Origin of the sequence: Paenibacillus sp. NPDC056933 (genome assembly GCF_042674385.1) — a bacterium.
Classification (GTDB): Bacteria; Bacillota; Bacilli; order Paenibacillales; family Paenibacillaceae; genus Paenibacillus.
Window position 1 is genome coordinate 59,801 of record NZ_JBHUQN010000005.1, and the last position, 230,686, is coordinate 290,486.

Here is a 230,686-nt window from a genome sequence, read left to right on the forward strand (position 1 = left end):
GAAGCTCATGCTCCGACGAACCATTGGGGTTCTCATCCCTTGTACAAAAAAAGCTTCCCGAAGGAAGCTTCATTTGTTTTACGTCCCAGGAGGGATACTCTCCTTACAGTCGAGACTGCGAAGTGGTCCTACCGAAGCTCATGCTCCGACGAACCATTGGGGTTCTCATCCCTTGTACGAAAAAAGCTTCCCGAAGGAAGCTTCATTTGTTTTACGTCCCAGGAGGGATGCTCTCCTTACAGTCGAGACTGCGAAGTGGTCCTACCGAAGCTCATGCTCCGACGAACCATTGGGGTTCTCATCCCTTGTACAAAAAAAGCTTCCCGAAGGAAGCTTCATTTGTTTTACGTCCCAGGAGGGATTCGAACCCCCGACCGACGGCTTAGAAGGCCGTTGCTCTATCCTGCTGAGCTACTGAGACAAATATGTATAATAAAAATTCGGCGCGATTTCTATTATACTCTGATTTCTATAATTTTCAATAGTTTTATTAAAAATTAATAATTGCACCTTTCCACACGGCTGGATCGTATTATTCTCATACCTAACCTATGTACAGAATATGAATGCTGTTATGAGGCCATATTGATGAGAATAAGATAACTGCATAAAGAAAAAGGGATGACCTATTCATTGTCTAATGTACTGGGTAATCTTTTGGATACATACACTTTAAGGACTCAAATGAAGGAGAGAACCGTAATGAGACAACTTTTATCCGCATTATCCTATTTCAGCATTTTCTTTGCCCCGTTCCTGTTCCCCATCATTATTTGGATTGTTGCGAAGGACAACTACATTGAAGGACATGCCAAACGGGCATTATTCTCGCATATCTTCCCGTTTCTTGCTGCAATCCCGTTACTTTATTTCTTCGTTACCGCTCATAGTCTGGGCTCCGCGATCGGATTTGTAATCCTGTTCTTTGTCATTTATGCATTAAGTTTTGTCTATAATATTGTCAAAGGGATTCAAGTGCTGCGTGAATATGCCTAACCAGAAGTAGAAATATAAGTATTACAATCAAGTTATACTTTAAATGCAGAAACCCGCCTTTTCAAAAGAAGGGCGGGTTTCTGCATTCCGGTCACTTGTTTCCCTTGAGCATCTGAGCAGTAGCTTGGGCGTCTTTTTACGCTTGACCTACCAGATAGCGCTGAAGAGTTGGGCCAAGTAATCCAAAAGCAAAGAGTTCGCTTTGAAAGCGGGCCTTATCATCACCAGCTGTAACACCTTCACTGTTCTCAAACGCTGTGTTCGTGGCATCTTCAAACGCTGTGTGCATATTGTTATTGTACCAGTCCAGAACAGCATCCGAATGATTGCGTACAATTCGAACGACTTCGAGTGAGTTCCCTGGCTGCGTTGCCGCAACATAAACAAGTAAAGACGGATCCCCTGTGTTTCCAGGCTGCACCTCAACTTCTGCACAAGACAATCCATCCACTTCCGTTAATCTGCGTATTTTAGCATCCTGAATGGCATACATTTGTTATCGCGCTCCTTTTCCATTTCATGTACTTTGTTCGATCTGGTATCGGGTCTCTGGTGTTCCCAAGCGATAAATCTCTCGATAGACCTGCTGTAATACAGCTTCATATGCTCGGTTTACAGACTCCTCCGGCGTATCCGGCCATGGGAATACCATTCCTGGAAAGGCCTCTTCCTCTTTTTCCTGCATAAGGTTAAGCAATCCCAGTAATTGTTCCGCCTCCTGAGGCGTCGCCTCGATAACCCATTCATACGACGTTGCATACGGATCAGGAATAACGGAGCGCCCCATGACAGATACATAATAGGTCATACTGTCCATTTGCAAGTTCTCTCCTTCACAGGCATGTTGAGGCCGTTGTCCCTAGAACTAGTTTCCGAAGAGGACAGACATTTTATGCCTGCTTTCGGCATATATTTGTTACGACTTCTGACGAAAAAGACAACATTTGCTGGCTGTTAGCGACTGAAGCGGCCATACGGATGAATGACTCGACTAAGAAAGGATGAACAAACCATGTGCGGTATAACCGGCTTCATACAGTGGAATCGGGATTTGACCCAGGAATCAGAGCTGCTGGTCCGGATGACGGACAGCTTGTCGAACCGGGGGCCCGACGCTTCAGGTACATGGATCTCCAATCCTTGTGCGTTCGGACACCGGCGTCTCAGCGTAATGGACCCGGAGAACGGGGCACAGCCCATGCATGCGTTACAAGGAGACACCTCCTATACCGTCGTGTATAACGGAGAACTATACAATGCACCCGAGTTGAAAAAGGAATTGCTCCAGCGGGGACATCATTTCCGCACGCAATGTGATACGGAAGTGCTGCTCGCCTCTTATATTGAGTGGGGACCGGCCTGCGTTGACCGGTTTAACGGAATTTTTGCTTTTGCCATATGGGATGGCGGACGCGAACAGGTTTTTATGGCACGCGATCGCTTGGGCGTCAAACCCCTGTTCTACAGTAATGCAAAGGACGCTCTCGTATTTGGCTCAGAACCTAAAGCACTGCTCATCCACCCGGATGTCGAGGCTGCCGTTGGTCCTGAAGGTTTGGCAGAAGTATTTATTGTCGGTCCTGCCCGGACACCTGGACACGGCGTATACTCCTCCCTGAGCGAGCTCAAACCCGCTCATGCGCTTATCTACAACCGAAACGGGATTAAAACCTATGCTTACTGGAAACTGGAAAGTCAGAATCACGAACATAACCTGGAAGAAACAGCTGCCGAAGTACGCAGGCTGTTGCAGGATACATTAGAACGGCAGCTTGCTTCGGACGTTCCAGTCTGCTCCCTCTTGTCAGGGGGGCTGGATTCAAGTGCTCTATCTGCATTAGCCGTGGATTATTACAACCGTACCGGTCAAGGCCAGGTCAGTACGTATTCGGTCGACTATGTAGATAATGCGAAGCATTTTCAGGCGCATTCCTTCCAACCTGGGGCAGATGGTCCCTGGATTCAGCGTATGGTGGATGAACTGAAAACAGATCATCACTGGATTGAGATTGAAAATGGAGAGTTGGTCCATGCACTGACCCAGGCGATGCTTGTGCGGGATTTGCCGGGTATGGCGGATGTAGATTCCTCTCTCTATCTGTTCTGTAAAGAAATCAAAAAAGGGGCTACAGTTGCCATTTCAGGTGAAGCAGCAGATGAAGTATTTGGCGGTTATCCCTGGTTCCATCGGGAAGAGATGCTGAACTCCGGTACATTCCCATGGTCTGTAGCTCCTGACATGCGGGCAGGATTGTTATCCCCGGACATTCGGGAATGGATCAGACCGCTGGATTATCTCGCAGATCGCTATTCGGATGCTGTGGCTGAAGTACCTTCGCTCAATGGGGAAACAGGCAAGGCAGCCCAGATGCGAGTCATGTCCTATCTGAACATCACCAGGTTCATGCCTACACTACTCGATCGTAAAGATCGAATGAGTATGGGAGCGGGGCTTGAGGTTCGGGTGCCTTATTGTGATCATCGCTTGATTCAGTATGTGTTTAACGTCCCGTGGGAAATGAAAATGACAGGCGGACGGGAAAAAGGAATTCTGCGTAAAGCGCTGGAAGGTGTACTGCCTGACGATGTATTGTACCGCAAAAAGAGCCCGTATCCGAAAACACATAACCCGCAGTATCTCGCTGCCGTTAAACAGCAGGTACTGGATATTCTGGATGACGCAAGCTCACCAATTTTGCCATTAATCGATAAAGCCCAAATTCGCAAATTGGCCTCTTCACCGGACGCTTCTTCCAACCTGCCCTGGTTTGGACAGTTAATGTCAGGGCCACAACTGTTTGCTTACCTGACACAGATCAACTCATGGTTGCGTACGTATAAAGTGGCGATTCGATAAAATAGGGCGTTTCAATCCTAAAGGGGTACCTGATGACAGCATTACAGCTGTCCAACAGGCACCCCTTTGTAATATTTCACTACATGATAACTACAGATAAGTTTAAAATGGATAAGAGACTGTATCAGTTGATCAGAACCGGATTACGTTCAAGCAATCCACTGCCAAAAATATCTCTGAACGGCGAATCCTCCATATGAATATAACCGATGTAACAGCCACACTTCTTCATGCCGCATGGCCGATCAGCAGCTAAAGCTTCCAAACCATCGCGATACAGATGACCAATGATCCGGCGATCCTTGTAGCACCTTTTTACATGCCCTGATCCTTGTACATAAAAAACCTCCGAACCAGCGGAGCATCGCTTGCCCATACTTTCGTAATCCTGCAAATTCCCTTCAAACAACGGATCAATTGACTGTAAAAAGCCAACCTCTTCCACGGTATAATACTTTGGCCGATCTTTAAATGCATTGACCCACATATACACGTCATCGGGTAAAGCCTGTCTCATCGATTCAATAGCCGGGAATGCACTGCGCAATCCAACCGTCCCCACACTAAAAGCAAGTCCCATCTCACGTAAAGTCAGACATTGTTTGACAAAGGAAGACTCCTTTGTCTCACGAGGGTGATATGTCGCCCAGAATGCCGCTTTATCAGGGTTCAATTCGCGGGCCCAGTCCAGTTTGACGGACAAGTTCGTTTGGACTGCAATTTTGCCCACATGTGGCATATGAGATAGTTCAATCATCGCGTCCCGATACCAGCGTCGTACCAGAGCTTCTCCATAGGGATTAAAGAAAATTGAAAATTGATGTCCAGCACGCTCCTGCTCCCTCACCCAGTTCACAAATTGACGCAGTTGTTGCTCATCCACTTTCAGCGTTTCCTTGGAGTCTACCGTTTTACTAAATGGGCAGTAGGGACAGTCGTAATTACACGACGACAGCTTGCCCCGATAATACAAGGTTGCTCTCATGAGAATACATACCCTTCCATTTGTTCACGAATCTCAGCGGAGATGAGCCAATCTCCAATGGCATCCGAGTAGCCCAATCCCTCTTCTGTCAGACGCAGCACCTGGTTACCCTTATCGTCCTGCTCAAGCTCAGCCATGCTCTCCAACATCAATTCACTCAACCATCCGTAGTCTGACATGACTTCTGTTCCGAATCGCTGAGCATAATCCGACAGCGTCAAGCCTTCGCGATGCAGCAGGGCTTTCAGAATAAAGCGGCGCTTCTGCTCCTCCAGGCTCAGTACAATACCGTAATCGGCCACATCATAACGCTCGGTTGCCACATAATCGGCGATGATGCTTTGTGTAGCCTTATAACTAACGCCATACTTGGAAGCATAGTGTACTTCACTGGTATAAGAGCGTGCACCGCATCCCAGACCAACCATGCCTTCCTCCTGACAACTGTAGGGAAGAAGCTCTTTGCTTCCAATTGACGATTCTTCTTTGGCAAATCTGCGCATGGAATACTGGACATAGCCCCGGCTTTTTAAAGTCTCACGCGCAGCCTTATATAACTCCATCCGAATATCCGGTCCCTGACGCTGAATGTCATCCGGTTTCACAATGGTATTCTCGCGGGTGTACAGTGGATAAATAAAAATCTCACCCGGTTCATAGGAGAGAACGCGTTCCAGCGAATACAGCCATGATTCCACCGTTTGTCCCGGCAGACCATAGATCAGATCCAGATTCAACAAAGGGAATCCAAACCGTGTAAGTTTCTCAAGGGCGCGTTCCACTTCCTGCGGCTTCTGTGGACGGTAAATGGCTGAGGCTTCCGCTCCGATAAAGCTTTGGATGCCCATGCTTACCCGGTCCACGCTTCGTTCCTTCATGATTGCCAATTTGGCTTCTGTTACGGTGTCCGGTGACGTTTCTACCGAGATCGAAGCTTGCGTCGGATCAAGCCCCATCACATTTTGCGCAATATCGAACAAACGGTTCAACTGAGTTTCATTCAATAACGTGGGTGTGCCACCACCGATGGCAAATCTCGAATAGGGTCTGCGTGATGTGATGGGTGCCCACTGTTTGGCTTGCCGTTCCAGCGCATCCACATAACGCACATGGGTATCATCACGTCGATCTGGTAGCGTGAACAGGTTGCAAAATCCGCAACGAGCTGCACAAAACGGAATGTGCATATATAAAAAATATGTATCGGTGTTCTCACGCTCCCACAACGGACCGAGCGGTAATGGTGGATTCAATTCCCGATATGCGGTCTTATGGGGATACGAATATAGATAAGAGCGATAGGGGAAAGCAAGCACTTCTCTGAGACCTGCAGGTGAATTGGGTCCGGACTGAGCGGAATGACCTGCTGTCGTATGTTGAGATGGATGGTCCATCGGTTTCCTCCCTGTATCCGGTTTGTAGTCGTTCATGATACGAACCAGTTGTTCTATAAAATAAATTCACGATAAGGCACATTCCAGACAACATCATGCGCCAACCTGTGCCCCTGATAACCGTCCTCACCATACGCCGTGCCATGATCGGAAAAAGCAAGACAAAACGTAGGCCGTAACCGCTGCCTCATGGCATCAAACAATGGCCCGAGGGCTCGATCCACATACCGAAGCGCTGCACGCTGTGTTTCTACCGAGTCCTCTCTTGCCCCCTCCACGAAATAGCGATTGGGCCCATGGATGGCAGACACGTTCAGGAATAAAAACAGCTTCTCATCCGGTGCACTTTGCTCCAGCAGCTTCATTGCATGCTGAACCTGATGCTCGGTCGATTTGGGGTTGGTTACCCCAAAATTCATCCGCCAGTAGCTCTGTTGAAAATAACCCGGCAGCACTTTGGCGAGCGGATTTTTCTTGGTGAAGAAAATAACCCCGCCAATACAAATCGTCCGGTATCCTTCAGCCGCAAACCCGGATACGATATCCGGTGTGTCAAACAGCCAGGTATGCGGATGCGTCTTTAATCCGGTATTTCGGGAATGAAAAAGTCGTACATGGGAGGCTTTGTCCGTATTCGCGGGTGTAGGCATGAAGCCACCAAAAAAAGCATGATGTGCCGCATATGTAAAACTTCCAGGGGTATGACGCTGCTCCCAGGAACCTGAACCGCACAGGTTGGGGCAATTCTGCTCTTCCAGCTTCGCAACGTCATACCTTAACGTGTCCAGCGTAATCATCAACAGGTCATGGGAGCCAACGATGTTGTTCATATCAGGCATGGTTGCAAGGCTCCTTTCGCAAAAGTTCCATTTCCCATTCATAGGTTCCCAGTCCGTTATGCTGTACTCTGTACAACAAATCTCCGAACGGATTCACATCCAGAACATAGGCACGGGGTTCAATACCTACAGTGAGCATCACATCAATACCGGCTGACCACGAGTTGGGGAAGGCAGCCATCGCTGCTTTCGCAGCCGTCTGAACCCCATCCATCTGCTGTTCGTTCAGTCCCGCTTCTACAGGCAGCATGCGCTCATTGCGCAAGTGCAGATTGGTGATCGGTGTTTGACTAAGCCGTACGATGGCATGACCTGCTTGTCTACCTGCCACAAGCTGGCGAATATCATACACACTTGAACCAAGGGACGCTTTTGCCATCCAACGTTCAATCTGTGCACCCTCAGCACACAGCCAATCCATGAGAGTTGATATCTCTGGAGTACGTGTATACCTGCGCATACGGCCTTCGTTATAAAAAATGGTCTGTCCCTGAACCTGTTCCATTCCCACTGTGGTTATAGCAATTTCGGCACCCGTTCGGGGATTGACTTGATAGGCAACAACGCCTGAAGCCCCGGAGCCACACGCGAGCTTCACGAAAACGCGATTCATACCGGCAGTCTCCATTGCGGTACGCAGGTCCGCATACGTTCTGATTGGCCCCGAAGATTGGAGCGTTGGGGGGACCAGTACGCCGTGTGAGGATAGATGCTGCTGACATTTCCTTTTATCAAACATGATCGCAATGTCAGCAGGATCATTCATGAACCGGGCATTGGGCCAATACTTCCGGGCTTCATGGCCAATTCGTTTCAAACATGCTTTCCAGCCAAGAAACCATTGTTTAGGCGCGTAAATCCGCCCCCACTCCTGTTCAAGAGTCAGTGTCTCTTCTGCAGGAATCATTCTCGCAAAAGCGCCATCCATCAACGGAGCTGTATTAGCTCCGAGAAAGAGCAACTCACGCTCTACCTCCCATTCCTCGCCTGGAGCATCTATTCGGATAAGAGGATCGCTGCTCACTCCGTGAACCAAATCCTGATTTGCATATGGCATTGATGCTGATGAGGATATCCACGACACTCCTTGCATCTGCGTAGCAACTTCACCTTCCATACATTGCTGTACGGCATCCGCCATCGTTCCGCCCCTTCTCCAGGCTTTCAACAAGCTGTCATAAGGCAATACAAAGGCCGGTTGTAAGCCAAGATGCCGCCTTGCCTCCTGCAATCCAAGGGTACGCCGATTATTTGGGTTCCCAATTAACAATAACGGCTTCGGCGTCATGTCATAGTCCGTACCCACAGCTAGACGCTGCAAATTTTCTTCCGTTTCCATCATGCCTGACATCATTTATTCCGTTAAGGACGGATAACGCCAGTCATCTTCATCACTCTGTTGTTGCTCGCTGACATCAACAGACATGCCTGAACGTTTCCAGCGAATGAGCATTTCGTCCGTCATATAGTGGTAACTAAGGTTGAGATGTTTAAGTTTCTTAATCTTGTCACTGGCAAGCAGCGCTTCAGCTCCTTCATCAGACAGGGTACCCTCTGACAGATCCAGGACTTCAAGTTGATCCAGAATCGGCGCCTCAGCTGCAGCTTTTGCAATCTCATCCTGAATTTCACTGTCTTTCAGACCCAAGTACACCAGCTTTGGAAATAAGTCCTGTTCCAGAAGCGGAAGTACATCTTGCAGTGAACCATCGAAACCATAATCCTCCACACCCAGATATAATTCAAGCTTACGCAATTCAGGCAACTCGGCCCGGGCCATTGAAGCTAACACTTCTCGGGGCAAACCGCCACAGATAATAACGAATTCTTCCAGTTTGCCATGCTGGATCGGTCCCAGACTCAGTCCACTGCTGCCCTTTACCCAAAATGACTTTAATTCAGGAAAAGCAACCAATAGCGGGGTGAGATCCGTCTGAATAATCCATGATACTTCGCATTCCTCGGAGCCCATATCTCCGATGAACAGTTTCCTCAAAGACGGAAAGCTTGGTGCCAGTTCAATGAGCGTGCCCATAAATTCATCCGGCGAATTTTCATAAGCCTGTCCCCAGTCTCCAATAATCAGGCTCTCCAGCGAACTGGCCTCCGGTTTGGCAGCCAGTTCCCTGATCAACTTTTCCATACGAATACCGTCCTCATAATCATCATAAGACACCGTAAGCTTCACTTCTTGCATAAAGTAAATCCCCTCCGTTTGAGTTCATTGATGATTCGTTAACTTGAATGTTAACCCATTCTGTACAAGCCTTGCAACTTCTTCCAACCCTAGTCCTAACGCTCTGCTCAAACGTGAAATCTTCGTATTTTCTTTATAGGTATAAGAACATACGTTCTGATATATTTTCTGGAAAAAGCGGGATTTATTTTGGGTCCCACGTACCGGCTTTATTAAGATCGACTCACTCTTATAAAAATAAAAAAACGTTAATGGTCGGTAAAACATTCCACAGGAATGACTCTTACCTTCCACTAACGCTTTGATATTGAAGCAAGGCCATAATTCACCTTTTACATTCATATTCCTATGATCCGATTCGTTTGAATCTCAGCCTTCCAGACTGGATATGAGCGCTCTCAGCGCATGACCCCGGTGACTGATCGCCTGCTTTTGTTCCAACGTCAACTCAGCCATCGTCATCTCATATTCAGGTACATAGAAGAGTGGATCATATCCAAAACCGCCTCCGCCAGATGCTTCAGCTGTGATCCAGCCTTCAGCGGTGCCTTCTGCTTCAAACTTGTCCCCAGTTACCGGATCATACAGCACCAGAGCACAGACGAAGCGGGCCGGACTAAGCAATGGTTGCTCTGTGTCCTCACCAGATTTGAGCGATTCCAGCGTTTCAAGCAACTTGGCATTGTTCTTTGCGTCAGTTGCTCCTTCGCCTGCATATCTCGCAGAATACACTCCCGGCTCACCGTCCAGCAGATCGACACACAAGCCCGAATCATCAGCCAGGACAGGTAGGCCAAGTGCATCACCGACCGCTTTTGCTTTCTTCCAGGCGTTTTCCGCAAAGGTTACCCCATCCTCAACGACATCCGGCAGTTCGGGATAGTCAAACATGCTCTTGACCTCTTTGCCAAGTGGTGCGAAGGCATGGGCAAATTCACGTACTTTCCCCGCATTGCGGGTTGCGACAATGATGATTGGACTATCCAGACGCATCTTACGCTTCCCCTAGTCCACGGGCACCGATCTTGAGCGCAATCGGTCCGAGAACTTCTTTTTGCCGCTCGATCATCTCCAAAATCCCCTGTTCACCCAGCTCCAGCATCGCGTTCAGTTCACGGCGGTCAAAAGGTGCTTCTTCCCCTGTCCCCTGAAGCTCTACATATTTACCGCCGCCTGTCATCACCAGGTTCATGTCCACCTTGGCTTTGGAATCTTCATCATAGTTCAGGTCCAGCACAGGCTGTTCTCCAACTACACCTACACTTACCGCTGCAATGAAATCCGTAATCGGGAATACTTGCAATTTGTGCTGTTGGGCAATTTTGTTCACAGCGAGCGCCAGAGCTACAAATGAACCGGTAATGGACGTTGTACGTGTGCCCCCGTCTGCTTGTATGACATCACAGTCCAGTGTAATGGTGCGCTCGCCAAGAGCCTGCAGGTTAACCACGGAGCGCAATGCCCGGCCAATCAGACGCTGAATTTCCATCGTGCGTCCAGTCAATTTGCCGCGATTCGCTTCACGCTGGTTCCGGGTATGTGTAGCACGTGGCAGCATGGAGTATTCAGCCGTTACCCAGCCTTTCCCCTGTCCTTTCATAAAGGGAGGTACCCGCTCCTCCACCGTAGCTGTACAGATCACCTTGGTATCTCCGACTTCAATCAGTACAGAACCTTCGGCGTATTTATTCGTGTTAATTGTTAAATTCATCGGGCGCAGCTGGTCGCTGGTTCGTCCGTTAGATCTCATCATTTCTGCCTCCTACGACTTAAGCATCCTGTAATGTCGAACTTGTTCACACTTTTACGAATCCCTTCTATTTTACCAAAGAGTTCACTTAAAAGCATCCCGTCCCCCAAAGAGTTCTGTTTAAAGCATTCTATCGACCAAAGAGTTCTGCCAACGATACGTTAGACAGCTCTCAGTGGCTTAAATTGGAATTTCATTGATATATTCAGGCTTCGACACCGGGGCGCTATAATCCCGGTTATCATCACTCATGACTGTCTTTTGCCCATTCCACTCGATCTGCACTTTTGCATCCTTGCCAGTGGTATTCTCAGCCGTGGTCAACACGACGGATTGCAGCAGTTCGCTTGGTACGACATCCCCTTCGGTAAACATGTCGTCTTTGAGCGCAACGGTTACCGTTCCATTCTCAGACGTTTTGACCGATTGCAGCTGCGTGCCGCCTGTCATGACCTCTTCCAGCTCACCGCCTTTGGCTGGCCCTTTGATCAATTCGTTCAACGCCGCCTGAACCCGGTCTCCACCTGGTGTGACAAGACGGGTAACCGGGACATAATATTGGATGCCTGCTGGTGAAGCAGCTGAAAAATATACCGTGACCGGACTGCTGTTGGTTGTGAACGTATCACCCAAATCGAGATTGATGCCCACCGCCCGATTCAACGGTTCAGGCAGCGGCGTGCTGTTTACTGGCATTTGCGTCAACTTTTTGCCGTCCACCCAGATTTGTACGTTCTGCACATCCGGTGTGCCGGTGAGCGTCCAGGTTACAGCCTCCAGCATTTTGCGCTCGTCCTTGGCATCATATTTGGCAAAGTTGCCGGAGAACTCCACGACTGCCAGCTTGTCATCCGAATGGATCGTTACATTCTGCACGACAGTGCCCTGCGGGAGAACGCCCTGGAACCCTTCAGGCAACATTCCTGCATATGGGCCGCCCGTCACGAGTGTATCCAGGGCTGTTTTGGGACTGCTGACGTCCGTGCCGGAAGGAAGCGTCATCGATACCGGAGCCAGCAAACCTTGATGATCTTGCAGATACACGGTTGTAAGCGGCAGCTTGGCGAGTGATCCGTTGCCCTCGGCCGCCTGAATCATGGCTGCTTCCTGGATCGGCGGCGGTGGATCAACTGCCTCGGATGACTGTGCCCCAAACATGCCACATCCTGACAACAACACAGGAATGCTCAGCAGCGCAGCTGCCGATGCCGAACGCCAATATTGGATCTTACTCATGATCACGTTCCCCCTCATCATTTTTACAGTTTGTACTACCATGTATACGAGCCTTTGCCCAAAAAATAACTACTTTTTATACAAGCCATCATGCATAAAACGAAAAATCGGCTCTCACCCCCAGGCAAAGGATAGCAAAGAAACCCAAAACGGGTAAGAACGTATTAGGATACAAGAGTAGGGACATTGCTAACTTAGAGGAGGAATCGCCCATGAAACATCCTGAGCACGAGAAAATCCCTTACAGTCTGAATAGCCGCAAGGTGGCAGAGGCCACGAGGGAATGGCTGCACAAGCGGGGCGTTACGATCCCTGAGATCGCAGAGCTGGTCATGTTATTGCAGAAAAAGTACTACCCGGACCTTACGATGGAAGAATGTATCGACAATGTAGAGAAGGTTCTCCGTAAGCGCGAGGTGCAGAACGCTGTTCTGACCGGCATTCAGCTCGATCTGATGGCAGAACAGGGTCAGCTCATCCCCCCTTTGCAGGAGATGATTGAGAACGATGAAGGACTATATGGCGTGGATGAAATTCTGGCATTCTCCATCGTCAATGTATACGGAAGCATCGGATTTACGAATTACGGCTATGTAGACAAGCTAAAGCCCGGGGTACTTGAACGACTAAACGACAAGAGCCTCGGCCCTGTGCATACGTTCCTGGATGATATCGTGGGGGCTATTGCCTCGGCGGCCAGCAGCCGGATCGCGCATCGCAAACAATCGGAGCTTGAAGAAGCTTTGGGAGAGAAACCCGTCAGCGATGATATCGTATAATTTACACGGGTGATTAGGAAATTGGATAATGAACGAACAAAGTAAATTCAACATTCAATCCATTCTGATCATGACAAAAAGCGGCCACCAGGCCGCTTCTTTTGTGTATATTCCCTTGTTTTATCCTACGCTATTTCGAATGCTCTTGTCTCCCCGTCAAACGATATACTTCTGACCATTTCTGTTCCGCTGCCAGCTTCGGATGTACCTGACTGGGTCCTATTGTAATTTCCGGGCCTTTGCGTTCTCGCAACAACCCCCCAAGCACGGTAATACCAAGTACGCTCAATCCGGTGAATACGTACATCAGACGCATCAACACATTGCCTGAATCGGAGCCGGTAACCATACCATGGAATAGCAGACTAATGAATACGGGATACGACAACATATGGAACGTAAACCACCATTTGCGGCCAAGCTTGTTACGCAAGTCACTGGATAGCAGCACGATCACCAAGCCATACACGGATAACGTGCCCAGTCCACTGCCTATCGGATGTACTGAAGCGGTAAACGGAATGAGCATTTCACTCCAGGTGAACGGACTATAATGGTCTATATATAAGGTTAACGCATGCACGATTCCAAGTCCGAAGGCGAGCCAGGTCGTTCGGGTATGCCATTTAAACATGGCCGCTTTGGGTTTGCCTTTAGCCATTGGCATCCCTTGAGCGATCCCCAGAAACACACCGGCAAAAAGCAGCAAATAAGCGGCTATCCCACTAATTCGAATAATATTCCACGTTGGCAGGTAATCTACAATCCATTGTGCCATAACCGGCTCCCCCATATCTGATAGACTTGTCGTTTATATAAGACTGAAGCGGTGATCCGGGTCGAAACCAGGCCAGCGTTCAGCGAGCGTATCAGTATTTCCTCTAAAATAAGTGCTCCCATCCCGAGTCATCCACAGGACATCATGCCGATCATAATGTCGGTTTAACCAGCCTACTGCCTCGGCACTTCCCCAAATGCAGACAGTCTTGGCAATAATCTCACATTGCGATGCATGCTGGCCCAGAACAGTACACTGAAGTACATCCGTATTCGCCGGCTTCATCGTCCGGGGATCAATTAAGTGATGCGAAAGGCTTCCGTCTGTATTCTGCCATTGTCTTCGTATCACTCCTGAGGTGGCCACTGCACCTTTCCTCAACTGAATATTCCCTGGCAGATTTCGCTTCTCCTGATAAGGATCGGTGACTTGAACGGACCACATCGGATGAGTCGTTGCTCCCCATGCCTGAATATCTCCACCCGCATTAATCAAGCCCGCCTGAATGTGAAGTGTACGTTGCAACCAATCTGCGATACGTTCAACAGCCCAGCCCTTAACAATCCCCCCAAGGTCCAGCTCAGTCCCCGGGTCCTTATGAACCATTCGGCTGCCTTCCCGTTGAATCCAGCGTGGACGGCTATAGTCATATTCATCTTTTTGCATACCTGTTATATCAGCGTGTCGGGTGTTCAATCGGCGTGCAGTTCCTGATTGCTGAAGCTGTATTTGTTGTACTTGCTCGAAGCTGACATCGTAACCGGAAGCACGAAGAGCCTGCGAAATACCAGGTTGGAAAATCCCCTCCGTCTGACCCATATAACCGTATGCCAAACTTAACACTTCATCCATTGCTGCGGAGATCGGCATCCATCCTGTACAGCGATTCAGACGATTCAATTCACTGTCTGCCACAAAACGGCTGAAGCGCTGCTCCTGCGTTTCGAACCAATTTTTCACCAGCGCTGCCGCATGCTCAGCCTCTTCCCGTCCGGCTGCCAGTTGAACTTCCACGTTCGTGTTCATCGCCCTGAAGCGGAACTTGAGCAGTTGGTAGGCTTGCTCTGTGCGGCTCATGATGCACCTGTGCGTGACTGGTAATTGCCACGACTATATCCGGAATCTGTATCCTGATTGCTGCTCTGACTTGAATTCCAGCCGCCTGACGACCTGTCTTGATCCGGAACGATGGCGTTGGTTCCATCAGTCGCCCCTTCATCTTGGTCGTAGCCTTCATTGGACGGTCCATTCGAACGGTTATCCGTGCTGTTCATCCATTCATCCATCACATCGTCCTGGGTGTCTACCTGGGTAGAAGCTGTACTGCTTGTATCAGTACCATTAGCCGTTGCATAAGCAGCATCAAAAGCATCCGAAGTTCTTACATATTGAAAGAGTGCAGCCACGGTCAAGGTTGCTGCCGCTGAGGCTTGCCATTTTCTCCATTGGTTACGTTTTTTTCTAGTCATCGCTCTTCCCTACTTTCTCTGGCGAAGTTCATACATTTATCATAGAAGTGCTGGCTTAAAAGAAGATGAATGAACGGTTAAGAGAGGCTAAAGCTTTATTTCATTTAAGTGGTCTACACGCAAAAAAAAAGACCCTGAACAGGAAGTTCTCCTGGTTCAACGTCTTGGAATCTTAATCGATACTATCTCTAAAAAAGAAAACTCCGTTCGGCTGCTGATCCTGTACAATAAGCTTCCGCCGGATCAATTCCTGCAGATGCGCCAACGTCTCGCTCATCGCAAAGCGAAGCTGATGCGTTCCCAACCGATCGCCGAACATGAACACACAGATATCATATCCGCTTGCAGGTGCCTCCCGGATTCGCTCGTTCATCTTCTGAAGGCGCTCTTCATGATGAGCGAGCAGATGGACCGTTCGATCGGAAAAGTGGGCAAACGGATTCCGGTGCCCTGGATAAGCCAGCGCTACATCCAGAGCTCCCAATCGATGCAAACCTTCCAGGTAAGACCATAAAGGCTGGTCGTCACTTCCTGGCTGCAAGCTGATATTTGGTGAAATTTGCGGTAATACGGCATCTCCACACAAAATCTCCCTAGAGGCCGGAGCATAAAAGGATAGATGCCCTGGAGAATGTCCACCGGTCTCCACCGCAATCCATTGTTTCCCGCCCATCTCCAGCCACTCGCCATCTTCAATCGGCGTCACATGGGGAAGTGGCGTAATCTGTGAATCAAATCCCTCCAAATGTTCGCGGATCTGCTCCGTCTTGTCTTCCGGCATCCCATGACGACCATAATATTCAGGCAGCACGGTATTGATGGTCGCTTCAGGACCCCACATATAATCTGCCTCCTGGCGGGAGCGTGTGGACATTCGAACAGGTACACCCGTTTGCTGCTGCATCCAGCCGGACAACCCCAGATGATCGGGATGATGGTGGGTCAGCACAACTTGCTTAATATCCTGAAAAGTTAACCCTAAACCCGCAAGTGTTTCGAACCACTCCTGTTCTGTTTCAGGGCTGCGTGGTCCCGGGTCAACAATGGTTATTGTTCCATCCGGCTCGTTAAGCACATAACTGTTAACCCAGCGCAGGGGAAAAGACATGGTAACTTTGATCCGCTGTATGCCTACTGGCATGGAAATGGCTTCCGTACGCTTCATTAATATTCTCCTCCAACTCTACTGCACAGGCCGATGACCGACAAAAATCATCCTTGGGGATGTCTGCTCATCGTACTTTTCTTCATCATAACCCCCGTGTACCTGATCCACCACCAGCCCTGCCTCGTGAAGCAGATCACTTAGTTGTTCACGAGTATACAGCTTGACGCGTTCCTGATAGATCCGGGGTTTTTGGTCCGATGCGGTATTCGTAATGTGAATTTCTTTTTGTACAAATCCGTCCTCGATCTTGCGAAACTCCTCAATATTCTGTCCTTCATTCTCCCGTATTGAATGCTGTTCCAGATGGCGAGTCACATAAGCCGTATTCATAAAATCAATAATGTAGCTGCCCCCCGGCTTCAGCATGCGATGTATAGCGCGCAATACTCGAAGTTGCTCGCCATCCTCTCGAAAATAACCAAATGAGGTGAACAGGTTGACGACGGCGTCAAATCCGCCTTTCAGTGGAAGCTCGCGCATATCGGCGTGATACCACTCTACACTATGCTCGGTGTCCATTTTGCGCGCTTCACGCAGTAGCACATCAGACAGGTCGACACCTGTCACCTGGAAACCAGCGTCAGCAAGAGCCAGAGAATGTCGGCCCATACCACAGCACAGATCGAGTACCCGGGACTTTGGCTCAAGCTTTAACCAGTTAATCATTTTATGTACTTCGTGATAAGCACCTTGCACATCCCGATGTTTGTACACAAGAAGGTAGTCTTCTCCAAAACTTTTTTCGTACCATTCCGTCATTACGTATCGCCCTCCACATGGTCTCTGGCCCAACGATCGGTAATACGCTGTTATACCAGCCGGATCTGTTCTCCATAGCTTTTAGTCATTGTATCGTCTTTATCCTTCAAACTCAAAAATTCCCACGAATGGTCCGCATTGAACAGCCGGAAATCACACGTTATAATGTTAAACATCGTCAGGCCCCCGCGAATCGGTTAACTATACATAGAAGATTGATATCGAAACCATATGGATGTTTTTATGATGAATGAAAAATGAAAATAACTGAAGAGAACACTGACAGGAGAAGCAGCAGGAGGTGTGATTCATGATTCGGATTGGACTTACCGGCTGGGGAGATCACGACGATTTGTACCCCAATCGTACCAAAGCAAAAGACAAGCTCCGTCTGTACGGACAATATTTTGCAACCGTGGAGGTAGACAGTTCCTTCTACGCCGTTCAGTCTCGGGACCGGATGGCCCGCTGGGCAGCGGAAACGCCAGAATCCTTTGCTTTTATCGTCAAAGCCTACCAAGGAATGACAGGACATTTACGGGGAAAGCCCTATTTTACAAGCACCTCGGAGATGTATAAAGCTTTTCGGGAATCGCTGGAGCCTGTCATGGAAGCAGGCAAGATGCAAGCGGCCCTGTTCCAGTACCCACCGTGGTTTGAATGCAATCGGGACAACGTCAATGAACTGCGTGAAGTAAAGCTGAGAATGGAAGGCATCCCTTGTGCCCTCGAATTTCGTCATCGCAGTTGGTATGAAGCGGGCATGCGAGAACGGACGCTGGCATTTCTGAGGGAGCAAGGCTGGATCCACAGCGTCTGTGATGAGCCTCAGGCGGGCCCGGGTTCTATTCCCATTGTACCTGAGGCTACCGATAGCGAAATGACGCTGGTGCGTATGCATGGGCGCAATGTATCAGGCTGGCACCAGAATGGTGCACCTAATTGGCGCGAGACCCGTTATCTGTATCGCTATAACCAGGAAGAGTTGCTGGAATGGAAGCGTTATTTGGAGCAATTGCAGGAGCAAAGCAAAGAGGTCTATGTAATATTCAACAACAACTCGGGCGGTGATGCCGCTTCCAATGCACAGATGATGATGGAGCTGCTGGAGCAGCCAGTGAAGCCATTCCCTGATCGTACGGAGTCGGAGGAGGAAGAGGGACCGGAGCAATTGGAACTGTTTTAACTTTCATCTCCATATTCAAATTAGAATAAGCTACAGATTTATCTAGGTTATAAGATAAAAGTATTCGGCACTCGGTAGCCCGCCTCCCAATAAAAGAACCTAAGGTAATATGTCCTTAGGTTCTATCCAACTCTTCTATATCAATAAATCGTTCCAACTAACTTCGGCTGCTTTAAACCTAATTACCCCTACATCATCGACACCAGTAAGAATCATCTCAATGGCTTCATTTTCTGATGTCGCTCTGACTTCAAGAAATTACATCCATTTTTCACTAATTGCTTTGGGTCTTTTGGCAAGTTGTTTGGAGAGAACTTAACAGTCCCCTTTGTCGACGGCTTGTTGCCAGAGAATCCGCTTCCACTCTCTAATGCTAATGAATTCTTTTCATAGATCAATGGATTATTCTTCACATAAGCATACAAATTCAAGCTCAGTGGATCGTCAGCTTGCCCTCGTATGAATCCTCACTCATCAACCGGCTGACACTCCGGTCGTAGCATTCTGGATCGGGTCCCTTCATTTATACATGTTCTTGGTAAGAAATCGACTCAAATAATGGACCAAATACAGGGATCAATTTTGTCATGTACCAATTTATATCAGTTATATTGCTGTAACTCTCTACTTCAACAACTTTACGATTAATATCAGGACTCATTAAAAAAGTGCCGTTCTCACGAATTAAAAAAGTGCCTCCTCTATTCGTATCCTTCCAAGTCATTGCAACCCCGATTAATTCTCTTTGCTTTTCCTTTGTACTTAGAATCTTTAATAACTCTTCCTTAGGAATACTGACGTGTTGCCAACCATAGTCATCATCATCACCAACGGGTAAGAAAGTTGCATGTCCGTGATCGTTATACGACCAACCGTATTTTTCTAATTTGCTTAAAATAGTTATTCCTGATATTTGCTTTGATAAGAATATTTCAATTGTTGATGAGACAGACATGGATCATCTCTCCTTTTAATCTAAGAATTTCTTAAAACCAATCCCCTTCTTTGTGAGCCAATCCTTAATTGTTTAAGGAATCTGCGAATTTGAGTATAGAGGGTAAGTGTCTTCAACGCTTCTATTTATTCGTTTCACTGACTATAATAAACAAACCTTGCTAGGCAAAAGCCAACAAGGTTTGTTTTTTTGTAACATACATGTTGTTATTTCGTAAAATAATCACCGACACCGCTTTTATCAATGGGCTTTAAACTATCAAAGTATTTTTGTTCATATAGCGCCTTAACCGTTAAATGAATATTCTCTCTACTCACTTCTTTCACTAAAACTAAATTAGGCTCAATAGAATAGTACCCGTAGTCCTCCAGCTCTGATTCGAAATCCTGTTGAAGTCTTACGACGTTATATACGTAAACATGGTAAAAGGTGTCTGCGACACTAACAATGACATCGTTTCTATATCCTTTACTAATTGCTTCGTATTCGGCTAATTCTGTGTCTTCGAGAAAATCAACTTTAATTTCATCCATAAACTAATCTTCTCTCTCCAATACATATGTCTTTATTACAGTATTCTCATCAAATACATAAATTCTCTCACACTGTGAACATCTCCATACATCATATCGAGGAAAGGGGATTGTTACTGGGTCAATTAAATCCCCTAAATTTATAATATCGTCCCATTCTCTATCTGTATAAACTACTAGCTCAACATCATTAGGTGCTTTTGAATTCGACAGTGTTGCACCACATTTACATTGGAATCTCGCCATTAAAACACCTCTATACTTGCCAAGTCAATTACTACATCCTCTTTCTCTACCTCGCTTGTTTTAAAATCTAACAAGGTTTCCATTAAAATATCTTTATTTTATACCTATCACTTTCCATAAAATTTAATCGCTATCCTCCACTACTGGAACAAATGGAGATAAAAACGAATCTTCTTTTTCTTGTAGACTACCACGAACTAAAACGAGTACTTTAAATTCATTATCATAACCTTCAATATCTTCATCATCCCTTGTGAAAAGTACTCCATAAGAACCTGGTGCTTGGTCTGCGATGAATTGATATAAGTTAATTATATCTTTCACCTCAGATGTTTTACGATTCAAAAATCCACCTACTGAAAGATGATATATACCGTTTGCAGGATACAATTTTAAAAGTCCATTGTTCCAATTTAACTCAGAGATAAAGTCCTGTATATTTTTAACAATAGACTCTAATCTCCCTGCATCAGTTTCTTCAGTGGTCTCATGAATTGTAGCCCAACCATGAAATTCATACATTGTTGTCACCTACTTCAATGGTTTTATATCAATAATAACTTCAATTCTATATCTACTACTATATTCAAATAGTTTATCAATTACTGATTTAGCAGGTTGCCCTTCAAAATGGTAGTAGACCTTCCTTCCAGTTTCCTTAGCCGCATCAAAAGTCGCTTTCATTTGGTTACGAACATTTTTATTAACTGTTTGCAAAGCTGGTTTTGACTGAGCAACATACTGAGCACTAATTGCATCAAATTCTCTACCAGCAGGATCATTGGAGAACTTCACACGGGATTGACCACCAATCCTTTCAGCTAAAGCATCAGCGGCCGCGTCAGGTTTATTTACCTTAACCAGATCACCTGAATAACGACCTGCACTTCCCGTCTGCCCATTATTTGATGTCGACGGCTTACTGCCAGATGATCCACTTCCTCCTCTTCCTCCACCTCCACCCATGCTTCCGCCCGGGGTCATTCGTCCTCCACTGGCACTTCCACTACCAAGTCCCATTCCCTCAATTGTATTATTCGCAGGTCGTTTGCCATACCCACTTGAATCTACATAGATCAATGGGTTATTTTCCACATACGTATACAAATTCAAGCTCAGCGGATTCGTCAACTCTCCCTCGTACGAATCTTCACTTATAAACCGACCTACTCTCGGATCATACCAACGGGCTCTCAGGTACTGGAGGCCTGTCACGTTGTCCCAATACTCCCCCGAATAACGGAGCACATTCGGTACCGTTTCCTCTGTCGTTTCCGGGTTGCCCCAGATATCATACGTGTATCTATTCAATACGTTGCCGGACGCATCCCGGATTTCCGTGACATCCCCGTGGCCGTTAGTCACATAGGACTGGATCTGACTCTCTCCGGCGATCTGCCGGGCGGTCAGTTTTCCGGTGGCATCATGTACGTAGCCTACCGTGATCTGTACCGTTCCCGCGCTGTCTACGGTACCTTCGGCCACTAGCAGTCCGCGATCATCATAGTAATACCGGGTCGTTTTTCCTCCCATACTTCGTTCGGTCATCAGACCGTCTCCATTGTAACGGTAGCTCACACTCTGATCGTTGACCTTGGCACCTGTCAGTTGGTTACGGGCATCGTAGGTATAGGAGGCTGCGGCGGGCGGGCTCCACTCCCGGTCACTTTCCAGACTGCTCCGGTTATCCCTTACGTCATACGTATACGTTTCCTGATACTGGCTGGATGTGTGGATGCGGTTCAGCTTGTCATAGGTAAATTGGTAGGTGATTCCCTGATCCGTTTTGCTCGTGATATTCCGGTTTGGATCATAGACATAGCTGTAACTTGGGCCATTCGTTCCCTGGAACGTATGCGTGAGTCCCTTCAGGTTCAGGCCTTCGTAGGTATAGACTTCCTTCCACCCGGACCCTGCACTTTTTTGTGCCAGACTGTTGTTGCCGCGATACGTGTACGCGAAGCTGCCGAGGGCCGTTCCGCCGCCGCTCGTCAAGCTCAGGGATGCCGGAAGCGCCGAGGCTCCCTTGAATGTCATGCCCAGGTTGAGCGTATAACTGCCTTGCTGGAAGGTCTGACGGGTCCGCACACCTCGGGCATCATAATCCATGGTCAGCGTGGCTCCGTCTGGATACGTGATACGCTCCAGTTCACCAACGGGCGTATAGACATATTGAGTGCTTCCAGTAGAATCGACCATACCGGTTCTCCGGCCCATGGCATCATAAGTGAACGTAATTGTCCCGTCACTGGCCCGGTTTTCCAGCAGGAAGTTACGGCTGTTGTATACGTAGGTGCGTTCTTGCCCTTTGCGGTCCAGCACCTTCGTCACATTGCCATTCGCATCATACGTATATGTCGTGACTTGCCCCAAAGGGTCTGTCTGTACGAGTAAACGGCCAATCTCATCATAGCGTTTTTGGAGGGTTTTTCCGTCTGCATAGGTTACTTTGGTTAAGTCACCACCGAGATTGTACGTATAACTTGTCTTTTTATTCTCGGCATCCGTCACCGAGGTGAGACGGGACAAGGCATCATAGCCATTCGTGGTAAGGTTGCCATTCCCATCAGTGACGGAGACGACGTTGCCCACGTTGTCATACGTGTAGGTGGCCAGAACCACATTACCGCTGGCCTTCAGTTCTTCCTTTTGGGTGACCTGGCCCATCACATTGTAGGTCTCACGAATACGGTTGTTTTCGCCATCCGTGATCGTCAGCGTACGTGCCGTATCATCATAGGCCATGTGGGTGGTGGACGTTCCGTCCTGCTCACGAACGACCCGATTGAATGCATCATGGACATAAGTTGTCGTCTGTCCAGCGGCGTCCGTCTGGGCAATCATCCGGTCATACGCATCATACGTATACGTCTTGCTGCCCTGTTCATTTGTTTCACTGGACAACCTGCCAAGCGGGTCAAAACGGTATAGGGTTTGACTGAGGTCAGGGGTCGTTACGGTCAATGTATTATTTACGTCATCATAGGCCAGGGTGGTGATGCTTCCGTCTGGATTCTTCTCGGAAATGACACGCCCAAGCTTGTCATAGGTCGTCGTTGTTGTGTTCTGATTGCCGTCGGTATAGCTGCCCATCTCTCCAGTAGCATTGTATCCCGCTTGAAGGGTGATGGTAGAATTATTCCCTGCTGCATCCGTTACATTGACTTCCTGCCGGGTAGGCCGCATGGACTTGTAACCAAACTGCTGACGAACAATGGTATCCGCCGTCTCTCCCTTCAGTTGGAGCACAACCGGGTTTCCGAAGCCATCATATTGATAATTCGTCTGCTCCAGAAGATTACCCTGACTGTCCCGTATGACTGACTGGGTTAATGAGCCGGTAACCGAATCATAACTGTAATTGGTGGTTGCTTGTTGATTATTACCGCCTGTTTCGGTACTTTGAGTAAGTACAATGACTGGAGATAAGTCATACCCGCTTAAAAACTTCATTTCGTAGGTCGACTTGACGGTGGCTCCAAGTGGATCCGTTTGGGAGATGACCTGTCCCCAGTCGTTATACTGGAGTGAAGTCACCGCTGCACTGGAGGCACCAGCCGTATCATACAAACGTTCTTCAATGCGGGTCGGCACATTCCGGTAGGCGGCTTCATTATACATATAGACCGTATCTCGCCGCTGATTCCCTTCGATTGCGCGGGTGCTGATGTTTGTGTTATAGACCACGTCCGGTTTGTTATGTGCAACAAATTGTTTCCTAAAGCTGTAGTCGGTTCGGGTCAGCCCGTCCTCCACCGTGGTCGTAAAAGAATTACTTTGTCCGTATACCGCGCCTATATCACCGCTATAACTCACATTGATTTGGTTGGAAACTTCCTGTCCTGCTGCTGTACTATAGAACACTTTGCACTGCCCATATCGAGGCTGGGTCTCAGCGCCAGTTGGCCCCAACTTTCGCAGTACGGTCCCACTGAACGTATATTGTGTCATCGCTTTGGTCGGATGCTCAATGGAGGCCAAAACGAGCCAGTCGTTCCATCCCCAATAGACCTGCTGATTTTCTCCCGTATAATCCTTGAAGGAATCAATCAAGTTGAAAAGTAGGCCATTCCAGCGAAGATACCCATACTTCGTCACCCTTCCTTCTGCATCAATGACGTGATCGAGCAAGCGTTGTGTACGATTGTTACTCGTCACATTTCGTGTTTTATACGTGACCGCCCGATCATCAAAGGAGACTCTGACTTCATTGGTGCTGTATGAAAAATCCATTGTCTGCACGGGCTGTCCCTTGCCCGCCCTAGTCATAACAAAACTCAGAACGGTGCCGTAATTGAAGTTGGTGGTGTAATAAAATTCAATAGTGTTATTATATTGATTACGAATTTGCAGAATGTTTCCGGCCTGATCAAAATATTGAACAATACCGGTATTGTAATCTTTTAAAACATAGTGAGCCTTTTCTCCGGATACATAGAGATCGGAATTCTCAGGCCCGAAGTCCAGATTGTCCAACGGATAGCCTGCTAACCCGCCTCTTTCAGAATCGGCGAATGTACCGACTCCCGGAATATGAACATACGTCCCACCGCCTTCATGCTTCACATAAGGCAGATCCCAGGTCCAGCCTTTACCGATTGGAAATTTTTGTTCCTCTGTTGTCGATTCGGTTGTGTTTTTAAAATCAGGATTTACTCTCGCACCAATCTGGTCCTTGCCCAGCGAGCTGTCATACTTGCGACGCAGAGTAAAATCAAGACCGTTGGCCCCCGGCATGACCAGATCCACCACGCTTATATTGAGCGAGCCATCGCTCGTAGAGATACTATCATTTACCGACCCTACTCCATAAGGAGCCTGATCGAACTTGATGGACTGACGTTGTAACGCGATGTCATCATATCCGTTTGCAGCGAGAGCAAACGTGTCCGGGACTGCGTACACCTCGTCTGTGACAGATGCAGGCTCGGACAAATCACTGTATGTAACCTGCGTCACCGAAGGCTCATCCGCCCGTCCCAACGAACCCGGTTCATTCTCAAATGTAACCGATTCAGGACTGTCCGTTAACGAGTGATTCATTGCATCAGGATTTTTCTTTTGCAAGTAGGCCTCATAGGAACCTCCTTGTTCCTGAGCAAGCAACGCCTGATAAATTTCATTCAACGCATATCCTTTGCTCAGTTCAAGAATGACCCAATCCCGTTCTACCTGAAAACGTTCAGATACGGTCGTAATCGTAATGAGATCTTTCGAATCAACAGCGCCTACCGAGGTTGGGTTCAATGGAGCATCGCCATATACGTCTCCCGTCACACTCCTGTTATCCACGTTGTTATAGGATGGAGAAGCTCCGGCACGTGGTAACCCTATGTCTGGCGGGAATAGCATGGATACCACAAAAGCGAGAATAAGCAGGATGGATAGCCCTTTTTTCATATCATCAATCTCTCCCCATATCGATTGTAATTCCCTTCTGGACGAACGCAGACTATTCTTGGATCGTCCCCACTGCGATAATTTAAGAATTCAAACTTCCCTATCGCTGAGATGCACTCTGAACTATTTTCAATAGATTTCCGTTGGTATCATACTGATATGTATATATCTTTCCATTCGCTTTCGTCACGGATGTTAATCGATTGTTGGAATCATATACATAGGTCGTTTTGCCTGCTGCCTGTACTGAGGAAGCCATGCACAATATCCCCAGACCTAATACGCATGCTCCAGTCCACCTTTTCCATTTCGCTTTGTTTTGCAATTTATTTCCTCCTCATGACAGAATATTTGGATCTTCCTTATTATAATAAATACAATTTGTAACTATCTATCAAAATTTGTCGTTTGATCCAGAATATTTCGAATAAAAATTCGCAATAAAAAGAAGAAGACTATCTAGACCAACTAGCTTCCCTAAATAGTCTTCTAACACTTTAAATCGGCTTAATCAGGCCTTCTGCATCGAATTGTTTTCTTTAAACATATCCGTGTGGCTCAGTTGCTGATGCATCTTATACGCCTCAATTCCTGCAAGCAATACAATTCCTATTCCGTGCGTATCGTTTAGAATCCACCCCAGATCGTCACGGTAGTAGAGTGCGGTAAAGGAATAACCGGAACCCCGGCATACACCATATATATTACCTTTATAATCAATGGACAGTCGGGTCATCCCTTCCCATCCTCGGCGTACCGCTTCCAGATAGGCCTCTGGCTGCTCCAGCCAGCCTTCACGGATGCCACGGGCAAAGGCGTAGATAAACATCGACGTACAGGAGGTTTCCTCATACGAATCTGTGCGGTTCAGAACCTGATGCCAAAGTCCATTTTCACCTTGCAATGCCAGATAGCCCTGACACAAATCCCGGTAGAAGCTCAGCAGTTCCGTCCGTTTGACATGATCACCCGGCAGAATGGATAGCAATTCGGTCAGCGAAAACAGAACCCACCCGTTTCCCCGCCCCCATGGAATGCCTGTCGCCCGTCCACGCACAAAATCATACACATGGGACATGATCTGTTGTTCGGGAATGTAGAGATATTTGCGGAACATGAAGAACTGGTTGATCGCATCATCCCAATAGGAAGTATCTCCCGTCAACTGACCGTAACGCATCAGGAAAGGCGTGCTCATATACAGATCATCACACCACATCGTTTCCTGGCGCATCTCTCCGCTGCCGCGAACACGGTAAAAGGCCCCGTCGTCCAGACGTTCCTGTTCATCCGTGATGTAGGCTGCAATACGATCCGCAGTATCTCTCCCCCGGCGAATATCGCCAAGTTCCATTGCTGCGAGCAAAGTAGATCCAAACGAACCGCAGTCATCCAGACTATCGATCGCAGACAACTGATTATTGATTCCCGCTGCGCCGTAACCTTCCCGATCCCACAGACCATAATGGTCGAACGACGTACTCAGACCGATATGATCCCGCACATACTGAACATAATCCTCACGTCCCAGCTCCTGCCCAATCTGAAGAAGTCCAAGCAGGGTGACACCGAGCGGATAATTCCATTTGCCATAATGGGTATTTTCCAAATAGGGACGAACACTGGTCTCTGGTAAATCCACATGCCAGTATACACCTGTCGCCCCATCATCAAATACCGTATCCGTTACCACGATATCTTCGGGAGATGGTTCAGAGCCTAGAGAAAATACGCCCGTATACAGCCAAGCTTCGGAACACCCTGCAACCGGATGAGGCGGTCTTAATCTCCAGCCTTGTAAACCGGAATTCTCTGCATCCTCCATCGTGAATCCCCAAGACCCGTTTCCAGCCTTCGTTTCACCTTTGGCTACGAGATCACAAGTACCATAGCGACGAGGCAGCTCAACATGGAAAGTTCCGGTAGCCCCAGAAGTGTACACTTCCCTGCCGTCTACATATAAAGTCAGTGCACCGTCATGCGTTCCTTGTAAAATTACTGGTGACAATCCAGGCTGGATTACATCGAGCTTGGACCAAGCATAAGCCACCAGCGACTGTTCGGTGTCGGATGGATTTGCTGAATCTGATTGATCTATCGAATCCGTGGCAACTGTCAGAATTCTGTTAAAGCAACCCGCCTCCTGTTCCTCTTCTGTCCAGTTCCTGCGTGGATACCAGGAGAGGCCCGTTTCTTCTTCGCTCATGCCATCACGAGGGAGTATTGATACAGGTTCATCAACTGGCTCCGAGTACAACCAGCCCTCCTGACCTTGACGATCCACACCCGGAGTGAGGAAGTGAAGCGGGAAATTTTTAAATGAGGCCGTCCCGTAGATTCCGCCGAATCCCACTTCAGTTTTTACAAAACAAAGCAATACATCGTTCCAGCCATATTTCACGGAGATTGGAATCTGGGTTCTGCGCTCGGGAAATAACTCCTGCAACAGCTCGGATTTGAAGATCTCTTCTCCATTCACATAAACCGTCACCGGACTGTAGCAATTCAGGCTCGTATTTAATGTAGCCTCCTGCTGACTCCATAACTTGCCCCATACGTACACATACTGTCCTGCACGCGCCTCTTTCCACTTGGCGTCCAGCTTCAGATCATAACGGTAATCCCCGAGCCTGCGGAAGCCTCCCCGGTGGTAAGCTCTGAACAAAAAGGAGTGCTTTGGATGATCGCCAATATAACGCTGCGCCACCGTGGTCAAAATATCCGGAATTGAATCATACACCTTGCCTGCAATCGCCTCGTTCTCATGAAAATAACGAATGATCATCAACTCCCTTCCTACACCTTGATTCGTTCGGTTAGTCGCAATGTCTCTCCAGCCTTCACTTCAACCACCTGCTGATCCGCCGTAAACCAGACGGGGATGGCCGATGGGTTATGGATCATCGACCGATCTGCAGAACATTCAAGACGTTTGACCGCTTTCCAGTAAGCAATGACTTCGATGTTCGTTGCGTACCACATGTCATCCCGGCCGCCAATCTGCTCAGCGAACTGCTCGATGATCTGCCAATTGTCGTTATCATTGAATTCGTAGCTGTGACCCCATACATATAACAAGAGTGGCGTACCTGTCTTCGTATGCTGGATAAAACGTTCGGCATGGGCCATCAAATCATGGTTATGATGGCAGGTTGGATGCCATTCGAGCGGCCGCTCAGGCAGCGTGTATCTGCCGTGCGATTCAACCGTGCGTGCATAATCGATGCCGAGCCATTCCAGCTTGGTGCTTAGCGATCGGTCATCCCCCCCGTTCGGGTAGGCCATACCTCGTACCGGATAATCGACAAGCTGTTCCAGTGTTCTCCGATCTTCCATAATCTCCTCGGTCAACAATTCATCCGGGACATAGGGCAATGTGGGATGGGTGACCGTATGTACAGCCACTTCATGCCCGGCATACAATTCCGCAACTTCTGCCGTCTCGATCCGACCAGGCTTGCCCAGAGTACCTGAGTTCAAATTGAATGTGCCCCGCAGCCCATGTCGATTGAAAAGTTCCACCAGTCTGCGGTCATGTACCACCCCGTCGTCATAACTGAACGTCAATGCTTTCATCACGCCACCCGGATATCGGTCGAATTGAATGCGATGTCCCATCTTGTTCCTCCTTTTCACAAATCACTACGTATTGAACGTTGAGAAATTCACACCTTACTGGAACGGCTATAGCCATGATCCCTGCATGAGAATTGGGTAGAGCGTAATCCCGACTTACCATTTCTCTCGTAACGTTTATTCTTTAGCAGATCACTGACCCGCTTCACGCAAGCTGTGGCTGGATGAATCAAAATACGTACCTTCCAGCAAACCACTCAATGTGTTGGTAACACGTACTTCAATATCGTTATCCCCTGCTCGAAGCCAGGAGGCTTCTCCCGTCCAGCGATAGGGCGACCAGCAGCGAACGCCCAGACTATGACCATTTACCCGTACCTCTACCACATCCTGAACCTGCCAGTCGCTGAATTCCAGTTCAAAGGACTCTACCTCTTCAGCAGGCTCATCCAGCCAGAAGCTTCGTTTGTAGCTCATCTCCCCTGCAAAATGGGGATAAAGCGGCTGAGGCTCAGACCCAATTCGGGTCGCCGTATCCGGCTCAGGAACGAGAGAGACCATGCCTTCATGATGGAATTCCACGCCAAACCGCCCTTGCAGATAGAGCGGATCAACGATACCTTCTTCATCCCTCGTGACCTGTACGGTAACGGTCATTTCATTCAGACCACTGCGCAACAACTCTGTTATATTGCAGCCAATGTTATGGTGATCGGTAATTTCAATCGTCTCGAATTGATCCGGTCCAATTCGTTGTCCGTTGATTTCCATGGTCCAGTTACCCGAGATTGCCGCCCTGTCCATGAATAACAGACATTCTGCCAATGCCGTCCTCAGCTCAAATGTAGTCGTATATTGGCACTGGATTGGATAGGCAACGGATGCTTTCTTCGGTGTGCCAAATACCTGATTAAACTGGAGCGGCAGATGATGGTTCTCCGACAAATCAGCCGCCTGGTCAATAAACGGTTTAACTGCCACATGATCACGCTCCAAAATTACACCGTTGTCATTTGAAGCCACGAGGCGGAATTTCCCCATTCGAAGTGTGTTCGGTTGAATGCTTTCCAGCCGCCATGGTCCCTCCGAAGGAAGCCTTATAGTGTAAGAATCGTTCTCGGTAACGATGCGACTCGTGCCAGACTTCATTCCATTTTTGGTCAGAGCAGAAGGAATAACCTCTGATTCCTCTTGGGCATGTTGTAAAGTAAGCCTCACAACATGTGCTTCATAAGGAGCAAGCGTTAATGAAATGCACCATTCACCACCACTGCTGGTAAACGGTAATGATTCACGCTGTCCTGTTTCCAAATTGAGCCGTTCCGCGAGCAGACGTGTACCTTCCGAAAGCTCCTCACCCGTCCATAACCGCTTGGCTACCACTTTCAATTGCCCTTCAAGCCGCTGTCCTTCCTGGTTGGACAAAAAAATCATAAACTCTCCGTCCGATAATTGACGGGTCTGCATAAGCAGTGACGCACTTTCTTCTTCCATAATCCAACAGATCGGTTCGGGCAGAACCTGATCCAGCAGCAGGGAGATCAGTTCCAGGGAGAAGTCATCTCCGCGACCTGTTCCCGCGGGTAGAAAATAAGCATTGCCCTGCCCCTGTTGCCACATCAATTCACTGCCGTTATGACATGGTTCTCCACTATTCCCCCAGTACTCCTCGTGTGGCTGATAGCCTGCACCAAACAATTGGGCGGCCTCATCTCCTACAGGGCTTCCCGGCTGAATAGCTATATATGGCGGCATGCCTACGGATATGACCGTGCCTCCCTGTTCCACGAACTGCTTCACCTGCCGCCAGGCCGCTGCCTCCAGGTTCAGCATCGGCGGAAGAATCAGCACCTCATAGCGTGCAACGCCAATCTGAATCATGCCCTCGGCCAGCTTAGCTTCGGCTAGCAGCTCGGGGTCCAGATGATCATAGTCACGTCTATTTTCGAGCAGGTGCGAGGTGATCCGCATCCAATCCTTCGTGAGACGATCCAGCTTTGCCCGTTCTGCTTCGTCCTCCCCGCCGTATTCAAATCCGTGTAGCGGATTACCCATCAGGCTCCAGAACGTGGTGGTTGGATCAAGCACAGCAATTCGGATGTCCGCTGTCCCGGTGCTCATCAGATAGCTTAAACGTCCCGTGTAATCCCCGAGCTGCCGGAAGTGACGCCAATACGGGTTCTGTATGAACTGGGATGGGGGCGCATCATGCTTGGCAAGCCCACCGATCGTATAGAAAAAGGCGTGGAAGTTAAAAAAGTTGGTGCCCATGGCTGCCATCCGGTCAATCATCCACTTGGCGTCCTGCAACGTCATCGACCAGCCTACACTGTGAAAACACTCAATCAGATTGCGGCTTCGGCCAAGCTGTCTGGCAAGTGAGCTGACCATCTTCGGATTGTCACGCATTTTTTGGCCATACCGTTCCAGAATCCAGGATAAAGGACGTCCGATTTTCTCATGCGCCGAATCTCCCCCTGGCATGTGGCTGAACAACTGCGTGGTCATTCGTACCCCTGGCACTTCTGCCGCATACTGAATCCCTGCCTCTTCGCACCAGTCATGTACCTGCTTGTGATACGACTCCCTGAGGAGCAGATGCAGCGATTGGTAATAGTCATACCGAATACGCTCCGCATCTGGAACATCGCCATGTAACAGAGCAGGCAGCGACTCGATCAGGCTGTAACCGCAGCGTTCACTGAAATATTGGGGAAGCTGTGGAGACCACGGAATACGCCCAAGCGGCGCGATCTCATCGGAGAACATGCCTTTGATGGCGCTTTCAAAATATTCTCCAACTGCTTCCTTATACCGGTCATGGGTCAGTTCAATAAAACGGCTCATCGCTTCCTTATGACATGGGTCAACAAAATTGCCGTAATATTTGAAATCATCGATCTCTTCTTCCTGAAATATAATCACATCCCAGTCCCCAGCGGGGGCTTTCCATAACAGGCGAAAAGCCGTACGGTATGTAAAAAACCGCTTGCGATTATACGACGTGAGTCCTGTCTCCTGATATACCTGATCTGTCTGAATATTACCGATGTTGCTGCGCAAATCGATGGATTCATGCCACAAGCGTTTGCCTTGCGCATTCCTTGGGATCGCCTTTGCAACTAATACTCGCCCCCATGGCAACTCATGATCCACAGCTTCTCCGCTATGAACACGAATCTGATGATGTACAAGCTGGCGCTGTTTTGCTTCTGGAAAATCAAGTGTCACTTCTCCACCGGCCATCCCGCTTGGATAGGGATACTCATCATATAACCAGACCTGCATGCCACTAGCAGCCGCTGCTTCCACTGCAATTCGTACCTTGTCAAACCATGCTTCGGAAAGATAGGGAATCTCCAGTCCCTGACGTGGACAGATGAAAAAACCACCTACGCCCTGAGCAGACATTTCGGCTATTTGCCGTTTGATCTGCCCTTCTTCCATATCCCCATTCCAAAACCAAAAGGGATGAACCCGGTACTGAGCCTCGGGATTTTGAAATGCATCCCCGTTCCACATGTCGCTTCCTCCCTGTGTGTTCAAGAGTGGTTATCCATCTACCGATAACGTTCATTTAAGTTCAAATTATGAATAACGGAAATGCCCGGCTGCCGCACTTACACTGCGAGAAAGGCTGCCGGGCTCCTGGAATATCAATCTACTTCAGTGCAGCGTATAGCTCATTCACTTCTTTGACGTAGTCATCCCCGCCGCTGCTCTTCCAAAGCGCGACTGCATCCTGGAATCCTTTCTCGTCAATCTGTCCCACGATGAATTTGATCCGGGCGTCGTTGATAATGTTGTCCAGCTGGGGGCCTTTCTGTGCATATACGTCGGAAATCAGCGGCTCACCCGGATTGGGAACAACGATCTCCTCGTTGGCCTTCTGAACCTCGGCTACCTTTTCACGAACCGGTGTCGGCTCAACGCGGAAGGCGCGATCTTCCGGAAGAAACATCAACATTTGGTTCAAGCCCTGCAGATCGCGCAGTGCGAGCTTGTCGGTGGTCGGAACAACATATTCCCCTTTTTTCTCGTATTGCTTGCCTTCCAGGCCATTGGACAGCAGCGCCTGGAGTTCCGGTTCGTTCAATTGATCCAGGAATGCCAATACCTTTTTCAGGTCTTCTTCCGTTTTCACGCCACTTTTGGAGATGGCTATAATACCGGAGTAGCCTGAGGTTGGCATGTCACGCAGCCCTTTAGGCCCTTCCATCGCCTGAAGCACATCCACCCGGCCTGTTGCTGATGGGTCTTTCTCCAATATTTTCTGATCCATCCGCTGTGCGTTATCCGCTACATCGATCATGACACCCGCTTGCCCGTTTACAAACGGATCAGGCAGTTTGGTCGCATCCATTACGGCAAAGTCCTTGTTTACGAGACCTTCACTATAGATTTGGCGGAAAAATTTCAGTGCTTCCATATACTCCGGTGTTTCGTGTGCCGGAATCAAATTACCGTTACCATCATCCCCCCACTTGTTGGGTGCACCAAACCAAATCTGCATGTTATCCCAAGGACCTGTGAATTTGCTGGCAACCAGACCGTAGGTGTCGTCCTTGCCATTGCCATCCGGATCATCCTTCGTGAACGCTTTCAATACATTGTAAAACTCATCAATCGTTCTCGGCTCTTCCAGGCCCAGTTTCTCCAGCCAATCCTTGCGGATCGTGACGCCGTTACGTCCCAGTGGACGTCCCCGGTAGATGCCGTAAGTTTTGCTGTCAATGGAAGCATTGTTTATAATAATTTCATTCATCTGGCTTAAATTCGGATAGTCTTTCAGATAAGGCCCCAGTTCCCAGAAAGCCCCGGTACGTGCAGCGTTAATAAAACTTGGCGATTTGCCGAGCACGACCATCACGTCCGGCAGTTTGCCTGAAGCCAGGGTGATGTTGAATTTGTCCTCGTAGGAACTGCTCGGTACCCATTGCAGATTCACATCCACCTTGGTCAGTTCCTCAAGCTTCTGAATGACAGGGCTGTTATCGGGCGGATTCTCCGCTTCAAAGTTCGGAAGCATAATCGTAATCTGATCGGTACCTCCCGCAGGTGCTCCTGGACTTTCTTTATCCGTGGAGCAAGCTCCCAGAACCGTACTCAGTACCAATGATGCAGAAAGTAGCAATGCGCCTTTTTTGAATGCCGTCTTTTGTCCCATACGTTCTCCCCCTTGGCTTTAGCCTTTGATTGAACCTAACATGACACCTTTGGCAAAATGTTTCTGCAAAAACGGATAAACCAGCAAAATCGGTATGGTGCCGACCACGATGACCGCCATTTTAATCGACTGTTCCGGTGGCTGTACGAAATTAGGGTCCATGTTCGCCATATCTCCGACGCTGGCCTGCGAGAGCAGAACGATCTGTCTCAGCATGACTTGCAGCGGCCATTTGTCACTGTCTGAAATGTACAGGAGTGCGGAGAAAAAGTTGTTCCAGTGTCCTACGGCGTAGAATAACGCAAACGTAGCAATCACCGGTTTGGATAATGGCAGAACGATCCGCCATAGCACCCCAAGATCCGAACAGCCGTCGATACGGGCCGCTTCCTCCAGCCCGGGCGGCATTTGCTGAAAAAAGTTTTTGACAACAATTAAGTTAAAAGCGCTAATCGCGCCAGGAAGCATGAGGGCCCAATAGGAATCCAGAAGTCCAAGGCCACGAATGACGAGATACGTTGGTATCATCCCGCCACCGAACAGCATGGAGAAAATCACCATGTTCATCATGACATTCCGGCCCCAGAAATCACTTCGGGACAGCGGGTAGGCCATCGTCAGCGTGAAGAAGAGATTGACCAATGTACCCGCAACCGTAACAAATATCGAAACCCCTATACTGCGGAAGATGGTGGACGAGGAAAAAATATACTCATACGCACTGAATGAAAACACCTTCGGAATAAGGAAAAAATGGCGTTCGGTAATCTCGGCTTCGGTCGCGAATGAATTTCCTATAATATACAGGAAAGGAAGGACGGTTAATATGCCCAGAATCCCCAGCATGACGTAATTGAAAATATCAAATACTCTGCCGGCAGGGCTGTTGTATAGACGGCTGTTCATGGGCGATTTCCTCCTTGAAAACGAATGTCAACACATGCTTAATAGATTCCGGGATGCCCGAATTTCTTGGCCAGTTTGTTGCTGCCCAGCACCAGAATAATTCCGACCACAGACTTGAATAGCCCAACCGCGGTACTGTAACTGAATGCCCCCTGCGTAATCCCAACGGTGTATACATACGTATCAAATACATCTGCCACATCACGATTCAGCGAGTTGGTCATCAGATAGATCTGTTCAAAACCGGTATCCAGAAAGTTACCCAGCCTGAGAATGAGCAAAATGACAATCGTTGTGCGAATCGCTGGAAGCGTAATATGCCACATGCGCCGCAATCGTCCAGCACCATCTACAATCGAAGCCTCATATTGCTCGGTATCCACACCTGCCAGTGCGGCCAGGAAAATGATCGTTCCCCAGCCCATCTCCTTCCACATCATCTGAATAATAATGAGCGGACGGAATGAGCCTGGACTTGCCAGTACATCGATCGGCTTACCTGTGATCCAGGAGATCAGGTCGTACAACACTCCACCTTGCGGAGTCAGGAATACGTAAGTGATACTTGCGATAATGACCATAGATACAAAGTGAGGTACATAAACGAGTGTCTGAATCGTTCTTTTGAAGAAAGCGACCCGGATTTCATTGAGCAACAAAGCGATAATAATCGGTGCCGGGAAAAAGAATATAAGATCATAGAGGGCAAGAACGAGCGTATTCCTTAACAATCGGAAGAAGTCCGGATTGGAGAAAAAGTTTGTAAAGTTCTCCATGCCCACCCATTGACTGTCACGAATGCCGAGAAAAGGCTGATAGTCCTGGAAGGCAATAACGATCCCCCACATGGGCAAGTATTTAAAAATGACAAAGTACAAAAAACCGGGAAGCACAAGCACATACAGCCATTTATTTCGCTTGAACTGCCTCTTCCAGTTGGACTCTCGCTTCATCGGCAATGCAGCCATTTCCACTTGAGCTGCTGTGGCGCCATTTCCATTCCAGTCTGTCTTCCCGTTCATCATATCTCCCCTCCCTATGTATGTAAGCGTTATCAATTCACCTGTTATTCACACTATACAGCTGCCCTGTTTCCGGCAACCATCATTTTTTGCATGGTTGCGCACTGTGGCCCAAAAGCCCGCTATAACGCCATTCCCACTTCAATTTGGACCTATTTTGGCAGAGGGGATTGCACATTTTTGCAGCATTGTCCTTCTTTGTTTTCAAGTTGTTTACGATCTAAAACATAAAAAACCGGAGTCCCATAAGCGGGATTTCCGGTCAGTGATGAAGTCTTATGCACATGCACAAATTTATTTACCCAGCCATTGATCACGGTACTGGCTCGGCGTTAAGCCTTCCTGTTTCTTAAAAATCCGATTAAAGTAACTGTGCTGGTATCCAACAGCGCCTGCGATATCATTGATTTTCATCGTGGTCTCACGCAGCAATTGCTTCGCCGCATCCATTCGTACCCGAGTTAAATAATCAATGAAATTCATGCCGGATACTTGCTTGAATGCCTTGCTTAGTGCATAAGGGGTCATCTGCTCCGCATCTGCACAGCTCTCCAGAGAAAGTTCATTTCTATAATTCTCGTCAATAAACAACATTGTACGTTCCACAACCTGCTTCAGCGGCTCCTGGGATCGCATCTCAATCTCCTGAACATAAGGAAGCAGCACTTCTCCGATCATCCATTTCATCATCTGTGCAGGTTCGCGAATCGTACATAATCGCTCATACATGTTGCAGCCTCCAAACAGTTTGTAGGGCGTTACTCCTGTCTGCAGCATCATATGCTGAATACTTCCCAGCAATTGAAGCATCATCTGCTGCACCTGGAATTCGGTGCTGCCTGCTCGGGTGACCTCGGTCATAAATTGTTCGAGAACGCGCTCAGCCTCAGCCTTCTTTCCAAGCCTGATCGCCTGAAGGATCTCACGTTCCAGCCCCAGTGGATACGAGGCTTCTTCCGTTCTGCGGAAACATTGCTCATCCTCCAGATCGAGAATCTGGCTCCCGTCTTCCACGCTTCGATAAGCAACGGCCTGCTCCATTTCTACGAATATGCCCGGCAATTCCTGCGGAGAAGCAGCAGGACGACTTACCATCACCGTCACGTTCATTTTCAGCGTCTGACCAAGGACGTCCACCAGCTCATGTCCCCATAACAATGCCTGTGACTTCACTGGCTCGCCCTCCGGAGCTATCACGAGCATGGCCGAGGAGAGGTCGTGAAAGTTCATTACACTGATTTGACTGAAATAATTTTTGGCAACTTCTTCAATAATATTAACTGCTGCAAAGGTAACCAGTCCCGTATCCTGGCTCCCAAATCGACCCTGCAACTGGGCATAGCCCGTAAAATACATCTGAAGTAACAAAAACTGCTGGCCTTCCACCTCAAAGCCAAGATTCCTCATCCGCTGCTGGAGATCCTGCTCGTTATAGGCATATAGATGCCCTTGCACCAGTTGTAATACAAAACTGTCCCGCAAGTGGGGTAGCTGCTCCTGCAATTGACGGTGTGCGGTTAAACTTTGAGAAGTCAACTCGTTCCACTGCTGCTCCAGCAGCTGGAATTCATCCAGCCTGATGTCTGTTGTCGTTTCATTCCTGCCCGGCGTCAATAAGTGGAGCATCCTTGCCACAGGGGAGTATATCCTCCGTGAAGCAAACCAGGATAACACCAGCCCCAAGAGAAGACTGCCTGCGCTCGCAATGACGATGATTTTGGATACGAGCTTAACCGGCGATGTCACGGATGTCAGCGGAGCTGCGGAGACATACGTCCAGTCTGAATCGATCCGACTCAGTGATCCATAGGATACGGAATAGGTCTCATCCTCATATTTGAACAGGAATGAATGGCTGTCTGGATGCAGGGCAACTTCTTCTTTAAGCTGCTGCTCAAATGCAAGGTCTGCCCTTCCCGCTATCGGATTTCCAGTAACCAGTGTATTGCCCTCCGGGTCCATGAGAAAGGTTGAACCTTCGTCATAGGGAGTAAGCGTTTTCAACAAACTGCCGACCTTCTCATTATCCAGCGTGATGATTAGTGCGCCGAATGGATTGATGCTCTCACCCGGAATCTTATGTACAAGAACCAGTGCATTCCCCGGATCGGTATGAAGTAAGCTATTCTGTTCCGTGAGTGACTTGTCGCTGCTCTGGCTCGCAACCCAATCTGTCCAATACACATGGTTGCCCATCGTCAGATAGCGATCATAGGCTTGGTTTTTCGCATCATCCTTCAACTCGGTATAATCCCGGTTAAACAAAATCGGTTTCGGTTCCTGCAAATATAGCTGTGCGGATTTGATCAGCGGGTGGGATCCTTGCAGCACATAAAGTGTGGTGACGATCTCCTGTGTTTCGTTGAAATAATACACAAAATCAAGTGTTCGCAGTGCATTGCCAAATCGGGGTTCAAAAGCCCAATGGGACAAGGTCATCTCCAGATAAGCAAGCTGATCGTCCACATTGCGTGCCCGGTTCTCAATCTGCTTTTGATGCATCTGATTAAATTCATTTTCCATCCGGCCCACGACCAACTGGTACATCACGATGCCTGTAATCAGTCCGGGGATGCTGGCAATAAGCAGAATAAGCATCAGACTGTTTCGATAAAAACGCCCCTTATGTCTTCCTGTATTTAGCCCGGGCCAGCGCATGAGCCTGCCCAACGCCCTTACGTTCCTACTTGGTTCCATCAACGCTCACCTGCCTGCTTGCGTATGGTCTGACTGTCATGGGAACTGCTTCAACTCCCCCTGCTGAATGGTTTACATTGCAGCATTTTGCATCTTCGATTTCACCGCTTACGGGTGCAATATATAGACGAATAGAACCGTTTCGATCTCTATATTGTTGATGAGACGCGCTTATTGAATGGATGCAAAATACATATGAGAATATATGGATGAAATCCGTTTCTTGTATTATACGCATAATTTCCGGGAGAATAAAACGGTACGTAGCCGATCATTTTTTAACCAATGTTTTATTAACATGTCAAAATGGATTACAATAGGGTAAAGCAGAACTTGAAGGAGGCCTTTTAATGAAGGAACAAACTTATTTTCAACAAAATAGAGAGAAACATCTGGCAGAATTGAATGAATGGTTATCCATTCCAAGTATTTCAGCCATTTCAGCACATAAAGAGGATATTAACCGTGCGGCTCAATGGGCTGCGGATGCACTTACACGTGCAGGTATGGAAAATGTAGAGATTATTCCAACGGCGGGACATCCGATTGTTTATGCAGATCACCTGCATGCACCCGGCAAACCAACCGCATTGATCTATGGGCACTATGATGTACAGCCTGTCGATCCGCTAAACCTGTGGCATACACCTCCATTCGAACCTACCGTTCGGGACGGCAAACTGTTTGCTCGGGGTGCCACGGATGACAAAGGACAAATCTTCATACATATCAAGGCGGTTGAAGCTCTGCTTGCCGAGAACAAGGAGCTTCCCGTCAATGTGAAATTCTGCATCGAAGGCGAAGAGGAAATTTCCAGCCCAAACCTGCCGATCTATCTGAACGACAATACAGACAAGCTGCGTGCAGACATGATACTGATCTCGGATACTTCCCTGCTCGAAAAAGGAAAACCGGCCATCTCCACGGGGCTGCGCGGCCTTTGCTCGCTTGAGGTGGATCTGACCACGGCCAACACAGACCTGCACTCTGGCTCCTTTGGAGGCGGTGTACCCAACGCACTTCACGCACTCGTATCCCTGCTCGCTTCGCTGCATGATGAGCAAGGTCGCGTGAGCGTAGAAGGTTTCTATGATGGCGTTCTGCCGCTGTCTCCTGAGATGAGAGAAGAGTTCGTGAAGCAAGACTTCAACGAAGAGCAGCTTCGTCAGGACCTCGGACTGGAGCAATTGTACGGAGAAGAAGGCTACTCGTTCGTGGAACGTGTTGGCGCACGTCCGACGCTGGAACTGAATGGCGTATGGGGCGGTTTCCAAGGTGAGGGCACCAAAACCGTTATTCCGAAGGATGCTCATGCCAAAATTACATGCCGCCTCGTTGCGGATCAAGATCCGCAGCATGTGCTGGATCGTATTGAAGCACATCTGCGCGCTCACGTTCAACCGGGCGCAACGCTGCATGTGAAACAGATTGAGAAAGCCTTTGCGTTCAACACGGATCCTACCGATCCAATTCTGCAAAAAGCGGCTGATGCGTATGAGCAAGTGTACGGTGTTCGTGCCCTGTTTACGAAAGACGGCGGCTCCATTCCGATCGTGGAGAAACTTTCACGCGTGCTCGGTATTCCGGCTGTCATGATGGGCTTTGGTTTACCCGATGAGAACCTGCATGCACCGAATGAACATTTCAACCTGGAGAACTTTGATAAAGGGTTGTTGACGATTGTTCAGTTTATGAAGAGTTTGTAGAAGTTAGGGCTCATCGTTTCTAAAACCAGTTCATGAGAGCGTGCAGAATGGACGTTCCGGTGCCGAATCATTCTTTCGATCGCTGTTATCGTCGGATTTTTTGGATTCCCCTTCTCAAAGGGTAAAATCCGACGATAGCATATGCTTCCGAAGTAGCTTCTTGCAGAAAGCTTGTAGGCGAACGCTCCGCTTCTTCAGAATCGATTTCGTCCCCTTCACTACGTTGCAGCTTTTCGCATGACTGATTTTAGGATTGAGCCTAACTTTTTATATGGGTTAGTGTAATTGGGAGAACAAAAGAACGGCCTTCGGGTCGTTTTTTTGGTTTGATTTTGTTTTTTTTAATTGCTTTCTTATTTTTTTATGTTTTTGTTTCATTGTTTCTTTGTTTCTTTTGTGATGTTGTAGTTTTTTCATGGTTACTTTTTTTGATGGAGACTTACTTTTAGCGGCATTAGTAATATAGAGAGAATAAAAAAAACATTGGCTACTGACGACTCTTTGAATTTTGTCTCGATCGTTACGTTGTAGCATTATCATGTTTACTTTAAAGGATTAAATCTGACTTTGATGGGTTTGTGTGATAGATACAAAAACGATGTCCTTCTGGACTTTTTTAATTTTCTCTCCATCACTTGTTGTAGTTTTTCCTATGACTGATTTTATAGACGAAGTCTCGGATTTAATGGTTTAGTGTGTTAGAGATAACATACGCGACGGCTTATCAGCTTTTTTAGATGGATTCGGTATCCTTCACTAAGTTTCAGCTTTCACTTTTGCTTTTGCTTTTGCTTCTTCATGGTGAATGATTTTGATGAGGCCTAACTTCTAAGGAGTTGTGATAGAGATAATTCAAGTGGCGGCCTTTTGGGATGTTTGTTTGGAGCGATTGATATCTAGAATATCCCCTGGTGGAGTCATGGTGCGGATCGGGTAACGAAGATGTTGATAGCAACAAGGGGATATCTGGTGGGAGGATCTTTCGGGATTCCTGCGTTTTGACTTGCTTATACTCAGAACTTCGCTGCGGGAATTTTGCCATGGGGTGTTTACTTACTGTTATGCCCCAGCAAGCTAATCCAAAATGATGAGGTGAATGTTTTGTCTGCTTCTCACCTAACCAAACATGCGCTGGCTCACTCGCTTAAATCACTGATGGAGCATACTTCACTGAACAAAATTACGGTAAAACATCTGGTTGATCATTGCGGCGTGAATCGGCAAACCTTTTATTATCATTTTCAGGATATTTACGCGCTGCTCGGGTGGATCTATCAGACTGAAGCGGTGGAGAGTCTTACGGAGTACCGAAGCTACAGCACATGGACGGACGGATTCTATAAAATTTTTTGTTACATCGAGAACAACAAAACGTTCTGCTGCAATACACTCGACTCGCTCGGGCGCACCCACTTGGATACATACCTCTATGAAGTAACCCATGATCTGATCATGGGTGTTATCGATGAGTTAGCCTGTGGGATACAGGTCAGCTGTGAAGACAAAGAGTTCGTCGCCAACTTTTATACCCTGGCCTTTACCGGGCTGATCATTCAGTGGATGAGGGGCGACATGCAAGATCCTCCAAAGTTAATTATTGAGAAGCTCAGTGAGCTGATCGAAGGCAATGTCCTGAGGGCATTGCATAGGTATGAGAATAAGCTGCCATCCGATTAGGATGCGCGGCTTTTTTTACATGTGATCCAAGCATAATCTTTAGACACTTTTCCAAAAGTGACCAAAAATTGGACACTCTCGTTTTTTTGATTATACCTTAGGAGACCTGCAAGGTTTACATTAGGGATGTGGTTACAGTAACTTTTGGAGGCGAATAATCGTGAAGAAAGAACACGGTAATAAACAGGTCTATTTTGTAGGCGGCGGCATTGCATCATTGGCGGGTGCAGCTTATCTGGTCAGAGATTGTGACTTTCCTGGAGAACACATTCACATTATCGAAGAAATGCCGATTCTTGGCGGCAGCAATGATGGCGCTGGTAATCCTGATCAAGGATATATCATCCGCGGCGGGCGAATGCTCAATGACGAGGCCTATGAGAATCTATGGGAGCTGCTGGCTTCCATCCCATCCATCGACCATCCGGGCTTATCTGTCCGACAGGAAATTACCGAATTTGACGATGCCAATCCCACACATTCCAATGCGCGGCTCATCAACCGTGACGGTAAGGTCGAAGATGTGCTCTCCATGGGTTTTGATATGGCCGACCGTCTGGCGATGGGTAAACTGATTATTACTCCCGAAGACACGCTGGGTAAACTGCGAATCAACGACTGGTTTGGTCCTCACTTTTTCCAAACGAACTTCTGGTATATGTGGGCGACTACCTTCGCGTTCCAACCTTGGCACAGCGCCGTGGAATTCAAAAGATACATGCTTCGCTTTTTTCACGAATTCCCAAGAATTCAGACGCTGGAAGGCGTTACCCGCACACCGTTCAACCAGTATGACTCGATCATCCTGCCACTGCATAACTACCTGGAACCGTTTGGTGTAGATTTCACGCTGAAATGTACCGTCACGGATCTGGACTTCAAAGATGGCGACGGCATTACGGTAAGTCGGATGCATGTGCTCAGGGAAGGTAAAGAGGAAATCATTTACATCCACGAAGGCGATCTGGTCATCGTCACCAACGGTTCGATGACTGAAGGGGCTGATATCGGCTCCATGACTTCCGCACCGAAACTGAACGGCAAGGGCAGCTCATGGAAGCTGTGGGAGAACATTGCCGCCAAGAAACCGATGCTGGGTAATCCTTCTTCATTTAATGATCATGTGCATGAGTCCAAATGGGAGTCGTTTACGGTCACCTTCCAGGATTCGGTTTTCTTTGACTTGATGGAGAAATTCACGCGTAACCGGGCAGGTACCGGTGCTCTGGTTACGTTCAAGGATTCCAGTTGGTTCATGTCCGTCGTTCTGGCTTTCCAGCCGCATTTCCGCGGTCAGCCTGAGCATGTCAACGTATTTTGGGGATACGGATTATACCCGGATAACGTGGGTGACTACGTGAAGAAAAGAATGTGCGATTGTACCGGGGAAGAGATTATGCAGGAGTTGATCGGCCATCTTCATTTCCAGGAACATCAAGAGGAGATCATGGCTACCGCCAACTGTATTCCTTGCATGATGCCTTACATTACAGCCCAATTCATGCCAAGATTGAACAGCGATAGACCTAAAGTTGTACCTGATGGCTCCACCAACCTGGCCTTCATCAGCCAATTCTGCGAAATTCCCGATGACGTGGTATTCACGGAAGAATATTCGGTCCGGGCAGCACGGATCGCCGTCTACACTCTACTTGGAGAGAACCGTCCGATTGAGCCGATTAATAAATATCAGTATGATGTCCGGACGCTGTTCAGCAGTTTTGTGACTTCGTTTAGATAACCACTTCAAGGAGGATTCAGACATAGGATGGAGCTGTGAATTAATATATGTAGGGTCCAGTAAGAAACTTTGTGATCTGTAAAGAGTTTAGTCATCTTAATTCTATTGATTGTGCCAAGTTAGTAAGAGATGAATTACCATATGAATGAGCTTCAGAAGCTTGATTCTCGTCGAACGAGTCAATAAGTGAATCTTGGTGAATATGTCTGATGCTGGATTGCAAGGTCGTTTTATAAAGCAAATAGAGAGTTCCGTCAGCGATGACAGGACTCTCTATTTCATTTAATCTTTCACTATCTAAGCCCGACACATAACCTTCATCGATATTGCTAACTGCCGTCTAAAGAATCTCACAAGCCTTATTACTTGAAATTTCGCAGGTTTGAAAATCTAATGAATCGTAGACACCTTATTTGGAGTGTAAGCATGATTTTGTAACGTAATATCGCTCATTTTCATTCAATAGCGTGTCAGAGATTCGTTACATTTTGTATGACGGCCAAATCATTGAAATAAGGCCTCGCAGGTTCGTTAGAACTGAGCGCCGCTTGTTAACAGCCTACATATCACACTTTACTCCTGCATCCTCCAACCTATGAGCGGAAGGTTGTGAAATTTAACATATGCACAAGCTGCATCATATGCGTGATTTCCTGCTGGACTTCGGAGGTGTCCGTACCTGCCATCGCCAGATTGGCCCGCAGCGTTCTACGGGTGTTCAGGATGCCGTCGATCAATTTCATGACCGTGTTGCGTCCACGATGATCGACAATCATATACTTTTTGCGCGCATCCAGCTCTACCCATACGATATTGCTGAATGAAGTGAACAGGTGTCTGCGGTATTGCTCCATATCGGTCTCATTGTAGTGCTCGCCATAAAAGGCATAATATCCGTGTACGTGCAGCTTTTCCGCCAGCTCTGTGATGAACGGGTCGAATTCGAGCATAGCGTTACGTTCCATGTTTCACGCCTCCGTAATGCGTGATCCGCAGATCCCGTTTTTTTGATTTCTATTTTAACATATTACAGAAAATCACGAATAAATACAGTGTTTATAATTTGAAATATTGTATTTTAAATGGAGTAACCAGGAGCATCTAATGCGTTTATAACGGAATCCAGTGCATGAATATAATCTACATGGTCCATGAGACTATTCAACTTGCTAAGTGTGGGTGTCCCTAAACAAAAGCTCCTGTCATCAAGGAATAGATTGGTTCGTTTCTCGTACTCAACATGTCAAAACAAAGAAGAACCACATTACTCGGCAACGGGCGTGGTTCTTCTTATGCTATTTCATCATCTGATCCACACGTCCAAACAGCAGCTTAACCAGATCGCTTGGTCCTGGCAAGTTCGAATCGAAGAGCAGCACAATGCCAATCACCGCACTCACAGAAGTGAATCCTGCTGAAAGCCACTTGGCTCTCTTCTCCTTACTGTATTTCCATTCCACATAGATGATTGTTACAGCGAGCATCAGTATGCCCAGAACGGACGCCAGCTTCATAAAATGTCTCCTTCCGTTGGTGTGTTTACGTGCCTGAAAATTTGACCGCTCAATTCTCATCCTCATCAGGGATGCCCTGCGGTCCGGTGGATTTGCCGGTCCGTACCACCTTGGCCTTCACCTTTATTTTCACGTCCAGTTCCGAATAGATGTTTTCCCAGTTTTTCTCCTGTTCTTTCCACTGCTTCGGGTAATATCTGCGAAATTCCACCGCAAATTTGTACAAATCGGTATGCATCTCCTGCTGGGACATGCGCAAAGCATTTTCAGCCATTTCGGAGAGTTTCTTGCACCATGCCTGTTCCAATTTTTTCAGCACCGCAGGGTCGGTAAGGTTCTCATCTGTCGTGTTTAATACCACCTCGCCCCGGGTCTGAATGTCAACTTCCATGCTCCAGCGTCCGCCCGAAATTTTCGGCTTATGTCTAGTTTGAATGTCAAGAGGACGTATCGAGAAAGAACCCTTGGACTGCTCAAAATCTACAGGCATAATGATGTTGTTCAATTCTTTGGCGAGCAATAGTACACCAACCGTTAACGGTTCAGTAACGGTTCTGATGTAACGATCATTTTTGTAGAGACTTAGTCCCTTGATATAAGGCGTGGTCTTCAATTTATCCTGATTTTCTTCCGGTGGCAGAGTCAACATGCGCGACAGGATGACGGAAGCGCCGGGCCCTTCGATGGATTTGGCCAAGTCAAGGACCGTTGTACGTGTACCCAGTTTCATATTGGCCATTTCACGCAGAGATTCGGCTGAACTCCTCTCTAGCGGATCAAGCAAGGCGAGGATATCTTTCGCAGCTTCTGTGGTGGAAAATACATAGGCATGTTCCCTGATCTGCGGATAACGGAGGAAAAAATCAATATATTCACGTATTCCGTGTTTGCCCGCAGCTTCACTAAGCACAATGACTTCACAATGTCCCCAGAACATATTTCGGGCAACTTTACGTTGCAGTCGGTTAAGTGATTCTGCAATGGTACGCCCTTCTGCTGTGCGAATTAATGTGACACCGCTAGGACTGCCGCCTCCACTTGTAATGTCTCCTCCACCGGCTTTGCGAGGAACGAAGATTTGTGCGGTCAGTTCAACTTTATCGTCTTTATAATCAACGCCTGTTGCCAAAACGATGGCCAGATCATTAATCTCGGTACGGTCCCAGCACCCGCTTAACAGGACACAGCAGAGTGCAATGACCAAGATACGCTGCCAGATTTGCATCAGCCTGCCTCCATCCGTTCAGGTATTCGTCCTTTTCTTCCGAACATGTGACCATCCCTTCTTGAGCCATGCAATCCCATAGGTAAGGGCCGGAAGGATTAACAGTATACTGATGGTATAGAGGTTGGCTGAAGCTGTGATTAAACTGGATATACCCGACCCGCCAGTTGCTACCCAGTAAGCAAATATCAAAGACATGAATGCCAGCGGTCCAACGAGAGGTTTATAATCTTTTATACCGCACCATTCCGCAGTCGAAGTCGCGAAGATGTACAGAAACACGGAGATTTTGACAAAGATACCGAATATCCATATCGCAATAATGATCGATTCAATATGTTGTAGAAAATCCGCAATCGTGATGTACCTTGCAGCAATCATCACCGGAAATACAAAAGTATCTGTCAGATCCCCAATCAGGAACAGACAAAATACATTCGTGACCGTCATGGCCATCGTTGTCAGAAGCAGTGAGCCGAGCATAACACGAGCTGTCCGCTTTTGCCGATTCACATATGGCAGCAGAAAGGCCAGCACGACGTACTCACTGAACCATGCAGCGGGAGCCAAGCTTCCTTGGATAACGGGCAGCGGTCCGTTTTCCATAAACGGAAACAGTTCGACGGGATGTAACTCGCCAATCAGCAATATAAAAATGAGTGCTAGGAGCACAATCAGCAACGTCACAAAGACCTGGGCGGTTCGTCCGACAACTTCGATGCCCAATCTGACATTAATGGCACACACAATAACCATGGTACCCATGATGACAAACATCGGGGTGCGCGGAAGAGCATTATTGGATATGAACTCGCCATATTCACGGATAATTAAACCAGTGATATGAGGCAGGTAGAAGATATAGACCAGCCCCAGTACCTTTCCTGGAATTCGCCCGGCAATCAGTACGCTGGATTGAATAAGCGTTTTTCCCGGATACATCCGATGCAGTCCAAACGATATGCCTATTGCAGCAATCCCAAAGATCGATCCCAGTATCGGAGTCATCCACATATCATGACCTGCATAATGCATCGTGATTCCGGGTACCGACAAAATCGATGTCGCCAGGATGGCCGGGAAAATCATGTAAGCCAATTGTGTCACGGACACTTTTCCTTGATCGGTTAACATGATGATCCTGCCTCCTTCATGACTTGAGATTGAAAATAAATTAACGCGGCTTGTTCCATGGCGATGGACGCCACCACACATCTTTGACTTCATTCGCTATCGTGGGTGCAAGTGGTGACAGATAAGGTTTGCCGAATGAGCGAAGACTGCTCAGATGGATGACAATTAGAATGACTCCCAGCATAACACCTGTCAGTCCGAGCGTACCGGCGAGGATCATGATTGGAAAGCGAAGCAGACGCGTCGCGATGCTGGCAGAATAACGCGGGATCATGAAGGATGCGATGCCGGTGATGGCAACGATGATAATCATCGGAGCTGACACAATGCCCGCTGTTGTCGCCGCTTGGCCAATAATCAGGGCACCGACGATACTTACAGCAGAACCAACCTGTTTCGGCAACCGTACGCCTGCTTCACGCAAAGCTTCAAAAGCAATCTCCATAATGAACGCCTCCACCAAAGCAGGAAAAGGAATTTCCTCTCTGGCCTTGGCAATACTGAGCAGCAGCACCGTCGGAATCATCTCCTGATGGTACGTCGTTATGGCTACGTAAGCTGAAGGAAGCAGCAAGGACATGGCGTAGAACAGATAGCGCAGCCAGCGCAAAAACACGCTCATAAACACATATTGATAATAATCCTCTGGAGACTGCAGCATGGAAAATAGGGTTACGGGTGCAATCAGCGTAAAGGGGGTCCCATCAACCAATATGGCAAAACGACCTTCAAGCAGGTTCGAAGCGACTACGTCCGGACGCTCTGTGGCTATCATCTGCGGGAATGGTGACAATCGCTGATCCACAATATCTTCTTCGATATATTGACTCTCCAATATGTCTCGGACCCTTAGCTTATCAAGCCGTTTTTGGACCTCTTCCACCAGTTTTGGATCAATAATGCCTTCCATATAAGCAAGCGTGATGCTCGTATTTGATCGTTCACCAACCGTGCGGGTAAGAAGTTTCAATGCAGGTGTTTTGATACGTTTGCGGAGAAGAGACAAGTTCGTGGTCAGAGATTCCGTGAATCCATCACGCGCACCGCGGACGGCTGATTCGGCGAGCGGTTCTTCCGTAGAGCGATTGGCCGCTTTGTAGAGCGGATAGGTTACGCCAATCGCTGAACCTTCCAGCAGCAGCAGCGCTTCCCCTTCCAAGATGGCTTGGATGGCCTGGGAGGGTGTTTCGACTGTTTTGACCGATGCCATCGGAACCTGAGCCGCCTCGATTCCGACTTCCTGCAAAGGCGTCAGCACCTGACGTTCCAGCCGCTCCGTATCGCATAAACCCACACAGTACACGCAGAGGGCCGAGGTGGAGCTCGCGGTGTCAAACGAGTGGAATACAATATCCGCGCAATTAGCAAACACGGCGCGCAGTGTATCCTCATCCATCACAAGGTGACCGCTCAAAGGCAATTCCTGCTGTTTGGTTGTAGCGTCCATCATATCTGCCTCCCTGGTCTCATCTCGTCCATTTATTCTCAGTAAAAGATATCATTTGCTTCCGCTCCGTGAAATATACGGCAGACATCACGAAAAGAGCCGCTCCATGAGCGACTCCGATCCAATGAATATCCTGGCTATCCTTTTGCCGATAATTTGTTTGGAGAAAACGGGGAATACAAATGATTAGCAAGATCGAAATGGCTACTCCCAGATATAACAATCTGTAATCCATGCCATAGTACCCGTGAACAAGCACGACCAGAACCGGAAGCAGATACTTATCCAGAGAGAAATATAACACGAGCGGATCACCCTAATCCACCGCCGCTTTCATTTATTCACCTCAAAAAAAGCACCTTCTTAATGTACAAGAAGGTGCTTCATTTCATGTTACTGACGAACCCAGCGGTCCGGTGTACCTGATTCGGGTAATACAGTGTTGACAAATATGGATTCAGTAGCATCCGGCGGCATTGATCCGGATTATACACTCCTCCGTTTTCATCTCCATTTAGTCATAACAAAACGGCTAACCTATAAACTGGTTTACCGTTTTTATTATGAGTTCGATACTGATATTTATTTATCGGATAATTCCACAGAAATTTCAAGTTTATTCCCCTTCACCCACACTTCCTCAATCTCTAACTCACCATTTAGCAAAACCACGTCCGCTTGTTTTCCTTTAGCAAATGAACCAGTACGGTGGTCGATCCCGAGTAGACGTGCCGGGGTTAAACTGGCTGCTCTTGAAGCTGCGTTCAGATTCATTCCTACTTCCTGCACCAGATAGCGAAAACCGCGAATCATTGTGAGTGTGCTTCCCGCCAGTGCGCCTCCGTCTTTCAAACGGGCTACACCTTCCTTAACAATCACAGGCAGGTCGCCAATTTTGTATTCACCATCATCCAGCCCTGCAGCAGACATCGCGTCCGTGATTAATACGATTTGATCGGTAGATTGCTTCAATTGTGCGATGAGCGAGATCGCCGCTGGATGCACATGGATACCGTCTGCAATGACCTCTGCACTGATGCGGGAATCACTGAGCACTGCTCCGGCAGCTCCGGGATTCCGGTGATGCAGCGGTGTCATCGCATTGAAGGTATGCACTGCATGATGCAAGCCAGCTTCAACCGCAAGCTGTACCTCTTCATAAGTCGCATCCGTATGTCCTATTGCTGCTGTAATTCGCTGCTCCCGCAGCCACGAAATGACTTCCAGCGCTCCCTCACGTTCCGGTGCCAGTGTAACTTGGCGGATCAGGCCCGGATATTGTTTTTCCCATGCTTCAAGCCAGGATACATTAGGCAATACAATATGTTCCGGATTTTGCGCACCAGGCCATTTGGGACTGAAAAACGGACCTTCCAAATGTACGCCTTCCAACTGTGCAAAAGGCATGTGGCCCGAACGGTAACTCTCCACTTCAGCCAATACCCGATCCAGACTATCTTTGGGCGCTGTCATGGACGTTGCCAGCATTGCAGTGGTCCCCTGGGTGCTATGGAATGAAGTGATTTTATCCAACACTTCCTTACTCGCATCCATGAAGTCTTCTCCATTCCCCCCATGTACATGGATATCTATAAACCCAGGGACAATGACACCATGCTTGGAAACAGGCACAGATACGGCTTCACGACGAATATGTTCAGATAGTCCCTCGGGTGCGCCAGCATAAAGGATTTTCCCTTCCGTCCAGACGAGTACACCATCCTCCATTACACCATCAGGCAGTACGATTTTGCCTCGAAGGAGCGAAATGCTTTTTTCATTCTTTTGCTCAAGTTTCTCCATATGTTCTACGCTCATTTCATCAGCCTCCCTGCAGCCCGATCCAGTAATACCACGACATTCGGATGACATTGCAGCAGCGAGGCTGGACATTGTGTTGTAATCGGCCCCATAAAGGCTTCACGAATAATTTCGGCTTTCTCCTCACCACGGGCGATCAGCAAGATTTGTTTGGCTTTAAGGATCGTACCCACACCCATCGTAATGGCCTGCGTCGGAACTTCATCAATACGATTAAAAAAGCGGGCGTTTGCTTTTCTTGTCTCTTCTTTGAGGTCTACCACATGCGTTCGCCCTGTGAGCTCGGTCCCGGGTTCATTAAAGCCAATGTGACCATTATGTCCGATACCCAACAGTTGCAGATCTACAGGACCGCGATCATCAATCCGTTGTTCATACGATACGCATTCTTGTCCCAAATCCGAAGCTTGCCCATTCGGCACTTGGGTTCTGGCAAGATCGATGTCTATATGGGAAAACAATTGTTCATTCATAAAGCTGCGGTAACTTTCGCGATGCTCTACAGGAAGACCGACATATTCATCCAGATTGAAGGAAGATGCCTGTGCAAAGCTAACCAGACCTTTCTGATACAAAGCAATAAGCTGTTTATAGATACCCACAGGAGAACTTCCAGTCGCAAGTCCCAGTACAGCACGGGGTTTCGTCTGTAGCAAACTGGCAATCACACCTGCACCTGTTGCGTTCAAATCTTCTTCATTTTCAAAAATACGTATATTCATCTTCTTAGGCACCTCCATTATGTTGAACCCGATAAGATTGTACATTGTGATACGATTGTTCCAATTTGGGAATAAAACGGTCAAAGTCGGCACTCACCATGCCCGTGAACAGAATATCGACGACATGCAGCAGCGCAATTCGTGAAGCCATATCCCCCCGCCTCATGCCTTCTTCCAGGGACGACGTAAACAGCGGAATATCCGACACCGCCGCAAGTTTGTTATTCCCGTAGGATGTCAGAGAAATGGTAGAAGCTCCCGCCTGTTTGGCACAATGCAGAGCATCGATCGTCTCCGGTGTTTCTCCCGAATAGGATACGGCCATCGCCACATCCCCTTCGCCCAGTGAAGAGGCCGACGTAATTTGCATATGTGAATCCGAGAAGGCGGTACAGCTTTTGCCGATCCGCACCAGTTTCTGATAGAAATCCTGTGTAACAATGGAAGAAGTTGCGACGCCGTAGAGATCAATGCGGCGGGCAGAACATAATAACTGAACCGCATGCTCCAGTCTGCCCAGATCCAGCAAACGGGTGGTATCCGCAATAGATGCGAGATGGTTGGCTTCAATGGCTTCCACAATTTTGGATAAAGGATTGCCCGCCACGATATCCTGATATGCTGTTTCATTGGTGGAATGAGACAATTCTGCGGCCAGCTTCATTTTGAAATCGGGAAAACCTTTGAAATGAAATGATTTGCAAAAGCGGGTTACCGTAGCCGCACTCGTTCCGCTTTGCTGTGCGAGATGGTTAATCGTCCAGCCAGGAATATCGGATGGGGACTGTAAAATAACTTCTGCAATTCGGCGTTCCTGTGACGGAAGTTCCTTCAGCTCTTGCTGCAACGCATGTAATATGGCTGCCATGAATGCCCCTTTATTGAAAATTATTTTTATTAATTTGTTATAAAAAAAGAAAATTATTTTTATAACTTCATTTTAATCAAGATTCTGTTGCAAATCAAGAGGATTATCGTCATGTTCGCGGTATGTAATGTATGATGAAATTTTAGAAGGTATCTTCTGGATTAAGGAATGGGATTCCGCTTATATTGGAGATGAACTTTGAAGCGAAAGTGGATACTTTCACTTTCAAGAAAGGAGCAGGCACTGATGAACCGAAGGCAACGTCACAAAATGATTCCTTCCACCTGGATTATTGCCATAAAACAGACCGAAGCTCGTAAATATTATGCCCTGTATGCTATCGACTGGAAGCGCGGAGGGCGACTAAGCTGGGAAGGTTGGAATAACCTCGCAGACTTGCTGCAGTTTCATATTCCAATCAAACGTAAAGCTGGTGGTACGAAATCCACCACCCAACCTGCCGCCAAAATTGCGAAAAAAGCACTCTATCTGTATCTGGATGAAACCCAGTATGGGGAATTGGAGCAGCTCTTCTATCAGCCTTTTTCGAAGAAAAAATGGACAGTCTTTATTCATGAGCATGCCAATAACAATATGTAGGTGAAACCTTATGCCATATACCTTGAGCTAACCAGAATAGCGGACTGCGGTGAGCAACTTTTGAATTCAAATTTTTAACAAACAAAAAAGCCTTTCCCCATTCTTCATGATGAAGAATAGAAAAAGACTTTCATGCTGCTTCAGTCAACTGTGTAGTATCGCGTCAGATCTTCAGTTCTCCGAGCTTAATCAGCTCTACAACTGCCTGCGAACGACCCTTAACATTGAGTTTCTGCATCACATTCGAAATATGGTTACGCACCGTTTTCTCGCTGATGAATAACTGCCCTGCGATGTCACGCGTCGTTTTGTCCTGAACCAGTAATTCGAATACTTCGCGTTCACGGTGGGTCAACAGAAATTTGCTTTTATGATCGATACCCTTCAATGTTCACCCCTCCTTGCTCGGGTTGTGTTGGTGTAACAAGGTTAAGGGGATACAGTCAACTCATCTTATGTAAGGTCAAGGGCGTTGGTTCAGTTTTATCAAAAAAATGGGCAGTCTTTTATCCAAAACAAACATGCCCTTGCAGCTGATGTTTCCCATCCGCGCAAAGGCATACTTGTTCAAACTTAACTGAGAATTTACCGATTATTTATCGGTTCATCAAGCCGTCATTGTTGCGGTGCAATATCCCATCGGGATGAACACCATCACGGTGATTAGGGTTCACTGCGTTGGTTGGGAAAATACGTTCAACCATCGATTGGAATGAACCAATCATGCCCCTAATCGGTTTCCCGTTACGAATATCGGTGGAATAGCTCTCCACATGCTGAACAAATTCAGGATTAGAGGAAACGTATACGTTCTCTACATGAGGTGCATATTGTTTGATTTTTGCCGAGATCTTGGATTTAATCTCTGCTGGTGTGTTGTCATCCGTGCTGTCTACACGTGCTTTTTCACTCTTCATCCCATAGTGGCCATCGCTCATCGAACGTGCATTGCCGCTGTTGGTCAGTCCTCGCATCATGCCATAAGATCCAGTACCCATGGTTCCATAAATACTGCTGTCGTTCCCCATGTGGCTGCGGTCTGTCGCAGCATTCGTGTTCAATCCAGGAGCGATGCCGCTGGTTCTATATGGAGACATGGTTCCGTTTCCACCATTCACACGCATTCCGCCCATATCCTGGTTTAAGCTTTCGGTACGCATGGTACCGTTGGCGCGATTTCCATGGGTGCCGTTCATTTTGCTTTCCAATTTGCCAGTGTGACCATCTGCCAAACGGACAGCAACATAAGCGTTACGATCGGACAGCATGACTTTTGCTGACTTCACTTCTTTCATTTCGGTAATACGTTTAGCCAGCTCGTGACTTTCTTTCAGGTTAGTGACGTTATGCATCCGGTAGCTCTTCGCACGAATACCATCCATCCCATTGGACTCAACACCATAACGGTTGATGCCTTTCACTTCATGACGAACACTTTGGGTGTGCAGATTGTTATTAGCTTTTGTATTCGTTCCACAACCCGTCAATCCGACCATTACGAAAATTGCAGTAGACAAAGATAAGCTGATTGCTGTCGCCTTTTTGGCTGCTGGCATGTCTCATCCTCCAATGTTGTTGGTTTTGGTCACAAGGATAGGATGCACTTCTGTACGTAGCGCTATGCTGAAAGGATATGGAACACCAACCAACCTGATTTATTCTGCACCACCTCTCTTTCCATAAAAAAAGCAGTGCTTGCAACAAGTGCAGCACTGCTTTGACCAAATTACTTATCCAGTTGGATTACTCATCATATTAAAGGCTCCACTTCATTCCAATTACTTGGATGACGGCTCCTTGTCCGCGTTCTTTCCGGCAGACGATGCTGTATCCGAATTCTTTATCGAATTCGGGAAATGCTCTGCTTCCTTCAGACTGGTTATATCCATGGAATAGGCCCACTGACCATCCGGGGTTATCACCCAGATCTGATCCGGTTCCGATGCAACGGTAAGCCCCCGATATACATCCGTAACGGCCTCTCCGTTAACCATCTGCTCAACAGATAATGTAAAACGGGGCACGGTTCCTTTCAGTTCAGAAGCTTTGTGAACATCGTCCGCAGTGGACAGATTTTTAATTTTGCCAATCAGCGAAACGGCATCTGTTGTTTCAATTGCTTCACCGTTAAGCGTCCACTTCTGCTCTGCCGCACCCTCTTCAGAAGAAGATTTGAGCATCCAGGTGGCAGCTTTGCCTTCCCACTCTAGCGAGGTAACATTCGTTTCATCCAGATTAAACGGTGTCGTATCCAGCAGATCATGTCGTGACAGTTCAATATTGCTGATCACTTCCGTTTGCACAGCAACGACGGGTCCGGAGTTTACCCGCACATAACGAGCTTCATCAGCTGGCAACTGACCTCCTATGGTCAGCTTGATAACGCGATTATCATTTAATTGAATGTCCAGCAACGTTGCATTTGTACCCAATCCATATTTATCGAGATCCTTCGGTTCTTCCTCGACAACCATTTCCTGATCCGCACCACTCAAGGCATCAAGCCAACTGCTAACAATATACCCATTCAGAGGATAAGCTTTGGGTTCCACCATATTCCAAATGCCGTTTTTTAGTTCCAATTTCGAAGTGGAAGGCTCTGTCCCATGGGATGTGCCTGCAGTGGTGTCATGAATGGTGATGGACTGTATGTCTCCAGACTGGATGCCAAGCAACTTCACCTTCTCTGCTTCCTCTTCACGAAAATAATTCTGACTGGCCGCATAGACCCAACCGATGATCAAGACCACTACGACCAGAATCGTTGGGAGCCATTTTTTCATACCCGTCTGCGCCTCCACCATAAGAATACACCTATCATAACAAAGATGAGCGGGAATGCGACAATCGCTACGAAGAAAATAATTCTGGCCTGCTGGCCGTTCAGATATGCCATCTGATAACCGGATTGTACGCGTGGTCGGATGGTCACCCCATCCTCTTTTTCACTCAGATAATTAACGGCATTTAGAATAAAGTCCCGATTTCCTCCATTCGCAATTTCCGAATCCTGCATGAAAATGGATGATCCCAAAATCACAGCCTTTGGTTTGCCATCGGTAGTATCTGCAGCATATCCGAGTTCGACAGGACCTTGCACATCCTGATCCGGATCATTGGATGTCTCATTTTGTAATAGTCCTGCGATGTTTGTCTCCCCATAACTTTCATTCGACGAATGAATGAGCGGTGACAGTTTGTATTTGTCCTGCTCTTTACTGGTCAAAGCAATGGACAGGGATAACATCGGGTATAATTTGCTCTCTGATAGCTTATCCGTGATGGCATGTGTGCCATACTCAGGCACTACCCAAAGTGGGCCCATTGTGCTGGCTTGCTGGTTATCCACCATGACGGCATGCTCATCAACAACACCATAATCCGTCATGAGTGCATCGATATTTTTCCATGTCACTTTCATATCCTGATGAAATCCAAGAGACAACAGCAACTTACCTCCGTTACTCAGATAAGTGCGAATAGCCTTTAGTTCGCTATCACTGATATCCCGCTGTGGACCGATAATAGCAAGCACGTCCGCATCTTCTGGAACCTGACCTGCCTGATTTAGCTGAAGTTCTTCTGTTGTGATATTATTCTGTTCCAAAGATGAGCGCAGCGTAGTCAGCTGATCCAGACCTAACTCTTCATGCCCTGTCAGGAAGACCATTTTATTCTTTTCCGTCGAAGACAGATTGATTAAGGCTTGTGTCAGCTTCTCCTCACCCGTGAACTGATACGATCCATCACTACCATCACCAACAGCCGTGAACAGGCTGGCGATATCAATGACTTTATGCTGATCGCCCTGTTCTAATACGATAGAGCTGCCTGTAATCCCATATTTCGAAGCAAGCGTTGGTTCCTGAGTCAGATTGTACTGCTTCATCTTCAGTTTGCTGTTGCGTTTCGTGTATTCCTGAACCATATCCGTCACTTCGCGGTTCAAAACTGTATTATTTGCATTTTCGACGGTTAACACCAGAATATTGACGTCTTCTTTTACGTTTTTGATTGCAGTAAGTGACTGATCTGATAAGGTGTATTGCTTGTTGGAAGTCAGATCCAGCTGGAAGCCGCTAAGTGAATTCAGGAACAGAGTTAGCAAAATAAAGATGCCAACCATCGCTACAGATAGCACAGTACTGTTGGTATGACTTAACCATTTTTTCATCTTCTCACCTCCACCGCTTCCGTTCCACAATCTGAATGCTTAACAGCAGAAACAAACCTGAGAGCGTGACATAATACAGTATATCCGGGCCACTAAGTACACCCTTCGTAAAGCTGTCAAACCGATTCGTCAGTGCAAAAGGATCCAGCCATTGCTGTAACGCTGATCCGGTATTGCCTGCAAATGAATCAAGCATCCACAATACGAGCAAAATAATAAAACCGGCTACCGCAGATACCATCTGATGCTGGGATAGCGTGGAAGCAAACAGTCCAATCGCCATCATGCTTCCGCCCAGAAAGAAGAGACCCAGTGCAGACAACCATACCGAGGTCAGATCCAGTTCACCGAAGAAGGACATGATTAGCGGGTAAACCAGGCTGCACAAGATCAATACGACAAGAATGGCGAGCGACGCCAGATATTTGCCAAAAATAATCTCTGTCACCCGTGCAGGTGAAGTCAGCAAGAGTTCATCCGTACCCTGCCTGAATTCCTCGGCCACCAGTCTCATCGTCAGCAACGGTACCACAAAAAGCAGCATGGATAATGTATCCCCCAACACCAGGCGGTAATCCACTATGCTTGGCTGGTAGTACACAAAGCTGGAATAGAACAACAGGCTTGTCATGAGTACATACACGGCAAAAGCAAAATACGACGTCGGTGACAGGAAATAAGCCTGAAGTTCTTTATTGCAAACCGCCATCATTCGTCTCATTTGGAACCCTCCCCTGTATGGGAATCAGACGAAGCACTCTCGGAATTAGTCGATTGCTTCAGCTCTGAAGCGGTGTCCGAATTGACCTCTGCACCTGCCGCCTGATTGGCGAGTTGCGCTTTACCAGCTTCAGGCTTCTGCGATGCCAGTTCCGATTCGGATTCCGTTGTGGTAAGCTTCAGGAATATTTGTTCCAAACTGAGATTTTCTTTCTTCATCTCCAGGATTGGCAAGCCTGCACCGGACAAAAGGTAGAAAAGTTCTTCTCGAAAATCATCCGAGGATTCACCGGTAAGCAACATTTTGACCGTATCGTCAGCATCGGTAGACGCCTGTCCATCCGCTGCTTGAATGACTTCGCTACGAACCTTCTCCCAAGGTGTCAGCAAGTTATGTAATTGCTGCTCTGTTGCCTTCACTTCAATCGATACTTTGAATTGTTCACCCAAGGAGGAGCCAAAATGCTGCGGTGAACCGTCCAATACAAGCTGTCCCTGGTTAATAATCAACATGCGATTACAAAGTGCGCTCACTTCCGGCAAAATATGTGTACTGAGCAGCACGGTATGATTCTCACCCAGTTCACGGATCAGATCCCGTATTTCTATAATCTGATTCGGATCAAGTCCTGAAGTCGGCTCATCAAGCACGAGCAGATCCGGTTTGTGAATAATGGCTCCTGCCAGCCCAAGACGTTGCTTATACCCTTTGGACAGCCCGCGAACCAGTTGTTTTTCCCGGTCCTGAAGACCCAACCTGCTAACCATCTCACTGACCCGCAGTTTCACTTCACGTGCCGGGACATCTCTCAGATGGGCGACAAATTTGAGGTACGAGTGCACCGTCATATCCGGATAAAGCGGTGGTGTCTCAGGCAAATAACCGATTTTGGAACGGGCGCTCCGGCCCTGATCGTGCACCGATATGCCATCCACTGCAATGGAGCCAGCTGTTGGATGCAGATATCCGGTGATCATTCGCATCGTTGTTGTTTTCCCGGCACCATTCGGTCCCAAAAAGCCAACAATCTCACCGCGCTCCATGGTGAAGTCCAGTTGATGCACGCCGTGCCGTCCATCAAATACTTTGCTTACCTGTTTCACTTCGAGCACATCATTCATCCTTTCCCGTTAAAATACCCGTGTGCCATCATCGCTTTCTTCAGATGGTCAACACGGGAAGTTCCTTGTATCTTACGTGCTATATCCTAAATACAGCTTAAGGTCTCTTAAAAGAGAGCTTAAAAATATGTGTCTAAATCGTGAACAACCCTTCATTCACCCACACCCTGTACTCTGGGGCAACGTACCATACAGTACAGGAGCATCAGCACCTGCACAAAAGTCAGAGGGTGAACCGTGTGAAAGTACTATTCACATTTTTTGTTCCAAGCGGCGGTGTAGATACGTTAAACCGATTGCGTACCGCTGTTCTGCAACGCCACGGCATCGAAGCGCATGTGTTGTATCTGTACCCTGGCTCGGGAATGCAGAACAATAACAACACGCCGGTCTTCACCGCTTCCAGTGATGAGGAAATTCACAGTTTGATTCATCATCACCAATATGATGCCATTATTGTCACCTCGGATATCTCCATGCCGGGCAGACTGAGAGCCCTTGGGTTTAACGGTCGAATTATCTATGAAGCACAGGGGCTCGGAACGCGTGAACAGGCTTTTAAAATGATTCAAATGGGAGTACCTGATCTGCATGCATACTGTAATGCTGCAGTCATTCCTCCAACGGATCATCTATTGGAGCTGTTTATCCATATGTGCCCCTGGCTCCATCGGTTTGTCATTCCCAATATGCTGGATACCAATACCTTTGCCCCAATTTCGGTGGATACCCCGCCCTATCCGGTGCTTGCATGGGTGGGAAGACTGGAACACAACAAAAATTGGCGAGAATACTTGGCGATATCCAGCAAAATTATTAGTAAAATTCCCGAAGCCAGACTATGGTTGTTCCACGATCCCACCTTGGCTAATCCGGAAGATGAGGCCATGTTCCGACATATGCTAGTGGAGTACGGGCTTGAAGATCGGACTGGGATTTTTATCAACGTGCCTCATTCCGACATGCCTACATTCTATTCCATGATTGCAGCTTCCGGGGGAATTATGCTATCCACCTCCCTGCTTGAGGGGTTTGGATACGCCGTTGCGGAAGCGATCAGTTGCGGCTGCCCGGTGCTCAGCACGGATTCAGATGGTGTCCGTTCCTTTATCACACATAACCGAACGGGAAAATTCTATCCGCTTGGCAACGTGAACGCCGCTGTATCCGAAGCCATAGACCTTATGCGTAACAACGAACTAAGGGAGTATATACGCATTCAGGGCAGGCAACATATGGCCCTTTCCTTCTCACCCGATCGATATGCATTGTCATTTCGTGAAATGATGACTGCCCTGAGCATTTTCTCATGAATACGGCAAAAAGGCAGTTCAGAAAGATTCTCTGAACTGCCTTAGGTTGATCTAACGAATCTGACACACGTTATTCGCTCTCATTTGCGCCGTTCTGAAATGTAAGGAATTCCAGAGAGGTTATTTCATCGATCAAGTCGCTTTTTAGGCTCTGACGTGCGTTTTAGACCGAAATAACGTCACTGAAGTTCGTTAGAATTTGCAATCCTTGCGAATCCGCCATTTAATGTTCGCTAGGTTCGTTAGCACCTTGCAGCAAAATGGGAAACTCTTTCGAGACAGCCCCTTAATCCGATACCCTATGTGTGGTTATCACAATTAGTGACCCATCATCATCGCCGGATCAGGCTGATCCCCGGTTTGAAGGGATTCTTCCTCCATCCGTTTCGGCTTACGCAGAATCAGACTGAGTACACATCCAAACAAGGCAATGCAAGCGGCCAGGAAGAAGGTATCGTTAAAACCAGCGACTAACCCATTAACTACAGCCACCCCATCTGTTGCGCCAGCTGTATTGCTTGCAATATGGGAAGTGAGGAATCCAGTGAGCCCGGCAACTGCAAAAGATACAACGACTTGTTGCGCAGCAGCGGTAAGCGGAGTAACCCGACCTACCAGCTTGCGTGGAGCCGCATTCAGCACGTGCGTGTTGAGCGGCATCATGGACAGACCCATACCCAATCCCATCATGACAAGACTAGTAATGATCAGGCCAAGACCCGTCTCTGCCGTAATGGAGGATAGAATAAACAGTGCACCCGAGATGATACCGAGACCGACAAATGCCAATGGTCTTGCACCAATTCTATCAAATAACCGTCCACCTAACGGCATACCCACACCCGAGGCCAGCGCCTGCGGCAGCAGAATGAGTCCTGTTTCCAGCGCGGTGTAGCCTTTGATCTGTTGCAGATATAATGGAATCAGAATCATCGCTCCGAACAGAGCGACTTGCGACACCCATGCCAGAATAATTCCCCGTGTGAAATCCGAGGATTTAAATACCCGAAGTTCCAGCAGCGGATTTTTGTGCCGAAGCTCAACGATAATGAACAGAATCAGCGCTACGCCCCCGACAATCACACCTGTCAGTGTAGTTGCAGACGTCCAGCTTGTTCCGCCCTCACTTACACCATATGCGAGCATCGAGAATGCAATGGGTGCCAAAATCATGCCAAGCAGATCAAGTGCAGGTGTGCGCCCACGATCCGTATCCGGCAGGAATTTGATACATAGAATAAAAGCGGCAATCCCGATCGGCAAGTTGATCAGGAAGATCCAGTGCCAGCTGAGGGACTGAATAAACCAACCGGATAATACCGGCCCTAGTGCAGGAGCCAGCAGCATGGGAATACCGAGCATCCCCATGATGGAGCCTCTTCTTTCAGGAGGAGCCAGACGGAACACCATCGCCATACCAATCGGTGCCACCATGCCTCCGCCAATTCCCTGAATGATACGGTAAATAATCAATTGCTCAGGAGACTGTGCGATAGAGCATAACACTGAACCCAGAGTAAACATTGCAATCGTGAACAAAAATACTCTTTTGGCACCAAATCGATCGGTCAACCATCCTGCCAGCGGAATGACGGCTGACAAAGCTAACGTGTAGCCTGTAACGGTCCATTGGATCGTCTTCAGGTCAGTCTCAAAATATTGAACCAGATTCGGAATCGCCACGTTAACTACCGTGCTGTCCAGAATGACCATAATCATCCCGACAATAATGGCCAGTAGCGGCAGAATAATCGTTTTAATCGAAAACTCGGCCGGGTCCTGGGGAACTGCTGCTTGTTGTTTCACTCTCTCCACTCTCTTTTCCGGCCTGGAGGCTTATCTGTGTATGTCTCTCCATCGGCCTTATATTCACGACGTTTCAAACTTTTGTTTTAAACCGTCGTTTTAAACCCTTGTTTTAAGCATAGGTTAATTCTAATGAAAATACCTTTGCTGTCAAGCTATTTTTTTCATCAGATATCTGTATAGGTATGTATGCCAAAAAAATGGACCAGGTCTTTATCCTGCTCCACCCGTTTTGGTTAATCAAACCTCCGATTGAACTTTTATTAATCTGCCAGCTTGATCATCTGGTGTTCCGAAAGTATACCCAGGGTCAACCCATTTTCACTTCTGCAATACATACGAATTACGAGATGATTCGGCGAAGAACTATTGCTGATGATCCTTAGTTCGCACGGTTCGGACGATACCGACAGGTTATGGATAATGTGATTGGAACTCTCTTTTCCGACCTCAGCTCTCATATGAAACAGATAACGATATAGTTCTCCTCGGGTGGAACTGACTCCACCGACAAATACATCGACTTCGTCATTTTCGACATAGGCGATCTCAATGTCCATGTACCTCACCGGAACACCGATTTGTAGCAGGTTCTCATGAATCTCCAGCAAATATGCAGCCATTGTATATCCCCCCCCCTTAAGCGCGAACCCTTTCTTAAGATATGGTATGCCTTTACTCGTCCGTTGCTATTTGTATTCACCCATTTTAACCATTTACACAGTAATGCCCACCCTTTCGGTTGCCTTTTTTCATAGAATAACAGGATAGAAGCTCGGCCTGTGCAGGCCCTGACAAGGAGGTACCTATGAGAGTTCTGATCGTGACCTATTGGGAACTTACGCAGATGGGTGGAATATGGACATATGTGAGACAGCTCGCTGACAGGCTGATGGCACTTGGCGTTGAAGTCGATATCATGGGCACCAACGGTGCCAAAAATGAAGTGTATATTCGCAATCTCAATCGTTCCTTCTCCAAGGATAAAGTATGGCCCATGCTGCAAGCCAAGCTCAATCCTACAGATCTTCCCCATTTCACAGCCGATTCTCTCGTGGCTTATTATGAATTAAACAGATATGCCTTTGAAATGGGGGCCGCTTATCTCGGTGTTGATCACTACGACGTCATACATGCGCAGGATCCGGTAGCCGCCGTTGCGATAAAACGCATTTTGAACCGCAACACACCGCTGGTCACCAGCTATCATGGAGCCCTTGCGCGCGAAACCTTCTATGATGCCCAAAACTCTAATGCACAACTTACCCTCCCTGCATATTTACAATCCAAACGCGGTCGCTACTTTCTCTCATTGGAAGAGCGGAGCGCTGAACAATCCGAGCTTATTTTGGTCTCCAGCAATTGGATTAAGAGCACATTGACGGAACTCCATGTTCCGGAGTGGAAATTCCGGTTAATCCCTTATGCTGTGGATCTTCCATCCTATCGCGCTCAAGCAGCGGTCAGGTTCCGTCAGCGTAAGCCAGCAGGCAAAAAAGTAATCGCTTTTACAGGAAGGCTGGAGTATATCAAAGGAGTCCATGTGTTAATCAAGGCAATCTCCAGTCTGAAAAAAATTCGTTCAGATTGGGTCTGCTGGATTGCTGGAGAAGGGAATCTGAGAGATGAATTGTATACGCAAGCCATGAAGGCAGGGGTAGATTCGGACATCGTATTCTGGGGCAAACTGGACAACATCCCTTCCTTCCTTCGACGCGCCGATATTTATGTACAACCCAGCTTACAGGATACACAGCCTTTCTCGGTCACAGAGGCACAGCTCGCCGGACTACCTGTCATTGTAAGTGATACTGCTGGCATGCCTGAGATGGTTCAGCCTGAACATACCGGTTGGGTCGTGCCACCGCAAGATGCGGAGTCCCTTAGTACATTATTGAACGCCCTCTTGCAGGACGATGCGACCCGTACAAAGGTAGGGGCAGCCGCCAAAGCATGGGCTGAGCAACATCGTTCACTGGAAGAAATGGGGTTGCGTACACTTCATGTCTACCAGGAAGCCATACAGATGGGAGGTCAACGGAGATGACGTTGCTTGTACCCAGTGATTTGTATAATCGATGGTTTTCGACACCAGTGTCGACGGCTCATATCGAGGTAGATTACACTATGATGAATGAATTAATGAGGAAGCTGCCCAAAGGATACGTATTCCCTGATCCGGCAGCGTTGCACATTCTCACTTCAGAGAACAACTAGAATCTAGAGACAAATAACTTTTAAACAGGGATAAACAAGAGGATATTCGTTCCTGCCGCATGTTCTTCGAACGGCAATCGAATACCCTCTTTTTTTGCAGCCTCTCATCTGGCACTCGGACCTTCATGCGAATGCCAAGCCTTTATTTCCAATAACCGCCGACCTGCTGCAAATTAAGCAGGATAGGTCGATGCTTCGCCTGAACAAGCTCCATCTCGGTTTTTAATGCCTCGAAGTGTTTCTTGGTTCCCATGGCTTCATGAACCCGGTAACACAGCAGCGGTTCATTGAAATAGAACAGTTCATATACCGGAAACAGTCTCAGCCACATCTCGTAGTCGTGCGTATACCGAAAATCCGTGTCGAACAGGCCAAACCTTTTAAAAGCTTCCATCTCCAGCATGACAGTACAGCCGTTGATCGGGCATCCTTCCATGAGCACCTGCAGCACTTCGAGACGACTCCCTACTTCAGGCCGCACCGTGTCCACCCATTCACTGTCCGCATTTACATAATGATAGGCCCCGTGACAGAACGATGCCTTGACCTCAAGCATGAACTTCAGTTGTTTCTCCACCCGGTCCAGCAGCATCACATCATCCGAGCTGAGCCACACAAAATAATCGCCTGTCGCCTGCTTAATCCCCTCGTTCAGTGCTGTGGCCGTACCACCATTCTTTTTCCGAATATAACGAATGCGATCCATGAAGGGTTCTAGCCGCTCCACATGCTGTGTAGAGCCATCGTCCACCACAATGATCTCAATATGCGGATATGTCTGGTGAACGGCACTGTGAACAGCCTGCTCGATGTACGCGCAATTATAAAAAGGAATGACAATTGATACTTTTGGCTCCATTCGGGCCTCCCCTTTCTCCGCGTAAAAATCACGATTCTCCCTATTATATGAAGATGGCTCCGTTGGGAATTAGGCATCTGTAACACAGCTACAGCATAAATTATGATCCGTAACATCAGCATTCTGCATCTTTCGATCTTTATCGCTCAAGGAATTTATACAAAATGCTACACATAAAGAGGGCGTTATTCAGCCACCTTGCGGCCTCCATAACCCCCTCACATTGTTCATTTATCCCCCCATGGCTGCAATACGCTGTAATAGGGGTGCACGATATCGGGACCATACCATGGAGGCCTCCCGGCCGATCGTATCCGCATGGCGAACCGACCCCATTCCCCCGTGCCATCGATATGCCGTAAGTGCTTCGTTCAGATATGGAAAACGATGTCCGTTCAGCAGAATACGCATCCATAGGTCCAGATCATGCGTGTACGGTAGCAGTTCATCGAACAGACCGACCGCACTGAACAGATCCCTGCGGATCATCACAGTACAGCCGTTCACCGGATTGCCGTTTACGAAAAGGCGCAACCAATCCGGTTCGGCCATTGGTTCTGCCCCTCCGTTCAACTTGGTTACCGCAGAATGCTCATTAATGTAATGAAAGTTGGTATGTGAGATGAGCACATTCTCCCGTTGCATAAATTCAACCTGATGACGAATCTTGTCGGGATAAAGGAAATCATCCGAACTCAGCCACGCGATATAGTCCCCTGAGGCATGACGGATGCCGTGATTCAGAGCCGAGGCTGTGCCGCCATTGCTTTTGCCAAGTACATTAATGTAGGGAAGGTAAGGTTGGAGCAGTTCCGCATGCCGGGTCGAGCCATCGTTGACGATAATGATCTCCACATCGGGATACGTCTGGTTCATTGCACTTTGAATGGCTTGAGGCACATAGGGACAATTGTAAAACGGAATGACAATGGATACTCTGGGATTCATCCAGTTGACCTCCCCTCCTGGGTACGAACATCACTTAGAATGTCCTGAAGAGATTGGGCAAAGGGGATCAATGGCTGCCAGCCCAACTTGCGCAGCAGTGACATCTCCTCCTGTTCTCCAGCCCCGTCCGGACCGGAAGAAGCTCCATCCCAGCGTACGGGCACTTCCGCTTCGGTCATGGTCAGCAGCGTATCCGCTATCTCGCCCAGGCTGCGCTCTTTGCCCGATACAACGGGATAAACGGTGCCTGACGCGCCCTTCACAAGCAAGGTTGCATAAGCCCGAACCGCATCCCGTACATCCAGAAAATCACGGGTATTATCCCGGCCGGATAGACGGAAAGGCTCCGTCTTGCCTTCCTGTTCACAGGCGACAACATGACGTGCCAGCAGCGAACATATGCCTGTCGAGGGACCTGCCCCGATCAGATTACCCGGCTCTGCCAGCATAATTTGCTGTCCAAAGAGGGACATCCACGACAGCGACACCATCTCCTCCAGCGCTTTGCTGAGACTGTACGGGTGGGGAGGCTGCGGATGCCGTCCGGGTTCAGGGGTGTATTTTAACCTTGAACCTACAATAACGGTCCGTGCCGCTGGACAGCTTCGGAGAGCATCCAGCAGGTACAGGACAGCCATTACATTGGTCTCCAATACAAGCAGTGGATCGGACCAGGAATCCGGCACCGAATTTTTGCCTGCGAGATGTAATGCATAGTCCGGCTTCACCTCGTCAATCAGATGACGAACTTGCTGTTTATCATTAAGATCACAGACATGTACAGCTACGCCATCGCCAAACGAGTACACACCGACTCGTCTGACCACCGCTACAACCACTGCTCCAGCTGCCCGGAAATATGCGACCGCATGCCGTCCGGTAAAACCGGACGCACCTGTGATCAGCACCTTTTTGCCTGTCAGCTCTGCTCCATCCATAATGCCAGCTCCTTCAGCATTGTAGAATAATCCGGAAGGTCTGTCTTCACGTCCTCACGTGTGGACACCAGCGTACGATCCTGCACTACGCTATCATCCGGTACGACAACAACATCCTGCTTACCCCATGTCTGTTGGAACAGGAGAAGCAGATCATGCTTGCTGACCGGTTCCGGGTGAGCCAGATGAATCAAACCACTAACCGGGGACGACAAATAATGATCTACCCATTTGGCCAATTCAAGGGTGGTCACCCCATTCCAGAAGACACGCGTATATCCGCCAACTTCCCCTGTACTGGACATGAACCAGTGCATCAGACCGATGCCGCCCTTCCGAATTTCAGGCCCAATAATGGACGTGCGAATCGTCAGGTGTCCGGCGTCATGGACTTCACCCAGTGCTTTTGTGATCGCATAGGCAGATGTTCCATCCGTAATATCATTCTCCCGGTACGCCCCCCGGTCCCCACTAAACACACAATCCGTACTGATGTGAATCAGACGTGCTCCAATCGTGTCGGCTACCCGCCTCAAACGATGCGGCAGGAATCCGTTAATGTGATATGCTGTAATTTTGTCTTCATCTGCAAAGCTGTTCAAAACACCTACAGCGTTAACGATGACATCCGGGTGTACCGCTTCTACCAGCCGGTCAACCATATAGCTGTCGTTTACATCCAGCAATAGACCTCTCGGGTCCGACACATCCCGGGTTGTATAGAAGACACTATGCACGCCTTGACGGCGGAAATAGTCGACCAGAATATGGCCGGCCATTCCGTTTCCCCCAAGTATCAGCAGCTTCATGACAAGAATCCTCCGCGTTTTAAAATTTCACGAATCTCCTCTTTCGTCATCAGCTGATGTTCGGAACTAAAACTGCTGAAAGAAACCGGTGGGCAGTGTGTGTAATGCTCCTTGAGTCCTGGTATGCCCAGCGTCGGAAGAATAACCAAATACTGCTCATCATAGACTACCGTGGTCATACTCTCAAATTCACTCATCAGGATTTCATGAATCTTCTCGCCAGGTCGGGTGCCGCGCTCCACAATGGATACATTCTCCACACCTGAATCCTCAATCAACACTTCAGCGAGATCCACAATTTTGCACGTCGGCATCGTCATGACAAAAATTTCGCCGCCAACGCTTTCCACCGATGCTTTGAATAGCAAGGTAATCGCATCTTTCAAGGTTAGAAAGAAGCGTGTCATGTTCATGTCGGTAATGGAAACTTGACCTTTCTGACGAATCTGATTTTTGAACAAATGCACGACACTGCCGTTCGTTCCAAGTACATTGCCACCACGCACAGTGACAAACCGCGTATTGCTGTGAAGCAGATTGGCATATACAATCAACTTCTCACCGATCGCCTTGGTCATGCCGTAGAAATTGGATGGATTGGCGGCCTTGTCGGTCGAGATGTAAATGACTTTTTCCACATGATTTTCAATCGCAGCCTCGATGACATTTTGTGTGCCGATTACATTGGTTTTGAGTGCTTCGTAGGGTTGATCTTCACACACGGGAACATGCTTGAGCGCTGCGAGATGAAACACATAATCCACATGCTGACAAGCGACCGTTAATGCATCCTTGTCTCGAATATCACCAATGCGAAAATGAAGACGCGGGTCTTCGAATTCACGGCTCATCGCCACTTGGCTGGACTCATTCCGGGAGTATACAATAATCTCCTTGGGCTGCTGGGGCAGCAGTTGAGCCACAAGTTCATAACCCCATGATCCCGTACCGCCAGTCACGAGTATACGCTTATTTTCAAACATGCATTTTCCCTCCAAGCAGAAATTTGACCACTTTACTGGATACATCTGTTGCTTTGTAACCCTGCGGGCATTCCCAATCGTTTGGCATTTCGGTCATCACTTTTACACAGCCCGCAATACGCTCCGCATCCAGACCCGAGACCACATTACTGCCACAATCCACCGTCTCTGGCCGTTCCGTTGTACGACGCATGGTGACCGTAGGCACCCCCATGATGCAGCACTCCTCCTGGACGGTACCGCTATCCGTGAGTGCACAGCGTGCATGTCGTTCCAACATGACAAAATCAAAAAATCCGAATGGCTCGTGAAATTCCACCAGCGGGTTCATCTCCAATTGCAGATGCTCGGCAATGCGAATGGCCGTTCGAGGGTGAATGCTGCATATGACTCGCATGGCATGTTCCTCAGCAACCTGATTCAAACCTTTCATTATCTCCAGCAAATGAGGGGGATGGTCGACATTCTCTGCCCTATGGGCTGTAACCAGAAAATATTGCCCGGACTTCAGCTTCAATTTTTTCAGTATTTTGCTGGAACTCACTTGTGTGTCGTAATGACGCATCACTTCATAGATCGGATTGCCTGTCAGCACAATTCGGCGACTGGGAACCCCTTCACTAACCAGATGTTTCTTACTTTGTTCCGTGTATGGCATATTAATGGTGGAAATGGCATCAATGACCCTGCGATTTTTCTCCTCAGGCACATCCAGGTCAAAACAGCGATTGCCCGCTTCCATGTGAATGACGGGTATGCCCATCCGCTCAGCCAGCACAGCACACAAGGCACTGTTCGTATCGCCGAGCAGCAGCACCTTGTCAGGCTTCTCCTGATGCAATAAATCTTCCATTTGCGTAAACATGGAGGACAACTGCCGACCCAGGGAGGCCGCTTCGTCCTGAAGAATATAATCCGGGGCACGCAGACCCATTTCCTTGAAAAAAAGACCGCTGAGACTTTCCGTGAAGTTCTGTCCCGTGTGTACCAGAATATGTTTGGTCGCGTACTGGTCCAGTTTGGAAATGATCAGGCTGAGCCGTATAATTTCAGGTCGCGTACCCAGCACCGTCATGATCTTCATCGTAACCCCTGCCTTCATCGTCTATTGGATAATCTTCGGCGAGCCCGGCTTCGTCTTGCTTTGCCAGTCGCACGTTTGCGAGCAGACGGCAGCCCCAAGCGCACACGCTTCTTTTTGCTTGCCTTCAGCTTCCTCCTGCCTGTTCCCGTCCCTCGTTTCCTTCCGTCATGAATCCTACTGCGATGAGATGGTCGCTGGTGACGACTTCGTCTCGTACTGCCATTTGAGCTGGAATCTGTTACTTCGTGGACAGGCTGACCTATCACAATCGGAGGTAACGGTGAAAGCGGCAACGTATGGAAAACAGCCAGTGGAATTAAAAGTGCCCGAACCGTAGCCGATTCCAGAACCAGCACGGTTCGCAATCCCCCCTCACCCCATGCGTACACTGGACCATTCGGAGGCTGAATATACGGAAACCATCCGGGAAAACGCATTAACCACTGTGTCACCATCGTATGCAGCTTTACCCTGTAGGTTTCAATACCGTACAGCTTTTCCGCTTCTGTCCGATTACGCCATCCGGTATCGGAGGCCAGTTCGGGATCATTCAGCAAGGTTGTTGCCAGCGTGACCAGCGCTTGAGTCTCACCAGGCGGAGCCAGAAATGCACCACTGCCTACGGATTCCAGCAATTCCTTCAGTCCGCCTTGAGCAAAAGCGATAACCGGTTTGGCGAAATAAAGTCCCTCCAGCGCGGTCATTCCAAATCCTTCTTTGACCATACTCGGGATGACAACGATATCCATGGCCGTATAGGCCAGAGATACGTTCTCTTCGAATTTGGTAAAAGTGAACCGGCGATAGTAACCTGACTTTTTCACCCGTGACACACACTCGTCATAGTACTTTTTGTCCGCTGATGTGCCAATGATCCAGAACCGGCAGCGTGAATGGACCTCACACAATTGCAGCGCCATATCGATAAACGGTTTTAGACCTTTGGCATCATATATAAAAGAAGAGATATAACCGATACAGATTTGCGATGGCTTGAGACCAAGCTCTTTACGTTTGCGTTCCCGCAAGTGCACCCATCGGTCCGGATCCGGCAGAGACGGATCCCAGGTTGGGGAGATCACGGTGAGTTTATCGCTCATGCCAGCTTGTTTGAATGGAGTTACCGCCGTTTCGGATATGCCTATGATCCAATCCGAGTAACGACCAATCATCTGTACCGCCTCGGTTGTATGTTCATTCGCCTGAATAATTTCAGTAATCTTCCAGATGACCGGAATTTGCAGAGACTTCGCTGCTACAGCTGGCATCACATTGACACAGGTATTCGTTAACACCATTTCAGGCGCAGTCTCCCGGATCAGGGAGACTACCTCCTGATAGGATGGTGAGTGGCGAAGCTGTTCTGCATCCGTTGCGATCCCCCGGTAAGGTGTGTACACACCGTGAAGCATCGGCAGAAAACATATTTTGACCTGAATATCGAATCTCCGCGCAAGTCCGGCGAGTTTTCCTTCCTGAGGGACAACGAGTACACAATCGAAGATGGTACCCATTTCCCTCATAAAATGAAGCAGCAGCTTCTCCGCCCCCGTAATGCTGCGGGTGTTGCACACATGTGAAAACAACATGAGTTTAGGTTTAATCGCCATGGCCGCACGGACCCTGCATGCGAACATACAGGGTACAGTGCACACCTCCTTCCGGCCAAGATTAAGGGAAGATAATGGTCAACAGTTCATTGATTCTTCTGCCATACGTGTGGTCTTTCAATGTGCGTTCAAGTCCGCGCAGAGCAATTTCACGACGCTCTTTCTCATGCGAGATATAGTACTCCACCTTGTCGAGCAATTCCTGAGGGGATGAGTACGTTTCGATCTCCACACCCGGTTTATAGAAACGTGCCAGGTCATCACGGGCATCCGTCAATTGAAGGGTAGCGGAAGCCGCAATTTCAAACGTTCTCGGGTTCGGTGAAGCTGGCTGAATCTTAACATGATTGTTGTTGACCGAATCGTCTTCGTGGGAGCGGTGGAGGTTAATGACAATCTTGGTGCCGTTATAGACATCATTGGTTTCCTGTGGACTCATCCAGCGACCCAGTTCAATCTTTTCACCATAAGCAGTGTAGTCAGGCAGACGGTCCCACCAGATACCATTAAACACGGTATTGTGTGACATCAGCTGGGCCATGATCGGATTAAAGAAATACACCCGGTTCCAGTAAGCCGAACCGATAAAGCTGACTTCCCGGTGGAGCGATGAGGGTGTTGTAATTGGGAAGTAGTGGTTAGTGAAGGCAGCAAACGGGAGGTAGTGCACCGAAGGACAACCGTTCTGCCGATACAGATCCACACAGTTCAGTTCCAAGGTGAAGACATGATCGAAATGCTTCACGGTCTCCAGCGTCATATCCGTATAATACGGATCATCGGTAAGCCAGATTGCCGTCTGAATGCCTGCTTGTCGAATCGCATCCAGATGCTCCAATGGAATATCCATGCCATCCAACACAAGCACAAGGTCTGGCCGGGTTTGCAATGCAATTTCAGATACAGGCTGGCGCGGATCGGAAAGGGTCACCTGAGCAACCATGCCTTGCAATGTAGCCATGATTGCCTCGTCCAGTGGAGAGTAAGGAAATCCTTTACCTGAAGATACGTACAGAACGTGGATCTGTCGGAAAGGCAATGGCTCCTGTGCACAATTGACAATATAGTTGGCACGGCCGCGCAGATATCCTTCTTCCTTGCCCGCATCGTATCCGGCATGTTGCCCGTTTTTGCGTGCCTGGTCTGCCAGGCTGAGCACTGGCGCATGAGACTTTTTCGTTTTACGATGTTTGAGAGACATACCGCCACTCCTTTTATTTTGGGATAGGATTCTCTTTACTTCTGTAATGCAGATGGCATCTCTACACATGCTCCAGCAGCTGGGCGATACGACGGGTGAACGTATGCTGGTTCATCGTGGTGAGCAGCCCCCGCCAAGCCAAGGCTTGCCGTTCTTCCTCATGGTGCAGGTAATACTTGATTTTGCGCTGGAGCTCAGCCGCCGTTGTAAAGGTCTCAATGTCATATCCAGGCCGGTAATAACGGGTGAGATCTTGGCGCGCATCCGTAATCTGCATCGTTCCGCAGGCACTGATCTCATACGTACGCGGATTAATGGAATGACCTTCGAGATGATGTGTATTGCGATTGTCCTCTCCATTTTCGCAAGTCCGGTGAATGTTAATGACGATTTTGGCGCCGTTGTAATAATCTACGGTTGCTCCGGGATCAATCCAGCCTTCATGAATGAAGCGACCAAGAACATCGAAGCGTGTAAGACGGTTCCACTGGCTGCCGGCAATAAACACTTTTTTGTCTGCCAGAAAAGGAGCCAGCTCGTCGAACAGCGAGATGCGGTTCCAGAACCCGGTGCCGATAAAACAAATGTCGTACTGATGCTGAGGTGCCGTACGCCTTGGTTGATACATCCCCGGATTCACAGCGAGCGGCATATAAATTACTCGATTCGCTCCATGTGCCGTATAGAAGGGTACGGCCGCTTCCTCATGGGTGAACACGACATCATAATGCTGACAGATGGTTGTCGTATCTTCGGTAAAATACGGATCATCCACAAACCATACCGCCGTTCGAATACCCATTGCCCTTATACCGTTTACCTGTTCCAGATGATCGGGAGGAAATACATGCAGTCCATTCATAACCAATACCAGGTCTGGCCTGTGCTGGCTGGCATCCTGCAGCATGGTTGCCGGCGATCCGACAACACACTCACGTACAGATTGCTGCAGTGCCACAGTAACGCCTTCATCGATGGCATCGAATCCCTGCGGGATATACAGCACTTTCATATCCCGCACGGTCGGCTCAAACATCTCCACTCGCTCCATCATGGCTTGACAGCCGCCATATCTGCGGCCTTCTGCATATCCGCCGCGGTATGCCGTCTCCGCTTCTGTAGGCGGTCGGTGTCGTCGTTTTGCCACATCCTTCACCCTGTCTTCCTTCAGGAGATCCGATATCAGATTCTCCCCGAGATTGGTGTTCCCTCTAAAGGATATGCCTCGGGGTCAGATGCATCATGGACGGGTGTCCTGCAAGGTGTAAAATTGGCGTCTGCCCTCCACATCCGCCTGCACGGGCATGTCCGCTTCTGCGGTAAAGCAAATAACCCGGAAGGATCTATCCCCCCGGGCAATTGTCACATACTGGACATGCATCTATAACCAACAGGTAAATGCACACTTATTCTGTTATTGCGCTTTGTAAGCCAGTTGATGTCCGTCCTCGAATCCCTTGGCGAAACCCGCGTTGAATCCCTCGTTGTACGCCTCGTTGTAGCCCTGGCTGTAAGCACTGTCCGGGTTCGGATCGGTAGGGGTAGCCGGGACGAAAGGTTGTGCGGGCTTCGGACTCCGGTGCCGCCTTACCGCACGTTTCTTTTTTTTGAGCCACGCACTACGCCCTTTGAGGGTACGCTTATGCAGTACACGTTTGCCTTTGGCCGCACGCAGCTTACGGATTTTACGCAGACGGGCACTACGGACAAGCAAAGCTCTTTTGGTTCTCAGACGTATTTTTTTCTTCTTTAACATGTCAACATTCCTCCTGTATATTCCGGACCATGCGTATCGCATAGCCAGGGTCTCTGAGCCAAGGCGTCCCAGGCTCCCCTTGCTGGATCCGGGCCAGCCTTATACCCGTAACCATCCGGGACATCTCCTCTTGATAACGGCTCAGCAAACGAATATTCTCGGCCAGACTGCGGGCGGATACTTCCGAATGGGCAGACACGCTGGCCACACTGTCCAGAATACGGGCGAGCGCCTGCTGACTATGTGCAATGGATTCAATGAGGGCCAGTTTCGCTTCCTGCTCACGCCGCAACAAACTCATTTTCCGAGATCCCCCATATCCATTCCGCCAAACATGCCGCTGTCCATTCCGCCCTCTTCACCATCGTCCTGCACCATGATCGCTTTCAAGTTGTTGCACAGTCCGGTTTCCATCCGGGTCAATCCTTCCAGTATTTCCACCAGCTGATCATGCATTTTAAGCGGTTCGGCCACCTGATCGCCATGGGTTAGAAAGGCTTCACCGTTCAGATGATTTAGCGCCCAGTTCCTTACTTTCTCAGCTTCAACCGCCTTAGCCTCCAGAATGAGAGCAATATTCCACTGCATTTTGGCCGCTGCATCCAACATCAGGATGAGGCTTTGTTCTCTGCTCATGTCCTTTCACCCGCCTTCCGGGCTTATTCTTCCTCTTGACCTGCCATCTCCCGCATCACTTGGGTAAGCGTTTCGGCTACGGCTTCTTCCAGGTCTGCAAGGCCTCCCAAATAGGAGATGATGCTTTTGTTGATCTGTCCCGAGCTATCCAGCAGACCGTCAACGCCATCCAGCTCCGGTTCGATATCCGGCAAATGATTGATGATTTCAGACATGCGCACAGCGACCTGCCGTTTGGCATCCAGTACACGTGCAATCTGCTGGTGAGAATGTGCAATATGTGTGATGATTTCATCGATTTTGCTCTGCATGGTCCTCCTCCTTACCGTCACGGCCTGCTTCACCCATAGAAAAACCCGGCCTATCAGCATTTGCCTGCTACAGCATATGCCGGGCCGGGATCGTCAGTTACTCCAGCTTGCGCCTATATCGTCAAATAACGTAACTCCAGTCGGAAGAATATCGACTAAGGAATTGGCGGGTTCGTTCCTGTCTGGGACGCAAAAACACCTCTTCCGGTGTTCCTTCCTCCACAATCGATCCTCCATCCATGAAAACAACTCGATTCGCCACCTCACGAGCAAAGCCCATTTCATGGGTGACCACAATCATTGTGATGCCTTCCTCGGCAATCGATCGAATGACGGAAAGTACCTCGCCCACCAGCTCCGGGTCAAGCGCTGAGGTAGGCTCATCAAACAGTATCACCTCGGGATTCAGTGCCAGCGCCCGTGCAATGCCTACCCGCTGCTGTTGTCCACCTGACAGCATACTGGGATACTCATTAATTTTGGAAGAAAGTCCGACTTGTTCAAGCACACGCAAGGCACGTTCCCGAGCGTCTGCTTTGGACATTTTCTGGGCTATAATCAATCCCTCCGTAACGTTATCCAGCACCGTTTTATGCTTGAACAGATTATAATGCTGGAATACCATAGCTGTTTTCCGTCTCAACTGCATAATGTCATGTTTACGCGCATGCTTGCAGTCTATGGTTAATCCGCTGATCTGAACCTTGCCCTCATCGGCACGTTCGAGGAAATTCACGCAGCGCAGCAATGTTGTTTTACCCGACCCGCTCGGTCCAAGAATGGCAACAACATCCCCCTGCTCCACAGTCAAATCAATACCTTTCAGCACTTCCTGCTGACCAAACGACTTGTGTATATTCGTCAGTGATATCATGACACCCCTCCTTTGCTGTACACGGCAACTCTGCGTTCCAGCAAAGCTGTAATCCGTTCGGCGATCACCGTCAGACCCCAATAGATCAAGGCGGCAGCAATGAAAGCCTCCAGAAATTTCAGGCTGACCGAAGCAACCACATCCGCTTTGCCGAGAATATCCATCTGGGAAACGGTAAACGCAAGTGTTGATCCATGCAGAAAACCAACAAACATGCTGCACAGATTCGGCAAAACCGCACCAATCGCCTGTGGTAAAATAATCCGTCTCAACGCCTGGGATGTACTCATGCCTACGGCATGTGCAGCCTCCATCTGCCCCGTGTCCACCGCGAGAATGCCGGAACGAATAATCTCAGACATATAGGCTCCTGCCGTTAACGAGAAGGCAAACAGTACAAATACCAGAATCGGAATGGAAGAAGATTGAAAAGCCCAGCCGTACCGGGCAGCGAGCTTATCGATGATCAACGGAATTCCATAATAGATCAGAAACAGATGCATTAGCATCGGTGTACCACGAAAAAACGAAACATAAAACGCAGCAATTCGGTGGACCCACGAAACCTGATCGATGCGAACCAGAGCCGTGAACAGACCCACGCCAAAGCCTGCGATCAACGGTACAATCGTAATGACGAGTGTCAGTGGCAATGCCTTTAGAATCTGGAAAAAGGATGTGTAGATAAAGTTGAAATCAATAGACATTCACTCACCCCGCTATTCGTTTCAGGCGTTCAGCTCTTACCGCCGGCCCGCGTACTTCCCGCTTACGTTCATGACGCTGGAGTCTGCGTTCTGCCAGCGCAAAGCCTTTTTCAAGGACAAGTACGATAATATAGTAAACGACTGACAGACTGATATACACTTCAAGCGCATGCGATGTAGCCGAGATCAGCGTTTGTCCTCTGCCCACCATGTCCATGACTCCAATGGAAAAAGCAAGTGACGTATCCTTTAACGAGCCAATCAACGTATTCGCCATATTGGGAAAAGCAACAATGAGCGCCTGCGGCACAACAATGCGCCGAAACGACTGAAATGTGGTCAAGCCCGCAGCGTAGGCTGCTTCCGTCTGTCCCTTGTCCACACTGCGTACAGCTCCGCGAAAGATTTCGGCAAAGGACGCTGCATCACTCAGCGCATAAGTCACGATGACGAATACCAGCGGATCGGTCCTCGACAGATCAATGCCCATCGGTTTAAGCAATTCAGGTAATCCGTAATAGACCAGGAACAACTTGATGAGAATCGGCGTGCCCCGCATGAAAGAGACGTACAGGGTCGCGAGCTGGCTCAGTACCGGAATCCGGTATAATCTCGGAACCGCCAGAAGCACACCGCCCGCAAGGCCAAGCACAATGGAACCGCCCAGCACAATCAGTGTAATATGCAAATATCGCAGCAGTTCAGGGACGAAATCCAGAACCAATGACAGATCGAATGATTTACCCATAACCGTCGCTCACCTTTCCCACCGAACTATTCCTCAACCGTGTAATCCGCTCCCAGCCATTCTGTGCTCAATTTGCTCAATGTTCCATCTTCCTTGATTGATTTGAGGGCTTCATCAACTTTCGTTTTGAGCTCCTCCTCGTCCTTGTTCAGGATGAAATACACTTTGGAGTTGGACAGAGCGTCTCCCACAGTTTTCAACTGGGCATCCACCACTTTGTTCTGATAATCAATGGCAAACTGCGTGCTGATGGTTGCATCTACCCGCCCTGTTTTGATCTGGGTATTCGTATCTTCACCTGCTCCAGAATAGACAATATCAATGGCGTTGCCATTCGCTGCATTCCATTTCTCAGCCAATACGGCCGCATTACTCGTAGCCCCGACAATCAGTTTTTTACCCTTCAGATCCTCGATGGATTTTACGTCCTGATTTTTCTCACTGACGACAATTTTATTGGGGAAAATATTATAGGCTTCATCATTAAACAGGAACTTGGCCTGTCGTTCTTCATTTACTTCCATCTGATGAGCGATCAGGTCAATCTTCTTCGTTTCCAGACTTAACAGCAGGTTTTTGAACTCCATGGTGCTGAATTCAAATTCATACTCAGGCAACCGTTTATCAATCTCGCGGATCAGCTCTACATCGTAACCTGTCAGCTTGCCATTCTCATCAATGAAACAAACATTCGGGAACTGCGTGCCCGTACCCACGATAATCTTCTTTACTTTATCTTCACCGGATGCCGAAGCTGTGTCACTTTCTTTCGCTGCATTGCCTGAGCTGCATCCTGCCAGCACCGCCAGCATCGTCATGAACAGCAGCACTGTCCGTATTCTCTGAATCCCCCGCTCTTTTACCATTCCCATTCTCCTCCATAAGCTGTGATTCACAGCCAATATAATGTCTACACCAGCCGACTTTAACAAACCATTCATACTTGTATAGTCGGAATTAGGTTGATCAAAGAATAGCACTGTATATCATATCGAGGCAATATATATGCTAATAGGACATCCTGATAACGTTATAGATTTTCTCTATGCGTAAGCAATACCTGATCCAAGAGCAAATCAAAAAGAAGCCATCCGGAACTGGACAGCTTCTTCAAATACGGAATCCTTTAATTTAACACACGCATCTATCTGCGGCTGGCCCATTTAATTTTACGCGCCACTTCCACACGTTGCAATTGCAAGCGTTCGATTCGTTCTTCAAACTTCTCGCGTTCATCTTTGGAATGTGCTGCATGAATCTGGTGGCAGAGACCTGTCAATTTGCTGTTGATATAATCTAATCTCATCCATAATTCTTGTTCAGGTGTGCGCTGCTCCGCTTCCGGCTGAAATATCTTGAGTTGGTGGATAAGGGACTGCTGCCATTCCTGATCCTCAATTTGAATAGCAAAATGCAAAAGATCCAGATAGTCGTCGATTTGCAACGATACACTGCAATCCGGTTTAGTATTCATAAACGTCTCTCCTCATTTCAGTTCTTGGCTGGAATCAGTCACTTCTATTTTACAGGATAGAGCATACTTTAGGCGAGTCCTGAACGATTAAATTATGGAAAAAGTTTTGTTATTTTTGCATATAGAAGCTTTCGATGCACCTATAGACAGATCTGATTCGAGATTTATATTCCCCCTTTGAAATTCATGCTAAAATAACTCCAATATATGATAAACCAACTTAACAGGTTGGAATAGTTATTATTATGTACAGAAGGGATTGATCGACCATGACCGAACAATACCGATTGGCTACGATTGAAGATGCCGCACAACTGCTGGCCGTAACTGTGAATGCCTATGAGACGATTCGGGCCCTGAACATTCCTTTTCCCGCCGGACACGCTACACTGGAAGTCATTCAGAATAATATTGTACAGCATGAATGCTATCTTCTTGAAAAAGAGGGAGAAGTCATCGCTACCGTTACTCTTGACCGAGCCGAAGATGCACAGCGGCAGGCCATCAGCCCTTATCCTTTCATCCGCTGGTTCGCGGTAAGTCCAGACCATAAAAGCAAGGGTTATGGCTCCAAACTGCTGGATTGGGTAGAGCAACATATCATTTTGCAAAAGCTTGATGCACCTGCCGTATTTCTGGCGACGGCGACCCGCCATCCCTGGCTTGCTCCCATGTATGAACGGCGAGGATATGAAGCTTTTCATACCAAAACGGTACAGACCGCTGAACAGCAGGAAGAAATTGTGTTTATGGTCAAAACGCTGGACCCTTCCCGTTATACGACTCCCTCTAGCCAAACAGGATAAGCAAAGAACAGCTTGAATGAGCGCAAACTTACATGATATCCGATATACGCGGCGTGCGTAAATGAAAACCCGCTCCGAGGAAAGATTCCTTGAGCGGGTTTTTGAATGCTGATCCCTATCACTTTCACTTTAAATGGCCCAAATTAAGCCTTCCCGTCACGCGGCTGTCTGGTTAAGAGCAGCATGATAAACGAAATGATAATAATGGAGCCTGTCCATGCCCAGGCCATCGTCTGATTGCCCGAATCCACAGCAACATAGATCGCAGTGGGTACGGTTTGCGTTTTGCCCGGAATATTACCTGCAATCATGAGTGTAGCCCCGAATTCCCCCAGTGCACGAGCGAAACCCAGGATGAAAGCCGTCATCAATGCTCTGCCCGCAAGCGGAAGCGAGATATAACGAAATACCTGCCATTCATTCGCTCCTATGGAGCGGCCTGCATCTTCCAGATCCCGATCAATCCCGCTAAAACCGGATTTCATCGTCTGATATACCAATGGGAAAGCGACCACCACAGAAGCAATCACGGCAGCCCACCAGGAGAAAATGACAGGCGCGGAGAAGATGGCCTCGATCCACTGTCCCAGCAGGCTCTTACGACCCAATAACACGAGTAAAATAAATCCGACCACAGTCGGCGGAAGCACGAGCGGGAGCATAAATGCCGTTTCCAAAAAAATCTTCCCCCGGAACGATGCGCGTGACATCTTCCAGGCCACAGTGATGCCCGCCACCGCTGCGATTACGCTGGACAGCAGGGCAACCTGAAGGGAAAGACGAATCGGTGGCCAGAATACCGTCCAGTCGATCGCGCTCACATTCATTCCGGAATGGAAAACCCGTATTTGGCGAAGACATCAAGCACTTCAGGCGTTTGCAAATACGTGTAAAATTGTTCTGCTTCTGTCCGGTGCTTCGTACCCTCAATAATCCCTACTGGATAATTGGCAGGTGTATAGCTGTTCTTGTCCACTTCAAATGCAATTTTCACCTGATCCGAAGTGAGTGCATCCGTTTTGTACACAAATCCCGCGTCCGCATTGCCCGTCTCTACGTACTGCAGTACCTGTCTTACATCTTTCCCCTGTACTAGCTTGCCTTTCAGTTGATCCCACAGTTTGGCATTCGTCAGCGCTTCTTGCGCATAAGTTCCCGCTGGAACACTTTCCGGAATGCCGATCGCTACTGTTTTGATGGAATCGCTCGTCAGATCCTTTTCGCTTGTTACGGTATCTGAGCTATCCGCTGGAATAATGGCTACCAATGAATTTTGCAGCAAATTCTTCTGATCACCGGATGCAATCAATTTCTCATCTACGAGCGCGTTCATATTTTTGGTCGCAGCCGCTACAAAAATATCTGCTGGCGCACCTTGTTCAATCTGCTGTTGCAATGCTCCTGATGCACCAAAGTTGAAATTAAGTTCGATATACGGATGAGACATCTCATAATTCGTCTCAATCTCCTTCATCGCATCGGTCAAACTGGCTGCTGCCGAGATCGTCAACTCCACTGTTTCCTGCGGCTCGGTATTCTCAGTTGCTGCTCCCTCACCTGATGCCGCTGGGGATGAAGTGGTTGGTTCCGTTGCTGTGGATGTATCCGTACTGCCCGTACTTGCGCCGCAACCACTCAATAAAATAGCCAATGCAAGTGACATGCTCCCTAACACATATCCGATACTCTTTTTCATCCACTTCTCCCCCAAAGTTATGTTTGATTATATTTAGATATAAATAGTTATATTTCATTATACATAAGATCACTGAAATGGGAAGGTACTCATTGAAGCACCTCTTGAGGGACAGGCCCACCATCGCTGAAATGCCATAGACGAGTTTATACCTTCTTGCTGTTAATGGTATAGTACAAGAGACTACACCGTTGATCAGGAATGATGAGCGTTGATGAACGAATAGATATATGATCTGCACCTTGAAGGAGGATCTTCACTGATGACGGAGGAGCAATCCTATACCACCGAAGAAATATCCAAGCTGCTCAAAATATCCAAACTGACGGTCTACGATCTGATCAAAAAAGGAGACCTCGTTGCTTATCGCGTTGGCAAACAGATGCGTGTTGACGCTACTGATCTGGAAGCATATAAACAGCGCTCCAAGCAGCTTCAATCGCCAACGCACCGGGCCGCAGTGGATTCAGTTCCCCCCTCTGAATCTTATCCCGGGACGGGAAGCGATCCGACCAATCATGCCGCTGCAAGTGCTTCTCCTCTACCCAGAGGGACATTCACAGCTTCATCTTCCATGACGAGCAACACTTCGGGAGCCCATTCGGCTCGACATCTGGTCATTACGGGCCAGGATGTCAGCCTGGATATTCTCATGCGCTATATGGAGAAGCAAACACGGGATATTCGTCCGCTGCGTTCTTTCATGGGCAGTCTGGACGGCTTGATCTCCATGTATCGGGGAGAGTCCGATCTCGTCAGTACCCATCTGCTTGATGGAGATACAGGAGAATATAATCTGCCCTACATTCGTAAAATCCTGATTGGCTGGTCTTATGTCGTCGTGAATTTGCTGACACGGCCTGCCGGGCTGTATGTACAACGCGGTAATCCTCGCGGTTTGCAGAACTGGACAGATCTGATGCAGCCGGAGCTTCGATTGGCGAACCGGGAGAAGGGGTCCGGGGCACGTGTATTGCTGGATGAACAATTGCGTCTGCACGGTATTCCAGCCTCCCATCTGATCGGATATGACGTGGAAGAAACCAGTCATATGGGGGTAGCCGCCAAGGTCAGCTCCGGTGAAGCCGATGTGGGAATTGGCAGCGAGAAAGCTGCACGGCTTGTTGGTCAGGTTGATTTTATTCCACTCGTTCAGGAACGGTACGATCTGGTGATGTTGAAGAAAAAGGGAAACGAAGCTTGGACCGAATCGGTACTGCGCATTCTGCAATCACCGGAATTCAGGCACGAGCTGCAATCATTTGAGGGATATGATGTATCCCGCACAGGCGAAATTTTGTACGAAGTCTAGCTCGACACCTGAATTGCTCATGGGAATTAGGAATTAACAATTAAAGAAAAAACAAAAGAAACGCCTCTGAATTCTCTGATGGCGTTTCTTCTGTTTTTCTTTAGATTATAAGGAGATATAAAATGAATTCCGTAGCCATCAGGCATCGCTATCTCGACTTGTCATACACAATGCGAGCTACCGCATCATGCTGATGGATGGACTCTTCATTCCTGCAGTCCACCTTAAATTTGCGTACCCAGTGCTTCTCATACAGGTCTGCCGCCACCAGCCTGACGATATCTTCCACAAACCGCGGGTTCTCATATGCGCGTTCCGTGACCCGTTTCTCATCAGGCCTTTTGAGTACAGGATATAGGCAGCTGCTTGCATTGGATTCGGCCACATTCAACAGCTCTTCCTTCCAATAGCCCGGCAATGCATCTCCCGGGTCACCTTGCACCTGGATACGCAATAAACCTCGCTGGTTATGTGCACTATATTCGCTGATCTCCTTCGAGCATGGACATAACGTCGTGATCTGTATATGTAAACCCGTTCTCAGAACGGGGGATTTGCCAGCTTCCCAGATAACATGAACCGTAGCCAACGAATGATTTAGTCCCGACAAACCAGTTACAGGCGCGGTTCGCTCGTAGAACCAAGGATAGGTTACGTTCAGCTCTGCCTTCGGCTGATTCATCTGTTCGGCCATCTGCTGCGTCAGCGCAATCAGATCCGGAATTCGGTCACTCAGTCCTTCACTGCGACTCTTCTGAAGCCGCTCCATCAGGCGGCTCATGTTAATGCCTTTGGATTCTCGATTCAGCGAAGTCGTCAGCCGAAAATTTCCGATGCTGGACAATTTCACGGGATCTTTGGCCGAAATGACATCCAGAGGATACTTCACCTGATCAATCCCCACTTGTTGCAGCTCAAACAGAAAATCATTTTTGCTATTCTGCAAATCCTGCATCTCTTCTTTCCGTACAGGCTTATCTCCGTGTATCGGATCAACAGAGCCGAATAACCGCAAACGCTCGGCTTTATCCGGCATGATCAAAGCATCGCTCGCTACTTGGTTACTCCTGTTATCCTGCTGCTCCTTTTGCATTCCAATGCCCTCCCTTCATCATATATTCCCGTTAACCGCTGCGCACTCAACGCCAGAACAGACCCGCCTCGTCCCGCTCAACCTGCTCCAGCATAACTTCAAAATCAGGACAAGGCTCAATGACGTCTACCACATTCCAGCTACTGTGATCACCTTTCGCATATACCTTCCACTGATTCCCTTCCCAGTAAAATCGGGCAATGGGCAGCTTGTCCCACTGATAGCGTTCCTCAGCAGATCTTTCCTCGGTCAAAATCACTTCATTTTTATTCAACTCATACGTTAATTTCACCATCGTTCGCAGGGGAGCCGGCACCTTCTCGTGAATATAACCGTCCAGCACCGACTGAATTCTCCGAATGGTAAACGAGTCCAGCATGGTGATTCCCCCTTTCCTCCACATCGTTACGCAATCCAGTCCCACACCCATACCAGTACAAATGCACTGCCCAGTGACGTTAGCAGCTGTCTGCCTATCAGTTGTGCGGCAATGGCTGCTCCCAACTCCTTGCGTACGGTCCACATGGTTACCAGACATGCCGTTAACGTCGAAGCCAGATATACAAGGACAAACAGCTGTCCACCACTCAAGCTTGCAACAAAGGAACCCTGATCCTGATTCAGCACCAACAACCCGTCTTTTCTTAAAATGGAAAATAAAATACCGCCTGCCGCATCACTCGGCAAATGAAAGATCGCAAGTGCTGGCGTCAACGCGCCAGTCAGGGCAGACAGCACCCCCATCTGCTCCAGCAGCGTGGCCACCACACAAATACCGATGAAAATAGGCATCGCCTGCACGAGAAACTGCTTCATGACAGACCGAACGCGCCAGCTTACAGAGCGCCATGATGGCTTTTGCAGAAATGTACGGTTGGCATATAACGGGAGCGTGTCATCCAGTCGATTTCGATTCCACAGACGCGTATGAATTGCGCCCGCAAGTACCAGTACAAGCATATAAGGAAAAAACAGCCACGGCTTGCCACCGGAACTGAATATGGATAGAGAAGCTCCAATCTGGTAGCTGCACGCCGAACCGAAGGAGATCATTGAAACACAGGACTTTCGTGTACAGGAGCTGCAGGTACGGCTCTGGAACACAGCCACGACATTGCAGCCAAAACCGCTGAGGACCGGAATCAGATCCTTTCCGTTCATGCCGATTTTGCGCATCCACCCATCCAGCGAGTCGGTAACCCGATCTTTCAGTCCGCTCTCCTCTGTCACCGCTACACTGACCCCAATCAGGAATACGACTGGGAATGCCCAGATCAACGAATACAATCCCAGACTAATCATGCCGTAATCTCCAAACATTATCGTCTGCAGCGGGTTCCATAACCCCACAGTCATGGGATGGAGCGGTTCAAGAATCCAGGCATCTGCAAGTGGTTGTATCCAGCCGGAGAACAGATAGGCCACATACACCGGAGCTGCAAATAATAATACCAATGCAGCCAAAGCCACAAAACGTCCCCAAACCGTATGCTCAAACATCGTTGTCTGCGGTTCGATCACAGGGGATTCAGGTGGTGATGCGAGCTCCGGATGCCTCTTCATAGGTCTGGCGGCAACGATCGCTCGGCATAACAGCCTATGGGCATTTCCGTCCATTTCCCTTGTATTGAAGGGCAGGACGGAAATCCCCAGGCCTTTACGATAATAATCAACCTGAGCCGTTAACCCCGGTCCGCATTTGTCCGCAAACGTAAGCGCCAATACAGCATTTTTGCCTGTGACATCCAGCATGCCGAGTAGTAAAGGCAGCTCCTGCACGACATCCGTGCCGCGTACCACCAAGACAACCATATCACCCGCTGCGAGTTGATTTAGGGCCAGCGTTGTCGTGACACTGTCATCCTTCAACCGGATTCCAGGCGTATCGACCAGCTCAAGCTGCTGTTCAGGCAGTTCTGCCCTGCGGACAGTCACCGTGGAGCCCCGAACATTGGATTCTTCGCCTGTATCTCTGCCCGTGAGTCCCCGAAACAGAGCCGATTTACCTGCGGATTCGAAACCAACCAGCACCACTTGACGAAGTTCTTCGGGTTGCTCCACAACCGAATTCAGCATGTGCAGTCTTCACCGCAGCAGGACAGATCATCAAGAAACATGCCTTCTTTGCGATAAGTTTCCAGCGGAGTCAGATCCAGCCCGAGTCTCTCACCCATGGCCTGGGCCACAACCGCAAAGCGCTGTCTAAATTTATAAATGAAGCAAAATTGGAGTTGACCATGCATGACTTGTGGTCCCGTAATGAACAGTCCGGGGGCAATCGTCGATTCATCCGCCGCTCCCAATTGCAGCTGACCTTCCTTGCTGCGCTCGACGAGTTTCTCAATCAGGTGCAGACTGCTGCGGAACCCGGTCGCCAGAACAGGAGCCTGACCCGTCTTAAGCAAGCGGGACTCTCCGGAATCGTTCTCACAATAGAGAACATAACCGCCCGGTTCATCCGGTTCAATCCATTTGACCTCATAACCTTGCATCATGTGTATTCGCTTATCCATCATCGCCGCGCGAAGGCGATCCTTGGTATAGGGGCTCAGTTCCACACTGGGATCACTGCTGCCTTTGGCGAGTCCTCGTCCATTCCGGTCAATTACCGTTACGTTTTTCCCCAGTTTACTCAGGTGAATGGCTGCATCCACACCGCTCTCATAGCCACCAACGATGACACATTCCTCTCCCTGAACCGCCGTCCAACTGGAAAACAAACTGCTGTGCACACCATATTCGGCGCCAGGGAACGGGTCCAGTCTCGGATACTGGAATTCACCGGCTGCCCAGACGACAAAGCGTGTGCGCAGTTGTCCATTGGATGTCACAACCCGGAAGCCATTCTCTTCAGGAATCACTTCCGAAACGTCCACGCCCGTCTGTACAGGCAATTTCTTAAACTGGCTCACCACCTGCAAATATTTCGCATACTCCACCCCTGTTGGATGTTCTGTTCCCAACGTATATGCAGGAGACGTATGCAGAGCCACGGAGTTCAGATCCATCATGCCATAGGCGTTGCTTGTAAACGAAGGGGTGATCAGATGCATTTCCTCCGGCCACGCGAGAAAAGTGGCCCCCACTTCACTCCGTTCCAGCACGGTAAAACGGGACAGCCCCAGATCCTGCAGGACAGAGGCCATGCCGATTCCGGCTGGCCCCCCTCCAACAATCACGCAATCATAATCAAAAGAATCATGCATGCGTCTTACCAGCTGGATTTCGTGACGCCAGGAATTTGCCCTTGATGGGCCAGCTCACGGAACACAATCCGCGATACCTTGAACTTGCGCAAATATCCTCTCGGGCGGCCCGTCAGTTCACAGCGATTTTTCAATCGGGTCGGAGAAGCGTTGCGCGGCAATTTCTGCAGTGCTTCATAGTCACCCTTTTCTTTCAGCTCACGACGCACCTCCGCATACTTGGCTACGATGGCCTGACGTTGTTTTTCGCGTACTACTTTTGATTTTTTAGCCATGGATTACAGCTCCTTAATGAATTTAATTTATACGACTTCAACTGGCCAAGGCAGCGGATTGTCGAAATGCCCCCAGTCGGCCTGCATTTCTTCATCGCTGAGCAGGCATTGGTCCAGTTCTGCTTCAATGATGGCACGTTCCATTTCAATTCCGATCATGACCAGTTCAGTCTGCCGGTCTCCCCACTGTGCATCCCATTTTTCCAACACATCCGGCTCGGTACGCAAAATTTCTTCCTTGTCCGCTTCCGGCAACGCCGCGACCCAATGTCCAGCAGGACCGAACTGAATGGATGAACCCGCCTGGCTCAGGCTTGCAGCCACATCCCCTTCAGCCGCCAGCCATACCAAGCCTTTGGCACGTACTACTTCTTCCGGCCAGTAGCTCATGAAATCAGCCAAGCGCGAGGGGTGAAATGGTTTTCGGCGACGATACACGAAGGAACCAATGCCGTATTCCTCGGTCTCCGGTGTATGTGATTCCTTCTCCAGCTCCTGAATCCATCCGGCTGACATGCTAACTTTCTCGAAGTCGAAGAGACTTGTATTCAAAATTTCAGACGGGTTAACCTGTCCGTTCACGGTCCGAATGATTTTGGCGTTCGGCTGAAGCTTACGGATGACACCTTCAAGCTTGTTCAGCTCCACGTCATCGACCAGATCACACTTGTTAAGCAGCAGAACATCGCATGTCTCAATCTGGTCAATCAGCAGGTCCACTACATCACGGGTATCTTCGTCCCCGGTAGCCTGATTCCGATCCAGAAGGCTCTGTCCAGAGGCAAAATCATGCCAGAAGCGATTCGCATCCACGACCGTCACCAGACAATCCAGCTTCGCCAGACTTGTCAGATCAATACCCGACTCCTCGTCGGCATATGTAAAGGTCTGCGCTACCGGCACAGGCTCACTGATGCCTGTAGATTCAATCAGGATATAATCAAACCTGCCTTCGTTCACCAGCTTCTCTATCTCCTGCATCAGATCATCCCGCAAGGTGCAGCAGATGCAGCCATTGGACAGCTCCACCAGCTTTTCCTCGGTACGCGACAATGTCGCTTCCCCTTTCACCAGGGCAGCATCAATGTTCACCTCGCTCATGTCATTGACGATGACGGCTACCTTGAGCCCCTGTCGATTGTGCAGCACGTGATTCAGAACCGTCGTTTTACCTGAGCCGAGGTAACCGCTAAGAACAGTTACCGGAACTTGTTTTTGTGTCATGTGTATCTACTCCTTATGGTTTGTGGTCATATGCCACTGACCTTAATAGTAATTATTACGATTAACAACAATGACTATAATGCTGTTGAACGACGTTGTCAAATCATTTTTGTTTTTCTCGTGCGAGGTGGACGCTTTGGTCACGGATCGTCTTCCGATCGCTGTTGCCGCAATACCAGCCCAAAAAAGACCCATGGCCTGTTTCCTGAATCTTCGCATCATAATGATACGACTCAGGAAAAGTCAGTCCATAAGCCTTTAAGCCTTTAAGTCTTGTTCTTATATATGCCGTACGATCGGCCGTGTTGTTATTTATCATCACATGCAATAACATATCTCTGCACGACACCATCCCATCAGTTCGCAGCCACGGACCTGGCCCTATTACCGGCTTCCATTCGTTGCCTGAAAGCCACGACGAAAATCATTCCTGCAATGGATAGAAGTGTGCAGATCGTAAACATGGCGGAATACGAGCTTATTTGTACAATCAGACCCATCGCAAGCCCGCCCAGGGAGAAGCCCAGATCATACGAGGACATGAAAATACCCATCAGCACATATCTGGAATCGGCAGGCAGCACAAATGACAAATAGGTAGTTAATGTTGGGTACAGCAATGCCACGGCAAAACCGCTGAACACCGCGGACAGGTACACCAGTGGACCGATCGTCTCCAGCAGTGCGAGCAATTGGGTTCCCAGTGCTGCACACAGCAGCAGCCCGGCCATCAACCACGTATTCCAACTGCCGTCGGAAGGGATTTTTTTGCGCATAATGAATCTGCACAGAATGACAACCAGCCCCTGGATCGTTAAAAACACCCCAGCACTCGCCAGCCCGGTCGATACCATGTACAGCGGAAGAAAAGTTGCTGTCGCTCCAAATACACATGAAGCAAACAGCATAACAACGCTGCTGATCAGCAGTGGTGTGCTGCGCCAGATGCCACCGAATGACCGCACCATATCCCCGAGCGTATACGATTTATTCTGTACCGTGCTTCGGGGCAAGTCCACGTTATAGCCGATCAGGAGCGGAAGGGCCGCCAAACTGATCATTAGCAAAGTAAACCAAATGTCACTGGCATTTTCCCAGATCTGGATGGCGAGTATGGGAATGACCAGAGACGGGACCATCGTAAAAAGGGTATACATAGACAATCCCTGAGCCCGGTCCTTATCCTCCAGCTTTTCCACAATGCCAGCCTGCATCGTCATGGAAAAAAAGGCCGTAGCTACACCTTGCAGCGCCCGCAGCCACAAATACGTCTCCACACCAAAAACAACAAACAACAGCAACGTTGCAGCATGCAAAATCAACAGCCATTTCATCACAACGAGCGGACCGTAACGCCCCAGAAGCTGCGCCGCAAAAGGCCTTAGAAGCATACACGTAAACATGTACGCACCCATCATCAGACCAATCTCGGCCTGGTTCAACCCCGCTGCTTCACTCCGCAAAGGCAGAATAATCGTCAAAGCCGAATTCGCGGCAAAAAATAAAAAGGCCAACAGATAAAACCGGATAAGTGAAAAGGATACCGGGTTTAATTTGCCGTTCGCCGTTACAGAAGACTTCAAAACATCGTCCCCGCTTTCTTCTTGCAGTTAACCCACAGACATATCTGTGACTGGTTTTCTTCGTTCATAGGCAAAAGCAATCATCACCGCCCCTAGGATAGCACAAATCATGTACATAAATGAATAGGAGGATAGATCAGCGATCGGTCCCATCAACACACCGCCCAGAGATACACCCAGATCTGCTGTCGCAATAAATAAACCGATCAACACATTCCGATTCAGCTGTGGCAACACAAACGACAGGTAGGTGGTTAACGTTGGATAGAGGATGGATTGAGCAATGCCCATCAAGAATGCCCCCACGTACAGAAGGGCCGCCCCTCCTGTGACCGCCCAGCTGACACATTGTGCGGCTATTGCCAACAAGAACATCGTTCCCATGATAAAAGGTGCATGCCACCTGCCATCGGAAGGGATTTTTTTACGTAACATGATCCGGGCGAGCACAACAGTTCCCGCCTGAAGCATCAGATAGACACCCGCATTGCCACTTGGCAATTCACTGGCGTAGAGGGGAATAAAGGTCGTGATTGCACCGAACACAACGGAAGCACTTAGCATCAATATACTGCATCTAAACAAAAATGGATTTTGCACCAACTGACGAAAGGATTGAAGCATGCTAACGTTCTGCTCGGCTGGATTACCAGCAGGAGGCTGCTCCTTGCTCTTGTCCATTTTGGCGGTATACCCGAAGACGCCTGTGCAGACGGCAATACCGATCAGGACGACTGTAAAATAATCCATGCCACCTGTTTGCCAGATCCCTAACGCGAGGACAGGACCCACAATGCCAGGAATATAACTGAACAATGAATAATAGGAAATGCCCTGGGAACGGTCCTTCTCCGGCAGGGCATCGATAATGCCAATCTGTAAAGCCATTGAGAAGAAAGCCGTCGATACCCCTTGTAAAATACGAGCCAACAGATAGCCTCCGAGACCCGTAAACGTGTATAAAATCAGGGCAAAACCATTAATAATCAGAATAAAACGCAGCACTTTAATCGGCCCGCGCTTTTGAATGATCTGCCCTGCCCATGGTCTGAAAAACATGGTCGTAAACATATAGGCACCCATAATCAGCCCACTGGTTGTACTGCTCGCTCCCAAGGATTCACCCTGTAAAGGGATAATCACATTAAGAATGGCGTTTGCACTAAAATACAGAAGAACGAGGATGTACAAACGCAGAAAAGGCCAAGACATCGCTCCACTCATCCTTGGTCCTCCCCCTCGAATGTAATTAAATAGGTTAATAATTTTCTGGCATAATCGGACTGAACATCCTTCAGCTGCTTAATAGGTACCATTTCCTCAATCTGACCGTCCCTGAAAATAAGTACCCTGTCACAAATATAGGCTGCCGCCTGAATATCATGCGTAATGAACACATAGCTCATCTGATAGAGTTGCTTTAGTTCTTTTAACAATCGCAGCACCTGAATCTGCACAGACACGTCCAGAGAACTGATGGCTTCATCGAATACAATGCATCGGGGTTCTGTGGAAATGGCTCTTGCTATACATACTCTCTGAGCCTCTCCACCGGATAATTCATGCGGATATTTGAGCCTGTAGGACAGGTCTAATCCCACTTGATGCAACAATGTATCCACCTTGCTTTGCATATCCGCTTCCACTTTTTCTTGAGCCTTAAGGGGCTCCATGATGGCTTCCTCCACCGTTAGAAATGGATTAATGGAGGACGTATAATTTTGAAATACGGCACTGATACTGCCCATTCGCACGCGGCGATTATTCACGTTTTTCCCCTCAAATAAAATACGACCGCGATCAGGCTTTTCAATACCCAGTATTAAACGTCCCAACGTGGACTTGCCACTTCCACTTTCGCCGATAATGCCGAGGCACTCCCCATGCTGGCATTCAAATGACACTTTTTTCAACACCTGCTGCCTTTGTTTGGAGAACAATCCGCCTTGTTTATAGGACTTTTCGATCCCATCCACCTTGAGCATCTGTATCCCCTCCCTGCATCAATTTCCTGAAATGATTGCTCAGCTCCAACCGGGTGGAAACCAAATATTGAGTATAGGCATGCTCCGGCTTCGTAAAAACAGACCGAATGTCCCCGCTTTCGACAACGGCTCCGTCTTTCATGACCATCACTTCATCCCCAATTTTCTGAACCACACCGAGATCATGGGATATAAAGAGCATGGAACAACCCATTCGCTCGCGCAGTTGAATCAATTGTTCCACCACTTCATATTGAGAGATCGTATCCAGCGCCGTTGTCGGTTCATCCGCAATGATCAGATCCGGCTCCAATACAAGTGCCAATGCAATCATGATTCGCTGTAACATGCCACCCGATAGCTGATGTGGATATTGATTCAGAATTTCCTGTGGATGCTTTAACATGACACTTTCCATGGCGCTAATGATCCTCCGCTCGCAGTCTCTTTTATTCCAGTCGAAATGCGTCTGGAGCGTCTCTCGAATATGCACCCCGATTACTGAAGACGGGTCAAAAGCGCTCATGCCATTTTGCAGAATCATGCATACGTTTTTGCCTCTTCTTCGTCTCATCTCTTGTTCGGAAAGCTGGTTCAAGTCCTCGCCTTTGAAGAGAATCGTTCCGGATTGGCGAATCCAGGGTTTATTCAAACGCATAATGGACCTGCATGTGACGGACTTGCCACTTCCACTTTCCCCGACAATGGCCAGACAGCTTCCTTGTTTGACCTGAAATGAACTGTTATGAATAATGACCTTGTCTGTATTGGCATCCCATATTTTCAAATTTTTAACCTCTACTATATTCATAAACGGCCTTTCCCACCTCTTTTTTACGAAGCTTGCCTTGAGAAGTCATTAATTGGGGGTCCAAAGCGACCTGAAGCGCATCCGATAAGAAATTAAAAGCCGACACGACAATGACAATGGTCAGTCCAGGGGCCAGCATCAGCTCCGGTCTGGAGAACATGACTTGCCTTGCCTCATTCAGCATCATCCCCCATTCGGCATGAGGAGCCTGGATTCCCAAACCCAGAAAGGAAAGCCCCGAGATCTGCAGCATCATTGAGCACATGGAACCACTCGCAATCACCGCAACATCGGCAAATGTAACCGGAACAATATGCTTGATGATAATGCTAAGGCTGCCAATGCCAGAGGCTTTGGCGAATTTCACATACTCCATCTCGGAGAACTGCATCACGGATGTTCGAATGACGCGGGCAAACCACGCCCATTTCATAACCACAAACGCAATCAGAATATGTTCAAGTCCCGCACCTAAAATACCGACCACCGCCAGTGTCATGACGTACCCCGGAAAAGACAACATGACATCACATATTCTCATAATCCAGGCATCTGTCTTCCCCTTGAAATAACCCGCAATAAATCCAACGATAGCTCCGACCAGAACAGACATCATCAATGCAACCAAAACCCATAGGACGCTGGGACGAATACCATAAATGAGTCTGGATAACACACATCTGCCCAAATGGTCATTTCCTAACCAATAGGTCCAGGAGGAGGACGCATATCGTAGCTTCATATTCACTTCCTCCGGGTCATGGGGTGCAAACAATGGGGCAAATATGCCCGCAGCAATAATGATCACAATGACAGCGAGCGATGTCATCGCAAGCTTGTCTTTGCTTAAATTTCGTAATAATCGCATCAGAGATCCTTTCTTAACCTGGGATTCATCGCCGCATTGATCACGTCAGAAATCGTATTAAACAGCACAAAGGTTACGGCCAAAATAAGAACATACGCCTGAATAATCGGGAAATCCCGGCTAAGTATGGACCTCACGCTCAACCTCCCGAGTCCCGGCCAGGCAAACACATTTTCAATGACGACGGTGCTACCGAGCACGATAGGAATGGCCATACAAAATATGGATACCGCCACTTGCAGCGAATTTCGTAAAATATGCAGGGTCACCTTCCGCTCACTTAAGCCGCTTGCCCGTCCATAGAGCACATAATCCTCATTCATATTGCTTAGCATTGAACTTCTGACGGTTCTGAAATAAATGCCTGTATAACTCACCGTGATCACGATTACCGGCAGAATGTAGCTCTTCAATGAGCCCATGCCGCTTGTAGGCAACAAGTCCAGTTTGACGGAAAAAGTCCAGATCAGGATGGCCGCGAGCCAGTAGGATGGCATTGCGGTCAGGACAAACGAGATGCCTCTGACCGATTTATCGATGACTTTTCCTTCTCTCATGGCACAGATCACACCCAACAGGATGGACAACCCAATAATGAACACCGATGATACCAGCGTTAACTTTAATGTGTTCAGGAAAGCCGGACCTACCAGGGACCATACCGGTTCACCAGATACATATGAGCTGCCAAAATCAAACTGCATACAGGCGATCAACCAATTCACATACTGGACGAAGAAGGGTTTATCAAATCCTAAAGCTTCATTCGTTTGGGCGATTAATTCGTCCGTAATCTGAGGAACCTCCTGTGCCTGTAACACAACTACAGCGGGGTCCAGGGGCGAAAGATTAATGAGTACAAACGTTATAAATGAAATGACGAACAGCAAGGGTATGGCGAGCAATATCCGTTTGACTATATAACTTCCCATATCCATCCCCGCTCTATTTAAAATTCATTTGCTCAAATGGCAGTTCATATTGAGTCTGTTTGAATGAGATTCCGTCCAGATTTTTAGGAGCCACGACAGTAACCCGTCCATTGGTAATCGGAATAAACACAGCTTCATCATGCACGATTTTCATAATGTCGGCGTACAGGGATTGGCGGGAAGCCTCATCTGTGGACACCATGACTTCATCAATTTTCTTGTACAGTTCATCCGCTTGGGCAAGGCCACTTGTTGTATGCTTATAGGCGGAATCCGAAGTAAACGCAGAGATGGTACTCTGTGGATCGTACGCCAGTCCCCAGGTTTGGTTGAATAACAGATCATATTCCCCGGTTGCCCTTCTGTTTGCGATGGAAGTGGATTCCTCTCCGACAATCTCCAATTGAATGCCCAATCCTTTTAAGGCATGCTGGATCCATTCCGCCTGTGTTTTTTGCGAAGATGAATTACTGTCATAATACAGGGTCATGGCTAATTGCTGACCATTCTTTGTCCTCACTGCTTCCGCGTTTGATAGGGTCCAGCCCGCTTTTTCCAAAAGCTCTTTTGCCGTTTCCGGGCTATACTCCCGCTTCTTTAACTCGACATCTGCATAATTGACGTTTGATGAGAATAAGGTGTCCGCTACGGCCTGGGTTCCATTAAAAATATCATTGCTGATCGTTTCCCGATCAATCGCATGCCAGATGGCTTCGCGAACAGCCGTTTCGTGGACCGGGTTATCCGCTCTGCTGCTATTGGCTACGATCATATTCGTGTTCATCGCTTCACTTCGAACCACTTGATAATCACCCGAGTCAGCCAATTGATTCATGGCCTCAACATCAATGCTGTCCGCCCCCCGATCATCGGTGAACACAAAGTTGATTTCACCCTTCTGTAATGCGAGTAATGTCGTTTCTCCTGCTGGCAGAACCTTGGACGTGATTTTTTGGATCTCAGGTGGGCCGCCCCAGTATTCTTCATTCGCTTCAAACGTTGCATTCTCATCGATTTTATGTGCAGTGAGCTTGTAGGGTCCTGTGCCATGGTAGCCACTCACCCCGTCTTTCGTGCCTCCGTTCGTAAAATCCTTGGGTGATATAAATACATACGGTCTGGTCATGGACAGCTCCACCAGAGCTGGATAATAGGGCTCGGAAAGCACCAGTTCGAATGTGTATTCATCCATGACTTTTGTACTTACGATTTTGGTCGACAGCTTAATCCAGGCATGTTTTTCGGCATTCGCCTGAACTGCATCGATATTTTGTTTGACCGCCTCAGCATTAAACGGTTCACCATCATGGAATTTCACATCATGCCGCAAATGGAACGTATACGTTTTCCCGTCCTCAGCAATATCCCATGATTCCGCCAGCAATGGCTTGATTCCATCGACCGTGTTCTCAACCAAAGATTCGTAAATCATCCCCTGTGCTGGCATGGAACCTGTGTACAGATGAGGATTCATATCATTAATATCCTTGGCGGATGCATAAATGAGTTCAGTTTTGACCTCGCTACTCGCAGACTCGGTATTGGAGTTAGTACCCTCTTTTTGACCGCATCCGGCAATGACGGTAATAATGGACACTAGCAATAATAAAAAACGAAAAGCACTACCCTTTTTCACAACATTTCCTCCTGATGATGAAAGATATATAGATTGAGATGTAATTAAACCTTGCTGTTCGCCAGACCTGAGCAGATCATCCGAATGTCTTCAGCGAAGGATTGCACGACAAAAGCATCGGACAGATTCTGATCCGGGTGAATGCGAGCGACTTCTTGAAGCTTCGCCTCATATTTGGCAATAAACGTATCGATGGTTGGACAATGAACCACCAAGTGCCTCGCAATGCCCTGAATGATTTTGATGCGGTAATAATCCTCCTTCGGCATTCTGGGAATGTCCAAATATCCATCCTGATTGATGAACATCTTCCTGAAGGGAACAGCCGAAAAGTCAAAATACTTACCCTCCGGATTCGGTTCCGAAAAGGGATCAATCAATAGCGAGGTGTATCGTATGTATAATAAATACTCTTGATGAAGGTCCTGCAACTGATTAAAATTTTCGATATCCTGGCGTGATAAACTCTCCAATCGCACCGGATAATTATCATCTGTCATGAATTGCAGCAGATTGACATCCTTGATACGGAGCCGATCTGTAATCGTCATAATTTCATTCCACTGCGCCCGCATGTCCCGAACTAAATATTGAGTTACCGGACCTTCGGGATAGATTTTGTATACATATTTCCGAATGTCTGACACTCCGAAGATGGCATCCAATGAGAAGTCATTCATGAACAACGGTGGGTGCACATATAAAGAAATATTTCTCGTTTCTGCCTCGATTGCAGAAGGCATAACTTCCAGTGCAATGCCCAATGGCTCATACATCTTGCACAGTCTGTCCACATGTTCAGATGGAGTTGAAGTAGAACCAATGTAGACCTTTTTCTTGACCCCTGTTGTAATCACATGATTGGACGGTTGATCGAGCACCCATCGGGTGTCCCCCAAATAGGTAGAAAAGCTGATGACTTCCGTATCTGCATGCAGCTGTCTCACATATTGGCTTACCAGCATGTTGGAGCCAAAGGTTGGAGAGACCAAAATGATGCATTTCACTTGTTTGATGAAGTGTTCATTCATTTGTTTCAATACGTCGATGTAAGCATCGGTTGTTACAGCGAAAATAAGCGTATCCCATTCGCCTTCAATGGTCTCGTATCCCTTAAACACCTGGTCGATGAAGCATTCACCCGCCAACGGCCGATGCTTTTCATTTTGAATGCTTGCTCCAATGAATCCGTCACTTTGCCGAATGGCCTCAAAAAAAGATTCTGAACGCACCGATTCCCTTCCCACTACGCCCACGCGACAATTAAGTTGTTTTTTGAGCATTACTGCCAATTGAATGGATACAGGACCTGTGCCAAGTAACAAGATTTTCTGAAATCCGCTCATATAAGCCTCCCTCTTCACAAGCTCAAGCGAGCTATGCTTTTTGGTATAATGCAATATCGAACACATCATCTGGACGAAGGATATTGTCGACCATGTTCCACTTGCGGGTGTCCGTCTCTCTCATCGGATAGTTGAACAACGATTTTAACTGGTTACCGTATCTCATGGCCACCACTACATGCTCATTCGTCAATGCATGCAATTGATCCAGCAGATCATATTTATTAGCAACCGTGGAACTGAAAATGATATGCGTGGCTTCTTTCGTAAAAGCTAGGTCCTGCACCAATGTTTGCTGCAAATGAATGTTCAAGCCCGCACCCAGCTTCTCCACAACCTGTCGCCCGAGTATAATGGCTTCTTCGTCAATATCGATCCCAACGACCTTTGCCCCTGTTCGCTTGGCGATAAACAAAGGCGTCATCGGAAATGACCCGGAGCCGACCAGCAGCACTTTGGATTCCGAAGTGACATGAAAGCTGCCAAACTCTTTTTCAATACATTCTTCGATGTTTCTAAAATAATCCGCGATTTCTACGTCTCCGTCACGCAGCTTCAAGGCCCGATATTTCTCCATGATCGCCACACATTGGGCAGATTTGTCTCTTACATCAAGGACAAGCTGATGCATGCTGCCTGATTCCTGACGATCAAGCTGTTCCCAGATTCGTTCGTTCTCCTTGTCCGTTATAAACGTGGAATAGGCATCAATTAAAACCTCCAGCTCTGAGCTATGCTGAACCGTATGATCATATCTACCTGCCAGCTCATCGAATTTCCCGGAAAATTCACTCAAGCATGTTTGAAAATCAATCAAAGTCTCCATTCCCTTTCCTCCTGTAACTGGTTATTATCATGCATCTATAAAGGCTTTGCCCTGGGCCACGATTCCAACAGATCCTTCGATCGTAATTCCTTCAACCTCTGCTCCATTCCAAACAGCCATTACTTTAATCGCACCACCAGGCTGCTTGATATGTCGAACGATCTCCCTTTGCCTGCTCCATGCCAGATAGGCTCCCACGGAGGCCGTACCCGAACCGCACCCCCTTTCCCAGATCAGACTATCCAGCTGCGGGACGAATATGAGCGGTGCCAGCTCATCCGATTGAGGTTTGTATAATAAAATGCCAATCAGCTTATCCCCCAAGGTTAAGCCCAGTAATCGTGCCAGGGCTTGTGCCCTCTTTCTCATTGCTTCATCAAACACCTCCACTTCGATGACGATATGGATGAACTCCCGATACCGCACAATCACCATATCCATGTTCATTCCCTCATACTTGATGGTTCGCTGCTCGATCTGCTGAGGAACTGGCATCGTGACCTGACAGAAATACTCATTCTGTTGCTGCTTCTTCACCTGACACCTGATTAATTGATCTGTCCCGGAAACCTCCAGAACGATTTCTGTAAAATCAGTTGAATCCAACTCGTTTTCGGACGCGATATACGCAGCCAAGGCCATACAGGCATTTCCACAGAACTCTCCACCGGCCATTTCCAAATGGGCAGCCGCCTCCTGTTTTATCGCTCCCCCAATGAACCCCACCTGTTCGGCGTATACGTTGTCATAGGACATAATTTGGGCGGCGATGTGTGGATATGTCTCAGCTGGATGATCCGTTTTCACCAGCACCGTCATATTTTGAGTTGGATTAAACTTGATAAAATCAATCTCCTGTTTCATCGCAGCCGCTACTCCTATTCTTGATATGGAATTAAGCCTGACTTCACATTGCTATAATAATATTAATAGTAATGATTACGATTATCAGTCGAGAAAAATATAGCACAACCCGCTTGAGAGCGTCAACAAATATTTCCATATAAAAAGAGAGTGTTATAGCTGTTATTTTATGTTCAAACGGGAACAGAGCTGACGCATTTGCGTCAACTCTATTTCGACGAACGTATGCAATTTGGAGGTACTTCAACGACTCCTAAAAGGCATAACAGATGCCAGCAATGCTTTTGCATAATCATTCTTGGCATCCGAGAGACGGTTCCGTTCAAGCTCCTCCACGATCGTTCCCCGATAGAGAAAGAGTACCCGGTCACACAGATTCGCCACAGCCTGAAGATCATGTGCAACAAAGAGATAGGTCATGTTCAGTTCATGCTGCAACGTGCGCAGTAACTCCAGAATTTGCGCCTGGACGGAGACATCCAAAGAACTAAGTGCTTCGTCCAACACCAGGAATTTCGGGCGGGTTGAGATGGCACGTGCAATGCATACCCGTTGTAGTTGTCCCCCACTCAGTTCATGAGCATACTTGTGCATCACCGCATGAGGAAGCCCCACCTTCGCGAGCAGGTCATTGACCCGCTCATCCAGATCCGCTGTATCCCCTAGCGCAACCAATGGTTCAGCTATGATATCACGCACGATGAATTTGCCATTGACCGAAGACGTATAATCCTGAAAAACAACGCTTATTTTCCCTTTATTCTTCTTCATCCATTGGGAAACAACCATCCCCTCAATCCGGACTTCACCTTGAGTTGGTTTCTCCAATCCAAGAATCAGGCGGCTTAACGTGCTTTTCCCGCTTCCACTCTCTCCAATCAGACCTAGACATTCACCTTCACGAATCTCAAATTGAATGTCTTTCAGAATTTCCGTCCTCTCATTCCGAAAGAAACCACCCGATTTGGGGTAGCTTTTGGACAGATGATTCACTTCGACCAGCATTACTGCACACCTGCTTCCATAGAAGCCTGAAAAGGCTCGGACAGCTTGATTCGAGTCTCAATCAGAAACTGTGTAAATTCATGCTGAGGATTCGAAAATACGTCATTCGCCTTGCCTTGTTCGACGCATTCCCCATCCCGCATGACGATGAGATCATCTGCCAAATATTGCACAACACCCAAATCATGAGAGATGAAGATGATGGACATGTTCATCGTTTCGCGAAGTTGCTTGAATTGCTCGACTATCGCACGCTGGTTAATGGAGTCCAGTGCGGTCGTCGGCTCATCTGCGATAATAATGTCAGGTTCCAGCATCATGGCAATGGAGATCATAACCCTTTGCAGCATGCCCCCTGATAGTTGATGTGGATAATTTTGCAGCACCTGCTCCGGTTGAAGAATATGAACACGCTGCAGGGCATCCGCTGCCAGCTGTCTGGCTTCTTTATTGGGGATTTGAAGGTTCTCTCGAAAGGTCTCGATCATCTGTCTCCCAATCGGTTCGAGCGGGTTAAACGCCGTCATCGCATCCTGAAGAATCATGCAAATGCGCTGACCGCGAATCTTTCGAAGCTCTTCCCCGGTTTGCTGTAATAGATCTTTGCCCTGATAAAGGGCTGTTCCACTAATTTCAAGCCAGGGCGAGGCCAATCCCAGAATGGCTTTCGTGGATAATGACTTGCCGCTGCCACTCTCGCCCACGATGCCCAGGCAGGTGTTGGGCTGCAACGCAAAGCTTAGATTTTGCACGATGGGCAGACCGGTTCTGCTGTCAGTGATGGACAGATTTTTTACTTCTAACAAAGACATTCAACCGGCCTCCCTTCTTTTGCGTATAACTTTTCGGATTCATTGCCGCGTGCAGGCTGTCCCCCAAAAAGTTGAAAGCTGCCACGACCAGCAGAATAGCCAATCCAGGCGCAAGCATTTGCGTTGGATGTGTGATCATCACATTTTTCGCATCATTCAGCATCATGCCCCACTCCGGCGTGGGGGCCTGTACACCCAGACCAAGGAAGGACAACGCCGATATATTCAGGATGACCCAGCCCGTATCCAATGTCGCAAAGACAGCAACCTCGCCAGAGACACCCGGCAGCACATGTTTTCTCATGATATGACCCGTCCCGCATCCCGAAACTTTGGCAAAACGAATATAGTTCTTGTCCGTATATTGAATGACCGTTGTACGAATCATCCGGGTGTACCATGCCCATTTGGCGATAATATTGGCAACAACGACATTCAGCAGGCCTGGACCGAGAATGCCGACAATCGCCAGAATCATGACTTCTGCCGGAAAGGAGAGCATCATGTCACAGATTCGCATAATGACCTCATCCACCTTGCCACGAAAATAACCCGAAATGATACCCAGCAGGGTTCCGATCCCTATCGTAATCGCGGTTGTAATCACAGCAAACAGAATCGTTGTACGAATACCGTAGAGAAGACGCGACAGGTTGCAGCGCCCAAGCTGATCGGTACCCAATGGATATTCAAGACTGATCCCTGCATATTTGTTCATAATGTCTAAACTCGTGGGATCATGCGGTGCGAACCAGGGTGCTCCCACGCCAGCGACGACCACAAGTGCGATCGTGATCATACATAATACTGCCATTTTGTCGGACACCAAGCGTTTCCAGAACATCATGTTACCCCTCCCTTCTGATCCGGGGATCGAGAGCTGAATTCAGAAGATCCACGAGCAGATTGCATACAACAAACATGACACCCATAATCAGAATATAAGCTTGGATAATCGGAAAATCCGAATTAAAAATGGCTGTGACGCACAATCGCCCAATGCCTGGCCATGCATAAATGTTTTCCACAATCACCGTGCCCGCAATTAACTTCGGAATCGACATGCCAAGCGCCGTAATCGATAGTTGAAGTGAGTTACGGAATACCTTCCAAATAATCGTCCGTTCTTTCAATCCTCTGACACGAGCGTACAACACGTAGTTCTCGGTTTTGTTTTGCACCATATTGTTGCGAATCAGCCTGACGTAGGTAGAGATGAATACCAGGGACAGCGTGACGGCTGGCAGGATGACTGAACTCGCCTGCTCCATGCCACTTGTGGGGAACCAATTCAGCTTCACCGCAAATAGCCACATCAGCAGAATGCCAATCCAGAAGCTCGGCATGGCTGTACCAATAAAGACCAATGAACGCATCAATCGATCCAGTAACCTATTTTCATATATCGCACTGAGCACACCGATCAGAATACTTATCGTCAGGATGATAACGAGGGCAACCGCTGACAGTTTTAAGGTAGCTGGAAGTGCTCGTGCTATCTGTTCTCCAACCGGTTGTTGATTGACATAACTAATACCGAAATCGCCCTGAATGCTGTTACCAATCCATTCCACGTAACGGGTTAGAAACGGCTTGTCCAACCCCAGTGTTTCCCTCATGGCATCGACCATCTCCGGCGTCGGTGTAACCTGATTCACGCGCAAGGCCACTTCGGCCGGGTCACTGGTTCGCAAATGAATCAGCACAAAGGATAAAAATGAAATACCGATCAGCACCGGAATAATCGCCAGCATCCGTTTTATGACGTACCTGCCCAAGGTAACCCTCCTCTCTGATTACTCTTCGAAGTACATCTTCTCAAACGGAATTTCGTATTGCGAAACGTTAAAGCCAACACCCTGCAATGCCTTAATATGAACGGCTTTGGTAACGGAATAGGTCAGTGGAATATATACATTCTCCTGATGAATATACGTTAAAATCTCTTTGTACATTTGCTCGCGCTGTTCCTCATTCTGTTCGACCATCAGGTCCGTAATGGTATGATCCAGCCATTCTTTTTTCCCCAGTCCCAATTGGGCTTGATAATCAGCGTGGGAGGGTACCCTCCATGAAGAGACATACGTTTGCGGATCATAGGGCAATCCCCAGGAAAGGGAATACATCAGATCGAATTCACCCGTTTTCTGACGATCCAGATAGGCCTGCTTTTCTTCTCCAACAATGTTCAACGCGATGCCAACCTGCTTCAGATCATTTTGCATGGATTCACTAATCGTGCGCTCCTGCGCGTTATCGGAGTTGTAATAGATCTTCAGTTCAAGCTTGTTCCCGTCTTTGTAACGATAGCCATCCGAGCCTGCAATCCAGCCAGCCGCCGTAAGCAGATCACTAGCTTTGTTCATGTCATATTGAACCCCCTCAAGGCCCACATCAGCGTATGGAACCGAGGCAGAGAGCAGCGTATCCGCCACTTGTTCCGTCCCGTTCAGAATGCCATCTGCTATGATTTGTTTATTAATGGCATACATTAGGGCTTCACGCACGTGGGGCTCGCGAGTTGCTGAACGGTTGGTATTAAGAACGATCGCGCGTGAGCCAACCGGATGACTGATGACCGTGCTGTATTTTCCCTGATCCGTCAACACTTTGAACGATTCATTATCCACCATGTCACCATCCGAACCGAATAACAGGTCTACTTCTCCCTTTTCCAGGGCTAGCAGAATCGTTTGATGGTCAGGCATGACTTTCCATTTAATCGTTTGAATCCGGGGGTTGTCACCCCAGTAATTTTCATTTACCGTAAATGTCGCGTACTGGTCCTGCTTGTGCTCTGTTAAAATGTATGGCCCTGTTCCGGCATAGCTGCTGACTCCATTTGCAGTCGTACCGTCAATAAAGCTTTTCGGTGAGATGAAGCGAAACGGACGTGTTAACCCTAATTCCTCCAGTGTCGGGTAATACGGGTCTTTCAACACAATCTGGAACGTGGAGTCATCAATCACCTTCGTCTCCTTGATCTCAGCGACCAGATTCAGCCAGGAGTTCTTCTCGACATTCTCCAGAACTGCATCGATATTCAGCTTCACGGCTTCGGCATTAAAAGGCTCACCATCCGAAAACTGAACATCTTTATGTAAATAGAAGGTATACGTCGTGCCATCTTCTGATATATCCCATTTCTCCGCGAGTGCAGGCTTAATGCCTTCTGGTGTATTGATCACAAGGGATTCAAACACCATATTCTGTGCCGGCATCTCTCCCGCGTATAGATGAGGATTAATATCTCTGATATCCTTCGTGCTGGCAAAGACCAACTCCGCATTGGAAGCTTTGGAGGTTTGCTCTGCGTTCCCTGCTTCTGTCCCGGAGCAAGCCGATAATACTAGCAGGAGCGAAATGAATAAAGCCAATGTGTAAACCTTGCGTGATGTATGCATGATTCCCTTCCTTTTCCCTCATGAAGTTAGATAAGTAAGTAATAATTACGATTTATAATAGTAATAATTACGATTAGAATCGTAGCATACAATGTGGAGAACCACAACTACTAAATTAAAAATACGGAAATAGCAAAAAACGGTCACCTGATTGAGGTCACCGTTTTTTGCGTCCATTCGCGATTGTATTGTATAAGTTAAACTAAAAATATTTACACTGCCACTCCGATAACAAAACAACCTTCCGATCGCTGTTATCGTCGGTTATCCGCCATCTGACTGCAACTTTTGCAATGCATGTTCAGCCAACGCTGCCAGAAGATGTGCGCCGAGCGGCAGCGCCCGTTCGTCCACATCGAATGCAGGATGATGCCATTCGTGCGGACCTGACGTTCCGAGAAAGAGGAACAGACCCGGAACCTCCTTTTGATAAAAGGAAAAATCTTCGCCCGCCGGGGAAGGTATCGGTCTGATACTGTTCAGCCCAATCTTGCTCGCGACCTGCTCAGCCGCAGCAGCCAATGACGCATCATTGACCACAGCAGGTGGTCCCTGAATCCAGCGCACGGTAGCCCGTGTCCCGTAGGCTGCAGCAACACCCGTAACCACCTGGTTGAAACGCTCGCGAATCCGGGCACGAACCTTCTCATCAAAGGTACGCACGGTGCCGTCCAAAATGGCTTCTTCGGGAATGACGTTCCAGGCAGTGCCGCTGTTAATTTTGGTTACACTGATCACGGCACTCTCCTGTGCTCCGACATTACGGCTCACGATGGCCTGTAATGCGGTCACAATATGAGATGCAACCACAATCGGGTCAATGCCCGCTTCAGGCACTGCCGCATGGGTTCCGACACCCTCCACTTTAACCACAAAACCATCTGCCGCTGCGAGCAGCGCTCCTTCACGAATACCTACCGTACCGACCTGAAGATCCGGTTTGTTATGCAAACCAAAAATAGCCCTCACTTCGGATAGCGCCCCACTCTGAATCACCTGCCGTGCCCCCGTCGCTTTCTCCTCCGAAGGCTGGAAAATCAAACGAACCTTGCCCTGAAGATAGGACTCACGCTGTTTCAATAATCGTGCAGCACCGATCAGAATGGCGGTGTGTGCGTCATGGCCGCAGGCATGCATTCGGCCTGCGACTTGAGAGGCATACTCCAGCTTCGTCTCTTCCTGGATCGGCAGGGCATCAATATCTGCTCGCAATGCCACTACCGGGCCATCTTCCTGTCCAATTTCAGCAATTAGACCCGTTCGCAGCGAATACTCATCTGCAATCCGCACCCCTTCTTCCACCAGCCAGCCTCGGATGGCTTCTGTCGTTTCCCGTTCCTCACCGGATAGCTCAGGGTTACGATGCAAATGTCGCCGAATCGCCGTTAAGTGTTCTGCGAATTCTTCATCGTCAAGTTCAAGCTTGTTGCGGCCCTGTTCTTCTTGCTCTGCCTGCTGCTCAGGCAGTTTCAGATCACTGCTCACGACATAACCTCCTTTTATCATCGTATGTGCCATGTAAGATGGATTAATTTAATATCATACGCGGGTGTCTTCACTTCACTTTAACAGGTATGCTCCATGCTCTCTACCATCTGCATGCCTAACTGATTACCGCTTGCGCAGGTGTTGATTCATTCGTGAATTCGCCCAGTCCCTGCTCATCCAGAACCTCACGCAGCAATTCAAATGAACGAATGCGCTTGGTAAAATCACGTGTGGCTGTGGTGACCATCAGTTCATCCACAGCAAAATCCTGTTGGAACTTCGCCAGAGCCGGACCGACCGTTTCCTTTGTACCTCTTGTCACACTTGGCTCCAGAATCTCAATCCGATACTTCTCGTTCGACTGCCGTCCGAATTCTTCCGCCTGCTCCACGGAACCCACTGTCAATATCTTGCCATTCTCCAGATGGATCTTGACCAGCATATGTTCACTTGCCAGCCCTTCGGCTTCTTCCGTACTCTCCGCCACAATCAACGACAGGGCGAGGATAGCATACGGCTCCCGCCCATGTGAGCGGTCGAATTGTTCCCGGTAAATACGCAGAGCCTCCAGAGCGACCTCCGTATTGCTATTAATAAACAATGAAAATACATAAGGCAGTCCCAATTCTGCCGCCATGCCTGCACTATCGATACTAGCCCCAAGCACGTATAGCTCAGCAGGGATCTCGGATACCGGTGCAGCGCTCAAGCCTGCCAAAGGATGTGTTTCATCTTCATGTGGTTCATTATGAATGAACTGCTTCACCTGATTGATTTTATCCTTCAGTGAAGCGGCCTCCTGAATTCCTTGCTGTAGTGCCTGTGTGGAACGGGGCAATCCCCCCGGCGCACGTCCAATACCCAGATCGATTCTTCCCGGGCCAAGCGCAGAGAGCACATTGAAGTTCTCGGCCACTTTGTAAGGACTATAATGTTGAAGCATCACCCCGCCAGAACCGAGACGTATCCGCTCCGTATGCGCCAGCAAGTGGGAAATGAGCACTTCGGGTGAGGAGCCGGCAACATGGCCTGAATCATGATGTTCCGATACCCAGAACCGATGAAATCCAAGCTGTTCAGCCCGCTGTACCAATTCAATCGTATGCCGAAACGCATCAATCGGCGTCTCCCCTTCGTAGATCGGGGTTTGATCCAATATGCCAACACGAATACCCATCCTATTCTCCTCCTTCGATCATGCCGAACCTGACGTATTAAAATCCTTCCTGCTTCCTTAATGGATGCTCTATAACTGCCGCAGCAGTTCCCCGAAAGGCTCTGCAAAAGGCGAATGTTCTTCTTTTAACGTAACGACGCTGATCTGCAAGGATACACCTGCAACCTCATGTACCTGAATGGGGAACAGTTCCTGATCCTGCACTTCCTTCTGCACTGTCAGACCTGGGAGAAACGCAATACCTGCTCCTTGCTTCACCAGCTTCTTCGCCGTTTCCGAATTATCAACGTGATATGTAATATCCGGCGGGTGTTCCAGCGAGTCAAAGGCCCGGTGAATGCGCAGCCAGTCCAGTGAACCACATTCAAAAAAGACCAGCTGCTCATTCCTGATCGCCTCCATGCTGACATGCCCGCGTTCAATAAATGGATGGCCTTTGTACACGTATAGCTGGATTGGATCTTCATAAAAAGCTACCGTACGGATCGCAGGATGCATGACCTTCCGCACAAAAGCAAGATCGATTTCCTGACCAAGCAGCTTGGCGACGAGTTGGTCCGTCGTCGCTGTAGTCAGTTTGATGTTCACCTCAGGGTAAGCTTCCTTAATCTTGGGCAGAAAGTCGGGAATGACATAGTTGGATACGGATACCGTACTGCCGAGCCGTAGTGCATCGGGCGTCGTACGGCGTTGCTGAATCTTCTGTCTGCCCTTCTGAATCACTTGCAGCACCTGCTGAGCATAGGGGAGGAATTTTCTTCCCTCTTCCGTGAGCACAATCTGCTTGCCCAGCCGGTCAAACAATTTGCAGCCGAGTTCACGTTCAAGGGACTGAATACGAGCGGTGACAGAAGGTTGGGACAAAAAGAGTACCTCGGCAGCCTTATTGAAGCTTCCGTAATGATTGATGTATACAAATGCTTCAATGTTCTCAATATTCATAAGCGCCCCCCGAATCCACGTCCGCAGACGTTATATATCTATTTATCCAATGAATTTACTTGGTTTTATGATATCGTAAACCCATTCTTTTCCAGAGTCAATATCAATTCTTCCAGGGAACGATCCAATCGTGCAGTGATATCCGCCGAAAGTACATATTTCCCGTCATCAAGTCGATCAATTCCCTGATCAACCGCATATACCCCGCCGAGAATATGTCTGCCGCCAAGTGCTGCCAGAACAGGCTTCAATGCATAATCGATGGCGAGCAGATGGGCGATCGAGCCTCCGATGACGAGTGGAAGAGACAGTTTGCCTCGCAGTCCTTCTTGTGGAATCAGATCCAGGAACAGCTTCAGCACGCCTGAGTACGATGCCTTGTATACCGGAGTCGCCACAATGACGGCGTCCGCAGCTTCAACGACAGCGAGCGCATCCCGAATGAATGAGCTATCGAATCGAGCTTGCACCAGATCTTCCGCTGGCAGGTCGGCCACATGAATCACTTCAACGGTAATGCCTTCCTCTCTTAATTTATTGCTGCTGTAATCCGTAAGGCCTGTCAGACGCGAACGTTTTGAAGGCGCTCCGGCAATAATAACGACATGTGACATCATGATTCCTCCTTGGAATAGCGGTCAAGCCGCTCCTTTTACTTTGGGGTCCAAAAGGTCGCGGATATCGTCCCCAATCAGATTAACCGCCAGCACAAACATGGTAATTGCAAGTCCCGGGAAGGTACAGATCCACCAGGCCACCGTCAGATAACCTCTCCCTTGCGAGAGCAGCGCTCCCCAATCCGGAATCTCCTTCAGCACCCCAAGTCCCAGAAAGCTGAGCCCGGAGCCTGTCAGAATGGAGGTACCCACGCCGAGCGTCGCCATCACCAGCAACGGTGACAACGAATGAGGCAGTATGTGTTTCCAGAAAATACGGGCATTGGAGCCCCCAAGTGAACGTGTAGCTGTAATGAAAGGCAAACCTTTAACGGACATCACCTGCCCACGCATCACCCGTGCATACCCCGGAATGGAGGATACTGCAACAGCCAGTGCAATGTTAAGCAGTCCAGGCCCCAATGCTGCCGCGACGGACAAGGCCAGTAACACGCCTGGAACAGCCATCAGAATATCGACGGCCCGCATGGTGATGGTGTCCAAAATACCTCCTGCATAACCGGCAATAATGCCAAGGGCACTGCCCACAAGTCCACCTACCAGCACCGAGGCAAATCCAATCAGCAGTGAATCCCTGCTGCCATGCACAACTACACTGAAGATATCCCTGCCAAAATAATCGGTCCCAAACAGGTGCGCAGCAGAGGGAGCCTGCAGGATGGCATCCGTCATCATCTGAGTTGGATCATAGGGAGCAATCCAGCCCGGCACGATCGCACAAGTGACGGTAAACAACACGACCAGCACAGCTGCATAAAAGAATAAACGGGATATCGCGAATGATACGCGGTGACGCAGGGGACGGCGATTCCACAGGCGCAAACGCCATGTTCTGCCGATCCAGCTTTTTTTATCACCCACCAATGGTTTCATGCTCATAAGACTCCTCCTTCCTCACTACGCGTTCAGATGTTTAAGACTGTTCCATCCGTCATCACGTTCGGACTGCACGCCTAACTCGGGGATCAATGTACGCATAAGAGATATCCACCAGTAAATTCAACACGACATAGATAATCGCTGTAAAAAAGACAACCCCCTGCACGACAGGCAGGTCTTTGGCCATCAACGCATCCGCGATGATTCTGCCGATCCCCTGTCTGGAGAAGACTGTCTCCACCACAACGGTTCCTGCGAGCAGATCACCGATCAACATGCCAATCACCGTCACCGCAGGAATCAGCGCATTTCGCAATGCATGAACGTACATAATCGTTCGCTCCGTAAGCCCCTTGGCTCGCAATGCCACGATAAACGGTTCATTCACCACTTCCAGCATGCTGTTACGCACCATACGAACGATGAAACCCGCACCGACGATCCCCAGTGTTGCAGCTGGAAGTACCAATGAACTGAACCCATCAGAACCCATTGCGGGGAACCAGCCTAGCTGTACCGAGAATAACAGGATCAGCAGAATGCCGGTCCAGAAGGTCGGCATGGAGATGCCAAACAGTCCAACGAGCCGGGCGATAAAATCAATCACACCATTACGATGAATGGCAGACAGTACGCCAAGTGTAATGCCAATGGTTATTGCTATGATTGAGCTGAGCGCGGTGAGTGCCAGTGTGGCCGGGAAATGTTCCAGTATTTTGGGCAGTACCGGGTCGGAATTGATCATGGATTTGCCGAAATCCCCACGCAGCATGTCTCCGAAATAGTGGGCAAACTGAATGTAAAACGGCTGATCCAGACCAAGCTGAACCCGCAGGTTCTGAATCATCTCGGGTGTTGCCGATGACGGGTCCAGCATGAGCAGGACCGGATCACCCGGCAGCAGATACATGATGCAGTACACAAGCACCGAAGCTCCGAAAATAACCAGAAGCGATGTAGCAACTCTTGTCAGTATCGTTTGAACCATACCGGGTCGTCTCCTTCCTGACTTCATGATTGACGGTTCGTGTTATGGCTGAATCCGTACATCGTTAAAGAGCGGATATCCGAGTGAATCAAACTTGATACCCTGCACCGATTTGGATGCAGCAACCGTATAAGGGAATACATAAATCGGCAGGATGACTGCCTGATCGATCAAATATTGCTGAATCTGATTATAGATATCCACGCGTTTATCCGGATCAGTCTCCACCGCTCCCTGTTCCAGCAGTTTATCAATCTTCGGATCGGATAAACCTGATAATGTCGGACGTTCTCCTTCTGCACTCGTATGATAGAAAGCGTAGAGTGCATTCGGATCAGAGTTGACCTGGCTGTTGCCATAGAGATCATAATCCCAGTTCTGATAGATGACCGTTGCAATGTCCTTCGTAATTTCAACTTCAACCGCTATGCCGACCTGTTTGAGCTGCTGCTGAATAATCGCAGCAATGTCATTACGCTTCTCCCGGTTTGGCGAACCGTCCACATAACGCAGGGTCAGCTTCTTGCCATCTTTTTCACGAATGCCATCTGCTCCCTTGGCCCAGCCCTGTTCATCAAGCAATTGATTGGCCTTGTTGATATCCGGATGGATACTTCCTTCCAGGGAGGCATCATAACCGAGGATTCCTGGAGACAATGCAGACCATGCTCGTTCGTAGTTGCCCAGATACAGTGTCTTAACGATGGATTCCACATCTACAGCAGATTGCACCGCCTGTCTGACTTTCACATTATCCCAAGGCGCTTTGCGCAGATTGAAAAAGAGGGTATACGGCAATCCGACCGTATTGGCCTGCAGCAATTGCTGGTTCGGATCACTCTTCAGTGCAGCAATATTTTGCGGTGGAACGGTTTCTGCCGCAAGTACCTGCTTACTCTGTACACTGCCGATGCGCGTTGCTTCTTCCGGTACAATTTTGAACGTAATCGTATCGACATGAGGGGCACCTTTATTTTCAACAGTTTCCGGAGCCCAGTTGTAATCCTTGTTTTTGGCGACAACGATATCCGCATTTTCATCCCATTTCACGAAGGTATACGGGCCAGTGCCCACCGGATTTTTACCCAGCTGATCGCCGTATTTCTTGGCGGCTGCAGGAGACACGATTCCTAGCAGGGCCTGACTCAAGTTGCCGAGAAAGGCTTGCGAAGGCTGTTCCAGATTCACCTTGATGGTGTATTCATCAATGACATCTGAGGAGGTATAAGGTCTGATCAGGGCTAGGGAATTAGCGGCTTTGGTGGCCGGATCGATCACCCGATCCAGATTGAACTTCACGGCTTCCGCGTTAAATGGTGTCCCATCATGGAACTTCACATCTTCACGCAGCTTGAACGTATAACTTTTGCCATCCTCCGATACACTCCATTCCTTGGCGAGCCAAGGTTTAATGGAACCATCCGGCAGCTGTACCACCAGATTGTCATAGATCGTCCGGATCGCACGTACAGTGACGGCAAGACCACTTCGATGCGGGTCCAGCGTATCCGGGGATGTGGCGAGTGCATAGGTTAAATTCCCTCCTTCTGCTTGCCCCGCCTGCTCCCCACCGGAAGCCTGAACTGCACTGCTCGAGTTACCTGCCGCTCCGCAACCGGATAATACCAGCACCAATCCTGCCGCCAATGCCATATATTTCATCCATGAGATAGACCTGTTCATATCGCTTCCCCCTCTGTGTCTGTGTATACAGGTGTCATTGATTAAATGATTAATTCATTTATCGAATTATTGATTTATTGATTTATTCATTATATAACCTATCCGTTAACTGGGTTTTGAAGCATCATTCGCCCCTTTAGTAAATGCAATCCGATCACGTGCACTTCCTTTCGTGCGGTATACTGATTGCTTGGCGCATATTTCATCTGGATGCCTCATTCCTGGACTGTTGTTACCGACCTTATGTTCTGCATATTGTTAAGCGTGCTGGGTTCCCACTTGCTCTCGGGCAGCCGTGTAACGGTTCACTGGAATTTGCACACCGAGATTGCCGCGCAATGTATCATGCTCGTATTCGGTGCGATAGATGCCGCGCTCCTGCAGAATCGGGACAACCAACTCCACAAAATCGGACAATCCACTTGGCAGTTCGGAAGCAATAATGAAGCCATCCGCCGCTTCCGCCTCAAACCATTCCTGGATTTTGTCAGCCACCTGCTCTGGAGTGCCCAGGAACTTGCTGCGCGGTGTTGCTGCCCGAAGGGCCACTTCACGCAACGTTAACCCCTGTTCTTTGGCGTCCCGTTTGATTTTGTCCGTACCACTGCGGAAACTGTTGCTGCCGATGCCATTCAACTCAGGGAACGGTTCATCCAGCGGATATTGGGAGAAGTCATGATGCTCGAAGAAACGTCCCAGATAATCCAGCGCTTTATCGATGGTGACCAGACTCGCAATCTCCTGATATTTCTGTTCTGCTTCCTCTTCTGTCCGTCCAATGATCGGATTGATTCCTGGCAGAATGACGATATCCTGTGAAGAACGTCCATAGGAAGCCGCCCGTGTTTTGACATCCTTGTAAAAGGCCTGTGCATCCTCAATCGTATCGTGCCCGGTGAAAACCGCGTCCGCTTCCTTGGCAGCAAGGGTCTTGCCATCCTCCGAAGAACCGGCCTGGAAAATGACCGGCTGCCCCTGTCGCGAACGTGCAATGTTAAGCGGACCCTGTACGGAGAAAAACTCTCCTTCATGATTGAGTGTATGCAATTTCGATGGATCGAAGAAAACGCCGCTCTCTTTGTCTCTTACAAATGCATCATCTTCCCATGAATCCCACAGACCCTTGGTCACCTGCAAATATTCCGTTGCAATCCGGTATCGTTCCGGATGGGTTGGGTGGTTGCTTTTACTGTAGTTTTTCGCTGAACCTTCAAGCGGGGAAGTTACAACGTTCCAGCCGGCACGCCCGTCACTGATCAGATCGAGGGAGCCGAACTGTCTGGCAACGGTGAATGGATCACTGTAGGACGTGGAGAGGGTTCCAACCAGACCGATCCGCGATGTAATGGCGGCCAGGGCGGACAACAAGCTGATGGGCTCAAATCGATTCAAGAAGTGAGGTATGGATTTCTCGGTAATATAAAGACCGTCAGCGATAAAAACGAGATCGAATTTGCCTTCTTCCGCCTTCAACGTCTGGCGTTTGTAAAATTCAAAATTCACACTGGCATCCGATTGAATCTCCGGGTGTCTCCAAGTCGTCATGCTGCCTCCGACACCGTGGACAATCGCTCCAAATTTCAAACTGCGCTGAGCCGTCATAACCATTCCGCCTTCCTTTGGATTAGAATATTTCAAGACATTTCTTAAGTCCGATCTGTTAGGGATTACGAATGAAGAAATTCAAATGTTAACTATTCCTATGAGTTTGGTCAGTTTTAATTCCACAAATCTTATCACTGCCCCGCACATCGGTCAACAGCGTTACTTATAGAACTTTTCTATATAAGGATTGGATATCTGAATAGGAGGAGAAACGATGTCTTAAAGTTACTTTAAAAGTCCCGACTGCTGCAAACTGAAAATGACAGCCTGTCGCAGTCGGAAACTGCTTTATCAAGAGATGCACCACGTCCGGTCAGACTGCTGCTTCATCGGGCTGGGCGAGAAGTTCCGCCAGTTTCTCCAAATCAGGCTCAAGCAATGCTTCATACTTGCCGTCTCCACCCACCTCAATAACAGGTACATGTCGAATGCCATATTTGGCTTCAAGCACATCCCTCAGCACATCATTGCCTTGCACTTCGATGTTCTCAAAAGGCTGGTTACGGGCCGTAAGAAATGCCTTGACCTCCCCGCAAAAATGACAGCCTGTTTTGCTCCAGAGCACTACTTTTTTCGATGTAGAAGACATTGGCATACCTCCTGATTGATTTTATTGGGAGATCAGGATGGCTCACCACCCAGACCATTCATTCCTATCTGTTAAATAAGAATTATGGCTATAAATGTACTCCTCGTCACTTCAAGCGTCAATGGATCTGCCAATAGAATAAACCTATAAGAGGATAGAAAAATTAAATTTAAAATTGGAGAAAAACTCTGCAAGAGCACTTTTAATCCCTGGACGCATCCCTGACCATGTTAAATACCTGTTTGGCAGAATTGCGAAAATTGAATTGGTCATAGTGTAAAAGTAAATCGCTAATCTTTCAATCATTACATTTCATGATTCGTGATATATGTAAAGCTCGGATGCGGAAAGATGTATAGCGTTACGATACACTGTACATCACAATCCGCATCATGCTGTCGAGCCGATATACAAGGCAGCCGAACCCCGTCATTACAAATCTTCGTTCAAAAGCTGCGGGGGAGCGATGATGGGCCAGCCTTCTTCCATCGAATGCAATTGGTTGGCAGATACATGAACAACATGCCCGGATTGCACTCCCCACCGTTCCGCAGCATAGGGGGTTACAAACCTCCTGCGTTTACCGTCACTAATCTGGTACCATACATCCCGCTCATTCGTCGTAGCTACAATCATGCCTTCTTCCAACGCCTCGCGGTTGCTCTGAACCGGTTGAGCATGAACATGATTTCTTTCCAATGGCCAGCCCTGTACCTCACCCGCAGATATCAGTGGCTCACCTGCGGGTACACCGAGCAGATCCGGTTTGGCAACCAGAACGGGAGATATGCCTCGCGGAACGGGGATGTTCAGCTTACGTCGCTGTCCACGAATCAGTCGGTAGACATCCCCCTTGATGTCCGAGATGAAACAGGACTCCGGGTAAAAATCCGTGCTGCGTCTCAGCTTAAGCGTTATATCACTGCTGCCCTTGGTGGACATGCGCTGTCGCAGGTCAGGCGAGTCCCTCTTGTCAAGGGACGGCGTGTTCTCGTGCTGACTGGACGACACTTTGGCATGCAGCGAGAGCCGGGAAGTTTCCGTAACCAGCGCATGGGGATCTCCCCATTTTCGGGTATAAAACTGTTCATTATCTTCGTTCACAACAACAAAATCCTGTTCTCCCAGTGCCTTCATACTGACACTTCCATAGTGATGAATGAAGGCATCCCCGGCTACCGCCAGCCTGTATCCCGCCAGCTTCGCCCGGATGATCCAGTCGTCATCTTCAAAGTTGCCCACCGCGTAACCCTCATCAAGGTAACCTACCCGCTCCAGCAATTCCCGGGAGAACAGCCAGCAAAATCCGACCAGTCTTTCAGTCTGCCGATGTTTTGTGGCATCCGGCCGATTATGTCGGGCAGCAAAAGACCACATGTCCTCCACTTCCCTGTACGGGACTTCAATCTGCTGATCTCCGCCAATGTAATTCGTTACCGGGCCCACGACTCCGATCTCGGGATGGCTGTCAAGACAGGTCATCATGTTTTCCAGCCAACCCGGGGTGACCAGTGTATCGTTGTTCAGTACGACAATGTGTCGACCTCTCGCCATCATCAGCCCGTGATTGACACCGCCGGCAAAACCACGATTTTTATCCAGCGCAGCGACCCTTACCATGCCGCCTTTGCGAAGCATGGCTTCCGCCGTGCCATCCTTGGACGCGTTATCCACAACGATAATTTCAAACGGAGCAGGCGTATGTTTTTCGATACTGGATACACATTGCAGGACATACTCGCGCTGGTTGTATGTCGGGATAATAATGCTTACCCCTTCGAATACCAGCCCGAAAGAGCTCTGTCCCTGCCGCACGCCCTCATCATACCCTCGGTGGTAGCCCTGCTTATACTGTTTTTCCTCTTTGGCCGCCCGCGCTCCTGTGCCTTTGCGCCTAAATTTCCGTACAGTTCGACTTCGAGCTGAATGCAGAATAACGGTATCCGTCCGTGACTCTTTCCGCTGTCTTGAACGTCTGCCTGATGTGCTCATGTTGCTTCCCCCATTTCCCCTTGTCTGATGCATACGGAATAGTAACCCCCGCACCCGACCGTCCATTAGAGTTGAAGCTCTCCTGTAACCAATTTGTCAGCCAAATGTCCAAAATCGATGGCAACCCGACCCAGCTCGCCAGCAATTCGGCGGCACAGAATGACGGCAGGAATTCCTGCTGCTACAAGAGCGATATCGAATGAATGCTCCGCAGTTTGCTGCATTACTCTCGGGATGTCCGCTACCCCCTCCACTGCGCCTATGATGCCTGTCACATGAATGCCGCGGCTGTGCAACAATGCTCCGAGCTCCGCAGCTCGGCTCCCAATCAGCAGCACCCGGCGTCCATGTATCACGGGCAGCAACAGACCTGACTGGTGCAGACTGTAGTTAATCGTGGAACTGGTCAAATTCAGACGGGACCAGTCAATGCCGAAATGGCGTAATACTGGAAATAACAGCCCCTGAAAGGTGGGGGCACGCGAGGTGGGGACGCCTACCCAATCTGCGCCGTGAATCGCATCCGCGAGCGTAGCGCGGATGTCCGGGGTAGAGCGTGGCACCCCTGCATAGGGCAGAAACGGTGCCAGCTCCTGCACTTGTTCGCCGGGCAGCACGGTGTCGGCGGCGAGGGTCAGCAGTTCGCCATCTCCGAGGCGAACGACGGACAGGGGGCGCTGCGCATCCAGCGCCCCCTGGATGTGGCCAGCCATCTCATGAGGGCTGGCCAGCCGGGTGAGGCTGGGCGCGTATTGGCGGAATCCCGCCTCAATCAATTCTGCCGCCGCGGCTGGCAGAATATGATCGGGCGGGATGTACTGTGCGACCAGCCCCTCCCCGCCCGCGAACACGCCGTCGCGGAAGCCCTCGGCGTAGCCGCTCCCGGGCACTGCAGCCGGCTGCGCAGGCGCAAGTGCCCTTGCGCTGCCCGCATTCGCGGCAGCGCTCTTCCGCCCCGCCGGAGCGACACCACCGTGACGGTGTGTCGCTTGCCGCGGGGCGGAGCCAGCACCGCTGGCAGGCATCGCCTGTGGCGTGCTGGCTTGCGGTGCTGGCCCAAGCGCACGCTGCGCAGCCGTGCGCTGTTTGCTGCGGGCGCCTGCGGCCCGCCCGCCGCGCGGCGCAGGATGCCTGCGGCTGGCAGCTGCGCGCTTGCCCGTTTTGGCTCGCGCCCCTTTGCCGCCACGGCTTACGCTTGCTTTCGCTCGCGCGCCTGCGCCTCGCCCTTCACCTGTTCTTGCTCCCGGTTTGGCTCGTACGCCTGCATTTCCGCCATGTTTTGCCCGGGTACGTCCGATGGCTTTAGCTTTCTGCTCTGCATGCTGCTTGCCTTCTGTTCCAGCGTGTTCCACACTTCTCAGCCTCGTACTTTCGTTTCCCAACTCACGTTCTGAACTCGCTTGGGGCTGCACTCCCACAGATACGTGCCAGATGCCGGCATGACTGCCCCGTGTCTTCTTTTTGACCACATCGCTGCGTTTTGCTACTCTCACGGCATTCCCTCCCTTGGCATGCACGAGGAGTGCCGCCGCTGCACAAAGCGCCGGAGCATTCTTCCGGCTCCGGCGCAGGTTAATCTGATCGTTAATCTGATCTCACGGGATACTTTACAGCGGCAGCATCAGGCGCATATATTTTAGGGCAGTTGTCCCTTCATGTGGATGGCTGCTTCCTGAAGCGATTGGAATGTTCCTGCATCACTCCAATATTTTTGCAAAATATCGTATTCCAATCCTCCAGCAGCTGCATAGTGATTGTTTACATCCGTAATTTCAAGCTCGCCACGTGCAGAAGGTGCAATGTTTTGAATGAGATCAAATACATGGTCATCATACATATATATGCCAGTAACACAATAAGAGGTCTTGGGGTCACTCGGTTTTTCCTCAATGTATGAGATTCGTTCCGGATGCTGCGGATCAAACACCGGTACCCCATACCGCCGTGCATCATCCACTTCTTTGAGCAATACACGAGCCGTACCCGTTGGTTGCTGCACATATCGATCCACATAAGGCTTCAAATCGTCACTAAACAAATTGTCTCCCAGCAGTACAACGAACTTCTCTCCCGGAAGGATAAAAGACATCGCCAGATCCAATGCTTCAGCAATCCCGCCTGCCTTTTCCTGAATCCGATACGTAAGTTTGACACCATGATCTGCTCCACTACCCAAATACTCCGTATATAACCCAGCGGAATGTTTGTTGATGACAATTAATATTTCTTCAATACCTGCCTGGCGGAGTCTGTCGATGCCATACATAATCATCGGATGCTTGCCGACTGGAATCAGATGCTTGTTAATCAGCCGGGTCAGAGGATACAGCCGTGTTCCTGTTCCGCCTGCAAGAATTACACCTTTCATTCCACTATCCCTCCTTCTTAAGATGTCTCAATATAATTAAGGGGATCGACATGCCATTTGTTGATAAAAATGGATCGATTGCGCTCAAGCAACTGTTTCCACGCCACAGGATCGGTCTTCTGAAAACTTGCACTGCCGCGATGATGTACCAGAACATCCCCGCATACCAGCAACCGATATCCCTGCAAGCAGGCCCTGTAGCAATAATCGTCATCTTCATAGTGTCCTGGCGAATATACTTCGTCAAGCACACCAATATCCTCCATCACACTTCTCCGCATCAGCATGCATAAACCGACAATCCGTCTGACTTCCTTCCATCTGGACGAATCGGCTATATTGTTGGCAGCAGCCAGCTCCTGAAAATGTGCCATATCCCGAAAGTCCAGCTCCACTTGCTGGATACCGCTGGCATAGTTGGTCACCGGACCTGTAATTCCGATGCTTCCATGACTGTAGAGGGCTGCCCGCAAATTTTCCAGCCATCGGGATGTGACCGTAACATCATTATTCAGCAGCAGGAGCTCATCACCACATGCTGCACGGAGTCCGGCGTTGCATGCTGCCGGGAACCCCCGATTTTCCGGTAACCGGACAAAGCGGATTCGTTCACGGGCACAGTACGCCGCGGTTCCATCAACCGAACCATTATCCACAACGATAATTTCATATGGAGTATGGATATCGGTATACGTTCGAATGGCATCGATACATGGCTTCAGCAGGTCCAACCCGTTGTACGTCGGAATAATAATACTCGTCAGTGTCATCTGGCGTTCCTCCTATAGGCCACTTCGACACGGGAAAGCAAGCGGGCTTGCGAATGATTTCCGCCCATTTCCAGCCAGGTTGCCAGCGCCTCCAGGTGGTCCCCGATGATCAATCTGGCGACTTCGTTGCCGCTGCCCATATTGGTGGAACGCAGACGATTGGAACGAATGACATCCACTTGACTTGGTGCAGTTACTTTTAATCCATGCTGGATGGCAAGGCTTTGCGCCTTGGGGGGCACGGCCAGCGCCTCCGGTTTTACAATCTGGATCATGTTACGCGAGAGGGCATGAGGTACAGCCGTCAGCGAGTTGGAACCCAGATCCGATCGGTTCAATACTCGGTTAAGATAAGCTTTGATCCGGCTCACTTCATCCTGGCGGGCAAAGGGAGGCAAAAGGGAGGATAGGTTGTTCAGTGCCACATCATCTCCCCGGTCGACCGCATACAAGAATGGAGCAAGTTGCTCCGCCGGGACGACCATATCCCCATCCACAAAGAGAAGGATGTCCGCCTCCGTCATTTTGGCCCCCAGTGCTCGGCCCACATCATGTCCAGCCCGATCTGGTTCATACACCAGTGTAACGCCAGGCTGTTCCAAAACCTGGGTTAGACTATTGTCGGTTGTTCCGTTTAATACCACAATGATATCCTTCAAGGGTAAACGTTTCAGTTGTGCTAACACTTGCCCCAGCGTAAGTTCCTCATTACAGGCACAGATTACCGCAGCAGCGGATTTATGAAGGGCAAGGGGAACGATATTCAATGAACGCCCTGAAGCATGAGCATAGCCCTGCATAAAGGTTTTCCCCGCCTGCATGGCTGCGCTATAGCTTCTTAGCTCCGCCGAGATCTTAGCTTCATGCTCCTGCCAAGCCCAACGCGCATGTTGTTCAATGGATTCATTATTTTCCAGTGTCTTGTGTCCTGCTGTTAGACCCGCTTTCCATATTTCATGCAGTATGAAGCTTCTCGCTGCGGGCTTGCTCGTTGCTGCACTCTTTATCGGGGATTTGGTCAGAACCCTCCTGCCCATGGTTCTGTTCCGGGTTGTTCGTCTGTTTACTGTCCGTTGACGACGGACACCTCCTGAACGCCCCTTCATTTCCTCACCTCCAGCATTCTGCATCTTTTGACGTGTCGCTTTCTGGATTTATGCAAAATACTCATGTGCATGCTCACCTTATCAAGCTGCGAACACGCTGCAGATCGGAATGTCCTCCGCGTGGGCCAAGCTTATCGGTAATCCACCTGATTGCGGTCAGATGATCATTCCATACCACTTGACTGAGCAGATCAGGCCCGCCGCCTCTCTTGACTCGCACCGGATTCATTTTGCCTACAGGCACATGATGAACGGCACGTACCTTCAACCCGCCAGTCACTGCCATTGCATGGGCCAGCGGTGGAGTCTCCAGTGTATCCGCACCGATTACCTCAAGTGCCCTGCGACTTAATGCATGCGGAATGGCGGTCATAGAAGCCCCTTTCAGATCGGGTCTCGCAAGCATGCTATTCAGGGCATGTTTAGCCTCGACCACAGGGTGAACAGGAATACGCGTAACCGGACCGTCATAATCATTAAGCGCGACATCCGTCCCATCCAGAATTGCCCTTACATAAGGCGCCAGATGTTCTGCCGGAATGGGTATGTCTGCATCCGTAAACAACAGCACCCTGCCCCGAGCTGCCGCTGCACCGACCCGTCGTCCTCCATCATGTCCCAGTGCTTCTGTATAACGAAGCACCTGTGCCCCCGCCCTTCTTGCAACTGCTGCTGTCCCGTCCGTTGAACCGTTCACAACAACAAGCACTTCAGAATCACGGCATATACGCAGCGCCTGACGAACGACCGCACCAATGGTCCGTTCTTCATTCATGGCAGGTATAACAACCGAAAGCATGGGCTGATGCGAGTTTGCCGATCCCTGCACGAGTGTATCTCTCATGGCATGTTCCGCTCCGAGCTCTGGCCAATCTGCAAGTTCCACGGGTGGAATCACGTACTTATAGGCCTTTGTACCCTTTTTGTATGCAGATTTCAAACGACGTTTCTTTACTTGTGCCTTTCTTTGTACCCGTTTCGATTTGGATGCATAAAAAGCAGTATTACGGCGTTTTTGCAACACAGTCACCTCCCGGGTATACATCATCGGCATGCAAAGGGAGTACACGTTATTCTATGTATTCATGGAGCAGTGGAAACGGCGTATGTCCTTGAACCGAGCAGGTTCTGTCTGCCACAAGGTCAAGTCAATCCATTTATTTAGACAGCATCCGTCAAAATATGCAAAAACCGCTAAAGCTCCCCTACTTCAGACACAATTTTAAAAAAAATTTAAAATTTCATCTTTTCCAAACTTTTACATTGTGATAATATACGTTGCAAGCAGTTATTGACAAAAAAATCCTAACGAAGAACATGTGTTCCTTTCAGGTTTTTTTGTTCTCATTAATTGACCTTAGGTTAAATCAGGATGCAGGAATACACGGGCTGTAAACAGGTTTCTGACCTGCAACTTGAAAGGAGTGATGCCGCACAAAACGTAATTCAGGTATGTGAGTCCGGAACAACTACTTGGCTCCGTAGAACATCTTCTGCTTCGCAAGTGAACAAGACCCCTGGCTTCTGAAAGAGGAACCACAATGAACGACTAAGCCTCCCGGCTGGAACTGAGTAAATGGTATTCCTTTTACGGTCCAACCCATGGACATAGGCAGGCTCTACCGGCTTTGTTCCATATCGTTTCTTGTCATATTCCACGCTTCAGATTCAGCCCCACGCTCCGCGCTGCCCAAGTTGCAGACGGAACTCCAACCGAGATTGGCATAATTCCGTGTTTCCACCAAAAATTTTATTGAGAATGGGAGAGTTTACTATGAAATTTGCTAAAGTTATGCCAACAATTCTTGGAGGAGCTCTTTTGCTCGCTTCCGTATCTTCTGCTGCAGCAGCTCCATTGTCTGATCAATCCATTCCATTGCAGGCCCCTTTTGCCTCGGAGGAGGATATCCAGTTGACCAGCGGATCAGATGAAACCATCTTCAATTTCCTCGGACAACAGGAACAGTTCCTGAATTCTGATGTGACATCCCAGCTCAAAATTATTAAAAGAACTACGGACACTTCTGGTGTACGACACTTCCGCCTGAAGCAGTATATTAAGGGGATTCCGGTCTATGGTGCTGAACAAACCATTCATTTGGACAAAACAGGTCAGGTTTCATCCGCGCTTGGTGATCTTCCACCAGTTGAAGAACAGTCCATCCCCAATGACGGCGTAGCTGAAATTAGTGCAGAAGATGCGATCCAGATTGCATCGGAAGAAGCCTCTTCCCGTATTGGAGAGCTTGGGGAGCCCCAGAAAACAGCTGATGCTGAGTTGAACATTTACTACAATGAAGAAGATGGCCAAACTTACCTCGTGTACATTACGGAAGTCAACGTACTTGAACCTGCCCCATTGCGTACCAAATATTTCGTGAATGCCGTTGACGGAAGCATCGTATCCCAGTATGATCTCATCAACTTCGCAACAGGAACGGGTACCGGTGTAACTGGTGATACCAAAACCCTTACCACAACTCAATCCGGCAATACCTTCCAACTGAAAGATACCACTCGCGGCAATGGAATTCAGACCTTCACCGCAAACAATGGCTCCTCCATTCCAGGCACGCTCCTGACCGATTCCGATAACGTATGGACGGATCGTGCAGGCGTAGATGCTCACGCCCATGCTGCTGCCACGTATGATTTCTACAAAAGCAAATTCAACCGCAATGGTCTGGACGGCAACGGCTTGCTAATCAAATCCACTGTACATTACGGCTCCAACTATAATAATGCCTTCTGGAACGGAGTACAGATTGTCTTTGGTGACGGTGATGGTACGACTTTCCGCTCCCTGTCTGGTGATCTGGATGTGGTGGGCCACGAATTGACTCATGGTGTCATTGAGTACACAGCCAATCTGGAGTATCGCAATGAACCGGGTGCATTGAATGAGGCCTTCGCGGATATCTTCGGCAACACTATCCAAAGCAAAAACTGGTTGCTTGGTGACGATATTTACACACCTAACATTCCAGGCGATGCCTTGCGTTCCCTGTCCAACCCAACATTGTATGGACAACCTGATAAATACAGTGATCGCTATACCGGAACATCCGACAACGGCGGTGTTCATACGAACAGCGGTATTATCAACAAGGCATACTATCTTGCAGCACAAGGCGGCACACATAATGGTGTGACTGTAACGGGAATCGGGCGCGATAAAGCCATTAAAATTTTCTACAGCACGCTGGTGAACTATCTGACACCAACATCCAAATTTGCTGCGGCAAAAACAGCGACCATCCAAGCAGCTAAAGATCTGTATGGTGCAAATTCCGCTGAAGTTACTGCAATCACCAAAGCTTATCAAGCTGTAGGACTGTAAAAATAATCATTACATGTTTTTGCACTCATATTAAACCGTTCAGGCACCCCCTCGCCGTCCGAACGGATCAAGCTTATTCATGAATAAAAGCGGTGTCCCGGACATATCCGGGAACCGCTTTTAACATTTTCATCATTCGATTTTATATGAATTATATGGAAGGCCCGGCGGCAATCCATGACAATAATCCGTACGTGTGTGTGCATCCTGTCGCGCGAGACACTTCCAGTACCGCTTCGTCTTCACTCTGGGAGAGAAGCGACACCTGATATCCCCGATCATTACACATGGCGACAATCACATAATGCTCCGAACTAAATGACTCCTCAAAGGCTACTGTCACTTCCACGCATGCTTCATCCTCTGGCAGTATAAATGCCTCCATGCCGAATTGCTGTACAACAGGCTGACGACTCACACTGCGCACAGGCTGGAATGCCAGATGTTTGGGCTGAACTGACCCGGATTGCAGTTGACTGCTGCCCACTGCATCATCACACAGATGTTCCTGTGTAATCGATTGTTCACTCAACAAAAATTCCGTAGTTCCAACGTTATCCTGTACCATTTCAAACTGTGGTTGCTGAGCCTGAACTGTCTCCTCTGTCGTGAATGAAGCAGCTGCCAATGATTCTCCAAGCTGGTCCGTCTGGGATGCCTGCTCTTGTTGTTCCCCCAGCTCCTGATTCGATGTCTGGTGAAGTTGTGTTTCCTCCAGACCGACACCCGGCAGTGGCTCGATTATTGCCTGCTGTGATGGCTGTACTGCCTCACTGGCCTGAAGCAATGTCTCCTGTCTTTTGATCGCTGCCAGCTGTTCCAGCGTTTCTCCACTGAACTGACGAATCGCATTCCATATCTCTTCGCTTAAATGCGCCGGACCTACAATTCCCGCATTCAAGTGATTGGATGTAATGCTTTGTTCACTCAGTTTGCTGCCATTAACACTGCCGTCTGCCAATTTAGCACTCGTGACTGCCCCATTTTGGAGATGGACCCCGCTTACTGCTTCTTCTTCCAGATGGGTTGTGCGGATACTGCGTTCTTGAATATGATCCGCAAGGATCGTTCCATCCTGAATATGCCGAGATTGCACACTTTTGTCTGCCATGTGGACAGCCGTTACCGCTCCTTCAAGCAACTTGCTGCTATTTACACTGCCGTCGGCCAGTTTGGCACTTGTTATGGAACCATTGTGCAGGTGAATCGCACTTACCGATTCCGCTTTGAGGTGGGAGATCCCAATGCTTCGCTCTTGAATATGGTCGGCATGAATCGCTCTCTCCTGGATATGACGGGATTGCACACTTCCATTTGCAATATGGACATCCATCACCGCATCTTCAAGCAGTTTGCTGCTGCTCACACTGCCATCGGCCAGTTTGGCAGTCGTTATAGACCCATTTTGCAGATGAACCGCATTTACGGCTTCCTCTTCCAGGTGGGACGTGCCAATGCTGTGCTCCTGAATATGGTCAGCAAGGATCGCTCCCTCCTGAATATGACGGGACTGCACACTTTCCGATGCGATATGAATCCCCGATACCGCATCTTCGAGCAATTTGCTGCCGTTTATGCTGCCGTCGGCCAGTTTGCCACTCGTTACGGACCCATTTTGCAGATGAACCGCACTTACGGCTTCCTCTTCCAGCTGGGCTGTGCCTATGCTGCGCTCCTGAATATGCCCCGCATGAATGGCACCTGCCTGAATATGCACGGATTGCACACTTTCGGGTGCGATATGAATTCCCGATACCGTACCTTCTAGTAACTTGCTGCCGTTTATACTGCCGTCCGCCAGTTTGGCACTCGTAACCGATCCATTTTGCAGATGGATTGCACTTACTGACTCCTCTTCCAAATGAACGGTGCCAATGCTTCGCTCTTGAATATGCTCAGCAAAGATTGCCCCCTCCTGAATATGACGAGATTGCACACTTTCGTCTGCAATGTGAATATCCGATACCGCTCCTTCAAGCAACTTGCTGCCATTTACACTGCCGTCAGCCAACTTGGCACTTGTTACAGATCCATTTTGCAGATGAATCGCACTTACGGCTTCCTCTTCCAGGTGAGATGTGCCAATGCTTCGCTCCTGAATATGGTCAGCAAAGACCGCTCCTTCCTGGATATGGCGGGACTGTACACTTTCCGATGCGATATGAACCCCCGATACCGCATCTTCAAGCAATTTGCTGCCGTTTATGCTACCGTCGGCCAGTTTGGCACTCGTTACAGACCCATTCTGCAGATGAACGGCACTTACGGCTTCCTCTTCCAAATGGAATGTGCCAATGCTTCGCTCCTGAATATGGTCAGCATGGATGGACCCTTCCTGAATATGACCGGATTGCACGCTTTCGGATGCGATATGGATCCCTGATACCGAGCCTTCGAGCAGTTTGCTGCCGTTTATACTGCCTTCCGCAAGTTTGTCACTCGTTACAGATCCATTTTGCAAATGAACCGTACTTACTGACTCCTCATCCAGATGAATTGAGCCAATGCTGCACTCTTGAATATGATCAGAAAGGATTGCTCCTTCTTGGATATGGCGGGTTTGCACACTTTCGTCTGCAATGTGGGCAGACGATACTGTCCCTGCGGCTAATTTGCTGCCATCCACACTACCACTCGCAAGTTTGGAGCGTGTTACAGATTCATCCTGTAATATAATCGTACTTACCGCTTCTTCTTCCAGATGAGACGTTCCGATACTGCGTTCATGGATATGATGAGGAAGAATCTCACCATCTTGAATATGACGGGAATGTACAGCTCCTTGCTGCAGGTGAACCGCACTTGTCGACTCTGCCTGGAGATGCAAACCACTGATTAAACCCGGCTGAAGATGAGCCGCTGTAATGGATAAAGGTGCCAGATGGTCTGTTTCGACAGATCCAGGTGCCAAGTGATGGGATGTAACCACCTGTTCAGCAATATGCTCCTCATGAATGATGGCTGCCCTTAGATGCTGTGAGTTGACTACATGAGCTCCCAAATGGTCAGACTTCACGCTTCCTTCAGCCAGATGGGCAGATTGTACAACGGATGGCTTCAAGTGCTCGCTACTTACAGCCTCCTGTTGTAATTCTGTCCCGGATACCGAGTCTGCTGTCAAATGGTCCGCAGTTACGGAACCACGCCGCAGTTTGTTGCCCGTAATACTCCCATCAGCGAATAATTCCGGTGAACGTACTTCCTCCGACAAATGTTCCAGTGAAACGGCATGCTGCTTCAGGTGATACCCGCGAATGGTTCCTGCTGGAATATGTTTGGCGTTAATGCTTTCTGCCATAATCTTGGAAGAAGTCACGCTGCCGTCTGCCAGTTTGGCTGACGTAACAGCAAAATCGGCCAGTTTATCCGTGGCAACACTCTCTGGTGAGAGCTTAGGGGAGGTAATCGCATGATCTGTCAGATGAGGCGGAAAAATGGACCCGCCAGCCATCTGGACTGAAGTTACACTACCAGGAGCCAATTTGTCTGTTGTGACCGCCGCCCGTGCAATAGCATCTGTTTCAACACTGCCCGGCTGAAGATGAGGTACACCTACGGCATGTTCTGTCAGGTGCTCCGATTTCACTGCATAAGGTCTTAGGGCCTCGGAACCCACGCTGCCTGGAGCCAGATGTGTACCTGTAACTCCACCGCTCGCAAGATGCGAGGATACGACACTTCCCGGGGCAATCGCTCTGCTGCTAACCGAAGCCGTTCCAAGTTTTTCTGTTGTCACACTTCCATCCGCTAGCTTGGCGTCTGTAACTGCAGCATCCTGCAATTCATACGTACCTACAGCTGACTCTGCCAGATGCTGCTCAGATACCACGCCATCTGCGATAGCATCTCCGGACACACTTCCGGTAGACAGATGAGTTGCCTCGATGCTTCCACTTGCAATGTGAATGGAATGAATTGCGGAATTGTCCACATGTACCGGTGTGATTCCCCGATTCGCTATGTGTTCCCCACGAATGGACCCTTTCGCAAGATGTTTGCCCTGTACAGCTTCATCCGCAATTTTGGAAGAAATGACGCTCTGATCCGAAATTTTGGAGGCCGTAATCGACTGTTCCAGCAATTTTGCTGTTCCAACCGACTGATCTGCCAGTTTGCTGCTGGTTACAGCACCGTCCGTCAAATGTTCAGTACCCACTTCTCCATTGCCAATCTGCTCCTTGCCAACTGCATAAGCGCGAATCTGGCTTGAACCGATCGAACCGTCCAGCAGATGTCTTCCGCTCAGCGAACCCTCAGCTAAATGTCTTGTTTGTATGGATCCATCCTCGATCTGGTCACTTCCAATACTACCAATAGATAGTTGTGAACGACCGACAGCCCCGTCTGCCAGATGTGTCTGTTTAACAGCACCTGCCTGAATATGGTGAGACTCGATGGATTGTTCTTCGATTTTGCTGCCTGTGACAGCACCTTCACGAATTTTGGATGTAGTCACCGCATCGTCAGCCAGCTTGGAGGTATGCACAGCTCCTCCGGTGAGATGCCTTGTATCCACGGCGCTAATCGCGATCTTGTCTCCGGTTACGGCATGATTCTTGATTAATTCTTCCGTAACCAGCATGCGGCTGAGATGTCTTGTGCTGATGGAACCGTCGGCAATTTTGGCTGAATCGATGACCTGGTTGCCAAGCTTCTGGGAAGTAATGCTGCCATCTCTGATTTTTTCACCGGCAATCGAAGCATTTCGTATTTTGTGACCGGACACGGAACCGTCAATCAGGTGCTCCTCGGATACAGAAGCTTCCGCAAGTTTCGCGGAAACAATGGCACCGTCTGCAATGTGAATGCTGGTCACCGCATAATCCTGCAATGCTTCACTGCCGACCGCATCCGGTTTCAGCTTGGAGGCATCCACAGAGAAAGGGGCCAGTTTGCTCTCCGTAACAGCAAATTCACTTAAGTCATCTGTGTAGATAAAGTGCCCGGTGTGACCCGGCATCTGATTTTGATTCAGGATCTTCAACCGATCCTGGGTTGCTGTTTCCTGCTTGTTAATGTCCTGCTCTTCTTCCAGAACTAGCGGAGCCACGCTGCTGACCTGAATCTGCCTTTCCGGGCTGCCTGGCGTCTCAACGACTTCCTCGCTATCAGACTCTACGGGTTCCGGCTTGATGATTTTGGATACGATATCCAGGTCTTCCAGTTCGTTCGTTGAAGCCGGCAGCTCTGTTGATTCGAATAGGAATTCTTCTGATTCCTGAATGGCCCGCGAATCCCGTTTATTTGCATTCAAGCGTTCTTCCCTATTCGAAGTGAAACCTGAGTTCATTGTGTCTGACCGTCGACTATTCAGATCAAGTTCCTTAAATTTGGGACTCACATGCCGCAGTTTCGGCGTAGGAACCTTCTTATTGCCTTTTTTACTCATGCAACTAGCTCCTTCCTCTGACGTTCGTCTCCGGCATCATATGCTCCAGTCTGGGCATCTGCCACTGCATTTCCTGACTTTTGCCGAACTACAGCCCTTGAATGTACAAGGTTCAACATGTGTATTGACGAACCGTAGAGGTGAAATAGGCTGTACACGTACGCAGATGTAAGGCGGCTGTCCACGCCTCCGTCCCGGAAATGTCATACGATATGATATAAGCATTTTGCATAGATCCATAGGATGCAAAAGGGCTGGGTACGAGAACATGTCGGTGCATTTCAATGCATCATGATTCCGGTCTGCGTTATCGTGATGTCCAATCATGCGGTGACAGACCGGCATTCCATGAATGGACGATCCATGGTCGCGATAACATTGAAGGAGGAACGGTCATGCTACAAGAAACGATCGGCATTATGTTCGATTCACGCATGTACCGGGGGATACCGGCCGGAAGGACCGGTCAGGAATCACTCGCGAATTACGAACGGGCCGCAGCCTGTTATGGATTAACCCCTTGTTTTTTGCGACTGGAAGATATAGATTCGGACATAAAAACCTGTATTGCTTATGTGAAAAAAGAGGGCGTATACGTTCGGCAAAAGATGCCTCTGCCTTCCGTCATTCATAACCGGGCTCTCCAGCTGCGCCGGGCGGAGCAACACAAGGTGACCCAACTTCTCTTGCAGGGCATTCAGGTATACAATGTACGCAATCGATACCGTAAGGACCATATTCACGAGATGCTTCATCAGGATTTCAGTTTGAGGCAGTATCTCCCCCATGCAGTCAGAGCTACTCCAGAAGATTTGGTATACATGATGGAACATTATGATGACTTGATTATTAAACCGTGCAGCGGAAGTATCGGACATGGTATTATGCGGATATTTAAGAAAGACGGTCAATGGAAGCTGACCTGTGAGACGAAAGCTTCCCGCAGAGGATGGGCTACTTTTCGACTCAGCAAAGGACAACTGCCTTCCGCCACCCTGCGACGTATTTTCCGGCATGCCTATCTCATTGAAGAACGCATTCCACTGGTACGTTACGAGGGAAGACCGGTCGATCTGCGGGTGTCGGTGCAACGTGGAAGGGATGGTTTGTGGGGAATCACGGGTATGTTCGCCAAGGCTGCGCCCGCTCATACCTTTGTCACCAATATCGCCCAGGGCGGTAAAGTCATGACGCTGGCTGAAGCACTTGGTACGGTGGAATCCGACATTCATTTACTTGAACTGGCTACCAGGATCAGGTCTGTCGCGCTACGGATCGCACAAACGCTGGCTTCAAGCCTGCCACATCTTGCGGACCTTGGTCTTGATCTGGGGATAACCGGGAACGGGGAGATTTATTTTATCGAATGCAACGGGAGGGATCAGCGCTACGGATTCCGCAAGGCTGGAATGAACGAACATTGGAAAGTCAGCTACCAGCGACCTATGGCTTACGGACGTCTGCTGCTGGAGCAGAATTCGCTCATACCACGACAACCGCAGACTTACCATAGGGGCCCGTATTGATTTCGTAGGCATTCTGTGTCAATATTATGCAGAACGGCCGGTCCTGCCGGCCTTGAAGTTCGCACTAACCCTAAGGGGGATATTCATGGCAAAAACGCTGTTGCGGTTAATGACCGAGCTTTCTTCTCGCAAATGGATCTCCCGGACCGTGGGAGCCTTCTCCAAGAGCCGGGGAAGCAAGGCATTTATCCCTTATTTTGTCCGGACCTACAACATCCCTGTTCAGGAAGCTGAGAAAGACTGGAAGGAATATCGTTCATTGAATGATTTCTTTACCCGTAAATTAAAACCGGGCATGCGCCCGCTTGAACTTTCAGAACATGCACTGATCAGTCCGGTAGACGCCAAAATCACGGCAGCCGGTCCGGTATCTGCTGGAACGCTCCTGAATGTTAAGGGACAAAACTATACACTTGCTGAATTGTTAAACCACTCACCACATTTGGAGAAGTACAAGCACGGCTACGCCTTCGTTCTGTATCTTAGCCCTCGCGACTATCACCGTATTCATGCGCCTGTCAGCGGTCGTAGAATTGAGAGTGAGCATATCAAGGGCAAGGTATATCCCGTAAATGATTTTGGTCTGACTCATATGAAATCGGTACTGAGTCGAAACGAACGGCTCATTACGTATATTGGTCATGATTTTGGAGAAGTTGCTGTCGTAAAAGTAGGCGCAATGAACGTGAGCAGTATACAGTACGCCAATACTGACGTAAGTTCCTGGGCACAGGGCGATGATCTGGCCTATTTTGAATTCGGTTCTACCGTCGTACTGTTAACACAAAGCGGCACATTTGAACCGAACCCGGGCTTGCAGCCAGGGGACTCCGTCAAAATGGGCCAATTGCTCGGAAGGTTGAAACCGATAAACTGAACCGAGTGAAGGTCTGGAAAAATAACAAGAAAAGAAATACGTCAACGGTGCAGATGATTCCAATAATTGGAGTCATCTTTTTTAATTTCTGAATATAAGGAAAACATTATTGGAGGACTTCTGTCCATGTAAAAAGGTACTCTCAGCCTGAACACCTTCCTTGTGAAAAGTGTTCAGGCTATGAGTACCTTTGCCAAGCAGAGCATCCGATGATGCACTTTATACTATACAAGCCAAGATAGTTCCATTTTACAGTCCATGTATACATGCAATACGGAGCCAAGCTCCGTCATATTGGTTGTATGACCATTCCTCAAAACCACACGTCCTGCTGCAACTCCTCCGCTGGTTTGAAGCGACGGAGGCGGTTCCGGAAAAGATTAAAACCCTTTGTAGAGCACCCCCGGTTGCGGACCCGACGTTTCCCGTTCATCACAAGTTCCCCCTTTCGACCATCTGGAATGCTACATACTTACCCCTGCTTCCCAGAATTGAAACGTTGCCATATTTACCCGGTAGCAGAGGTCCTATCGAATTTCGGACGGACTTTTGCCGGTGTACTGCTTGAACTGACGACTGAAGAAAAAGATATCCCGATACCCGAGGGCATCTGCCACCTCGGTTACGTTCATGCCAGTGTGCACCAGCAGATGTTCGGCACGCTCGATACGCATGCGGATAATATAGGATTGCACGGATGAACCTATCAATTCCTTGAACTTGATTGAGAAGTATCGAGGCGATAGTCCAGCCCTTGCAGCGAGGTCTTCCACCCGATGTGTTATCCCTGGATGCTGGCGTACATAGTTCGCTACCTCCTGGATGACATCGGACAACTGGTTGCTCACCTTTTTCTCCACAGGTGCTTCTGTATCTGCACGCAGCAAATGAATCATCAACTGCTTCAGAATCAGCCGACTTTCCTCGCTCCTTCCATATACATCAGATAGGAACAATCTTACATACCGCGCCAGCAAATGTTCAAATTCTACCGTTTCCTGTACCTCACGATATGACTGAGGCACATCGATAACAGGCACATCTACATCAAAATGAATATATGTCAGTACCAGCGGCTTCTGCCTGTTATGTGTTGCACTTGTATGGTCTCCTGGCCGGAACAGGAAACAGCTGCCTTTGCCGACTTCATACGGCTGGTCGTTCAGCACAACGGTACCTTCACCGCTCCATACATAAAATAGGTCATAGTTTTGCATCGGTTTTTCCCGCTTCTGCCACTTCCATCCCGGTTCGCAGACAATTTTGGCGACAGCGGGCAAAATAACAAAAGATGACGGCGATGCCTGCAGCATGTCGCCACTCCCCCTTGAAAGTTAATCTATCCGTATATTGCATCATTCAATTCAGGCCTCTCCCGGGTATACAATATGGACAGGAGGAAGCATTCTGATCCATACTTTTGCTGATTGAAAGACGCCCTTTGGATAAATGCAAAATACTCACTTTATATGATTTCTACTCCTGGCGAAGCGAAATATCTTATCCCATTATACAGCGGAATTCACTGAAACGAAAATGTGCACTTCTCCCAAGCTAACCGCATCCGCCGGATGCCCTCTTGAATCTCTTCTTTCTCCAGATGTGCGAAGCCAAAACAGACAGCCGGATGACCTGGTGTCAGCTGATATCGCACCGCATCACGGAATACTACACGTTCCTCCCGAGCCAGCATCTTGAACCGCTGATAGCTATCGATATCTCCCTTCCACGTGGCATAAATATGCAGTCCTGCATCTCCGGGCTGCATGATGAAGGGCTCAGGTAACTCTCGCTCCATCTCGCTGACAAAAAACGCATGCCTCTCTCCATAGAGCCGGGTCAAACGTCTTAGATGGCGCAAATATCCACCTCTGGTCATAAATTTCGCGAGTGCACGCTGTTCCAGAATCGCAGAAGGTACCGGTTCATACAGCGTTTTTGCAGCGATCAGCGGCTTCACTAGACTTGGTGGCAAAACCGCATATCCAAGCCGGAAGGACGCAATCATCGTCTGCGAGAATGATCCGACATAGATGACCCGTTGTTCATAATCGAGCACTTTAAGCGGTTCGATCGGCCTGCCACCCCACCGAAACTCACTGTCATAATCATCTTCAATAATGACAGCATTACGCTCCGAGGCCCATGCAAGTATTGCTTTGCGTCTGTCCAGCCCAAGAACAGCACCTGTTGGAAATTGGCGGGTTGGTGTTACAAATAACGCTTGTGCTTTCCATGTTTGCGGAATAATTCCTCTGGCATCAACTTCGGCTGGAATAATCTGTCCACCACAGGACTTCACTGCCTGGGCAATTCCCTGATAACCCGGATTTTCCAATACCACTGCAGCCCCTTCAGGGATAAGCAATTGAGCCAGCAAGGTAATCCCCTGCATGGAACCACTGAACAATACAATCTGTGAGGCATCCGCCTGGATGCCGCGTGTCCACCTCAGATGTGACGCAATGGCCTCCCTCAGTTCCAGATCACCTGCTGTACCACTTTGTTCACGCTGATCACTCCGATGAACAGCAGCCAGGGCGCTCTTCCATTCCGCTTGTGGAAAATGCTCGGCAGGCATGCGATGCACATGGAAATTGATGAGGGATGGATCACGCTCCATGACAGATCGTGTATCTTTTTGAATCTGTGTATTCAGCGTACTCACCCGTTCTCCCCATGGAGAAAGCTGAATCACTGCTTCCTGCCCCGCCTGCTCCTGTTCCGTTAACGTATCGGTAACAAAAGTCCCTTTTCCCCGAAACGCCTGCACATACCCATCGGCAAGCAGCATGTCATACACCTGGGCAACAGAGCCCCGCGACATGTCATATTGACGTGCCAGCTCTCGGGTAGAGGGCAGCCTCGTGCCTCCAACCAGCGTCCCGGCATGAATCGCGTCCCGCAGAGCATGGTATAACGCCTCGTATTTGTATCGATGCTGCAGCTCGTATGATTTCAGGGGCAGCCACAATTCCATCGTGCACCTCTTCTCCATTGGTCATGATCATGCAGCTTCATCAGCATTCATGAATTTAGTTTATTATATAATCCCCAATTGGCCTATCAAATTGAATGTAAATTGGATCTTTTTATATGTCAATACAGGTTTTATTGTTATGGCTAAGGTACAACGATTTAATCCATATACCAATCAAGGGGGAACACTAGATGAGAAGAAAAGAATTTACTGTAGATGAAGAACAGGAAATTACAGCGTTTTTGGACCAATGCTCCTTTGGTTTTCTGGGAACGGTTAGTCCGGACGGGCAGCCACGAGTGACACCGCTGAACTTCGTATATATGGACGGTTGCTTTTATTTTCATGGGAGTCTTGCCGGAGAGAAAATGAAACAGATCAAGCATGACTCCTCCGTCAGCTTTACCGTAGCAGAAGAGTTCTCCCTGATTCCATCCTACTTCAGCGATCCGGAGTTGGCTTGTCCGGCAACCTCGTTTTTCAAAAGCGTGATGGCATTCGGTCAGGCAGAGCCTGTACAGGATCTGGACATCAAAGGGAAGGTGCTGCAACGTTTCATGGAGAAACTTCAACCGCAAGGCGGATATACTCCCATTGATGCTGCCGATCCACGGTACAAAGGTCAGCTTAAAGCCGTCGCTGTCGTCCGTATTGTTCCTGAACGGATGAGTGCCAAATTCAAATTTGGACAAAACCTCTCCACCGAACGCTTCGATCATATTAGTGGCGAACTGGAACAGCGTAACGAAGGACGAGATGCGGAAACTGCCGAAATGATGCGGAAATACTGTCCTTTTCACCAGGAATAACCCTCATTTTCCACGCTAAATAGTAACATCATCCTAACTTTAAACACCTCGCAACAACGCGGTGAAGTGATATAACTGTCATGTTACGTAATTTCCGTGACGGGGGGAAAGCAAGGTGTTATAATGTTAGGCAGTTGAATCACAAAGACTTGGAAGGATGAAAAGAATGAATCCACTGGCTGAACAGTTGAACGAAAATATTCAGGCAGGCAGCAGTCACGTCTACTCTATGCTGTCGCAGCTCGGCAAAGAAATCTATTTTCCAAAAGAAGGTATCTTGAGTCAGTCTGCTGAAGCAGCAAGTCTGGCCAAAACCTATAATGCTACGATTGGTATCGCCCTGGAGGGCGGTGTGCCGATGCATCTAGCTGTAATTCAGGATAAGCTCTCTGCATACCAACCGAAGGATCTATACCCTTACGCTCCGCCTGCAGGGAAGCCTGAGCTGCGGACTGTCTGGAGAGACAAGATGCTCAAGGAAACACCTTCGCTCGAAGGCAAAACGTTCGGTAATCCAATTGTGACCAATGCATTAACCCATGGATTGAGTATCGTAGCCGACCTGTTCGCCGAAGAAGGGGACGCTGTTATATATCCGGATAAAAACTGGGAAAATTACGAGCTGACCTTCGGAATTCGTCGTCACGGCCAGTTGGTTCATTATCCTTTGTTTGATGATCAATTGAACTTCAACAGTATGGGTCTGCTCGAAGCATTGCTTGCGCAAAAAGACAAAGGCAAAGCCATCGTACTGCTAAACTTCCCGAATAACCCGACAGGCTACACGCCTGGAGCCAAAGAAGCAGACGCCATTGTGGACACGATTCGTCAAGCAGCAGAGGCTGGTGTGAACGTGGTTGCTGTGACAGACGATGCCTACTTCGGTCTGTTCTTCGAAGATTCCATCCACGAATCCCTGTTTGGCAAACTGGCTAACCTTCATCCGCGTGTACTGACTGTTAAAGTAGACGGAGCGACCAAGGAAGAATTCGTATGGGGTTTCCGCGTTGGATTCATCACGTATGCCCATGAAGATGCTGCAGTCTTGCATGCTCTGGAGCAGAAAACACTCGGAATTATCCGGGCAACTATTTCCAGCGGTCCACACCCTTCCCAAACTTTTGTGCTGGATGCGCTCAAAGCACCTGAGTTCGAAGCTCAGAAACAGGAGAAATTCGAGATCATGAAGGGCCGTGCCAACAAAGTGAAGGCCATTCTCGATAGCGGCAAATACGGAGAGGTATGGGACTACTATCCGTTCAACTCCGGTTACTTCATGTGTCTGAAGCTGAAAGACGTTGGTGCTGAAGCACTTCGTACCCATCTGCTGCAGAAATACGGTGTCGGCACCATTGCGCTGGGTGAGGCCGATCTGCGAATTGCTTTCTCCTGTATTGAAGAATCCGGATTGGAAGATCTGTTCGATACGATCTATCGTGGAGTTTTGGATCTACAGACAACGTAATTCATATACAGTTAATGCTTATCCAAATAAATAAGTCAGGAACGGACCTTCGTCCGTTTTCTGACAAATATGAACCCCCTCTGTATCCTGATGAATGCCTCTCGATACGAAGGGGGTTTTGTGTTTCATCCTGAAAACGTATTGCTGTCTTGACCAGGGCGAATGCCCAAAACAATGATTTCCAAACTGTTCGGGGCAATGGCCCAATCAGCCTATCCCCACGGCACATAATATACGATGTACGCAAGGGCGTGCCTAACACCACTTGAAAGGGGAATGACTATGTCTGGAGTTGTTGAAGAAACAAGAGGCGGTTACGGTTACGGTTACGGAGGATTCACAAATACAGGTGCCATTCTCGTTCTGTTTATCTTGCTCGTCATTATCACTAAATCGTTCCTCTGTTAGTCCATACCTGCTCATTAAGACTTGAATCACGACCGTCTGAAGCACAGAAAGAAGGGTACTCCGGGATACAGCTCGGAATACCCTTCTTTCTGTGATCTCAAGTATAGATTCAATCAACAACTCTACCCAGCAACCCGCCTGCTGATCAAACGTTCAGTCGTTTACTCATCCTCTTCTTCCTGCAACCATTTGTTTGCCTGCGAACGTCGCATAATAAAAATGACAAGTACGCCCAAGATGAGTGCTGCTGCGATGATGCCTATTCCACTCACGCCAGCAGCCAGCATAGGCAGCCACATGAGTAATGCAGCCAGTACATGCAGATTTGAGATAAATCCAAGCACCTGGGAACGACGGCTCTCTCCCGAGATGGGATAGATCATGATCCAGAAGGATTCGCCATGACTACGTCGCAATGCGCCCAATTGTACACCGATAAGCAGCAGGAAGAACAGATATACACCAATACCGAAATAGCTGCCTGCCGTCCACCAGGACAGCAGCATACCGAGTACAATCAAGCGTACAACAATAGAGAACACTTCAGTTCGAATAAACGTTTTGGTGATGAGATAACGGTAGGCTTTCCCTGCATTCCACGGAAGCCCACTCCCCCACTTGCTGAGCCAGCGGCGGGAACTGACTTTCTGTCCGGATGAAGGCACATCCACAAACCACCCCAGTGTTCTCATCACTCGTCCAGCCTGCCCCTGTTCCACCTGAATGAGACGTTCCCATGCAACCCGATGCTTCAACGGTATACGCAGGGCAACGATGTACACGACAGCCAACAGCAGCAGAAACCAGACGCTCCGCTGCGGAGGTTGCCATAACCAGGCGGCAATTGCCAGTAGGGCCAGCGCCCAGCGCAACAAACGGTATCCTCTTGCAGCACCCATCTGCACCATACGAAGTTCTTGCCAAGCACCATAGCTGGACAGCCCCTTCCACAGAAGCAAAAGCAGGATAAACCAGCCAAACGGCCTTGCATCCTGATCCGCGCGAACATAGAGCGGCCACAACGTAACAAATACGAGCAACATGCCCAGCGTTTTATAGATAATCCCACGGGCGAAGCTGTTCTTCAGATATTCCTGCATTCTATATTCCTGAGGCCGTAAAAATACAATGTCTGCGGAATGCAGATATGTACGATAACTGCTAAACAGCACTAGTGGTGCCATGAGCAGCAACGTAATCCAGCGAATCGGAAATCCTGCCGGAATATGTTGTACAAACGATGTATACCAGGCGGAGAACGCAATGACGAGAAATAAAAAGACCATGGCTACACCGCTCTGAATCACATAACCCAGATAAGGGAGAATTCCATTCCAGAATCCCGTGCGTCTTTGCTTCCATAGCTGCTTCAGATCCATGCTTAATCCCTGCCCTGTACAAGGGAATAGAACATGTGCTCCAGCGTGGCATTCGATTCCCCGAATTGAAGACGCAGCTCATTCAGCGTTCCCTGTGCAATGACCTGCCCGCGATGCAGAACAATAAAACGGTCACAGTAATTTTCAATCGTGGACAGAATGTGTGAACTCAGCAGAATGGAAGATCCCGAAGCCTTCATTTCGAGCATAAAATCTAGCAGTGAGCGAATGCCCAACGGGTCAAGACCCAGGAAAGGCTCATCAATGATGTACAGTGGCGGACCCGCCACGAAGGCACACATAATCATGACTTTTTGCCGCATACCCTTGGACAGATGGGTCGACAGACTTGTACTCTTCTCATTCATGCGGAACAAGTCCAGCAGCTTCTCTGTGCGCTTTTTGAAATCTGCCTCCGAAACCCCATACGCTCTGGCCGTAAACTCCAGATGCTCCATCACCGTCATCTCGTCATACAGCTCGGGAGATTCCGGTACAAAAGCCATGGCGGATTGATATACCTGCGGATCTTCATCCCGCTTCTTGCCCATAACCCGAACTTCGCCCTGCTGAGGGGTCATCAAGCCTAGAATATGCTTCATCGTGGTACTTTTGCCTGCACCGTTTAATCCGATCAGTCCGACCATCTCTCCGCGTCCAACTTCCAGATTGATGCCGTGGAGGACCGGCCGCTTGGCACTGTATCCTCCGCTTAGCCCGTTGATTTGCAATACGGGTGGTTGAACGTTATCCATCTACCCCTGCACCTCTTTCGTCAGGTTTTATTCTTCAGAGCGTGGCTCTTTGCCTTTGCTCCATTTGGGAGCGCCCTTGTTCTTGCGATCCTGGTCCCGTTCCGTTCTGCCTGCATTGCCTGCTGGCTTGCCGCCCGCCGGTCGTTGATTCGAAACAGCGGCTCTTGCGCCGCCATTGCGGCTGGCCTGACCAGGTTTACGATCCCGGGACTGCCCTGGTTTTCTGGAGAAAGAATGCCCTTCAGGCCGCGTATCCGGACGCGGATCAGCCTCCAGCACTTTACCCCCGAACAATACACGTTCCGGCAATTCGATTCCAAGCTCCCGCGCAAACTTGCGCATAATGAAAATTTGCGTTTCGTCCACAATCGACAACACGATACCACTGCGACCCATGCGACCTGTTCTGCCTGCGCGGTGGACATAGTGTTCCGAATCAAATGCAGGGTCATAGTTAATTACCATTGGCAAACCTTCAATATCCAGTCCTCTGGCTGCAACCTCGCTCGCGATCAGCAGTTGGAGTTTGCCATTGCGGAAAGCGGATAGCACATTACTGCGGGTCACCTTGTCAGCATCTCCATACAGCGCAGCTGCGGAGAAGCCCAGATGATTCATTTTCGCTTCAACCTCGCCAATATCCTCGGTAGCATTCACAAAGACAATGGCGCGATCCGGGTTATACTGTCTGACCAGACGACGCAGCATATCGATTTTGTTACGGTTTTCTTCCACAAAATAAAAATGCTCAAGTCCCGCCGCGGTTGCCCGGTCGGGTTCAATTCCGATCTGTACCGGCTCTTTCATCTCCCGCTTCGCGAGTCCAGCGGTATGTTCATCAATTGTGGCCGACAGGAAGATCAGCTGACGGTCGCGCAGCGCACTGCGCAATACAAAGTCCACATCGCTCACACCGCCGAGTTGGAACACCTGGTCTGCCTCATCAATAACGATCGTGGAGACGTTATGCATTTTCAACTTTTTCAGCGTGATCAATTCCTTCAGTCGCCCTGGCGTTCCCACAACCAGTTCCGGATGTTCACGAAGTTTCTCGACCTGACGTTTTACCGCTGCGCCGCCAATTAGACCAAGCACACCGATTTTCCGTTCTTCTCCATACCGTTGTGCCTCACGTACAATCTGCATTGCCAGCTCTTGTGTAGGCGCTATGATGAGCTTCTGTGTCCCTTTCACATCACTCTTGATCGATTGCAGCAATGGCAGCAGATAGGCGAGCGTCTTGCCTGTTCCCGTCTGAGATTTCGAAACCACGTCGCGGCCTTCCAAAATAACCGGGATCGTCTGTGCCTGCACCGGTGAAGGTTCATTAATACCATGTCTGGCGAGTACAGCCTCAAGATCCTGTTCTACGCCGATTGAAGCAAATGTTTGATTCGTCATGTATGTCCATCCTTTAAATTTATTCGTTTCGATGCTCTAGCCCTGCTTGTTACTGATAAAACCGAAGCCTGTCATCACATTACCTTTCATTATATGCGAAAAAAGCCTGTGGACCAAATCTTATTCATGAAACGTCTTTTCGCACGCAAAAAAAAGAAAAGCCCCTCGGCGGAGCCTTTCTTTCATCCGGTATATGATGCCCATTGTTGCATCTTACTTCTGATTCATTACACCGTGCGACAACTTGTCAGCGAGACGCGGAAATAGTTGATACAGCCACACTCCAGCCGAAGCCAGTCTGGGCAGATTCACTTCTTCCTTGCGCTTCTTCATCGCCCGGATCATATGCCCCGCCACCTCTTCCGGCTTCAGCATCATCCAGCGTACATTATTCACATAGTTGCCAGAGGGATCCGCCCGATGAAAAAACGGCGTATCGATGGGTCCGGGGTTAATGGTCGTTACCGTGACTCCGGTCTTGCGAAGCTCCTGGCGCAGGGCATTGCTGAAACCTAGTACGGCATGTTTGGTCGCCGTGTATGAAGCGGATTTGGCAGTTCCGATTTTGCCAGCCATGGACGCCACGTTTACGATTTGTCCCCTGCCACGTTCCAACATCTGTGGCAACACAGCCTTTGTGCAGCGAACAATACCCATGTAATTGACGTCCATCATCTCATCGAATTCCTGCACAGACATATCCGTCATGGTCGCAAACTTGCCGTAGCCCGCATTATTCAGCAGAATATCGATTCGTCCGTACTTTTGCAACATCGCATTCATGGCTGCCTGAACCTGCTCGTCATTCGTGACATCCAACGTAAGCAGTTCATGCTGCCCTTTCAGCGAGGCACCAATCTCTTCCAGCTTGTCCCGCGAACGGGCAGCGAGAATCGGAATGGCTCCTTCTTCGATCAACAGCTGCGCACAGAGCGCCCCGATGCCGCTCGACGCACCTGTGATAAAAACAATCTGATCTTTCAGCATACCCGATGTCCTCCCGTATTGAACACACATATTGCCTCATGAGGCGCATGGTTCTATTCTACGAGATCATCACCTGAATATCCATCTCCCCGATGCCATCCATCAACAAGGGAATGCTTAGTGCCTTCGTTGCACTAAATGAAGTCAGATATTCAGAATTCATCACTTGTGGAGGTGTGATATCTACGACAACACCCTGGTTAGACAAAATGGTACTTGCATTACCGCTAATCATGTTACCAAGTTCCGAAATAGCACTTTTACTCATCTCATCCATTTCTGTAATGACAAAGCCGCCCATCATGGCAGAAACAATTTTCAATGCAACCGACTCTTGTATTCCAAACACGATATTTCCGCTCAGTTGTCCGGTCATTCCGATAACGATCCAGACATGGTCTGCAATGTACTCTACATTTTTCACGCCAAGACTCCCGGTGGAAGGCGAAACCTGGATGAGCTGTTCGAATACGTTCCGTGCCGATTCCAGGAAAGGATTAATCACTTCCGCTTTCACTGTCTAATGTCCCCCTTACACTGGGTTATTGGTCACACACCAAAAGTCCCATATTCAATAAATTTATTATACTTTATCACGTACAAGAATTCATCAAGAATTCATCAAGATAGGTGTACTATAATTTATCGTCATCCACGGAGTAAATGTTTATAGCTGATTCTATCGAAAAAACGGAGCTTTTCGCATCTGCTGCATGAAGAATTCCCATCGAGATGCATGGCAAAAGGCATTTAGGACTTTTTTACTGTTTTCTCGCATATATTATTTTTTTCAATTTCTCGAAATTAAATTAATTTCTCGGTCTAATGGACCTGCCCAAATCTCTAATGTGCCATTCATTGCCCTGTTGTCCTGAATCACCTATAATTTAAGGAACAAAAACAATGACCAGTTACGGGATTCCATACTTTGACTGACAGAAGACATTTTGCCCGCAAGGAGGCCATACATGAATATCAGCCAATTGGAGACGCTGATTACGATCTCAAAAACGATGAGTTTCCGCAAAGCGGGAGAACTTCTGAACCTGACACAGCCTGCTGTCTCAGCCCAGATCAAAAGTCTGGAGGATGAATTCAGCACTGTGCTGGTAGATCGCAACCAGCCCGTCACTCTCACCGATCGTGGACAGGTGTTTCTGGAACATGCCGAACGCATGCTGGACATCGTAGGTGAACTGAAGCAAAAGCTTCTGGATCTCGATGAGACCCCTCAAGGGCATATCAGACTCGGTACAACCACATCCATTGCCATTCAGATTTTGCCACGGGTCTTGTCCTACTTCCAGGATCAATTCCCTCAGATCAAAACCAGTATCCAGTCCCTGCCCTCTTCACAGATTTATACCCAGGTCGAGAATGGTCTGGTCGACATTGGAATCGGTTATCTCACAGAGCGCAATCCAAACCTGAATACATCCGTGTTGTACTACGATACGTTCGAACTTGTGGTCTCCCCTTCTCATCCACTGGCGAAGCAAAAGCATGCTGCGGTGGATGTGCTGCGCAGCACCCCTCTGATTTTGCTCTCCCCGGATACAGTGGGACGGCGCTTTACGGAAGGTATTTTCAAGAAACATGACATCGAGCCCAATATCGTCATGGAGTTGTCGAGCAGTGAAGAAGTGAAGCGGATGGTTGAGATCAATCTCGGAGCGGCCGTCATATCCAAACAATCCGTTGCGCATGAGTTGCGGCAAGGCACACTTCGCATGATTCCACTCAGTGAACTCGAAGTCAGTCACCCTGTCGGGGTCATTTACAAATCAAGTCGATATCTCAACTCGGCAATGCAGCAATTCCTTAGCGATCTCAAAGGCATGCCGGAAACGCAGTTCATCAGTTCAGAATGATACATGAGCGATAAGAAAGGAAGGATATCCATATGAAATTCGATCTCCACACACATCATTTCCGCTGCGGTCATGCAGACGGCAATATTCGGGACTATATCGAAGCAGGGATTGAAGCAGGACTTCAGGCCATTGGTATCTCGGATCATACACCTTACTTTGGCCGTGACGAAGAGCAGGCTTTCCCCCGAATTGCGATGGGCAAATCGGAATTGCATCATTACGTGGAAGAAGTATTGGCTTTGAAGGAACAATATGCGGGTAAAATTGACGTGCTGCTTGGCATCGAATCTGATTATTTCCCTGTCCATGCCGAATTGTATCGCAGTACACTGGGGCAATATCCTTTTGACTATATTATTGGTTCAGTTCATCATACGGAAGATGTCAGCATATTCAACAAATCCCGCTGGAATGGATTAAGCGATGCACGTAAGGTTGAAGTGAAAGAGCGTTACTATGCATTGATCCGGCAATCAGCCCAAAGCGGCATGTTCCAGATCCTCGGACATATTGATGCGATGAAAGGAAACTATCCTCCCTTCTCCGAGATTATCGCGGATCAAGCCATAGATGAAACGTTGCAGGTCATTGCAGAATCAAACGTGGCTATCGAAATTAACACCTCGGGCAAAACCAAGCTCAGTGGTGGCTGGTACCCGTCAGATGCTATTCTGGAGCGTGCACATCATTACGGCGTGAAAGTGACCTTCGGATCGGATGCACACAAACCGCAGCGTGTTGCTGATGAACTGGATGACGTTCGTACACGTCTGCAAGAAATCGGTTTTACGGAATGGGTATACTTCAAACAGAAACAAATGCAGATTGTTCCGTTTTAATGAAAAACGATCTACGATATACTCAAAAACCCTACTGCCGGATTAATCCGCAGTAGGGTTTTTGCTATGGACAAAAAAAATGAACCCGCTAAGCGCGGGTCCCAACAGCATAATCTATTTATCAAAAAGGGGGTCATGAGATAAGTTTACCCGCTGTCTGTTAGAGTTCAATTGCAGCTATATTTCAATTGTGTAACAAATGAATCAATGAGTTATGAAATGGATTCAAATGATTGAAGTTCGATTCAAATCTTTTCAGATGCTCTATTCTATGTTACTCGTGCTTGTCGGATACCAATGTTGGGAGACGCCTCTCCTGAAGGGAGCCAATATGCTGTTCACGGTCCAGACTATACACCTTAACATCCAACAGGGTATCCGACGTCTCACCATCCTCATGATTCAAAACAAACGAGGGCAGGGTTCGTTCATGGCACATGCCGCATTTGATAAGTACTCGTTCGGAAGACACGTTTACCTCGTAACAGCGGGCTTCCACTTTCCGAAGACTGAGCTCGCTAAAACCAAAACTAATCAATCGATGTACCGCTTCAGTCGCAACGCCTTTGCCCCAACAGGATCTGTCCAGAATGTAGCCGATCTGTGCAGTACCATTCTGATCGTTCCAATGCTGGAAAGAAGTAATACCCATAATCTGTTCACTTCCTTTCCAGCAAATGCCGTAATGCAATGAATCCAGTTTGGCACTGCTGCTGCGAATCTGGTTCAATAGTCGCCGAGCCCGGATTAGTGTTGGCTGACTCCCCCTGTTAACATAACGAATGACCTGCGGATCTGAAAACAGTTCCGATAACGTGCTGTAATCACTCTGACGTAATGGTCGAAGAACAAGACGCTCTGTCCATAAAACAGGCAATCCTTGGCCCAGCATTTTTCGGGTCAGCATGACAATCGCTCCTTTTGCCTAACGGGTTCTAGTCCGGTAAGACAAGCATGCTCTGAGGATGATCCGGCGCAAATAAAATACATGGATAAACAACGAAACATCATACTATACTCCACAATACTCCGCTCAGTAGCCCCAACATTAGTATGCCAATTCATTACAGCGGATTATTCCTGACATAACTAATCCGTTTGCAGCCCGCGATAAACGCCTGTACGAAGTTCACGGATATAGAATTCAAGCGAAGGAACCTGGGCCTGCTGAGCAATCTGCACTTCCTGCTCAATATCATAAGGAACCCTTACAAATTGAAGGTTAAATGGGGTGTTCCGATCATTGCTGTTCTCTCCTTCAAGGATACAGTATGAAGCCTGGGTAAAATCAAGCGGGTTACCCACGCTGCCTGCATTGAACAACATTTTTCCATTCATGAATTGCAAGTATGCATTATGCACATCCCCATAACCCACAACATCCGCCCTACCAAGCTCAGGTTCATCTGCCGGAGGTTCGAACATCGCTAACCGCTTTTCGATCTCATCCCACGGTTGTACGCGGTGATATACACTTTTTGGGGATGCATGCATCAGGCGGATGGTACGGCCGCTCAGCTCCAATTGGTGGCTAAAAGGCAGGCTCGCCAAATACGCCACTCGTTCCTTCCCCAGCTGTTTCGCTTGCCAAGTGAAATTCTCGTTATCATGATTCGCAGCAACCAGTTCATCCCAGTTTCCCCGGATGACTTGCTCACATGTTTTCCTGACTGAATCAACAACCTGTACAGGGTCAGGCCCTTTACCAACGAGGTCGCCAAGACAAAAGATTCGCTGTAAGCCGCGACTCCGAATATCGTTCAATACCGCTTCCCAAGCAGTCATGTTGCCATGAATATCGGATACAATCGCAATTCGTTCCATCTGGCCAACCTCCCTTTATGCTGTATATTCTTTATGTTGTTAACCCCTTAGTTCAAAAACAGTCAATTCCGGCCTGCACAGAAAGCGAATGGGCAGCTGGGTCATGCCAAACCCACGGTTCACATAAACTGGCATATGCCTTTCGCCTGCATAATATAACCCTTGAATATACTTGCGTGAACCTCTCGGTGTTGTCAATGCCCCGATCCAAGGAAAACGAACCTGGCCGCCATGACTGTGTCCGGACAACTGTAGGCCAAAACCAAAAGGTGCCGAAATGTCTGCATAATCAGGCTCATGCATCAGCAGCAGCTTCCACACCTTATTATCTAATCCCCGGATTGCTGCAGCCGGATCGGGTTTGCCTGTAAGTGCATCATCCAGACCTGCTATAGCGAGGCGTGAGTTCCCTTCTTCAATAAGAGCATGACTGTTACGAAGCAACGTGAACCCGGCTTCTTGGAACATTATTTCTACTTCATTCTGTTGCCTACCCCGATAATCATGATTCCCCAATACGGCATATTTGCCATACTTCGCTTGCATGGAGGCCAGTACAGGGATACATTCCCTCATCGGTTCTGCTTCCCGCTCTACCATATCTCCGGTAAAACAAATCAGATCCGGTTGCTGTTCATGTATCGTTTCCGCCAGCTTCTCCATCTGTTTCAGCCCCGTATGGAACCCAAGATGAGCATCACTGAAGTGGGCCACACGCAGCCCTTCAAATGCTTTGGGAAATCCTGGCAGTTTCAATTCAACCTGCTTGATCTCCAAGTGACGTGGTTCCCACAGCCAGGCGTATCCTCCCGTGAGCAAACTGGCACTTGCCGTCATTAAGATCATGCGCAGCAAAAAACTGCGCCGGGAGGGTTCATGATCCTTTTCCTCTCCTGGAAAAATGGGCTTCCCTGGTTCAGACCCATTGTCTGGGCGCCGGGGCGGCGAGATCTTGCTGCCCTCACGGGTTGGTTCTCCCATGCGTCCCCCTCCTTCTTCCGCTCCACATCCATCCCCTTAGTATACCATATTCTGCATGACTAGCCCGGTTCCTCTGACCATGTAGAAAAAGAAGCCGGGATCTTAGGCTGCATACTGCCCGGGATCACGACTTCTTCTATGTTTGCAGATTCGAAGCTATGCATGTTATATGACCAGATTACACGCCCAACCAGCGTTTGAACATATGCTTGGTCGTTTGTTTGTTCATCTCGGCAATGGAGGTGGTGAGTGGAATTCCTTTTGGACAGGAGCGCACGCAGTTCTGCGAGTTACCACAGCCCTCAATACCTCCGTCTTCCATCAGTGCTTCCAGACGATCATCAGCGTTCATCTCCCCTGTTGGGTGAGCATTGAACAGGCGTACCTGCGAAAGAGCAGCCGGACCGATAAAGTCTGTTTTCTCATTAACGTTCGGGCAAGCTTCGAGACATACACCGCATGTCATGCATTTGGAGAGCTCGTAAGCCCACTGACGTTTCTTCTCCGGCATCCGAGGACCTGGACCAAGGTCATAGGTACCATCAATCGGAATCCAGGCTTTAACCCGTTTCAGGGCGTTAAACATCCGGGTACGGTCGATAACCAAGTCACGTACTACCGGAAAAGTTTTCATCGGTTCAATGCGAACCGGCTGTTCGAGCTTGTCGATTAGGGCAGCACATGCCTGACGCGGCTTGCCGTTGATGACCATGGAGCAGGCTCCACAGACTTCTTCCAGACAGTTGGATTCCCAGCAGACCGGGGCAATGGACTTGCCCTCCGTATTGACCGGATTCCGTTGGATCTCCATCAGGGCGCTAATAACGTTCATGCCGGGACGGTACGGAAGCTCAAATTCTTCGTTGTACGAAGATGACTCCGGGCTGTCCTGACGGGTGATGATAAACTTGACGGTTTTTTTTGCTGTAGCTGTGTCCGTCATATCGTTGTCCCCTCCTTTGGTGACGATGATTGGTGCTGCTGATGCGCAAAGTTACTGTTTTGGTGCACGGGAGACGCTTCGTCAGCGGAATCCCCCTCTGATCGCTGTTATCCCCAAATTTTCTGAATCAACCCTTAACAGGGTTAAAATTTAGTGATAAAGGCGAGCGCTTTCGCTTCTTCTGGGCATTTCCGCTTCCTCCGCTGCGTCGTGCACGCAGGGTCACTTTGCTGGAAACTGCACTCCATTCATGCTGGATGCAGTATTTAAGTTCTGAAGCATCGCTAAGGCGCTTTGCTTTTTCTAGGCATTTTCATTACTTTGATGGCAGTAACTTTGAAGAAGCTCTGCTTCTCCAAAGTTCTCCTGCCTTCTCCGTTCAGGTGTTTAACTATTCAATGCATGAATAGTGTGGTACTTCTTAATCCTTGGAGTAGTCCCGGATCCGTGGTGGGATCAGGGAAACGTCTACAGGCTCGTACGAGATTTTTGGACCTTCCTTCGACCAAGTAGCGATCGTTGTTTTCAGGAATTCCTCGTCGTTCCGTTCAGTGAAATCCGGTTTGTAATGCGCTCCACGGCTTTCGTTACGAAGCAGAGCACCCAGAGTCATCGCTTCTGCCAGTTCAAGCATGTTCCACAGTTGACGAGTAAACGCCGCACCCGGGTTGTTCCAGCCGGAAGTGTCGTACATGTTGATTTTGCCGTAACGCTCTTTCAATTCCTTGATCTTGCCGATGGTGGCTTCCAGTTTATCGTTGTACCGTACCACTGTCATGTTCGCCGTCATCCACTCACCGAGTTCTTTGTGAATGACATAGGCGTTTTCGTTACCCTGCATATTCAGTATGCCTTCGTATTTATCCGTTTGACGCTTCGTGTAACCGTCGAATACGGAGGAACTGATATCTGCGGACGATTTTTTGAGTCCTTTGATATATTCAACCGCTTTCGGCCCAGCGACCATACCACCGTAGATGGCGGATACGAGAGAGTTTGCACCCAATCGATTGGCGCCGTGATATTGGTACTCACACTCACCGGCTGCGAACAGCCCCGGAATGTTGGTCATTTGATTGTAATCTACCCACATGCCGCCCATCGAATAATGGACTGCCGGGAAGATTTTCATTGGGATCTTACGTGGGTCATCACCCATGAACTTCTCATAAATCTCAATGATTCCGCCGAGCTTCACGTCCAGCTCCTTCGGATCTTTGTGAGACAGGTCCAGATATACCATGTTCTCGCCGTTGACGCCGAGGCCCATATCCACGCAGACGCTGAAAATTTCACGAGTCGCGATATCACGCGGAACAAGGTTTCCGTATGATGGATATTTTTCTTCAAGGAAGTACCAAGGCTTACCGTCTTTGTAAGTCCAGATCCGTCCACCTTCACCGCGAGCCGATTCCGACATCAGGCGCAGCTTGTCATCGCCCGGAATGGCAGTCGGGTGAATCTGAATGAACTCACCGTTTGCGTAATTGACACCTTGCTGGTACACCGCACTTGCGGCCGTACCTGTATTGATAACCGAGTTGGTTGTTTTACCGAAAATAATGCCGGGACCACCGCTCGCCAGAATAACGGCTTCTGCCGGGAACGTCTGAACCTTCATCGTTTTCAGGTCCTGAGCTACGATCCCGCGGCAAACGCCTTCGTCATCCACAACAGCCTGCAGGAACTCCCAGTTCTCGTACTTCGTCACAAGACCCGCTGCTTCCCAGCGACGTACTTGCTCATCCAATGCATAGAGCAATTGTTGCCCTGTCGTTGCACCGGCAAACGCCGTACGGTGATGCTTTGTTCCACCGAAACGGCGGAAATCGAGCAATCCTTCCGGTGTCCGGTTGAACATTACACCCATCCGGTCCATCAGGTGAATGATGCCTGGTGCTGCTTCACACATGGCTTTAACTGGGGGCTGATTCGCGAGGAAGTCGCCGCCATATACCGTATCGTCAAAGTGTACCCACGGGGAGTCACCCTCACCCTTGGTATTTACCGCACCGTTGATGCCGCCCTGGGCACATACGGAGTGGGATCTTTTAACGGGAACCAGTGAAAATAAATGAACATGGACTCCGGCTTCAGCCGATTTGATCGCCGCCATCAATCCCGCGAGACCTCCGCCCACAATAATTACATTAGTTGATGCCATTGCTGTTCACTCCCTTATAAGTCAGCATTTAAGTCTAAATGCTTAAATCAGAACGGTCTTAACTGTGTCAATCATCGAAGTTGCTACCTGGAAATCCATGCTCCGGAAAGCAAGCAGAGATACGATAAACATGATGGCTACGATCGCAAACAAGCTCATGCAGATGTAGGAAGATACACGCTGCGCGCGCGGACCGACAGTAATTCCCCAGCTAACCAGGAACGACCACAAGCCGTTGGCGAAGTGATAGGACGCCGCAACCACACTGATCAGATATAAAATAAACGTTACCGGATTCATCACGATGTCATGAATGACACCGCCAAGCTCTTCGTGTGTGACATTCCCCAGCGCAACCTGGAAACGAGTCTCCCAAATATGCCAGATAACGAACACAAACGTAATGACACCGCTGACGCGCTGTAACGTATAACGCCAGTTGCGCTCATTGCCATAACGCCCCACGTTAGGCTTGGCCTGATAGGCAATGTACAAACCATATACACCGTGATAGAACAGCGGCAACCAGATGAGAAGCGTTTCAAGAACAATGACGAGTGGCAGACTGTTCAGAAATGCAACAGCACCGTTAAAGCCTTCTTTGCCGCCTTCAACTGCCGAGAAGTTCGTCACCAAATGCTCAACAAAAAACAGACTGAGCGGAATGACGCCAAGCAAGGAGTGCAGCTTTCTGGAGTAAAACCCTTTCATAAAATGTCGATCCCCTTTCGCTAAATACAACGTTTTCATAAATTAAATTCGCTTATCATGACACAAACCTTTCCCAAGGAAAGGTTCGACAAATTGTTCCATTTTCATCAGGTGTGAACAACTTGTGTCACGACTCATGTTACTCCTTTTTTTCTTATAAGGGAATTGCAATATAATTATTAAATGTTATAACCTATAGGTATAAGTTATAAACATCGGACGTGCAGGCCATACAACATGGAGAAATATTTGACAAGGAGATGCCTCACGCAAAGACGCTTATTTAGAAAAGAGGTCAGTGCTCATGTTCGAGGAATTAAATGCTTTTGCTGCGGTTGTGGAGCAGTCCAGTCTGAACCGGGCATCCAAATTGCTGAATCTGTCACAGCCCGCGTTGTCCCGCAAAATCGCTAAATTGGAGGATGAACTCGGAGTGGCCCTCTTTCATCGCCGTGGTAAACGACTCGAATTAACCAGTGTGGGCCAAGTCGCCTACACTTTTGCGATAGAACAGAAGCAGCAGCAACAGAAATTTTTGACCATGCTGGCCCAGTACAAGGATGAAGAGCAAAGCTCCATTACGCTGGGAGCCAGTCTGACGACGCTTCAAACCACATTGCCGCCTCTGGTTAATGCATTTATGGAGAAACACCCGAATGCGGAGATCAAGCTGGTGACGGGGAAAACTCATGAGATCGTCTCTTTTGTCCGAGACAAAAAAGCAGACGTTGGCATTGTCGCCTCTTCGATTAGCGAAGCCGGGCTGAACTGTGTTCCACTCTTTGACGATCATCTGGAGCTGGTTGTGCCACTAAGTCATCCCCTTTCCGGTCAGGAGGCGGGAATGGAGCATTTGCAGGATCTGCCGATGATTACATTCTCCAAGGGTACATGGTATCGCAAATTAACCGACGACCTGTTCCAGCGCTGCGCCGTGATGCCCGATATTCGCATGGAGATTGATTCATTCGAAGCGATTGTCCGTCTTCTGCCTACCTGCAAAGCCGCAGCCCTGCTTCCCAAGTCGTATCTCCGGCCTCAATTGCTAGCGGACAATGATCTCGTCTCCGTTTATCTGCCACAACTTCAGCAGACCCGGCGCACCACCTGCATGATCTATGGGGAAAAGGAAGACCTCAGCGAAACGTCCAGACAGTGGGTCAGGGAGACGGCTGCGTTATTTACAGCAAAGGCGCCGCTGCCCTCACGGAGGACCCCGACGCCTTAGCCTTTATACTAAATTACGAATGCCGAGCTTCAGAGCTCGGCATTCGTATTCCGTATCACGAGAATCAACAGATCAGCCCTCCTGGCTGATCACCTCTTCCTCAAACCGATCAATGTCATCATTCATGCCAATAATCACCATGATATCCCCCATCTGAAGCGAGTCCATAGCGGTTGGGGCGATAATGACCCCGGTTTCCTTTTGCAAGGCTACAATGCTGCAACCAAAACGTACTCGTGCATTCAGAGTGGACAGCGTTTTATTATGCAGACAGGCTGGAACCTTCATCTCTACAATACTGTAATCATCGGATAATTCGATATAATCCAGCAGATTTGGGGTGACCAGTTGATGGGCAACCCGGATTCCCATGTCGCGCTCAGGATAGACGACACGATCGATCCCCAGCTTATCCAGTGCCCGTCCATGAAGAACCGAAATAGCCTTGGCCACAACCGTTTTTACACCGAGCTCCTTCAGTAAAATGGCAGTGAGAATACTGGTCTGGATATCTGCACCGATGGCAACGATACAACAGTCGAAATTACGAATGCCCAGTGAACGCAGCACTTCCTCGTCAGTGGAATCCGCGACGACGGCATGGGTGACCAATTCACTTATGTCTTCGACGACCTCTTCATTTTTATCGATACCCAGTACCTCATAGCCTAGCTCCATTAATTCCTGTGCCAGACTGGACCCAAAGCGCCCAAGCCCAATCACTGCAAACTGCTGTGTTTTCATTGTTCTTCACGAACCCCTTATCCAATAATCATTTTGCCTTCCGGATACCTGTACAACTCTTTACCCTTTTTCTGTCCGAGTGCATACGCGAGTGTAATCGGTCCAAGACGCCCTGCAAACATGGTGAAACAGATCAAAAGCTTGCCGATCGTGGTCAGCTTCAGCGTAAGTCCCATAGACAAACCGACTGTACTAAAAGCTGATGTTGTCTCAAATAAAATCGTCAGAAAACTGCTGTCTTCCGTTGTACTGAGCACCATCGTGACCGCGATAATCAGCAACAGTGCGAGGAGCGTAATCGTCAATGCTTTGAAAATCCGTTCCTGTAAGAGCCGGTACCTGAAAAAGACAATATCTTCCCTCCCACGAATCATCGCGACAACAGCCCCGATCATAATCATAAAGGTGGTCGTTTTGATCCCGCCTCCCGTGGAACCCGGAGAGGCCCCGATAAACATCAGTATAATGATGAAAAACTGCGTCGCCTGCCTAAGGCCCGCAATATCAACCGTATTGGCACCTGCCGTCCGCGGCGTGACCGACTGGAAGAACGAACCGAGAATTTTACCACCCCAGTTCAAACCACCAAGTGTCCGGGGATTACTGAATTCAAATACAAAAATAACCAGTGCTCCAAATACGATTAACAATCCTGTTGTCAGCAATACCACTTTGGAATGCAGCGACAGCTTCTTTGTCCTCCGATACTCCACCAGATCAGACAGAACGACAAAACCGATACCCCCTGCAATAATCAGGAACATGGCTGTAAAATTCACGAGCGGATCATACACATACCCGGTTAAACTGCGGAATTCTCCGAACATATCGAACCCGGCATTGTTGAACATGGAGATGGCATGCCAATATCCATAATAAATGGCCTGCCCCATTGGCATATCGAACGACCAGCGAATGGCGAATAACGTGCCACATATGCCTTCCAAAATGAGCGAGTAGATCACAACCTTGCGAATAAGGCGGACAATCCCCTCCATCGTACTCTGGTTCATCGCTTCCTGCAAAATCAGCCGCTCACGCAGTGAGATCCGCCGTTTGAATGCAATCGCCACCAGTGTCGACATCGTCATAAAGCCAAGGCCGCCAATTTGAATCAGGATTGCAATTATAATCTGACCCAACGTCGAAAAATGAGTACCCGTATCCACTACAACCAGCCCCGTTACACAGACTGCGGAAGTCGCAGTGAAGAGTGCGTCAATAAAAGGAAGGCTGACCCCGCTTCGACTGGATGCCGGGAGCATCAACAGAAGTGTCCCGAGCAATATAATACCCGCGAACCCTAGGACCAGAATTCGGGGTGGTGATAGACGCATCCATTGAACATTCATTTTCACTTGAGTATCATCCACCTCTGCCAAAAAGAAAATGACCCCACGACGTGGAGCCTTTCTCCGAAGCGCTTTTCCAAATGACTTGACGGAATACCCAAGCACTTGAAAAGCACATTTCGGAGCGTAAACATGTATGATTTTCGCTGTAACACATATACATTAGGTTGAAATACATTTTATACTTTCTATTCGTTCCCTTGTTAACCTAAAGACATGCGGAATATTGCACATTTGCTTCAAAATTATAAGCGCTACGGCCTTTGCTTACAAAACGATTTTTCTGTAAATAGCATCGAATTCCGCCAAAAAGGGAAAAACTCAGATATGGTGATGGATGGATCAGATTGTTTCGATCGTTTTCATTCGTTTTCATGCATTTGCACGACTTCTCGTTTCATCATTGGCATTCAGGGCTTGGCCTGTGCTATGTTTACTTTAATATCCATATTAATAAAGGAGGACAATATGAAATGAATCCCTTAGGGCAGCCTTTGGTACTCAAAGCTAACTTCAAGCGTTTAGGGTTGCTTGCGGCGATTGGTCTGATTTTGTTTTTTGTTTTTCAAATCTTCCCTTCCACCTCATCGCAAACGACAGACATCCAGTCCACTTCCTTCATAAGTAAGGAAAAAGCGGCGGAGTCGGCACGATCTTTTGCAGCTTCTCTCCCCGACTATACCCTTCCAACGGATAACGGAAATGAACTGGTGACGTACCAGACTCATTCCGATATTTATGGGTATATGGCCAAAACCAAACAGTTAGAAACCTATAACAAGAAATGGGAAACAACCTATCCTTACGATGTGTACCGCGTTCGTTTGCCCGATCAGGACAAAGGCGGTTATTTGAATGTTGACGTACATATGAGAACAGGGAAAGTGGTCGGTTTTAAGCGTGAGCTGCCTTCATCCCTGTATGCATCCATCGAGGCCGAACAGGATAAAAGTAAAGTGAATGCGGCCCAACGCTTGGCTGAAGATAACCTTTCTTTAAATGAAAAAGAACAGCTTGCCGCTGGCGTACTTGGCGAATTTGGGTATAACATCCCTAAACTCCAGCTAGACACCCGTGAAGAACAAGCGGGGCTGAAATACACGGACAATGAAAAGCAAATCGGAGATTCCAAGCTGGAGCTCAACTTCACTTTTGAAAACGGAGCAGTTCGCTCCTTTGAGTCCGTCTTCTCGGTCCCTGAATCCCATACCGACTATGTGCAGAACCAGACCCGGCAAGCCAACTGGATGACTTACGGTGGTTATGCTTTTCTGACCTTTGTGCTTGGCGTGCTCGCGATCATCTACAGTATTCTGACGAGAACACATACGTCATTCAAACGCGGCATCGTCCTGTCCCTGGTGTACTTTGCGGCTTCCGTGATTGGCACACTGAACATGATTCCGCTATTTCAGGCGCAGGGTCTGTCTAACTTTATGCTCACTTTCCTGATGGTGATGCAGGCGGGGATAACGCTGGTCATGAGTGCAACCATTTATCTGTCACTCGTTGCCGGTGACGGCATGTGGCGCAAAATCGGCTTGAATCCTTGGCCTCGTGCCAAAGAACCCGGATACGGAAAATATGTACTGCACAGTATGTATACAGGCTATTTGTGGGCATTGATTCTGCTTGGCGTTCAATCTGTACTGTTCTTCATTCTGGAGCGGAGTATTGGAAGCTGGTCAACCACATCGGCTGACCAATCCACGTACAACATGAGTTATGCCTGGATCTTCCCGATTATGGCCTGGATGGCCGGGATTGGTGAAGAAACGGTCTATCGTCTGTTTGGGATTCGCATGATGCAGAAGGTTGTACGAAACACGTTCATCGCCTGCCTCATCCCAACATTGATCTGGGCACTGGGGCACACCCTGTATCCGATCTATCCGGTCATCACACGTCCAATAGAGCTGACCGTCATCGGGCTTCTGTTCAGTCTGATCATGCTGCGTCACGGCTTCATCGCAGTTGTATTCGCACATGTTATCTTTGACAGCTTGTTGATGGGCCTCAGCCTGATCTTCATGGGTGATGTGCTGAACATTTCCGCAGGACTCTTCTGGATTGTTCTTCCGGGTATCGTTGGTTATATCATTTACAAACTGAATCCAAACAAAAAAGAGAAGCCGTATGTTACGACTCCTCATCACGAAGTGCTGCAATAATCTGATTCGCCAGCTTGTCACCAATAGATAGAGGCCGGAAGTCTTCGACGCTGGCCTCTTTTATTTTGCGCAAAGAGCCAAAATGCTTCAGCAGCAGCTTGCGCCGCTTTTCTCCAATCCCTGGAATGGCATCCAGACGGGAAGTCACCATCGATTTTCCGCGCTGTTCCCTGTGGAACGAAATTGCAAAACGGTGAACCTCTTCCTGGATCCGCTGCAACAGGTAGAACTCCTGACTATCTCGCGGCAAGGAGATGACTTCCGGCGGATTGCCGATCATCAGCTGTGAGGTCTTGTGCTTCGCATCCTTCACCAAACCACATACCGGAATAAACAATCCTAATTCATTCTCCAAAATGTCCACGGCGGCCGAAATCTGGCCTTTGCCTCCATCGACAACAATCAGGTCAGGCTGGGTCAGGTTTTCTTTCAATACCCGCTCATAACGGCGCCGGATGACTTCTCTCATCGTTTCATAATCATCTGGTCCTTCAACCGAACGGACCTTGTATTTGCGGTATTCTTTCTTATCCGGTTTACCATCGGTAAATACAATCATCGCAGATACCGGATTCGTTCCCTGGATGTTTGAGTTATCAAAAGCCTCGATCCGGCGCAGCTGATCCAGCCCAATCCAGCGTCCGAGGCCTTCGGAAGCCTTCGATGTCCGCTCTTCATTACGCTCAATGAGTCGGAATTTCTCTTCCAGTGCTACACGGGCATTATCTACAGCCATTGTGATCATCTGCCGCTTCAATCCGCGTTGCGGAATGTGGACTTTAACTTCCAGCCATTCCTGCAATGCTGCTGCGACCTGAGAAGGATCTTCAAGACCTGGAGGTTGTTTATCAGCCGATAGATCTTCCTGTGCGATAACGTCGTCCTGGATAAACATCGCAGTATCTTCCGCTTCTACTTCTGGTTGGAGTTCTCCATAAGATGCACGGGACTCAGCAACACGTAACTCAATCCCAGAATCTTGCGCCAATCGCGTTGTCTGTTCGGACTCGGCTGTCACCGCCGCAGGTACCGCTCCATCAGCATCAGACACAGCATCCGCATTATCTTCACCAGCTGCCAGATCTTTTGGCATTTCCGGCAATAAAATCTCCTGAGGCAATGCTGGATTATCACTGTAGTATTGGGTCACGTAAGACATAAAGTCACTGTATGCCTCTCCGTAAAACGGGAAAGTCGATACGTGGCGTTCAATCATTTTCCCCTGACGCATATATAGAATCTGGACACACATCCAGCCTTTATCAATGGCAAAACCAAACACGTCGCGGTCTCTGGCATCCGCCATCGTAATTTTCTGTTTTTCCATCATCGCGTCAATGGCGATCACCTGATCCCGTAGTTCCTTGGCACGTTCAAAATAAAGATCCTCAGCCGCTTCCTGCATTTTGCGCTGCAAATCCTTCTTGATTTCCTCATGCCCACCGCTCAGAAAGGAACTGATCTCCTGGGAGATCTCATCATATTGCTCCTTGCCCACTTCCTTAACACAGGGAGCAAGGCACTGACCCATATGATAATACAGGCACACTTCCTTCGGCATTACGCCGCACTTTCGCAGCGGATACATCCGGTCAAGCAGTTTTTTCGTTTGGTGTGCCGCATACGAGTTCGGATAGGGTCCGAAGTATTTGGCTTTATCTTTGAGCACCCGCCGGGTCACTTCGAGCCGGGGATGCTTTTCATTTGTAATTTTAAGATAAGGAAAGGTTTTGTCATCCTTGAGCAATACGTTGTACCGTGGCATATGTTTTTTGATCAGGTTACACTCCAGAATGAGTGCTTCCATATTACTGCCGGTAACGATATATTCGAAATCACGGATTTCGGATACTAGGCGCTGTGTCTTTCCGTTATGACTGCCAATAAAATATGATCTTACGCGATTCTTCAGCACCTTGGCCTTACCTACATAGATAATGGTACCTTCACTGTTTTTCATCAGGTAACAGCCGGACATGTCGGGCAGCAAAGCAAGCTTGTGGCGGATCTGCTCCAGTGCCTTCTCCTGTTCCTCCAAGTTTTTGACGAATTCATCCATAATTCGGTGAGTCCTCCTTCCCGAAAAAAGTATAAATAAAAGGTTACACTGTACCACTCCCATTGCAGTACCATCTTCCGATCGCCGTTATCCCCGGATTTTCTATGAGTTCCTTTCTATATTACTTGAACTAAAAGATATTTCACACTGACACTACGATGACAGAACAACCTTCCAATCGCTGTTATCCCCAGATTTTTTCAGATTCCCTTTTTTCAAAGGGAAAATCCGGTGATAGCGTATGCTTCCGATGCAGCTTTCTTTCAGAAAGCTTTTGGCGACCGCTCCGCTTTTCCAGGTTTTTTCTGTCCTCTCCGTTACTGTGTAAATAGTTAGTTCCATTAATATATAAGGGAAAAGAAGCCTTGGGATAAATTCAAGCGCTGCGCTTCTTCAGATCGGCTCTGCACTCTACGTTATCGTGTAAAAATAATTATACTTTATATTGTCCTATATGAAAGTATTCGACGCAAAACGCCCCCGGCGCATAACCGGAGGCGTATGTGTAAGCCTGGTAAATTATTGGTGTTTTTCGATAATTCCTTTGAGCGCATCTTTCGAGTTCAGACCAACCACTTTATCAACCGGTTGACCATCTTTGAAGAAGATCAATGTTGGAATGCTCATTACGCCGAAGCGGGAAGCGGATTCCGGATTTTCGTCCACATTGACTTTAGCAATTTTCACTGCATCGCCAACTTCGGTGGACAGCTCTTCCAGGATTGGAGCGAGCATTTTACAAGGACCACACCAAGGCGCCCAAAAATCAACAAGAACCGTTCCTTCGCCTTCGACTTCAGCGTTGAAGGATTGATCGGATACGTTAACAATAGCCATGAAATTGTCCTCCTTATATATACTTACGGTTTATTTTAACCTGTAACGTCGTAAACGACACTTCCAGTATAACACAGGTACTCTAAACTTGTGAAACGAACGCATCAATGTTCATCTTCCCAACATCAAATCTTCACAATCGAAGCACTTGCAGGTTCACTGCAAAATCTTTACAAACGCTTTCTTTTCCAAGTATACTAAAATTACTCCGGGCTTCAGCTCCCTGTAAGGGCAAGCTGTTATCCCCATAAGGAGGCAATACCATGGATGCAAATGTGCGGATCAACGACCCGCGTGAACATGTGAACGAGGAACCCCGTAACGATCTGTTTGATCTCATTGCGGGAGTTGCTGGCATGGCCGGCCTGATGACGGTCATCTTTTTCGGGATGGTTATTTTCAAATTTCTGACCGAATAGGAGAACCTCAGGCTGCACGCAGGGCCAGAAAAGCCCGGTTTTCGCGACAAAGCGAAAGCCAGGCTTTTTTTGGGATGCGGCTATATGAGTTAAAATAAATCAGAGCAGTAACAAAATATGAATTAACGTTTGCCGCGCTGGTTCTCACCCCGAACAGAGATCACATCCACAAACGGACGAATCCGGTCCATCAAACGCTGGCCTTTGTTCATTTCCTCGCCGTCCCTGCTGGTGAAGCTAAGATGTTTCTCCAGCCCATCCAAGTTGTAGTTGGACGTATAAAATGTAGGTTTGCGATTCATACGGTAGTTCAGAATGGAACCCATCACATGATCCCGAACCCATGGGTTCAGATTCTCTGCCCCAATATCATCAAAGATAAGCAGATCGCAGCTTTTCAGAATATCCGTCGTTTCCTTCAGCTTGTTTCCTTCACTGATCATGGATTTCAGATCCTCCACAAAGTCAGGCATATAGATAATAACACCTGTGTGGCCCACAACCGCGAGTTCATGCAGCAGATAACACATCAGAAACGTCTTGCCCGTTCCAAATGATCCTTCCAAAAACAGTCCTTGCGGAGACAATCCATTCTCCTTGGTCTCGTTAATATAACGCAGAACCTGGTTCACCGCCGGAGCACGCATCCGATCCTTGCCCATAATTTCCACATCGTTATAACCTGCATTGAGTGCACGCTCGTCCACATAGAAACTGCGGATTCTCTGTTTGATGAGATGCTCATTTTGCCTGGCGACATGTTTGGAACAAGGTGCTTTTTTATCTATAATTTCGGGTTTACCGTTAAAATGCTCTACTTCCAGTTTGCAAAAGTGACCCTGGAAATCGTTAGGACAGTTGTCGAGTCCCGGGCAGTTCGCACAGTTCTTCGAATCTTTGGCATACTGATACAGCTTGCTAAGATCGGTAATAAGCTGTGCATCTTTCAGTTCAGGATGACCTGCACGGAATTCGCGTACGTACGGATCTTCCATCAATTCCGCCGCAATCCGCCGCGACTGTTCACGAAAGGAAGGATTCAGCTGCTGAAGCAGTCCTCCCAAGGATTCCATGGCTTCAAGCCCCCTTAATAGTATCAATATAGAATGAACAATTGAAATTTACGATGACCCTCATGATGGCAGGGTAACCTTCGATCGCTTGTAATTCTACTGTTCATTCTATATAAACTTGAGGAATAACTCAACATTTTCAGCTGGAAATAGCATTATCCATTCCATGACAGTACACATAACTTCAGGTAGGGCCAATCAAAGAGTTGATCCGTTCACATTTGCAAAATTAACGACGCAATCCCACGGTAACAATCTCACAAGGCCCAGCCTGTAAAGCCCATTCCTTGCGGATCAAGGCGGTGGAAGATTCATTTACAATAGAAGAATTCAGCTTCCCTGTCTCCTCCTCCAGAATGTTGCTTTGATATGCATCTTCCAATGCTTGCGGGATGGACTCAGAAGCAGCAAGCTTCAGCTCGGTTGTATCAGACCTCATATTGTACCAACGCATCATCAGATCGCCTGAATCCTCATTCACTTTCAGTGAGGAAAAAGCCAAGCCGTCCCCTTGCCACTCAAACGGTGTGTGACTCGGCGTCAGGAAACCCGGATGAACGTTTGTCTGAGTCAACGTCCAAGGAATCTGGAACTGGTAAGCTTCAATGTAGGCTCCAGATGTTGCCCCGTTCCCATCATGAGGGATAATCTCCAGCTGGAAAGAATGCTCGCCGAGACACTGAGCTTCCGGTGTCGGGAACAATCCCCAGTCTCCAAGCTCTCCCACGGCGCGAAGAAGTGTTACGGCAATCGTATTCCGTCCATCCTCAAGAACCTCATATTCATTCAGACCCAGGTTGGCTACAACCAATCCAGCCTGATCTTCGCTCACATCCACAAAACTTTGCTGATGCTGGGTATTGCTCGGATTTTGCCATTCCGGTGCAGGCGTATTATCGCGAGTAGCAATTTCGAACATCGAGTCAACGTGGTGAACAGCCGCTGTCAGATCCGTCGGGAAGAGTGCCCGCACCCGATGATCCTTCGCCTGATTGTTGAAGGTTGTTTCGAGCTTGACACCTTTTCCACTGCGGCTTAACGACACAATGGTTCGGATCTTGAGCGTAACCATTTGTTTGGAACGTTGCGCTTTGCGATGCGGGTAATAGATCAGTTCCCGCTGCTCACGATCGAGCATTTCGTCGGCGGATTCTGGAATCTGCCAATGATGCACAATTTCGTACGATGCTCTGTAAGGCGTATCTTCGATAACCCGAATTTCTGCCTGAAGATCCTTCGTAGTCAATGTCACTTCGTTCTCCGGTTGCTTGAACATGTACTCATTGCCGATATCACCGACATTTTCATACACGCCAAGATCTTTATACGTCCGGCCTGTCCGTTTATCCGTGAGCGCAAAAGACCCGTTGTCTGCAATTTTTACGCTAAAATATTCATTTTCCAAGCCACGCTCGCCACGCAGCAGTGTAGTCGAATTCGCAGTGGTATCCACAGACCCTCCAGCAACAGCATTTGAATCACTCATCGCATTGCTGTCCATACGAACCAAAGCATATGTCTTCAGGCCAAGTGCAGGCACGTTCCCTGCTTCAAACGTAATGCTGACCCGACGACAGCTGTATGGCTGACGGAATCGATCATCCGGCAGATCATAGCCGAATTGCAAACCCAGATCCTCTACCGTACACGGAACTGGCTTGCCTTCTTCATCCACCAGTATACGACCTGACAGATCAATGGCGTTCATTTTGGCAGCCATATCTTCCAATGAGAAACCTTCGCGGAAGTATAAACGGGCCGCATCCAGTTCCATCTGAACCACACCGCTGCGCTCCCATCCCGATGTATTAAACACGACTACAGGCCGCGCATCTTCGCCATACCGTTCAAATGTCGTAGTATCGACCGCAGCGGCGATTTGGCGGGTGCTATCTTCAATTAAAGACTCAGCAACATGACGGCTCTTATCAAACCGTGTGACCATTTCGCGATGCACCTCGTCTACACTACAGCCACAGATGCTGTCATGCGGATGATTCTGCATTAATGTTTTCCAGGCATAGGTGAACTGATCATGAGGATATGCATGACCTAGCAGATGCGCGAACGAAGCCAGTGGCTCAGCCACTTTTTCCAACATGGCCTGGCCCAGTTGGTTCATCTGTTTCAGATAAACGCGTGCGGAAGCCGTGTTCACCAAGGTGCCCCAGCCATCGGTACGCTGGCTGCGCAGCTCTCCTTTTACAACAGACAGCTCCAGAACCGCAGATTCTTTCAACGCTGACAGATAGTCCGGGAAGTTGGAGTGAACAAACTCGATTTCGGGATGCAATTGTTCAGCCATGCGAATGGCTTCAGGCAGATCTTTCTGAATTGGCTGATGGTCACATCCGTTCATGTACAGCAATTCATTGGTCGATGCATATTTCTCGGCGTCAGCCAGCTTGGTTTCCCAGAACTTGCGAGCTGAAGCTTCGTCCACAGGAACCTCATTACCATTGGAGTACCAGTTGGCAAATAAAACACCGAGCACTTTCGATCCATCCGGCCCTTCCCACATTAACTCTGAATAACTGGACTCATATCCGTCGTCAGACACCGTGTTGTTAAAGCCGGTTGGCTTCACACCTCGCCCGAAAAAGACATTATCGATTCCCGATTGCAGCATAAGCTGTGGAGTCTGTCCCACAAGTCCAAACGTATCGGGAAAATAACCGATCTTTGAAGGTGTTCCGTATCGTTTGGCATCCCGATGTCCGACCTGCATATTACGAACGTTCGCTTCACCACTAGTCAGGAAGGCATCCTGCAAAATATACCAGGGCCCAATGACAATACGGCCATCTCGAATATGCTTCTCCAGCCGTTCCTTCTGCTCAGGTCTGACCTGAAGATAGTCATCGATGATGATCGTCTGGCCGTCCAGGTAAAAGCTTTTGAAATCCGGCCCCTGATCGAGCTGATCCAGCAAAGCATCCACCAGTTGCACCAATCGCATATGGTGTTTCTCATACGGCAAATACCATTCCCGATCCCAGTGCGTGTGAGAAATAATATGTGCTCTCTTCGATTTGTTCGTCGGTTTGGTCATTGAATTATTCCCCCTTTTCCTCTTGTTGTACAATCTCTACCTCATCCGGGCGATACACAGCTTGCAGCTGTCCGGCACCATCTGTGGCAAACAGCACGGAGCGACTTTTCTCCAACAGGAACGTATACTGAACTCCCGTACGCTTATCTCTGACTTTCACTTCATAATCCAAAGCAAACTCTGATACAAATACGTACAGATTCCCTTTAGGGAAGCTCAGCTTCCGGCCATAAATCCCCGCCAGGTCACCGCCAGATATCCATTCCAGTTCATTCTTGATACCAGCCACTTCCAACGCATATCGATACAGGCCTGCCAGCGGCTCATCCCGGCCGTTCAACTCCAGCGGCAGCGGGCTCCAGATCAACTTACCTTTGCCTAATGGCAGTACTACTACTTCATCAGGTGTATGATTCTCTGCATGAAGCAACGTTTCCTTCGCCACCTCGGCAATCCGGCGACGACCATACGTGACGCGGTAATTCACCCCGTTAATATTCAGCAGTTCTTCCCGCTGTACGTTGCCCAGACTGCGCTCACCGACAAGATGATCTGCACGATCACTTCTCTTCCAATAAGCATCCAACCCGAGTGGACCAGTGATAAGCAGCGTTGCTCCTTCATTCTCCGCGAAGTTCAGCAGTTCACTTAACGCATCGCTGTCCATGTTGTGCGGACTCGGAACCATGATCAGCTTCGGTGGTTGCTGCTTCAACGCTTCCAGATGATACTCGGATACAGCCCGGAATGGCTGCTTCAGCTCATAAGCCATCACACGGGTCAATTTGGTGGTTGCATCGTAGGCCAGGGAACGGTTCGAGAAATCGTTGGAATACGGGAAGACTACCGCAACGTCCTCCAGCTCACGATCGGTAAACAGGTCTCGAATTGGCTCCATGAATCGGCCAAAATCGTAGGACACATCCGCTTCAGGTTTTTCCGTACCGTCCGCACGCAGCGCGCCGATATGAGATTCATTGGCATTATCCATATAGAAGTTGGTATTCCAGATCCATTGCACGGCTCCGGCACCGCCTGTTGAGAAGGCATAGGCGTATTTGCGCTCCAGAATGCTGTGAAGCTCTTCCTCTGTACGTTTGGCCCGGCCATCCGGGGTTTCCACATACATGATGCCTGTCTCCTGAATGAGATTCGGTTTATGTGGTGTTTTGGCGAAAATACCGTCCCAGATCAGGTCATCGTTGAGCCACCAGGAATGCACCGTTGTATAATCCACTTCACGCTCATAGAAGAACGGTGAAGGCCGTTGTGCCCCGAGAGCTTCATCCTGCCCCACGGTAACCAGATGATGGGGAACAAGATCCTTGATTGTGCTTACAAGCTCTCTCGCCCAAACATTATGCATCTCCATGGAAAAGAGACAATAATCGAGCCAGCGTGTTCCTTTTTTAGCCTTGTGCATGTCCTGTACATCGAAGTTAATCTCTTCCGGTTCAGGAATGACTGCTGCGGTAAAGTCCGGGAGCTGCTTAGGTGACATGTTCCATGCCTCCTGCAACGCTTCAATCGTCTGATGCCTCTGCTGAAGCCACTCGATAAACGCCTGCTGCTCATACAAATCTCTTGCCGAACGCGGCCCATCGGAGAATATGCGAACAGGATCAAACATCGACGGTTCATTAATCAAGTCCCAGTCCACATGTGTGGAATGTCTGTGACGACTAACAATGCTGCGGATGAATCGTTTCTGTGCATCTACGCTCTGCGGGTCCAAATACGGATTTGTTCCTTCCCACGTCTCGGGTGTAAAAGAAAAGAAGGTAAACGTCACTTGAAGACCATGCCGTTTTGCCGTTAACAGGAACGCATCAATCGCTCGCAGTACATCCTCGGACATGTGACCATCCACCTGCATCATATTGCGATAGGCAGTCCAGATTCCGGTCCGAATCCAGTTAATGCCCGCTTTCGCCATCTGTGCCATATCCCGATCCCACACATCCGCATTGGGAAGGAACAGAAATTTCCGTGCCACATCAGAGGTCATGTAGGTCATGCCAACAACAGGCAACGGACGACCGTCTTTGATAAAATAATCTCTGCTGCGTGTCATGACTTCCCCTTCTGCCAACAAGGCTGCGTCCTGACCCCAGAAGCCCTGCCGCAGTATGCGAACTTCTCCATCAGGTGCCTGAACACGACCCACGATTCGGTACAGCCCGCTCTCGATTGAAACCGGAAGAAGAATGCGTTCAAAACGCTGTTCGCCGGAAAGTTCCATCTCCAGTTGATGATTCCATACCTTCTCTACCGTGCCGTTTGTGTGATCTTCCCGTTCAACTGTTAGATCAAACGTCCAAAGTTCCGGCTCACTTCTTCTGCTACCCGCACGCTGTAGAATTTGGGTTTGCAGGATCAGTGAAGCTCGTTCACCCAGTTCATACGAAGCATAGTTCGGCTTCAGGGATAGTTCGGTCACACCTTTGGCGCAATACTGCGCCCAGTTTACTATTTCGGCTGCTCCATTCTGTCCCCAGAAGGTAGCTGTCAAAGGCAGATGCACAAACAGCCAGCGCGAACCGGCAAACGTACTGCGGGAGTTTTCCCATAATACGATTGGGGCTGCGATGCTGCGACCATCCTTGCTGCGGCCGCGGAGCAGCGGAGAAATCTGCGTGCTCATCGGACCTGAGGAACCCATCTGATGTGGCAAATCGCTTGTTTTGGTTGTATGAGGTACCAGATTCCACGTATCCGCACTTTCGAACAGTCCCTCTTTGCCTGCAAGGAGTGGAATATCTTCTGAGGATGTTAGTGAATCCACTTTGGCTGCAGATACCTTTAACGCCTCATGAATATAAAGTTCCTGGTGATACGCCGTTTGTTCCGACTCGGAAATCCATGTCCCATTCTCCTGACGAACAGGACGTTTGAATGGCGCGCCCCCAATGCTGATCAGACTTCCGCCCTGATGAAGAAAAGCTGCAATTTCGGTCCAAGCTGATTTTGGAAAATAAGGCGCATGCAGGTTCACGAAACATCCTTCACCAGCCGCCCTGCTCAAAGCCGAAGCCAATTCATCCGCGCCCACAACGATGATCTCTTCCGATGCTTTCCACGAATCAAGAGCACCTTGCGTTGGCAAAGTACCTTCCACCGGAAACGCCGGATCAGAGAGAATAATCAGCTTGGTTCTCTTCACCTGTGCGCTACTCATAGCAAACCATCCTTCATGGATTTATAGACCAACTGGGAGAACAGGCTGTTGGACCAGGCAAACCATTTTCTCGTAAAAATCGTCGGATCATCGGCATGGAAACCTTCATGCATATAACCTGTATCCGCATCCGTTGCTTCCAGCATCCGAATGATTTCCAGCTTCTCCTCGGCTGATTGAGCAGTTAACCCCTGCATGGACAGACCCATATGCCAGATGTAATCCGGCGGTGTATGCGGGCTGCCAATTCCTTTGGCAACTTTGCCTTCATAATAGAACGGATTCTCTTTGCTGAGCGCAAAACGTCTCGTATTCTGATAGATTGGATCATCCGCTGTGACGTAGCCAAGATAAGGAATGGACATCAGTCCTGGTGTTCCTGCATCATCCATCAGGCAGTAGTTGCCGAAACCATCCGTCTCATAGGCATAGATCGGGCCAAATTCAGGATGACGGTAAATACCGTACAGCTGAATACCATGATCTACTTCGGCTTCCAGATCCTTAAGCTCCTGCAGGAACTCCATATCCCGGAATACCCACTCCGCGAACTCCTGCATCTGACGCAGGGCAACGACGGCAAACATATTGCCTGGAATGTTGTAATGGAAATCGCATGCATCATCACTGGAACGGAAACCGGACCAGATCATGCCTGTGTAATTGACGGGCATGCCTCGTCCGTTATTGCGAATTGAATCCGTAGCAATGCCGTTATTGCGGGTAAAGCTGTACGGTGATTGCTCCATGTGATGCTGCTCCACCCGGAACAGATCCACGATTTTGCGCATGGCGGCTTTGAAGCTGGAATCGAAGATATCTGTCAGTTCGGTTTCCTTCCAATATAAATAAGCTAGACGCACGACGAAGCACAGGGAATCAATCTCGAATTTGCGCTCCCACACCCAAGGTGACATCTCGGTCACGTCGGTGGTGTTCCAGTGCCAGTCATTGGCTGTCTCATTGAAGGCGTTGGCATACGGGTCGATATGAACGTACTGAATGTGGCGCTTGATCAGACCGCCGATAATGCGTTGCAAGTCCTGATCTTCCTTGGCAAATGGAATGTAATGCACCACTTGCTCCACGGAATCACGCAGCCAGGAAGCTGGAATATCGCCGGTAATGACAAAGGTCGTGCCGTCATCCATTAATTTCGTTGTCGTTTCAATCGTATTGGGGAAACAGTTCTTGAATAACTGTAGCAGCTTCGGACGATGCGCCAACTTCTGCTCCGCTTCTTCCATCACAGCCTGTACAGCTTGTGGCAATGCAACAGGTGGCATCGGTATTTTGGGTAGTCTGAATTGTTCCATGAATGAGTGCACTCCTTAAACAAATTGAATGGTGTAGCCGTAATAAGATAAACCCATTAACTGTACACTAGGACACTACGATTGCAGTACCATCTTCCGATCGCTGTTATCCCCAGATTTTTTTGATTCCCTTCTCCACAGGGAAAATCCGGGGATAGCGTATGCTTCCGATGTAGCTTTCTTTCAGAAAGCTTTTAGGCGAACACTCCGCTTCTCCATCTGGTTCTGCCCTCTCCGTTATCGTGTACATGTTTTAGTTCATCTTACATAGCTCAAAATATTTCAAAAAGGTTACCGTAGCAGCACGGTTTTTATTTCGTAAGGTTTGAAAGACAATGTAATCTGACCATTGGTACTGGCCAGCGGCTCGCCTGCTTCTTCCAATGCATTGGAGAGATAGGCCTGTCCAAATGTATGCGGCCATTGCAGCGTCACACGTTCACGTGTGCCCGATGATTCATAGAAACGGAGCACTGTACCGCGTCCTTCCTCTGCCGGTTTAACCGTATCCAGAATGACATGTTTGCTATCAAAATCAATCCATGTTCCGGTTGCCGGACGTACAGGTACATCAGCTTCAGCTGGATCTACTCCCGCCCTTGCGCTCTGCTGTACTTGATCCCTCTGTTGCATTGGCTCCGCTTGCTGTACAGTCACTTCATGGTTCAATTCGGCTGCCTGACGTACCGTATGTGCACTTCTCCAGTCGCCTTCATGTGGGTACAGGGAATAGGTGAAGTCATGTTCTCCAATATCCGCAGTCCGGTCAGGCCATCTCGGTGCACGTAACAAAGAGAGGCGAATTGTGCTTCCCTGTACGTCATATCCGTATTTGCAATCATTGAGCAGACTGACACCGTACCCATACTCGGAAACATCCGCAAACCGATGCCCGCACACCTCATACTGGGCTTGCTCCCAGCTCGTATTGCGATGGGTTGGACGCTCCAATGCACCGAATGGAATTTCATAGGTTGCTTTCGAAGTCAGTACATCGATCGGAAAGCCCACTTTGAGCAATTTATGATCTTCATTCCAGCTCACATGAGTCTTGAAATCGATCCGTCGATTGTCATGATAGAACACCATATCCTGTGTAATCACAGACTGGTGAAGCTTCCACCGAAAACGCAGTACGTCCTTCGTAGTGCCTGCCAGAACCAGTTTCTTCTCCACAAGCTCCACTTCACCAGCAACCTGAGCCTCATAGCGGCTGTCGATATCCCAAGCATCCCAGAGCGTCGGACGGTCATGAAAAAAATAAAATTGATTGCCGCGTTCACCCTGCTTGAGAACCTCACGTTCTGCTGTCTTGTCCCACAAGCGGGATATCTCGCCACGATCGTTAAACTGCACATGGTAATACTCTGTTTCCCATGTATCAGTAAAGTTCTTTTGCCCGGCAATGCTCGCCATCTCACGTACATTCGCTTCCCTTGCATTTTCCGGTACGAGCCAAATCGTCTTATGCCCAAACGCTGGAATATCCGTCACCAGAATCGAAATTTGGCTATCTCCCCGGTCCATACGCAAGCGCTGACCTTTTTCATCTATTACATAACGGTCCAACCCATCATGCATTTGAAGTTGAACGATTGCATTTCGATTCCAGCCGAGGCTGTTGAACACAACATAAGGTAGAGAACCCTCTGGCCCCTGCGTGTTAATCCCCCTCGTCAATGCGGCCACCCCTTGATTCAGTCCTGCTCTACCCAACTCAAATACCCGAACATACTCCTCATCCGACGTTACATAGGATTCTGTAATGGCCGAGCCTGGAATAATATCATGGAATTGATTCAGCAAAATCAGCTTCCAGCCATCATGCAGGGAAGAGCGTATTTCCGCTTCCTGCTCTGCCTCCATATTCGATAGTGCAAGGGTATTCCACAATTCAGCTTCCCGATAAAGCACCTCGGCCTTCCGGTTGTTGCGCTTATTGCGACCATGGGTCGTATAGGTGCCCCGGTGAAGCTCCAGATACAAGTCGCCATGCCACTTCGGAAGATCAGGCTGGGCCTTCTCGATTCCGGCAAAAAAAGCTCCGGCGGTACTATAGCCATTCCTCGGTTGTCCAACCATCAACTCCGAACGATCCACATACTCCAGCATCTCACGCGTTACTCCGCCACCGCCATCACCATGCCCGTACAGAAGCATATGCTCCGGATGCGCTGCCTTCTCCCGGTAAGACTGCCAATGATCATGAATATCCTTCGGCAGCGTATGCTCGTTAACACCATGATTGAGATAGGAAAGGATCGCCGTGCCATCAATGCCCACCCAGTGAAAAAGATCATATGGAAACACATTCGTATCATTCCATCCGAGCTTGGTCGTCATGAAGTACTCGACATTGCCATGCTTCAAAATCTGGGGCAGAGACGCACAATAACCAAATGTATCTGGCAGCCATTCAATCTGTGATGTTTTGCCGAACTCCTCCATATAAAAGCGCTGACCATATAACATCTGACGAATCAGGGATTCCCCGCTCGGAATGTTCAGATCCGGCTCAACCCACATACCGCCAACGAGTTCCCAGCGTCCTTCGGCAATGCGCTTCTTCACCCGTTCATACAGTTCTGGATCATGCTCCTTCAGAAAAGCATACAGCAAAGGCTGGCTCTGGGAATAAACATAATCGGGATATTCATTCATCAGTGCATCCACCGTGGAGAATGTACGACTCGTCTTGCGCACCGTCTCACGTACAGGCCACAACCAGGCAATGTCGATGTGCGATTGTCCCACCATATGCTCCAAACCTTCGGCGTTACCACCGATTTCTCTTACCTCACGAATCAGGTTTTCTTCGATGGTGCGGATGCCTTCCCCTTGCTTGACTGCTTCTTCTGTCAGACCTACAAATTGATCCATCGCCCGATAGATCGCTTCCAGCAGGCGTACACGGCGGAAATCACTTTCCGGGATCAGCACTGCGGAATCGCGTACAATGGTGACCGTGTACATCAGGCTGCGGACAGGTTCATTCGGCCGCACCAGCAAACTGCGGATTGATGTAATCGGTGGCTGAATAACCGCTTGCTGATTCAATGGATCTACAGGCTCGGGTACCGGATCGAATAGCTCAATCTCAAGATCGGGCTGAGTCCCGATTCGGGAAGGGTCGAGTGTTACATACGTATGATTTCGATCCAGGCCCTGATAGGAATGTCCATTGACCCGCAGCAAACCTTCCCCACCGGATTCAAAAACAAGACCGTATGGTTCCTGCTGCCAGGAGGCGGGCACTTCCAGACGTGTACGGAAGAAATAGGTCGTTCCCTGTTCACTCGGGAAACGATTCAACCCTTCTCCTTCTGGATAAGCCTTCTGATCCTCATACTGTCCTGGCACTTTATAATAAGTACGGGTGATGTCCCAACTACGCAGCTCCATTTGCTCCAGCCACTGACGTTCGGACAACTCGCGAATAAATCGTCTGATGCGTTCCATTTCCTTACGCCTCCTCTACCGTTAGCTCGGCGAACTGCGTATCATTTACATGTCTTCCGATATGAATATGGAACTTACCGGATTCAATGACAGGCGTGAGATCACGGCCGATATATTGCAGCTGCTCTGCTCCAATATGGAAGGTTACAGTCTGCGTCTCTCCAGGCTCCAAATTCACTTTCACAAATCCCTTCAGCTCCTTGGCTGGACGAGCCACTCGGCTAACCACATCGGATACATACATCTGAATGACTTCTGCACCTCTGCAAGACCCCGTATTGGTGACCTTCACCGATACGGTAACCGTCTCGTCTGCTGTCATCGATTCCGTACTCAGCTTTGGCTCGCTGTATTCAAAAGTAGTATAGCTAAGCCCGTATCCGAATGGATAGCGAGGCTCCAGATCCTCTTCCAAATACCGCTTGCCGCGTGATCGTTTACCATTGTAGTAAACCGGTAATTGACCCACATGCTTCGGAATGGAAATTGTCAGTTTGCCGGACGGATTCACATCGCCGAACAAAATGTCTGCAATGGCATGCCCACCTTCTTGCCCCGGATACCACGCTTCCAGAATGGCATCAGCATGTTCATCCACCCAAGGTTCAGTAATCGGCCGACCGTTGATATATACAATGACAAGTGTTTTGTCAAGCTTGTGAATCTCCTGAATCAGCTCGAGCTGGACTCCGGCGAGTCCCAGTGTCATGCGGTCAATGCCTTCGCCACACTCCATGTCATTCCATGAGTTATCGGATACATTGGAAGCACCGGTCTTCAGATCGATCGTTCCTTCACCAAAATCTCGGGCACTCGAGCCGCCAACGACCATGATGACCGTATCGGCTTGCCTTGCCGTTTCTATCGCATGCTCGAATCCTTCTCTTGAATCGCCCTTGATTCGGCAACCCGGTGCGTAGAGCACCTCAGCTACAACATTCGACGAACGACCATCTGATCCTTCCCCCGCGTGTCCACTGTTACTAACGGCAAACTTACTGCGGATACCATCCAGCACCGTAGCCACTTTGGATTTTGGTTGGGGGGATGTATAATCACCCAACTGGTTATAGGCTTGGTCTGCATTAGGACCAATGACAGCAATCCGGCCCGTTGTTGCCGTTGACAGAGGCAGCGTTGCCGCTTCATTTTTGAGCAAGATCACGCCTTCCGCTGCCAATTGACGTGCCAGCTGAATATGCTCTGCACTGCCAATGACTTCTGCCGCGCGATCAGCATCCACATAAGGCTGCTCGAACAGTCCCAGCTTAAACTTGAGCGACAGCACGCGGCGAACAGCCTGATCCAGTACATGCATCTCAAGCTTTCCTTCCGAGATCGCCTGTACCAGATATTGTCCAAACATCTCACCGGACATCTCCATATCAATACCTGCCTGAATGGCCTGCACGGATGCTTCCAGTCCATCTGCCGCCACATCATGCCCACTTGCGAGCATGTTGATGGCACCGCAGTCCGTAATGACCAGACCGTCAAAGCCCCATTCTTTACGCAGAACATCATCCAGCAGTTCCGTATTAACGGTACACGGGATACCGTCGATTTCATTATAGGCCGGCATAATGGATTGAGCGCCTGCTTCAACCGCTTTGCGGAACGGATACAGGTCTACTTCCAGCAGCTCACGCCAGCCCATGTGTACCGGTCCCGCATTGCGTCCACCTTCCGAGCTGCCATAACCGACAAAATGTTTCAGTGTAGCCGCTACCGCATCCTCTTGGTCCAGACGCTCGCCCTGAAGTCCCTGTACGGAAGCAACAGCCAGCTCACCAATGAGATATGGGTCTTCACCAAAGCATTCCTCGGTACGCCCCCAACGTGGATCACGTACAACATCCAGTACCGGAGAATACGTTACCGCACCGCCTTGAGCACGCGTCTCACGAGCAACCGCCCGGCACATATCACGGTACAGATCCACATTCCATGTACTTCCCAAGAGCAGGGGAACCGGATAGACCGTACCGTCAATCGCCATATGTCCGTGTGAGCATTCCTCTCCGATCAGAATGGGAATCCCCAGTCTGGAATGCTCCACAGCATGATGCTGAATCAGGTTTACGGCCTCTGCCCCTTCTCTGGCAGACAGTCCATTTTCAAGCGTAACACCCGTCCATGGATCTGCACGAAGCGCACCGTACAGAGAGCCTACGCCTCCGTTTTCCACTTGTTCTTTAAAGGATTCATTCAGCGTAATGTTCCCCTGATCATTCGTATAGGTCTGCCAGCCAAACGGCTGGATGAGTTGACCCGCCTTCTCCTCCGTGGTCATTAAGCTCAGCAGATGTTCTACTCGCTCTTCCACGGATTTGCTCTTATCCTTATATATCATCATCCTTCGATGCCTCCATCTGTAGAAGTGATTTGGTTATTCTTTGACGGCTCCGACTGTCAGTCCCTGTACAAAGTAACGCTGGAAGAACGGATAAGCGAAAATAATCGGCAACGTGGCGAGAACCACCATCGCCATCCGTGAAGTATCCTGCGGGATGGATTGCATCGCCGCCAGACTCATCGAGCTGTTCGCCGAGTTCTGCTGGATGAACTGGATGCTGGACTCGATCCGCATCAGCATGGATTGCAGCGGTACGAGGTTGGGATTATCGATATATAACAGCGCATTAAACCAATCGTTCCAGTAGCCGAGCGTACTGAACAATCCGATCGTCGCCAGCCCCGGCAGAGATAATGGAATGACAATTTTGAGAAACGTATAAAATTCTCCGGCTCCATCAATTTTCGCCGATTCAATGACCGCATCCGGTACACTGGTCGAATAGAACGTACGCAGGATCATGATATAGAAGGCATTCATTGCGAGTGGCAGGATCAATGCCCATAAGGTATCTTTCAATCCAAGAAGCTGGGATACGACCATATAGGTCGGAATCATCCCGCCGTTGAACAACATGGTCAGGATGGCAAATATGGAGAAAAATCTCCGATAACGGAAGCTCTTGCGGGAAATCGCGTAAGCATACAATGACATTAGAATTAAACTGACGATGGTACCCAGTACCGTGACCAAAATAGTTACCCCGTACGCACGCAGCAGCGTGTCTCCACTCTGCCAGACAAACTGATAGGCTGCGAGACTCCACTCCGCCGGAATGAGTCGGTACCCGTCACGGGCCAGTACCTTCTCGTCCGTGAACGAGATGATGACCACAAATACAAAAGGAAAAACACAAATCAAAGCGAATAGTCCGGCTATGATGTTCATAATTACGTTCCAGCCGCTGGATACATGATGGAAGTCGCGTTTTTTTACAAGTTGAGCCACAGTGGTTCACTCCTTTCCCTTATCCTAGAATAGGCTGCTATCTTTATCGATTTTGCGTACAACATAGTTGGAAATGATAACAAGTACAAAGCCCACAACGGATTGATACAATCCGGCAGCTGTACTCATGCCAATCTCACCGCTTGTTTTCAAGCCACGATACACATACGTATCAATAACATTCGTGACAGAATACAACGTACCTGAATCCCTTGGAACCTGATAGAAGAGACCAAAGTCGGCATAGAAGATACGACCAACGGCCAGCAAGGTCATAATAATGATGATGGGTGATAACAATGGAATCGTTATATTGCGAATCTGCTGCCATTTGTTTGCACCATCGATCATCGCTGCCTCATACAGCGACCGATCAATCCCCAGGATGGAAGCGAGATAGACAATGCTGTTGTACCCGATGCTTTTCCACAAAGCTACGAACACCAGGATATACGGCCAATACTTTGCTTCCGAATACCACTGAATGGGTTCCACGCCGAACCATCCAATAATTTGGTTCAACATCCCCCGGTCCATGCTCAGGAAGCTGAACGCGAAGTAACCGACAATAACCCAAGACAGAAAATACGGCAGGAACATACCTGTCTGATACAATTTGGCCAATCGTTTATTAATCAGCTCCGAGAGCAGAATTGCCAAACCTACAGCGAATACCAGCCCCAGAACAATAATGGCAATGTTATAAAAAAGTGTATTTCGAGTAATGAGCCAAGCATCGTTGGTGCTGAACAGGAATTTGAAGTTATCCCAACCTACCCATTCACTCTTCATCAGACTTGCCCAGAAGCCTTCGCGGCTGAAGCGATATTGCTTGAATGCTGCTACTGTGCCCACCAATGGCAGGTAGGAGAAGAAGAAGAACCAGATGGCGCCTGGCAGCACCATGAACAGCATGACTCGGTTTCTAATCAAATTTTTCAAAAATGACGTCATATGGAGATCCTCCTTCAGGCTTGAATGAAAAAGGATCGGGCGCAACAAGCAGCGGCCCGATCCCTGAATTTACCCTTACTTATTTGCCGCTCTCCAGGCATCAAGCTGGGTTTGGGCTTCAGCCATCACTTTTTCAAGTCCGGCTTGATTGAACTTCTCAATCACTTGCTCCAAATTGGTCTCCGGGTCCAGCGTACCTGTCATCAATGCGGCCCAGTATTGCTCTTTGACATTCTGCACTGCTGTCAGTTCAGAGGACACGTTACTTGAATCAAAGTTAAAGCTCAAAATTGGGGAATTTACACCCTCTGCATTAAACTTCTTGAACTCATCCCATTTGTTATCCGGGTCATTGTTGTTCAGATACAATAACATGTTGTTACCGAGAGAGTACGAAGGCATATCGTAGTTCTTGGATTCAGCCAGATTTTCCATGTGCGTATCATCCACTTTTTTGTAGTGAACGCCCTCAATACCTGAATCGACCATATTGCGCAGCACTGGATCTGTATTCAGCAAGTTCAGGAACTCCATTGCTTTTTCCGGATATTCAGAGTTGGCCGAGATGGCCATGATTGAACCTTGTACAGACGTGTTGGTGATGATCGCGTCACTCGCTGGTGTGGACACCACCGGATATCCGTAACTTGCCGACCATTGGTTGTCCGCGAGTGGTTGTGTCTGTGCACGATCCAGGAACCAGTTGCCTGATGTAGTCAGGTCATTGGTAGATCCTGTTGTTGCTGCCTCTGGCGATACATAACCAGCTTTGTAGTATTTGTGCATCGTTGTGAGTGCTTCTTTCATTTCCGGAGTCTCCAGAATGTTCACAATTTTATAATCCGTGGTATCCAGTTTGACTGCCATTGGCAAATTCTGAATGACATAGTCATAAGGAACATAAGGAACAAAGTTTTTATCCATTCCAAATGGAGTCACACTTGGCTCATTTTCCTTGATTGTTTTGAGCAAAGGCTCCAGACTGTCTAACGTACGAACATTGGAGATGTCCATTTTGTATTTATCAAGCAACGTTTTGTTAAAACGCCATACCTCTTGTTGAGGCAGCTCCTTGTTGGCCGGAATACCGTAGTTGTGTCCGTCTACCTTGGAACCGCTCAGGAATGCAGGATCAATGGTCTTGGTGAGATCCTGACCGTGTTTCGCGAGCAAGTCATCCAGCTCCAGGAATGCACCCTTTCTTGCATTTTGAACATAGTCAAATCCGCCGGATGAGGTGAATAGGATGTCCATTGGCTCGCCGGATGCTACATTAACTTGCATCTTTTGCGGATAGTCACCCCAGTCAACCATTTTCATCGTTACCGTGGCATTGATTTTTTCCTTGGTGTACTTGCTGACTTCTTCCATCACTTTATTGACATCTTTCTGAGGGGTACCGATGGTGTACCAGATCAGCTCGACAGCGTCTTCTCCTGCTCCCCCTGATTCTGAAGCTTCCTTGCTTCCTCCACAGGCACTAAGAACAACTGTAACCGCCATCAAAAGTGCTAGAACGAGAGAAAAACTTTTTCTTTGTTTACTCATTTCCTTGATCCTCCCTTTTTCGTGTTCCCTTAAGCTCTACAATCTAACTGCTTTAACCTTACCGAATGAAAGCATTTTCAAAAAGAAGATAAACTTAATATTTCGAGGTACAAATTAAAGAGAAATCAGTACCGGTTCATTAATTTGTACCGATTTGAATAAATCGCTTACATGAGAAAGACATCCTGAGTAACATTTGGCACCAACGTGATAGCATGCCCTCATGTTTCCAGAATGCCTCATCCATTTCTGTCTGCTGTTCCAGTCTGTATTCCATCGAAAATTAACCAAAAACCTTAAAATCGGTGGGTGAAATCCCCACATATTTACGGAACTGTTTATAGAAATAGCCTGTCTCCCAGTACCCCACATTCCTTGCGATTTCATGTACTTTCAGATTCGAATTGCGCAGCTGTTCCTTGGCACGTTCAATCCGGTATTTATTGATATATTCGGCAAAAGTCTCGCCCGTCTCCTTATGGAACAGTTGTCCCAAATATACCGGATGAAGATGATAGTGAGCCCCCAGCAGCTTCAGGGAAAGCTCTTCTGCGTAATGTTTGTCAATATGCTGAAGCACCTGGTTGACGATCGGATTCTTCAAATCCTGAAGCAGGGACTGAATCGTCTCCGTACCAACCTGCTGCAATGCCTGTACAAGTTCATCAAAGGTGCCGCTATCCAATACAAGACGAAGCCCTTGTTGGAAAATAGCAGACTCATCGGTATGTTTAATGCCCTCCAATTCCATCTTGAAACGAATGACCACTTCCAGTGCAATGTTCTGTAATTCGGCGGGCGTAACCCCATCGCGACGCTGTTCTAGATCTGCCCGAATTCTCTCGGTAAGCATCTCTGAATTGCGGGACAGAATAAGCTTGGCATACTCCTTCCAATCGATGGAGAAGGAAGAAGTGGAATCCCCGCCCTTTTCCAATATGGCATGGTCAATTACTTTAAGGTCGGGATAGATCATGACATACTGGAGCGCCTTTTTTGCCTCTTGATAACTTGCCGGCGCATTGTGAAGTCCCTTCATCATACTTCCTGCCCCAATCACAACCGCAGGATGTGTCTCCGATAGCGCAGTCGATAGCAGCTGAAGGCAATCCATAAACTTTTGCTCCTCGTCCTCACCTGCGTGCACATTGGCAACGATGACAATATCACCATCGATATCATGGAATACATTCAGATATGACTTTCCTTTCAGCATACTCTCCACTCGCTCGAACATGCCGAATTCCTCCCCTTTTGCGCGCAGGATAGCCACTGCAACGTCAGGTGCGTCCAACGAAAGGTTCATGAACAGCGCGCGTTCCTCAAATTCTCTGGGTGCAATCTGTCCTGTCAGCCATCGGTGAAGGATGTTGTCTTTCAGAATCTGAACACCGTAAGCATCATCTGTTTGAGGAGACAACGCATGATCCAGCTTTGCAGTCGTATTGCGGAGCGTCGATTCAAGCTCTTCCACATTGATCGGTTTGAGCAGATAATTTTCGATGCCCAGCTGCATGCCCTCTTTCAGATATTCAAACTCATTGAAACCACTCAGAATAATAACCTTGATATCTGGCTGCAATCGCCTCGCTTCCCGAATCAGATCCAGACCATTCATGATTGGCATGGATATGTCTGTGATCAGAATGTCCACGGGCTGTGACGACAGGGCATTTAATGCAGCCTGTCCATTACCGGCATGGCTTACAATTTCCATTTCGAATGATGACCAATCCAGAATATCGTACAATCCTTCAATGATGAACGGTTCATCATCCACAATAAATACCTTGTACATATTAAACACCTGTCCCTTCTATATGAGGATAACGAACCCTGATCAGGGTTCCTTCTCCGAGTGTACTCTCGATCGTGATGCCGAATTCCGGTCCGTATAAGAAACGTAAACGGGTGTGGACACTGCGGAGTCCGAACATCTGGCCCGATTCTTCCGGGCGTTCCAGTTCTTCAAGAATCTCTGTCAGGCGCGCAGGATCAATGCCTTTGCCGTTATCTCTAACCTCTACCTGTAATACGTCGTCCAACTCTTCAACAACAATCGATAATTGGTTATCGGAACGTTCCGTTTGAATGCCATGCACCACATAATTTTCAATAATCGGTTGCAGGGATAGCTTGACCACCGGATGTTGGTTATGTTCAGGGTCCAACTGAATTGTATACATGAAAATATCCTTATAGCGAATCCGGAACAACTCCAGATATAAACGGCAAGCTTCCATCTCATCCTTCAGTGTATAGTTTTTCTTTTGCTGAACGAGGCTCTTGAATAACACGGATAAACTGTAGATCATCTCACCGACATCCTTCGCTCCCTGCGAAATCGCCCTCATCCGAATAACCTCAAGGGTGTTATAGAGAAAGTGGGGATTAATTCGAGCCTGAAGTGCAACTAGTTCTGTCTCCTTTTGTTTAATCTCGGCTTTGTAGACCCGTTCAATATACTGATTAAGTTCATCCAGCATATCGTTAAAGCTGTGCGAGATCTGTCCCAGCTCATCATCACGGGTATCATCGATGCGTGCTGTCAGATTGCCGTATTTCACCCTTTGGGTGAAACGAATGATTCGGCGGGTGCGTTTAGCAAAATTAATAATGAAAAACGCCGGAACCAATACGGCAAACAGGATACATATGATGCTAATCGAAACGATTGTATTGCGTGTACCCGCGTAGGCTTCAGCCATCTCATCCACAGGAACCGTGCCAACAACCACATATCCCTGATCCGCCGAGACAAACTTGTTCACATACATGTTCCGCTCCTTTTTCATCGAATCCATGTCGGTCTGGTCAAACAATGAATCGGCCACATTCACATAGGGATATTGCTTCCCGTAATAGTTGTTGTTGGAGTCGAACAATACCGTGCCCTTGGCTGATAGCACCACAATTTCTCCCTTAAGGTTACTTTCATAACTGTCGAGAGCATTGCCAATGCCCGCAGAGTCAAAGAAAACGAGGAACTGTCCCAAATTTCGAAGGGTCTGTGTATTGTTGATGGGCACACGAATCGCATACAGCGCCGGGTCCCATTGATTTATTTCTTTGCGTATCCAATAGTTTGGCGCGCTGATATTTGGAGTCTCCATCGCCATCACGTCAGGAATATAGGAATGAGCCACATTGGTGTCCAGCTTCCTGAATTGCTTATGCTGATTGAAGGTAGATAGATCCTGTTGCTCTGCACTATATAACATCACTTGATTGATATCCGAATTGCGATCCATGATGTTCTGAAAATGCTTCAATACGTCAGCAGAATAATCATCCTGATTCGCGTAATACCCATTCGTCAGATGCTGCACATATTCGGCGTACGTGTGATTCATGAGATAGGTAATATTGGCTGACAACGCCTCATTCTGATGCATGTCCCTCACCATGTTCTGTACCGATTCATACTGCTGGTGAATATAACGGTCGACACTTTCCATCGCCGCTTTCTGGATCGCCAGTTCTCGGCGAATCGTTGCGTCGGATACGGACAGGAAGATGATATAAGACAAAGTAATAATCGTTACAATCGAAATCATGGAGAAGATGAACAGCATCTTCATAAACATATTATTTTTGAAGAAATTTTTGTAAACGCTAACAATTTTCAAATCGCAAGTTCCCCCCGCTGCTGATTTCATGTCTAAATTATATCATCTGCCTTCTGACATTAACTTGTCACCTGGAACTTTTCTTTAGTTTATACCTGTGTTTCTTTAATTTCACCCTATTTGAAAATGCTTTCATACACTATCGTTAACCATAAGTTAAGTTTTGTGTAAAAGAATACCTTACATTCATTCGACTCGAAGGAGGAACAACATGACACGCAAACCCAAACCCAAAGGCTTCATTCCCAAGGTAACTGCAATGGTGCTCACGTCAGCTCTGCTTGGACAAGTCATCGCCTCATCTGCTTATGCAGGAGACACACTCCCTTACACAGGTGAAAGTGCCAAAGGGGTGAACCAGCCCTATCAGCATGGCTACACCGCTGCCCAGATTCAGAATTGGACACCCGAAAGTGATATCCATGGTGATCTGCTTCGTGCCCATGTACCTTTGCAACCTCGCAATGATGCATTTGCTGCAACGCAAGCTTATCCCGAACTCAACCCCGACACCCAGCTGTTTACCATGAGTGGCGATTATGGTAATGCCTTCTTCGATAGTACCCCTTACACGAACGAGTTCAGTCAGTACCTCTTTAATTATTGGCAGTATACAGACTATTACAGCTATTGGCATGGCATGGCTTCTGCGGGCGTACCCGAAGAATTGTACGATCCAAATAAGGACTGGACAGAAAAATACTTCGAGTTTGGCATTTTGAATATTCCCAATCCGGCCTATACCAATGCAGCACACAAAAATGGCGTCCGGTCCATTGCTAATATCTTCTTCTCCGATAACGACCGCGGACCCCAAACTTACAAACAGATGCTTGTGCAGGATGAAGACGGAAATTTCCCTGTTGCTGCAAAGCTGGTTGAAATGGCGAAATATTATAACTACGACGGATATTTCTTCAATCAGGAAGAAGTCGCCAAAGGCGTTGCCCCTGAAGATATCCTCTCCTATAAGAAATTCATGAAATATCTCAGAGACGAAGGATTATATGTTCAGTGGTATGATTCCACCATCAATACAACGGGCAGGATTCAATACCAGAACCAGTTTAACGGACTCAACAGCCCATTTGTGCAGGATTCTGCACTAGGCAGAGTCTCGGATTCGATTTTCCTGAATTACGTGTGGAACCATGACATGCTGCGCGATTCTCGCGATCATGCCGTTAGCCTGGGACTCGATCCACTGGAAACGGTATTTGCCGGTATCGAAGGTGGGAATGACCAGTTCGGCCGCTGGAAGCAGCTCTACGATTTGCGCAACAATCTGGACGAGAATGGCCAGCCGATGAACAGTATTGCAACGCTAGGTGCCGACTTTACCCATAATGCCCTGGATGAAGAGATGGGCGACGGCAGCACCAATCATAGAGCCGAAGATAAGTACCAGTGGATGACCTTTGTGCGCGACCGCGCCTGGTGGTCAGGTCCGAATCAGGACCCAACCAACGCACGCCGTACATCATCCGCCGATCTGTCCGATGTGTATGCTTCCGGTGCAAAGTGGGACGGCATCGCCGCTTATCTTACCGAACGCTCTGTCATTCATGGCTCCAATTTTGTGACCAACTTCAATACAGGCCATGGGCTGAAATATTATGAAGACGGCACGGTTTCCAATGAATCCGAATGGTCCAATATCAATATTCAGGATATCCCGGTCACCTGGCAATGGTGGATGGATAGCCAAGGTGACAAGCTGACGGTTGATTTTGACTATGGTCCAACCTATGAAAAAGGTGCTCGCTATACTTACGATTCCATTGGTGCATTCAACGGCGGCAGCTCTCTGGTCGTGAACGGGCGTCTGAATGCGGACAATTTCCTGCGACTGTACAAGACGGATCTGTCCATCAATGCACAATCCAAACTGGAACTCACTTACAACAAACCGTCTGTCAGCGACGCTTCGTCCATGCATGTTGGACTGATCTTCGAAGATGAACCAACCAAGGTGGTCAAAGTTAATGTGCCTGAATCAGGCCAGCATACGGAAGAATGGAGAACCACTACACTGGATTTGAGCGCATACCAAGGAAAGACCATTGCAGCTTTTGGTCTATCCTTCGACCCTAATGGCACTACAATTGAGAATTATCAAATGAACATTGGTGAGATCCGTATCTCCGACGGTTCTGCCGCCAAACCGAATGCTCCAACCGGATTCCATATTGCCAAAGCACTGACCAACACCGATGAGTTGGTTGTCGAATGGGATATCGAAGACTATTCCAAGGTTAAGCAATATAACCTGTATGAGAACGGTGCCTATGTCGGTGGTGTGTATGACTCCACATTTTATATTAAATCGCTCAAACAACCCACGGGTGAACTGTCCATTCGGGCTGTAGGCCCAGATGGTACCGAGAGTGAAGCAACCGTCCTGCCGTATGATCTGAATGCAGCTGTTCAGGACATTGATGTCAAATTCAAGAGCAATGGCGATGCCATTGTCCATTGGAAAAACCCGAAGAAGAACAACGATAAAGAACCCATCCAGCTTACACTTCAAACTGAATATGCGAAGGAACCTTTCACCAAGACACTTCAGGTCAAAAAAGGAAAACAGTCTGCCATTCTGTCCGGCCTTCCGACCAATGGTGAACATTACGTGCTGAATATTGCCATTGGCAAGCAGAATCCAGTGACAATGACCGGACAGCTTGCAGATACTCAGATTACACCATACACCAAGGAAAAGATCACGGTAAAGGATGGAAAGTACACCCTCGCATTGCCTGAGTTGGAGGATTGGTACAAGATTTATATCTATGAAAATGAGGTACCCCGTGAATTCGGAGTGACTTACGTATCGCAGAAATTCCCTTATATCATTCGGGGCAGAACGAAGCTGAGCGAACTTACCTTCACGCCTGCGTCCAGCAGCAGCTCACTGAAGCTGGTTATTGAAGATTATGCCGGCAACAAGGCAACGACAATTCTGCGATAAGCAAAAACCGTCATACATCGATAAAAAAACAAAAAGGCGAGTCTCCTTTGATTTAGGTGACTCGCCTTTTGGGTGTATATTATGAAAGTTATGAAAGTTATGAAGTTCCCTTTTGTTTACTCGCCTGCATCTGCTGGGCAAACCTCATCATCTCTTCGAACTCTTCTTCGGATACTGCATTACCTTCGGCGCCTATGTCTTGTACAATCGGAATTTCGGGTTTGGCTTTGGTTCCTTTGCCGTATGTACGGGAACGGGTTCCAGCTGCACCAGCAGCTTGTTTGCCTTTGACCTTGGCTTGGTCGCGAATATATTGTACCGCCTTCTCATAGGAGTTCACCTGCTTAAGCAGCATGTTGGAGGCAATGGCCTCAACGAAGTTGCGGTTAATTCTTTGCTCACCGCCGGATACAAGCAATGCCATCAAATAATGAATCAGCACATTAATCACTTCACCAGGCAATTTGTAGCTGAGATCGATTTTCTCAAAAATGTCCACCAGGTTGTCCGGTACGGCTCCAGGGAAGAACGTTTGAAGCAGTCGTGTGTAAGGCTCATTGCGCAGCATCATGTTGTATTGATGAATATCACACTTGGTCGAAAATTGCGGAGGCACTTCGACGTAGTATTCCATCTGCACGACGTGTTCGACTGGTGGTTCACCAGAATCCTCTTTCCGCTCAGGTTCCTCCATATGCTGTCTTAGAGCCACAACCTTCGCTGCCTGTACCGTCTGCTGTTCATGTCGCTTCTTGGTCTGTCTGAACTGCAGGCTTGCCTTGTGTTGAAGTTCATCCAGCACGAGCTGCCCCTGTGGGTTGAAGATATCATCCTCATCCAACAAACGACATACATCCTGTACGCTGAGATTGAACTTGTTCACCACATAATTCACAATGCCGAGCTGCTCATGATCGAACCGCAGCTGTTCTACATGACGACGATTGACCGACTCACGCGGAAAACGCAAGATAATGTCGGCATAATTCAAGCTGTTCTCCTCGGCTGCACCCGTTGTTCCGCTGCGCTGGGCCGAAGTCGACACTTCCGACAATGCCTGCTCGAGTTCGTAATCAATGACATGGGTGTTCAATTCAAATATATCGTAAAAAGGAACAGAAATATTCTCTTTATTAGCTGCCGGGTAAGGTGCTTCACCGCTCTCTATGGCTGAAAAACCGGAACGTAGTGAAAGTACGGCGAACTTGCCGATCTTGTCACGAAGCAGCAGTGTCAAATGCTGTGTGCGGAAAAATTCTGCCGGAGAGAGCGGCGGCTGCAGCTCATATTCATAGATGTAATCATCATTTTCCGGAATATACAGCCTTGCCGTCTGAAGCAGTCCCACAGCCTCCAGCTTGGAGGCCTGCTCCACCAAATACTTTCGTCCTTTCTCGCTTGGCTCAAGTCCAAGTGTCATGAACAGCCTCCGTTGCTGCTCAAGCGCCGAGTAACCGACCTGTTCACCTGGAAGATGCTGAAAAAGCAGTCGATACAAGCCAACCGCAAAGGCACCTACCATGGGCTGATACGCTCCGGTAAGCATACGGTCATCCAGGGCACTAAGTCCAAACTCCCTGTATACGCAGTAGCGATGATGTTCAGTATAATGGTGCATATTGGTCATGCGCATAGCTTGATCTCCTTCTCCCGAAAAGGTTGTTTATCTATTCTATCATAAATGTCTGATCCTCAAATGTTCAAAAACAGGTAAAAAACGAACCTGTTCTCGCTCCGTTTCGTCCTAGGTCGACAGCATTCACGTTTTCGCAGAGTTGCTAGATTACTATAAAAGCTACAGCCTTAGAAAACAAGTGGAGATATGGAGAAATGTTATCCATATGTATATGAGGCTTAGCCCCAACATAATACGCAAGATTTGGATGCACGCCAAAAAAGCCTTCCCTTTGCATTCGTAAGCGTTTACGACAAAGGCAAGACCTTTACAGGAATATTGCGGTCAGCGAAAACTTCTTTTGCCGGCCAATTAAAACATTTTGTATCCACCCAGACGAAGTTTGCGAATGGTCCAGCCACTAATGATTGCTCCTGCCAGTCCAGCTATGCCTGTCATATAGTCTACAATATGGAAAGATCCCAAATGTGACATCAGCGATGCCGTATGATCCCACAGGGAATATACGACGACAGGCAGAATGACGATGATGAACAGATAGGAAGGAAACCAGGTTGTCTTCATCAGCATATTCAGAATGAAACCGATACCAAACATCATAACAAAAAATAATACCATCAATACCAGCACAGGTATGAACTGCATCGGGTGACGTTCACCTCTTCTTTCACTGACTCGGTTTCTCATACTATGGATAGTAGATAGTGTACCGCAAAAAATGTGGCGAAGCAACGAACTTTCTGGACAAATTCCCCTATAATTGCCCTCTGTTCATTTGCCCTTCTGCTTCCTGTTGGGATACAATAAAGACGATAACGCATTCAACCGTCCCTTACCGGGATTTGGAAATATACCCTGCAGGAGGAATACAATTCATGAACGAAGCCGCATCAACACTGGAGGGCTGGTACGCCCTGCATGACTTCCGCTCGATTAACTGGGCCGCCTGGAAAGCTGCCGATGATGAGGAACGTGCCGTAGCACTGGACGAGCTGGAGGAATTCTGGAAAGAATGGAAGGAAGTCGAGAATTCATCCCAAGGGAGCACAGTCGTGTATACGGTCGTAGGCCAAAAAGCTGACCTTGTCATGATGCATCTGCGTGAAACGCTGGAAGATCTGAAGGCCGTTGAGAATGCCTTCAACAAAACGATGTTTGCCCAGTACACGACCAAATCGTATTCTTACGTCAGCGTAGTGGAACTGAGTAACTATTTGGGCAAAGAAGGCGAAGACCCTATGCAGAACCCGGAAATCATCGCCCGTCTCAAGCCGGTCCTGCCACAGCGACAATATATCTGTTTCTACCCGATGAACAAAAAACGCGAGCTGAACGACAACTGGTACATGCTCTCCATGGATGAGCGCCGCTCGATGATGCGCAGCCATGGCATGATCGGTCGCAGTTATGCTGGTAAAGTGAAACAGATCATTACTGGCTCCGTTGGTTTCGACGACTGGGAATGGGGCGTTACGCTGTTTGCGGATGATGCACTTCAATTCAAGAAGCTCGTATACGAGATGCGCTTTGACGAAGTCAGTGCCCGTTATGGCGAATTCGGCTCTTTCTATGTGGGAAGCCTGCTGAATGAAGAAACACTGGAAGACATGCTTAAGCTGTAGGAACAAATAGCAAATAAAGCACCGGACATCTCCTGTAAAGGTCAATGTCAGCGGTGCTTTTTTTTATATCTATCCTATACTCAATACATCGTCTTGAACGGATCAACCGGGAGCATTCGAAGAACGTGATCCTTCTAAATCTTAGTCCTGATCCTCTTCATCAACCGCTTTCAGAGACTCCAGAAACTCGGCCGTTGCCCGGTCACGGTCACGTCCCTTCTCCTTAAGCCGCTCGATCGCTGGCAAAATGAGAATATCAACTTCCTTCTGCACAATATAAGCCAGATCATACTGATCCTGTTCCTCCAGATAAGCGCCAACCTGCATCAGGGCATTGTATCGATCCAGTTCTTCGCGCGTGAGTAGTCCTCTGACCTGAACACTGCAATGTCTCATCCAAAAAACCGCCCTTTCTTCAGTACCAGGGGAATACCACCGATGATAAACAAATACCGGAGATCCACCAGCTTCTTCAGCTGAGCTGCCTTCCATCCTTTGTATTTCTTACCTCCTACGACGGCGATAGCTTCACCTTTCCCCAGTGAGGCTACCGTACCTTTACTTGTAAATTCAAAAGGCTCGGGCTGCTTCTTGCGGATGGCTGCGACAACGTTTTTGGCACAGTTAACACCCTGCTGCATTGCGATCTGAGCGGTTGGCGGATAAGGCCGCCCTTCGTTGTTAAACACCAGTGAATTGTCACCGATGACGTAGACATGCTCATGCCCTGGGGCACGCAGATATTCATCGACTTTCACCCGTCCACGCATTACTTCAAGGCCAGCTTGTTCAAGCAAAGCGTTACCCCGAATACCACCGGTCCATACGACCGTTGCTGCATCCAGTTTTTCTCCTTCACCCACAATGACCCCATCTGGCAAACATTGCTTAATCGGAACACCGATTTTGAAAGTAACCCCTTTTTTCTTCAACACGTTCATCGCATGTTCTACCAGCTCCGGATCAAAACCCGGCAGGGCTGAAGGTGCAGCTTCCACATTATAAATGTGCACATTTTTCGGATTCACATCGAATTCCTTGCAGAGCTGAGGAATTCGATCTGCAAGTTCAGCCACGAATTCGACACCACTAAAGCCCGCGCCACCCACAACAAAACGAATGCGGTTACGCTTATTATCGTTTTTGTACATGGCAAATTGATATTCGATATGTTCACGAATCCGTCTGACCGAGTTAATGCTGCGAATGGTCATCGCATGGTCAAGCATGCCAGGAATACCGAAGGTCTCCGGTTCTCCACCCAGCCCAATGATCAGATAATCATAAGATAACGTGCCGTCCTCCAGAATAATCTTCCGATCCTGCAGGCGAATCTCTTTCACCGAAGACTTGACCAGATCAATCTTGAATTCGTCAATCAGCTTCGAAATGGGAACCCTTGCATGTTCAATGGTATCTGTGCCAGCTGCCGGCATATGTAGATGTGTGGTGATATAATGATAATCATGCCGGTTCACCAATGTGACATCGGCTTCGTTATAATTCAATTCTTTCTGCAGCCGCTGGGCTGTCAGAATCCCGCCATAGCCCGCGCCGAGGATGACGATTTTGGGAATACTGCTCATGTCTATACCCCTTCCGGTTTCGCTCGCATCAGCCGTTCGATTGTTTTGTTGTAAAAAGGCTCTTACTTACCCATATTGATGAGGTCTTATCCATTATGACGACAAATGTTAACTTCGCGAATTTATTTGAACTTTTTGCATGCAAGTTATCGGTTAAAGTTGTGAAATTATACACAAGATTCAACAAAACGCGGGAATTGTCTTCACATTACAAATTGGAGCTAAATTAGACAAAAAAACACATAGTACAGGTCAAGGATATCTGTATTTCTGGCAAAGATCAAGGTTTTTTTTGTTATTTTTCATAACCTTTCATTTCCAATTTCATCCTATTCTCACCCGATCTTCATCTATTGTTCCCAGATTCATCAAACTACCAACTTTGCAACCCAGTTTACACCGTTTATAATGAGAAAGACAGTTCAGCAACAAATGCGGGTTACTCTATGTGCCTGGCTCCACTATTTCTGTTAACTACCTATTAAAATAAGAAAGGTGTTGTTGATTTTTGACTGCACAAACTGCCGGTCATGACATGACCGATTTGCTTATTATTGGTGGCGGCCCTGCGGGCCTGTTCGCCGCATTTTACGGAGGGATGCGCCAGGCATCCGTTACTTTGGTTGAGAGTATGCCACAACTTGGTGGACAACTTGCCGCCCTCTATCCTGAGAAATACATCTATGATGTTGCCGGGTTCCCGAAAGTTACCGCTCAGGAACTGGTGAATAACCTGGTAGAGCAAATGAATCATTTTAACCCGAACATCCGCCTGGAAGAAAAGGTTGTGTCCGTAGAGAAACTAGAAGAACGTCATTTCGTCGTAAAAACCGATGTGAATGAATACCATGCCAAAGCCGTAATCATCACTGCGGGTGTGGGTGCATTCGAACCCCGTCGTCTGGAGCTTGAAGGTGCAGCCAAATTTGAAAAAACCAATCTGCACTACTTCATCAGTGATCTGAACGCCTTTGCCGGCAAAAAAGTACTCATCAGCGGTGGCGGCGACTCCGCTGTAGACTGGGCGCTTATGCTTGAGCCGATCGCTGAGCAGGTAACGCTAATTCATCGCCGCGACAAATTCCGTGCCCATGAGCACAGTGTCGAAAACCTGATGAATTCCAAAGTGAACGTGGTTACACCTACCGAAATCACGGAACTTCATGGGGAACACAGCATTACCAAGGTTACTTTGGCTCACGTCAAAACTAAAGAAACACAGGAAATTGAAGTCGATGATGTCATTGTCAATTTTGGCTTCGTATCTTCCTTGGGACCCATCGCAGAGTGGGGCATTGAGATCGACAGCAACTCCATTGTGGTCGATTCCCGCATGGAAACATCGATTCCCGGTATCTATGCTGCAGGAGATATTACAACCTATCCAGGCAAGCTGAAACTGATTGCTGTCGGATTCGGTGAGGCACCAACCGCAGTCAACAATGCCAAGGTTTACTTTGACCCAGACGCCAAGTTATCTCCGGGACACAGCAGTAACATGAAGCGCTAATTCCTTATGGATCATATAGAATATAAAAGACACAAAAAAGGGTATCTTACTCCTGAATGAATCCAACATCAGGAGGGATACCCTTGTCTTATATATGCCCGCTGTGTAACGGTCTGGTTGTACCGGAGCAGGCTTGTCCCCACTGCCTTCAGGGACTGTCAGAATGCGGCAAAATGGACGATTACACCGGACCATACAGCCCCTACGTATTTCAAACTTCCTCTGACACGGCAGACAAAGCCGAAAACGTTTGCAATCATATGATGTTCTGTCACCACTGCCAGACAAGCACGCTATGGCCTGTCCATCTATGGGACATGTCCGGAAACCTGTAACATTGCCTGCAATGAGGATCTCTAGTGAAGAATGGCAGATACGTCGGTACCCAGTTTGCGCTTATGGATTTCTGCCAACAGCAGTGCGATGAAATCTCGTTCGAGATTCAACTCAATCGCCTTATGGTAGGAATCCAATAACATCTCATCGGATAACATAGCCATTTCCCGCCACAACCTTTCCTTTTTTTTCCTCAAAACTATCATATCAGAGATTTATAAAGAGAACAAGCGTTCTTGTTATCCACAACGTTTTGTGGAAATCCTGTGTATAGTTTGTTGATAAATGGTAAAAATGTTGATTGATCAACGGGGATATTGTGGACAGTATTTATACACAGGACCGTATCTTATCAAACAGAACGTTTATCAGAGTATTTTTTTTAGAACAAATTCATAGTTTTAAGACTTGCCTGCGAGTAAATTACCCGCACTTCTTCATTTCCAAACGTTTTCCATCTAGTTTCCCTCTATTTTACTATCGGATTTCATTTGGTTTTTTTTAACTTTTTTCACCATTTTCATTGAGGTCTGGTGTTCACTTCCAGAATCCAGATCTTGCCTGAATGATCCAGCCCGTAATCGAAACCAAGCTGCCCTACCCCCGGAAATTGTCTTTCCATAATTTGTGTGCAGCTGAGTGTAAGTGAACGCATCTCCCGGCGTTTGTGTCTTCCGGAAATATGGGGCAGCGACATCCCGAGTGCTCTCCTGCCGGAAAGCATTGTGCCTCCCTTGCTAAGATTCGTCACACATAGTCCCGGGCGAGCCAGTCTTCCTACTAGGGAACGGAACACCCATCCTCTTTCTGTTTTGACAACTTTGACTCTGTAATCGACTGGTCTGCCGTGAATCGTCGCAAGATGAACACCTTGCTGAATCAGGTATTTTCGTCTGGCTTTTACACGGATCAGGGAGCGATACATCTGGTTGTAGCTGGTAAAAGAACGAGTTATCATCATATGAGTGTACCGATACGTTGCTCCGCTTGCGGACACTCTGATGACACCGTAACCGCCACCTCCGACAACCGGTTTGATATATACCATTCCATAGCGGTTAAGCATGTTCAGCAGATTTCTTGAATTAAATGCCATCGTCTGTGGAATATGGACAGCCGCTACCGGATATTTCATCAGCGCTGCTGTCTTCAGCCATTTGCTTGCAAGCTGTCTCGACATGGGTTAATCTCCTTTCCTGAACATTGGTCCTTCCTTATACATACTCAACAGGAGTCGTGCTTTCTTGGATGTCTGTCCAAGGCGAGGGCCCCTTTTCCGTGGAGATCGTCTAGAAGCGTGTCCCAAGGTCGGAGCATGCGCCCGGTTTGCTTTTCAAACGCATCAAACTGTCGTATGCTACTAAAGAATGGTATGGAAAGGCTTAAATTGAGGATCTAAGGAGCGTTCAGAACAAATGGAAGCATTTTTCAAATCACTGTATGGCGTAGCTTATGTTGCAATGTCGATCGTTCTGGTAGCTGTCACGGTACTTCTCTTTGTTACAGGTATCCGGCTTTTTATCAAAAAACGTAATCGCGGGTTTGCCGCAAGCTGCATTATATTTGCCTGTTTCATCGTCTTCATCATTGTAGTAATGCTCACCACGCCCTTCTCCTCCACGCCTCCGGGTTCGCCGGAAGCCATGGCTGCCTTGCTTCACTTCGGGTAGGGTAGATCAACCTCTGTAGAAGGAGATGCTTATGACACATAATGAAACACTTGGAATCATTGACATCGGCTCCAACTCCATCCGTCTTGTCATTTATGAAATGGACCATGACGGAGCTTATCGCATCATTCATGAAGACAAATATGCCGCTCGTCTGAGCAATGTCGTTGAACAAGACGGCACCATCCTGAGACATTCACTGGATAAAGCCATTACCATTTTGCGGCAATTCAAGGCTACCTGCGAAGCTTATCACACCAAGCTCATCCGGGCTGCAGCTACTGCAGCAATTCGAAATGCAGGCAATGCCCTCGAAATTATACGTTGGCTCGAAACGGAGACGGGACTTCAGGTTGAACGTGTATCCGGCGATCAGGAAGCCTATTACGGTTTCCTTGGCGTTACACAATCGATTGATCTGGCGGACGGTTTTGTCGTGGATATTGGCGGGGGAAGTACCGAAATCACTGTATTCCGTGATCGTAAAAGACTGCACAGTATTTCACTTCCTATTGGCGCCGTTAATTCATATGCCCGTTATGGGAGGGAAGATCAATGGTCTGAAGCTAATGCTACTGCACTTTGCAATGAGGTTATTGAGGCATTAAGTGAACAGGAGTGGATAAGGCAGCATCCGGGCCTGCCTCTCATAGGGCTTGGTGGCACCATGCGTACACTGGCCAAAGTGGAACAGAAAAGAACCCAGTACTCCTTGCCTGTGACACATCATTATGAGATAAGTGGGGAAGCCATGGAAAATATCGCTCTTTCTCTGCCACATCTAACCTCGGCACAGCGCAAGAAAGTCCCCGGACTAGCCAAGGATCGTGCCGATATTATTGTTCCGGGTGTATTGATTCTGCGGACGGTCTTTCGAATGATCCAGGGTGATCGGTATGTTGTGAGTGGAGCGGGCTTACGCGACGGTTTGTTGCGAGATCTCATGGCTGAAGGTCAGCCTGTGGTTCCAGACGCATTGAAGGACAGCATTCGCAACTTCATCCATTTTGGCCCGCCGATCCCGGAGAACCGTCTGCACCGGGTTCATCAGGACACAATCACGATGTATACTGCGCTACAGGGCAGCACCCCTGATCCGGCAGATGCCCGAATTCTGTACGCTTCTTCCATGCTGCATATGGCTGGAAAACAGATTAACTATTTCCGGTATCCACAGCACTCGGCCTACTGGATCATGAATGCCAGCATCTATGGACTGTCTCATCGAGAGACCATTTTGAGCGCTATTGCAGCTGATTATCATCCCAAAAAGAGAACGCCCCAGCTGCTTCATAAGCACAGGGACATTCTGAAGGATTCAGATGAACGACATGCGCATCGCTTGGGCTCTCTGCTGCGCGTCGCTGAAGCCATTAGTCGGTCTGAACGTATCGTCGCCATACAGGCAGCAAAAGAAAACGACTCGCTGCAGATGCAATTCATCTGTACAGGCGAGCCGTTACTGGAACTGAGCAGCCTCGAGGAGGCCGTGAAAGATTTGCAGGAAGCCTGGGGAGTTAAGTTATCGCACTCCATTCAGCAGGCTTCCAAGGAATAATGCCGAGCGCCTCCGTCTGACTTCTCAGCGGGGGTTTTTCATTTTGTACAAATACATAATTGCCGCCAGGCATGAGCTCTCTTGCCTTCACATTATCCATAAGTGACAGATTCAAAATGTCAACCAGCATCTTCTTCAGTTCCGGGTCAAATACCGGACACATTAGTTCAATTCTCCGCTTCAAGTTGCGGGTCATCCAGTCTGCGCTGGACAGATACACATCCGGATTGCCGTTATTTTCAAAATAAAACAGTCTGGAGTGTTCCAGGAACCGGTCTACGATGCTAATTACCCGAATATTCTCACTCAGTCCCTCTACACCAGGACGCAAACAGCACACGCCTCGCACAATCAGGTCAATCTGCACACCAGCCTGAGAGGCCAGATATAATTCATCAATGATGTCCTGATGGGATAAAGAATTGATTTTGGCAATGATCCGGGACCGTCTTCCCTTCAGGGCATGTTCCGTCTCCCGGCGAATGAGTGAGAACAATTCATCCTTCATGCCATCTGGAGCCACCCGAAAGGCCTGCAACGCTTTGGGTCCTGAATAACCGGTAATCTCATTGAACAATTCCGATGCATCCTCGCCAATGATGGGATTGGAGGTAAACAGTCCCACGTCGGTGTATACTTTGGCCGTACTTTCATTATAGTTACCTGTTCCGACATGCACGTACCTTCTCAGACCACTCTGTTCCCTGCGTACGACCAGAATAATCTTGGCATGCGTCTTTAATCCAACCAATCCATACACCACGTGACAGCCTGCCTTCTCCAGCGTACGGGCCCAAGCAATGTTCCGTTCTTCATCAAAACGGGCTTTCAATTCAACAACTACCGTCACCTGTTTGCCGCTCTCTGCCGCATGCGCCAGTGCAGGAATCAGACGCGAGTCGCCGTTCACTCGATATAACGTCATTTTGATCGCCATCACGCGTGGATCTTCTGAAGCCTCAAGAATAAAATCCGTTACCGGTTCGAACGACTCGTACGGATGATGAACCAGCACGTCGCGTTTGCGCAGTAGTTCAAAGTGGCTCTCGCGTGGAAGGAATTCCAGCGGGTATACCGGCTGCACGGGAGTATATTTCAGATGAGTGAAACCTTCCAGACTGTCTACAAATCCAGCCAGAAAACTTAGATCCAGCGGTCCATCGATTTCGTACACGGGGTCCTGAATATCGAACTCTTCCTGCAGCTCAAGCAATGCGTCCGAGCGAAAATCCTTGCATATTTCCAGTCGTACCGGCGCTCCCCGGCGTCTGCGGCGCAGTTCCTTCTCAATAGCTTCAAGCAGATCTTCGGCTTCCTCTTCATTAATGGAAAGATCCGCATTCCGGGTCACGCGGAATTCCTGTACAGCCAGCGGAACGTACCCGCTGAAGAGAGTATGAATATGATGTTTGATGAGGTCCTCGATCAGAATGAACGTTTTCTTTTTACTATTCGCCCGAAGGGGCACCTGCACCACCCGCGGCAGATTGGAAGGCACCTGAACAATAGCCAAAAACGGCTCGTCCTCCTGCTCTCCTTCCTTCTGCAGCATCACCGACAGATACACAGATTTATTGTGTACCAGTGGAAATGGCCGGCTTGAATCGATAGCCATCGGTGTTAATACTGGAAAAATGATCTCATGAAAATACTGGTCCATTGCACGCTGCTGGGTCACATTAAGATCCGTATATTCCTGAAAATTCACGCCTTTCTTGGCGAGCAGGCGAATTAGTTCCCGATAGGTTTTATATTGCTCGGCGACCATGGCCCCGGTACGTTTAATCAACCTGCGGTACAGACCGGAAGGCGTGTACCCCGTAAAATCTTTTTGTGTGAATCCGGCCTTGATCTTCTCTTTTGTCTCCGCTACCCTTACACTTACAAACTCGTCCAGATTACTGGCGACAATGCCAAGAAACCTCATGCGTTCCAGCAGAGGTGTTGTTGGATCTTGCGCCTCCTGAAGCACACGTCGATTGAATTCCACCCAACTTAAATCACGGTTAACGTAGTTCCCTGTTTTGACATCTCTATGCATGTATGGCCTCCGAATGTGTTGCGTATCTATCCTTGGTTAGATGTTCTCCTGTAATTGTACTATTCGTAATCAGCTACAAGCGTCATCGCAGTGTAAATACTATGTAAAATTTATGTAAATGATACCTTATGACGATAACTTTTTCCATCCCTTTACAAAGAGAAGTAGACAGAGTAAAGTGATGTACAGTGTAAAATGGTTCATTTCCTGTTTTCATTCCAAAATTGTATTTGTTAAAGGAGTATATAATGAAATCCAATAAACCTAGAACGTTACAAAAAAATATAGAATTTTTCACAGCTGCCCTATCCCAATGTACGGTAACCGCATGGCAGGAAGATCCGGCTGGCGTATACTGCGAGGTAGGTCGCGGCATCGTGGAGCGGATCAGCGAAGATAGCGTGCGTATTCGCAACGATAACGGTACGAAGAGTCATTATGACCGGGATGTTACGATGTTCCAGACCGAAAAATAATGTTGTGTTAATACGAAAAAAAGACTAGCTTTCCGAAACAAGGTGTTGTATACTCTTGCCACAAGGAAAGGAGGTGCGTCAACATTTCTAATGACATGTTGAACGTGTCCCTTACCCGATCCACTAGCTCAAATTAACTGAGTCTGGTGGAGGCGCGGGATACGGATCAAGGTTTCAAAAAGCGCCACGGGTAGAAAAGCCGTCTTCGGACGGCTTTTTGTTTTGTCTTTTTTCGGGAGAGGTTGAAAAAACAACCAAAATATTGGAAATGGACCCTGTAGTTGAGCAAAGGATGCCCGATATAATTAGGTTGCAACTCAACCCATATTCGAGGAGGCATATTGTAATGCTCAAAAATGTAAGGGGTTTCAAAACATCCATTGCTTTGGTCTTTGTTTTGTTATTCACCTCCATTATGCTGCCTGCAGGCCAGCAAGCCAGTGCAGCACCCAGCTTCGCCAAAGGAGCCGATATCAGTTGGGTTCCCGGAATGGAAGCGCAAGGTTACAAATGGAAAGACAAGAACGGTGTACAGCGTGATATTATCGATATTCTGAAAAAAGATTATCAGATCAACTCGGTTCGTATTCGTGTGTTTGTTAATCCTTCGAATGATTATGGTAACGGTTACATGAATAAAGATCGTGCTGCTGTGCTGGCACAACGTGCCAAGAATGCAGGGATGAGTGTCATGCTGACACTGCACTACAGTGATTCCTGGGCTGATCCGGGTCAACAAACCAAACCTGCAGCCTGGAAAAATTATACGTTCCAGCAGCTGATGGATGCCGTGTGGAATCACACGCGTGAAGTCATGACGGCCATGCAGAGCAAAGGCGTAACCCCGGATTGGGTGCAAATCGGTAACGAAACAAGCAACGGCATGTTATGGGAAGATGGCAAAGCATCCACCAACATGAAAAATTATGCGTGGCTGGTGAACACAGGCCATAATGCCGTGAAGTCCATCAGCACCAACACCAAAACGATTGTTCACCTGGCCGGTGGAGACGATAACGCCCTCTACGTATGGAATATCGGTGGTCTGATCAATAATGGTGCCAACTTTGACATGATCGCCATGTCCCTCTACCCTTCCGCTTCCGGCTGGAATACGGCGGTAACCAATACGGTAAACAATGCCAAGGATCTAATTAACCGGTATGGCAAAGAGATCATCATATCCGAAATTGGCATGGACAATAACCAGGCAGCGGCTGGCAAAAGCTTTGTGGCGGCGATGAAAAACCAAATTCGCAATCTGCCGAATGGCAAAGGTAAAGGTGTATTCTACTGGGAACCTCAGGCTACACCAGGGTACAATGGTGGCTACGGCAAAGGCGCATGGCAGTCAAATATGATGCCAACAGTCATTTTGGAAGGATTTATTGACTAAACACGGAGGGGAAGTGTGTTGGGGAGCAGCGGGTGGACGTTACGGGTACGGATCGTTCTTTCGATCGCTGATTGTCCCCGGATTTTTTGAATTCCCCTATTGCGGGGAAAATCCGCTGACAAACGCGAACGCTTCGCTTCTTCAGAATCGATTCCGTCCCCTCCACTACGTTGGCTGGTTATGAGACACTTCAAAACGTGTTAAGTCACACGGGTGGGTAAGGTAAAAGGCGCTGCTCCAATTCGGGTGCAGCGCCTTTTTGGGGAGTTGGAGTAAGCTAGGCTGGAGCGGTTAGTTAGTTTAGTTAGATCGATTCGTTGGATTGGTATCTTGTTAATTTGGAACGCTTAGATGAACTTGGACGTAAATAGTATATTCGCTTATATAATAAGATAATAAGATAATAAGATAATATTCAGGCAGCACATGCATAACCTTATTCCAGAAGGTGGGGAAACGTATGGGATTTTTAAAAGAACTCGGCCAGTTTGCTGGTGAAGTTACTGGCAAAGTACTGGGCGGCACCGTCAGAGTGGCTGGTGAACTTGCAGGGAGCCCATTCATTAAAGAAATTGGTGATGGCGTAGAGAAAGCTACGATTAACACAGGGAAAACGGTAGGACAACTTGCTAGCGGAACCTATGATATGGCCAGTGGTATGATCAGAAAAGACGATGCAACATTAGACGCGGGACTTGCCGATATCGGAGGAGCCTTTACCAATACAGCGAAAGGTGTAGCGGTATCCGCGAAGTATGTGTATAAAGGTGGTAAAGATGTTGTCGTTGGTTTGCAAGAAGAAGATATGGAGAGAGTAAAACTTGGGGCAAAACATCTGGTTGCCGCTGCGGCAGTCACGACGTTAGCTGTAGGACTTGTTGAGGTCATGGATGGTGCTGAAAGTATGGATTCGGCTGAATCCATAGATAACACGATTACACATGACGTTGCACCTCATTAGGTGACGTATATGTCCAGCGTAACCCGGATTATGGAACACAACCCATAACGCCATCGCCATTACAAAACGGACGCTAATCCCATCGTGATTAGCGTCCGTTTATCTGTTTATATTCTGTTAAATCAATTACTTTGCTTCGCCAACAACTGTAAAGCGCTCGTTTTTGTGCTGAGGATTCTCGATCTCGTCCACCAATGCAATAGCATAGTCCGCATAGCTGATGTAGCTGTTGCCTTCACTGTTGACCAGAATGACATCCTTGCCCGATTGGTATTTTCCTGTACGCACGCCTTCCGGGTTAAAGAAACCAGCCGGGCTCAGGAACGTCCATTGAATACCGGAGGATGCTTGCAGATCCTGCAGGTTTTGCCCTTGGTTGGTCGCTGTTGCTTTGTAAGCATCAGGGAATCCTGGGGAGTCCACAATGCGCAAGGTTTTGGTTTCATCTGTGAACAGACTGCCCGCTCCACCCACAACGATCAGACGTGTATTAGGGGCGTCCTTCAGGACATTGATCAAGGCCTGTCCCACTTCAACATGCAGGTTTTCTTTACCTGCCGGTGCACCGAACGCATTGACGATTACGTCGAATGATTTGACATCTTCGCCTGTAAGATCGAATACATCTTTCTCGAGCACATTCAGGCTCTTATCCTCCACCTTGGATGCATTTCGAACAATGGCTGTAACCTCATGTCCTCTGTCCGCAGCTTCTTTCAAGATCAACTGTCCCGCTTTGCCTGTTGCACCAATAATTCCAATTCTCATCATAATCTCTCCTTTGATTTGTAAATTCAAACTCTATGTTGTAACTATAATGGTTACAATATATCTTGTCAACTACCACGATAAACCCCTGTCATCCCAAAAGATGAACAGGGGTCCAAGGTATGACCGAAAATCAAAACTATACTTACACCGTCACGCGCTCTTTCGCTGTATTGCCTGTAATGTAACTTGCCTATGGGAAGTCGAGAGTAAATCCTCTCGCTTCCCCATCTCCAGAGCAGTCTGCCCCCCGGTAGGGGCACCTGGTGAAATGGCTCCCGCACTGTACGTGCTAACCCCCAGCGGGAACTGATAGTTTTTCCCTCCGTTGTTGTCCCACGTACCGCTGCCGTTGTTAAATACGGCCTCCAGACCGGTTGCCGTACCTACATCAATGGTGATCTTGTTGTAACCCGGCATTTCTGCCGCTGGCATCACCACGCCAGGAGGTGTCGTCCACGTTCCGCCCGTCGGACGGTAATGAATATTCGGACTTGTATATCCCTGCTTGTAATAGATGGTCACACTGTTGCTGTCCGGGACAGCGTCCGTCGTTACCGCAAGTTCGGTACTGGCGGCAGATTTGTTGTTCGCTGCATCATAGGCTTTGAGCGTATAGCTGTAAGTGGTTGAAGGCTTCAGGCCGCTGTCCGTGTAACCAGGCGTTGTACTTGTACCCACCTTCGTTCCGTCACGGAAAATTTCATATCCGGCTACACCAACATCATCGGATGAAGCTTCCCATGTCAGCGTGATACGGTCCGCCGCTTTGGATGTTTCCGCTAATCCGGATGGCACACTTGGTGCGGTTACATCCACTACGGGGGCACCTTCGGTGATTTTTCCTGCGCTGTACGTACTGACGCCCAGAGGAAACTGATAATTTTTTCCGCCGTTGTTATCCCATGTACCACTGCCATTATTAAATACCGCTTCCAAACCGGAAGCCGCACCTGCATCAATCGTCATTTTGTTGTAACCCGGCATTTCCGCCGCAGACATCTTCACACCGGGAGAAGTTGTCCATGCCCCGCCTGTCGGGCGATAATGAATATATGGATTCGTATATCCCTGCTTGTAATAAATGGTAACGATGTTGCCCTCTTCCGTCTCCACCGTCACGAGTGCACTGTCTGGAGACATGTTGCCCGCAGCGTCCACCGCCTTCACCGTATAGCTGTAGCTGGTGGCAGGAGTGAGAGATTCATCCGTGAACGATAGCTTCACACTTTCTCCTACCTTGCTGCCATTCCGGTAAATGTCATATCGTGCCACGCCGTAATTGTCGCTGCTGGCTGTCCATTCAAGTGTCACGGACGAAGCAGTCATTCCCTTGACTTTCACATTTACAGGTGCCGTTGGCGGTTGTGTATCTGCCCCCAGCGTCGTCACCTTCAAAGGGGCGCTCGCGGCAGAACTATTATTCGCCTTGTCCTTTGCCTTGATCGTATACCCATACTCGGTTTCTGGTTGGAGCCCGGTGTCCGTATAACTTGCTGTCTTGGAACTCCCCACCTGGGTACCATCGCGGTAAATGTCATAACCTTCCACCCCAACGTCATCAGATGATTCGCTCCATTCCAATGTAACACTCCGGTCCGTGACCCCCACTGTCTTCACATCCGTCGGTGTTTCTGGTGGTGTACGGTCTACGACCAGGAACGGATGTGTACCTTTGATGGTGCCATTGGCGTCCTCCACCATTTTTCCGGATGCATCTTTGGTATATTTGCCTGTACCTACATAGACGGTCTGAATGTCACTCCGGGTAACATTGCCATTGGCATCGACCGCTTCAATATAATAATCGACCATTTGATCCTGGAATTCGTCAAAATACGTATAATACAGGTCACCGATTTCCTGAGCAGGTACCCGTTTGAACATATCCGTACTGCTTGGCTGCCAGGCAACACCGTTGATATCCGGTTTCAAGTCGCGCTTATTCATCGGGTATTCCTTCCAGGTGCTGACCTTGGCTGGGTCAATATTAGCTACCCCCTTCGCCTTGAGATCTACAGGATCATACACTCGGAACGTGTTGTCCTTGGCATCAGCCCGTTTGTCACGATGCGTACGCACCTTCACTTTGATATCACTAATTCCGTTTGCATCATAGGCATAGGTGTAAATGCCAAAGGTATTGTCAAAATAATGGAGCGTCCATCCTTCCGCCTTGCTGACGTTGGCACTGCCGGGATTATACGGATAACGCTGAGGCCACCAGACCGATGGGCCCGTACGATCCTTTGCCAGTTGGGTGTTTACATAGGGCTTGGAAAAGAATAAAGATTGATTGAACGACAGTGTCGGCTTTACGCCATCATCCACGTTTTCATCGTAATAACCAAATCCGGAGTCCAGCGCTGGCAGTAAAAAATACCAACTAAGCTCAGCCGGATTGGCTCCGTCTTTATAATCGTTCGCCGGGTCCCCTTTTACCGGGTAAGCCATCATCCATGGATTAAGCTGATTGCCTTCATACGTAATCTCACGATCAAGCGCTGTTGTCGGCTTCCAGTAATTCGGATGGCTGTCCAGCCAGATCTGCTCAGCCGTCTTTGCATAATTGAGTGCAGCCTGCTCTAGCGCAAAATTGCGCTCCAGATAATGATATCCATACTCGAACGACACCGTCATGCCTTCCGCGACGCCGTCCAGATTTTTTTTCGGCTCCAGATTAAGACCGGTTGCCTTGTTAAATGCATCAAACTGGCCTTTCCAGATGCCAAAAGGCAGACGCCAATGATACCACGTCGGATCGGACGACGAGTCGCGTGTATCGATCCACGATCCGTCTTGCACGTGTACAACGTCATTAGTTTTCGGGGTATTCGTACGCAAATATTCGTTGATGCTTTCCCCTTTTACTCCCTGCTGGGAATAAGTCACATTACCTGCATTACGCCACGTATCCTCCGAACCAGCGCGACCAGAGGAGTTATCTCCGTCATGTGCGATGACAAAAAACTGCTTCTGGTCCACCATGCCTTCGAACGGTTTAAGTGCATCGGCTTTGACCGAGCCCTGATAACCTTCCTCCCATGATTCAGCCTGAGCGACAGGAATTCCAACGACACGTTTCTCTGTACCCGTGTCAGGATTGACGTATCGAACCCAGTGCGGTGTGGAGGCAAAAGGATATTTGTTGTATACCACCTGCTTCTCGTTAAACATCGGAGACGATACCCACGAACCCACATCGCTGGTATTCTGCAGATCGGCACGATTTGGCGGCGATACCATCGTATCCTTTCCGGGATCGTTCAACAGAGGATAATCTTGCAGGGTACGCGAAAAATGATTGTTGCCAATCACCGACCATTCAATCCCGAGCTTGTCGAGTACTGGAATAATCCGTTCCGAGAAACCCAGCTCGGTGGGAAAAAATCCTTTGGAGGATTTAAACGAATCCCCTAAGAAAAAGGGCTGCGCCATTACTGCATTTTGATAGATAAGATCCTTGAGCAAATATTCGTTTCCAGCCAGGGGCCCCATGGAATGGTGACCTGAGAAATGAATGAGGTCCATCGTTCGTTCACCATTGACGGTTTTGAGGTTATCGTAGGCACTCTTCCAGGGTGAACCCCAGTTTTTGTTGTTGTAACCGTTTACATTATTGGTATACATAAAGCTGTCCACGTTGTTAAGCAGCGAGCCTGACATCGTAACCTGCATTCCAGCGGCAGGATGGTTGTTCTTCAGATCGCCAGCTACTTGCCAGGGCCAGGACAAATAAGCTCCGGTTTTGGCGTGATGAGTATAGTATGAGACGAGATCGTCATGCGGCATCGGTGCCCCGCTGGGCAAATAGTAAGAATATCCGGCAGGGGGACTATTTTTCAATTGAATAACCTGACCATCATACGTGTATCGAATTGGAGTTCCTACCGGAGCCGATGCATATTTGGAAGTATCATAGTAAGCCCAAAAATTCGGCATATGATTATGATATACATGAGAAGCGGAAATTTCTGCAAAAGCAATTGTAGTCTGCAAAGAAAAAATGAGCGGCAACGTCAAAAGAAATGCACCTATCCGTCCTGCTAACTTCATTCCCTACCTCCCTCGATATGAAGCCGTCTGATTCAGACGTTTAGTTCACGGAGTGACGGCTTGAGTATTGTTCAATCCTGTTCCCGAACGTTTTCCTGCCTTACCTCCTCTCTGGCATCATCGCCTATTCTTGTGTTTACCACCGTTCATTTCCGTGCTTTTTATATTGCGCAAACGTTTGCACAAAAACAATATAACTTCGGATGTAACAAAATGTCAATACGAAAGTTGGAAATAGTATCCATTCAACAAAAAAACCTCCATAACATGATTAGCACAAGACTAATCCGTTATGAAGGTCGTAATCTACAATCTTAACAATCCTTATCAGGTACACCTGCTTCTTCCTTCGTACGGAAGGATGAGCCGCAGCCGCATGTTGCCACTGCATTCGGGTTGTGAATGGTGAAACCGCCGGACATGCCGGATTCTTCAAAATCAATTTCGAGGCCATTCAGATATTTCAGGTTTTCCTTCTCCACAACTACCTTCATATCCTGAATATCCATATAGAGATCATCATCGGATTCTTTATCGTCAAAGCCCATGGCGTACGAAAAGCCGGTACAACCGCCCGGTGCTACGCCAAGACGCAAGAACATACCAGGTGTCTCTTGCTGTGCAAGCATTTCTTTCAATCTGTCAGCCGCTGTTTCGCTGATGTTAATCATGCCAGGTCACTCTCCTTTTTCATATAAAATCATGTTCAAAAAGGGCGCTTTTCAGTACCAAGAAGATGGGATGAAGATAGAAATGGAGTAGCGGAGCGTAGGCAAAACTACGTGAGCAACGGACATTTCGGCTGAATCCCATATTCGACGCTGAGATGCCGCTAGGCATCCTTCGTAATCAAAAGCGTACTTTTTGAACAACCTTTCGTTAACTCTTCTTTAAATTATACTCCACCCCGTCAAGGGCCTCAAGTCATGTTTGCCTGTTTCCGCGTTCCCCCTGAACTCCTTTTTCTTCCCAGTGTATTGAACCCCCGGGACACGAGGTTTATAATGAGTAGGTGATCGCCTTGAAATGTCGATATTTTGTCATGACTTATTCAGGTGATGGTCATATATGGAGTTGTAATTTTTTTCACATTTCGAGACTGCATGCAGTCCCCAATGCATATAGAGTCGTAAGACTCATTTTAATGAAAAAATTAGTTTTACGTACGCAGCACACGCTGCACCGGGTAATGAAGAGTTAGTTCATATGAGAGGCGGCTGATGTCCGCATCTTTTCTATGTGGTTCTGTAGCAGGTCCTACACGCCAACTCGAATCCGGCAAAGAACAGGAGGATACAACATGTCTACATTGGTAACACCGTTCACAGACAAAAGAATGGCTGAAATCGTGGAGAAAGTGCAGAACGGCGTAAGGCTGAGTGTTGAAGACGGCGTTTATCTGTATGAAACAGATGATCTGCTGACTTTGGGCCAACTGGCTAATGAGGTCAACCTGCGGAAGAATGGCAAGAAAGTGTATTTTATTGAAAACATGAGCCTGTATTTTACCAACGTATGCGAAGCCCACTGTGCTTTCTGTAATTTCCGCAAAGACCAGGGCGAAGATGGTTCTTACACGTTGTCCGGTCAGGAAATGATTGATTACGTAGAACAGCATATTCACCCAGGTGTACGAGAGTTCCATATTGTAGGCGGACATAATAACCATGTTCCTTTTCAATATTATGTCGATTCCTTGCGTGCTTTAAACGAGAAATATCCTGACGTTACGCTGAAGGCATACACGGCAGCCGAGATTGATTTCTTCACCCGGATCAGCGGACTGAGCATCAAGGAAGTATTACAGGAACTGCAAAAAGCAGGTCTGAAATCACTGACTGGCGGCGGCGCCGAGATCTTGTCCGATGAATACCGCAAAAAAATGCGTGTAGACAAAGCGAACGTTGATCGCTATCTGGAAGTGCACCGTACTGCTCATCATCTGGGCATGCGTACGCATACCACCATGCTTTATGGATCCATTGAATCCTATGAAGACCGCGTAAATCATATGGTACAGATTCGTGAGCTGCAGGATGAAACCAACGGTTTCATGGTCTTTATCCCGCTTTCCATGCAGCCAAAAAGCAAAAACGCCAGCATCATGCGTCGTAACTCAGCGTACGAGGATCTCAAAACGATTGCAATCAGCCGCCTGATGCTGGACAACATCGATCATATCAAAGCCTACTTCATCAACATCGGTCCACAGCTGACTCAAGTCGCCCTTGGATTCGGTGCTTCGGATGCACACGGCACGATCGTTCGCGAACGAATTAGTCATGCAGCAGGCGCACTTACGCCTGAAGGACTCACACGCAAAGAGCTCATATGGCTAATTAAGGGTGCTGGGCGCATTCCTGTGGAACGCGATACGTTCTACAATGAAATTCAAGTGTACGAATAGCTAATGACAAGCATCATTCCCATAAGCGACTTTCATTCTATTTGGGAGCGTTTGGCGTGGAATGGTGCATACTATTGAAACATATCTGTAATTTTAAATGCCAATTTTCAATCCATTCAAATCTACATTAAAAAAGGAGCAGCTATGTTATTGCATAGCTGCTCCACAGGTTACAGCCCCGTTCACGCGGGACTGATGCAGAAAGGAAGCCGAGTCATGAAAAATTTTGTCATTCTAGGAGGCGGCTACGGTGGCCTCACAATTATCAAAGAACTTTTGGAAGGCAAGATCCCGTCGGATACACAAATCGTGTTGGTAGACCGCAGTCCCTTCCAAGGATTGAAAACTGAATATTACGCACTCGCAGCAGGGACTGTGTCCGATTATGACCTGCGTATCCAATTTCCCGTCAGTGACAAAGTCACTTATCGTTACGGAGAAGTCACTTCGATCGACCTGGAACAGCGCCAGATTGAATTTGAAGGCCAGGACCCGCTGGAATATGACAAGCTCGTGATTGGACTTGGGTGTACAGACCGATTCCACAATACACCCGGCGCTGAGGAATATAGCTGTACGATTCAAAGCTTCAGCAAAACACGGGAAACCTACCTTCGTCTTAACGAAGTCAAAGCCTATGGTAATGTGCATATCGTCGGCGGTGGATTGAGCGGCGTCGAGATTGCTGCCGAGCTTCGTGAGAGCAGACCGGATCTGAACATCAGCATCCTGGACCGTGGTGAACGAGTGTTATCCGCATTTCCACAACGTTTATCCGCTTATGTTCATGAATGGTTCGGCGAACATCAGGTCGAGACACGCGGACATATCGCCATTTCCCGACTTGAACCGAATGCCATTTTCAACCGGGATGAAGAAATTCTAACGGATGCGGTGGTCTGGACTGCCGGAATTCAGCCCGTAAAAGTCGTACAGGATCTCGATGTAACCAAGGACCCGCAAGGCCGTGTCGTCCTGAACGAATATTATCAAATTCCCGAATATACCGATGTGTATGTGGTAGGTGACTGCGCCAGCGTGCCGTATGCACCAAGCGGTCAGGCTGCCGAAGTACAGGGTGAACAAATCGCCCATATTCAGCATGCCCTCTGGAAAGGTGAAAAGCCCAATCCGCAGCCGCTTAAGCTTCGTGGCACACTCGGTGCACTTGGCAAGAAGGCTGGATTTGGGCTGATGGGCAAAACGTCCATGATGGGACGTGTGCCACGTATTTTAAAAAGCGGCGTGCTCTGGATGTCCAAGCGTCATCTCGGTTAATCGAGATCCAGCTCATCCCACGCATCGGCTTCGGCAATTTTGGCCAGGATGGCGTTATATAAATCCTCCACTTTGTCGGTAATGACAAGCTCGCCATTCACCAATGCAAATGGAGTCATGTAACATTGGCCGCAATTGCTGAGGCAGCCGTATTCTATCACATCATAGTCTGGATTTTCTTCCAGTTGATCCATGACTTCATCTGTACCAAAATGCATATTATTGGCACAAAATTCAATAATCGGTCTCATGTAGGTTCACCTGCTTTGTTTGACCATTTTAATTTATGGCCATTTGTAATATAATATAGTAAGGAAAGGAGTTGAAAAAAATGAGCGAAAACGCACAAAGCACCATGTACGATGAGGTATCTGATGTGCTTGACAAACTTCGTCCGTTCCTGCAGCGCGATGGCGGTGACGTGGAACTGGTCGACGTGGAGGACGGCATCATTAAGCTGAAACTGGTCGGTGCCTGCGGCAGCTGCCCAAGCTCCACCATTACCTTAAAAGCCGGGATTGAACGCGCCCTTCTTGAAGAAGTTGAAGGTGTCGAAGAAGTCGTACAAGTATTCTAATCAATCCTTCACGAAATAAACCTCAAGAGCCTTCGCTTCGCATGAAGCGGAGGGCTCTTTTTTTGTGCAAATGAAGGCAGTCCCTTTTTTCATCGAACCTGATCATGCCTTATCCTTGCATTTCACGCCTAAGTCCGCACTTCGCCATCCTCACGCTGTATATTGGGACGGATCGGATCAAGTCCTCCAGATACATCCATAATATTGCCTGTTATAAAATCGGAATGATCCAGGCACAGATAGGTGATCACTCGCGCAATATCTTCACCGCTTCCAGGACGCCCTCTAGGCGTTTCCCCGTCGGCTATGCCAGCCATCTCATCAATTGTTTTCTCTTTGTTGGCACCGCGGATATCCCCCGGACATACCATATTAACTGTGATGCCGTAAGGAGCTTCCTCCACTGCAAGTGTCTTTGTAAATGAAACCAGACCTACCTTCGCAGCTGCGTAAACCGCCCGATGGGGCCATGACCTCGCTTCTCCTGCATGACTGAAGCCAAAATGTATAATTCGTCCCCACTGCTTACGTCGCATCTCTGGCAATACACGCTGGTCCAACAGCATCGGTCCAAGCAGGTTTCCTTGCACAAGCATCTGAACCTCATCTTCCGAATACTCGGCAAACCGTCGACGTTCACGGACAAATGGACCCGCGTTGTTCACCAGAATATCAATGCTGCCCAATCTCTCTTCAACCTGAGCAACCAGCATGGTGATCTCTTCTGTCTTGGAAATATCGGCCTGGACGGCAATACAGCGCACACCCTTGGCTATGATCTGAGCCTTTAATGCCTCAGCTTCCGTACGGCTATGTACGTAATTCAGGGCAATATGGCACCCTTGATCTGCAAGACTGAGGGCCGTCATTTTACCAAGACCTTTGGCACTTCCCGTTATGAGGGCAATCTTTCCCTTCACGTTCATCCCCCTCTTCAAAGAGCAGTCACTCATCCAGTATAAAAGATTTATCATCCCCCCACAACTCGCGTTTCCCACCAATCTGTACCATTTGCAAAAAAGTGTAAATTAAGGACTAAATGCTTATCTTTTGATGGACTAAAATATATCGATTTAGGTCTTTTGGAGGGAAATTAACCCTTTATCTCCATATATCTCTTGCCTGTTCTAAATGGCTATGATAATGTCGTTAGGTCCTTGTTTTTTAAACAAAAAGTTCCAAATACATAAATAAATTCATTATAGAATTGAACAGCACTTTTTCAGACTACACCGAAAGGAACTCGCTATGAAAAACAAAAACAAACGATGTTTTCTTGCTCTTCTATTGGTAAGTTTGTTAACATTCTCTTTTGCAGTACAGGTATTCGCATCAAGTGAAACCGACAAAGCACCCGATGAATATGACTGGATTGACGGACCAGCATCCGTTTCCCTGGATAATAAGGCCACTTTGGAAATACAGGAAAATAACTACTTTCTAGATAAAGCTAATACACAACGCTCAATGTTAAACATGGGGTCAAAACCTAACGGGAATGAGATTGGAAGTCTATACAGTGATAGCCAATCCGGTTCTTTGTATGTAGTGTTTGAGTATGTTAAAACAGGTCATATTGATGATAGGGAGCAGAATCTGGATGCCAATGAACTGTTAAGCAGTTATATCCGGGGCACGGAAGAAGAAAATAGAAATGCTGCACCTGAAGATAAAATGTACGTAACAGGGTGGGAAATTGAACCGACATATGACAGTAGCAATCATCGTTTAATTTATTCTCTTGGTTTCAAGGATGCTTATCAGCAATCCATGGTCAATTACAACGTAAAGCTCCTGACACGTGAAGGATACATCACAGCCATTCTTGTCACAGAAACAGCCAACTTTCAGCAGAGTCGCCTCGCATTCGAAGAGATGGTTCTTAACAGGCTCAGCATAAATACAGGTTACACTTACGAAGATTATGATGCTTCCACTGACAAAACATCGACCGTCGGACTCAAAAGCCTTTTGGTTGGCGGAATTGGTTATACGGCGGGCCAAAAATTCAGCATACTGATTCTGCTAAAAAAAGGGTGGCCTTTTATCGTTATCGTATTACTTGCCCTATTGGGCTGGAACAAATACAAAATGAAAACGTCGAAGAAAGACGAAGCCATGCTATCCCCCACTGAGAAGGCCTATCTGCAAGATGCGGATGAACAGCAGTATGCTGAACAAAACGAATTATCTTTTTATCGCAAATCTGGACAGCAATCCGAAACGAAACGAACATAACCAAAGACATTAAAAAGGCCATGCATCTCTTGTTCAGAGATATATGGCCTTTTCTGTGTGTATATTTTGGTATGCTATCAGCTTAATCGTTCAGCTTAAAATGCAGGTTCTACAGCACCTTGATAACGTTCTTTGATGAACGTTTTAACTTCTTCAGAATGCAGAGCTGCAGCCAGTTTCTGGATCGCATCTGCATCTTTGTTATCTTCACGGGATACAAGGATGTTTGCATAAGGGTTACCTTGCAGATCCTCGATCAGCAGCGCATCCTTCTCTGGGTTCAGATTGGCTTCCAGCGCGTAGTTGGCGTTAATGAATACCAGGTCTGCTTCATCAAGTTGCCGAGGCATCATGGCTGCATCCAACTCAATGATATTCAGGTTTTTCGGGTTAGCTGTAATATCCTGAATCGTGGAAGTAATATTTTTGTCGTCTTTCAGCGTGATAAGTCCTTCCTTCGCAAGCAGCAACAATGCACGACCGCCGTTCGATGGGTCATTAGGGATGGCTACTTTGGCGCCATCTTTCAGTTCATCCAAAGACTTAATTTTTTTGGAGTAGCCAGCAAATGGCTCAACATGCACAGGTGTTACAGCAACGAGGTGAAAACCACGTTCTTTGTTCTCTGTATCCAGGTAAGGCTGGTGTTGGAAAAAGTTTGCATCCAGCTGTTTGTCCTCAAGTTGTTGGTTCGGTTGAACATAATCATTGAACGTCACGATTTGCAAGCGAATGCCTTCTGCTTCGAGCTCAGGTTTGATGCTTTCCAAAATTTCCGCATGTGGTGTAGGTGATGCTCCCACTTTCAATTCCACGGTGCGCGGTGCGCCTCCAGCATTGTCAGCGCCGCTGTCGGAATCCTTATTGTTTCCGCAAGCCGCAAGAACCGCAATCAGCATAATGCTAAGTAGAGCAATAGACCATTTTTTCATGTGTAAAACCCCTTCTCCAATAAATTTTTATCTATGTGTTATTTCCTGGTGAACCATTTAACCAACCGATCGCCAGCCATCTGAAGCACTTGCACCAGTATGACCATAAATACAACGGATATAATCATAATTTCATTTTGATAACGGTAGTATCCGTAGTTGATAGCCAATGTTCCAAGACCTCCACCACCAACCATTCCCGCCATTGCCGTGTAGGAAACAAGGGTAACGATCGTAATGGTGATCCCGGCTAGCAGACCCGGCAATGCCTCTGGCAGAAGCACACGCCGTACAATCTGTCCGGTTGAAGCTCCCATCGCCTGTGCCGCTTCAATGACGCCACGATCCACTTCACGCAGTGTAGTTTCCACCAACCGGGCAAAGTATGGAGCTGCAGCAATGACGAGCGGTGGTATAACGCCCATTACACCTGTAGCTGTGCCGACCAGTGAACGCGTAAACGGAATGAGTGCAACAATCAGAATGATAAATGGTACTGATCGCAAAATGTTTACGATAAACGATAGTACAGTGTACACCACTTGAGACTGGATTGAAGCCGACCTTGCCGTCATGAAAAGCAATACGCCTAGCGGCAAACCAATGATTATCGTGAACAGGCCCGATGCCCCCAGGATCTGCAGTGTTTCAATTGAAGCCTTACCGATTTCTTCCCAACGTACCGTAGAAAAATCCATTTAACGAAGCACCTCCACATCAAGTCCCTGATCCATTAACTCATGAATGGTGAGATTAATCTCATCCGACTGCCCCTCAAACCGAACAGTCAGCTGTCCATAGGGAACTTGCTTGATCGTTGAAATGGTGCCTTGCAAGATGGCGAAATCCACTCCGGTTTTGCGAACCGTTCTGGACAAAATCGCCTCATATGTTTTATCGCCAAGGAAGGATATTTTTACAAGCTTAGAAGATCCGTCCGTCTGCAATGAAACACCTGCACTCGCCAGAGCGGTCTCTTCCAATGCAATTCCCACCTCATGGTCACGCATCATAAAGTCACGTGTAATTGCATGCTGCGGCTTGAGGAATACTTCCGTCACCGGCCCTTGCTCCACGATGCCTCCTTGATGGATAACCGCCACCTGATCACAGATATTCTGGATCACGTGCATCTCATGGGTGATTAGAACAATCGTGAGGTTATACTTTTCATTGATATCCAGCAATAACTTCAGAATCGAATCCGTTGTCTGGGGATCAAGTGCCGATGTGGCCTCATCACACAGCAACACGTTCGGATCACTCGCGAGTGCTCTCGCAATACCCACCCTTTGCTTCTGTCCGCCTGACAGTTGGGCTGGATATTTATTGCTGTGGTCCTCCAGTCCAACCAATGCGAGCATTTCCTTCACTTTGCGATCTATTGCAGCCTTGGGTGTATTGACCAGTTTTAAAGGAAAAGCGACATTGTCGTACACCGTAGCCGAAGATAACAAGTTAAAATGCTGAAAGATCATGCCGATCTTGCGCCGTTGTTGTTGTAAATCGGTCTTGCCCAGACGGGTTAAATTGATCCCATCAACCCAAACCTCGCCTGCCGTCGGTCTTTCGAGCAAATTGATACAACGGATCAATGTGCTCTTGCCTGCACCCGAATGACCGATAACTCCGAATATTTCACCTTTGCCGATATTCAAATTTAGGTCCGACAAGGCCGTCGTACTTTTAGCACCTTTACCGTACGTCTTGGTTAAACCTTTTAATTCAATCAAAATTACTGCTCCTTCCCACTACCTACATGTATCTTTACCCGAATGAAAGGAAAACTCCCCTTGGTCGTACAAAAAAAGAGCCCCTTTTGCAGAAACAAAAAGGGCTCTTCACGTGAAAGATTATACCTTCTCATCTGCCAAAATCGTGCCTTGCACCATTTTGTAGGAATTAGCACCTAACATCTATAAAGTATGACACAGCTGTCATGCAGTTATAAATCGGTTGCCGGGCTTCATCGGGCCTGTCCCTCCGCCGCTCTCGATAAGAAATATTTAATTTATAAGTTCAGTAGTTATAATGTTAATGTCATAAATGTTAATTCCATCTAACTGTCGATCAGGAACTCAGTATAATCCAAGTATTCCGATTTGTCAAAGGCAAATATTGCAATCCAATCACCTCGCAGGGTGATTCATTCCCTGCTTATGCCACTTCTCGTTGATGTAGCCATACGCTGCTTTTAATGTCTTACATACCATATCTACACCCTGGCGGAGTTCCAAAAGATGCTGATCCAGGTCTTCCAGCTTCACTTTCCCTTGCAAAGTCTGGTGCAGCTGCCACAGATCATCCTGCATTTCGGAGTTCATGTAATGAATCTCCATGTTTCGTCGTTTGCGCAATTTGCTCATCGGCTCACGGTAGGAGTCTTTGATCCGGATCAGCTCGTTGGCAAGATCATGATGCAGCTTGTCATAGCCAAACTGTCTTAATACGGTGAAATAAGAAAAATGAATTTTAACACTGGTTGTATTCAGCTCAAATATTTCATTCAACACCGTACCTAACTTATCCAGAATGGCAAAACATCGGATGAAACCATCCTTGTAAAAGTAAACGTAACGAGCATACTCCGCTTTTTCGGGTATTGTCATATCATCCGTAGAGCCCGCTTTGACTTTTTGACGAAAATGGGAAGCAGCAAAACAGCTTTGCTCCAGTTCATCCAACGAGGAGATGAGTCCCTGGGTCCACACATACAGTTTACGAAAATCATGGGCAGGATCATGGTCCACATGCATTTGTCGCTGAAATAGCTCAAGTGTAGCCGCCATCGCCTCCATTGCTTCTTTGAGGATCCCTTCGTTTTGACGCGGTAATTCACCCAGCAACGTTCGCAGCATATATAGCCTCCTCTATCCACTCTGCAGATCATCAAAATAATAATAATTTATAATATTAAACAAAATCGGAATCAGAGTAAACGTATGACCGCTGCTTACATTAGGTTGCCCTGACACGCCTGACATCAAACAAAGTTCACCTGTCCAATGATGTACATCATCGGATGGTGAACTTCACTGGATTCATCCCCTGAACTACAATAATTTTTCGGATATATTAGAAACGGTTAACGGGCCGATGCAACTTGTACACCAGGAAACTCATATAGGTTAATACACCGAACAAAATGGCAATATCGAGCATATGCGCCAACGCCACAAACATATACACTTCCGGGCGGTTCATCGTAAGCATTAGTCCAAAACCTATGACCACTTGCAACAAAACCAGCACAACAGAAATAACGCCGAGAGCTCTTAATTCCGTGTTATTCGGATGTTTGCGATACGCAAAATGACCGAGAATGGCAATGACGATCACTAATGAAACAGCCGCCACCCGGTGAGCAAAAGCAACAGCTACGCCTCCCGAGAGTTCAGGAATAATCTGCCCGTTACAGAGCGGAAAACCTGAACAGCCACCAGCAGAATCCGTATGGCTCACAAAGGCCCCAGTATATACCACGAGGTACGTATAGATTGTGGAAAACCACACCAGATTACGAAAACCTTTGCTGACCCGCGGGTATCGATTCAATCGTTCCAATCCACCGTGGCGAGCCTCCTGCCGAATACCGAGCGCCATCATCAAGGAGCTGGCAAAAGCGATTAAGGCAAATCCGAAATGCAGTGCCATGACTGCGGACGATTGGGAGAATACGACGGCAAAAGCCCCCATGATTCCCTGGACAATAACAAAGACCAGTGTTAGAAAGGAAAACAATTGCAGATCACGGCGTGATTTGCCAAACCGCAAAAATGCTACAAATGAGGCAATGGACAACAGTCCTGCCAGTGCGCTGACCGCGCGATGGGAAAATTCAATAAGTGAGGCTACAGTGTGTGCCGGCACAAGTTTTCCGTTACATAAAGGCCATTCCGCGCCGCAGCCGAGACCTGATTCCGTTCGAGTTACAACGCCTCCGCCAAATGTGGCCAGAAACATGACAAGACAGGTTAATACGGTTAACCATTTAAACAAGGTTAAGTGCTTCAATTTTTTCTCACCCGCTGTTGGTTTAAGATGGCGAAGAACTACATTCTCCGCTTGATTCGATACTTTGACACTTATTTCACAACTAAATTCATTATACCGGATAAATGTGTCATTGACGCCGCGCTTTGTGACAAAATGTTAACGTCTGTCGAAAAGTTGACCCACAGGTCATCATCAAATATGTACATCATTACACGATAGTTTCCCCCGGAAATGATGAAAATACAAACGCCACTTCCCTATTTCAAGAGAAATGGCGTTCCTTTAATTATAACCTTTAACATGATGAACCTGTCACACTTTATTTATGAATCGTGTTATACACCTCAACTGCCCGCTGCAGGAATTGTTCAATCTCTTCCCTCGACTTGCGCAGTTTGTTCACATAACGAACGAGTTCCCGGCCATCTGTGTAAGCTACAAAGCTGGGAATGCCAAGTATATTTTGCTCTTCACTCACCGTACCCACCTGATCCACATCGACTTCAATCAACGTTAGGTCACGTGAAAACTTCTCTTCAACTTCAGGCATAAAGGGATCGATAAACTTGCAATCGCCACACCAATCTGCCTTAAATACCGCTACAGTTAAATGTGGAGATTGAATTGCCACATCAAATTCCGGTTTGGATGTAATCTTTTCCATTACAATATCATCCTTTCTATACCTTGTCTTATCCTCTTAGTGAAGCAAATTGCGGAGTGGAAGTCAAATATTCAGCGCATACTGATATCAACAGTTTATAAACTCAACCATAACCAGAATTTCAGGAAAGGATGTCATGCCATGACTTCCGTTAAAACGGATTCTTCCGAGTCTGCCCATCACGGGTCGATCATGCAGATGGTTCGATCCATTCCCGGTGCGGCCCGGGAAGTGTGGCGGGGAAAACAGGCCGCCTGGCAGGCTTCAAACCAGCTTCGTCATCCCTCGCGAGACATGGATTGGGACTCCGACATGGCTGCAACCTTGCAAGCAGAAGTGGAGCGTCTGTTGCCCGGGAACGAGAATGCTTTTGCACGAAATACGCTTAGTGCACTGGTTTGTGAAGAGGATTGCATCATTCTGGAAGAGATCAAGACATTAACGCAGGAGAACAATCGAAGTAATATCACTCGCACAGCGGCATATCTGGAATGTTATGAACAGTATCCGGAGCTGCATTGGGCTTTACTGGCCCATATGGTCTCCCGCAATGGCGGATATCATATGACTGATCTTCAGAGTGACCTTATGCACAATCTGCAAAATCAAACAGACCGTGAACAAATGTATCGACTACTGGAGCGATGCAATGCACTTATTTTTCAGGATGCTTACCCCCAGCTCCTGTTGTACATGAACAGCCGCCGACTCGGCCGGAGTTGTTTTCATTTGCTGTCCCATTTTCATATATCGGCGTTCATGACGCCGTTCTGGGAACGATTTTGGCTGGAGCGATGCAGCTCACTGCTGAGTGTGGCGTTAATTATTAATGAGCAGAACTATATTGAGAGCCGGGTGGTGCAGCATCCTTATTTTCAAAAACAAGTGCTGTCCAAACCCGCATTCCATCTGCATAATCTGGCTGGGCTTAACCATATTGTATTTCCACTGGGACAGGGCAAAGGTCTTGCAGGCCGGGTGATTGAGCATTTTGGCAAGCTGGATGAGCGGATTATGTTTGGCAAAGGCTTATATGCGATGCTATTCGGAGTGGAACACGTATTCACACAAGTGTTGGAATTTGCGCGCTCGGTTCCCCACCGTGGCTCACGTGCTGAATACTGGCCTGGTCTGTTCACCGCTCATAAAGATGCAACCAGAGAAGGTGAGCTCTTTAGCCAGGATCTGCTGGATCAAGAATGGCTAGCAGAAGAACAACGGTTATTTAGTCCTGAATTGCTGGCCGTATGGGGTGATACGCCCTATGAACCGATAACAAGGCAGGATTGGCTGCAAAATCGCGATTGTCTCGGTCATCTCACGATCCCGCGCCGCCCCTGGCTGTTCGAAATGAGTCATGAACACCGGTATGGCATGCTGAAGACCGCATTGGCCCATGATACCAAAATGTTAACGCATTAAAACAATTCTCCACTATAGATCGAAATTTGCAAATGGGACCCAAGAAACGATGCTATGGCTTGCAAATGACCAGACTTTATTCGATGTTGACGCTTCCCACTTGTATGTAATACCTCATTACAAAAAAAGCCCTGTCCACTGTGAAAGCAGACAGAGCTGGTACTAATTTTTAAACAGATAACAAAGTGTGTATTGTGGGTTGAACAGGTTATCCACGTTGCCCGGCTCCACGCTGTAGACGCATGAGCGGACGGAGTATCTTTTGCAAAATACGAGGGTAACTGCCCAGCTCGTCCTTGCGCAACACACGCAGAACGACCATGAGTACCAGATACACAACAACCACAAGAGCACCGACAAACAGACAGGTAACAAGGAAAGATACACGTGTTGGCAGGAATAAATCAAAGATGGAGTTCCCGGCCCAGTTCGCGGCAAAACCAACACCCGCCGCGAGCAGCACGGTAATAATGAATCCTTTCCAGCGATCACCCATAATCGAGAAATCAACAATTTTCCGAAGCACCCGCAGATTGAGGTACGTTATGACCAGGAAACACAATGCGGTCGCAATAATAATCCCGTAAATGCCAAAGATTGGAGCGAGAATCAGACTCGCTACGAGTTTGACTATGATCCCTGCTGCCACGCTGATCATGGTGATCCGTGGTTTGCCTACCCCAAGCAAAATGGAATTGGTGGTCATCATTGTAATTTGGAAAATCGTACCGAACGTCAGCAATGTAATGATTGGTGTCCCGTCTGGACTGGTGAACAGCAATCCGTTAACGGAATACGCCGCCGCACATAGTGCAATGACAATCGGCATTCCTGTCAGAATTGAAATGCGCAAAGCAAGCGTCACCTGATTTTTCAGATGGACTTCATCCTTGCGTGCAAAAGCTGCCGAAATGACAGGCACAAGGGATTGACTCAGTGCGATAGCCAGAATTGGCGGAATACCTGCAATACTTTGGGCCTTCGCACCGAGAATGGCAAGTACTCCCGTCGCTTCCTCCAGACCAATACGTCCGCTGAGCAGCGGAACTACCAGAGATGAATCAATAAAGTTAATTGCCGGAACAGCGAGTGAAGACAACACAATGGGAATTGAAAGTTTGAAAATATCACTGTAGATGCCCCGCATGGGCAGTTGCTCCACACGCTCGTAATTCAATTGCGCTGCACGGTCATTTTTTCGCAGCTTCAAGGTGAAGTACAACATGACGCCAAAAGCGCCAATGCTTCCGAATACACCCCCAAATGAAGCCCCTGCAGCAATCGTTTGATCATCGTAATTCCATTGCAGCATAACAAACGCCACGATGATCGCTGTACCTACGCGTGCAAACTGCTCCACAATCTGTGAAATGCCGCCTGCCGTCATGTTGCCGCGACCCTGGAAATATCCACGCATCATGGCGATGGCAGGAAAGAGCAGCAACGCTGGAGCCAAGGCACGAATGGCGCTCACGGATTCCGGTACTTTGGATACGTACGTAGCATAATAAGGTGCCGCGAACCACAATAAAGCAGACATGACTACACCGGCTACAGCCGCAAAGATCAGGGCTGCACGGTAGATTTGTTGTGCTTCGCCTGCGCGTCCCAGTGCATAGCGTTCCGACACCATTTTGCTAAGTGTACTGGGTATGCCTGCTGTAGCAACGGTTAACAGCATTAAATATACCGTATTGGAGATGGTAAACGATGCGTTACCGATATCGCCGAGGATATGCTCCAGCGGCACCCGTTGAACCAATCCGAGCACCCTTGCGATCAGCGCAGCTGCCGCCAGAATGAGCGTACCCTTAATAAATGTTTCTTTCTTAGACAAACCAATTCCCCTTCTTTCCCCCACACGGACATGCATCCAGATGAAGCCGCTATTGAACGTCTATGCGAATCTTACCACCCAGATAATAAACAGAACAATCATGACGATTTGCAAAATAATTTTCATCACGGTGCTCGTAAACAGACCCACCACGGAGCCAAACCCGACTTTGGACGCTTTGGCAGGTGTAGACCCTCCGATCAGTTCCCCGATAAAAGCACCGATAAATGGCCCCAGTACCAGGCCGAACGCCGGAATGACAAATGGGCCAATGATAACACCAATCGTACTGAGTGTCGTCGATAATTTGGACCCGCCGAATTTCTTCACGCCCCAAGCACTGACGACATAATCAGCCACAAACAGCACCGCTACGATCAAAATCTGGAAGATCCAGAACCACACACCGAACGGATCAAAGCTGAAGAACCAGCCATAGACCAGAAACGCGAAGAAAATCGCTACAGCACCAGGCAGTATGGGATATACCGTTCCGGCCATCCCCACCGCAAACAGCAGTACAATCAAAATCCAGCCAACGGTTGCGAGCAAAGGTTATTCCCCCTTCAAAATATGTTCACGGATGACTTCGACAATGCCATCTTCGTTGTTGCTCGCCACAATCAGGTCAGCCGCTTCCTTCACCTGCTCCTGCGCATTACCCATGGCAACACCAAGACCCACAGCTTCAATAACAGCCAGATCATTCAGGCTGTCTCCGACAGCAACCACTTCGGACATCTCGATACCTAGCAGCTTGCAGACTTCGGCTACGCCGCTCGCTTTCGAAATGCCTGCAGGGTTAATTTCAATATTGACGGGTGAGGAATTCGTCATTTGAAGACCTCCCAGCTGCTGTAATTCCATCATGATCTGGTGACGGACTTCATCCACCTCTGTATTGAAGCCAAATTTCAGCCATTCCAGACCTTCAATATTGTCCGTCCAGCGATCACGGTTGAACAGCTCTTCCACGGAGTATGCCCAGTACCAGCTATTATATTTTTCGCCAATCTCCTGCATTTTGCGGATCAATGCCGGGTCCATCAGATGGCGCATATGCAGATCATGCGGAGCTTTCCATACTTCACTGCCATTAACCGTAACCATCGGGGTCTCCAGCCCAAGCTGTACCGCATAAGGCATCGCATGAAACACGGCTCTTCCTGTTGAAAGGCACACATGCACTCCCCGGCGAATGGCGATCTGAATCCATTTGGCGGTTTCCTGTGTGATTTCATGATTATCGTTAAGCAGTGTTCCATCCATATCGAGTGCAAGCAATTTGTATTTTAGTTCACTCATGTTGTATTTCCTCCTCAGTTGTCTCTCTACTTCTCCTTATCAACATACTCTCACAAAAAGATCGCCCGGCATCCCGCGAATGCGGATGCTCCGGACGTCACAGCTAACGATATTTTACCACAGATCGTTGACCAGCAACAAAGTAACCCGCAATGTGGATGAACCTTCATACCCGGACAGAAAAACTCTGGGAATTCTCCGGCTTTCAGTTCATACGAACACTCGCATACTATAAACTCAGGCACAGGCTCCAACATTCTACATTCGACACAGCACTTTTTTTTGTATTGTATAATTTTCTAAACAAAAAAAACGGTCCACCCCCTACAGGATGAACCGCTTTTAGCTTAATCTTTGTCATTCTGCCTGTTCCAGAATGGTACGGCTCTTTGAACCGGCAGCAGCGACTTCGGCGTATCTTGGGTTAACGGATAGAGACGGGTCGCATACCCCGCAGCCAAGATTAGCAATCATCCCCTGTCCGCTCTTCTATCTGGCTTGGATACTGCAAACAAGGATTGGGACATCAAATCCATTGTTTGTTTGTATACGGTATGGGCTGCATTTACATCACCAAGGAACCCGCCCATATACAGGTGGATTACACCGTGCAGCGATGCCCATATCGTGCTGACAAGAGTCCCGGTCTCTTCCTGGTCCGAAATCTGTCCTTGCTGCTGGGCGGTGCTGATTAGAATCAGTAAACGGCGTATGGCGGTCATTGTTCCCTGCATACTCTCTGCATCCGGCTTGAACTCGGCAAAAGCCCCTCCGAACATCAGCTTGTAATAGCTGGTATAATCCTGCCCGAACTGCCAGAAGGCTTCGCCCAAATCCAGCAAGTGCTGTAATAGGTCAGAGGACAGCGGCACTTCTTCAAAACGCCGGGCCAGCAATTTGCAGCCCTCCAGATACAGCTGCTGGGCCAGACCTTCTTTATTGACAAACAAACTGTAAATAATCTTGGTGGAGCAGCCCATCTTTTGCGATACTCTGCGCACAGTGACGGCTTCTGGCCCTTCTTCCTGCAGAATGGCTGCAGCCGCATCAACCACAAGCTTACGGAGATTTTCCGTATTTTGCAGACGAGCTTCCTGATATGTTTTTAATCCCCGCCCCCTGGATGGTGAGGGCTTGTCTTCATTACGGATAAGGATCACCTTCATTCGGTTATCACGTTACTGACGAGCAACAGAGTTGCCGGCTTCTAACAGGCATTCTAACCATTTGCAGAATGGTTGTCAATGAAGCTATCACGCTGAAAAAAACATTTGACACACGTGTATCTTTTTGGTTACTATGATTCTCATAGGAAACGTTGTTACCGATATGGCTTTATGCCATCTTTTTTTTGAGGTTTCGGTAACATCGTTTCTAATTGAAAACAATGTGACAAAGGGGCGGGAATCATGAATATTAAAGGGAAATGGTCGCTAATCACCGGGGCCTCTTTGGGAATCGACGAACAATTCGCAAGACAATTGGCAAAGGAAGGAAGTCATTTGGTACGGAGGATGCCTCTGTCGGCACGAAGGACACGCCGGAACGTGTAGTGGCAGTTACACTGCGCACTATGGCAAAAGGGAAACAGTACGTTGTTCCGGGACTCCGGAATTACCTGGGTGCCCAGATTTCCCGATTCATGACCCGTAGACAAAGTCTGCGGCTGGTTGGGGGCATGCTTCGCCCCCGCAAACAATATTAGGAGGATTAATAATGTCAACAGAACAAAAACAACGCAAACGATCCACTGGTCAACAAATTCGTAGATGGAGCCTGGCCCTGCTCGGGGTAATTGTGCTGGGAATCGCTGTATTTCTGCTGATGCCAGCCCCGGTGGAACCTGCTGCTTGGTCTGCACCTGCTGCCCCTTCTTTTGAGAAGGATGGTCCCTGGAAAGAGAACAACAAACTTAGCTCCGCTGAACTGGTTACAGACCGCGCGAAGTTCCCGGAATTTATCACTTTCGATACAGAAGGGCGGCTGTATACGGGTGACTCCGATCGCAAAATTTACAGAGTGGCCTTTGACGCTGAGGGCAAGGCACAGCCAGCCGAAGTGTTCGCCGATACCCACGGAACACCTAACGGACTGAAATTTGATGCTGCCGGGAATTTGATTGTGGCGGATATTCAGAAAGGGCTGCTGTCAGTTGACCCGAAAGGAAATATCGAAGTACTCACCACTGAAGTTGATGGAGGGCCGATCTACCTGGCGAACGAGCTGGACATTGCGCAAGACGGATCGATTTATTTTTCCGATACCTCTAACTATGGCAAGGTCATGTTCAAAGAAATTGCCGAGAACAAACCGCATGGACGATTGTTGAAATATGATCCGCTGACCAAGCAAACGACTGTTCTGCTTAAGGATTTATATTTTGCCAATGGGGTTGTATTATCTGCCGAAGAAGATTTCGTGCTTGTAGCCGAATCGTATCATTATCAGTTGACCCGGTACTGGCTGAAGGGACCCAAACAAGGCACCTCTGATATTTTTGCGGAGAATCTGGCTGGGTTTCCGGACAATATCACCCGTGACGCACAGGGACACTTCTGGGTGGGGGTATTCACAACCCGTCTGCCTTTTGCTGATTACATGCATAGTCATCCTTGGTTAGCAGCGACGATGTCCAAAGTTCCACAGTCCTTGTTAAATGGAGCCAGCGCACCGGTGAAACATGGACTTGTCGCAGAATATGGACCAGAAGGAGAGCTTGTGAACAGCTGGCACGATCCTGAGGGAACATTGTATGGCATCACCACCGCCGTAAGCCAGGGGAGATATTTATATCTCGGAACCGCACCGGGAGGAAGCCAAGGGGTTCATCGGGTGCTTTTGAAACCGTAAGGATTGGTTATATTCATCTACTTCATTGCCACCTTCAGGCAACCCAATAGCAGCTCACTCCGGCAGGAGGAGCTGCTATTTAACATAACAACAGTTAGCGGAACTATCCAATCTGGATGATGCATATATAAGAGTAGTAGAACGTGGAAAATGGAATTTTTCTTTAGATACATTAGTTAACCTTTATAAGAGTATCATCTGTGTATCAAAAGCTCGTTTATTTATGGGTTTAATAGCTGTATCTTCGTTTACAGTCCAATCAAAAAACCGCCTGCAAGGCAGGCGGCTAACTATCTCTATGAATTAACGTGCAGCGAATTTGCGACGAGCATAACGGAAGACAATACCGTGCTTTGGAGACAGCAACAGAGCCAACACAAACAGAATACCTGCTACGGCCACCATACATCCTGCAATGGAAGCATCCAGCGCGTAAGCCATGATGTAGCCTCCAACCGAGGAAGCGGCTCCCACGAGCACGCTGTACAGAATCATTTTGCCCAGTCGATCCGTGAGCAGGTAAGCCGTCGCCGCAGGTACAATCAACATGCCCACCACGAGAATGGACCCTACACTTTCAAATGAAGCCACAGATGTCATGGAAACGAGCCCCATAAGCAGATAGTGAAACAGCACCACCGGAATGCCGCAGGCCGCAGCCAGCGCCGGATCAAAAGCACACAACTTGAACTGCTTGTAGAACAACCCGATTACAAGGAGGATAACCAGCAAGGTGATGCCCAGCATCCAGACCGCCCTTGGGCCTACATCCGTCCCTCCAAGGGTTAGAGTATCCCACTGCACATAAGCGATCTCACCGAATAACACACAATCGAGATCCAAGTCTATATGTTGGGCGTTCAAACTAATCAAAATGACACCCACTGCGAATAGTGCTGTAAATACAATCCCGATGGAAGCATCAGATGATAGTCCTCCAGCTTGCAAGCTTTGAATGAAGAACACCGTCAGTAATCCAAATACCGTCGCGCCGAGCAGCATCCACAGCGAGTCACGTGAACCGCTCCACAGGAAGGCAATGGCAATACCCGGAAGAACCGCATGACTGATCGCATCTCCTACCAGAGCCATCCGCCTTAAAATCAGGAAACAGCCAAGAATGGCACAGGCGGAGGATACCAAGATAGCCGTTAATATAATCCAAAACGTTGCCATTACAGCTCACCCCGTTCCTGATGTGCTCGCTGTGCAGACAGCGTCTGAAGTGTGGCACGCTCTTCTCTAAGGTAAGCAGATTTCGCCTGGATACTTCGCAAACGACGAGCCAGCAACCCACGGCGTGGAGCCAGCAGCGCTGATCCGGCAAATAATACTGTAGCCGCCAGTACCGTCACAGGTCCTGTTGGCAGATTGGGGACGAGTGTGCTGAAGATGGTACCTGTCGCACCGCTCAGAGCTCCAAACACACCTGCCAGCAGCACCATAAGTGCGAGTGAATCGGTCCAGCATCGTGCTGCTGCTGCCGGTGTCACCAGCAGAGCGGCTACAAGTACCACCCCAACAGCCTGAATCCCGGCAACAACGGCGATAACAGTCAACAGCAGAATCAGTTGTTCCAGCATGGCGACTGGCAACCCCATCCCCCGTGCAAATCCCGGATCAAAGCTCACCAGCTTAAATTCCTTGAACCATGCAAGACAGGCAATAAGTAATACCAGACAGACACCACCCATGACATACACATCCGTCATCACCATGGATGCGGCCTGACCAAACAAATATTTATCCAGTCCACTCTGACTGCCGCTTGCACCGTGCTGAATCCGAGTAAGCATCACTACGCCAATACCGAAAAATACGGTCAGCACAATCCCCATCGCCGCATCTTGCTTAATCCGGGAATAGCGTGTAATCCACGATATGCCGAAGGTTGCAACAATCCCGGCGACAAGTGCGCCGAACAAAAATAGTCCTACCGATTTGGTTTCAGTCAACATAAACGCGATACAAATCCCCGGCAGAGCTGCATGAGCCAGTGTATCTCCCATGAGACTTTGACGACGCAAAAATGTGAATGAGCCAATAATTCCACTACTGAATCCGAGCAGCAGACAGCCAAGCAATATCCACCGTGTATTGGGATCGGACAAAATGGCTACTATCCAGTTCCACATGGACTACACCTGGCCTTTCTCCGACCGGCTTCCGATCATCGCGATCCGGCCTCCGTACGTCTCTTGCAACGTTTCCGGTACAAACACTTCACTCGTCGGTCCACCTGCAACCAGCCGTCCATTGAGCAGCAGCACATGGTCGAAATATTCCTCTACAGTCGCCAGATCATGGTGGACAACCAGTACGGTCTTGCCTTGCTTCTTCAACTGTTCCAAAAGTGAAATGATGGCTTTTTCCGTTGTGGCATCCACACCTGCAAACGGCTCATCCATGAAATACAGATCGGCATCCTGTACCAGTGCCCGTGCCAGAAAGACACGCTGCTGCTGTCCGCCAGACAGCTGGCTGATCTGGCGATGCATATAATCTCCCATTCCCACTTGCTCCAGGCAGTGTGCGGCCAGATCCCGTTCTTTTTTGCCTGGACGACGGAACCAGCCCAGATGCCCATAACGTCCCATCATGACTACATCAAGCGCATGAGTCGGGAAATCCCAATCGACAGATTCCCGCTGAGGGACATAGCCAATTCGACGCCGTTGTTCACGGTAGGATTGACCGAAAATTCGCACCTCGCCGTGCATTTTAGGCACCAGCCCCAGAACCGCTTTGATCAGGGTCGATTTCCCGGCTCCATTGGGACCGAGTATACCGATCAGCTGGCCTTCAGGAATATCAAAGGACACCCCGCTAAGTACCGGCTTTTTATGATAGGCCACCGCCAGATCCCGGACACTCAGAGGAGCTGATGTTGGCTGCGTTCCTTGCAATTGATTAGGATTCGTATGTGTATTGGATCTTTCGAATAAGGTTGCATCGCTCATGCTCTTTCCACTCCTCTCTTCATGTGGTTCATCACTTTAATGCTTCTACAATCGTCTGAGTGTTGTGGCGTATCATGCCGATATACGTGCCTTCTTCTGTTCCCTCAGCACCCATCGCATCCGAGAACAATTCACCACCAATGCTTACTGTATGACCTTTTTCGGCTGCCCCGGCAATAATCGCTTCCATTGCCTTTGCCGGTACGCTGGATTCAACAAATACAGCCTTGATATGGTTGTCCACGAGATAATCCCGCAGCTCGCTGACATCCCTCGCACCATACTCGGCTGCTGTACTGATTCCTTGAAGTCCCATCACTTTCATGCCATAGGCTTGGCCGAAGTATCCAAACGCATCATGCGCAGTTACCAATACCCGGCTTGCTTCCGGGATCTCCTGGATTTTTTCCCGTACCTCAGAATCCAATGCCTCCAGTTTCGTTAGGTACTGCGCTGCCTGGGCCTTGTACTCTTCTGCATGTTCCGGGTCTGCTTCCACGAGTGTATCGCGCACAGCCTCTGTCGCATGCATCCAGTGGCTGACATCAAACCAGACGTGTGGATCGTATTCAGTTCCGCCTGTATCTTTTCCTGAACGCAATTCATCCACCGGAATTTTCTCCGTGACGGCCGTTACTGTTTTGCTCTTGGACATTTTCTCCAAGATGTCCGTCATTTTACCTTCGAGATGCAGTCCGTTGTAAAAAATGACTTTCGCTTGTTCCAGCTTCCGAATATCTCCCTGCGAAGCCTTGTACAAGTGGGGGTCAACGCCCGGGCCCATTAGCCCAGTTACATCAACATATGCCCCGCCGACCTCACGTGCTATATCCGCAATCATACCTGTCGTGGCTGTGACTTGTACCTTCCCTTCACTGCCTTCTGTTTCCGCTGTACTTGAGCATGCTGTTAGCACGATCACCAGAACAACAGCTGCCAGCGTCATCCATCCTCTCTGAATGCTCCTCATCTTCACCATCAACAATTCCAATCGCCCCTTTCCCTCTCCTAACATAATTGTCCTCATCTAATTTTGTTGTACAAGGTATTAAAATTTATACTAGACTAATAATGTTTCCCTTGTGCAAATTTTAGCCGATGAAAAATAAAAAGGCAAGGGATAATTTCCCCTGCCTGTCCAAATGAGTATATTGACCATTTAATTAGCCTGTTTTCTTTTTCGTTTATTTGTCCTGTTTATTTTGCGCTGCTTCACGTTACTCCTTATCTTTCCCCTGATCTTTCTTCCCTTTTGGAGTCCCATCCAGACCGTATACTTCATCATATGCATCGAAGATTTTGCGTGCAATTGGAGACGCGCTGACTGATCCAAAGCCACCTTCGGGTACCACAACAGCTATAGCCAGCTTCGGATTATCCCGTGGTGCAAACGCGATAAATACACCGTTTTCCTTTTTGTTCGGTCCAGTCCCCTGCTCGGAGGTACCTGTTTTCCGTGCATAGTCATAGGGGAAGCCGTCAAACGAGCTTACTTTGGTAACCATGCCCTTATGCACTTCATTCCAGTATGCATCGGCAAAATCAACCTCGTTTAACACTTTTGGTTTGATTTTCTTGACCACATTGCCCTCGGCGTCACGGATTTCTTTCACCAAATGAGGTTCCATCCGTTTGCCCTTATTGGCAAGCATGGTTGTATATTGTGCGAGTTGCAGCGTTGTATACTTCGCTTGTTGACCAAACGAGGCAAAGGCTAGACGTGTCAGCCCGGATTCATCTTCGTCAGTATATTCCAGTGTACCCAAATACTCTTTAGGTAGGTCCACTCCGGTAGACACACCCAATCCAAAATCTTTCATATATTCATGCCAAACACCGACCCCTTTAACCGCTCCATATTTGTTATAGAGGCCTTTACCAACCATGTCGATCATAAAGGCATTGGAGGATTTTTCGATTGCCCGTCTTGCGGTAATAGAGCCGTTAAATGCCGAGTGTGAGTTTCGAACCTTCCTTCCATCTTTCCCTAAAGTAGCGTAACCTTGGTCAAAATAGGTTTGCCCTGTACTGAACAGCCCCTCTTTCAATCCAATTAGTACACTAAGTGGCTTAATAACGGAGCCCAACAAAACAACGGATTCAGCCTTTTTACCCGAATCATTGGGAGGGAAAGACTCCGCGGTTCCGTTGCGGAATACATACTTTATTTTGTCGTAATCCCATTTCTCATTTGGATCATAATCCGGCATGCTGGCCATCGCTACTACGTTACCTGTATCGATTTCCATTGCCACAGCATATCCTGTAATGGCATTAGGCAACTTCCTCAATTCATCTGTAATAGCCTGTTGTGCAACCATCTGAATTTCCTTGTTAATGGTTGTAATTAGGCTATACCCCTTTTCAGGTGGGGTTAGATTCATCGTTCCGTCCGGCAAATTGCGTGCATCAATATCAATGGACTGGTAGCCACTTCGTCCACGAAGTTCTTCCTGATATTGGAGTTCCAATCCATCAAAGCCAACTTTCTCTTCCTGATTATATACAAGACCTGGGTCACGCTGAGTTGAGTTCGACTCCAATATCGTTTTATATTGTTTCAACGTAGTTGGCACTCGCTTGAATTCTCTTGTGTAGCCGACCACCTGAACAGCTACTCCATCCGGATCATATTTTCGCACATTTTCCTCAAGGACCATAACGCCTGGATACTCTGCTTTTTTCTCCATAAAATAGGCAATTTCCTTGGTTGTTAAATCGGATTTAACCAGCCTTGGTACATATCCAAATGTCTTTTGGTAATCCAGATCCAAACGTTTAATGATCTCTTCCGCATCTGGTTGCTCTTTGTCACCCGGATTGAACTGCTTAAACACAGCTGCCAGTTCATCAGCCAGTTCCTGTGCTTCCTGCTTGCGGTCATCATTTCGATAATCTTCATACAACAACACATAGAGGGACTGCACAGGCTCCGAATAAGCCAGCGCTATTTTCCCTGTCGCATCATAGATTGGACCACGAACAGGGGCAAGTGGAATATCTTTGGTATTCCGACTGGTTTCCATATAAGTCAGTTCAGGTCCCTCGACAAATTGCACAAAGGCCAACCTGA

The 230,686-nt window shown here is 48.3% G+C and carries 200 protein-coding genes, 1 tRNA gene and 1 riboswitch (1 of these 202 only partly in view); of the genes, 40 read left to right on the forward strand and 161 right to left on the reverse strand.

What is annotated here, in order from left to right; translation table 11 throughout:
- Positions 1–347 precede the first annotated feature (347 nt).
- Positions 348–421: transfer RNA gene (locus tag ACFTRD_RS26730), tRNA-Arg, on the reverse strand.
- A 281-nt stretch (positions 422–702) separates the two neighbouring features.
- Here ACFTRD_RS26730 and ACFTRD_RS26735 point away from each other — a divergent pair.
- Positions 703–996, forward strand: coding sequence for a magnetosome magnetite crystal formation protein family (locus ACFTRD_RS26735; RefSeq protein WP_192270330.1), 294 nt, complete (start codon positions 703–705; stop codon positions 994–996).
- A 136-nt stretch (positions 997–1,132) separates the two neighbouring features.
- Here the strand turns inward: ACFTRD_RS26735 and ACFTRD_RS26740 are convergent, their stop codons facing one another.
- Positions 1,133–1,489: a hypothetical protein gene (locus ACFTRD_RS26740; RefSeq protein WP_379385348.1), complete on the reverse strand. Its 357-nt coding sequence runs from the start codon at positions 1,487–1,489 to the stop codon at positions 1,133–1,135.
- Positions 1,490–1,513: 24 nt separating this feature from the next.
- A complete protein-coding gene (locus tag ACFTRD_RS26745; RefSeq protein ID WP_062327988.1) occupies positions 1,514–1,813 on the reverse strand; it encodes a hypothetical protein in 300 nt (99 codons plus the stop codon).
- Between the two features lie 195 nt (positions 1,814–2,008).
- On the opposite strand from ACFTRD_RS26745, the gene asnB reads away from it, so the two are divergent.
- Complete coding sequence (gene asnB, locus ACFTRD_RS26750) at positions 2,009–3,853, forward strand: asparagine synthase (glutamine-hydrolyzing) (RefSeq protein WP_379385350.1); 1,845 nt, start codon at positions 2,009–2,011, stop codon at positions 3,851–3,853.
- 124 nt (positions 3,854–3,977) lie between these two features.
- Here asnB and ACFTRD_RS26755 read toward each other — a convergent pair whose 3' ends face one another.
- The 8 genes from ACFTRD_RS26755 to ACFTRD_RS26790 all read right to left on the reverse strand — a co-directional run bounded on the left by ACFTRD_RS26755 (position 3,978) and on the right by ACFTRD_RS26790 (position 12,254).
- Positions 3,978–4,838, reverse strand: coding sequence for an STM4011 family radical SAM protein (locus ACFTRD_RS26755; protein ID WP_379385352.1), 861 nt, complete (start codon positions 4,836–4,838; stop codon positions 3,978–3,980).
- Positions 4,835–6,232 carry an STM4012 family radical SAM protein gene (locus ACFTRD_RS26760; RefSeq protein WP_379385354.1) on the reverse strand — a complete coding sequence of 466 codons (1,398 nt, stop codon included), beginning with the start codon at positions 6,230–6,232 and terminating at the stop codon, positions 4,835–4,837. Before ACFTRD_RS26760 ends, ACFTRD_RS26755 begins: the two co-directional genes overlap by 4 nt.
- Before the next feature lie 53 nt (positions 6,233–6,285).
- Positions 6,286–7,071: an STM4013/SEN3800 family hydrolase gene (locus tag ACFTRD_RS26765; protein WP_379385356.1), complete on the reverse strand. Its 786-nt coding sequence runs from the start codon at positions 7,069–7,071 to the stop codon at positions 6,286–6,288.
- On the reverse strand, positions 7,064–8,413 hold the full coding sequence (locus ACFTRD_RS26770) for an STM4014 family protein (protein ID WP_379385358.1): 1,350 nt from the start codon (positions 8,411–8,413) through the stop codon (positions 7,064–7,066). Before ACFTRD_RS26770 ends, ACFTRD_RS26765 begins: the two co-directional genes overlap by 8 nt.
- Positions 8,414–8,425: 12 nt before the next feature.
- On the reverse strand, positions 8,426–9,268 hold the full coding sequence (locus tag ACFTRD_RS26775; protein ID WP_379385360.1) for an STM4015 family protein: 843 nt from the start codon (positions 9,266–9,268) through the stop codon (positions 8,426–8,428).
- Positions 9,269–9,637: 369 nt separating this feature from the next.
- Positions 9,638–10,261, reverse strand: coding sequence for an XTP/dITP diphosphatase (locus ACFTRD_RS26780; protein ID WP_379385362.1), 624 nt, complete (start codon positions 10,259–10,261; stop codon positions 9,638–9,640).
- Position 10,262: 1 nt separating this feature from the next.
- The gene (gene rph / locus ACFTRD_RS26785; RefSeq protein ID WP_053783129.1) at positions 10,263–11,021 is read right to left on the reverse strand and encodes a ribonuclease PH; all 759 of its coding nucleotides are present in this window, start codon (positions 11,019–11,021) and stop codon (positions 10,263–10,265) included.
- A gap of 177 nt (positions 11,022–11,198) precedes the next feature.
- Positions 11,199–12,254: a GerMN domain-containing protein gene (locus ACFTRD_RS26790; RefSeq protein ID WP_379385365.1), complete on the reverse strand. Its 1,056-nt coding sequence runs from the start codon at positions 12,252–12,254 to the stop codon at positions 11,199–11,201.
- 212 nt (positions 12,255–12,466) lie between these two features.
- On the opposite strand from ACFTRD_RS26790, the gene ACFTRD_RS26795 reads away from it, so the two are divergent.
- The gene (locus tag ACFTRD_RS26795) at positions 12,467–13,033 is read left to right on the forward strand and encodes a phosphatidylglycerophosphatase A family protein (protein WP_192270351.1); all 567 of its coding nucleotides are present in this window, start codon (positions 12,467–12,469) and stop codon (positions 13,031–13,033) included.
- A 130-nt stretch (positions 13,034–13,163) separates the two neighbouring features.
- On the opposite strand, the gene ACFTRD_RS26800 is transcribed toward ACFTRD_RS26795, so the two are convergent.
- The 6 genes from ACFTRD_RS26800 to ACFTRD_RS26825 form a co-directional block, all read right to left on the reverse strand.
- Positions 13,164–13,811 (reverse strand): ferric reductase-like transmembrane domain-containing protein, encoded by a 648-nt coding sequence (locus ACFTRD_RS26800; protein WP_379385368.1) that lies wholly within the window; start codon positions 13,809–13,811, stop codon positions 13,164–13,166.
- Positions 13,812–13,844: 33 nt separating this feature from the next.
- Positions 13,845–14,888 (reverse strand): FAD:protein FMN transferase, encoded by a 1,044-nt coding sequence (locus ACFTRD_RS26805; RefSeq protein ID WP_379385370.1) that lies wholly within the window; start codon positions 14,886–14,888, stop codon positions 13,845–13,847.
- The gene (locus ACFTRD_RS26810; RefSeq protein WP_379385372.1) at positions 14,885–15,280 is read right to left on the reverse strand and encodes a hypothetical protein; all 396 of its coding nucleotides are present in this window, start codon (positions 15,278–15,280) and stop codon (positions 14,885–14,887) included. Before ACFTRD_RS26810 ends, ACFTRD_RS26805 begins: the two co-directional genes overlap by 4 nt.
- A 172-nt stretch (positions 15,281–15,452) precedes the next feature.
- The gene (locus ACFTRD_RS26815) at positions 15,453–16,445 is read right to left on the reverse strand and encodes an MBL fold metallo-hydrolase (protein ID WP_379385374.1); all 993 of its coding nucleotides are present in this window, start codon (positions 16,443–16,445) and stop codon (positions 15,453–15,455) included.
- An 18-nt stretch (positions 16,446–16,463) separates the two neighbouring features.
- Entirely contained in the window at positions 16,464–17,207 is a 744-nt protein-coding gene (locus ACFTRD_RS26820) for a class I SAM-dependent methyltransferase (protein ID WP_379385376.1), read from the reverse strand.
- A 50-nt stretch (positions 17,208–17,257) separates the two neighbouring features.
- Positions 17,258–17,383 (reverse strand): hypothetical protein, encoded by a 126-nt coding sequence (locus ACFTRD_RS26825; protein WP_379385378.1) that lies wholly within the window; start codon positions 17,381–17,383, stop codon positions 17,258–17,260.
- 134 nt (positions 17,384–17,517) lie between these two features.
- Between ACFTRD_RS26825 and ACFTRD_RS26830 the strand changes: the two genes are divergently transcribed.
- The gene (locus ACFTRD_RS26830; protein ID WP_379385380.1) at positions 17,518–18,393 is read left to right on the forward strand and encodes a DUF72 domain-containing protein; all 876 of its coding nucleotides are present in this window, start codon (positions 17,518–17,520) and stop codon (positions 18,391–18,393) included.
- Positions 18,394–18,916: 523 nt separating this feature from the next.
- Here the strand turns inward: ACFTRD_RS26830 and ACFTRD_RS26835 are convergent.
- The 12 genes from ACFTRD_RS26835 to ACFTRD_RS26890 form a co-directional block, all read right to left on the reverse strand.
- Positions 18,917–19,348 carry a hypothetical protein gene (locus tag ACFTRD_RS26835; protein WP_379385382.1) on the reverse strand — a complete coding sequence of 144 codons (432 nt, stop codon included), beginning with the start codon at positions 19,346–19,348 and terminating at the stop codon, positions 18,917–18,919.
- A 206-nt stretch (positions 19,349–19,554) separates the two neighbouring features.
- Complete coding sequence (locus tag ACFTRD_RS26840) at positions 19,555–19,881, reverse strand: hypothetical protein (protein WP_379385384.1); 327 nt, start codon at positions 19,879–19,881, stop codon at positions 19,555–19,557.
- 369 nt (positions 19,882–20,250) lie between these two features.
- Entirely contained in the window at positions 20,251–20,649 is a 399-nt protein-coding gene (locus ACFTRD_RS26845) for an Imm7 family immunity protein (RefSeq protein ID WP_379385386.1), read from the reverse strand.
- A 9-nt stretch (positions 20,650–20,658) separates the two neighbouring features.
- Positions 20,659–25,527: an RHS repeat-associated core domain-containing protein gene (locus ACFTRD_RS26850; RefSeq protein WP_379385388.1), complete on the reverse strand. Its 4,869-nt coding sequence runs from the start codon at positions 25,525–25,527 to the stop codon at positions 20,659–20,661.
- A 100-nt stretch (positions 25,528–25,627) separates the two neighbouring features.
- Positions 25,628–25,852 (reverse strand): RHS repeat domain-containing protein, encoded by a 225-nt coding sequence (locus tag ACFTRD_RS26855; protein ID WP_379385390.1) that lies wholly within the window; start codon positions 25,850–25,852, stop codon positions 25,628–25,630.
- A gap of 186 nt (positions 25,853–26,038) precedes the next feature.
- Entirely contained in the window at positions 26,039–28,312 is a 2,274-nt protein-coding gene (locus ACFTRD_RS26860; protein ID WP_379385392.1) for a glycoside hydrolase family 88/105 protein, read from the reverse strand.
- An 11-nt stretch (positions 28,313–28,323) separates the two neighbouring features.
- Positions 28,324–29,145, reverse strand: coding sequence for a polysaccharide deacetylase family protein (locus ACFTRD_RS26865; protein WP_379385394.1), 822 nt, complete (start codon positions 29,143–29,145; stop codon positions 28,324–28,326).
- A gap of 150 nt (positions 29,146–29,295) precedes the next feature.
- Complete coding sequence (locus ACFTRD_RS26870) at positions 29,296–32,625, reverse strand: glycosyl hydrolase (protein WP_379385396.1); 3,330 nt, start codon at positions 32,623–32,625, stop codon at positions 29,296–29,298.
- Between the two features lie 139 nt (positions 32,626–32,764).
- Positions 32,765–34,270, reverse strand: coding sequence for an extracellular solute-binding protein (locus ACFTRD_RS26875; RefSeq protein WP_379385398.1), 1,506 nt, complete (start codon positions 34,268–34,270; stop codon positions 32,765–32,767).
- Positions 34,271–34,288: 18 nt separating this feature from the next.
- Entirely contained in the window at positions 34,289–35,176 is an 888-nt protein-coding gene (locus ACFTRD_RS26880) for a carbohydrate ABC transporter permease (RefSeq protein WP_091001202.1), read from the reverse strand.
- A 38-nt stretch (positions 35,177–35,214) separates the two neighbouring features.
- A complete protein-coding gene (locus tag ACFTRD_RS26885; protein WP_379385723.1) occupies positions 35,215–36,144 on the reverse strand; it encodes an ABC transporter permease in 930 nt (309 codons plus the stop codon).
- A gap of 348 nt (positions 36,145–36,492) precedes the next feature.
- On the reverse strand, positions 36,493–38,895 hold the full coding sequence (locus tag ACFTRD_RS26890; protein ID WP_379385400.1) for an AraC family transcriptional regulator: 2,403 nt from the start codon (positions 38,893–38,895) through the stop codon (positions 36,493–36,495).
- Between the two features lie 350 nt (positions 38,896–39,245).
- Here ACFTRD_RS26890 and ACFTRD_RS26895 point away from each other — a divergent pair, with 350 nt between their 5' ends.
- The 3 genes from ACFTRD_RS26895 (at position 39,246) to ACFTRD_RS26905 (ending at position 44,019) form a co-directional block, all read left to right on the forward strand.
- Positions 39,246–40,601: a dipeptidase gene (locus ACFTRD_RS26895; protein ID WP_379385402.1), complete on the forward strand. Its 1,356-nt coding sequence runs from the start codon at positions 39,246–39,248 to the stop codon at positions 40,599–40,601.
- Positions 40,602–41,693: 1,092 nt separating this feature from the next.
- Complete coding sequence (gene dhaS, locus ACFTRD_RS26900) at positions 41,694–42,278, forward strand: dihydroxyacetone kinase transcriptional activator DhaS (RefSeq protein ID WP_379385404.1); 585 nt, start codon at positions 41,694–41,696, stop codon at positions 42,276–42,278.
- A gap of 160 nt (positions 42,279–42,438) precedes the next feature.
- Complete coding sequence (locus tag ACFTRD_RS26905; protein ID WP_379385406.1) at positions 42,439–44,019, forward strand: oleate hydratase; 1,581 nt, start codon at positions 42,439–42,441, stop codon at positions 44,017–44,019.
- A 593-nt stretch (positions 44,020–44,612) separates the two neighbouring features.
- Here ACFTRD_RS26905 and ACFTRD_RS26910 read toward each other — a convergent pair.
- The 9 genes from ACFTRD_RS26910 to ACFTRD_RS26950 form a co-directional block, all read right to left on the reverse strand.
- The gene (locus tag ACFTRD_RS26910; protein ID WP_379385408.1) at positions 44,613–44,984 is read right to left on the reverse strand and encodes a hypothetical protein; all 372 of its coding nucleotides are present in this window, start codon (positions 44,982–44,984) and stop codon (positions 44,613–44,615) included.
- A 330-nt stretch (positions 44,985–45,314) separates the two neighbouring features.
- Positions 45,315–45,533 (reverse strand): hypothetical protein, encoded by a 219-nt coding sequence (locus ACFTRD_RS26915; RefSeq protein ID WP_379385410.1) that lies wholly within the window; start codon positions 45,531–45,533, stop codon positions 45,315–45,317.
- A 49-nt stretch (positions 45,534–45,582) separates the two neighbouring features.
- The gene (locus ACFTRD_RS26920) at positions 45,583–46,758 is read right to left on the reverse strand and encodes a Ger(x)C family spore germination protein (protein ID WP_379385412.1); all 1,176 of its coding nucleotides are present in this window, start codon (positions 46,756–46,758) and stop codon (positions 45,583–45,585) included.
- 18 nt (positions 46,759–46,776) lie between these two features.
- Positions 46,777–47,892, reverse strand: a complete 1,116-nt coding sequence (locus tag ACFTRD_RS26925; RefSeq protein WP_379385413.1) for a GerAB/ArcD/ProY family transporter — start codon at positions 47,890–47,892, stop codon at positions 46,777–46,779.
- Between the two features lie 40 nt (positions 47,893–47,932).
- On the reverse strand, positions 47,933–49,342 hold the full coding sequence (locus ACFTRD_RS26930) for a spore germination protein (protein WP_379385414.1): 1,410 nt from the start codon (positions 49,340–49,342) through the stop codon (positions 47,933–47,935).
- Positions 49,343–49,358: 16 nt separating this feature from the next.
- Positions 49,359–49,643, reverse strand: coding sequence for a hypothetical protein (locus ACFTRD_RS26935; RefSeq protein ID WP_379385416.1), 285 nt, complete (start codon positions 49,641–49,643; stop codon positions 49,359–49,361).
- Between the two features lie 278 nt (positions 49,644–49,921).
- The gene (gene nagA / locus ACFTRD_RS26940) at positions 49,922–51,157 is read right to left on the reverse strand and encodes an N-acetylglucosamine-6-phosphate deacetylase (RefSeq protein WP_379385418.1); all 1,236 of its coding nucleotides are present in this window, start codon (positions 51,155–51,157) and stop codon (positions 49,922–49,924) included.
- Positions 51,154–51,882, reverse strand: coding sequence for a glucosamine-6-phosphate deaminase (nagB, locus tag ACFTRD_RS26945; protein ID WP_379385420.1), 729 nt, complete (start codon positions 51,880–51,882; stop codon positions 51,154–51,156). The genes nagA and nagB overlap by 4 nt, the downstream gene beginning before the upstream one ends.
- Before the next feature lie 4 nt (positions 51,883–51,886).
- The gene (locus ACFTRD_RS26950; protein WP_379385422.1) at positions 51,887–52,750 is read right to left on the reverse strand and encodes a MurR/RpiR family transcriptional regulator; all 864 of its coding nucleotides are present in this window, start codon (positions 52,748–52,750) and stop codon (positions 51,887–51,889) included.
- A 246-nt stretch (positions 52,751–52,996) separates the two neighbouring features.
- Between ACFTRD_RS26950 and ACFTRD_RS26955 the strand changes: the two genes are divergently transcribed.
- On the forward strand, positions 52,997–53,350 hold the full coding sequence (locus ACFTRD_RS26955; RefSeq protein WP_379385424.1) for a hypothetical protein: 354 nt from the start codon (positions 52,997–52,999) through the stop codon (positions 53,348–53,350).
- 163 nt (positions 53,351–53,513) lie between these two features.
- Here the strand turns inward: ACFTRD_RS26955 and ACFTRD_RS26960 are convergent, their stop codons facing one another.
- From ACFTRD_RS26960 to ACFTRD_RS26985, 6 genes are all read right to left on the reverse strand, one after another.
- Entirely contained in the window at positions 53,514–53,738 is a 225-nt protein-coding gene (locus tag ACFTRD_RS26960) for a helix-turn-helix domain-containing protein (protein ID WP_017692532.1), read from the reverse strand.
- Positions 53,739–53,946: 208 nt separating this feature from the next.
- Positions 53,947–54,906, reverse strand: a complete 960-nt coding sequence (locus tag ACFTRD_RS26965; protein WP_379385427.1) for a YhcN/YlaJ family sporulation lipoprotein — start codon at positions 54,904–54,906, stop codon at positions 53,947–53,949.
- Between the two features lie 222 nt (positions 54,907–55,128).
- Positions 55,129–56,133, reverse strand: a complete 1,005-nt coding sequence (locus ACFTRD_RS26970) for a DUF4340 domain-containing protein (protein WP_379385429.1) — start codon at positions 56,131–56,133, stop codon at positions 55,129–55,131.
- Complete coding sequence (locus ACFTRD_RS26975) at positions 56,130–57,524, reverse strand: GldG family protein (RefSeq protein ID WP_379385431.1); 1,395 nt, start codon at positions 57,522–57,524, stop codon at positions 56,130–56,132. Before ACFTRD_RS26975 ends, ACFTRD_RS26970 begins: the two co-directional genes overlap by 4 nt.
- A gap of 4 nt (positions 57,525–57,528) precedes the next feature.
- Positions 57,529–58,245 (reverse strand): ABC transporter permease subunit, encoded by a 717-nt coding sequence (locus ACFTRD_RS26980; RefSeq protein ID WP_192270408.1) that lies wholly within the window; start codon positions 58,243–58,245, stop codon positions 57,529–57,531.
- Positions 58,242–59,357 carry an ABC transporter ATP-binding protein gene (locus ACFTRD_RS26985; RefSeq protein WP_379385434.1) on the reverse strand — a complete coding sequence of 372 codons (1,116 nt, stop codon included), beginning with the start codon at positions 59,355–59,357 and terminating at the stop codon, positions 58,242–58,244. The genes ACFTRD_RS26980 and ACFTRD_RS26985 overlap by 4 nt, the downstream gene beginning before the upstream one ends.
- Before the next feature lie 248 nt (positions 59,358–59,605).
- Here ACFTRD_RS26985 and ACFTRD_RS26990 point away from each other — a divergent pair, with 248 nt between their 5' ends.
- Positions 59,606–60,679, forward strand: coding sequence for a glycosyltransferase family 4 protein (locus tag ACFTRD_RS26990; RefSeq protein WP_379385436.1), 1,074 nt, complete (start codon positions 59,606–59,608; stop codon positions 60,677–60,679).
- Positions 60,680–60,997: 318 nt separating this feature from the next.
- Here the strand turns inward: ACFTRD_RS26990 and ACFTRD_RS26995 are convergent, their stop codons facing one another.
- Together ACFTRD_RS26995 and ACFTRD_RS27000 are read right to left on the reverse strand one after the other, a co-directional pair.
- Positions 60,998–62,485 carry a DHA2 family efflux MFS transporter permease subunit gene (locus tag ACFTRD_RS26995; RefSeq protein WP_379385438.1) on the reverse strand — a complete coding sequence of 496 codons (1,488 nt, stop codon included), beginning with the start codon at positions 62,483–62,485 and terminating at the stop codon, positions 60,998–61,000.
- Between the two features lie 263 nt (positions 62,486–62,748).
- A complete protein-coding gene (locus ACFTRD_RS27000; RefSeq protein WP_379385440.1) occupies positions 62,749–63,108 on the reverse strand; it encodes a hypothetical protein in 360 nt (119 codons plus the stop codon).
- Between the two features lie 185 nt (positions 63,109–63,293).
- Between ACFTRD_RS27000 and ACFTRD_RS27005 the strand changes: the two genes are divergently transcribed.
- Both ACFTRD_RS27005 and ACFTRD_RS27010 read left to right on the forward strand, forming a co-directional pair.
- On the forward strand, positions 63,294–64,532 hold the full coding sequence (locus tag ACFTRD_RS27005) for a glycosyltransferase family 4 protein (protein WP_379385442.1): 1,239 nt from the start codon (positions 63,294–63,296) through the stop codon (positions 64,530–64,532).
- Positions 64,529–64,702, forward strand: a complete 174-nt coding sequence (locus tag ACFTRD_RS27010; RefSeq protein WP_379385444.1) for a hypothetical protein — start codon at positions 64,529–64,531, stop codon at positions 64,700–64,702. Before ACFTRD_RS27005 ends, ACFTRD_RS27010 begins: the two co-directional genes overlap by 4 nt.
- Before the next feature lie 142 nt (positions 64,703–64,844).
- Here the strand turns inward: ACFTRD_RS27010 and ACFTRD_RS27015 are convergent, their stop codons facing one another.
- From ACFTRD_RS27015 to ACFTRD_RS27100, 18 genes are all read right to left on the reverse strand, one after another.
- Positions 64,845–65,561: a glycosyltransferase gene (locus tag ACFTRD_RS27015; RefSeq protein ID WP_379385445.1), complete on the reverse strand. Its 717-nt coding sequence runs from the start codon at positions 65,559–65,561 to the stop codon at positions 64,845–64,847.
- A 231-nt stretch (positions 65,562–65,792) separates the two neighbouring features.
- Positions 65,793–66,509, reverse strand: a complete 717-nt coding sequence (locus ACFTRD_RS27020; protein WP_379385447.1) for a glycosyltransferase — start codon at positions 66,507–66,509, stop codon at positions 65,793–65,795.
- A complete protein-coding gene (locus ACFTRD_RS27025) occupies positions 66,506–67,447 on the reverse strand; it encodes an NAD-dependent epimerase/dehydratase family protein (RefSeq protein WP_379385449.1) in 942 nt (313 codons plus the stop codon). Before ACFTRD_RS27025 ends, ACFTRD_RS27020 begins: the two co-directional genes overlap by 4 nt.
- Positions 67,429–68,256, reverse strand: coding sequence for a dTDP-4-dehydrorhamnose reductase family protein (locus ACFTRD_RS27030; protein ID WP_379385451.1), 828 nt, complete (start codon positions 68,254–68,256; stop codon positions 67,429–67,431). The genes ACFTRD_RS27025 and ACFTRD_RS27030 overlap by 19 nt, the downstream gene beginning before the upstream one ends.
- A complete protein-coding gene (locus tag ACFTRD_RS27035) occupies positions 68,253–69,239 on the reverse strand; it encodes a polysaccharide biosynthesis protein (RefSeq protein ID WP_192270429.1) in 987 nt (328 codons plus the stop codon). The genes ACFTRD_RS27030 and ACFTRD_RS27035 overlap by 4 nt, the downstream gene beginning before the upstream one ends.
- On the reverse strand, positions 69,232–70,323 hold the full coding sequence (wecB, locus tag ACFTRD_RS27040) for a non-hydrolyzing UDP-N-acetylglucosamine 2-epimerase (RefSeq protein ID WP_379385453.1): 1,092 nt from the start codon (positions 70,321–70,323) through the stop codon (positions 69,232–69,234). Before wecB ends, ACFTRD_RS27035 begins: the two co-directional genes overlap by 8 nt.
- A 14-nt stretch (positions 70,324–70,337) precedes the next feature.
- The gene (locus ACFTRD_RS27045; RefSeq protein WP_379385455.1) at positions 70,338–71,933 is read right to left on the reverse strand and encodes a glycosyltransferase family 4 protein; all 1,596 of its coding nucleotides are present in this window, start codon (positions 71,931–71,933) and stop codon (positions 70,338–70,340) included.
- A gap of 61 nt (positions 71,934–71,994) precedes the next feature.
- Entirely contained in the window at positions 71,995–73,134 is a 1,140-nt protein-coding gene (locus tag ACFTRD_RS27050; RefSeq protein WP_379385457.1) for a CgeB family protein, read from the reverse strand.
- A gap of 61 nt (positions 73,135–73,195) precedes the next feature.
- Positions 73,196–74,290, reverse strand: a complete 1,095-nt coding sequence (locus ACFTRD_RS27055) for a CgeB family protein (protein ID WP_379385459.1) — start codon at positions 74,288–74,290, stop codon at positions 73,196–73,198.
- Positions 74,291–74,548: 258 nt separating this feature from the next.
- Positions 74,549–74,890: a hypothetical protein gene (locus ACFTRD_RS27060; protein WP_379385461.1), complete on the reverse strand. Its 342-nt coding sequence runs from the start codon at positions 74,888–74,890 to the stop codon at positions 74,549–74,551.
- 1 nt (position 74,891) lies between these two features.
- A complete protein-coding gene (locus ACFTRD_RS27065; RefSeq protein ID WP_192270437.1) occupies positions 74,892–75,191 on the reverse strand; it encodes a hypothetical protein in 300 nt (99 codons plus the stop codon).
- The gene (locus ACFTRD_RS27070) at positions 75,188–75,526 is read right to left on the reverse strand and encodes an alpha-helical endospore appendage domain-containing protein (protein WP_379385463.1); all 339 of its coding nucleotides are present in this window, start codon (positions 75,524–75,526) and stop codon (positions 75,188–75,190) included. The genes ACFTRD_RS27065 and ACFTRD_RS27070 overlap by 4 nt, the downstream gene beginning before the upstream one ends.
- 23 nt (positions 75,527–75,549) lie before the next feature.
- Positions 75,550–75,837 carry a nucleoside-diphosphate sugar epimerase gene (locus tag ACFTRD_RS27075; RefSeq protein WP_192270441.1) on the reverse strand — a complete coding sequence of 96 codons (288 nt, stop codon included), beginning with the start codon at positions 75,835–75,837 and terminating at the stop codon, positions 75,550–75,552.
- A 121-nt stretch (positions 75,838–75,958) separates the two neighbouring features.
- Complete coding sequence (locus tag ACFTRD_RS27080; protein ID WP_379385465.1) at positions 75,959–76,711, reverse strand: amino acid ABC transporter ATP-binding protein; 753 nt, start codon at positions 76,709–76,711, stop codon at positions 75,959–75,961.
- Positions 76,708–77,418 (reverse strand): amino acid ABC transporter permease, encoded by a 711-nt coding sequence (locus ACFTRD_RS27085; RefSeq protein ID WP_379385467.1) that lies wholly within the window; start codon positions 77,416–77,418, stop codon positions 76,708–76,710. Before ACFTRD_RS27085 ends, ACFTRD_RS27080 begins: the two co-directional genes overlap by 4 nt.
- 4 nt (positions 77,419–77,422) lie before the next feature.
- Entirely contained in the window at positions 77,423–78,166 is a 744-nt protein-coding gene (locus tag ACFTRD_RS27090; RefSeq protein ID WP_379385469.1) for an amino acid ABC transporter permease, read from the reverse strand.
- Between the two features lie 26 nt (positions 78,167–78,192).
- A complete protein-coding gene (locus ACFTRD_RS27095) occupies positions 78,193–79,032 on the reverse strand; it encodes a transporter substrate-binding domain-containing protein (protein ID WP_379385471.1) in 840 nt (279 codons plus the stop codon).
- Positions 79,033–79,310: 278 nt separating this feature from the next.
- On the reverse strand, positions 79,311–79,640 hold the full coding sequence (locus ACFTRD_RS27100) for a hypothetical protein (protein ID WP_192270446.1): 330 nt from the start codon (positions 79,638–79,640) through the stop codon (positions 79,311–79,313).
- Between the two features lie 269 nt (positions 79,641–79,909).
- Between ACFTRD_RS27100 and ACFTRD_RS27105 the strand changes: the two genes are divergently transcribed.
- Positions 79,910–80,446: a GNAT family N-acetyltransferase gene (locus ACFTRD_RS27105; protein WP_379385473.1), complete on the forward strand. Its 537-nt coding sequence runs from the start codon at positions 79,910–79,912 to the stop codon at positions 80,444–80,446.
- Positions 80,447–80,589: 143 nt separating this feature from the next.
- Here ACFTRD_RS27105 and modB read toward each other — a convergent pair whose 3' ends face one another.
- A complete protein-coding gene (modB, locus tag ACFTRD_RS27110) occupies positions 80,590–81,273 on the reverse strand; it encodes a molybdate ABC transporter permease subunit (protein ID WP_379385475.1) in 684 nt (227 codons plus the stop codon).
- The gene (modA, locus tag ACFTRD_RS27115) at positions 81,270–82,142 is read right to left on the reverse strand and encodes a molybdate ABC transporter substrate-binding protein (RefSeq protein WP_379385477.1); all 873 of its coding nucleotides are present in this window, start codon (positions 82,140–82,142) and stop codon (positions 81,270–81,272) included. Before modA ends, modB begins: the two co-directional genes overlap by 4 nt.
- 262 nt (positions 82,143–82,404) lie before the next feature.
- Between modA and ACFTRD_RS27120 the strand changes: the two genes are divergently transcribed.
- The gene (locus ACFTRD_RS27120; protein ID WP_379385479.1) at positions 82,405–83,454 is read left to right on the forward strand and encodes a substrate-binding domain-containing protein; all 1,050 of its coding nucleotides are present in this window, start codon (positions 82,405–82,407) and stop codon (positions 83,452–83,454) included.
- 148 nt (positions 83,455–83,602) lie between these two features.
- On the opposite strand, the gene folE2 is transcribed toward ACFTRD_RS27120, so the two are convergent.
- The 38 genes from folE2 to ACFTRD_RS27310 all read right to left on the reverse strand — a co-directional run bounded on the left by folE2 (position 83,603) and on the right by ACFTRD_RS27310 (position 122,609).
- On the reverse strand, positions 83,603–84,547 hold the full coding sequence (folE2, locus tag ACFTRD_RS27125) for a GTP cyclohydrolase FolE2 (protein WP_379385481.1): 945 nt from the start codon (positions 84,545–84,547) through the stop codon (positions 83,603–83,605).
- Between the two features lie 46 nt (positions 84,548–84,593).
- Positions 84,594–84,926, reverse strand: coding sequence for a DUF3024 domain-containing protein (locus ACFTRD_RS27130; RefSeq protein WP_379385483.1), 333 nt, complete (start codon positions 84,924–84,926; stop codon positions 84,594–84,596).
- 26 nt (positions 84,927–84,952) lie between these two features.
- Positions 84,953–86,623 carry a nucleoside recognition domain-containing protein gene (locus ACFTRD_RS27135; RefSeq protein WP_379385485.1) on the reverse strand — a complete coding sequence of 557 codons (1,671 nt, stop codon included), beginning with the start codon at positions 86,621–86,623 and terminating at the stop codon, positions 84,953–84,955.
- On the reverse strand, positions 86,617–87,753 hold the full coding sequence (locus tag ACFTRD_RS27140; protein ID WP_379385487.1) for an NAD(P)/FAD-dependent oxidoreductase: 1,137 nt from the start codon (positions 87,751–87,753) through the stop codon (positions 86,617–86,619). Before ACFTRD_RS27140 ends, ACFTRD_RS27135 begins: the two co-directional genes overlap by 7 nt.
- Before the next feature lie 5 nt (positions 87,754–87,758).
- Positions 87,759–88,028: a 30S ribosomal protein S14 gene (gene rpsN / locus ACFTRD_RS27145; RefSeq protein WP_379385489.1), complete on the reverse strand. Its 270-nt coding sequence runs from the start codon at positions 88,026–88,028 to the stop codon at positions 87,759–87,761.
- Between the two features lie 27 nt (positions 88,029–88,055).
- A complete protein-coding gene (locus tag ACFTRD_RS27150; RefSeq protein ID WP_379385491.1) occupies positions 88,056–89,252 on the reverse strand; it encodes a GTP-binding protein in 1,197 nt (398 codons plus the stop codon).
- 42 nt (positions 89,253–89,294) lie between these two features.
- Complete coding sequence (locus ACFTRD_RS27155) at positions 89,295–89,447, reverse strand: hypothetical protein (protein WP_379385493.1); 153 nt, start codon at positions 89,445–89,447, stop codon at positions 89,295–89,297.
- Positions 89,448–89,608: 161 nt separating this feature from the next.
- A complete protein-coding gene (cntE, locus tag ACFTRD_RS27160) occupies positions 89,609–90,835 on the reverse strand; it encodes a staphylopine family metallophore export MFS transporter CntE (RefSeq protein WP_379385495.1) in 1,227 nt (408 codons plus the stop codon).
- A gap of 27 nt (positions 90,836–90,862) precedes the next feature.
- A complete protein-coding gene (gene cntE / locus ACFTRD_RS27165) occupies positions 90,863–92,059 on the reverse strand; it encodes a staphylopine family metallophore export MFS transporter CntE (RefSeq protein ID WP_379385497.1) in 1,197 nt (398 codons plus the stop codon).
- The gene (locus ACFTRD_RS27170) at positions 92,056–92,820 is read right to left on the reverse strand and encodes an ABC transporter ATP-binding protein (protein WP_379385499.1); all 765 of its coding nucleotides are present in this window, start codon (positions 92,818–92,820) and stop codon (positions 92,056–92,058) included. Before ACFTRD_RS27170 ends, cntE (ACFTRD_RS27165) begins: the two co-directional genes overlap by 4 nt.
- Positions 92,786–93,631, reverse strand: a complete 846-nt coding sequence (gene cntD, locus ACFTRD_RS27175; RefSeq protein WP_379385501.1) for a staphylopine uptake ABC transporter ATP-binding protein CntD — start codon at positions 93,629–93,631, stop codon at positions 92,786–92,788. The genes ACFTRD_RS27170 and cntD overlap by 35 nt, the downstream gene beginning before the upstream one ends.
- Positions 93,612–94,499, reverse strand: coding sequence for a staphylopine uptake ABC transporter permease subunit CntC (gene cntC / locus ACFTRD_RS27180; RefSeq protein ID WP_379385504.1), 888 nt, complete (start codon positions 94,497–94,499; stop codon positions 93,612–93,614). Before cntC ends, cntD begins: the two co-directional genes overlap by 20 nt.
- Complete coding sequence (gene opp1B, locus ACFTRD_RS27185; RefSeq protein WP_379385506.1) at positions 94,499–95,431, reverse strand: nickel/cobalt ABC transporter permease; 933 nt, start codon at positions 95,429–95,431, stop codon at positions 94,499–94,501. The genes cntC and opp1B (ACFTRD_RS27185) overlap by 1 nt, the downstream gene beginning before the upstream one ends.
- A gap of 13 nt (positions 95,432–95,444) precedes the next feature.
- Complete coding sequence (gene cntA / locus ACFTRD_RS27190) at positions 95,445–97,067, reverse strand: staphylopine-dependent metal ABC transporter substrate-binding lipoprotein (RefSeq protein WP_379385508.1); 1,623 nt, start codon at positions 97,065–97,067, stop codon at positions 95,445–95,447.
- Between the two features lie 44 nt (positions 97,068–97,111).
- A complete protein-coding gene (locus tag ACFTRD_RS27195; RefSeq protein ID WP_379385510.1) occupies positions 97,112–98,413 on the reverse strand; it encodes an opine metallophore biosynthesis dehydrogenase in 1,302 nt (433 codons plus the stop codon).
- Positions 98,414–98,444: 31 nt separating this feature from the next.
- Positions 98,445–99,239 (reverse strand): methyltransferase domain-containing protein, encoded by a 795-nt coding sequence (locus ACFTRD_RS27200; protein ID WP_379385512.1) that lies wholly within the window; start codon positions 99,237–99,239, stop codon positions 98,445–98,447.
- A gap of 27 nt (positions 99,240–99,266) precedes the next feature.
- On the reverse strand, positions 99,267–100,103 hold the full coding sequence (locus ACFTRD_RS27205; protein ID WP_379385514.1) for a histidine racemase CntK family protein: 837 nt from the start codon (positions 100,101–100,103) through the stop codon (positions 99,267–99,269).
- Positions 100,104–100,346: 243 nt separating this feature from the next.
- A complete protein-coding gene (locus ACFTRD_RS27210) occupies positions 100,347–101,108 on the reverse strand; it encodes an ABC transporter ATP-binding protein (protein ID WP_379385516.1) in 762 nt (253 codons plus the stop codon).
- A complete protein-coding gene (locus ACFTRD_RS27215; RefSeq protein ID WP_379385518.1) occupies positions 101,108–101,920 on the reverse strand; it encodes an ABC transporter ATP-binding protein in 813 nt (270 codons plus the stop codon). The genes ACFTRD_RS27210 and ACFTRD_RS27215 overlap by 1 nt, the downstream gene beginning before the upstream one ends.
- Positions 101,883–102,767 (reverse strand): nickel/cobalt ABC transporter permease, encoded by an 885-nt coding sequence (gene opp1C, locus ACFTRD_RS27220; RefSeq protein ID WP_379385520.1) that lies wholly within the window; start codon positions 102,765–102,767, stop codon positions 101,883–101,885. Before opp1C ends, ACFTRD_RS27215 begins: the two co-directional genes overlap by 38 nt.
- A gap of 1 nt (position 102,768) precedes the next feature.
- A complete protein-coding gene (gene opp1B / locus ACFTRD_RS27225; RefSeq protein WP_379385522.1) occupies positions 102,769–103,698 on the reverse strand; it encodes a nickel/cobalt ABC transporter permease in 930 nt (309 codons plus the stop codon).
- A gap of 18 nt (positions 103,699–103,716) precedes the next feature.
- Positions 103,717–105,324 carry a nickel ABC transporter substrate-binding protein gene (nikA, locus tag ACFTRD_RS27230; protein ID WP_379385524.1) on the reverse strand — a complete coding sequence of 536 codons (1,608 nt, stop codon included), beginning with the start codon at positions 105,322–105,324 and terminating at the stop codon, positions 103,717–103,719.
- Between the two features lie 264 nt (positions 105,325–105,588).
- Complete coding sequence (locus ACFTRD_RS27235) at positions 105,589–106,704, reverse strand: amidohydrolase (RefSeq protein ID WP_379385725.1); 1,116 nt, start codon at positions 106,702–106,704, stop codon at positions 105,589–105,591.
- Between the two features lie 223 nt (positions 106,705–106,927).
- A complete protein-coding gene (locus ACFTRD_RS27240; RefSeq protein WP_379385526.1) occupies positions 106,928–107,989 on the reverse strand; it encodes an LLM class flavin-dependent oxidoreductase in 1,062 nt (353 codons plus the stop codon).
- 69 nt (positions 107,990–108,058) lie between these two features.
- A complete protein-coding gene (locus ACFTRD_RS27245; RefSeq protein WP_063566647.1) occupies positions 108,059–108,931 on the reverse strand; it encodes a LysR family transcriptional regulator in 873 nt (290 codons plus the stop codon).
- 65 nt (positions 108,932–108,996) lie between these two features.
- Positions 108,997–109,545 (reverse strand): NADPH-dependent FMN reductase, encoded by a 549-nt coding sequence (ssuE, locus tag ACFTRD_RS27250; protein ID WP_379385727.1) that lies wholly within the window; start codon positions 109,543–109,545, stop codon positions 108,997–108,999.
- 24 nt (positions 109,546–109,569) lie between these two features.
- Positions 109,570–110,487 (reverse strand): ABC transporter permease, encoded by a 918-nt coding sequence (locus tag ACFTRD_RS27255; protein ID WP_379385529.1) that lies wholly within the window; start codon positions 110,485–110,487, stop codon positions 109,570–109,572.
- Between the two features lie 55 nt (positions 110,488–110,542).
- Positions 110,543–111,475: an ABC transporter permease gene (locus tag ACFTRD_RS27260; RefSeq protein WP_379385531.1), complete on the reverse strand. Its 933-nt coding sequence runs from the start codon at positions 111,473–111,475 to the stop codon at positions 110,543–110,545.
- A 42-nt stretch (positions 111,476–111,517) separates the two neighbouring features.
- Positions 111,518–113,158 carry an ABC transporter substrate-binding protein gene (locus ACFTRD_RS27265; protein WP_379385533.1) on the reverse strand — a complete coding sequence of 547 codons (1,641 nt, stop codon included), beginning with the start codon at positions 113,156–113,158 and terminating at the stop codon, positions 111,518–111,520.
- A 258-nt stretch (positions 113,159–113,416) separates the two neighbouring features.
- Positions 113,417–114,760: an LLM class flavin-dependent oxidoreductase gene (locus ACFTRD_RS27270; protein WP_379385729.1), complete on the reverse strand. Its 1,344-nt coding sequence runs from the start codon at positions 114,758–114,760 to the stop codon at positions 113,417–113,419.
- Between the two features lie 316 nt (positions 114,761–115,076).
- Entirely contained in the window at positions 115,077–115,352 is a 276-nt protein-coding gene (locus ACFTRD_RS27275; RefSeq protein ID WP_063566643.1) for a glutaredoxin family protein, read from the reverse strand.
- Between the two features lie 432 nt (positions 115,353–115,784).
- On the reverse strand, positions 115,785–117,344 hold the full coding sequence (locus ACFTRD_RS27280; protein WP_379385535.1) for a glycosyltransferase family 2 protein: 1,560 nt from the start codon (positions 117,342–117,344) through the stop codon (positions 115,785–115,787).
- Positions 117,345–117,409: 65 nt separating this feature from the next.
- A complete protein-coding gene (locus tag ACFTRD_RS27285; protein WP_228469585.1) occupies positions 117,410–118,057 on the reverse strand; it encodes a GT-D fold domain-containing protein in 648 nt (215 codons plus the stop codon).
- Positions 118,058–118,533: 476 nt separating this feature from the next.
- The gene (locus tag ACFTRD_RS27290; RefSeq protein ID WP_379385538.1) at positions 118,534–118,698 is read right to left on the reverse strand and encodes a hypothetical protein; all 165 of its coding nucleotides are present in this window, start codon (positions 118,696–118,698) and stop codon (positions 118,534–118,536) included.
- Between the two features lie 282 nt (positions 118,699–118,980).
- A complete protein-coding gene (locus ACFTRD_RS27295; RefSeq protein ID WP_379385540.1) occupies positions 118,981–119,712 on the reverse strand; it encodes a sugar phosphate nucleotidyltransferase in 732 nt (243 codons plus the stop codon).
- A 17-nt stretch (positions 119,713–119,729) separates the two neighbouring features.
- The gene (locus tag ACFTRD_RS27300; protein WP_379385542.1) at positions 119,730–120,482 is read right to left on the reverse strand and encodes a glycosyltransferase family 2 protein; all 753 of its coding nucleotides are present in this window, start codon (positions 120,480–120,482) and stop codon (positions 119,730–119,732) included.
- On the reverse strand, positions 120,479–121,588 hold the full coding sequence (locus tag ACFTRD_RS27305; RefSeq protein WP_379385544.1) for a glycosyltransferase family A protein: 1,110 nt from the start codon (positions 121,586–121,588) through the stop codon (positions 120,479–120,481). Before ACFTRD_RS27305 ends, ACFTRD_RS27300 begins: the two co-directional genes overlap by 4 nt.
- Positions 121,589–121,661: 73 nt before the next feature.
- Positions 121,662–122,609 carry a glycosyltransferase family 2 protein gene (locus ACFTRD_RS27310; RefSeq protein ID WP_379385546.1) on the reverse strand — a complete coding sequence of 316 codons (948 nt, stop codon included), beginning with the start codon at positions 122,607–122,609 and terminating at the stop codon, positions 121,662–121,664.
- Between the two features lie 753 nt (positions 122,610–123,362).
- Here ACFTRD_RS27310 and ACFTRD_RS27315 point away from each other — a divergent pair.
- A complete protein-coding gene (locus tag ACFTRD_RS27315) occupies positions 123,363–124,928 on the forward strand; it encodes a M4 family metallopeptidase (protein WP_379385548.1) in 1,566 nt (521 codons plus the stop codon).
- A 151-nt stretch (positions 124,929–125,079) separates the two neighbouring features.
- Here the strand turns inward: ACFTRD_RS27315 and ACFTRD_RS27320 are convergent, their stop codons facing one another.
- Entirely contained in the window at positions 125,080–130,317 is a 5,238-nt protein-coding gene (locus tag ACFTRD_RS27320; RefSeq protein ID WP_379385550.1) for a WIAG-tail domain, read from the reverse strand.
- A 395-nt stretch (positions 130,318–130,712) separates the two neighbouring features.
- Between ACFTRD_RS27320 and ACFTRD_RS27325 the strand changes: the two genes are divergently transcribed.
- Positions 130,713–131,843: a YheC/YheD family endospore coat-associated protein gene (locus ACFTRD_RS27325; protein WP_379385552.1), complete on the forward strand. Its 1,131-nt coding sequence runs from the start codon at positions 130,713–130,715 to the stop codon at positions 131,841–131,843.
- Between the two features lie 85 nt (positions 131,844–131,928).
- Positions 131,929–132,720 carry an archaetidylserine decarboxylase gene (gene asd / locus ACFTRD_RS27330; RefSeq protein WP_192270513.1) on the forward strand — a complete coding sequence of 264 codons (792 nt, stop codon included), beginning with the start codon at positions 131,929–131,931 and terminating at the stop codon, positions 132,718–132,720.
- A 527-nt stretch (positions 132,721–133,247) separates the two neighbouring features.
- Here asd and ACFTRD_RS27335 read toward each other — a convergent pair.
- Together ACFTRD_RS27335 and pdxR are read right to left on the reverse strand one after the other, a co-directional pair.
- The gene (locus ACFTRD_RS27335) at positions 133,248–134,033 is read right to left on the reverse strand and encodes an AraC family transcriptional regulator (RefSeq protein ID WP_192270514.1); all 786 of its coding nucleotides are present in this window, start codon (positions 134,031–134,033) and stop codon (positions 133,248–133,250) included.
- A 209-nt stretch (positions 134,034–134,242) separates the two neighbouring features.
- Positions 134,243–135,700 carry a MocR-like pyridoxine biosynthesis transcription factor PdxR gene (pdxR, locus tag ACFTRD_RS27340; RefSeq protein ID WP_379385554.1) on the reverse strand — a complete coding sequence of 486 codons (1,458 nt, stop codon included), beginning with the start codon at positions 135,698–135,700 and terminating at the stop codon, positions 134,243–134,245.
- A gap of 191 nt (positions 135,701–135,891) precedes the next feature.
- Between pdxR and ACFTRD_RS27345 the strand changes: the two genes are divergently transcribed.
- The 3 genes from ACFTRD_RS27345 to ACFTRD_RS27355 all read left to right on the forward strand — a co-directional run bounded on the left by ACFTRD_RS27345 (position 135,892) and on the right by ACFTRD_RS27355 (position 138,382).
- Positions 135,892–136,509 (forward strand): pyridoxamine 5'-phosphate oxidase family protein, encoded by a 618-nt coding sequence (locus tag ACFTRD_RS27345; protein ID WP_379385556.1) that lies wholly within the window; start codon positions 135,892–135,894, stop codon positions 136,507–136,509.
- A 166-nt stretch (positions 136,510–136,675) separates the two neighbouring features.
- Complete coding sequence (locus tag ACFTRD_RS27350) at positions 136,676–137,974, forward strand: aminotransferase class I/II-fold pyridoxal phosphate-dependent enzyme (protein ID WP_379385558.1); 1,299 nt, start codon at positions 136,676–136,678, stop codon at positions 137,972–137,974.
- 282 nt (positions 137,975–138,256) lie between these two features.
- On the forward strand, positions 138,257–138,382 hold the full coding sequence (locus ACFTRD_RS27355) for a YjcZ family sporulation protein (protein ID WP_228469587.1): 126 nt from the start codon (positions 138,257–138,259) through the stop codon (positions 138,380–138,382).
- 161 nt (positions 138,383–138,543) lie between these two features.
- Here ACFTRD_RS27355 and ACFTRD_RS27360 read toward each other — a convergent pair whose 3' ends face one another.
- The 5 genes from ACFTRD_RS27360 to ACFTRD_RS27380 form a co-directional block, all read right to left on the reverse strand.
- Positions 138,544–139,761, reverse strand: a complete 1,218-nt coding sequence (locus ACFTRD_RS27360; protein WP_379385560.1) for an ABC transporter permease — start codon at positions 139,759–139,761, stop codon at positions 138,544–138,546.
- A 2-nt stretch (positions 139,762–139,763) separates the two neighbouring features.
- A complete protein-coding gene (locus tag ACFTRD_RS27365) occupies positions 139,764–140,516 on the reverse strand; it encodes an ABC transporter ATP-binding protein (protein WP_192270521.1) in 753 nt (250 codons plus the stop codon).
- 27 nt (positions 140,517–140,543) lie between these two features.
- Positions 140,544–141,917 (reverse strand): DEAD/DEAH box helicase, encoded by a 1,374-nt coding sequence (locus tag ACFTRD_RS27370; protein ID WP_379385562.1) that lies wholly within the window; start codon positions 141,915–141,917, stop codon positions 140,544–140,546.
- A 213-nt stretch (positions 141,918–142,130) separates the two neighbouring features.
- Positions 142,131–142,904, reverse strand: a complete 774-nt coding sequence (locus tag ACFTRD_RS27375; RefSeq protein ID WP_379385564.1) for an SDR family NAD(P)-dependent oxidoreductase — start codon at positions 142,902–142,904, stop codon at positions 142,131–142,133.
- Positions 142,905–142,962: 58 nt separating this feature from the next.
- A complete protein-coding gene (locus ACFTRD_RS27380) occupies positions 142,963–143,421 on the reverse strand; it encodes a chemotaxis protein CheX (RefSeq protein ID WP_113055972.1) in 459 nt (152 codons plus the stop codon).
- Positions 143,422–143,872: 451 nt separating this feature from the next.
- Between ACFTRD_RS27380 and ACFTRD_RS27385 the strand changes: the two genes are divergently transcribed.
- A complete protein-coding gene (locus ACFTRD_RS27385) occupies positions 143,873–144,775 on the forward strand; it encodes a LysR family transcriptional regulator (RefSeq protein WP_192270527.1) in 903 nt (300 codons plus the stop codon).
- Between the two features lie 32 nt (positions 144,776–144,807).
- The gene (locus ACFTRD_RS27390; RefSeq protein WP_192270529.1) at positions 144,808–145,617 is read left to right on the forward strand and encodes a histidinol-phosphatase; all 810 of its coding nucleotides are present in this window, start codon (positions 144,808–144,810) and stop codon (positions 145,615–145,617) included.
- A gap of 274 nt (positions 145,618–145,891) precedes the next feature.
- Here the strand turns inward: ACFTRD_RS27390 and ACFTRD_RS27395 are convergent, their stop codons facing one another.
- From ACFTRD_RS27395 to ACFTRD_RS27420, 6 genes are all read right to left on the reverse strand, one after another.
- Positions 145,892–146,524 (reverse strand): GNAT family N-acetyltransferase, encoded by a 633-nt coding sequence (locus ACFTRD_RS27395; RefSeq protein WP_379385567.1) that lies wholly within the window; start codon positions 146,522–146,524, stop codon positions 145,892–145,894.
- Positions 146,525–146,706: 182 nt separating this feature from the next.
- Complete coding sequence (locus ACFTRD_RS27400; protein ID WP_379385569.1) at positions 146,707–147,441, reverse strand: metallophosphoesterase family protein; 735 nt, start codon at positions 147,439–147,441, stop codon at positions 146,707–146,709.
- A gap of 39 nt (positions 147,442–147,480) precedes the next feature.
- Positions 147,481–148,422, reverse strand: a complete 942-nt coding sequence (locus ACFTRD_RS27405) for a metallophosphoesterase (RefSeq protein ID WP_379385571.1) — start codon at positions 148,420–148,422, stop codon at positions 147,481–147,483.
- Positions 148,423–148,600: 178 nt separating this feature from the next.
- Positions 148,601–149,365: a succinate dehydrogenase iron-sulfur subunit gene (gene sdhB / locus ACFTRD_RS27410; protein WP_062324117.1), complete on the reverse strand. Its 765-nt coding sequence runs from the start codon at positions 149,363–149,365 to the stop codon at positions 148,601–148,603.
- Between the two features lie 421 nt (positions 149,366–149,786).
- The gene (sdhA, locus tag ACFTRD_RS27415; protein WP_379385574.1) at positions 149,787–151,529 is read right to left on the reverse strand and encodes a succinate dehydrogenase flavoprotein subunit; all 1,743 of its coding nucleotides are present in this window, start codon (positions 151,527–151,529) and stop codon (positions 149,787–149,789) included.
- A gap of 42 nt (positions 151,530–151,571) precedes the next feature.
- Positions 151,572–152,240, reverse strand: a complete 669-nt coding sequence (locus tag ACFTRD_RS27420; protein ID WP_379385576.1) for a succinate dehydrogenase cytochrome b558 subunit — start codon at positions 152,238–152,240, stop codon at positions 151,572–151,574.
- 304 nt (positions 152,241–152,544) lie between these two features.
- Here ACFTRD_RS27420 and ACFTRD_RS27425 point away from each other — a divergent pair, with 304 nt between their 5' ends.
- A complete protein-coding gene (locus tag ACFTRD_RS27425) occupies positions 152,545–153,468 on the forward strand; it encodes a LysR family transcriptional regulator (RefSeq protein ID WP_379385578.1) in 924 nt (307 codons plus the stop codon).
- Between the two features lie 72 nt (positions 153,469–153,540).
- Here the strand turns inward: ACFTRD_RS27425 and ACFTRD_RS27430 are convergent, their stop codons facing one another.
- Both ACFTRD_RS27430 and ACFTRD_RS27435 read right to left on the reverse strand, forming a co-directional pair.
- Entirely contained in the window at positions 153,541–154,212 is a 672-nt protein-coding gene (locus tag ACFTRD_RS27430; protein ID WP_379385580.1) for a potassium channel family protein, read from the reverse strand.
- Positions 154,213–154,229: 17 nt separating this feature from the next.
- On the reverse strand, positions 154,230–155,564 hold the full coding sequence (locus ACFTRD_RS27435) for a TrkH family potassium uptake protein (RefSeq protein WP_379385731.1): 1,335 nt from the start codon (positions 155,562–155,564) through the stop codon (positions 154,230–154,232).
- A gap of 473 nt (positions 155,565–156,037) precedes the next feature.
- On the opposite strand from ACFTRD_RS27435, the gene ACFTRD_RS27440 reads away from it, so the two are divergent.
- Entirely contained in the window at positions 156,038–157,735 is a 1,698-nt protein-coding gene (locus ACFTRD_RS27440) for a CPBP family intramembrane glutamic endopeptidase (protein WP_379385582.1), read from the forward strand.
- Here the strand turns inward: ACFTRD_RS27440 and uvrC are convergent.
- Together uvrC and trxA are read right to left on the reverse strand one after the other, a co-directional pair.
- A complete protein-coding gene (gene uvrC, locus ACFTRD_RS27445; RefSeq protein ID WP_379385584.1) occupies positions 157,704–159,794 on the reverse strand; it encodes an excinuclease ABC subunit UvrC in 2,091 nt (696 codons plus the stop codon). The two genes, ACFTRD_RS27440 and uvrC, sit on opposite strands and share 32 nt — an antisense overlap.
- 519 nt (positions 159,795–160,313) lie before the next feature.
- A complete protein-coding gene (trxA, locus tag ACFTRD_RS27450; RefSeq protein ID WP_036605788.1) occupies positions 160,314–160,631 on the reverse strand; it encodes a thioredoxin in 318 nt (105 codons plus the stop codon).
- Between the two features lie 263 nt (positions 160,632–160,894).
- On the opposite strand from trxA, the gene ACFTRD_RS27455 reads away from it, so the two are divergent.
- The gene (locus tag ACFTRD_RS27455; RefSeq protein ID WP_143781130.1) at positions 160,895–161,050 is read left to right on the forward strand and encodes a YqzM family protein; all 156 of its coding nucleotides are present in this window, start codon (positions 160,895–160,897) and stop codon (positions 161,048–161,050) included.
- Positions 161,051–161,172: 122 nt separating this feature from the next.
- Here ACFTRD_RS27455 and dnaI read toward each other — a convergent pair whose 3' ends face one another.
- The 11 genes from dnaI to ACFTRD_RS27510 all read right to left on the reverse strand — a co-directional run bounded on the left by dnaI (position 161,173) and on the right by ACFTRD_RS27510 (position 182,563).
- Positions 161,173–162,123 carry a primosomal protein DnaI gene (gene dnaI, locus ACFTRD_RS27460; protein WP_192270546.1) on the reverse strand — a complete coding sequence of 317 codons (951 nt, stop codon included), beginning with the start codon at positions 162,121–162,123 and terminating at the stop codon, positions 161,173–161,175.
- A gap of 229 nt (positions 162,124–162,352) precedes the next feature.
- Complete coding sequence (locus ACFTRD_RS27465; RefSeq protein ID WP_379385588.1) at positions 162,353–165,175, reverse strand: alpha-mannosidase; 2,823 nt, start codon at positions 165,173–165,175, stop codon at positions 162,353–162,355.
- Positions 165,176–165,179: 4 nt separating this feature from the next.
- On the reverse strand, positions 165,180–168,353 hold the full coding sequence (locus ACFTRD_RS27470; protein WP_379385590.1) for a beta-galactosidase: 3,174 nt from the start codon (positions 168,351–168,353) through the stop codon (positions 165,180–165,182).
- Positions 168,350–169,669, reverse strand: coding sequence for a glycoside hydrolase family 125 protein (locus tag ACFTRD_RS27475; protein WP_062324108.1), 1,320 nt, complete (start codon positions 169,667–169,669; stop codon positions 168,350–168,352). Before ACFTRD_RS27475 ends, ACFTRD_RS27470 begins: the two co-directional genes overlap by 4 nt.
- A 291-nt stretch (positions 169,670–169,960) precedes the next feature.
- Positions 169,961–173,128, reverse strand: coding sequence for an alpha-mannosidase (locus tag ACFTRD_RS27480; protein WP_379385592.1), 3,168 nt, complete (start codon positions 173,126–173,128; stop codon positions 169,961–169,963).
- A 4-nt stretch (positions 173,129–173,132) separates the two neighbouring features.
- Entirely contained in the window at positions 173,133–175,484 is a 2,352-nt protein-coding gene (locus ACFTRD_RS27485; protein WP_379385594.1) for a glycoside hydrolase family 3 N-terminal domain-containing protein, read from the reverse strand.
- Between the two features lie 33 nt (positions 175,485–175,517).
- Entirely contained in the window at positions 175,518–176,372 is an 855-nt protein-coding gene (locus ACFTRD_RS27490; protein WP_245683632.1) for a carbohydrate ABC transporter permease, read from the reverse strand.
- A gap of 84 nt (positions 176,373–176,456) precedes the next feature.
- Positions 176,457–177,386, reverse strand: coding sequence for an ABC transporter permease (locus ACFTRD_RS27495; protein ID WP_379385596.1), 930 nt, complete (start codon positions 177,384–177,386; stop codon positions 176,457–176,459).
- A gap of 75 nt (positions 177,387–177,461) precedes the next feature.
- Positions 177,462–178,934, reverse strand: coding sequence for an ABC transporter substrate-binding protein (locus tag ACFTRD_RS27500; protein ID WP_192270560.1), 1,473 nt, complete (start codon positions 178,932–178,934; stop codon positions 177,462–177,464).
- A 283-nt stretch (positions 178,935–179,217) separates the two neighbouring features.
- On the reverse strand, positions 179,218–180,732 hold the full coding sequence (locus ACFTRD_RS27505) for a response regulator (protein ID WP_379385599.1): 1,515 nt from the start codon (positions 180,730–180,732) through the stop codon (positions 179,218–179,220).
- 1 nt (position 180,733) lies between these two features.
- On the reverse strand, positions 180,734–182,563 hold the full coding sequence (locus tag ACFTRD_RS27510) for a sensor histidine kinase (protein WP_379385601.1): 1,830 nt from the start codon (positions 182,561–182,563) through the stop codon (positions 180,734–180,736).
- 211 nt (positions 182,564–182,774) lie between these two features.
- Here ACFTRD_RS27510 and ACFTRD_RS27515 point away from each other — a divergent pair, with 211 nt between their 5' ends.
- Positions 182,775–185,531, forward strand: coding sequence for an endo-beta-N-acetylglucosaminidase (locus tag ACFTRD_RS27515; protein ID WP_379385603.1), 2,757 nt, complete (start codon positions 182,775–182,777; stop codon positions 185,529–185,531).
- Positions 185,532–185,628: 97 nt separating this feature from the next.
- On the opposite strand, the gene ACFTRD_RS27520 is transcribed toward ACFTRD_RS27515, so the two are convergent.
- Both ACFTRD_RS27520 and ACFTRD_RS27525 read right to left on the reverse strand, forming a co-directional pair.
- Positions 185,629–187,164, reverse strand: coding sequence for a replication initiation and membrane attachment family protein (locus ACFTRD_RS27520; RefSeq protein WP_379385605.1), 1,536 nt, complete (start codon positions 187,162–187,164; stop codon positions 185,629–185,631).
- 354 nt (positions 187,165–187,518) lie between these two features.
- The gene (locus ACFTRD_RS27525; protein ID WP_062324097.1) at positions 187,519–187,812 is read right to left on the reverse strand and encodes a YuiB family protein; all 294 of its coding nucleotides are present in this window, start codon (positions 187,810–187,812) and stop codon (positions 187,519–187,521) included.
- Between the two features lie 230 nt (positions 187,813–188,042).
- Between ACFTRD_RS27525 and hemQ the strand changes: the two genes are divergently transcribed.
- Positions 188,043–188,789, forward strand: a complete 747-nt coding sequence (hemQ, locus tag ACFTRD_RS27530) for a hydrogen peroxide-dependent heme synthase (RefSeq protein WP_192270574.1) — start codon at positions 188,043–188,045, stop codon at positions 188,787–188,789.
- Between the two features lie 141 nt (positions 188,790–188,930).
- On the opposite strand, the gene ACFTRD_RS27535 is transcribed toward hemQ, so the two are convergent.
- The gene (locus tag ACFTRD_RS27535; protein ID WP_379385608.1) at positions 188,931–189,185 is read right to left on the reverse strand and encodes a hypothetical protein; all 255 of its coding nucleotides are present in this window, start codon (positions 189,183–189,185) and stop codon (positions 188,931–188,933) included.
- Positions 189,182–190,375, reverse strand: a complete 1,194-nt coding sequence (locus tag ACFTRD_RS27540; protein WP_192270576.1) for an NAD(P)/FAD-dependent oxidoreductase — start codon at positions 190,373–190,375, stop codon at positions 189,182–189,184. Before ACFTRD_RS27540 ends, ACFTRD_RS27535 begins: the two co-directional genes overlap by 4 nt.
- Before the next feature lie 535 nt (positions 190,376–190,910).
- Here ACFTRD_RS27540 and ACFTRD_RS27545 point away from each other — a divergent pair.
- The gene (locus tag ACFTRD_RS27545; RefSeq protein ID WP_379385734.1) at positions 190,911–191,885 is read left to right on the forward strand and encodes an NAD(P)/FAD-dependent oxidoreductase; all 975 of its coding nucleotides are present in this window, start codon (positions 190,911–190,913) and stop codon (positions 191,883–191,885) included.
- Between the two features lie 83 nt (positions 191,886–191,968).
- Complete coding sequence (locus tag ACFTRD_RS27550; protein WP_192270580.1) at positions 191,969–192,220, forward strand: hypothetical protein; 252 nt, start codon at positions 191,969–191,971, stop codon at positions 192,218–192,220.
- 21 nt (positions 192,221–192,241) lie between these two features.
- Here ACFTRD_RS27550 and sda read toward each other — a convergent pair whose 3' ends face one another.
- The gene (gene sda, locus ACFTRD_RS27555) at positions 192,242–192,385 is read right to left on the reverse strand and encodes a sporulation histidine kinase inhibitor Sda (protein ID WP_017692430.1); all 144 of its coding nucleotides are present in this window, start codon (positions 192,383–192,385) and stop codon (positions 192,242–192,244) included.
- Between the two features lie 356 nt (positions 192,386–192,741).
- Positions 192,742–193,401, reverse strand: a complete 660-nt coding sequence (locus tag ACFTRD_RS27560; protein WP_379385611.1) for a YheC/YheD family protein — start codon at positions 193,399–193,401, stop codon at positions 192,742–192,744.
- A 235-nt stretch (positions 193,402–193,636) separates the two neighbouring features.
- Here ACFTRD_RS27560 and ACFTRD_RS27565 point away from each other — a divergent pair, with 235 nt between their 5' ends.
- On the forward strand, positions 193,637–193,891 hold the full coding sequence (locus ACFTRD_RS27565) for a hypothetical protein (protein ID WP_062324093.1): 255 nt from the start codon (positions 193,637–193,639) through the stop codon (positions 193,889–193,891).
- 31 nt (positions 193,892–193,922) lie between these two features.
- Entirely contained in the window at positions 193,923–195,449 is a 1,527-nt protein-coding gene (locus ACFTRD_RS27570; RefSeq protein WP_379385614.1) for a Ppx/GppA phosphatase family protein, read from the forward strand.
- Here the strand turns inward: ACFTRD_RS27570 and ppk1 are convergent.
- Entirely contained in the window at positions 195,409–197,490 is a 2,082-nt protein-coding gene (gene ppk1, locus ACFTRD_RS27575) for a polyphosphate kinase 1 (protein ID WP_379385616.1), read from the reverse strand. The two genes, ACFTRD_RS27570 and ppk1, sit on opposite strands and share 41 nt — an antisense overlap.
- A gap of 248 nt (positions 197,491–197,738) precedes the next feature.
- On the opposite strand from ppk1, the gene ACFTRD_RS27580 reads away from it, so the two are divergent.
- The 3 genes from ACFTRD_RS27580 to ACFTRD_RS27590 all read left to right on the forward strand — a co-directional run bounded on the left by ACFTRD_RS27580 (position 197,739) and on the right by ACFTRD_RS27590 (position 200,323).
- Entirely contained in the window at positions 197,739–197,966 is a 228-nt protein-coding gene (locus tag ACFTRD_RS27580) for a hypothetical protein (protein WP_062324090.1), read from the forward strand.
- 415 nt (positions 197,967–198,381) lie between these two features.
- Positions 198,382–199,362, forward strand: a complete 981-nt coding sequence (locus ACFTRD_RS27585; protein ID WP_228469702.1) for a glycoside hydrolase family 53 protein — start codon at positions 198,382–198,384, stop codon at positions 199,360–199,362.
- A gap of 460 nt (positions 199,363–199,822) precedes the next feature.
- Positions 199,823–200,323, forward strand: coding sequence for a hypothetical protein (locus ACFTRD_RS27590; protein ID WP_379385619.1), 501 nt, complete (start codon positions 199,823–199,825; stop codon positions 200,321–200,323).
- A 126-nt stretch (positions 200,324–200,449) separates the two neighbouring features.
- Here the strand turns inward: ACFTRD_RS27590 and ACFTRD_RS27595 are convergent, their stop codons facing one another.
- The 3 genes from ACFTRD_RS27595 to ACFTRD_RS27605 form a co-directional block, all read right to left on the reverse strand.
- Entirely contained in the window at positions 200,450–201,091 is a 642-nt protein-coding gene (locus tag ACFTRD_RS27595) for an NAD(P)-dependent oxidoreductase (RefSeq protein ID WP_379385736.1), read from the reverse strand.
- Between the two features lie 153 nt (positions 201,092–201,244).
- Entirely contained in the window at positions 201,245–205,147 is a 3,903-nt protein-coding gene (locus ACFTRD_RS27600) for a carbohydrate binding domain-containing protein (protein WP_379385621.1), read from the reverse strand.
- A 314-nt stretch (positions 205,148–205,461) separates the two neighbouring features.
- On the reverse strand, positions 205,462–205,818 hold the full coding sequence (locus ACFTRD_RS27605; protein WP_062324086.1) for a HesB/IscA family protein: 357 nt from the start codon (positions 205,816–205,818) through the stop codon (positions 205,462–205,464).
- A 629-nt stretch (positions 205,819–206,447) separates the two neighbouring features.
- On the opposite strand from ACFTRD_RS27605, the gene mqnE reads away from it, so the two are divergent.
- Together mqnE and ACFTRD_RS27615 are read left to right on the forward strand one after the other, a co-directional pair.
- On the forward strand, positions 206,448–207,554 hold the full coding sequence (gene mqnE / locus ACFTRD_RS27610; protein ID WP_192270633.1) for an aminofutalosine synthase MqnE: 1,107 nt from the start codon (positions 206,448–206,450) through the stop codon (positions 207,552–207,554).
- Between the two features lie 216 nt (positions 207,555–207,770).
- Positions 207,771–208,832 carry an NAD(P)/FAD-dependent oxidoreductase gene (locus ACFTRD_RS27615; RefSeq protein WP_063566178.1) on the forward strand — a complete coding sequence of 354 codons (1,062 nt, stop codon included), beginning with the start codon at positions 207,771–207,773 and terminating at the stop codon, positions 208,830–208,832.
- Here the strand turns inward: ACFTRD_RS27615 and ACFTRD_RS27620 are convergent.
- Positions 208,829–209,083 carry a YuzB family protein gene (locus ACFTRD_RS27620; RefSeq protein WP_063566116.1) on the reverse strand — a complete coding sequence of 85 codons (255 nt, stop codon included), beginning with the start codon at positions 209,081–209,083 and terminating at the stop codon, positions 208,829–208,831. The genes ACFTRD_RS27615 and ACFTRD_RS27620 overlap by 4 nt on opposite strands.
- Before the next feature lie 80 nt (positions 209,084–209,163).
- On the opposite strand from ACFTRD_RS27620, the gene ACFTRD_RS27625 reads away from it, so the two are divergent.
- Positions 209,164–209,409 carry a NifU family protein gene (locus tag ACFTRD_RS27625; RefSeq protein WP_192270634.1) on the forward strand — a complete coding sequence of 82 codons (246 nt, stop codon included), beginning with the start codon at positions 209,164–209,166 and terminating at the stop codon, positions 209,407–209,409.
- A 128-nt stretch (positions 209,410–209,537) separates the two neighbouring features.
- Here the strand turns inward: ACFTRD_RS27625 and ACFTRD_RS27630 are convergent, their stop codons facing one another.
- Positions 209,538–210,329, reverse strand: coding sequence for an SDR family oxidoreductase (locus tag ACFTRD_RS27630; protein ID WP_192270635.1), 792 nt, complete (start codon positions 210,327–210,329; stop codon positions 209,538–209,540).
- Positions 210,330–210,657: 328 nt separating this feature from the next.
- Between ACFTRD_RS27630 and ACFTRD_RS27635 the strand changes: the two genes are divergently transcribed.
- Positions 210,658–211,647 (forward strand): DUF2167 domain-containing protein, encoded by a 990-nt coding sequence (locus tag ACFTRD_RS27635; RefSeq protein ID WP_379385625.1) that lies wholly within the window; start codon positions 210,658–210,660, stop codon positions 211,645–211,647.
- Positions 211,648–211,742: 95 nt separating this feature from the next.
- Here the strand turns inward: ACFTRD_RS27635 and ACFTRD_RS27640 are convergent, their stop codons facing one another.
- The 6 genes from ACFTRD_RS27640 to ACFTRD_RS27665 form a co-directional block, all read right to left on the reverse strand.
- Positions 211,743–212,579: a MetQ/NlpA family ABC transporter substrate-binding protein gene (locus ACFTRD_RS27640; protein ID WP_379385627.1), complete on the reverse strand. Its 837-nt coding sequence runs from the start codon at positions 212,577–212,579 to the stop codon at positions 211,743–211,745.
- 38 nt (positions 212,580–212,617) lie between these two features.
- Entirely contained in the window at positions 212,618–213,277 is a 660-nt protein-coding gene (locus ACFTRD_RS27645; protein WP_379385629.1) for a methionine ABC transporter permease, read from the reverse strand.
- The gene (locus tag ACFTRD_RS27650; RefSeq protein ID WP_379385632.1) at positions 213,278–214,312 is read right to left on the reverse strand and encodes a methionine ABC transporter ATP-binding protein; all 1,035 of its coding nucleotides are present in this window, start codon (positions 214,310–214,312) and stop codon (positions 213,278–213,280) included.
- A gap of 127 nt (positions 214,313–214,439) precedes the next feature.
- Positions 214,440–214,581: riboswitch (SAM riboswitch) on the reverse strand.
- A gap of 127 nt (positions 214,582–214,708) precedes the next feature.
- On the reverse strand, positions 214,709–215,437 hold the full coding sequence (locus ACFTRD_RS27655; RefSeq protein ID WP_379385634.1) for a Cthe_2314 family HEPN domain-containing protein: 729 nt from the start codon (positions 215,435–215,437) through the stop codon (positions 214,709–214,711).
- 217 nt (positions 215,438–215,654) lie between these two features.
- Entirely contained in the window at positions 215,655–216,593 is a 939-nt protein-coding gene (locus ACFTRD_RS27660; RefSeq protein WP_379385636.1) for a COX15/CtaA family protein, read from the reverse strand.
- A 301-nt stretch (positions 216,594–216,894) separates the two neighbouring features.
- Complete coding sequence (locus ACFTRD_RS27665; protein ID WP_192270644.1) at positions 216,895–217,239, reverse strand: thioredoxin family protein; 345 nt, start codon at positions 217,237–217,239, stop codon at positions 216,895–216,897.
- A 141-nt stretch (positions 217,240–217,380) separates the two neighbouring features.
- Between ACFTRD_RS27665 and ACFTRD_RS27670 the strand changes: the two genes are divergently transcribed.
- The gene (locus ACFTRD_RS27670; protein WP_379385638.1) at positions 217,381–218,661 is read left to right on the forward strand and encodes a DUF2515 family protein; all 1,281 of its coding nucleotides are present in this window, start codon (positions 217,381–217,383) and stop codon (positions 218,659–218,661) included.
- A gap of 208 nt (positions 218,662–218,869) precedes the next feature.
- Here the strand turns inward: ACFTRD_RS27670 and ACFTRD_RS27675 are convergent, their stop codons facing one another.
- From ACFTRD_RS27675 to ACFTRD_RS27695, 5 genes are all read right to left on the reverse strand, one after another.
- Entirely contained in the window at positions 218,870–220,498 is a 1,629-nt protein-coding gene (locus ACFTRD_RS27675) for a putative polysaccharide biosynthesis protein (protein ID WP_379385640.1), read from the reverse strand.
- Between the two features lie 60 nt (positions 220,499–220,558).
- Positions 220,559–220,999: a DUF456 domain-containing protein gene (locus ACFTRD_RS27680; protein WP_379385738.1), complete on the reverse strand. Its 441-nt coding sequence runs from the start codon at positions 220,997–220,999 to the stop codon at positions 220,559–220,561.
- Between the two features lie 54 nt (positions 221,000–221,053).
- Positions 221,054–221,803 carry a Cof-type HAD-IIB family hydrolase gene (locus ACFTRD_RS27685; protein WP_192270650.1) on the reverse strand — a complete coding sequence of 250 codons (750 nt, stop codon included), beginning with the start codon at positions 221,801–221,803 and terminating at the stop codon, positions 221,054–221,056.
- Positions 221,804–222,150: 347 nt separating this feature from the next.
- Positions 222,151–222,273, reverse strand: a complete 123-nt coding sequence (locus tag ACFTRD_RS27690; protein WP_379385642.1) for a sugar phosphate nucleotidyltransferase — start codon at positions 222,271–222,273, stop codon at positions 222,151–222,153.
- On the reverse strand, positions 222,274–222,969 hold the full coding sequence (locus ACFTRD_RS27695) for a TetR/AcrR family transcriptional regulator (RefSeq protein WP_379385644.1): 696 nt from the start codon (positions 222,967–222,969) through the stop codon (positions 222,274–222,276).
- A 260-nt stretch (positions 222,970–223,229) separates the two neighbouring features.
- Between ACFTRD_RS27695 and ACFTRD_RS27700 the strand changes: the two genes are divergently transcribed.
- Entirely contained in the window at positions 223,230–223,508 is a 279-nt protein-coding gene (locus tag ACFTRD_RS27700) for a hypothetical protein (RefSeq protein ID WP_379385646.1), read from the forward strand.
- Between the two features lie 11 nt (positions 223,509–223,519).
- Positions 223,520–224,653 (forward strand): SMP-30/gluconolactonase/LRE family protein, encoded by a 1,134-nt coding sequence (locus tag ACFTRD_RS27705; RefSeq protein WP_379385648.1) that lies wholly within the window; start codon positions 223,520–223,522, stop codon positions 224,651–224,653.
- A 303-nt stretch (positions 224,654–224,956) separates the two neighbouring features.
- Here ACFTRD_RS27705 and ACFTRD_RS27710 read toward each other — a convergent pair whose 3' ends face one another.
- From ACFTRD_RS27710 to ACFTRD_RS27730, 5 genes are all read right to left on the reverse strand, one after another.
- Positions 224,957–225,829 (reverse strand): metal ABC transporter permease, encoded by an 873-nt coding sequence (locus ACFTRD_RS27710; protein ID WP_090904530.1) that lies wholly within the window; start codon positions 225,827–225,829, stop codon positions 224,957–224,959.
- Positions 225,829–226,788, reverse strand: a complete 960-nt coding sequence (locus ACFTRD_RS27715) for a metal ABC transporter permease (RefSeq protein ID WP_379385651.1) — start codon at positions 226,786–226,788, stop codon at positions 225,829–225,831. Before ACFTRD_RS27715 ends, ACFTRD_RS27710 begins: the two co-directional genes overlap by 1 nt.
- Positions 226,789–226,791: 3 nt before the next feature.
- Positions 226,792–227,613, reverse strand: coding sequence for a metal ABC transporter ATP-binding protein (locus ACFTRD_RS27720; RefSeq protein ID WP_379385653.1), 822 nt, complete (start codon positions 227,611–227,613; stop codon positions 226,792–226,794).
- 31 nt (positions 227,614–227,644) lie between these two features.
- On the reverse strand, positions 227,645–228,628 hold the full coding sequence (locus ACFTRD_RS27725) for a metal ABC transporter solute-binding protein, Zn/Mn family (protein WP_379385656.1): 984 nt from the start codon (positions 228,626–228,628) through the stop codon (positions 227,645–227,647).
- Positions 228,629–228,830: 202 nt separating this feature from the next.
- On the reverse strand, positions 228,831–230,686 hold the 3' portion of the coding sequence (locus ACFTRD_RS27730; protein ID WP_379385658.1) for a peptidoglycan D,D-transpeptidase FtsI family protein. Its footprint extends 121 nt past the window's final position; 1,856 of the gene's 1,977 nt are visible here — the last part of the coding sequence; the start codon falls outside the window, past its right edge — the gene reads right to left on this strand; it ends in the stop codon at positions 228,831–228,833.

What these genes read in the sequence shown, in the direction of transcription:
- ACFTRD_RS26735 (WP_192270330.1), top strand. Translation starts at nt 703, where the DNA reads ATGAGACAACTTTTATCCGCATTATCCTATTTCAGCATTTTCTTTGCC.
- ACFTRD_RS26740 (WP_379385348.1), bottom strand. Translation starts at nt 1,489, where the DNA reads ATGTATGCCATTCAGGATGCTAAAATACGCAGATTAACGGAAGTGGAT.
- ACFTRD_RS26745 (WP_062327988.1), bottom strand. Translation starts at nt 1,813, where the DNA reads ATGGACAGTATGACCTATTATGTATCTGTCATGGGGCGCTCCGTTATT.
- asnB (WP_379385350.1), top strand. Translation starts at nt 2,009, where the DNA reads ATGTGCGGTATAACCGGCTTCATACAGTGGAATCGGGATTTGACCCAG.
- ACFTRD_RS26755 (WP_379385352.1), bottom strand. Translation starts at nt 4,838, where the DNA reads ATGAGAGCAACCTTGTATTATCGGGGCAAGCTGTCGTCGTGTAATTAC.
- ACFTRD_RS26760 (WP_379385354.1), bottom strand. Translation starts at nt 6,232, where the DNA reads ATGGACCATCCATCTCAACATACGACAGCAGGTCATTCCGCTCAGTCC.
- ACFTRD_RS26765 (WP_379385356.1), bottom strand. Translation starts at nt 7,071, where the DNA reads ATGCCTGATATGAACAACATCGTTGGCTCCCATGACCTGTTGATGATT.
- ACFTRD_RS26770 (WP_379385358.1), bottom strand. Translation starts at nt 8,413, where the DNA reads ATGATGGAAACGGAAGAAAATTTGCAGCGTCTAGCTGTGGGTACGGAC.
- ACFTRD_RS26775 (WP_379385360.1), bottom strand. Translation starts at nt 9,268, where the DNA reads ATGCAAGAAGTGAAGCTTACGGTGTCTTATGATGATTATGAGGACGGT.
- ACFTRD_RS26780 (WP_379385362.1), bottom strand. Translation starts at nt 10,261, where the DNA reads ATGCGTCTGGATAGTCCAATCATCATTGTCGCAACCCGCAATGCGGGG.
- rph (WP_053783129.1), bottom strand. Translation starts at nt 11,021, where the DNA reads ATGATGAGATCTAACGGACGAACCAGCGACCAGCTGCGCCCGATGAAT.
- ACFTRD_RS26790 (WP_379385365.1), bottom strand. Translation starts at nt 12,254, where the DNA reads ATGAGTAAGATCCAATATTGGCGTTCGGCATCGGCAGCTGCGCTGCTG.
- ACFTRD_RS26795 (WP_192270351.1), top strand. Translation starts at nt 12,467, where the DNA reads ATGAAACATCCTGAGCACGAGAAAATCCCTTACAGTCTGAATAGCCGC.
- ACFTRD_RS26800 (WP_379385368.1), bottom strand. Translation starts at nt 13,811, where the DNA reads ATGGCACAATGGATTGTAGATTACCTGCCAACGTGGAATATTATTCGA.
- ACFTRD_RS26805 (WP_379385370.1), bottom strand. Translation starts at nt 14,888, where the DNA reads ATGAGCCGCACAGAGCAAGCCTACCAACTGCTCAAGTTCCGCTTCAGG.
- ACFTRD_RS26810 (WP_379385372.1), bottom strand. Translation starts at nt 15,280, where the DNA reads ATGACTAGAAAAAAACGTAACCAATGGAGAAAATGGCAAGCCTCAGCG.
- ACFTRD_RS26815 (WP_379385374.1), bottom strand. Translation starts at nt 16,445, where the DNA reads ATGAAGCGTACGGAAGCCATTTCCATGCCAGTAGGCATACAGCGGATC.
- ACFTRD_RS26820 (WP_379385376.1), bottom strand. Translation starts at nt 17,207, where the DNA reads ATGACGGAATGGTACGAAAAAAGTTTTGGAGAAGACTACCTTCTTGTG.
- ACFTRD_RS26825 (WP_379385378.1), bottom strand. Translation starts at nt 17,383, where the DNA reads ATGTTTAACATTATAACGTGTGATTTCCGGCTGTTCAATGCGGACCAT.
- ACFTRD_RS26830 (WP_379385380.1), top strand. Translation starts at nt 17,518, where the DNA reads ATGATTCGGATTGGACTTACCGGCTGGGGAGATCACGACGATTTGTAC.
- ACFTRD_RS26835 (WP_379385382.1), bottom strand. Translation starts at nt 19,348, where the DNA reads ATGTCTGTCTCATCAACAATTGAAATATTCTTATCAAAGCAAATATCA.
- ACFTRD_RS26840 (WP_379385384.1), bottom strand. Translation starts at nt 19,881, where the DNA reads ATGGATGAAATTAAAGTTGATTTTCTCGAAGACACAGAATTAGCCGAA.
- ACFTRD_RS26845 (WP_379385386.1), bottom strand. Translation starts at nt 20,649, where the DNA reads ATGTATGAATTTCATGGTTGGGCTACAATTCATGAGACCACTGAAGAA.
- ACFTRD_RS26850 (WP_379385388.1), bottom strand. Translation starts at nt 25,527, where the DNA reads ATGAAAAAAGGGCTATCCATCCTGCTTATTCTCGCTTTTGTGGTATCC.
- ACFTRD_RS26860 (WP_379385392.1), bottom strand. Translation starts at nt 28,312, where the DNA reads ATGATCATTCGTTATTTTCATGAGAACGAGGCGATTGCAGGCAAGGTG.
- ACFTRD_RS26865 (WP_379385394.1), bottom strand. Translation starts at nt 29,145, where the DNA reads ATGGGACATCGCATTCAATTCGACCGATATCCGGGTGGCGTGATGAAA.
- ACFTRD_RS26870 (WP_379385396.1), bottom strand. Translation starts at nt 32,625, where the DNA reads ATGTGGAACGGGGATGCATTTCAAAATCCCGAGGCTCAGTACCGGGTT.
- ACFTRD_RS26875 (WP_379385398.1), bottom strand. Translation starts at nt 34,270, where the DNA reads ATGGGACAAAAGACGGCATTCAAAAAAGGCGCATTGCTACTTTCTGCA.
- ACFTRD_RS26880 (WP_091001202.1), bottom strand. Translation starts at nt 35,176, where the DNA reads ATGAACAGCCGTCTATACAACAGCCCTGCCGGCAGAGTATTTGATATT.
- ACFTRD_RS26885 (WP_379385723.1), bottom strand. Translation starts at nt 36,144, where the DNA reads ATGGCTGCATTGCCGATGAAGCGAGAGTCCAACTGGAAGAGGCAGTTC.
- ACFTRD_RS26890 (WP_379385400.1), bottom strand. Translation starts at nt 38,895, where the DNA reads ATGGAACCAAGTAGGAACGTAAGGGCGTTGGGCAGGCTCATGCGCTGG.
- ACFTRD_RS26895 (WP_379385402.1), top strand. Translation starts at nt 39,246, where the DNA reads ATGAAGGAACAAACTTATTTTCAACAAAATAGAGAGAAACATCTGGCA.
- ACFTRD_RS26910 (WP_379385408.1), bottom strand. Translation starts at nt 44,984, where the DNA reads ATGGAACGTAACGCTATGCTCGAATTCGACCCGTTCATCACAGAGCTG.
- ACFTRD_RS26915 (WP_379385410.1), bottom strand. Translation starts at nt 45,533, where the DNA reads ATGAAGCTGGCGTCCGTTCTGGGCATACTGATGCTCGCTGTAACAATC.
- ACFTRD_RS26920 (WP_379385412.1), bottom strand. Translation starts at nt 46,758, where the DNA reads ATGCAAATCTGGCAGCGTATCTTGGTCATTGCACTCTGCTGTGTCCTG.
- ACFTRD_RS26925 (WP_379385413.1), bottom strand. Translation starts at nt 47,892, where the DNA reads ATGTTAACCGATCAAGGAAAAGTGTCCGTGACACAATTGGCTTACATG.
- ACFTRD_RS26930 (WP_379385414.1), bottom strand. Translation starts at nt 49,342, where the DNA reads ATGATGGACGCTACAACCAAACAGCAGGAATTGCCTTTGAGCGGTCAC.
- nagA (WP_379385418.1), bottom strand. Translation starts at nt 51,157, where the DNA reads ATGAGCGTAGAACATATGGAGAAACTTGAGCAAAAGAATGAAAAAAGC.
- nagB (WP_379385420.1), bottom strand. Translation starts at nt 51,882, where the DNA reads ATGAATATACGTATTTTTGAAAATGAAGAAGATTTGAACGCAACAGGT.
- ACFTRD_RS26950 (WP_379385422.1), bottom strand. Translation starts at nt 52,750, where the DNA reads ATGGCAGCCATATTACATGCGTTGCAGCAAGAGCTGAAGGAACTTCCG.
- ACFTRD_RS26955 (WP_379385424.1), top strand. Translation starts at nt 52,997, where the DNA reads ATGAACCGAAGGCAACGTCACAAAATGATTCCTTCCACCTGGATTATT.
- ACFTRD_RS26965 (WP_379385427.1), bottom strand. Translation starts at nt 54,906, where the DNA reads ATGCCAGCAGCCAAAAAGGCGACAGCAATCAGCTTATCTTTGTCTACT.
- ACFTRD_RS26970 (WP_379385429.1), bottom strand. Translation starts at nt 56,133, where the DNA reads ATGAAAAAATGGCTCCCAACGATTCTGGTCGTAGTGGTCTTGATCATC.
- ACFTRD_RS26975 (WP_379385431.1), bottom strand. Translation starts at nt 57,524, where the DNA reads ATGAAAAAATGGTTAAGTCATACCAACAGTACTGTGCTATCTGTAGCG.
- ACFTRD_RS26980 (WP_192270408.1), bottom strand. Translation starts at nt 58,245, where the DNA reads ATGAGACGAATGATGGCGGTTTGCAATAAAGAACTTCAGGCTTATTTC.
- ACFTRD_RS27000 (WP_379385440.1), bottom strand. Translation starts at nt 63,108, where the DNA reads ATGGCTGCATATTTGCTGGAGATTCATGAGAACCTGCTACAAATCGGT.
- ACFTRD_RS27005 (WP_379385442.1), top strand. Translation starts at nt 63,294, where the DNA reads ATGAGAGTTCTGATCGTGACCTATTGGGAACTTACGCAGATGGGTGGA.
- ACFTRD_RS27010 (WP_379385444.1), top strand. Translation starts at nt 64,529, where the DNA reads ATGACGTTGCTTGTACCCAGTGATTTGTATAATCGATGGTTTTCGACA.
- ACFTRD_RS27015 (WP_379385445.1), bottom strand. Translation starts at nt 65,561, where the DNA reads ATGGAGCCAAAAGTATCAATTGTCATTCCTTTTTATAATTGCGCGTAC.
- ACFTRD_RS27020 (WP_379385447.1), bottom strand. Translation starts at nt 66,509, where the DNA reads ATGAATCCCAGAGTATCCATTGTCATTCCGTTTTACAATTGTCCCTAT.
- ACFTRD_RS27025 (WP_379385449.1), bottom strand. Translation starts at nt 67,447, where the DNA reads ATGGATGGAGCAGAGCTGACAGGCAAAAAGGTGCTGATCACAGGTGCG.
- ACFTRD_RS27030 (WP_379385451.1), bottom strand. Translation starts at nt 68,256, where the DNA reads ATGAAGCTGCTGATACTTGGGGGAAACGGAATGGCCGGCCATATTCTG.
- ACFTRD_RS27035 (WP_192270429.1), bottom strand. Translation starts at nt 69,239, where the DNA reads ATGTTTGAAAATAAGCGTATACTCGTGACTGGCGGTACGGGATCATGG.
- wecB (WP_379385453.1), bottom strand. Translation starts at nt 70,323, where the DNA reads ATGAAGATCATGACGGTGCTGGGTACGCGACCTGAAATTATACGGCTC.
- ACFTRD_RS27045 (WP_379385455.1), bottom strand. Translation starts at nt 71,933, where the DNA reads ATGGCGATTAAACCTAAACTCATGTTGTTTTCACATGTGTGCAACACC.
- ACFTRD_RS27050 (WP_379385457.1), bottom strand. Translation starts at nt 73,134, where the DNA reads ATGTCTCTCAAACATCGTAAAACGAAAAAGTCTCATGCGCCAGTGCTC.
- ACFTRD_RS27060 (WP_379385461.1), bottom strand. Translation starts at nt 74,890, where the DNA reads ATGTTAAAGAAGAAAAAAATACGTCTGAGAACCAAAAGAGCTTTGCTT.
- ACFTRD_RS27065 (WP_192270437.1), bottom strand. Translation starts at nt 75,191, where the DNA reads ATGAGTTTGTTGCGGCGTGAGCAGGAAGCGAAACTGGCCCTCATTGAA.
- ACFTRD_RS27070 (WP_379385463.1), bottom strand. Translation starts at nt 75,526, where the DNA reads ATGAGCAGAGAACAAAGCCTCATCCTGATGTTGGATGCAGCGGCCAAA.
- ACFTRD_RS27075 (WP_192270441.1), bottom strand. Translation starts at nt 75,837, where the DNA reads ATGCAGAGCAAAATCGATGAAATCATCACACATATTGCACATTCTCAC.
- ACFTRD_RS27080 (WP_379385465.1), bottom strand. Translation starts at nt 76,711, where the DNA reads ATGATATCACTGACGAATATACACAAGTCGTTTGGTCAGCAGGAAGTG.
- ACFTRD_RS27085 (WP_379385467.1), bottom strand. Translation starts at nt 77,418, where the DNA reads ATGTCTATTGATTTCAACTTTATCTACACATCCTTTTTCCAGATTCTA.
- ACFTRD_RS27090 (WP_379385469.1), bottom strand. Translation starts at nt 78,166, where the DNA reads ATGGGTAAATCATTCGATCTGTCATTGGTTCTGGATTTCGTCCCTGAA.
- ACFTRD_RS27095 (WP_379385471.1), bottom strand. Translation starts at nt 79,032, where the DNA reads ATGGTAAAAGAGCGGGGGATTCAGAGAATACGGACAGTGCTGCTGTTC.
- ACFTRD_RS27100 (WP_192270446.1), bottom strand. Translation starts at nt 79,640, where the DNA reads ATGAATACTAAACCGGATTGCAGTGTATCGTTGCAAATCGACGACTAT.
- ACFTRD_RS27105 (WP_379385473.1), top strand. Translation starts at nt 79,910, where the DNA reads ATGACCGAACAATACCGATTGGCTACGATTGAAGATGCCGCACAACTG.
- modB (WP_379385475.1), bottom strand. Translation starts at nt 81,273, where the DNA reads ATGAATGTGAGCGCGATCGACTGGACGGTATTCTGGCCACCGATTCGT.
- modA (WP_379385477.1), bottom strand. Translation starts at nt 82,142, where the DNA reads ATGAAAAAGAGTATCGGATATGTGTTAGGGAGCATGTCACTTGCATTG.
- ACFTRD_RS27120 (WP_379385479.1), top strand. Translation starts at nt 82,405, where the DNA reads ATGACGGAGGAGCAATCCTATACCACCGAAGAAATATCCAAGCTGCTC.
- folE2 (WP_379385481.1), bottom strand. Translation starts at nt 84,547, where the DNA reads ATGCAAAAGGAGCAGCAGGATAACAGGAGTAACCAAGTAGCGAGCGAT.
- ACFTRD_RS27130 (WP_379385483.1), bottom strand. Translation starts at nt 84,926, where the DNA reads ATGCTGGACTCGTTTACCATTCGGAGAATTCAGTCGGTGCTGGACGGT.
- ACFTRD_RS27135 (WP_379385485.1), bottom strand. Translation starts at nt 86,623, where the DNA reads ATGCTGAATTCGGTTGTGGAGCAACCCGAAGAACTTCGTCAAGTGGTG.
- ACFTRD_RS27140 (WP_379385487.1), bottom strand. Translation starts at nt 87,753, where the DNA reads ATGCATGATTCTTTTGATTATGATTGCGTGATTGTTGGAGGGGGGCCA.
- rpsN (WP_379385489.1), bottom strand. Translation starts at nt 88,028, where the DNA reads ATGGCTAAAAAATCAAAAGTAGTACGCGAAAAACAACGTCAGGCCATC.
- ACFTRD_RS27150 (WP_379385491.1), bottom strand. Translation starts at nt 89,252, where the DNA reads ATGACACAAAAACAAGTTCCGGTAACTGTTCTTAGCGGTTACCTCGGC.
- ACFTRD_RS27155 (WP_379385493.1), bottom strand. Translation starts at nt 89,447, where the DNA reads ATGGGTCTTTTTTGGGCTGGTATTGCGGCAACAGCGATCGGAAGACGA.
- cntE (WP_379385497.1), bottom strand. Translation starts at nt 92,059, where the DNA reads ATGAGTGGAGCGATGTCTTGGCCTTTTCTGCGTTTGTACATCCTCGTT.
- ACFTRD_RS27170 (WP_379385499.1), bottom strand. Translation starts at nt 92,820, where the DNA reads ATGCTCAAGGTGGATGGGATCGAAAAGTCCTATAAACAAGGCGGATTG.
- cntD (WP_379385501.1), bottom strand. Translation starts at nt 93,631, where the DNA reads ATGAATATAGTAGAGGTTAAAAATTTGAAAATATGGGATGCCAATACA.
- cntC (WP_379385504.1), bottom strand. Translation starts at nt 94,499, where the DNA reads ATGCGATTATTACGAAATTTAAGCAAAGACAAGCTTGCGATGACATCG.
- opp1B (WP_379385506.1), bottom strand. Translation starts at nt 95,431, where the DNA reads ATGGGAAGTTATATAGTCAAACGGATATTGCTCGCCATACCCTTGCTG.
- ACFTRD_RS27195 (WP_379385510.1), bottom strand. Translation starts at nt 98,413, where the DNA reads ATGAGCGGATTTCAGAAAATCTTGTTACTTGGCACAGGTCCTGTATCC.
- ACFTRD_RS27200 (WP_379385512.1), bottom strand. Translation starts at nt 99,239, where the DNA reads ATGGAGACTTTGATTGATTTTCAAACATGCTTGAGTGAATTTTCCGGG.
- ACFTRD_RS27205 (WP_379385514.1), bottom strand. Translation starts at nt 100,103, where the DNA reads ATGAAACAGGAGATTGATTTTATCAAGTTTAATCCAACTCAAAATATG.
- ACFTRD_RS27210 (WP_379385516.1), bottom strand. Translation starts at nt 101,108, where the DNA reads ATGCTGGTCGAAGTGAATCATCTGTCCAAAAGCTACCCCAAATCGGGT.
- ACFTRD_RS27215 (WP_379385518.1), bottom strand. Translation starts at nt 101,920, where the DNA reads ATGTCTTTGTTAGAAGTAAAAAATCTGTCCATCACTGACAGCAGAACC.
- opp1C (WP_379385520.1), bottom strand. Translation starts at nt 102,767, where the DNA reads ATGATGTTCTGGAAACGCTTGGTGTCCGACAAAATGGCAGTATTATGT.
- nikA (WP_379385524.1), bottom strand. Translation starts at nt 105,324, where the DNA reads ATGCATACATCACGCAAGGTTTACACATTGGCTTTATTCATTTCGCTC.
- ACFTRD_RS27240 (WP_379385526.1), bottom strand. Translation starts at nt 107,989, where the DNA reads ATGGGTATTCGTGTTGGCATATTGGATCAAACCCCGATCTACGAAGGG.
- ACFTRD_RS27245 (WP_063566647.1), bottom strand. Translation starts at nt 108,931, where the DNA reads ATGAATATTGAGAACATTGAAGCATTTGTATACATCAATCATTACGGA.
- ssuE (WP_379385727.1), bottom strand. Translation starts at nt 109,545, where the DNA reads ATGTCACATGTCGTTATTATTGCCGGAGCGCCTTCAAAACGTTCGCGT.
- ACFTRD_RS27255 (WP_379385529.1), bottom strand. Translation starts at nt 110,487, where the DNA reads ATGAGCATGAAACCATTGGTGGGTGATAAAAAAAGCTGGATCGGCAGA.
- ACFTRD_RS27260 (WP_379385531.1), bottom strand. Translation starts at nt 111,475, where the DNA reads ATGGTTCAAACGATACTGACAAGAGTTGCTACATCGCTTCTGGTTATT.
- ACFTRD_RS27265 (WP_379385533.1), bottom strand. Translation starts at nt 113,158, where the DNA reads ATGAACAGGTCTATCTCATGGATGAAATATATGGCATTGGCGGCAGGA.
- ACFTRD_RS27270 (WP_379385729.1), bottom strand. Translation starts at nt 114,760, where the DNA reads ATGACGGCTCAGCGCAGTTTGAAATTTGGAGCGATTGTCCACGGTGTC.
- ACFTRD_RS27275 (WP_063566643.1), bottom strand. Translation starts at nt 115,352, where the DNA reads ATGTCTTCTACATCGAAAAAAGTAGTGCTCTGGAGCAAAACAGGCTGT.
- ACFTRD_RS27280 (WP_379385535.1), bottom strand. Translation starts at nt 117,344, where the DNA reads ATGAGCACATCAGGCAGACGTTCAAGACAGCGGAAAGAGTCACGGACG.
- ACFTRD_RS27285 (WP_228469585.1), bottom strand. Translation starts at nt 118,057, where the DNA reads ATGGCTGGCCACATCCAGGGGGCGCTGGATGCGCAGCGCCCCCTGTCC.
- ACFTRD_RS27295 (WP_379385540.1), bottom strand. Translation starts at nt 119,712, where the DNA reads ATGAAAGGTGTAATTCTTGCAGGCGGAACAGGAACACGGCTGTATCCT.
- ACFTRD_RS27300 (WP_379385542.1), bottom strand. Translation starts at nt 120,482, where the DNA reads ATGACACTGACGAGTATTATTATTCCGACGTACAACGGGTTGGACCTG.
- ACFTRD_RS27305 (WP_379385544.1), bottom strand. Translation starts at nt 121,588, where the DNA reads ATGAAGGGGCGTTCAGGAGGTGTCCGTCGTCAACGGACAGTAAACAGA.
- ACFTRD_RS27315 (WP_379385548.1), top strand. Translation starts at nt 123,363, where the DNA reads ATGAAATTTGCTAAAGTTATGCCAACAATTCTTGGAGGAGCTCTTTTG.
- ACFTRD_RS27320 (WP_379385550.1), bottom strand. Translation starts at nt 130,317, where the DNA reads ATGAGTAAAAAAGGCAATAAGAAGGTTCCTACGCCGAAACTGCGGCAT.
- ACFTRD_RS27325 (WP_379385552.1), top strand. Translation starts at nt 130,713, where the DNA reads ATGCTACAAGAAACGATCGGCATTATGTTCGATTCACGCATGTACCGG.
- asd (WP_192270513.1), top strand. Translation starts at nt 131,929, where the DNA reads ATGGCAAAAACGCTGTTGCGGTTAATGACCGAGCTTTCTTCTCGCAAA.
- ACFTRD_RS27335 (WP_192270514.1), bottom strand. Translation starts at nt 134,033, where the DNA reads ATGCTGCAGGCATCGCCGTCATCTTTTGTTATTTTGCCCGCTGTCGCC.
- pdxR (WP_379385554.1), bottom strand. Translation starts at nt 135,700, where the DNA reads ATGGAATTGTGGCTGCCCCTGAAATCATACGAGCTGCAGCATCGATAC.
- ACFTRD_RS27345 (WP_379385556.1), top strand. Translation starts at nt 135,892, where the DNA reads ATGAGAAGAAAAGAATTTACTGTAGATGAAGAACAGGAAATTACAGCG.
- ACFTRD_RS27350 (WP_379385558.1), top strand. Translation starts at nt 136,676, where the DNA reads ATGAATCCACTGGCTGAACAGTTGAACGAAAATATTCAGGCAGGCAGC.
- ACFTRD_RS27355 (WP_228469587.1), top strand. Translation starts at nt 138,257, where the DNA reads ATGTCTGGAGTTGTTGAAGAAACAAGAGGCGGTTACGGTTACGGTTAC.
- ACFTRD_RS27360 (WP_379385560.1), bottom strand. Translation starts at nt 139,761, where the DNA reads ATGGATCTGAAGCAGCTATGGAAGCAAAGACGCACGGGATTCTGGAAT.
- ACFTRD_RS27365 (WP_192270521.1), bottom strand. Translation starts at nt 140,516, where the DNA reads ATGGATAACGTTCAACCACCCGTATTGCAAATCAACGGGCTAAGCGGA.
- ACFTRD_RS27370 (WP_379385562.1), bottom strand. Translation starts at nt 141,917, where the DNA reads ATGACGAATCAAACATTTGCTTCAATCGGCGTAGAACAGGATCTTGAG.
- ACFTRD_RS27375 (WP_379385564.1), bottom strand. Translation starts at nt 142,904, where the DNA reads ATGCTGAAAGATCAGATTGTTTTTATCACAGGTGCGTCGAGCGGCATC.
- ACFTRD_RS27385 (WP_192270527.1), top strand. Translation starts at nt 143,873, where the DNA reads ATGAATATCAGCCAATTGGAGACGCTGATTACGATCTCAAAAACGATG.
- ACFTRD_RS27390 (WP_192270529.1), top strand. Translation starts at nt 144,808, where the DNA reads ATGAAATTCGATCTCCACACACATCATTTCCGCTGCGGTCATGCAGAC.
- ACFTRD_RS27395 (WP_379385567.1), bottom strand. Translation starts at nt 146,524, where the DNA reads ATGCTGACCCGAAAAATGCTGGGCCAAGGATTGCCTGTTTTATGGACA.
- ACFTRD_RS27400 (WP_379385569.1), bottom strand. Translation starts at nt 147,441, where the DNA reads ATGGAACGAATTGCGATTGTATCCGATATTCATGGCAACATGACTGCT.
- ACFTRD_RS27405 (WP_379385571.1), bottom strand. Translation starts at nt 148,422, where the DNA reads ATGGGAGAACCAACCCGTGAGGGCAGCAAGATCTCGCCGCCCCGGCGC.
- sdhB (WP_062324117.1), bottom strand. Translation starts at nt 149,365, where the DNA reads ATGACGGACACAGCTACAGCAAAAAAAACCGTCAAGTTTATCATCACC.
- sdhA (WP_379385574.1), bottom strand. Translation starts at nt 151,529, where the DNA reads ATGGCATCAACTAATGTAATTATTGTGGGCGGAGGTCTCGCGGGATTG.
- ACFTRD_RS27420 (WP_379385576.1), bottom strand. Translation starts at nt 152,240, where the DNA reads ATGAAAGGGTTTTACTCCAGAAAGCTGCACTCCTTGCTTGGCGTCATT.
- ACFTRD_RS27425 (WP_379385578.1), top strand. Translation starts at nt 152,545, where the DNA reads ATGTTCGAGGAATTAAATGCTTTTGCTGCGGTTGTGGAGCAGTCCAGT.
- ACFTRD_RS27430 (WP_379385580.1), bottom strand. Translation starts at nt 154,212, where the DNA reads ATGAAAACACAGCAGTTTGCAGTGATTGGGCTTGGGCGCTTTGGGTCC.
- ACFTRD_RS27435 (WP_379385731.1), bottom strand. Translation starts at nt 155,564, where the DNA reads ATGAATGTTCAATGGATGCGTCTATCACCACCCCGAATTCTGGTCCTA.
- ACFTRD_RS27440 (WP_379385582.1), top strand. Translation starts at nt 156,038, where the DNA reads ATGAATCCCTTAGGGCAGCCTTTGGTACTCAAAGCTAACTTCAAGCGT.
- uvrC (WP_379385584.1), bottom strand. Translation starts at nt 159,794, where the DNA reads ATGGATGAATTCGTCAAAAACTTGGAGGAACAGGAGAAGGCACTGGAG.
- trxA (WP_036605788.1), bottom strand. Translation starts at nt 160,631, where the DNA reads ATGGCTATTGTTAACGTATCCGATCAATCCTTCAACGCTGAAGTCGAA.
- ACFTRD_RS27455 (WP_143781130.1), top strand. Translation starts at nt 160,895, where the DNA reads ATGGATGCAAATGTGCGGATCAACGACCCGCGTGAACATGTGAACGAG.
- dnaI (WP_192270546.1), bottom strand. Translation starts at nt 162,123, where the DNA reads ATGGAATCCTTGGGAGGACTGCTTCAGCAGCTGAATCCTTCCTTTCGT.
- ACFTRD_RS27465 (WP_379385588.1), bottom strand. Translation starts at nt 165,175, where the DNA reads ATGACCAAACCGACGAACAAATCGAAGAGAGCACATATTATTTCTCAC.
- ACFTRD_RS27470 (WP_379385590.1), bottom strand. Translation starts at nt 168,353, where the DNA reads ATGAGTAGCGCACAGGTGAAGAGAACCAAGCTGATTATTCTCTCTGAT.
- ACFTRD_RS27475 (WP_062324108.1), bottom strand. Translation starts at nt 169,669, where the DNA reads ATGGAACAATTCAGACTACCCAAAATACCGATGCCACCTGTTGCATTG.
- ACFTRD_RS27480 (WP_379385592.1), bottom strand. Translation starts at nt 173,128, where the DNA reads ATGGAACGCATCAGACGATTTATTCGCGAGTTGTCCGAACGTCAGTGG.
- ACFTRD_RS27485 (WP_379385594.1), bottom strand. Translation starts at nt 175,484, where the DNA reads ATGATGATATATAAGGATAAGAGCAAATCCGTGGAAGAGCGAGTAGAA.
- ACFTRD_RS27490 (WP_245683632.1), bottom strand. Translation starts at nt 176,372, where the DNA reads ATGAACATCATAGCCGGACTATTCGCTTTGATTTGTGTTTTTCCTTTT.
- ACFTRD_RS27495 (WP_379385596.1), bottom strand. Translation starts at nt 177,386, where the DNA reads ATGACGTCATTTTTGAAAAATTTGATTAGAAACCGAGTCATGCTGTTC.
- ACFTRD_RS27500 (WP_192270560.1), bottom strand. Translation starts at nt 178,934, where the DNA reads ATGAGTAAACAAAGAAAAAGTTTTTCTCTCGTTCTAGCACTTTTGATG.
- ACFTRD_RS27505 (WP_379385599.1), bottom strand. Translation starts at nt 180,732, where the DNA reads ATGTACAAGGTATTTATTGTGGATGATGAACCGTTCATCATTGAAGGA.
- ACFTRD_RS27515 (WP_379385603.1), top strand. Translation starts at nt 182,775, where the DNA reads ATGACACGCAAACCCAAACCCAAAGGCTTCATTCCCAAGGTAACTGCA.
- ACFTRD_RS27520 (WP_379385605.1), bottom strand. Translation starts at nt 187,164, where the DNA reads ATGCGCATGACCAATATGCACCATTATACTGAACATCATCGCTACTGC.
- ACFTRD_RS27525 (WP_062324097.1), bottom strand. Translation starts at nt 187,812, where the DNA reads ATGCAGTTCATACCTGTGCTGGTATTGATGGTATTATTTTTTGTTATG.
- hemQ (WP_192270574.1), top strand. Translation starts at nt 188,043, where the DNA reads ATGAACGAAGCCGCATCAACACTGGAGGGCTGGTACGCCCTGCATGAC.
- ACFTRD_RS27535 (WP_379385608.1), bottom strand. Translation starts at nt 189,185, where the DNA reads ATGAGACATTGCAGTGTTCAGGTCAGAGGACTACTCACGCGCGAAGAA.
- ACFTRD_RS27540 (WP_192270576.1), bottom strand. Translation starts at nt 190,375, where the DNA reads ATGAGCAGTATTCCCAAAATCGTCATCCTCGGCGCGGGCTATGGCGGG.
- ACFTRD_RS27545 (WP_379385734.1), top strand. Translation starts at nt 190,911, where the DNA reads ATGACCGATTTGCTTATTATTGGTGGCGGCCCTGCGGGCCTGTTCGCC.
- sda (WP_017692430.1), bottom strand. Translation starts at nt 192,385, where the DNA reads ATGGCTATGTTATCCGATGAGATGTTATTGGATTCCTACCATAAGGCG.
- ACFTRD_RS27560 (WP_379385611.1), bottom strand. Translation starts at nt 193,401, where the DNA reads ATGTCGAGACAGCTTGCAAGCAAATGGCTGAAGACAGCAGCGCTGATG.
- ACFTRD_RS27565 (WP_062324093.1), top strand. Translation starts at nt 193,637, where the DNA reads ATGGAAGCATTTTTCAAATCACTGTATGGCGTAGCTTATGTTGCAATG.
- ACFTRD_RS27570 (WP_379385614.1), top strand. Translation starts at nt 193,923, where the DNA reads ATGACACATAATGAAACACTTGGAATCATTGACATCGGCTCCAACTCC.
- ppk1 (WP_379385616.1), bottom strand. Translation starts at nt 197,490, where the DNA reads ATGCATAGAGATGTCAAAACAGGGAACTACGTTAACCGTGATTTAAGT.
- ACFTRD_RS27580 (WP_062324090.1), top strand. Translation starts at nt 197,739, where the DNA reads ATGAAATCCAATAAACCTAGAACGTTACAAAAAAATATAGAATTTTTC.
- ACFTRD_RS27585 (WP_228469702.1), top strand. Translation starts at nt 198,382, where the DNA reads ATGCTGCCTGCAGGCCAGCAAGCCAGTGCAGCACCCAGCTTCGCCAAA.
- ACFTRD_RS27590 (WP_379385619.1), top strand. Translation starts at nt 199,823, where the DNA reads ATGGGATTTTTAAAAGAACTCGGCCAGTTTGCTGGTGAAGTTACTGGC.
- ACFTRD_RS27595 (WP_379385736.1), bottom strand. Translation starts at nt 201,091, where the DNA reads ATGAGAATTGGAATTATTGGTGCAACAGGCAAAGCGGGACAGTTGATC.
- ACFTRD_RS27600 (WP_379385621.1), bottom strand. Translation starts at nt 205,147, where the DNA reads ATGAAGTTAGCAGGACGGATAGGTGCATTTCTTTTGACGTTGCCGCTC.
- ACFTRD_RS27605 (WP_062324086.1), bottom strand. Translation starts at nt 205,818, where the DNA reads ATGATTAACATCAGCGAAACAGCGGCTGACAGATTGAAAGAAATGCTT.
- mqnE (WP_192270633.1), top strand. Translation starts at nt 206,448, where the DNA reads ATGTCTACATTGGTAACACCGTTCACAGACAAAAGAATGGCTGAAATC.
- ACFTRD_RS27615 (WP_063566178.1), top strand. Translation starts at nt 207,771, where the DNA reads ATGAAAAATTTTGTCATTCTAGGAGGCGGCTACGGTGGCCTCACAATT.
- ACFTRD_RS27620 (WP_063566116.1), bottom strand. Translation starts at nt 209,083, where the DNA reads ATGAGACCGATTATTGAATTTTGTGCCAATAATATGCATTTTGGTACA.
- ACFTRD_RS27625 (WP_192270634.1), top strand. Translation starts at nt 209,164, where the DNA reads ATGAGCGAAAACGCACAAAGCACCATGTACGATGAGGTATCTGATGTG.
- ACFTRD_RS27635 (WP_379385625.1), top strand. Translation starts at nt 210,658, where the DNA reads ATGAAAAACAAAAACAAACGATGTTTTCTTGCTCTTCTATTGGTAAGT.
- ACFTRD_RS27640 (WP_379385627.1), bottom strand. Translation starts at nt 212,579, where the DNA reads ATGAAAAAATGGTCTATTGCTCTACTTAGCATTATGCTGATTGCGGTT.
- ACFTRD_RS27645 (WP_379385629.1), bottom strand. Translation starts at nt 213,277, where the DNA reads ATGGATTTTTCTACGGTACGTTGGGAAGAAATCGGTAAGGCTTCAATT.
- ACFTRD_RS27655 (WP_379385634.1), bottom strand. Translation starts at nt 215,437, where the DNA reads ATGCTGCGAACGTTGCTGGGTGAATTACCGCGTCAAAACGAAGGGATC.
- ACFTRD_RS27665 (WP_192270644.1), bottom strand. Translation starts at nt 217,239, where the DNA reads ATGGAAAAGATTACATCCAAACCGGAATTTGATGTGGCAATTCAATCT.
- ACFTRD_RS27670 (WP_379385638.1), top strand. Translation starts at nt 217,381, where the DNA reads ATGACTTCCGTTAAAACGGATTCTTCCGAGTCTGCCCATCACGGGTCG.
- ACFTRD_RS27680 (WP_379385738.1), bottom strand. Translation starts at nt 220,999, where the DNA reads ATGGCCGGAACGGTATATCCCATACTGCCTGGTGCTGTAGCGATTTTC.
- ACFTRD_RS27685 (WP_192270650.1), bottom strand. Translation starts at nt 221,803, where the DNA reads ATGAGTGAACTAAAATACAAATTGCTTGCACTCGATATGGATGGAACA.
- ACFTRD_RS27695 (WP_379385644.1), bottom strand. Translation starts at nt 222,969, where the DNA reads ATGAAGGTGATCCTTATCCGTAATGAAGACAAGCCCTCACCATCCAGG.
- ACFTRD_RS27700 (WP_379385646.1), top strand. Translation starts at nt 223,230, where the DNA reads ATGGTCGCTAATCACCGGGGCCTCTTTGGGAATCGACGAACAATTCGC.
- ACFTRD_RS27705 (WP_379385648.1), top strand. Translation starts at nt 223,520, where the DNA reads ATGTCAACAGAACAAAAACAACGCAAACGATCCACTGGTCAACAAATT.
- ACFTRD_RS27710 (WP_090904530.1), bottom strand. Translation starts at nt 225,829, where the DNA reads ATGGCAACGTTTTGGATTATATTAACGGCTATCTTGGTATCCTCCGCC.
- ACFTRD_RS27715 (WP_379385651.1), bottom strand. Translation starts at nt 226,788, where the DNA reads ATGTGGAACTGGATAGTAGCCATTTTGTCCGATCCCAATACACGGTGG.
- ACFTRD_RS27720 (WP_379385653.1), bottom strand. Translation starts at nt 227,613, where the DNA reads ATGAGCGATGCAACCTTATTCGAAAGATCCAATACACATACGAATCCT.
- ACFTRD_RS27725 (WP_379385656.1), bottom strand. Translation starts at nt 228,628, where the DNA reads ATGTTAGGAGAGGGAAAGGGGCGATTGGAATTGTTGATGGTGAAGATG.